We start from the raw sequence: 230686 nt of genomic DNA, 5'->3' as shown, positions 1-230686 counted from the left end.
CCGCAATCGGTGGCAGCGTATAAAGCGGCGCTCAACGGGGCCACCAAAGTGGTTGGGTTAGGGCCGAAGAAAGCCTGGGTGGCGACCACCACCAAAAAAGGCAATGGCCTGGTTTATGCCTTACAAGCCGCGCTGAATGGTGCGATTGCCCGCGGCGAGTATCAGCAGGTGCTGGCGCGCTGGGGAGAGCAGGGGGAAGCGGTGACACAGTCGCAGGTGAATCCACCGGGGATCACCTACGACTAAACAAATAATGCGGTTTCGACGGGCGTGGCGTTACGAAACCGCGTTCCGCCTTGCCAGCGCCTGTGTGAGCAAAAAATGCGGGGTTACGGACGCAGGCCAAATTCACAGCTTGCCTGCGTCCAGGCGCGAGCCTGTTCACTCAGGGTGAACCCCAGACCATGGCGATCAGAGACATACATCCGGCCATCACGCAGTTCCAGCTGTTCATTAAACAGCGGGTTCAGCCATTCGAAGTGCTCCAGCCACGGCTCCAATGGATAGGCCGCCGACAAGTGCAAATGCACCTCCATGGCAAAATGTGGGGCCAGTTTACGGCCATGTTTCGCTGCCAGATCCATAATGTTGAGGAAGGGGGTTATGCCCCCTACGCGGGGGGCGTCAGGCTGGACGACGTCGCTTGCATTCCCCAGGATCAACTGTTCATGCTCCCGGAAACTGGTCAACATTTCGCCGGTTGCAATGGGCGTATCCAGCGCCGAGGCCAGTTGCGCATGGCCTTCAACGTCATAGGCATCCAGCGGCTCTTCAATCCAGACCAGGTTAAATTTCTCCATCTGGCGCCCCATGCGTATGGCGGTTTCGCGATCCCATTGCTGGTTTGCATCCACCATAAGCGGGAAGTTATCGCCCAGCGCTTCGCGCACCGCCGTCAGCCGGCGGATATCCTCTTTGGTGTCCGGTTGGCCGACTTTGAGTTTAATCCCGCCGATGCCGTTCTCACGCGAGATCACCACATTTTTGAGCACCTGATCGAGCGGGGTATGCAAGAAACCACCGGAGGTGTTGTAGCACTGAACGGAATCACGGTGTGACCCTAACAGTTTTGCCAGCGGTAACCCGGCGCGTTTGGCTTTCATATCCCACAGGGCAATATCGAAAGGGGAGATGGCCTGTACAGCCATGCCGCTTCGTCCGACGGACGCTCCCGCCCACAGCAGTTTGGTGTAAATCTTGTCGATATCGTTCGGATCTTCACCCAGCAGATTGTCGGCGATTTCTTTGGCATGGGCATAAATTCCCTGGCCCCCGGCACGTTTTGAGTAGCTGAAACCGATACCGTCAAATCCATCGCGGCTGCGGATTTCCGCAATAATAATCGCCACCTCTGTCAGTGGCTTCTGCCGCCCGGTCAGCACTTTTGCATCACTGACCGGGGTAGCAAGCGGCAGGAAGGCGAGGGAGAGTTTCACCCATGCAATACGGTCACCGGTTTCGGCAGCGGTTTTTACCCCTGCGGTTTTTGCATAACTTACAGCATTGGAATTGGCACTGACACCCATCGTTGGCTCCTGATAGCAGAATAAATGATTGCGCTAACATTTGTAGGATCAGCGACAGATCCTGACCAGAGCTCTGCGCTAATTATGCACAGGCGATCACAAATATTGAGCATGCCGTGGGGTTAATTGTTATTGCTGTCACGTTATTAGCTTCAGGCAGCTAAAACAACAGCATAAATGATATCGCTAACATCAACAGGCAAAATATGGCGCTAACTCACTGATTTAGCGACCAGAGAGGCAATGTCAGAAGAAAGGGGTATAATACAAACAGAGTGGCTACGAATATGAAAAGCCTGTTCAAACCTTGTGAGTGATCATGTCGAAATCATCCCGTCCTGTTCCGCCGCGTGCGCCAACACTCGAAGATGTCGCCCGGGCGGCGGGGCTCTCTTCAATGACTGTAAGTCGGGCGCTTAACACGCCGCAACAGGTGCGTCCCAAAACCGTGGAAAAGGTGCTCGCCGCCGTCAAAGCCACCGGTTATATCCCGAATGCATTAGCTGGCGGATTGGCCTCCCGCCGCAGCAGACTGATTGCCGTGGTGGTGCCGCAAATCAATAACAATATGTTTGTCGATACCATTCAGGCCATCAGCGATCAGCTGGCAGTTCGCGGTTACCATATGCTGTTATGCGTGGCCGGTTACACACAGCAGACAGAGGCTGAGCTGGTGGCGGCGCTCTTATCACGCCGTCCCGATGGCATTGTGCTGACCGGTATTCACCATTCGACCGACCTGAAAAAGGTGATCCTGAACGCCAGTATCCCGGTGGTAGAGATTTGGGATCTCACCCCCACGCCACTGGATATGCTGGTCGGGTTCTCCCATGAAAAAGTCGGCCAGGCCACAGCGGATTACGTATTGCGTAAAGGCTACCGCCGGCCGGGATTGTTATGGACGGTAGACAGACGTGCCGCGCAGCGTAAACAGGGCCTCTGCGAAACGCTGGCGCGCAACGGTCTTACTGAGCCGCAGACTGTTGATGTCGCACTCCCCGCGCGCTTTACCTCGGGTCGCGAAGGGCTGGCGCAATTACTTGCGCTGGGTGAGTTTGACGTGATTGTCTGCAGTTCAGACACCCTCGCGCAGGGAGCCATTATTGAAGCGCAGTCTCGCGGGTTGCGGGTGCCGCAGGATGTCGCAGTGATTGGTTTTGGCGATCTCGATTTTGCCGCCGGGAATCAACCCGCTATCACCACCGTCAGCGTTGACCGGCAAATTATTGGGCAGCGCGCGGCTACCATGCTGGCAGACCGTATAGAAGGGCTCAGTATCGACGACGAAATTGTCGATATCGGTTTTCATTTTATCGAAAGGGACTCGGCGTGAGAATTAATGTGATTGGCACCAGCGGCAGCGGTAAATCGACACTGGCGAAGCGTCTTGCCAGCCAGTTGAACGTGCCATATATCGAAATGGATCTGCTCTACTGGCGGCCCAACTGGCAGGGCACGCCAGACGACGAGCTGTACGCCCGGCTTGAAGCGCTACTGGCGCAGCCAGGCTGGGTGCTGGATGGCAACTATAACCGCAGCCGCGACATTAAATGGCGCCATGTCGATATTGTGGTGTGGGTAGATTACGGGTTCTGGCGCACCTTGCGCCAGGTAACGCTAAGAGCCATTGACCGCGCCCGTAGTCGCCGGGAGCTATGGCCAAATACCGGTAACCGGGAGAGCCTGCGTCGGGTTTTTTTCAGCCGGGAGTCAATTATCCTGTGGATGCTGAAAACCTGGCGCAAAAACCGCCAGCGCTATGCGCAGGACATGGCCGATCCACGTTATCAGCATCTGCGTTTCGTTCGCATTACCAGTCCGCAGCAGGCAGATGCCTTTCTTGCCTCCCTGACCTAAACTTAGGGTTCATCCTTACCCAGGAGTCCTTATGTTAACGGTTTATGGCGTCCCCGGCTGGGGATCGGCAATCAGTGAAGTAATGCTGACGCTGGCAAACATTCCGTATCGGTTTCGCAACGTCGACGGTTTTGATCAACCCGGCCCTCAGCGGGACGCACTGCTTAAACTCAACCCGCTGGGTCAGGTACCCACCTTGCAACTGGACGATGGCAGTGTCATGACGGAATCTGCAGCGGTGGCGCTGATGATCCTGGACACCCGTCCCGATCTTGCTCCCGCAGCTGGCACGCCGGAGCGCCAGCAGTTCTGGCGATTACTGGTCTGGCTGGTGGCAAACGTCTACCCGACATTTACTTATGCCGACTACCCGGAACGCTGGACGCCAGATGCACCTGACCAGTTACGCGAAAGCTGCATGAGTTATCGCAAGTCGCTGTATCTCTGGCTGGAAAGTCAGCTTCAGGCCTCGCCGTATGCCCTGGGTAAGGAAATCACACTGCTGGATATCTATCTCTGTGTCATGCGTACCTGGGGCCCACGTCACCAGTGGTTTCAGGAGAACACACCAAAGATCAGCGCCATTGCTGATGTGGTTTGCGCTTTGCCGGAACTGCAAAACGTGCTGCGCAGTAACGACATTATTGGATAAGTCGCGCCGGGCGGCTGTGTTACTGTAACGTCTCTTCACACAAGGAGTTGGCTATGCCGCACATTGATATCAAATGTTTTCCCCGCGACTTAAATGACGAACAAAAAACGGCTCTCGCAACGGAGATCACGGACGTGATCATACGCCATTTGAACAGTAAAGAGAGTTCGATCAGTGTCGCGCTCACCCCGGTAGCCCCGGAAGAGTGGCAAACCCAGGTCTGGGATACCGACATCGCTCCGCATATGGCGCAACTGATTAAGAAACCGGGCTACAGTATGTAACCCTCAGCACACGGACGACGCCGTTATGCATGTCATCGTCGCATACTGATATTTTCAATTAAATTGAAACACCGTTTTGTGGCGAAGCTCGATTTTCATTTAACGGGCAAATGATAAACAGGCATTTTCATTCTGGAGATGCCTATGAACCCGTTACCGACGCTTTTCGCCGTTGCCTTACTGTTTGCAAGCCACGCTCACGCCGCCCCGACCAGCTTTCCCGTCTGGCCTGGCGGAGAGGCACCCGGAGCTAAAAATAGCCCGGTCAGTTTTACCCTCCTTGAACGGAGTAAAGATCCTGCGGAACATGATCGCGCCGTAACCGGGATCCGCGCGCCGCAAATTACCGTTTACCGACCGCAACACGCAAATGGCATTGCATTGCTGGTCACGCCGGGTGGCTCTTACAAACGCGTAGTGCTGGATAAAGAGGGGAGCGATCTGGCGAAACCGTTCAACGATCGGGGCTACACACTGTTCGTGATGACTTATCGCATGCCGGAAGATGGCCATACAGAGGGGGCAAATGCGCCGCTGGCAGATGCACAACGCGCGCTGCGTACGCTGCGCGCTCGCGCTGCAGAGTGGCAGGTCAACCCGCGCAAAGTCGGTGTAATGGGGTTCTCCGCGGGAGGGCATGTCGCCGCCAGTCTTGAAACGCGCTATGACGAAACTGTTTATCCCGCTCAGGATGCGATTGATCAACAAAGCGCACGGCCCGATTTCGTCATCCTTGGCTACCCGGTGATCTCTATGGACAAAACCATTGCGCATGCCGGATCACGCACTGCGCTGATTGGCGCGGCGCCGACCCCAGAACAGATCAGGCACTATTCACCCGAGCTGAATGTGACGGCACAAACGCCGCCGACCTTTTTATTGCATGCGGTCGACGATCCTTCGGTACCGGTAGAGAATTCGCTGGTGATGTTTAACGCGCTGCACGCGCACCAGGTACAGACCGAACTGCACCTGTTCAGTCAGGGACAGCACGGTTTTGGCATTCGCGGAGTGAAAGACAAGCCAGCCCGGCTCTGGCCGGAACTGGCGATGAACTGGATAGAAGCGCTAGCGGACTAACGCCCACATCTATGGGTTATTCACCTGCGGTCAGACGCCTGCCGCTGGTGACAAAGTTGCCGCCGCCGAGATGGTGCAGGGTGTTCAGGTTGTCATTGTCAAAATGCCAGCGCCCGTTAATAAACGCCCGCTCATCGGCGGCGGCCGACACCACTTCGCCAAACAGCGTATCGTATTTCTCCTGAGCGGCGGTGGGCGGCAACAAGCGACACTCCATCCAGGCAAGACATTTCTCTTCAATGACCGGCAACCCAAGCACCGGCCCGGCAAACGCAGGAATGCCATAACAGTTAAATTTATCTTCATCACGCCCGGTAATGCTGCCAACCGCATAGCTCCAGTTAGCGGCAGCCACTCCCGGCACCACAATGCCAAACATACCGCTGCGCTCGATCAGTTCGCGCGACCAGGCGCTTTTATCCACAACGATAGCTATGCGGGGCGGGGAAAACTCCACCGGCATCGACCACGCCGCCGCCATCACATTGCGGCGGTCAATCTGATCATCGCGGCTGGTAATGAGCACAGTCGGCCCGTGATTCAGCAGACGACTGGCATGTTCCAATGCAACAGGACGAAAATGACTCATAGCGGCTCCTTCTTGTGAGGGTTATCCGGCGCTACGGGCAACCACAATTTGCCCGCGTCCTTGTTCTTTAGCGAGATAAAGCGCCAGATCCGCTGCCCGCACCAGGTTGTCGGCACGGGCATGACGCGGCCAGGTGGCCAGCCCAATCGAAACGGAAACCGGCCCAATATCATGGGACTCATAGATCATATGATGCCTGAGCACATTATTCAGCAGCCGTTCGGCGATCTCCCGCGCCTGCGCCTCCTGGGTATTTGGCAGCACCAGTAAAAACTCTTCACCACCGTAACGGAAGGCCAGACCTTTATCTTCCACCGTATCGGTGATCAAGCGCGCCAGCTCACGCAACACTTTATCGCCAGCCTCATGACCGTGCAGATCGTTCAGTTTCTTAAAGTAATCGACATCCACCATCAGGCAACTGAGCTGGGTACCGTCGATCATGGCCTGATCGAGCAGATTGCGCAGTGTTTCGTCCAGACTGTGACGGTTACGCAACCCGGTCAGTGAATCATAGGTTGCTTTTTCGGTCAGCGTATCGCGCAGGAACTGGTTAGCCAGCGCCAGCGCCAGCGTCTCCGCCAGCAGTTCCAGGTAGACATACGGCGGCTCTTTGTCCGGCGTGTAATTATCAAAGGTCAGCAGACCGATGCTCTTGTTCTGCGCATTGAGCGGTACGCAAATTGCCCGCGCAGCGATATCGGGCGAAATATGCTCGCAGGGCATATCCACGGGATCCAGCAGGGGGCTGTGCAATTGCCCGCGTTTCAGCGCCCAGCAGTGCTCCGGCGAAAAAGCGGGATCGTCGCCCGGCGGCAAGCCCCAGCGCGCCACACATTTCATGCGCGATTTGCGGCTGTCGAGAATATAAAGGCGGCCACCCATATCGGGAATAATTTTCGGCGCAAACCGACTCACCACTTTGATAATGGCAGTATGCGAGTCGCAACCCTGCAGACGCTGGGTCATTCGTGCCAGCAGAGTACGCGTCCCCCATTCGGCGTCGCGCTCTTGCTCAAGCCGCTGACGTGCCAGCCCGTTCTCGCGGAAAATACGGATGGCCTGCGCCATATCGCCAATCTCATCGACCTGCGCCAGGACCGGCGCCTCGACCGCATAATCCTGCGTCGCCAGCCGGTTAACCACGTCGCTAAGCGTGACCACCGGGCGCAAGATGCGGTGTTTGATAATAAACCCGAGCACGAAAAGAAACAGAATGGCCGTCAGGCCAACCATGATTTCTGACAGCGTACGCAACCGCAATGAGCGTTCGGTGGCATCCTTGATGGCTGCCTGCACCCGTTGATCCGAGAGACTGCGGAAATGGGCAAAGCGATATTCCGTTTCCGATAACCGCTCTTCATAACTGGCGCTGTACATGAGTTCCATAGCATCTGCATATTTGCCGGCTTCCACATCGGCAATGGCGATGCGCTGCTCATCTTCAAGCTGATCCAGCGTGGTAAGCCCGTCGCGCAGGATCAGAAGCTCAGCACTGGATGCGCCATTATCACGCAGCCCCACCAGGTGATTTTCCAGGTCGATGTCTTCCTGCTGGCGTGTTTTCCAGCTCTGAACGATCTCCGGTTGTTTCTTGATCACGGCCTCACGCGCTAACTCACTGAGCGCCCAGGCTTCACGTTCCAGATTGTCCGTCAGTTCATCAACCGTACGGCTATTCGCCACCGCAGCGCGTTCCGCGCGTTCTGCATTCGAGGCCAGAAATAACGCTACGCCGGAGCTGAGCGTTAAGACCACTGTGGCGACATAAGCAAAATTGGTAATTGTCGCAATACGCACGAGATTGCCTTTTTAGGGGGTGGGGGATTAATTGATATGAGTTTAGATTATGCCATATATATCAATGGCAATAATCACGTCATTTCTTCGTCACATTCGCTGCTTATAGTCAGCCGCAATCAAATCCCAAAGAGGATAGCATTATGTTTGCTCCCCTGACTTTTGTGCAGGTGGATGCGTCCTGTGGCCATCGCGTCACGGGTTTATCACGGCTTCCGCTTGCGGGAGGGTGCTAATGGACGCATTCACTGACATCCGCCTCGACGGTGTTTCTTACGCTTTTGGCGCCCATACCGTTCTCAATCATATCGATTTGCATATCCAGGCTGGCTCCATTGTGGCGCTGCTCGGACCATCCGGTTGCGGAAAAAGCACCTTGCTGCGCCTGCTGGCAGGGCTTGCTGAACCGGCTCAAGGGCAGATCTGGTTCGGCGATCGTCTGGTGGCGAAAACGGGCTGGTCACTGCCGCCGGAAGCCCGTGACATCGGCATGGTGTTTCAGGATTACGCCCTGTGGCCGCATATGAATGTGGCGCAAAACGTCGCCTTCCCGCTGAAAATGCGCAATGTACTCCGCCGCGAACGCGAACAGCGGGTGACGCAGGCGCTGGCAAGAGTAGGCCTCGCCGACTTTGCCCAACGGAAACCTGCCGATCTCTCAGGCGGCCAGCAACAGCGTGTTGCGCTGGCACGCGCCATTGTCGCAGAGCCTCGCGTGCTGTTGTTTGATGAGCCGCTTTCCAACCTCGACAGCGCATTACGCGAATCCTTATGTCATGAGATGGCGCAACTGCTGCGGCAAATCGGCACTACGGCAGTTTATGTAACGCACGATCGCCGCGAAGCCGAATGGCTGGCCGACCGTATTGTCCATCTCGCCACAGGCAGCGTCGAATCGGTACTCACAGTGACTTCATCCTCAGGGGAAATTGCATGAAAGCCTTACTGTCCGTCAAAAAAGGAGTCGTTTTAACCATGGTGCTGTCATCCATGATGATGTCCAGCGTGCATGCGCTGACCGTATACACCGCTGGCCCCGGTTCGCTGGCGAAAAGCCTTGCCAGCGGCTTTGAGCAGAAAACGGGCGTAAAGGTCAATATCTTCCAGGCCACCACTGGCAAAGTGATGGCACGTCTTGAGGCGGAGCAAGCCAACCCGCAGGCGGACATTCTGATCTCCGCCTCCTGGGATACCGCAGAAGATCTGCACCAGCGTGGCTGGCTGCTGCCATTTAACAGCGCCAATGCGGAAAACGTCCCGGCAACACTCAAAAGTGCCGACTACGTAGCGCAAGGCATTTCGGCGCTGGGGATCGTCTGGAATACCAAAAGTGGTACGCCGGAACCGAAAGAGTGGCAGGATCTCACCTCTGCCGATTTTAAAGACAAAGTGACCACGCCCGATCCTGCCCTCTCCGGCGCCTCGCTGGACTTACTGATTGGCCTGCAAAACGGCATGGGTGATAACGCCTGGCAGTTATTTGATGCGTTGAAAAAGAACGGCATGGTCGTCAGCGGCCCGAACGCACAAGCCGTAACGCCGGTAATGCAGGGAGCAAAAGCGGCGGTGTTTGGCGCAGTGGATTATGTGACTTACGGCAATATTGCACAGGGTGAATCCCTGAAAGTGATCTTTCCGGCCAGCGGCACAGTGATTGCACCACGCCCAATGATGATCCTCAAAACGACGCAGCATGCGGCAGATGCCAACGCCTTTATTGACTACGTGCTGTCGCCGGAAGGGCAAAAAATGGTCGCCGACGCATGGCTGATGCCGGCCCGCACCGACGTTGAAGCCAAACGCCCGCTGTTTACCGAGCTGCACGTGCTGCCAACCCAGAGCAGCGGTACCAGCGAACGCGGTGAGGTGCTCAAACGCTTCAATACGCTGTTCGCCCACTAATCCTTTCGACACAGGCGGGGGCGACCCCGCATTCAGGACATCCGCCGTGAACCAGAATGTGATTGCGCGGGTAACGATGGTGCTGCTGGTCATCCTGGTGGCGCTACCGTTGCTGTTTATTCTTTTGCAGGCTGTTTTTCCGCACTTTAGCGCTGGCGCGTTCAACGGTGCCTTTGCCTCTGTCGCGACGTTACTGGCAGAGCCGCAATTACCCGCCATGTTTAGCGGCACATTACAGATTGCTTTTGGCGTGGCGCTGCTCAGTGCGGTTATTGGCTTACCGGCTGGCGTCGCACGCGGTTTGTTTGATCTTCCCTGCCCAAAACTGTGGGATCTGCTGTTTTTGATCCCGTTTTTAACACCGCCATATATTGCCGCCTTATCATGGATGCTGGTACTGCAAACGCAGGGCTATTTGATGCAACTGACCGGGGTGAATTTAAACAACCTGCTGTTCAGCAAAAGCGGCATGGTGCTGGTCATGACGCTGAATATCTTTCCGGTGGTCTATTTTGCCGTCTCACGCAGCCTGCTCGCCAGCGGGCAGCGTCTCGCATGGGTAGCGCGCGTGCATGGTGCTACGCCCTGGCGGGCATTCCGTGAGATCACGTTGCCCTTGCTGTCTCCAGCGCTGGCGGCAGGCATGCTACTGGCGTTCACCCTTGCTGTAGAGGAGTACGGCGTGCCCGCAGCGTTGGGTTCACGCGCCGGTGTGATCATGCTCACCGTCGGCATTGAGGAGAAGCTGGCCGACTGGCCGATTGACTTGCCTGGCGCCTCGCTGTTGTCGGTGGTATTGATGATGATTGCGCTCAGCGGCTGGTGGCTGCAACGCAGACTAACCGGTGAGAAAGACGTGACCAGCGTGTCCGGCAAACCAACAGAGCATATTGGCGCGCGGCTCGGGCTGGCGACGGTGCCGGTGGTGCTCATCATGGCGGCGATCGCTTTTCTCGCAGTGGTGGTGCCCGGTTTATCGATGGCGGTGACCGGTTTTAGTGCCACCTTGTCGGGCGGATTGTCGCTGGATAACCTGACGCTAAAACACATCACCGCACTGTTCGCGCAACGTGGAGACGCACTCCCGGCGCTCGGCACCAGTCTGTCACTGGCGCTGGCGGCAGCGCTGATCACCGGACTATTAGGGCTTTGCGCCGCCTGGCTGGTGGTGTTGCAGAAGATCAAGGGGCGCACGATCATCGATGCGCTGTCGCTGATGCCCGCTGCGTTACCGGGCGTGGTGGTTGGCGTAGGGTTGATCCTGCTGTGGAACCGCGCGTTCTGGCCGATCTCCCCCTACAACAGTTGGGCAATTTTATTACTCTCCTATTGTTGCCTGCTCCTGCCGTGGCCCGTGCGCTATATCGGTAGCGCCATGCGCCAGCTTGGGGGCAATCTTGAGCCTGCGGCGCGCGTTCACGGGGCGACCGCGTTCCAGGCGCTGCGTTTGATTGTGCTGCCGCTGATTTTCCCGGCGATGCTGGCAGCAATGTTAATGGTCTTTGCCATTGCCTCACGCGAGCTGGTTACCTCGCTGTTACTGGCTCCTGCAGGCACACAAACGGTTGCCGTGTTTATCTGGCGGCAGTTTGAACAAGGCTCGGTTGGGCAGGGGATGGCAATGGCAACCCTGACACTGATCACCGGGCTACTTTTAATGCTCACCGCGCTCGGGATTATGCAACGCAGCACGAAGCGATAATTCAGCGGCACAAATTTACCGGTACCGGGTAAAAAATGCGTTATAACCAAGGAACAACATTTGCAAGGAGCCGGTATGACCCCTTTCTTAACCGCTTATCTGGCCCGGATTGGCTGGAACTCGACGCCCGATGTATCGTTGGACACGCTGCGTGCGCTGCATTTACATCACAATGGTGCCGTTCCGTTTGAAAATCTGGATGTGGTTTTACCTCGCGAGATCGAACTCAGTGAGGAGGCGATTTTCCAAAAACTGGTGGTTGCCCGTCGCGGCGGTTACTGTTTTGAGCAGAACGGCTTGTTTGAGCGAGCATTAAAAGCGATCGGTTTTGAGGTGCGCAGTTTGCTGGGCAGGGTGGTGTTATCAAACCCGTCGCAAATGCCGCCGCGTACCCACCGCCTGTTACTGGTTCAGCTTGACGGCGAACCGTGGATTGCGGATGTCGGGTTTGGCGGTCAGACGCTGACTGCGCCCATCCGTTTGCAAGCCGACAGTGAACAGGCCACGCCCCACGGACTGTACCGTTTGCAACGCGCGGGGGACGACTGGGTGCTGCAATTCCGCCACCACGAACGCTGGCAGTCAATGTATCAGTTTGAGATGGGGCAGCAATACCAGGCTGATTTTGTCATGGGCAATTTCCATTCGGCGCACTGGCCTGCATCGCACTTCCGTCATCATTTACTGATGTGCCGCCATCTGCCGGATGGCGTAAAACTGACGCTGACCAATTTTCACTTTACCCACTGGCGGCAGGGGCAGGTTCTGGAGGAGAAGGTGTTGCCCGACGTGGCGGCCTTGTACGAAACCTTACAAACGCGTTTTGGCCTTGGCGTGAACGATGCCCAGTACGGTTTTAGCCTGCAAGACCTTGAAACGGTGATGTCGAGGTTTGAATTGCACGGCGTGCAGGCTTAGCACAATGCCTGGGTAATCATCACGGCCAGATGCCGATTAAATGCCGCATCATCGACATCTGGCAGTCCCAGCATGCAAATTCCGTCCATCCCGCAAACGAAAGCAATCAGCCGCCAGGCGATCTCCTGAGCCGGGTCCTGCCGGGTAAACTCTCCCGCCGCACGGCCTTTGTCGATCAGTTCCACCACTTTGTCGTGCCACATTTCCAGCGTTATCAGGTAAGCGCCTTTGATTTCCGGATCTTTACTGGCCAGCAACAACGCTTCGCGCCACAGACGAACATAGGGTTCCAGGCCGCCTTCATCACTCCCCAGCATCGCATGTAACTGGTCGCGCCACGGAGCCGTGGCCGGTACCACTTCGACCTCCAGCAGGGCGTCAATCAGCCGGATAAACGCCTGCGCTTTCAGCGCACTGGCCGAGCTAAAGTGATGATGCACCTGGCCTGTCGCCACGCCGGCTTCGGTCGCAACGCGCCGCACCGTCATGGCGGAAAACCCCTCGGCCAGCGCGACCCGCATTGCCGCCAGCAGGATCACCTCCCGGCGATCGTCACGATGTAAATAAGCCATAACAATCTCAAGCCAAACAGAGAGGCAACGAGTGTAACAAAAAGCTGGACACGCGTTCAACATTACGTAGGATCGCCATTCTGGACGCGTGTCCAGAATAGTTAAACGATGGAGAGAGTTATGTTTCGTCAGTGGTTAACGCTGGTCATCATTGTGCTGGTGTATATTCCGGTCGCCATCGATGCCACGGTGCTGCATGTCGCGGTCCCCACGCTCAGCGCGGCACTGAACACCAGCGGAAATGAACTGCTTTGGATCATTGATATCTACTCACTGGTCATGGCAGGCATGGTGTTGCCGATGGGCGCCCTGGGCGACAAAATCGGTTTCAAACGTTTGCTGCTGCTTGGTAGCGCGTTGTTTGGCATTGCCTCATTGCTGGCGGCGTTCGCCACCAGCGCCAGCTGGCTGATTGCAACCCGTTCGCTGCTTGCCGTGGGCGCGGCAATGATCGTTCCGGCAACCCTGGCGGGTATCCGCACCACCTTTGCCCACGCCGCGCAACGAAACACCGCGCTGGGCATTTGGGCGGCGGTCGGTTCCGGCGGTGCGGCTTTCGGGCCGCTGGTCGGTGGCATGCTGCTGGCGCATTTTTACTGGGGGTCGGTGTTTCTGATCAACGTGCCGATCGTGCTACTGGTCATGGCCTTAACCGCACGCTACGTTCCACGCCAACAAGGCCTGGCGCAACAACCACTGCACCTGACGCAGGCGCTGGGGCTGATTGTCGCCATCCTGTTATTGGTCTGGAGCGCCAAAAGCGCGCTAAAAGGCAGCGTGCCGCTGTGGATCGTCGCCAGCACGTTGCTGACGGGCACGGCACTGCTGGTCAACTTTGTCCGTCTTCAGTTAGCAGCAGCCACGCCCATGATCGACATGCGTTTGTTTACCCATCGGGTCATTTTGAGCGGCGCGCTGATGGCGATCACTGCGATGGTCACCCTGGTCGGGTTTGAACTGCTGATGGCACAAGAGCTGCAATTCGTGCATGGTTTTACGCCCTTTGCCGCGGGTGTGTTTATGCTGCCGGTGATGCTGGCCAGCGGCTTTAGCGGCCCGATTGCCGGGGTGCTGGTGTCGAAAATGGGGTTGCGGATTGTCGCCACCGGCGGCATGGGATTGAGTGCCGTCAGCTTTCTGGGCCTTGCCGCCACGAACTTTGCCACCCAACCCTGGCAGGCCGGGCTATTAATGGCGCTGCTGGGTTTTAGCGCTGCCAGTGCCTTGCTGGCGTCTACCGCCGCGATCATGGCCGCTGCACCAAAAGAGAAAGCGGCTGCGGCGGGGGCGATTGAAGCCATGTCGTACGAACTGGGTGCAGGACTGGGTATTGCCGTTTTTGGTCTGATTTTAAGCCGCAGCTTTGCCGCATCTATCCAGCTTCCGCCGGGGTTAAGCCCGCAGGCGGCCGAACAGGCTTCTTCATCACCTGGCGAAGCCTTCCGGCTGGCGCAGGAGAGCGCACCGGAGCTGGCTCAGGGTATTATTGCGGCCGCTAAAACGGCGTTTATCGGCTCGCACAGCGTGGCGCTGAGCACGGCGGGCATGATACTGCTGATACTGGCGACGGGTATCTGGTTCAGTCTGGCGAAGGTCAAAGGGTGAATGTCGGCGCAGGGCAACCTGCGCCATGGGCTGAGTCACGCCCGCTGGCGGGTTGACCACCAGCAAAGCAGCGAACCGGCACAGACCATCAGCGCCCCTTGCCAGAAAGCAAACGACAGCGGGGCGCTTAACACGAATGCCGCCAGGGCCGAAGAGAGCACCGGCGTAAAATAGGACGCTGCCGCCAGCACCGTTACATTGCCATGCAAAATGCCGACATTCCACGCAGCGTATCCAAAGCCCAGCGCTATCCCGGTCATGCACAGTTTGATCACCACCGGCAGGGTAAATACCATTTCCGGCTGCGGGGTGAAGGCAAATTTAATCCACAGCGTGGCGGCAGTCAGCAATACAAACAGCGTAATGCCATTGGCGCCTTTGGCATATTTCGTCGTCACCGTACAGTAAATAGCCCAGATAAAGGCACCGGCGAAGGCGAGCGCATAACTGAGCGGGTTGGAGAGAATATTTTGTTGTATATCCGCAATGTTTAATCCTTTCTCGCCACCTAATACCCAGCACACACCAAGTAACGCCAGTAATAACCCAGGCACTACCCACAATGACGATTTCTGCCCATTAAATAATATTGCGCAGGCAATGGTCAGACTTGGCCATAAATAATTCACCATGCCGACTTCTATTGCCTGCTGGCGGCTGGCGGCAAACCCCAACGACAGGGCAAGGCACAGCTCGTAACTGACAAATAACACACTGCCCGCGAGCAAGTAACCGCGCGGGAAATGGCGCACATTCGGTAAACCCACCGTCACAATGAGCAATAATCCACTAAGGGTATAAATCATTGCCGCGCCGCCGACGGGGCCAAGACCTTCACTCACGGCACGAATAAAGCCGACCATCGTGCTCCATAATAATACCGCCAGTAAACCAATTAGCGTTGCGCGTTTTTTATTCATTGCTGCTCGTATTGGGTTCGTCATAAAGTTGCCCTTATAACACAGTCGGTTACATGCGGGCGAATAAAGCCGCTTTTTGCCTACCTATAAAGGATCAATAAAAGTCGCCAGCCCGGACTATTAGGTATCAGCCCCCCGGCGTTATTGATTTACCGCAATTCATCCCCTCTGTGGAATGTTTAATTTCCCGGCCGAAGTTACTTAATAACGAGGAAAAACATGAACGTCAGTCGCAGACAATTTTTCCGTATCTGCGCGGGCGGTATGGCCGGAACCACCGTTGCCGCATTAGGGTTTGCCCCGAAAATGGCACTGGCTCAGGCGCGAAATTATAAATTACTGCGCGCCAAAGAGACTCGGAACTCCTGCACATACTGCTCCGTGGGCTGCGGACTCTTAATGTACAGCCTGGGCGATGGCGCAAAAAACGCCAAAGCAGCGATTTACCATATCGAAGGGGATGCGGATCATCCGGTCAGCCGCGGCGCGCTGTGCCCGAAAGGCGCGGGCCTGCTCGATTATGTCCACAGTGAAAACCGCCTGCGTTACCCGGAATACCGCGCGCCAGGTTCGGATAAATGGCAGCGCCTTAGCTGGGACGAGGCATTCAGCCGCATCGCCCGCCTGCTGAAGGACGATCGCGATGCGCACTTTGTCGAAACCAATGCGGCAGGGGTTCCCGTTAACCGCTGGCTCTCTACCGGCATGCTTTGCGCGTCGGCGGCCAGTAACGAAACCGGCATGCTGACGCAAAAATTTGTGCGCTCTCTCGGCATGCTGGCGGTGGATAACCAGGCGCGTGTCTGACACGGACCAACGGTAGCAAGTCTTGCTCCAACATTTGGTCGCGGTGCGATGACCAACCACTGGGTTGATATCAAAAACGCCAACGTGGTGATGGTGATGGGCGGCAACGCCGCTGAAGCCCACCCGGTCGGTTTCCGCTGGGCGATGGAAGCCAAAAATAACAATGACGCGACGCTGATTGTCGTCGATCCACGCTTTACGCGTACGGCATCGGTAGCCGATATCTATGCGCCAATACGTTCCGGGACGGATATTACTTTCCTCTCCGGCGTGCTGCGTTACCTGATCGAAAATAACCAGATCAACGCGGAATACGTCAAACACTACACCAACGCCAGCCTGCTGGTGCGGGACGACTTTACCTTTGAAGACGGCTTGTTCAGCGGCTACGATGCCCAAAAGCGCCAGTACGACAAATCGTCCTGGAACTACCAGTTTGATGAGAACGGTTATGCCAAACGTGATGAAACGTTAAGCGACCCGCGCTGTGTGTGGAATTTACTGAAACAGCATGTCGCGCGTTATACGCCACACACGGTGGAAAACATCTGCGGCACACCGCAGGCGGACTTCCTCAAGGTGTGCCAGGTACTGGCCTCGACCAGCGCCGCAGACCGCACAACCACATTCCTGTATGCCCTTGGCTGGACACAACACACCGTGGGTGCGCAGAACATCCGCACCATGGCAATGATCCAGCTGCTCCTTGGCAATATGGGCATGGCAGGTGGCGGGGTGAATGCATTGCGCGGCCACTCCAATATTCAGGGGCTGACCGATCTGGGGCTGCTGTCCACCAGTTTGCCGGGCTACCTGACGCTGCCGTCGGAAAAACAGACCAATCTGCAACAATACCTGGCGGCGAATACGCCGAAAGCGTTGCTGCCAGACCAGGTGAACTACTGGAGCAACTATCCGAAGTTCTTTGTCAGCCTGATGAAGTCCTTCTATGGCGATGCCGCGCAGAAAGAGAACGACTGGGGCTTCGACTGGCTGCCGAAATGGGATCAGTCTTACGACGTCATCAAGTACTTCAATATGATGGACAAAGGGGACGTCAACGGTTATCTCTGCCAGGGCTTCAATCCGGTGGCCTCGTTCCCGGATAAGAACCGTGTGGTCAGCACCCTGAGCAAGCTTAAGTTTATGGTGGTGATCGATCCGTTAGTGACTGAAACCTCCACTTTCTGGCAGAACCACGGCGAGATGAATGATGTCGATCCCGCCACTATCGCCACTGAAGTGTTCCGCCTGCCGTCCACGTGTTTTGCCGAAGAAGAGGGATCTATTGCCAACTCCGGGCGCTGGTTGCAGTGGCACTGGAAAGGCCAGGATGCGCCAGGTGAGGCGCTGAACGATGGGGAGATCCTCGCCGGGATTTACCATCGCCTGCGCGAAATGTATCGCCAGGAGGGTGGCAAGGGTGCAGAGCCATTACTGAACATGTCGTGGAATTACAGCCAGCCACATAATCCGCATTCCGAAGAAGTGGCAAAAGAGAACAACGGTTATGCGCTGACCGACCTTTACGATGCAAATGGTCAGCTTCTGGCGAAAAAAGGGCAGCTGCTTAATAGCTTTGCACTGCTGCGCGACGATGGCACGACGGCCTCTTCATGCTGGATCTACAGTGGTAGCTGGACAGAGCAGGGCAATCAAATGGCCAACCGCGATAACGCCGATCCGTCTGGCCTTGGCAACACGCTGGGGTGGGCATGGGCCTGGCCGATGAACCGTCGAGTGCTCTACAACCGCGCCTCTGCCGACCCGCAGGGGAAACCCTGGGACGCCAGACGGATGCTGATCCAGTGGAATGGCACCCGGTGGAGTGGTAACGACATTCCGGACTTCAACACTGCGCCGCCGGGAAGCAATACCGGGCCGTTTATCATGCAGCAGGAGGGGCTGGGGCGTCTGTTTGCGCTCGATAAACTGGCCGAAGGGCCTTTCCCTGAGCACTACGAGCCGATGGAAACCCCGCTCGGCACCAACCCGCTGCACCCAAATGTGGTGTCCAGCCCGGTGGTGCGCCTGTACGCGGAAGATGCCAAACGGATGGGAAAAAAAGATCAGTTCCCGTATGTCGGCACGACCTACCGTCTGACGGAACATTTCCATACCTGGACCAAACACGCCCGTCTGAATGCCATTGCCCAACCGCAGCAATTTGTGGAGATCAGCGAAACGCTGGCGGCGGCCAAAGGTATCGCCAATGGCGATAGCGTGACGGTGAGCAGCAAGCGCGGGTTTATTCGCGCGGTGGCGGTAGTGACACGCCGTTTGCGCCCGTTGCAGGTACACGGTCAGCAGGTCGAAACCATCGGGATCCCGCTGCACTGGGGCTTTGAAGGCGTCGCGCAGAAGGGGTATATCGCCAATACCCTGACACCAAACGTGGGCGATGCGAACTCGCAAACGCCAGAATACAAAGCGTTTTTAGTCAATATAGAGAAGGCGTAAGGAGCGAATATGGCTATGGAAACGCAGGACATTATTAAACGCTCCGCGACCCATCCGGTGACGCCACCGCCGGGCGTGCGCGATCATAAAGCAGAAGTCGCCAAACTGATCGATGTCTCCACCTGCGTGGGCTGCAAAGCCTGCCAGGTGGCGTGCTCCGAGTGGAACGATATCCGTGATGACGTTGGCCATTGTGTCGGGGTTTATGACAACCCCGCCGATCTGAGCGCCAAATCCTGGACGGTGATGCGTTTTAGCGAAACCGAGCAGAACGGCAGGCTGGAGTGGCTGATCCGCAAAGATGGCTGCATGCACTGCGCGGAGCCGGGCTGCCTGAAAGCATGCCCATCCGCCGGGGCGATTATTCAGTACGCGAACGGCATTGTCGATTTCCAGCAGGAGAACTGCATCGGCTGCGGCTATTGCATTGCCGGGTGCCCGTTTAACGTGCCGCGTCTCAATAAAGAGGACAACCGGGTCTATAAATGCACCCTCTGCGTCGATCGTGTAAGCGTTGGCCAGGAGCCGGCCTGTGTGAAAACCTGCCCGACTGGCGCCATTCACTTTGGCACCAGGGATGAAATGCTGGAACTGGGGCAACAACGGGTGGAAAAATTGAAAGCGCGCGGCTATCCCCATGCCGGGGTCTACAACCCGCAGGGGGTGGGCGGTACACATGTGATGTATGTGCTGCACCATGCCGATCAGCCTCAGCTTTACCATAATTTGCCCCAGGATCCGCACATCGATACGGCGGTCGGGTTATGGAAAGGTGTCCTGAAACCGTTATCGGCGGCCGGTTTTATCGCCACCTTTGCCGGGCTGATTTATCACTACATTGGCATCGGGCCGAATAAAGAAGTGGACGATGACGAGGAGGATCATCATGAATAAGTCGAAAATGATTGTGCGCACCCAGTTTATTGACCGCGCCTGTCACTGGACGGTGGTGATCGGCTTTTTTCTCGTCGCACTATCGGGCATTTCATTTTTCTTTCCCACCTTGCAGTGGTTAACAGAAACCTTCGGCACGCCGCAAATGGGGCGTATTTTGCACCCGTTCTTTGGCGTCGCGGTGTTTGTCGCGCTGATGTTTATGTTCGTGCGCTTTGTTCACCACAACATCCCGGACAAAAAAGATCTGCCGTGGCTGAAAAACATTGTTGAAGTCTTGAAAGGCAATGAACATAAAGTTGCGAAAGTCGGTAAATATAACGCCGGTCAGAAGATGATGTTTTGGACCATTATGAGCATGATTTTTGTACTGATGGTGACCGGGGTGATTATCTGGCGTCCTTATTTCGCCGCCTATTTTCCGATTCAGGTCATTCGCTACAGCCTGCTGCTGCACGCGACCTCTGCCATTATCTTGATCCACGCCATTCTTATTCATATGTATATGGCGTTCTGGGTTAAAGGATCAATTAAAGGCATGGTGGAAGGTAAAGTCAGCCGTCGCTGGGCGCAGAAACATCACCCACGCTGGTACCGTGATGTTGAACGTCTGGAAGCCAAAAAAGAGAGCACCGAAGGGATAAAGTAACCTGATACCCGCTCCGAACCCCAGTTCGGAGCGGCTTGCCAAAATAGCCGCTCATAACACCCGGCAGCACCATGCAATGCTACTCCACATCAGATAAGGGGTTTGTTTAACAACGTCAGCCGGTAAACATGCGTTTGTCGCTCAATAAAACCGAATTTATGGTACAGCGCATGGGCCTCTTCACGCTCAGAGCGGGAGGTCAGGTCAATGTGGCGGGCGGCATAAATACAGGCGAAGGAGAGGGCGGAGCGTAACAGCGCGGTGGCAATACCCCGGCGACGGAATTCACGGCCAACAATCACATCTTCAATCATGCATTTTTTGCCCGATAACAAGGTCGCACAAACCAGCGTCAGCATTCCGGCCGGAATGCCTTCATCCCAGGCGACAAAGAGATGTACTGAATCAGCGGCAAAAATACGTTGAAAATCCTCGACCGTCAGCGTCGGCGCGCTGGGTGAAAGTTCGGCCAGCAAGCGGGTTAAATCGGCGGCCAGCGAGTCGGTAACGGATGACAGTCGTTCAACACGAAGCGTATGCATACAGGTCTGCTCAAAAGAGTTGGGAACAGTTTCAGCATAGCCTGGCGGCAGATCGTTGGCAGGGTTTCTTTCACGCTATTGAACGGTGCTGCGCCACGGCAACGTTTCCAATGAAGAATAAGCGCAACCTCTGGCGCACGTATGTAATAGCCGGTCTGAAATCATGGATTAATATGCCAGACGGGCGATTTCATCTGGTCTGCCTGGCGTGAATGGACAATAATGCCTGCCGCAATGTATTAACAAGTGGTCTGTGGTATGAAAAAAACGGTTTTTTCGTTGGCACTTGCGACCTTTGGTCTGGGTATGGCGGAGTTCGGTATTATGGGTGTGCTCACCGAACTCGCCAACAATGTCGGCATCTCTATTCCTTCTGCCGGGCATTTAATCTCCTTTTATGCTTTTGGCGTGGTGATTGGCGCGCCCATTATTGCGATCTTCTCGGGCCGTTTTTCGCTTAAGAAAACGCTGCTGTTTCTGGTGGCGCTCTGCGTAATTGGTAATGCGATGTTCACCTTCTCCACTTCCTACCCGATGCTGCTTGCCGCGCGTTTTATTTCTGGCTTCCCGCATGGGGCCATTTTTGGCGTGGGCGCGATAATTCTGTCCAAAATCGCGCCGCCGGGTAAAGTCACCATCGCCGTAGCAGGCATGATCGCCGGAATGACGGTGGCCAACCTGGTGGGCATCCCGGTGGGTACCTGGCTGGGTCACGCTTTCAACTGGCGCTATACGTTCTGTCTCATCTCGCTGTTTGACGTGTTGGTGATGGTGTCGGTGCTGTTCTGGGTGCCCACGTTGTACGACACTGCGCCGACGCACCTTCGTGAACAGTTCCACTTCCTGCAAAAACCCGAACCCTGGCTGATTTTTGCCGCCACGATGTTAGGCAATGCCGGGGTATTCGCTTGGTTCAGCTATATCAAACCCTTTATGGTGAATGTTTCCGGTTTTTCAGAGGCCAGCATGACATGGGTGATGATGCTGATGGGGCTGGGGATGGTGCTGGGTAATATGTTCAGCGGCAAGCTGTCAGTGAACTTCAGCCCGCTGCGCATTGCCATTGTCACGGAAGTGATGGTGGTCCTGGCGATGCTGGCACTGTTTGTCGGCGGCGAACACAAGCTGGCCGCGCTGGGAATGGGCTTCCTCTGCTGCGCAGGCTTATTTGCCGTGTCTGCGCCGCTGCAAATTATGCTGCTGCAAAACGCCAAAGGCGGCGAAATGTTAGGAGCCGCTGGCGGTCAAATGGCCTTTAATTTGGGCAATGCGGTAGGGGCATGGTTCGGTGGGTTGATCATCGCTTTTGGTTTCACGTACAGCTATCTCACCTTACCGGCGGCATTACTGTCATCCGGCGCGATGGTGGCGTTGTTGCTCTACGGGCAATGTAAAACAAAACGCCCGTTACAGGCGGTGACTGAATAACAATACCTGGCCGGGTAATGTTGCATTATCCGGCCAGGCGTTTATCGCAACCAGGGCGTGACAGATAAACCGACCAGCAGTCCCTCCGGGCTGAGCAGGCGGGTGATGCTCTGCCCCCATGGCTCAAGACGATTAGCGACCAGTAGCTGATAGCCTTTTTGCAACAGTACCTCGGTGGCGGTGGCAAGGTCGGCTACTTCAAACTCGATCCACCCTTGCGGCACCGGGTGTGTCGCGGGCCATTTTGCTGCGCCAAAGCAGGACTCCGCGGCCTGGTGCAAGGGCCACAGCGCAAAGTGCTTTGCGCCATCCAGCACATCATGATCGGCGACCAGATAATCGCTGTTGCCTTCCATGGGTTTCAACGGCAGACCCAGCGCCTGCTGATAAAAATTCTGACTCTCATCAACGCTGTGCGGGATCGGCCCAAAGCCCGCAATAAACAGAACGTCAAGACCGGGGATCGTCGTTGCCATATGCTCCTCCATAACCGAAAAAGGGGGCCGCTGGCCCCCGTCCTGAATGCACTATCCGGTAATTAATGGCGCAAATCAATCACCATACGGCCACGAATTTGGCCTTGTTCCATCTCTTTAAAAATAGCATTGATGTCTTCCAGCGGGCGCAGCGCCACTTTCGGCACCACTTTGCCCTCGGCGGCAAACTGGAAAGCTTCGGCCAGATCCATACGCGTACCGACCAGCGAGCCCACCACCTGAATACCATCCAGGACCAGGCGCGGAATATCGAGGCTCATGGCTTCTGGCGGCAGACCGACCGCCACCACACGCCCACCGGCACGCACAGCATCAACGGCAGAGTTAAACGCGGCTTTTGCTACCGCCGTTACCACCGCCGCATGCGCACCGCCGGTTTTTTCCTGCACCACTTTTGCCGCATCTTCCGTGCGCGAGTTAATCGTCAGATCCGCCCCCATACTGGCGGCAAGCTTCAGTTGCTCATCGTTCACGTCAATGGCGATCACTTTGGCGTTAAAAACGTTTTTGGCATATTGCAGCGCCAGGTTGCCCAGACCACCAAGACCATAAATAGCCACCCACTGACCCGGCTTTATCTGCGACACTTTCACCGCTTTATAGGTGGTGACGCCTGCACAGGTAATACTGCTGGCGGCTGCGGAATCCAGCCCATCCGGCACTTTCACAGCATAATCAGCGGTCACGATACACGCTTCTGCCATGCCACCATCGGCGGTATACCCGGCATTGATCACCTCGCGGCACAGGGTTTCATTACCGCTGTTACAGTATTCGCAATGGCCGCATCCCTGGAAAAACCACGCCACCGATGCGCGGTCGCCCACTTTTAACGACGTCACGCCGGGGGCAACTTCTGTCACAATGCCAATCCCTTCGTGACCGAGGATCACGCCGGTCTTATCGCCAAAATCACCGTTCTTCACATGCAGGTCGGTATGACAGACCCCGCAGCACTCCATTTTCAGCAGCGCTTCGCCATGTTTCAGCGGGCGTAATGTTCTTTCGGTAACTTCAACCTGGTGATCTTTTGTTACTACAGCAGCCTTCATAGCAATCTCCTTTAATATGAGGCAAAGAACTGAGAACCGGGTGTGGCGTCTGGCTTCATCCGTTATATACCACTTTAGAATTAATACGTTAGGATACTTTTTCAAGCCCAGGGCAACATTATGAAATAGTTTTTGCCCGCGGCTGCTAAATCAGGTAGGGGTAAAAACCGAGTAACCATAATGTTAATATGGTTATAAACATCTGTACACAATTGTCATACTGTTGTCATCATCCATCGCCAGATTGTGGTTTTCTCTCAACAAAAGAGTGATTAACAATGCATCTGGTGAATAAACTCCTCGCCGTCAGTATTCTTCTGTCGGCGTCTGTACAAGCAGACAACATCCTCGAATTTCCGCAGCCCGAAAATAACCCGGAAGAGTTCTACGCCGTCACCGAGATCCCGGCTGGTGGCATTATTAAATATGAAACTGATGCAAAAACCGGCTTTATTATTGCGGATCGTTTCCAGTCGATGCCGGTGGCGTACCCGGCGAACTACGGTTCGCTAACCCAGTCTCTGGCGGGCGATGGCGATCCCCTGGATGTGGTTTTCTACACCCGTGCGCCACTGGCACCGGGCACATTAATCAAACTGCGCCCCATTGGCGTGCTGAAAATGATTGATGGCGGAGAAACCGATGACAAAATTGTTGCCGTTCCGGCCAGTAAAATTGACCCGACATACGACGACATTAAAACCCTTGCCGACTTGCCAAAAATCGAGCAGCAACGCCTGGAAGCCTTCTTCCGTGTTTATAAGCAATTGCCGGATGGGCGTAAGAAAGTAGAATTGAACGGTTTTAATGACGCCGAAGCAGCAAAAAAAGAGATCAAAGCAGCCTGGGAAGCGTGGAAAGCGAAAAACCCACAACCGTAATATTTTGCCCGGCGTTGCCTGGCGCCGGGCAATTTACAGAATAGTATTATTTTGCAGGTGGCAACATTTTCGCTTTAATAATATAGCGATGTTGGACACCAAACTTATTGGCATTATCCTGATAAGCATGCCCCTCTGGCAAATATATCAGTGATGAGATCCAAATCCGGTTATACAGTGGAAAAGTGACCTCTTTCTCAGACAAATATAACCCCATTTCAACGCCACGGTGGTCCGTGTCGAGATCAAAGTGCCATAACACCGGCTTCTCTTTTGCATATCCCATTGCAGGATCGGTTGAGGTCGACATAATAATCGGCGATGTGATTTCCTGGTCCACCTGCACACAGGTGACTGTCGTATGGCCGTTAGCGATAAAGCTATCCAGCCACGGATAACTCTCTGCAATAGTCAGCGAATCACCACGAAACAGTTCACTGGCCACGGCACGTTTATAGGTTGGCCACTCCTGTTCCATAACCGCCAGATCACGTTGAATCTCGAGTGCTTTAGCAACATCGATATTTTCTTCAATTACCCCCATATTTATCGCGATGGGGCGCCATATTTTCACAAATTCTTCCATGTCGTTCACCGCAGCATAATGCGTATATTTGCTTTTTAGCAAGGCGATGCAAAAAGAAGAAAAATACTTATACAGTGGGCCTTGTTGTTTGAGAATAGCCGGATCTTCCTGAATAACCCATTTCTTTTTGACGGTAATTATTTTATTGCTGTCGTTATCTTTACACATAATTAACTCCTGAATGGCAGAGGTGAGATCAATAAATCGCGTTCGCCATAAAATATAACGCCAAAACTTTCAGAGGACAGGAAAAATAAAGGGTAACAAAACACTTTAAGACAAGGCAGAATAAATATCGGATGGACGACCTATGATAAAAGACAGACGCCCGAAAGCGCCTGTCTTTGGTAATTTCCGTATTGGGTTACAACAGTGAGTGAATATGGACAATTTCTTCACGCCACTGCGCCTGTAACCCCGGTTTCTGATGCTTTGGCTTACGTTGCAGGTCTTCCGCTAAACGCGTTTCCAGTTCAATAAGCCGCGCCAGCAGCAGATCGGCATCGTCGGTCACTGTCTCGCAGGTGCTGGCAGGCTGTGTGGCCTGTTGCCCAGCGGCAGGAATGCTCTCCCGCAGCCGTGCATACACGGCTTCAATGTCATGCCACTCCTGCAGTTCCCCGTGTTCAACCAGCCAGAAGCGGTTGCAGCTTTGGTTGATTAACTGCCGATCGTGGCTCACCAGCAACACTGCACCGCTGAACTGTTGCAGCGTTTGCGCCAGCGCCTCTTTGCCCGCCATATCCAGATGGTTGGTCGGTTCATCCAGCATCAGCAGGTTAAAACGCGCCAGCGAGAGGCCAACAAACAGCAGCCGAGAGCGCTCACCGCCGCTAAGGGTCGCTACCCGTTGCCCGTGCCGCGCCCACGCAAAACCGGCACTGATCAACGCCATTTTGCGATCGTCCGGTGCCGGGGCAAACGGCTCCAGCGCGTCGAACAGTGTGGCGTCGTCCGGCAGCTGGTGCAGCGTCTGGTCGTAATAGCCAGCCTGTAAACGCGGATGCAGCCGCAGGGCGTCGTCGCTTTGCTGTTGGCAGGCCTGCCAAATCAGGCGCAGCAATGAAGATTTCCCACACCCGTTTCGCCCGACCACAGCAACCCGATCGCCGCTTTTCAGGCGGGCAAGGGGAACCGTGAACAGGGGCGGCAACCCCACGGCAGGCGCAACGGCCAGTGCGTTCATTTCCAGCAAACGGTCCGCCACCAGTGCTTCACCGTGCAGGGCCAGTTTCCAGCGACTGCCGGCAGTCAGTTCGGTCTGATCCTCCTTCAGTCGCTCAACCTGTTTTTCCATCTGTTTGGCTTTACGCGCCAGGTCCTCGTTGTCGTACACACGCCCCCAGGTCGCCAGCCGTTTGGCACTGGCCGTGACCCGGTCGATCTCTTTTTGCTCTGCTTTATGGCGCAGCGCATCGCTCTCATCCCGCTCGGCCAGCGCATGACGCGCAGCGCTGCAAGGTAAGGCGAAGTGATGCAGGGTATGGTCGCGCAGGATCCAACTGCCGTTGGTGACGGCATCCAGCAGCGAGGCATCGTGCGATACCATCACAAAGCTCCCGGGCCAGCGCTGTAAGAACTGCTCCAGCCACAGCAGTGTGGGGAGATCGAGATGGTTACCCGGTTCATCCAGCAACAGCAGATCCGGTTCACGGATCAATGCCCGCGCCAGTAACAGCCGCGTATGTTGACCGCCGCTCAGCGTCGCCGCCGTCAGGGCAATTTCGTCGTCACGTAATCCCATACTGGCCAGCAACGCCTCGCCGCGCCAGTACTGACTCAGCCGTTCCGATGGCGGGATTTGCGCCATCACCGCCTCCAGCAACGTCATCGACAGCAGTTCAGCGGGCAGGTGTTGTTCAACGCGTGCCAACAAACAGTGGTGCGCCACCGTGACCGTACCGGAGAGTGGAGACAGCGAACCGTCCAGCACTTTTAGTAACGTACTTTTGCCACAGCCATTGTCGCCAATCAGCCCAAGGCGGTCGCCTTTACGCAGCGTGAAATTGAGATCGGAAAATAACGGCCCGAATGCCGTTTCAATACGGAGTGATTGTGCAGAAAGTAATGTGCTCATTGCTTACTCAAGAGTTACAGGCATGTTAATGCCTCGTCAAATCTCGCTGACGATAACCCGGTAAGCCCAAGGGAAGGGATGTATGTCTTCGCTCAAGCCGAAGTTATCGCAGCACGAAACCGATAACGCTTGAGCTGGCACGATCGCCAAAGGCATGTGAATAGTCGAACAATTCACAATACAGCATAGTTAACCTCCTTTTATATTCAGTAAGTTTATAGGTGAAAGGAGTTTAGCGAGTAAATGAATGATTTGCCAGTGGAGCAGAACGGCGCACAGCGTAAAAAGTCGAGAAAACAGCCACCCAGGGATGGCTGTTGAAGAAGCCCCGCACGGTCAGACCTGGGTCATTCCGCCATCCACGCAAATCTCGGCGCCTGCAATGTAACTGCTCTCATCGCTCGCCAGAAAGAGTGCGACGTTGGCAACTTCGTCGGGCTTACCCATTCGGTGCAGCGGAATATCACGAGTGATTGCGTCGCGAACCTCATCTGACACAGCAGCCATCATGTCAGTATCAATGGGGCCGGGAGCGACAACGTTGATACGGATACCGCGACCAGAAAGCTCGCGTGTCCAGGTCCGGGCAAATGAACGCAGCGCGGCTTTACTCGCACCGTACACACCGTATCCAGGCGTACCGATCGTATCCGCTATCGATCCGATAAGCACTACGCTTGCGCCGGGCTGCAACAACGGCAGTGCGGCCTGCAAAGCAAACACGGGCGAACGGACATTCAGGCCGAATGTCTGATCAAAATGCGTTTCGCTGAGGGTTTCTATTGTGGCGTATTCCGACATCCCGGCATTAATAACCAGCACATCAATGTGACCCGATTCTGCTTTGACAGTCGCCATAATACGGGCCAGTTCGCCTGGCTGGCTGACATCGGCGCGCAGTGGCTTTGCCGTGCCGGTAAGGGTGCGACTGGCAGTTTGTAACTCCTCGTCACGGCGAGAGGTAAACCAGGTTGTCGCGCCTTCTCGGGCGAAACGCTGGCTGATCGCCAGCCCAATGCCTTTTGCGCCGCCAAGCACCACGGCCACTTTATTGTCTAATCTGCTCATCTGTTCTCTCCGGTTAGGTGGAAAACAGATGATATAAATTTTATACTTAATATCAATTACGCACTTTGTTTATACCTGATATCGCGGAGTATATCGCTATGGTGAAAAATACCTGTAACAGCCTGATTGATGTGGGAAAAACCCGACCGGTACTGGAACACATCACCAATAAATGGTCGATCATGATCCTGACTGTCCTGTGCAGCGAACCTGCCCGTTTTAATGAAATCCGCCGTCGGCTGGATGGCATTACTCACAAGGCGCTGGCAGATGCGCTAAAGCGGCTGGAGCGCAACGGGCTGGTGCACCGTGAAGTGCTGCCCACGTCGCCGGTGGGCGTGGAGTACCGCATCACTCCCCTGGCACAAACGCTACAACAACCGTTTATGGCGCTGAATGATTGGGCACTGGAATATGGCCCGGCGCTGGAAAGGGCGCAGGCGGCTTACGATCTTGCTCATGCAAATGAGGAAAACGTCACGGATCCGGCTTAGCAAAGGGAAGAGACACGGGGACACCCGGAGCACAGCGGCTCCGGGTGAAAGCGAAAGGTTAGATCGAGGTACGGCGATAGCTGCGGTACTGCGGTTCCCAGAAGTTGTCATTAATGGCTTGTTGCAGCGCTTCGGCAGAGGTTTTTACCGCAATGCCTTGCTCCTGTGCCATTTTGCCTACCGCGAAGGCGATAGCGCGCGACACTTTCTGAATATCTTTCAGTTCCGGTAACACCAGACCTTCGCCATTGAGCAGCAGCGGAGAGTATTCCGCCAGGGTTTCACTGGCGGCCATCAGCATCTCATCAGTAATGCGCGACGCGCCTGCAGAGATGACGCCAAGGCCGATCCCAGGGAAGATATAGGCGTTATTGCACTGCGCAATCGGGTAAGTTTTCTCTTTCCACAATACCGGGGCAAACGGGCTGCCGGTCGCGACCAGCGCCATACCATCGGTCCAACTGATAATGTCCTGCGGCGTCGCTTCCACACGCGAGGTCGGGTTCGACAACGGCATCACAATCGGACGCGGGCAGTGTTTGTGCATCTCGCGGATGATCTCTTCCGTGAACAGACCCGCCTGACCAGAGACACCAATCAAAATGTCTGGTTTCACGTTACGCACGACATCCAGCAGGGAGAGGGCTTCGGTCTGCGTTCCGCTGTCCCAGTTTTGCAGGTTTTCGCGTTTCTGCACCAGTTTGCTCTGGAACGGCAGCAGGTTTGGCATCTCGTCTGTCAGCAGGCCAAAACGGTCAACCATGTAGACTTTCTGCCGCGCATCGGCTTCGCTGAGTCCTTCGCGCTGGGTCTGGGCGATAATCTGTTCGGCAATACCGCAGCCGGCGGAACCCGCCCCGAGGAAGACAATTTTCTGCTGGCTTAACTGGCTGCCTGCCGCACGGCTGGCGGCAATCAGCGTGCCCACCGTCACGGCCGCCGTTCCCTGAATATCATCGTTGAACGAGCAGATTTCATTGCGGTAGCGGTTAAGCAGCGGCATGGCGTTTTTCTGCGCAAAATCTTCAAATTGCAGCAGCACGTCTGGCCAGCGCTGTTTCACCGCCTGAATAAATTCGTCAACAAACGCGTAGTAGTCGTCGCCGGTGATACGCGGGTGGCGCGAACCCATATACAACGGATCGTTGATTAACTGCTGGTTGTTGGTGCCGACGTCCAGCACCACGGGCAGCGTGTACGCCGGGCTGATCCCGCCGCAGGAGGTGTAAAGCGAAAGTTTACCGATGGGAATGCCCATCCCACCGATCCCCTGGTCGCCCAGGCCAAGAATGCGCTCGCCGTCTGTCACGACGATGACTTTGATATTGTGATTCGGGACGTTTTGCAGAATGTCGTCCATGCTGCCGCGGTTCTGCCACGAAATAAACACGCCGCGGGCGCGACGGTAAATATCCGAGAAACGTTCACACGCCCAGCCCACCGTGGGGGTGTAGATCACCGGCATCATCTCTTCGAGATGGTTATCCACCAGCCGGTAGAACAGAGTTTCATTGGTGTCCTGAATGTTACGCAGGTAGATGTGCTTATCGATATCGGTTTTAAAACCCTGATATTGCAACCATGCCCGCTCTGCCTGCTCCTCAATGGTTTCAACCACTTCTGGCAACAGACCCAGCAGGTTAAAGCTGCTGCGCTCTTCCATGCTGAAGGCGCTGCCTTTGTTCAGCAGGGGGAACTCCAGCAACACGGGTCCGGCATAGGGGATATACAACGATCGGTTTTTATTATGTTTTGCATTCATCTTACAGCTCCTTTATCAACGATCACTCCGCGTGGGGTGGCTTCGCGGGTGGGGTACTGCGGCGGGCGCAAGTATAAAGCATCACTTCAGCAAATACTTCCTATTCGCAGTATTCGTTGATTGAATTTTTATCAAGGAGGGGATAAAACAAAACGCCACTCCGGGTGGAGTGGCGGGGAAGGATACCTTATTCAGCGCGGCGATGACGCCCGGAACGGTGGGCCACAACCGTTTCTTCCTGGTCGCCTTTGGTCACCACTTTGCGGGTATTCGACACTTTGTAATCCAGTCCCAGGATATGACGTGCCTGACGGTTCGATTTCATGCTTACTCCTTAATCCAGTTCAATGTTTCAAGGACAAGCCCGGTTAACTGCGCCGGGCGAAATTCAATCTCATCATTGCGCGGTATAAAAAACATACCGATTCATCATCCTCGGACATTGTGGCGCAAAGCGCAATCCCAACGCCGGCTTTTAAGAACAGTCTCGGTGATCTCGTTTACTTACAACAACAAACACAGGACGCTTCGGTAAAATCCGCCACCACCCAACTGACTCAGGGCGCCACGGCCAGCAAATGCGTAATGTCGCCACCCAGTCGCGTATTACGCAGCGGGCGCAGCGGGGCCAGGCGCTGTTCCACCGCGGCGCTACACGGGTAAAGCTGGCACCACCCCTCCAGCCAGGCCAGATTCGTCGGTTGCTGTAAAAAATTTCTTTCCTGCGCCACACCTGTGTGCTGCGTATAGCGGCTGTCATCGTCCAGCGACGCAAGAAGGGTATCGCCCAGCCGTTGTAAGGCACCGTGGTTTTCATCGATCACGTTTATGCCATTGGCCCGCGCAAAGAGGGCAATCATCACTAGCGGCTGAATAGCATAATTGTGGTACGAAAATGCCCGCTGACGACGGCGTAATTCGTTCGGCAACAATCCCCCGGCATCCACCTGCTGCATAGCGGTGCGATAAATTGCAAGCGACTGGTCAAACAGATCCTGGCGCTGCGTCGCTACCGCCGTCGCCATCAGCGCCCAGGCAGCCCAGTAACTGTGGTTATTGACCTGTTTCAGCGGCAAATCACGCCACTCTGCTGCCGTTAAATCGCCAAGCTGGCTTAACCAGGTGGTAATGGCTTTCTGCTCTGCCGGGTAGGCTGTCAGGGGTTTCGCCGGGGAAAATGCCAGTTGCAGCCAGGCCGAAGAGAAACTGGCCAGCGCCCATTTACGCATTGACTTTCCGGTATGATTTGCCGCTTCGCCGGTTAACGCTCCGGCGGTTGCCCATGTATTCAGCGCCCCGACGGCACAGGCGACATAACGCGGATCGCCACTGCGCGCCCAGGCGGTGACCTGTTTGCTGACGACACTTTCCATTTCAGTGATGGGTTTTGTCTGCTGACGAAAAGCAGCGTCTGCTTCGGGGTTAAGCGTGGCACGGGCGCTATCGGAGCCTTCATATTTGCTGTGAAAATCGAGCGTACCCGTAAACGGCGCAGGTACGGTCAGGCATTTCACTGTAGGGGCTGCCGTAACCGAATGGGCAGGCGGTTGCATAAAACCGGCGGGGGGGTGCAGATTGTCGGCGGCCTGCGCGGCCGTCGACAGAAGAAAGATCAGCACTGCTCTGAGAAAAACCATGCTTAGCCTTACATCCACGGGGAAGGGGAAACGACTATAGCATGGCGTCAGCGAAGATCAGCTACCACCAAAAACATGCACAGCACGATGCAAACGAGCTGCGCGCTCAGAGAGATCTTCCGCCGCGCTGGTCACGTGTTCCACCATCCCGGTGTTGTTATGTGTCATGACGCCAATGCGGGAAACCGACTGATTAATCAGCTCCAGCGCCTGCGTCTGTTCATGCGTCGCAGTGCCAATCTCTTTGATCATGGTCGACATGGTGATCACGCTGTCGATCATTGCCGTCAGGTGCGTTTCGGTCGTTGCGACCATCTCCACACCGTTTTTGACATTCGCGACGTTGTGTTCAATCAGCGACTGAATTTCACGCGCGGCGGAGGCAGAGTGTTGCGCCAGGTTACGCACTTCGGCGGCGACCACCGCAAAACCCCGACCTGATTCACCCGCACGTGCCGCTTCTACGGCGGCATTCAGCGCCAGAATATTGGTCTGAAAGGCGATACTGTCGATAACGCCAATGATGTCGACAATTTTACTGTTATCAGCGGAAACCGCCTGCATCATCGAGATGGTTTTCTTCATCACATCGCCGCTGTCCATCGCGCTGGCGCTGGTTTCATCAGCCCGGGCCATCGCTTCGGTGGCGGTTTCTGCTGTTTGCCGCACCGCACTGGCAATTTCTTCCACGGCGGACGCTGTCTGGTGAAGATCGGCAGACATCTCTTCAGTGCGTTGTCGCAACGCGTCTCCTTCGCTGGAGATCCGTCCGCTAATCGTGCGGATACCGTTAATCTGGGCTGAAACATCATCCACCAGCGAACTGAGATTAAGCCCGGACTGGTTAACCAGACGCATCAATAAACCAATCTCGTCCACACGGTTAAAATGGCGATAATCCGCCTTACGGCCGGACACCACTTTCTGCATTTGCGATAAAATTATTTTCAGCGGTCGCGATATTTGGCTCTGTAAAAAAACAGACAATAGCCCAAGAATAATAACTGAACCTCCGGCACGTTCTGCTGCATTAAAAGGAGCAAATTGCATCGCAACCAGTAAAGCGGCCGCTATTACCGCACCAAACTGGATGCGTTTTGAAACATTAATACGCTGAAAAAGTGATAAAAAAGAAAAAAAACCGCGCCGCACTACCAGCCCTTTATAAAAACGATGGCTGTTGAGTTTATTCTCATTCACTCGCTGATAAAGAGCTTCACTGGCATCGACTTCAGCGCGCTGTGGAATATTTCGTACCGAGATATAACCGGTAAGTTGCCCCTGCTGATAAATAGGGGTTACGTTGGCGCGAACCCAGTAATGATCGCCATTCTGCCGGCGGTTTTTCACCATTCCTGTCCAGCTATCGCCTTGCTGGATGGTGAACCACATATCGCCAAATGCCGCAGGCGGCATATCCGGATGACGAATAATATTATGGGCTTCCCCCATTAACTGATCTTCAGCAAATCCGCTGGCATCAATAAAAGCGGTGTTGGCATACGTAATATGACTGTGTGTATTTGTTGTCGACAGTAACGTCATACCGTCGTTAAGCAAAAACTCTTTTTGTGTAACAGGAGTGTTGCACTTCATGAAAAACTCCACGATGGACCGCGTTCAATGAGTTTTGCTGACGCAGTAATAGAATATTATTTACCGGTCAGTTAATTTTTTTGTTTTTACCTGCGTATTCTCCACAAACTTATCGGCCACGGAAAGTAGCTACGTTAAATATTTTTTTAGTCATGCTTACGACTCAATTTTTAAATATTGTTATGATTTTGCGAAAGAAAAAAGAATTGAAATAATCATCCAGGCGATAAGTAAATCCTTAACACAAATTAAAAGGAGGGTGTGCGATAAAGTACAAAAAATACGCTTTCAAAAATAGAAACGTTAACAAAGCGGGCTAAGGTATTTACAAAAGTATCGCAATTTTTTGGTACAAAAAAAACACCGGTAATACAGCAGAGCTTAACTTTATACCGTTAAGCCGATAAAGTCATTGCAGGTAATGTGGTTATTGTTGGGAGCATACTGACAGTGCGGCGGGCAGACCGCCGCACGAGGGTTAATGGCTGAGGATTTGATCAAGAAACTGGCGCGTGCGCGGGTGTTCGGGGTGGGTGAAGAACGTTTCCGGCGCAGCCGATTCCACAATGCGCCCATCGGCCATCAGGATCACTTTATCGGCCACGGTACGGGCAAATCCCATCTCATGCGTAACCACAATCATCGTCATCCCGCTGTCGGCCAGGTCGAGCATCACGTCCAGCACTTCTTTGATCATCTCCGGATCCAGCGCCGAAGTGGGCTCATCAAAGAGCATAATCTCTGGCTGCATACAAAGTGCGCGGGCAATTGCCACTCGCTGCTGCTGGCCGCCGGAGAGCTGGAGCGGAAACTTATGCGCCTGGTTAGCTATATGCACTTTCTCCAGGTAATGCATGGCCAGTTCCGTGGCCTGCGAGCGGGTCATCTTGCGCACCAGCGTCGGGCCAATCGTCAGGTTATCCAGCACGCTTAAATGCGGGAAAAGATTAAACTGCTGGAACAACATGCCAATGCTCAGACGAATGCGGCTGATATTGCGCACGTTATCGTTCATTTCGATACCGTTTACCAGAATCTGGCCTTTCTGGTGCGCTTCCAGGCGATTAATACAGCGGATAAGCGTCGATTTACCGGAACCGGACGGGCCGCAAATCACCACGCGCTCCCCTTTGTTCACACTGAGCGACACATCATCCAGCACCTGGAATTTGCCGTACCATTTACTGACCGACTTCATCTCAATAATCGCGTCGGGCGAGGGGGGTGTTACTTGCATCAGGCGACTCCTTCAGGGTTACGGCTGGCATCAATGCGTCCTTCTACCCACACCGCATAACGGGAAAGCATAAAGCCAAACAAAAGATACAGAGCGGAAATAAAGACATAGGATTCAATGTAATAACGACGCCACTGCGGATCCTGCATAACCGCGCTGGTGGCTGTCAGCACATCGAACAAGCCAATGATTATCACAAACGAGGTGTTTTTCATGGCCGCGATAATGTGGTTGGTAACCGCAGGCAGACAGATACGCAACGCCTGCGGCAAAATAATTTTGGTGGTCGTATGCCAGTACCCCAGGTTCAGTACCGCTGCCGCTTCATACTGCCCACGCGGGACCGACTGCAATCCCCCACGGATCACCTCCGCCTGGTAACAGGCAAAAAACAGCGCAATACCAATAACAATGCGCAGCAGTTTGTTCACTTCCATATCGGCCGGTAAAAACAGCGGGAAAACGTTCACCGCCACAAATAAAATGGTAATCAACGGCACGCCGCGCAGTCCCTCAATAAACACCACCGACAAACCGCGCAGGAAAGGCAGTGGCGAACGGCGGCCCAGCGCCAGCAGTACCGAAACGGGCATGCCGATGATCACCGTGCCAGAAAACAGCAGCAGCGTCAGCGGCAAACCGCCCCAGTCTGCGGAAGGAACCGCTTTCAGCCCTAACACGCCGCCGCTCATCAGCACTGACATCATCGCCAGTGACACCAGCCACAACGGCCACAGCAAACGGGAGTGCCAGCAGGCAGGCGCGAGCGAGAGGCCAATAGTGATAAACCACACCAGCATCGCCAGCGCCGGACGCCACTGCTCTTCATAGGGATACAGCCCGAACAGAATAGGGCGATATTTTTCGCCAATCACCGCCCAGCACGCGCCGGTCGCCGCACGGCACTGTTCAGCTGAACCGCTGAAACCCACCGCGTCGATCACGCCCCAGCGCAACAGCGAAGCGCCCACGGAGGCAATGACCATCGCCAGAATGAGCGTCAGCGCCGTCTGAGCAAGGCTGCTAAACAGATTACGCCGTAGCCAGAAAATCACAGTGTGTTGCATACCGGCTCCTTAGCGCTCTTTAATGGCAACATAGCGGTTAAACAGGTTCATTAGCAGCGACGTGGTGCCGCTAATGATCAAATAGACCACCATCATAATGGCAATCGCCTCCAGTGCCTGGCCGGTCTGGTTCATCAACGTATTGCTGATATTGGCCAGTTCCGGGTAGCCAACCACTACCGCGATCGAGCTGTTTTTCGCCAGGCTCACATACTGGCTGGCCAGCGGCGGTACCATGACCCGCATCGCCTGCGGAATAATAACGTGGCGCATCACATGCCAGGGAGAAAATGACAATGCCCGGGCCGCTTCCAGCTGACCTTTTGGTACCGACTGAATACCTGCGCGGACGATCTCAGCAATAAATGCCGACGAGTAAAGGGCAATACCCAGCAGCAGTGCCGTAAATTCCGGGCTGATGGTAACCCCCCCCTGGAAATTAAAACCGCGCAGCACCGGGCGGTTCAGTTCATGCGGCGCGCCTGTTAGCACCCAGACGAGCAGCGGCAGGGCAATCACTAACGCCCACCGCAGGCGGCCCGTCGGCACTTGTTTCCCGTGATATTCGCGCCAGCGACGCGCAACGCGTGAAAGCAGCATACTCAGCACACAAGCCACCAGCAGGGCAAGCACTGTCCACATCCAGCCGCTGTGCGCCGCCGGCACAGTGAATGTCAGACCACGGTTGGTCAAGAAGCCCATTCCTGGCAGTACAATCGCCTGGCGCGGCGAAGGCAAATTGCGGATCACCACCGCCCAGAAAATAACCTGCAATATTACCGGCACGTTACGCAGCAGTTCCACATAGCCGACGCAGATTTTCATCAGGAGCCAGTTTTTCGATACCCGGCCAATACCAACCATAAAACCGAGCACCGTGGCCAGCAGAATGCCGCACCCGGTGACATACAACGTATTCAGTAATCCCACCGCCAGCGCCCTGGTGTAGCTGTCGCGCGGGGTGTAGTCGATAAGCGTTTCGCCAATGGCAAAGTGCGCGCTCTGCTGCAAAAAGCCAAACCCGGTGGCGATACGCTGGGCGCGCAGGTTCGCCACGACATTGCTGTAGAGCCAGTAACTAAAACCGATCAGCAAGGCTGCCAGCAGTAACTGGTAGCACCAACTGCGCACGGTTTTACTGCCAAAAAAGGTGAAAAGGCGAAACGCGGTCGCAGGTCGTGGCGCGTCGGATGCAACGGCCAGCGCACCGGAGTTATCAGTCTGTTTCATCATTAAACATCAAGGTTATGACAGAAGTGGAGAAGGGCGCCCACGGTCATGCATGAGCGCCCCGGCGATTAACGGATCGGCAGGCCGTAAAGCAAACCACCTTTGGTCCACAGATTATTTAAATCGCGATCCAGCGGCTCGGCGCTTTGCGGGCCAAAATGGCGGTTATAGATATCGCCATAATTACCCACCTGTTTAACAATGTTGTACACCCACTTGTCATCCAGACCGAGTTTCTGACCAAAGCCGCCGCTCACGCCAAGCAGCCCCTGGACATCCGGATCGGTGGATTTCAGTTCGCTATCCACATTGCTCTGGTTAACGTTCATCTCTTCGGCGTTGAAGGTAGCGTAAACAACCCACTTCACAATATCGAACCACTGGTCATCGCCTTTACGCACCGCCATTGCCAGCGGTTCTTTCGAATAAATCCCCGGCAGAATAATGTGATCTTCCGGTTTTTCCGCATCAAAAGTTTTGATGCCAGGCAGCGCCACTTTGTCACGCGCAATAACATCACAGCGCCCGGCGAGATAGGCCGCAACATACTCTTTGTTGTTCTCGATCACCACCGGGGTGTAGTGCAGATGGCGTGAACCGAAGATCTGCGCCACGTTTTGCTCGGTACTGCTGCCGGGGGTAATACACACCGTGGCGCCGTCGAGATCTTCAACTTTTTTCACGCCGCTGTTGGCCCGCACCATAAAACCAGTACCCGTGTAAAAATTGGGCGGCGCAAAGTTCAGCCCCAGCGACACATCGCGGGTTAATGATGCCGTGATATTCCGTGACAGCACATCGACTTCGCCCGACTGAATGGCGGCAAAACGCTGCGCCGTCGACAGCGGCGTAAAGCGGACTTTAGACGCATCGCCAAAAACCGCTGCCGCGAGCGCACGGCAGAAATCGACATCCAGACCTTCCCAGTTGCCTTTGCTGTCAATTGAGGCGAAGCCGTGACGGGCAGGGTGCACACCGCAAACCAGTTCGCCGCGCGCTTTAATTTTCTTCAGCGTGTCGCCATTCGTGGCGGGGGCGTTTTCTGCCTGTGCGGGAAAAATAAAACTCCCCAGCGTCAGCAGCAACACTGACGCAGCTAGGTGGGTTTTCTTCAGCATGGCTATTCCTTTTTAAAGGGTTGCTATCAGGTTAATTAACTGTATTTATTGATTTTTCAATAACACGTCCGTTTGTTGAATAATGATCTTCGCCTGCGGTGCTTTTGGCAAAGTTCGAATTCAGTAAAGCATATACAACAATGGACTAACGATTTATTTCAACCATCCTTCTATACCCTGCCACAAGAGTTGCGCGCTGAGCAGGATCATCGTTACACGAAACAGCACGCGGAACAGTTTTTCCGGTACGTTGTCCAGCACGCGCGTACCCAGCCATGTTCCCAGCGCACCGCTAATGATCATTGCCGCCAGCACAGGCAACCAGCTGGCCCAGGCAAACCCCATCAACCCGAAGGCGAGGATCTTCAGTCCGTGCTGTAACACCATGCAGGTGGCGTGCGTGGCGATAAGCGGCTGGCGCTTTAGCCCTTGCGAACTGATAAGCCCGGCGACCATCGGGCCGGTGGCGCCCACAATCATGGTGCCGAGACTGCTGAGGCCGCCGCCAATAATGAAGAAAGGGCGGCTTAACGGTTTCTGTTCGCCACGCTTGCGCAGCACTGACCAGAGAATAAACAGCCCCAGCGCAATGCGGGCAATGCTGTCCGGGATCACCGCCGCCACCGGCGCACCGACTGCAATGCCGACCGCGCTACCGAGCAGGAACCACAGCACTAACGGCCAGACCACATGCACCCGCTGAATCAACGTCCGGCTAAGGTTGGAGCCAAGCTGCACCATCCCATGCACCGGCATCAGGCTGCTGACCGGCATGCCCAGCCCCATGATAGCCAGCAAAGCTGTGCCTCCGCCCAGCCCCATGGCCGCCGTCAGCGCCGAAGTCAGAAAACTGCAAAACACCATGACGCCCGCGAACAGCGGCGAAATTTCAGCAGGTATCCAGATTATGTTCATGCTGGCATCCGTTAGCGATAATCATCCCGCAACAGACGCTGGTAAAGTGCCTGTGCATCCTCTCGAGACAGTACGCGGCTGGCGCAGTCGAGAAACTTCTGCTCTATCAAATTATCCGGCAACGGGATAGCCGGGCTGGAACCCCGCGCTCCCGCCACTCGCTGAGAAAACTGGCGGCCGTCGGTGGTGGTCAGCGTCACGAACGCGCTATGGGTGATCTCTTCGTTGTGCTTTTCCAGCGTCACTTTACGCAGCAACGTCTGGGTTGCCGGATCGTCGAACCGCGCCGTATCAATAAAATCATCCAGTGTTAGCGTACCCGTCACAAAAGCCCGCGCCACGCAGTAATGCAGGCTGAACTTCCCGGCGAGCGGGTTCTGCGGCTGCGGAATATTAATATGTGGGTAACGGATCGGGTGCACTTTGATTTCAATATGTTCGATCTCTTCCGCACGCAGGCCGTGCTCCTCCCGCAGCGCCAGAATGCCATCCAGCGGCGATAAAATAGCGTAGCAGCAAGGGAAGTATTTGTAGTTGTTGCTTTTCACGGTGTCGAGAATGAATGGCGTTGCGTCCCAGCGCTCGGTCAGCGGCAGGGGATCAACATTCGCCACGCCATTGTAGACGTGAAAATAGCCCTGCTGATGTTCAAAAGCCGTTGGCCCGGCGCTGAACCCCTCTTTCGCCAGTTTGGTTGCCATCACCGCGCTGCGTGCCGCCTGACCCACCGCCAGCGCTTTGGTTTCGCTACCAAAATTGGATTTGATCCCTGACGCCAGCGAGGCGGTCATCGCCAGCGCGGTGGCCGTCTGTTCTTCATTCAGATCCAGCGCGACCGCACAGGCAGCAACCCCGGCAAAAACACCGACCGTAGTGGTAGGATGCCAGCCGTGACGATACTGGAACGGGCTAACCGCTTTGCCCATGCGTACTGCGGTTTCGTAGCCGGTAATATAGGCGCGCAGGAGCGCCTCGCCGTTCAGGTCCTGTTCATCGGCCAGCGCCAGTAAAGCGGGCAGAACCGCCACCGAAATATGCCCGTGCAGCCAGGAGTTGGAATCATCAAAATCGAGCAGGTGTGAAGACACGCCATTCAGCAGGGCGGCGTCCAGCGCGTTTAATGTCAGATCCGTACCAAAAACACGACTGTTGCCGCGCGCCGCAGACGGCACGATCACAGTGCGTAATTTGTGGGCACCGTCCTGAACACCGCCAGCCAGCGTAACGCCTAATGTATCAATAATCGCGGTACGCGCATGGCTGTATGCCGCCTGCGCGAACGCCTGCCGGGAGAACGCCAGCAAATTACCGGCGAGTTGTCGGGCAATGGTCATTAACATGTCCTGTAGCAAAAAGAATTAGTGATCGCCGGCAAGAAGCCCGGTAATACGCGCCAGCGAACCTGGGCGTTCGAAGTGGAAAGCGGCATCATAAAGTGCAGCGCTGCGCGCCGCGCCCAGAACTGGAATAGTGAGCGCATCGAATTTGTCGCGCAACTCCTGATCACTGAGCGGATTTTGCGCATGGCCGCGATAGACGTCAGTCTGGGCGTGCAGCACTTCGCCATCTTCCAGCCAGACATCAATAAAGGCCGAACTGGCGGACTGACCGTCCACGGCCTCGACCTCAAGCAGCGGCAGCAGGGCGCGTGGTTGCGGATCGTCTACCGTCGCCTGGGTAAAATCGGTGTCCGTCAGGGCATAACCGCTTAAGGCGAGGGCGATACAGTGGGGAATGCTGAACTTACTTTCCAGCGGCGTGCGCGGCGAGAGGATCCCGGCATTGACCATGCCCATTGGGTGGACCTTCGCCGTAATATGGGTAATCTTGCGCCCTTGCAGCAACGGGAAAAGCTTGCGGGCGGTTTCAATAGAGGCGTGCGTACCCCGGCAACTGGCATACAGCTTGTAGCCGTTGGTTAGCAGTTCCCAGCTTTCGCCAAAATCAAGCGGCGGCACTTCTGCACTGCCATCCTGGATGAAGATTTTTACCCAGCCGTCAGTCTCGTAAAAGTGGTGCGCGCCGACGAAGTTTTCCGCCGCCAATTGCGCAGCCATAATGCCGTCCATCGCCGCTTTGCCCGCGTGGAACGGTTTACCATGCGTACCGGAAGATTTTTGCAGGCCGCCCATCATGGTGGCAGCCGCGCCTAACGCGTTGCGAACCTGGGGTTCTGAGAGGCGCAAAACCGCAGCCGCAACTGCCGCTGCGCCCGCGCGTCCTACAACAGAAGTGGGGTGAAAGCCCCTTCTCTGCAGGTTGCGCCCGACGCCTGGCACCCAACCGCCACCCAGTTTTGCCATCACTTCAAAACCGGTGACAAATGCCCGCAGCACGTGCTCTTCGTCGACCGGGTGTGCCTGCGCCATTGCCAACGCAGTTGACCAGCACGGGCCGCCAGGATGGCCTGCGCCAGCTGGGTGGGTATCATCATAATCCGCAGCGTGTGCCATGGTGGCGTTAACCAGCGCAGCAAGGGCAGGGGTAGTGGTACCGGAAAGGAAAACCCGCGCATCGCCGCTGGCGTGCCAGGCTTTGGCTACCTGGCGCACGGCCTTAACGGCATCATCATTAACTGCGCCCAGCGCAACGCCGAGGAAGTCGATCAAGGCGCGTTTTGCTTCATGGCGGACGGCGGGGGGGACGTTGAGGTGATGAGCCTGGCTGATAAACTGGCTGAGCTGTTCTCCACGAATGTTATTAACTTCGCTATTTTTTGTCATCGTAAAACAAGCATTCCCTGGTGTTGGCTGACAACGTAAAGCCCTGGTGTTGGCTTATCAATAAAAAGCAAAAACGGTGTTTGTGTTTATATGAATTCATTTGTATACAATGAATATAAAATAAACATAGCAGCCCTGACGGAAACGTCAAAAGATGTTTTTCAGATAAGCTAAGAACAAAAAAAGCAAAGGCGTTACCTTTCCTGTGGCAAGATGGGCGACGGCAGGGTGCCAGCCTTAATAGGGTCATTCCATAGACAAACGGAGCTTAACGTGAAAACGACGGGTCGCGACACAGGCTTAACGCCTTTTGAAATTTTGCTTTCCGCCATTGAGGCCGGTGAACTGCAACCGGGCGAACGCCTGCAGGAAACCCGGCTGGCGGAACAGTTTGGTCTGAGCCGTACGCCGATCCGTGAAGCGCTTCACCGCCTGGAAACCCTCGGTCTTGCCGAACCCGGCCCGCAGCGGGGGCTGATAATTGCGCATATTAGCTATGAACGGCTGCGCCAGCTGTTTGATGTGCGCGAAGGTCTGGAGCGCTTAGCGATGGATCTTGCTGTCACCGCCGCTTCTGATGCAGAGCTTGCGCTGCTGGATGAAATGGTCCGCATGGAAGAAACGCTCACCGACAGTAAAGCGCTGCACGATCATAACCGCCTGTTTCACCGCCAGATTTATCGTGCCACGCACAACCCCTATCTCAATGAAATGTTAGACAATTTGCGTATTCACCTGTCGCTGTTGCGTAACACAACCTACGAGTTACCGGAACGCACCGCAGAAGCAAAACGTGAGCACCGGGCAATAGTCGACGCGCTGTTAAAACGCGATCGCGCAGCGGCGCAGGAGGTGGCGATTGAGCATATTCGCCACGGCTATCGCGCAAGGTTGACGATTTTAAGCCAGCGAGAACGCTAACATAATGACCTCTAATCGGCGGACGGGAATTTCACCCTGTCGCTAGAATAGCGGGATGGCATCATCTATGTAGATTTTGTGTGGGCATTCTGAGGGTAGCATTGCGTGTTAGCGACTTTGATTTACCGTAGCCGACTGAATCGAACACTCGATCCCTCTCAACTGGCTCAACTTGTCGAGCGAGCCAGCCTGCGCAATCAGCGATTGCAGGTGACGGGCATCTTACTGTTCGACGGCGAACATTTTTTGCAGGTTCTTGAAGGGCCGCTCGCTTCGGTTAACGACGTTTTTGAACGTATACATCATGATCACCGCCACGGCAATGTGGTCGAACTGCTTCGCGATTATGCGCCGCGCCGCCGTTTTGGCAACCGCGGGATGATGCTGTTTGATTTACGTGTCATCCAGCCTGCGACGGCACTGCGCGCTATCCTCAGGTTCGGTACGCTCAATTACCAGCTGGCCAGTAACGATCGGGTCTATAAATTTATTCGTAACTTTATTGCCTCGCAAAACAATAACGATCGGGTGCGTAATACCGCGCCAGAGCACTGGACATTCAGCCTCAAAACGCCGCCTTTTGCCAGCATCAACGCGCCCATCCAGGACAATCAACCCTGTCAGTTTGCCTTTCAGCCGATTATTGAGCCGCTGCGCGGCAATATCTCCTCGCTTGAAGCGCTGATCCGCGGCCCGAACGGCGGCAGTCCGCAGGAGTATTTCGCCACCATAGCGCCCGATAAGTTGCACGAGGCAGATCTGGCCTCGAAGGGCTGGGCGCTGGCGATGGCCAGCCGCATGGGGATTGGCAATCATAAAGTTGCGGTCAATCTTCTGCCGATGTCGCTGGTTAAAATTCCCGGCGCAGTGGATATCCTGCTGGGTCATATCACACGCAATAACCTTAGCCCCGGACAGATCATTGTTGAAGTCACAGAAGATGAAGTGATCTCCGGCTATGAGGAGTTCACCTGGGCCATTCGTCAGTTGCGTGCGGCGGGGATCGGCCTGGCGATTGATGACTTTGGTTCCGGCTTTGCCGGGTTATCGCTGCTGGCGAAATTCCAGCCGGATAAACTAAAAATTGACCGCACAATCGTGACCGATATCCACCTGCATGGCCCGAAACAGGCGATCGTCAAAGCCATAATCGACTGCTGCGCAGAGCTGCAAATTACCGTGGTGGCGGAAGGGGTCGAAAAAGTCGAAGAGTGGTGCTGGCTGGAGGCCGTCGGTATTGAGCGCTTCCAGGGCTTCCTGTTTGCCCGCCCTGTACTCAATGGCATTTCACCGATTAACTGGCCGCGCCGCATTACGCCGTGACCGGTTGTGTTCATTCCCCGGCCAGCCGGGGAGTCGCCTTTAAACATTCCTTTCAATCAGTTACCGCCTCAATCAGACCCATTTACAGGCTTATCCGGCCGATAGGTTCCCCATCTTCTATGCTTTACTGAATAACAGCGGATGTGATTCAGGAGAGAGAATGAAATTCAAGAAAAAGCTTGCGCGGGCATTGGCGCTTAACTCGTCTCTTGGGCGCAGTATCACTTTTTTTATGACCGGCCTGCTCATAGCGGGCGTTGTCACCTTTAGCTGGACACTGAGCCGCTCCTGGGAACGGGCAGTCCTGGATGCCGAACGCAGTGCCATTAACTTATCGGTTTCCCAGGCGCGGCAGGCGGAAGATACGATATTGCAGGCCGAACTGGTGCTGCGCGATGTTCGCCGTTCGCTGCCGGCAGAGGGTCTGACTGCGATTGATTTTAAACAGTTCGACCTTTATCTCGCCGAACTGAAAGATCGTCTGCCGCAGTTACACGGGCTGTTTATCTACGATCCGCAGGGCAATATGAAAGCCACTTCGTTTGGCAAAATCCCGGTGATCTCTAACAACAGCGACCGCGAATATTTCATTTATCATCGCCGCAATGGACACGGCGGCATTCATCTCGGGCATGTGATCCGCAGCCGTTCCACGGGCGATCTTATTATTCCGGTGTCGTTACGCATCAGCGACACCTCCGGCGCCTTTGCCGGTGTGCTGCTCGCTACGGTAAAAGTCGAGTATTTCCGCCATTTTTACAGCTTCTTTGAGTTGCAGAACCGCGATTTACTGGCCCTGCTGGACACCGACGGCACGGCGCTCTATGTGCGTCCTTACGGGGATGACATCATCAACCGCAACCTTTCCGCCAGCCCGTTATTCACCCGTGAACTGGCCAAAAAAGATCGCGGCAACGGCACCTGGGTTTCGGCTCTGGATCATGTTGAGCGCATATACGGTTTCGCCCGTCTTGAGCGTTATCCGCTGGTGGTGGCTGCCGGGTACGATAAACCTGCATTGTGGAACAGCTGGCTGCGCGACAGTCTGCCAGACATTGTCTTAAACGTGATGTTGCTGCTCGGTACGCTGCTGATGGGGGCAATAATTTTCCGCCAGGTGCGGCTGAATGTTCGCCATCAGACCGAACTCACTACCCTGCGGGATGAGCTGACCAGCATTAACCACACGCTGCAACTGATGGCGCTGGCCGACGGCCTGACCGGGCTGGCAAACCGCAGACAGTTTGATCTCTACTTATCGCAAAGCCTGAAAGCCTCGGCCCTGACGCAAAAACCGGTTTCGCTTATCATGATCGATATCGATTACTTTAAGCGTTACAACGACTTTTACGGCCATGTCGCCGGAGACAGTTGCCTGCGCATGGTGGGCGAAATCCTGCAACGGCTGAAGCTGCGCACGCATGATTTGATTGCCCGCTACGGTGGTGAGGAGTTCGCCATTATCATGCCGAACAGCAGCGCAGACGAAGCACTGGCGATTGCCCACGAGGCGGTCGCCCTGGTGCGCAATGCCAAAATCCCACACTCGCAAACAGGTGCGCAGCATGCCATTGTCACCATCAGTGCGGGCTGTTACAGCCTGATCGCCGATGCCGACTTTGATGATGCCATCCGCCTGAAAGAGGGGGCAGATAAGGCGTTGTATCAGGCAAAAATTCAGGGGCGCGACCGTGCGCTGGCCGCAGCCGGGGAGTGATCGCCAAGCGATTTGGTGAGGTAATGGCGCTGCATGCCCATCCGGGGATAACCTTCGAGCGTCATTTGGAGCTGATAGCCCAGTTTTTGATAGAAAGGCAAAGCCTGAAAACTGAAAGTATCGACCAGCGCATGATGGCAGCCAAGCGCTGTTGCCTCGGCGGCGGCACGTTGCATCAGTTCCCGGCCCAGCCCGTTGCCGCGCTGATCTTCATGCACCCACAAATAGTGAATGTTAAGCCATTCGCCCTCCTGGCGGGCAATCAGTCCGCCCTGCATGACACCGCAGTCATCATGAAAATAGACCGCCAGGTGCGCCCACTGACTGAGGTCGACAAACTGCTGGTTGTAACGCCGTAAGCCCCTGAATAACGCCTGTTGATCCTGCTCCGTCACTTCGTATTTAACCGTTAGTTCCATTCTAATTTTCCTTTAGATAGCGTTTTCCACTCATCTTAGCCCGGATAACGCAGAGCTTCGACTACCTTTAAAGACGGTAATCTACCCGCAAGGAGAAATAACAGTGAGCATGAAAACCAGTGATTTCTTTGTGCAGCGTCTGAAAGAATGGGGCGTGACTCGCATTTATGGTTATCCGGGCGACGGTATCAACGGCGTGCTTGGCGCGCTGCAACGGGCCAGTAAATCTGGCGAGGGTATTGAATTTATTCAGGTGCGCCACGAGGAGATGGCCGCGTTTATGGCGGTAGGGCATGCCAAATTCACCGGCGAGCTGGGCGTCTGTTTATCGACGGGCGGCCCTGGTGCGACGCATCTGCTTACCGGACTGTATGACGCCAAAATGGATCATGTGCCGGTGCTGGCCATCGCCGGACAGGCAGAAACCACCGCGCGCGGCGCCAGTTATCAGCAAGAGATGAACCTTGATCGTGTCTTCGCCGATGTGGCCAATTTTGTGCAGGAGGCCGCCACACCAGCTCAGGTTCGACACCTGGTGGATCGCGGGGTGCGCGTGGCGATTGCGCAAAACGGCGTTGGGGTGGTTATTATCCCGAAAGATGTGCAGGACGAAGCGTGGCAACCGCCGGAGCATGTACACGGGTTTACCCACTCTGGCGTGGGTTATCAGCCTCCGCGCGTGATCCCGCACGATGCCGATCTCGCACGTGCCGCCGCCGTACTCAACGCCGGGAAAAAAGTCGCCATCCTGATAGGTGCAGGGGCACGAAACGCGGCCGTCGAAGTGGTGCAGGCGGCCAATACGCTGGGAGCAGGCGTCGCCAAAGCACTGCTGGGCAAAGATGTGCTGCCGGATGACGCCCCCTTTGTCACCGGCGCGATTGGCTTACTGGGGACCGAGCCGTCATGGAAGTTAATGCAGCAATGCGACACGCTGTTGGTCATCGGCAGTGGTTTCCCGTGGACGGAGTTTCTCCCGCCGGAAGGCCAGGCGCGGGCCGTGCAGATTGATATCGATCCGGCGATGCTCGGTTTGCGTTACCCTTGTGAAGTGAATCTGCATGGCGATGCGGCAGAAACCCTGCGTGCTTTGCTGCCGCTGCTGGAGCACAAAACCGACCGTCACTGGCAGGAGGAGATTGCACGCCAGGTGCGCGACTGGTGGAAACAGATGGAACAACGCGCCATGGCACCCGCTAATCCGGTCAATCCGCAGCGCGTGGTGTGGGAAATGTCCCCCTTGTTGCCAGAGAACGCCATCGTCACGTCCGACTCCGGTTCCTGTGCCAACTGGTTTGCCCGTGATTACCGCGTGAAACAGGGGCAGCGGGCATCGCTCTCGGGCGGACTGGCCTGCATGGGGGCGGCGGTGCCTTATGCCATTGCCGCCAAATTTGCCGAGCCGGAGAAACCGGTGATAGCGCTGGTGGGGGATGGCGCCATGCAGATGAATAACATGGCTGAGTTGATCACGATCCAGAAATACTGGCAGCAGTGGCGCGATCCGCGGCTGATCGTCTGCGTCTTTAATAACCAGGATTTAAATCAGGTGACCTGGGAGCAACGCGTCATGGAAGGAGATCCGCGTTTTGAAGCCAGCCAGCAACTGCCGGATGTTCACTACGCCGAATTCGCCCGCTCACTGGGGCTGGAGGGGATTTTTGTAGATACCCCCGACGCGCTGGGGGATGCCTGGCGGCGGGCATTACAGGCCGACAGACCGGTGGTTCTTGAAGTGAAAACCGACCCGGAAGTGGCGCCATTGCCACCGCACATTACCTTCAAGCAGGCGAAGGCGTTTATGGCGGCGATGGCGAAAGGCGATCGCGGTGCCATGCAGGTGATTAGCGATACCGCCAGTCAGCTTTTTCATAAACCGAAGTAAAAAAAACCGGGCGTCTGTCGCCCGGTTCATTTCCCTCTGATGGCAAATCAGCGTTTTTGCAGGAACGCCAGCAGATCGTTGTTGAGCTGATCCTGATGGGTCACTGCAAAGCCGTGCGGGCCATTGTCATACACTTTCAACTCTGCGCCTTTAATCAGCTCTGCCGACAATTTGCCAGTCGCTTCAAACGGCACCACCTGATCGTTACTGCCATGAATGACCAGCGTCGGTACATCCACTTTTGCCACATCCTGGCGGAAGTCGGTTTCGGCAAAAGCAGTGACACAATCCAGCGTACCTTTCAGCGACGCCAGCAGGGCAATGTTTAGCGTTTGCGTCAGCACGCCCTCAGAGACTGTCTGCCCGGCATTGAGGCCGTAAAATGGCGTGGCGAAATCACTGATAAACTGCGCGCGATCTTTAAGCAGCCCGGCTTTAATGCCCTCGAACACACTCTGATCGACACCCTGTGGATGATCAGCCGTTTTGCCAAAAATGGGGGTCACCGCACCCAGCAGCACCAGGCCCGCAACGCGCGCGCTGCCATAGCGACCGATATAGCGGGTGACATCGCCGCCGCCCATAGAGAAGCCCACCAGCGTGACCTCCTGCAAATCCAGCGCGGTAATAAGATCGTTGATGTCAGAGGCAAACGTATCGTAATCATAACCGTTCCACGGCTGGTCAGAACGACCAAAACCACGGCGGTCAAAGGCAATAGCGCGGTAGCCGCGCTCAGCCAGAAAATTCAGCTGACTGTCCCACATATCGCCATCCAGCGGCCAGCCATGGCTGAAAAGTACCGGTTTACCCGCACCCCAATCTTTGTAATAAATCTGAGTACCATCCTGCGTTTTAATCGTGCTCATCTGTTTACCTCATTGTGTAGTGGGTTATTGCCATAAACGGACTCAACACCAGGCGCTATCAGATACCGGATCGCCGGCGGCTGCTCGCCCTGGTGGAACGCCAGCACTCGCGTCTGGATTAACCGGTCATTAACCGTGTGACGCTCATGCTGGCGTAAATGCTCAATCCATGATCCCATCAGCCAGGTTTCAACAAACACCCCCGGCTGGCGGATATCTTCGTACACTGCCCAACCCATTGCCCCCGTACGGCGGCGTACACGGCGCATCTCCAGTACGGCCTGCATAAACGGTTGCGCATCCTGCGGCCTGACCTGATATTCACAGGTCACCAGCACCGGTCCGCGCTCATGGGCAATGGCAAACTCGGTGATGCCTTCCGGCGGGCCGACAATATCGAGATTCAGCGCGGCATCTTTTTCCAGCCGCCAACGTAAAACTGTAGCAGCCCCCAGCACCATGCCCAGCGTCGCCGCACAAAGCGACCATGAAATCCCGTAGGCTGATGCCAGTTTTCCCCACACCGCACTGCCGACGGTCATCGAGCCGAAGAACACCGTCAGGTAGACGGCCAGTGCACGGGCTTTCACCCAGCGAGCCGCGCTACGCTGCGCGCCAACGTTCAGGGTCGACAACACCGCAATCCAGGCAAAACCGGTAAAAAATTCAAACAGATTGAGTAACCAGAAGTGGCGAATAAATGCCAGCGCCAGCATGGTCACAGCAAACAGCAGACTGGCGGCCACCATCATCTGGTCGGCATTCAGCCGCTTGCGCAGTTTCGGCAGCATCACCGCGCCGCAAATCGCGCCCAGCCCGATGCAGGCCAGCATGATCCCGTAGCCGCCAGGCCCGAGGCCCAGTTCACGCCGCGCCACCAGCGGCAACATCGCCCAGCCGGCACTGCCGAACAGAAAGAACGCCACGGTACGCGCCAGTACGTTACGCAGCACCGGTGCGGCATGCACATAGCGTAGCCCGCCGCGGATCGCGGTAAAAAAGTGCTCTGGCGGCAGGCGCTGGAGCGTGGCGGGAGGCCGCCAGCGGTGCAGTACATAACCCACGCCCAGCACCGACAGGGCATTAAGCAGAAAGACCATCCACGGGCCGGCAAATGAAAGCAACAACCCGCCGAGCGCCGGGCCAATGGCGCGGCTGATATTAATGCCCAGCGAATTGAGGGCGATGGCCGGGCTGAGCTGCTGTTTATCCACCAGATCCGGCACGATTGCCTGAAAAGCCGGGGAGCTGAGCGCCGCCCCTGTGCTGAGCAGAAAAGTGGCCGTCAGCAATACCTCAGGCGTCACATGGCCGGTAAACGAAAGGAGCGCCAGACCGGCCGCCGCGCAGAAAGTCCAGATTTGCGAAAACAGCAGGATCTTGCGCCGCTCGACAATGTCTGCCAGTACGCCCGCGGGCAGCACAAACAGGAACATCGGCAGGCTACTGGCCGCCTGAACCAGGGCCACAGCCAGCGGATCGGCGCTCAGGGAGAGCATGGTCCAGTTGACACCGATATCGCTCATCCATGAGCCGATATTGGAAACCACCGTTGCTGTCCACAGCATACGAAAAACGCGTTGTTGCAGTGGTTGCCAGGCCGAAGCTGATGGTGTATCGCCGTGCTCAGGTGACACTGTCACGGCTGCATGCAGTTCATTTTGCTGTGTCATGCCATCGCTCCTTTCGCTTTTGCGGGCAGGCTTACGCGCCAGCGGCCCGCTCCGGTTAACGCCAGGGTGGTGAAGATGATCAAGAGCAGCCAGCCGAATTGGCCGTCAGCTATCGACCAGTCGGCATGCACCACCAGCATGGCAACCAGCAACACCCCGATGATGGGCAGGCAAGCCAGCCGCGTCCCGATCCCGAGGAGAATAAACAGTGGGCAGATCACTTCGGCCAGGATCGCGGGTAGCAGACTCATCCACGGCCCCAGTCCAAAGGGATCTTCAATACGCATAAGCTCGGTGCTGAAGTGCAGCACTTTCGGCAGGCCGTGCACATACAGCAACAACAGACTGCCGCTCAGGCGTAGAAAAAACAGCCCCGCGTCGATACGGGGCGCAAAAGGGGAAGTTGATGTTTTCATGATGTCAGAACGCAAAGCAGCTACAGCCAAGAGCACCCCAGAACGCGTTCTCGTCTGAGACAGGCATTGCAGAACCGCGGGCAATGTCGTGCTGATGAACGTGTACCCCACATGGCCCGGAACAGTGGTGAACGCCTGCCGCTTGACCAACACGCGCAGCCTGCGGGGGGGCGCTGCGATAATGCCCCGGAACGGTGACCACTGGCGACCAATCGGGCAGCACCGGTATGGCAGGCGGTGCCAGCGGACCGAACGCGCCTGCGGCATAGACGATGTCGCCGTTTACCACGGTCAGCACAGACTCAATGCCTTTGATTTCCTCTTCCGGCACACGGAAGTAGTCTTTGCTCAGTACCGCCAGGTCCGCCAGTTGCCCCGCTTTGATCTGGCCTTTTTTCCCTTGTTCGCTGGAGAACCAGGCGCTGCCTTGCGTCCACAACAGCAGGGCGGTGTCGCGATCAAGCCGGGCCCGGTGATCATACATCTGCATGCCGCCCACGGTGCGGCCAGAAACCAGCCAGTAGAGCGCCGTCCACGGGTTATAGCTGGCGACTCGGGTGGCATCCGTTCCGAGACCGACGGGCAATCCGGCTTCCAGCATACGTGCTACTGGCGGTGTCTGTTGGGTCGCCTGCTGGCCGTAGCGTTCCGCGAAATACTCCCCCTGGAAGGCCATACGGTGTTGAACTGCAATGCCGCCGCCAAGGGCTTTCACACGGTCAATATTGGCTTCGGTAATCGTCTCCGCATGGTCGAAGAACCAGTGCAGACCATTAAACGGGATGTCGCGGTTGACCTTCTCAAACACATCCAGCATCCGGCTGATGGACTCGTTATAGGTCGCATGGAGACGAAATGGCCAGCGGTGCTCCACCAGATGGCGCACCACACGCTCCAGCTCCGCTTCCATGCCGGGTGCCAGGTCCGGACGCGGCTCCAGAAAATCTTCGAAATCCGCTGCGGAGAAAACCAGCATTTCCCCTGCGCCATTGTGGCGGAAGAAGTCGCTACCCTGACCCGGCGTCAGCATATCGGTCCATTTTTCAAAGTCTTCCAGTTCATGACCGGGGCGTTGGGTAAACAGGTTATAAGCAATGCGGATAGTCATCTGTTTTTTGCCGTGAAGTTCCGCAATCACTTCGTAATCTTCCGGGTAGTTCTGGAAGCCGCCGCCCGCATCGATCGCGCTGGTCAGCCCAAGGCGGTTCAGCTCGCGCATAAACTGGCGGGTTGAGTTAACCTGCTGCTCCAGCGGGAGTTTGGGGCCTTTGGCCAGTGTGGCATACAGGATCATGGCATTCGGTCGGGCGATCAACATACCGGTCGGGTTACCGTTGCTGTCACGCTGGATTTCACCACCGGGCGGGTTTGGCGTATCGCGGGTATAGCCAACGGCTTTCAATGCGGCACGGTTGAGCAGGGCGCGATCGTACAAATGCAGGATGAAGACCGGGGTATCCGGTGCGGCATCATTGATTTCGTCGAGAGTAGGCATGCGGCGCTCGGCAAACTGAAACTCCGTCCAGCCACCTACCACACGTACCCATTGTGGTGACGGGGTGCGCAGCGCCTGCTCTTTAAGCATACGCAGCGCATCGGCCAGCGAGGGCACGCCTTCCCAGCGCAGTTCGAGGTTGTAATTCAGACCACCCCGGATCAGGTGGAGGTGAGAGTCGTTAAGACCCGGGATGGCGGTATGGCCTTGCAGGTCAACAATTTTCGTCCGCTCGCCCTGATACGCCATCGCCTCGGCGGCGCTCCCCACTTTAACAAACTTGCCATCGCGAATGGCAACCGCATCCGCAAGGGGGTTTTCCCGGTCGACGGTGTGAAACTGGCCGTTAAGTAATATCAGTTCTGCGTGTGTGAGCGAATCCATAATTCCTCCAGTCTGGCGGCCCGCAATGGCCGGGTAAGCTTCTGGAGTGATTATGGCGAGTGTCGCAAAGCGCCGGATAGTTGTACCAAAGTATAGGTATACGAAAGGATAGTTATACCATCAGATAATAGTTTTGCCGCCGGGGGTTTCCTACGATGCAGCCAACGATAGCGATGACCCGTCGTTTGCTGTCTGAACGTAGCGATCTTCACTTTAACCTCTATGGGTACTGATATGACAACCTCGAAGCTTGAAGTCCTGACCCCGGCTAACTGTCAGCTGATTTTTATCGATCATCAGCCGCAAATGGCATTTGGCGTCCAGTCTATTGACCGTCAGGTGCTGAAAAACAACACCGTCGCGCTGGCAAAAGCCGCCAGGGTTTTCTCTATTCCGACAATCATTACGACAGTGGAAACCGAAAGCTTCTCCGGCAACACCTATCCAGAGCTGCTGGATGTGTTCCCCGAGCAGGATATTCTGGAACGCACGTCAATGAACTCCTGGGACGATCAGAAAGTACGCGATGCGCTGGCGGCGAACGGTAAGCGCAAAGTCGTGGTTTCCGGCCTGTGGACAGAAGTGTGCAACAACAGCTTTGCACTCTGCGCCATGCTGGAAGGCGATTACGAAATTTACATGGTCGCGGATGCATCCGGCGGCACCTCAAAAGAGGCTCATGACTATGCCATGCAGCGCATGATCCAGGCGGGCGTGATCCCGGTAACCTGGCAACAGGTAATGCTGGAATGGCAGCGTGACTGGGCGCACCGCGACACCTACGATGCGGTAATGAACATTGTCAAAGAGCATTCCGGCGCTTACGGAATGGGAGTGGATTACGCCTATACCATGGTGCACAAAGCGCCTGCCCGCGCCAAAGCAGGGCATCGGACGCTGGCACCCGTTCCGGCACGTTAACCCGCCAGCCGATCGGTACTGCCGGTCGGCTTCTTTCATTTAATGGCAGGAGAAGACCATGCACACTGGACTGATTTCCCTCGCTGCAGGCGTGCTGATTGGCGTGGTTTACGCGCTGCTGAAGGTACGCTCGCCCGCGCCGCCCGCCATTGCACTGGTTGGCCTGCTCGGTATGGTGCTCGGTGAGCAACTTGTCGCCACACTCCTCAGCCACGCCAGTGCAGGGTAACCCTATGAAATCCTGGATTGTCTCACTCCTTGTCGGTGTTCTGGCAGGGGGGATTTATGCTTTACTGGGTGTTCACTCTCCTGCGCCGCCGGGGATTGCGCTGCTGGGGCTGCTTGGCATGCTGCTGGGGGAACAACTCGTTCCGGCGCTCCGCAGGTTGCTTGCCCGCCAGCCGCTCACGCTGGCGTGGTTTCGCCATGAGTGTGTACCGAAAATCAGCGGTGCGCCGCAACCTGAACGCTCAGACACGCCGCCGCACTAGCGCTTCCTGCCGCCAGAGGATAACGAATGACGCTTTCACGGCGTATTGCCATTGTTGATGATGAACCGTCCGTGCGCAGCGGATTAAGCAACCTGCTGCAATCCGATGGCTACGCCACGCTGACGTTTGACTCTGCCGAGGCCTTTCTCAATGACGGTCTGGCACAACAGGAAGCGGTGCTGATCATTGCGGACATCAAACTCAAAGGGATGAGTGGCGCGGCATTGTTTGACGCGCTGCAACACCGACCCTCACCGCCGCCGGTGATCTTTATCTCTGGCCACGATGATGAAACCTGGCAACGGTACGCGGGGAAACCTGGCGCCGTTGCTTTTTTACGCAAACCTCTCGACATTGAGATCCTGCTTGCCCATATTGAGCGCGTACTGACGCAGCGTGAGGAAAAGCCATGAGCGGAACTGAGCAGCATCCGTTGTGGCCTCTTTCCGGCGAAGGTGAGGAGGGGCAGCCGGTTACGCTACAGGCAGATGCCAGCTATACGCCGCTGGCACAGGAAGGGTGCATTGTCTGGATGAATGTACGCCATCCCTGGACGCGCGATGCGTATATTCTGGCGACCGCCGTCAGCGACGATACGGAACCCCGCGCCAGCCAGCTGCTTAAAAACGAGTACGCGCTGCGCCCACATCTGGACAGCACCTGGGCGGTAAAGCCCGTCGCCAGCACGCAGTATCATGGGCGTTACGCGCTGGTTTATCCTGCCTTTCCTTTTCAGCCGCTGACCCGCATTACCGCTCAGCCGATGGCCTGTATTGCCAGTTGGCTTGATCTGGCCATTCACATTTGCGCGCCACTGCGCCAGATGCATCAACAGAATCTGATCCACGGCGACATTAAACCGGGCAATATCTTTCCTGGTGACACGCACTGCCGGCTCGGGGGCTTTGGTTTGTCATCCAGCACCGCTGGCGAGCTGGCGCAGACCTGGCTGCCATTATCCGGCGGCACGCTGGCGTATATGTCGCCTGAGCACACCACCCGCACACACCGTGCGGTAGACAGCCGCAGCGATCTCTATAGCCTCGGTATTGTCTTTTATGAATTGCTGACAGGCGTTCTGCCGTTCGATCTCCGTGAAGGCGGGCAGGCAGAGTGGACGTTGCACCATATCGCTTCGGAGCCATCGCCGCCGCATGCGGTACGGAAAGAGGTGCCGCCGATGTTGTCAGCCATCGTACTGAAGCTGTTGGCTAAATCGCCGGAAAAACGTTACCAGAGTATCGACGGACTGATTGCCGATCTGCGTCGTTGCCAGGCCACACTGACGCCAGAAGGCACGCTCGTTGATTTTACCCCGGGTTTGCAGGATCGCCCGGTAGCACTGCATTTTGCCGATACACTCTACCGCGCCCATCCACAGGCCAGCGAACTGGTCGCCGCGCTGGAAGAGGTCAATCAAAGCGGCAGGCCAATGCTGGTGACACTGAGTGGGCCATCAGGGATTGGCAAGTCATCGCTGATGGCCTCGGCGCTGAAAGTGTTTCAACAGCGATCCACACTGATTGCACTGGGCAAGGTCGAGCAGTCTTCGCAGGTGGTTCCGTTGGGGGTGCTGAGCGCGGCGTTCCGCTCCCTGGCGCTACACCTGCTGGGCTTACCGGCAGAAGAGGTGGCGCGCTGGAAATCACGCCTGAGCAGCGCGCTGGCAGGGTACGAGAATCTGGCCGTCGGCCTCGCACCGGAACTGGGACTGCTGATCGACAGCCAGCCCGCACTGTTTGTTGACACCTTTTCGCTGGATGCCCGTGCACGCTTCAACCATATGGTGCTGTGCCTGGTCAACGTCTTTGCCACGCCTGGCTGCCCGCTGGTGCTATTCATTGATAATCTGCACTGGCTTGATGACGCCAGTATGCAGTTACTGGAATACCTGCTGCGGTACAGCAGTGGACTGCCGCTGTTACTGGTGGTTTCCCACCGCGATTTGCCCTCACTGCAGGATGAGAAGTTTGCGGCCGCGTTAACCCGCCTGCGCGAAGCGGCCCGCCACACGGTAGAGTGCCTGCCGCAGCCGTTATCGACGAAAGCCGTCTCTCGCTGGCTGGCAGCGATCTTTCAGACACGGCCTGCGACGATTGGCGATCTGGCAAAACTGATCCACGAAAAAACCGGCGGTAACCCGCTGTTTGTCCATCAATTCTTCAAGCGCATCGTCGAAGACGGGCTGGTCAGCCACAACCACTATCAGGGGAAATGGCAGTACGATTTGCCGGCCATTCGCGCCCGGCATTACAGCGAGAACGTAATAAGCCTGGTGCTGCAGCAACTGCCGTCTATGCCGTCACAAACGCGAGCGCTACTCGGTACGCTCGCCTGCCTGGGCAATACCGGCGGGCTGGCGCTGATAAGCGAGGTTTCCGGTCTGTCTCCGGCGGCGATCCGCCTGAACCTGCACCCGGCGGTGGCGGTCCAACTGATCACGCTGAACGCAGAAGATTATGCTTTTCCTCATGAACGCATTCAGCAAGCCGCCGTCGCACTGCTGGAACCCGCTGAGCGCAGCCAGTTACACCTTACCACCGCCTGCCTGCTGGCCGGTTCTGCCCGGCAGGCAGCAGGCAATGAAGTGCTGTTCCGCGCCATTCACCATGTCACGGCAGCGAAGGACTGCATTCAGACGCCAGAACAACGGCGCATGTTCAGCGAGCTGAGTCAGGACGCGGCTCGGCGCGCCAAACATACCGGCGATTACCGTTCCGCGCTGTCCTATCTTCAGACAGCACGTCAGCTACGCAACGATGGCGATCCGCTTTTTGTGCTGGAACTGCAACAGGCAGAGTGCGAATTCTTGCTCGGGCATCTCGCGACAGCCCGAAGTCTGTGTGAGACGCTGCTGGCCTCGCCCGGAGGCTTAACCGAAAAGGCGCTGGCGGCGAATTTGCTGGCAGAAGTACATATCCGTCAGTCTCATTATCAACTGGCGCTGGAGACGACGCTCTGCTGGTTGTCTGTCTTCGGTATTCATCTCAATCGCTGGCCGGAGCGCGAAGAGTGCGATGACGCCAGGCAGCACATCCAGGCATTACTGGGCGACCACCCTATCAATCCGTTTATCACGTTGCCGTGTATGAACCACCGTGAAACCGGTGCGTTAATGAATTTGCTGGCCAGTGCCGCGCTTTATGCCAGTTTTATCTGCCCGAGACTGCACTTTTTGCTGATCTGCCAGATGCTGCAGCTGACGCTGGAGCGGGGGCTGACAGGTGCGTCTACCTCTGCGCTGGCCTGGTTTGGCGTGCTGATCGGCGAGCGTTACGGCGAGTACGAGCTGGGTTTTCAGTACGGCACGCTGGCACAGGAGTTGGTGGCGCGACACGGTTTGCACGACTATGCCGCCAAAACACTGATGCCGCTCGGCAGGATCAGCGTCTGGGTGCAACCGCTGTCACGCAGTGTTGAGTATGCGAAAAATTGTTTCACCGCCGCCGTCGCACATGGTGATCTGACCATTGCCTGTTTTGCCGCATTTCGCCAGGTGATCAACAGCCTCAGCCGGGGAGATCATCTTGACAGTGTGCTGACCCTGATTGAACGCGGGCTGACATTTGTGCGCCAGACCCGATATCAGGACATGGACACGGTGCTTCTGTTACAACGTCACTTCGTTGAGTTCCTGCGCCAGCCATCGGACATCTTCAGCGGTGAATCGGTCCTGCCAGAGACGCTGCTGCCCGCCACGCCGCCCGCCACCATGTTGTTCTGGTACTGGCTGTATCGCGGCATGGCGCATTTTTTTGCCGGAGAATATACCCGCGCCGAACACTGCCTGCTTGAATCCGGCAAACATGCCTGGTCCGCGCCCGGCCATATCAATCTGCTTGATTATCATCTCTACAGTGCGCTGTCGATCGCCATGCAACTGACACCAGATACGTTCTCTGCCGGGCACCGCCAGAGGCTGAACACGCATTACAACAAAATTGCCCACTGGGCACGGGTAAACCCCGGTACCTTCAGTGATAAAGAGGCGCTGGTGTACGCAGAAATTGTGCGCCTCGATGGCATGAACAGCATTGCCCTGGCACAGTACGAGAAGGCGATTAAGCTCTCACGCGAGGGTGGCTTTAACCCCAGCAATGCGCTGTCTCATGAGCTGGCGGGGCGGTTTGCGCTGGCCTGCGGTTACCATACCGCGGCGGATGCCCATTTTCGCGGGGCAATAGCCGCCTGGGGACGCGCCGGTGCGCAGGCGAAAGTACGCCAGCTTGAGCAGGAACATCCGCATTTGTTTACCCCTGCGGAAAGCACGCCCTACGACACCATCGCTTTTGCGCAAAATGAAGAGATCCGCGATCTGCAAAGCATTATTAAAGCGTCGCGGGCATTGTCAGAAGAGATTAACCTGGCGCGGCTGATCCATATTCTGATGACCATGTTACTGGAGCGGGCGGGGGCACAGCGTGGGCTGCTAATCCGCGTTCTTGATGACAATACCCCGGAAATCGAAGCCAGCGCGCACACCAGCAATGAAGGTGTGCGGGTGCGGGTCATGAAAGAGATGCCGATGGCAACCGATCTGCCGTTGTCTGTACTGGCGGCGGTGATCCGCACCGGGCAGGAGATCCGCACCGGCAGGCCGGAAGAGTACAGCCCTTTTAGCCAGGATCCTTATTTGCTGACATCCGGCGCGGCGGTAATGTGCGTGCCCATGTTTAAGCAGGCGCGGCTGGTGGGGGTGCTCTATCTGGAAAACCGTCTGATGCCCGAGGTGTTTACAGCGGAGCATTCTCGCGTGGTGAACCTGCTGGGAGCACATGCCGCCGTCTCGCTGGAAACCGCACGGCTGTATGCGGAACTGCTGGAGGAGAACATCCAGCGCCGACGGGTAGAAAAGGAGCTACGCGCCAGTCAGACATCGCTGATGCTTGGCGAGCAGATCAGCCATACCGGCACCTGGCGTTGGGAAATGGAGCAGGATTTGATGCATGTCTCGGAGGAGTATGCGCGCATTCTCGGCCTGCCGGAGCAACAGAAACTGATTTCGATGGCGGAGTTCCTGACGTTTGTGCACCCGGATGATCACGCCCGTATCAGTGAGGTGATCACCCGCAGTGTGGCGGATGGACTGACGATGCAGGACGAGTTTCGCATTATCCGTACCGATGGCGAATGCCGCTATCTGCTCGGCATTGGCGATCCCGTACGCGTTGGCCAGGAGGTGGATGAGTATTTCGGCACCATTACCGATATTACCGCCCAGCGGCAGAGCGAAGATGCGGTTCGCGTGGCGCAGGCCGAACTGGCCCGGGTATCACGGGCAACAACGGTCGGGCAGTTGACTTCATCCATCGCCCATGAGATCAACCAGCCGCTGATGTCGATCGTCGCCAATGCCGGTGCCAGCCTGCGCTGGCTTAATCGCGAGCCGCTGCCCCTTGAAAATGTGCGTGCCGGGCTGACAGAAATCATCAGCGAAGGGCAACGGGCAGGCGAGGTGATCCGCAGCCTGCAGTCGCTGACGCGCAGGCAGCCCCCGGTGTTTGAAGCGGTCGATTTGCACTTCCTGCTGCGGCATATTCTGACCCTCTCCCGCAGCGAACTGGAGCGCCGGAACGTCACCGTGGAGTATCAACTCCATGCGCACAATAGCGTGGTTCACGGTGACAGCGTGCAGATCCAGCAGGTGTTACTCAATTTGGTGATGAACGCGGTGGAAGCGATGGCCGAGGTGGATTCACGCCCGCGTGTCCTGACCCTTTCCACCCTGAACCCACAGGCAGAAAGGGTAAGCTGCCAGATTGCTGATACCGGTAGCGGCCTGGATGCAGAAGTCCAGGCGCGGCTGTTCGAGTCGTTCTATACCACCAAAGCCCAGGGTATGGGAATGGGGCTGACAATCAGTCATGCGATCATTGAGCGGCATAAAGGCAGGCTCACGGCGCAGGCCAGAGAGCCTTTCGGGAGTGTGTTTGCCTTTGATTTGCCCGTTGCGGGCGTTTAACGACTGCGGGAGCGGCTAATTTGCAGTGTTCCCGCAGCGTGCACCAAATCGGCCAGCGAGCGGGCCTGCATTTTGTCCATTACCCGGCGGCGATGTACTTTGACGGTGATTTCGCTCACACCGAGCTCGGCGGCAATTTGCTTGTTCAGCAGACCATTAATCGCCAGTTCAAACACTTCCTGTTCGCGGGGTGTCAGCGACTGGTGGCGCTGCCGGAGCGCAAAGTGTTCCTGCTGCTGCACAAACTCTTCCGCTGCGACAGTGAGCGCATCCGCCACCGCCGCCAGTAAAAGCTCCGGCTCCACCGGTTTGGTCAAAAACTCCCGTGCGCCTGCTTTCATGGCCCGGACAGTCAACGGAATGGTGCCATAACCAGTAAGAAAAATGATCGGCAGGGTGCGCCCGCGATCTTTCAGCACGCCGGTGACATCAAAGCCGTCTATGCCCGGCATATTAAGGTCGAGGATCAAACAGGAGGGTGCCGACGGAACAGAGGCCTGCGGGTGCGAAAGAAACGCATCGGCATTGGGGAAATCAACGGACGGGTAACCTTCAGATTCCAGCAACCGGACAATGGATTGTCTGACGGCGTTATCATCATCGACAACATATACGATAGGTTCCATCATCAGCCTCGGAGTAGGTCGGGGTAGCGTGCACGCCCCCGTCAGATATGCGGATAATACTGATAACATAAAAATTAATAGGAAGAAACGTCCTCGATTTCCACATTAACTGTGTGATTTTCATCAAATTGCCACTAACGTGCCCGATGCCGGTTACGCATTTTTGACACGGCTTAACTTTCATATGGAATTTGCGTTAAAAAACCAAATGTTGCGTATATTTTAACCAGAAATTTCATAGTTGTTATATTGTAAACCATTGAAAGAGCATGCTGGTTGACAATATCCCCTAAAAAAATTCAGAACAATTGCAAAACAAAACGGTATGGTTGAGGGGAAAAAACCCCCAATCAATAAGGAGCCTCAATGCACATCCGACGGGCCACAACTGAAGAAGCCGAAAGCCTCTGGCAGATCCGCAATGTCGCCATTCGCCACGGTTGCCAGGGGGTTTACGCCCCGGAAGTGATTGCCGCATGGACGCCCGATACTATGCCGGAAGGCTATCGCAGCGAGGTGGCGCGTTTTCCGTTTTATGTGGCTGTCGACGCAAATAACCAGCCAGTCGCCAGTGGCTACCTTGATCTCGGCGCCCGCAGCATCGAGGCGATTTTTACCCTGCCGCAGTGGGGTGGAAAAGGGCTGGCGACCCAAATCATCGCCGTGCTTAAAGAAGAAGCCCGCCAGCGCGATTTTACCCGTCTGACGCTTTCCGCCACACCCAATGCCTGCACCTTTTATCAAAAACGCGGTTTTACGGTGATTCAAGAGGCGTTTCACCGCTCGGCGATGGCGAAGAGCGATTTGCGCTGTTTTGAGATGGTGTGCGAGTTATAAATAGCGTGCCCGCCTGACACGTGCCAGGCGGGTTATTTTCAGGAGAATCACAATGTCGGAGATTAAAACGCTCACGACCACAGAAATTTACCGTAATCGATGGATGCGCCTGCGCGAAGATCGCATTTTGCGGGCAGACGGTAACGAAGGGGTCTATTCGGTTGTCGAGAAAGCGGATTTTGTGGTGATTATTGCCCTGCAGGATGGCGGCGTCTTTGTGGTGGAGCAATTCCGCTATCCCTTGCAGTTACGCACCATTGAGTTGCCACAGGGGGCATGGGAGTGCGCGCCAGATGAAGATCCGCGGCGTGTCGCCGCAGGAGAGTTAAAAGAAGAAACCGGGCTGGTGGCCGGGAAAATGACCCAGGTCGGCTATCAAAAACTGGCGCAAGGATACTCCAGCCAGGGTTATCACATTTTCCTTGCCGAAGAGCTGACTCACGAGCAACAGGATCTGGATTTGGAAGAGGTCGGACTGACGGCCCGTAAAATCCCTTTCGCCGAATTTGAAGCACTTATTCGCGACGGTAAAATCAGCGACGCCACCTCAGTCACCGCGTGGTTACTGGCAAAACTGAAGGGAATGATCCCCTGAGGCCTTTGCCAGTTTACCCCCCGGGTTCTGGTTTCGTTTTATGTCGCTCTTTAATAAAGAAGGCAAACGCCGGGGAGTAACCGCGCAGCACCCAGCGCGCCAGCGCTTTATTCTCGGCTTCGCTTTCATAAGGCCAGTAATCAAACACATACCCTTGTTCTTTCAGCAAATAGCGTAACTGAAAGAACGAGGTGATCTTGCGGTAGGGATCGTTTTTTGTCACCCGCACCAGGTTCCACATATCGTCCGGCACCTGCGCGGGCGTGCCATGCGACATAATCAGTTGCGGGATCGTCGGGGCGACCCCGGCTTTACGCAGATAACGCCAGAAATATTCCGACTCGCCGGAGACATCGACCAGCTTGCCGCCTCGCACGCGCGCATGGCCATATTGCTTCATGTAGTCGAGGGTTTTTTCTGTTTCCAGCCACACCAATTGCGACATGTTGTCGACCATAACAGGCACGGTTTCCAGCACCCGAACAGGGCGATGCAGCCGCGTCCATTCAGCACCTTTTCCTGCCATATGCTGGGCAAAGCGCCTGTCAACAAACGTCGTGGAGCCGACGTAATAACAGCCATCTTCCAGTTCCAGTGCATAGAGGTAATATTTCTTGCGCCCCATTATTGTTCCTTCATAACCTGTATCAATGGCAATAAATGTTATATTTTTTAACTTAACGTTTTAATTCAACGATGAAAACCCGACAACACACGAGGTGTTTGTGACTCATCCTGCCGCCAAAGCGATCCTCTCGCTGTATCAACGCCACGCGGAGGCGTTTGCCCGCCAGCGTTCGCGTACACTTTTTGAAAAACCCTGGCTGGATAAATTCACCGCAATCATAGGCAACAGGGGCAGTATTCTTGATATCGGCTGCGGCAATGGCCAGCCCATCGCAGAATATTTTATTGCCCAGGGATTCACATTAACCGGTGTGGATGGTGCCAGCGCCATGCTGGCACGCGCTCGCGCCCGTTTTCCTCATCAACGCTGGTTACAACAGGATATGCGGCAACTGGCGTTAAACGACACCTTCGATGGCCTGATTGCCTGGGACAGTTTTTTCCATCTGTCGCAGCAGGATCAACGCGGGATGTTCGACATTTTTGCCCGCCACAGCCATGCCGGGAGCGCCTTGATGTTTACCAGCGGCCCCGCCGATGGCATTGCGATGGGCCAGTTTGAAGGTGAACCTTTGTTTCACGCCAGCCTGGCGCCAGAAGCGTACCGGTCACAGCTGACGGCCGCAGGTTTTGACGTTGTGGACGCCGTACTGAACGATCCCGCGTGCGCTGGCCATTCCGTCTGGCTGGCTCAACGCACCCACTGAGCGGTGACAACAGGGATTTATTGCCCGCGCGACTGGCGGATACGACTGAGGCTGAAGAGGATCGCCAGCAGGGTGGTGGCCGCCGCCAGCCATAATCCGACGCTGACCGCGTGCGCCTCCTGTGCACGGGTAGCTGATTGCGTCGTCAGCGACAGGATCACGCCAATCAATGCCGTACCCAGCGACTGACCAAAGGTGCGCATAATCGCCAGCACTCCCGAAGCATAGCCGCTTTGTTCACGCGGCACATTGCCCAGCATTTCGCGGTTATTCGGGCTTTGAAAACACCCAAAACCAACGCCACAGAGCAGGCCGCGCAGCGTGATGTCCCACATTTGCGGGTGGTCAGGCATCTGCGCCAGCAAGCAAAGCCCAGCGGCAAACAGGCCTAAACCCACGGTAGAGATAATGGCGGGGGGGTAACGATCGGCCAGACGCCCGGCATGCGGCGCCACGAGAATAATGCCCACCGGCCAGGCCGTGAACAGCAGTGCGGCGGTGAACGCACTGTAACCATAAACGCTCTGGAACAGAAACGGCAGGGCGACAAAGGTCATGCCCTGGCTGACAAAGGAAGCCAGAGAAGTTAACGCCGCCAGCGTAAAACGCGCCGAGGCAAACAGCGTCAGCGGCAGCAGCGGGTGCGGCGCACGTTGTTGGCGACGAATAAAGGCCAGCGCACAGACGGCAGCGATCGCGCCGTACAGGGCCGCATGAAGCAACGGTTCCGGGCGTGCGAAGGCACTGGAAGTCATGATCACCGCTCCCAGCATCATGGCCGACAGCACCGCGCCGGGAATATCAAACTCTCCGCGTACAGCATTCGCCTGCCCCGGGATCACACGCAATGCCAGCAGCAGCGCAACCAGACCAAGCGGAATATTGATGGCAAACAACCACGGCCAGCTCAGCGTCGCCAGCAACGTGCCGGCAAGCACCGGCGAGAGTGCCGTCACCGAGGCAATCAACAACGCGTTGATTCCCAGAATGCGGCCTAATACCCGGTGGGGAAATACAGAACGCAGGATCGCCGGCGCAATACTGAGCGTCGCTGCGCCGCCCACGCCTTGTAGCAAACGCATGGTGACCAGCATCGGTAACGAAACAGAGAGTGCGCAGCCCAGCGATGCCAGTGTAAAGAGGGCCAGCCCGGCCGCAAACAACGCGCGGAAACCGGTGCGGGCTGCCAGCGCCGCGAAGATAGCCAGTGTCATTGCCGCAGAGAGTAAGTAACCGTTGGCGACCCATACGGCGTCGCTCGCGCTGACCTGCAACGCATGCGCCATTTGCGGCAGTGCAATGTTAACCATCGAACCATCAAAAACAGCCATAGTGGTGCTGATCATCACGGTGAGCATGGCCTGGGCGCGTTCGCGTCCGGGTAAGCCTTCATCGCCAGGCTCGTGGGTGAATAACGTCATGGTTTTCTCGCTGAGTGTAGAGAAGTGAAGTGTTGCGATAACTATAATTTCGCGCAAGATAAGGCGGAAGGCGCATCGATTGCATTTATACCCTGCAGCAAACGCCACCTCTCAATCGTCAGGCGAGAAACATAACCTTATGAACGAACCCGATCTTAATTTGCTGTTTGCCCTTGATGTGCTGCTGGCTGAACGCAGCGTTGCCGCCGCCGCTCGCCGGCTTGGCCTGAGCGCCTCGGCGATGAGCCGCACCTTGAGTCGCCTGCGTGAAACCACCGGCGATCCATTGTTAGTGCGGGCAGGGCGCAATATGGTGTTAACGCCCTGGGCCGAAGCGGTTCGCGCCCGCACGCAGAGTGCACTTTTTGAAGCGCGTTCGTTACTGCGCCCGACGCCGCCCAGTCTGGATATCACGACGCTGGAACAGCTGTTTACAATTCGCGCTAACGACGGCTTTGTAGCGGCATTTGGCCCGGCCCTGATTGCTGAAGCGGCTCGCATTGCGCCCGGCGTGCGGCTGTGCTTTTTGCCAAAGCCTGAAAAAACTGACAAACCGCTGCGCGAGGGCATTGTTGATCTTGAAATTGGCGTACTGGGGGAGATGGGGCCAGAGATTCGCCTGCAGGCACTGTTCCGCGATCGGTTTGTCGGCATTGTCAGAAACGGGCACCCACTGGCGCAGATTAAAACGGTCACGCCGCAAGACTATGTCGCTTACGATCATGTCGTGGCGTCGCGGCGTGGCTTGCTCAGCGGCCCGGTGGATGAAGGGCTGGCGGAAATGGGGTTAACACGCCGGATTGTTGCATCCGTGCCAGGATTCCCTGCGGCGCTCTCCGTGGCGCAATCTACAGATCTGGTGGCGTTGATCCCGGCCTCTTTTCTGGTTAACCAGCCTGCCGCGAGCGCTTTTCACGTTTTTCAGTTGCCGGTAAAAACCCCCGGCATCACCGTATCGCAATTGTGGCACCCGCGCACCGAAGCCGATGTCGCGCAGCGCTGGTTGCGGCAGTTTGTACGTGATGTCTGCCACCGCCTGATGCCGCAATAAGAGACAGGGTTTAGCGTTTGCGCGTGACGGCGGGGCGGTGCTCTTTACGCCGTTCGGCGTTGATTTGCCTGCGCCAGAGATGGTTATGCAGGCAAAAAGCCATGGTGCGGTAAAACATCGCGGAATTAAGACACAGCACGCTACAGACACTAAAAATAAGCCCCAGTGCGGCAGTAACAAGGTGGGTATAATTAATTCCCGTTGCCGGAAGCCAGGAAATAACCGCCGCGATAAAGTTTACCACCGAGCCCAACGCGGTGAGCGTAGTAATAATGAGAAACACCTTAAACGCCCTAATATATCCTTTGGCCGTGAATAGCGTAGCGGCATAAGTGATAAGGATATACACCAGCGCCGCCGGTAAGATGCCGGCAAAAACTTTGTATTCCGGCCAGCCTTGCCAGGCGAATATCAGCGTCCATAACGGCACCTGCCACATCATATAACTGAACAGTGTAAATAGCGTGCTGCCAGAGAGCGGCAGAGCCATGGTCTGCAATCCTACTGGCCCCCCAGCGCGATCCAGTAACCTATCGCGCAGCGAATCCAGTTTATCGGTGTTATCTGTCTGTTTTTGTTTGTCGACAATCATGCCGAGCACGAGGCTTTTTTTAATGTTTTTCATCGTCGCGTTCGCCGTTACGTCCTGTAAATAAGCAACAGTGTAATATCACAGACCGATAAAAGGGACCGCCTTCTTCCGATACTACCTGTTATGGGTACCTGAATTTCATTTTTTACCCGCGTTGCCATCTCGTTTTGTGGGCAGCTGCAAAACGGGCCTCCGATATGGGGAATCACTTAAGAATAATCTGAATAGAAGACTTTTTTATTTTCCCAGACAGATACATTTATCACTGAAATAACGAGTGCGAGTATTATCAGCGCAACGGCTAAGTAAAGGTGTTTGTTACTTTTTTAAGGCATTGCGGAGCAAAAAATGGGACTTCCTGTATCAGGTCTGGCATCAACCTATTCAGACTATTTTGTGAATAAAATGACGGCAAGTGGTGATATTTACACACATGCAGGGTTTACCGCAGCGTTATTACCCCGCGAACGCTGGCGTGATGTGCCGCTGGGAACCAAACTCAAGCTGACCTATCAGGGGCGTGCCGTGATCGTCAAAGTAAACGATCGCGGTGCCGGTGATGGTTCAATTGCGCGTGTCCTTGATTTAAGCCGTGCGGCTTACGCTACGCTGACCGGGCTGCCGCTCAGTGCCATAACGGACAAAACGGCAGGGATCATCAACCTGCAATCCATTGTTATTGTGCCACCTAACTCTGCACTGGGGCCGGTATCAAAATGAATAAAAAGAACATGTTACGTTTAGCGGGCGCGTTAACTAGCCTGATTGTTTTTGCCAGCCCGGCAGCGGAGAAAGCCCCGGATGTGGTCAACCAACTGATGGCTTCACCGGTGCGTAATCTCAGCCAGGCAGACAACGACGCCGACGGCGCTCAGCGTTGGGTTGCCTGGGAAGAGGGCACCATTGATGCCCGATCTTCACATCTTGCGCTGTATGAAAAAAACACTAACGGCAACATTCAGCCTGTATGGTCGACTGCATGGCCGGATGCCTGGGCACCGTCGCTGCTGATGTTGCAAGAGTGGCGCTGGCATGATCGCCCGTTGCTTGCCGTGACGTTGCAATTTGGCGCAGCGGCAGAACAGGTGGATATTTACGGTCTGGATGAGAAGCAGCGTCCGCAACGGCTGGCGGAAAAAACCGCCGCCACGATTGGCTGGAAAATTTCCGCTTCCGGGCAGCGTTTACTGGTGCTGTATGAGGCTAAACCGACGGTGTTGAAAGCAACATGTTATGGCTGGCAGGAGAACACACTGGCGGTGCAATCCTGCGATAAGTGAAATAAAGGGGAGGGTGCGTATGCGGCTGGCTTCTTACAATGTTGAGAACTTATTTGATCGTGCAAAAGCAATGAACCAGCAGGACTGGTCTGCCGGTAAGCCGATTCTGGAGAAATTCGCGGCTTTGAATGCCTTGCTCGGGGAGTTGACCTACACCGCCGAAATGAAGCAAAAAATGGTGGTGTTGATGAACGAACTGGGACTGCGTAAGTCCGACACCGGCCCCTTTGTTATTTTACGCCGCAATCGCGGCAAGCTTCTGACCCGTCCGCAAGACGGCAGCGACATCAGGATTATCGCAGACGGTCGCGCGGATTGGGTTGGTTCTCTGGAGCTACGATCCGCACCGGTTGATGAAGTCGCCATGCTATTAACGGCCCAGGTGATGATTGATCTGCAGGCGGATATTCTGGCAGTCGTCGAAGCAGAAAGCCGCCCGGCGCTGCAAGCCTTTAACAATGAAATCCTGCCAGCACGCAACGGAAAACCCTTCGAACATGTGATGGTCATTGATGGCAATGATGAGCGGGGCATTGATGTTGGGTTGATGACCGCCAGGGCATTTCCCATCGATACCATCCGCAGTCATGTGGACGACAAAGATCGGTCGGGCGCACTGATCTTTTCCCGTGACTGTCCGGAATTTGCCATCCCGCTGAAGAGCGGAGAAACCCTTCACATCCTGGTTAACCACCTAAAAAGCAAAGGCTTTGGGACGCAAAGTAGTTCTGATGCAAGGCGCAAAGCGCAAGCGGAACGGGTGAAAGCCATTTATCAGCAACGCAGCAAAGAAGGCGAGGCGCTGATCGCCATTATGGGCGATTTTAATGACACGCCAGACAGCACTACACTGGCTCCCTTGCTGAAAGACACCGATTTACAGGATATTTTTACCCATCCCGCATTTGATAATGGCGGCTACCCTGGAACCTGGGGCAGTTGCACTGCGAACAACAAGATTGACTATATTTTGCTCTCGCCAGCGTTATGGAAAAAGGTGAAGCAAGGCGGCGTCTTTCGTAAAGGGATGTGGCCCGGCGTGCGACCGGCCAAGTGGGAAACTTACCCGGAACTGAAAAAACCGGTTAATGCAGGGTCCGATCATGCCGCGGTGTGGGTGGAACTGGACCTCTGAATCAGCCGTAACCTAAAGATGGAATGTGTATGACGATTCACGTTTGTGTTCCTGATGATTATCAATGCGTTACAGTAAATATTCCCTGCCTGCAAGACAGCGGAAATTACCATTTTTCGGTGCTGGACGACCTGAATCACGATCCCAGAGCAGCCCACGTACTCCCCACAGCGCAGGCGCTAATATTGATTCGTGAACGCACGCAAGTGGATGCGGCGTTCCTGCAGACCATGCCGCAACTCCGGTTAATCAGCCAGACGGGTAAAGTGGCGCGCAATATTGATATTGACGCCTGTACCCGCGCCGGGGTGGCGGTGGTTGAAGGCGTCGGGTCGCCGGTTGCACCTGCCGAATTAACCTGGTTGTTGATCATGGCGTCCCGCAGGAAGTTCATTGCTGCGGTGGACGCCATGCGTGCGGGCCAGTGGCAGGCTGAGCTGGGGCGCTGCGTGCATAAACAATCCCTGGGTATTCTCGGTTACGGCAAAATCGGCAAGCTCATTGCTTCTTATGCGAAAGCATTCGGCATGCAGGTGCAGGTTTGGGGCAGTGAACGGGCACAGGAGGAGGCGAGGCAGGATGGTTTTGCCGTGCCCACGAGCCGCGAGTGCTTCTTTGCTACAAGTGACGTTGTCACTATTCATCAGCGTTTGGTCGCCGCCACAGAGGCGAATATTACGTTAGCGGACCTGTCACTGATGAAAACGGACGCGTTATTTGTCAATACCAGCCGGGCGGAACTGGTTGCGCCAGGAGCGCTATATAAAGCATTGCAGAGTGGCAGGCCTGGTTTTGCCGCGCTGGATGTCTTTGAGCAGGAGCCTGTTTACGATCCGACGCATCCTTTATTACAGCTGCCGAATGTGTTGTGCACGCCACACCTGGGCTATGTGGAGCAGGAAAGCTACACGTTATATTTCGAAACGGCATTCCGCAATATTGAACGATTTTTTGCCGGCGACATGACACAGGTGATCAATCCCGCGGCGATTCATCAACATCAGTGAACCAGGGAGTAAGCGCGTTGAGCACCAGATTAAATTTACGGGATCGGCTGATGCAATGTGAGCAGCAGTTGCACCGGCTGGAAACACGTCGCCGGGACGACATACTCAGTAAAATATTGCACCGCGAGTTTTTTGAAATCGGCCGCTCAGGAAAACGCTATGACAGGCAGCAAGTGATCGACGCGCTCATCGCAGAAGATAATGACCAGCATATTCACAGCACAGATTTCGCATTGTCCGAGCTGAGTGCAACGAGCGTGTTGTTGACGTACCGAAGCTTCCGCGTCGACGAGCGAGGCGACATATTCAGTCAGACATGGCGGACATCCTTATGGGTGAAGAGTGATGACGATGTGTGGCAAATGCGGTTTCATCAAGGAACGCCAGTCGGGGCGTAAATCAACAGATTACTGCACATGGTGACCAGCAGATTGATGGCCACCGGACCCCGGATTGTGCGTCAATCCACATTAGTGCGCATAATGTATATTATGTTAAATGGCATATCTGAATGCGCAGTCTCTCTGTCTTTGCATGGCCTTGCTAGCCGATCCGCAGATTTCCCTGTCTCAGCACCCACCCCGTTCGGGTTAATACTGCCGCTTTCTTTACAGCTTTCTTGTGGGAAAGCCCTGCGATTTTATTGCGGCCCCGCAGCTCCGGGTCTGGCGAAATACGTTTGCAAAGGGTCGCTGTTTCCAGAGCCACGCCTGTTCAGAGAAGCCGGCGCCGTTCGATTGCCCCGACTATTCCGGTGCAAATCCATCTGTGACTCCGTGGCGATTAGCATGCGGCTATCGAGATTGCCAGCAAGAAGAGCCACGACACACTGGCTCGCAATGTTGATTTATCCTTGCACGAACTGACCCGGCCCCCTGCACTTTCACTGGGCATAAAAAAAGCCGACGGCATGAGCTGTCGGCTTTTGAACACCTTCGCGTGAATTACGCGTTCAGTAATTCCTGCGCACAGGCTTCGACGCTTGCCAGCAGGATCTTCACATCTTCAAGGTTTACCGTCGGGTTCAACAGCGTCAGCTTCAGACAGGTCACGCCGTCGGCTTCGGTCACGCCCACGTTCGCCGCGCCAGAAGCCAGCAACGCATCGCCAATCCGCTGGTTCAACAACGCAATTGCTGCAGTGTCTGCATTTCCTGGCTGGAAACGGAACAGCACACTGGCCAGTTGCGGTTGCATCACCAATTCCAGCTGCGGTTGTTGTTCAACAAACTGCGCCACCTGCCGGGCCAGCGTCACGCCATTATCGATGATTTCGGCGTACTGCTTTTTACCCAATGCTTCAAGACCCATCCACAATTTCAGGGCATCAAAACGACGCGTTGTTTGCAGTGACTTCGACACCAGATTTGGCACACCATGCTCTTCGTCAAAGTCAGAGTTCAGGTAGGCAGCCTGGTAACGCATCAGTTGGTAATGACGGGCATCTTTTAACAGGAATGCGCCGCAGCTAATGGTCTGGAAGAACTGCTTGTGGAAGTCCAGCGTCACGGAATCCGCCAGCTCAAGGCCGTTCAGATAGTGGCGATACTTCTCAGAGAGCAGCAGCGCACCGCCCCATGCTGCATCGACGTGCATCCAGATTTGCTGTTCCGCCGCCAGCGCCGCGATCTCCGCCAGGGGATCGATCGCGCCTGCGTCGGTAGTGCCTGCCGTCGCGACAATCGCCATCACGTGTTCGCCGTTGGCTTTCGCCTGCGCCAGTTTCTCACGCAGGTCGTTCAGATCCATACGCGAAACCGCATCGGTTTTCACCAGCGTAACCGACTGGTAGCCCAGCCCCATCAGCGCCATGTTCTTTTGCACTGAGAAATGGGCATTCTCAGAACACAGCACTTTGATTTTGCTGAGATTACCGGTCAGACCGTGCTGCTGAACCGAATGACCCTGACGGGCAAAAAACGCATCGCGCGCCAGCATCAGGCCCATCAGGTTGCTCTGCGTACCGCCGCTGGTAAAGACACCGGCATCGCCCGCCTGATAACCAACCTGCTCGCGCAGCCATTCGATCAATTTGATCTCAATGATCGTTGCAGACGGACTTTGATCCCACGAATCCATGCTCTGGTTGGTAGCGTTGATCAACACTTCCGCCGCCTGACTGATCACCAGGCTCGGGCAATGCAGGTGAGCCACACATTGTGGATGGTGAACAGAAAGACTGTCTTTCAGGAAATATTCAACGGCACGCTCAATGGCGGCCTGGTTACCCAGGCCCTGCGCGGTGAATTCCAGCTGAATGCGCTCGCGCAGTTGCTCAACGGTCTTGCCCTGATACATTTCAGGTTGCTGCAACCATTGCACAACGGCTTTGGTGCTTTGCGCGATTGCATCCTGGTAGGCGGCAATACTTGGCGCTGATCCTGACAGAATCGGATTTAAATCAGACATGTCTACTCCGATTAAACAGGTTTAACGCCGGCAGCCAGCATCGCGCTTTCGAACTTGTCGAGGAAAATTTCCAGTTCGGCATTGCTGATCAGCAAGGATGGCAGCAGACGCAGCACACAACCGTTGCGACCACCGCGTTCCAGGATCAGACCCGCTTCAAAGCATTTTTTCTGCAACAGCGCAGAGAGTTCGCCATCCGCCGGGAAACAACCCATATGATCCTGCGCTTCATTCGGCTTAACGATTTCAATACCAATCATCAAACCAAGACCGCGTACGTGACCGATAACCGGGTAACGTTTTTGCAGTTCAGCCAGTTTCGCTTTCAGCCACTCGCCCTGTACGGCCACTTTGTCGGCAATACGATCGTCTTTCAGGATCTTCAGTGTGGTCAGGCCCGTCGCCATCGCCAGCTGGTTGCCGCGGAAAGTCCCGGTGTGATGACCCGGTGCCCAGGCATCAAACTGCTTCTTAATGCCCAGTACTGCCAGCGGTAAACCACCGCCAACCGCTTTCGACATCACAATAATGTCTGGCTCAATCCCGGCGTGTTCAAAGGCAAACAGCTTACCGGTACGGGCAAAGCCGGCCTGCACTTCGTCGATGATCAGCAGAATGCCATGCTCCTGCGTCACTTTGCGGATGCGTTGCAGCCACTCTGCCGGCGCCGGGTTCACCCCGCCCTCACCCTGCACCGCTTCAAGAATAACAGCAGCCGGTTTACGAACGCCGCTTTCAACGTCGTTGATCAGGTTTTCGAAATAATAGGTTAATGCTTTAACGCCAGCTTCACCGCCAATACCCAGCGGGCAGCGGTACTGATGCGGGTACGGCATAAACTGCACTTCTGGCATCATGCCGTTAACAGCCTCTTTCGGCGACAGGTTGCCGGTCACGGAAAGCGCGCCATGCGTCATACCGTGATAACCGCCAGAGAAGCTGATTACCCCGGAGCGGCCGGTTACTTTTTTCGCCAGTTTCAGCGCGGCTTCAACGGCGTCGGCACCGGAAGGACCGGTAAATTGCAGGCAATACTCTTTGCCTTCACCCGGCAACAGCGACAGCAGATAAGCAGAAAACTCATCTTTTAACGGCGTGGTCAGATCGAGCGTATGTAACGGTAAGCCACTGGTAATGACACTTTGAATGCTTTGAAGCACTTCGGGATGGTTATGACCCAGCGCCAGCGTTCCGGCGCCTGCCAGGCAATCAAGATATTGATTATTTTCAACATCAGTGATCCAAACGCCCTGCGCTTTGGCGATCGCCAGCGGCAATTTGCGCGGATAACTCCTGACATTGGATTCAAACTCGGCTTGTCTTGCTAAGAAGGTTTCATTGCGTTGCGGTAATGAATTAGCGTTCAAAGTATCAATACGGACTTTATCCGTCATCATATCACTCCTACAACCGCGGATAGGTTTAACACCGGGTTGAATAAAGGTTTAAGGGGGTTATAAAAATCGCGGCTAATATATGTTGTTTTAGCAGCGGACTCAATATTTTATTTTCGCGGGCTTTTTTAGGTCTTTTCCCTTTAAAATCAAAAGGAAAAATATATTCCAGGCAATTTTCCGCGATGCAGGAATTGTAACCATTTCTGTTACGCGCTTTGCAGTGAATGAATTGTAAACAACATCATGATTCGCATCATTTTTTATGTCGATGGTGTTTTAATTATGTGAATTTACAATCGGCTTAAGTCAAACCTAAAGGAATATATCGATCCGGCGGGTTAAATCACTTACTATGCCCGCGGAAAAATTCCCCGTAAGGCGCAACGGGTAAAAAAACGCTGCTCATGAGACAAGGAATCACAAAATTATAAACCACTAACGTGCATCACACCCGGTAACTTGTGAGAGGCAAGACAGGCTACCGACAACAGAAGCCAGCTTCTGGGTTGTAATCAGAAATGTTCGCGGGCGGACATTTCGTAAGGCGCAGGCCGCCGGGTACGTGGAGATCCTCTCCCGCCGGGTACCTTCCCTTATGCCGAGAATGAAAATTTTCATGCCATCCCCTGATGGCGCCCTGATATGAGATTGTTATGACACGCATTTATTCCCCTATCGTCGTTGCCAAATTTGGCGGCACCAGTGTTGCTGATTTTGACGCGATGAGCCGTAGCGCCAACCTTATCCTTGCTGATAACGCTGTTCGTCTGGTTGTCCTGTCTGCCTCCGCTGGCGTCACGAATCTGTTAGTAGAACTCGCTTCAGGTCTGGAAAGTCGCGACCGACTGGACAAGATTGAAACCCTGCGCACCATCCAGTACAACATCATCTCTCGCCTGCAACAGCCTGCGGCGATTGGCGAAGAGATCGATCATCTGATCGACAACATCAGCCGCCTTGCAGAAACCGCATTTAATGCCCCGTCGACAGCGCTCAGCGATGCGCTGGTCAGCCACGGCGAACTGATGTCATCCCTGTTGTTTGTAGAAGTGCTGCGAGAACGCGGCGTAGAAACCGAATGGTTCGATGCCCGAAAAGTGATCCGCACTGACGATGGTTACGGTTGCGCACAACCCGAAATTCTCGCCATTGCGCAACTGGCGGAAAAACAGCTGCGCCCGCGCACCGACCATGCGTTGGTGATCACCCAGGGATTTATTGGCAGCGATGCAAAGGGGCATACCACCACGCTCGGTCGTGGCGGCAGCGATTACACCGCCTCCCTGCTCGGCGAAGCATTGCAGGCAGCGCGGGTTGATATCTGGACCGATGTGGCAGGTATTTTTACCACCGACCCACGGATCGTTCCACAGGCGCAGCGTATCGACAGGATCTCATTTTCAGAAGCCAGTGAAATGGCGACCTTTGGTGCCAAAGTGTTGCACCCGGCGACCTTACTGCCTGCCATGCGCCAGAATATCCCGGTGTTTGTCGGCTCCAGCAAAAATCCTGCGGCGGGCGGAACGCTGGTCTGTCGCGACGCCGATAACCCGCCGCTGTACCGCGCGCTGGCCGTTCGCCGTCATCAGACGCTGTTAAAATTACGCAGCCCGCATACCCAGCCTGCGCATGTTTTCCTGGCTGAAATGTTCACCATCCTGTCGCGCCACCATGTGGCGATGGATCTGGTGACCACCTCGGAAACCAGTATTGCCCTGATCCTCAACGCCACCAGCGCCACCTCAGGTGAAGCCGATACCTTAACCACCTCGCTGCTCACCGAATTATCTTCGCACTGCTGTGTCGAGGTAGAAACCGGGCTGGCACTGGTGACGCTGATCGGTAATACGCTCTCGCAGGCCTCCGGCGTGTGTCAGAGTGTCTTCTCTGAACTGGCGCAACACCCGGTGCGGATGATTTGCCATGGTGCATCTCATCACAATCTCTGCGTGCTGCTCCCCGCAGACGCGGCCGACAGCGCCGTCAAAACGTTGCATCACAGCCTGTTCGAATAACGGCGACTTCCGGGCGAGTGGTTTTACTGCTCGCCCGCACGGGCCAGCCGCGCTAAGCTGCCAGCGCAGAACGCATATTATTGGAGCCAACATGGCCGCTCATCACTCAAATGATCCCTTGCACGGCGTGACCCTCGAAATGCAAGTCAACGCGCTGGTTGCCCGTTATGGCTGGCAGGAACTGGGTAAACGCATCAATATCAATTGCTTTAAAAACGATCCAAGCGTTAAATCCAGTCTGAAGTTTTTGCGACGGACGCCCTGGGCGCGCGCCGAAGTCGAAGCGCTGTATCTTGACTCGCTGGCGGACCCGGCGCCGGCAAAAACGGATGACGCCACCTTTAACCCGTGGATCCATAGTCGCGCTATTAAGGACTAATACTCCGATGTCGCTACAAAAGTCAGGCGTGCTGATTGCCACTGCGCTTTTCCTCGCCAGTTGCACCTCCAGACCACCCCACTCGCTTGTGACGCCCCTGCCACCGGTTGCCAAACAGCCGCTCCCCACGCAGGCGCAAAAAAGCCAGCAACCCGTGCGCGGCGTCTGGCTGACAACGGTTTCCCGTCTGGACTGGCCGCCGCTGGCTTCGGTCAATGGCTGCAGCGCTGCCGTGCGTATTAACCTGCAACAACAAGCACTCAAACAGAAGCTGGATAAACTGCAGGCACTCGGCATTAACACTGTCTTTTTCCAGGTCAAGCCGGACGGTACGGCGCTGTGGTCATCAAAAATTTTGCCGTGGTCAGATATGATGACAGGCAGGATTGGCGAAGATCCAGGCTATGATCCGCTGCAATTTATGCTTGATGAAGCCCACAAACGTGGCATGAAAGTGCATGCCTGGTTTAATCCTTACCGGGTTGCCGTCAACATCAAACCCTCCACGCTTGCGGAACTGAACCGGACATTGTCGCTGCATCCGGCCAGTGTGTATGTCCTGCACCGCGACTGGATCCGCACCGCGGGCGACAGGCTGGTGCTCGACCCGGGCATTCCTGAAGCACGGGACTGGATCACCAGTATCGTTGCTGAGGTGGTGTCGCGATATCCGGTGGATGGCGTGCAATTCGATGATTACTTCTATACAGAAACGCCGGGATCAAAGCTGAACGACAACAATACGTTCCGCCAATATGGGCAGGGATTTGCCTCAAAAGCAGACTGGCGGCGTAACAATACCCAACAGTTGATTGAACAGGTGTCGCGGACAATTAAACAACTCAATCCGAACGTGGAATTTGGTGTCAGTCCGGCGGGGGTATGGCGTAACCGCTCTTTCGATCCCGCCGGTTCCGATACGCGCGGCGCAGCGGCATATGATGAATCCTATGCCGATACGCGCCGCTGGGTGCAAATGGGGTTGCTGGATTACATTGCGCCCCAATTGTACTGGCCTTTTTCGCGTGATGCCGCCCGTTACGATGTGCTGGCGAAGTGGTGGTCAGAGGTGGTCAAACCGACCAGAACCCGCCTCTATATTGGCGTGGCGTTGTATAAAGTGGGGGAACCCTCGACCAAAGAGCCTGACTGGACAGTACAGGGCGGCGTGCCTGAGCTGAAAAAACAACTCGATCTTAACGAGTCGGTGCCGCAAATCAGCGGCACGATTCTGTTCCGTGAGGATTTCCTCAATCAGCCGCAAACACAGCAAGCCGTCAACTACCTCAAAAGCCGCTGGGGCGGTTAATGCGTATTAGCGGCAGTTAACCGCCCTCTTCGGCGGGTATTTCCACCGTTTGCGCCAGTTGTTGCTGCTGGCGCTGTTTTTCCACCGCCCGGGCAATGAGTGGGGCCATTTCATGCAGACCATCAAGCGTGAGCTTATTGCTTTGAAACATTGCCAGCCACTTCCTGCGCTGGCGGATCACGCGTTCGTCGTCACGTAAGTGGAGCCGTGTCAACGTAGCCTCGGCTATCTGCTTGTACTGCTCCGGAATGTTCGCAGGCACGGTCACCAACTGCAATGAAGGAAGCAGGATCTCAAACCAGCCGTCTTCAACAATAAACGGGTCGAGGATTGTCGTCGCTTTGTTTTTACTGCTGTTAATCCAGCCGGAGGAGAACCGATAGTTAGTCCATTCATAGGCCAGTGATTCGTTGTTATCCACCGAATCAAAATGATCGACCGTGCCCGCGGGTTCATACATCGCGCCGTAAGCGCATAAATCTTTCGACGCCGTTGCCAGCGCGCCTTTAAAGGGTGACCAGAAATCTTTCGGTCTGCGATTACCCTTAGGGCGGCTCGCCTTCGGATGATCCAGCAGCCACTGCGCACCTTTCTGGCGACATTTTTCGTCAAAATTGTCGGGTTCATCAAACGCTGAACGATCAATTTTTATCATGATGGGCGGCTCAGGTTCCGGGTACTTGTCTGGTTTCTACCAGCCAGCGGGGCCAAAAATCATCATGCCCGGCCAACACCCGTTTCAATGCCTTATTGATCGCCTCTTTCGAACGCAGACCTTCTGGCAGGGCATCCATGTCGCCACGCATTAAGGCCTCTGCAGCTTCAATCGCTTGCTCTGCTTCCACCGAGCGGGCCTGCTGCAGACCAAATACATCAGAAACCAGCCAGTTCGCCACATCTCCCTGTTTTGCCCATGCCTCTTCGCTGATTTTGGCTTCGTTATTTTCAAGTTTGATGTTGAATACTTTATCCAGACTCTCATCAAAAGTAGGTTCAACCGAAGCCAGCACCAACGGCGAGTGGGTAGCAACAATTAACTGCACCGCCACCTTTTTGCCGGTTAAGGCCTGCATAACTTCCAGTAATGCCGGTACCACGCGACGCTGCCATTGCGGGTGCAGATGGCACTCAATTTCGTCAATCAGGAAGATCACTTCTTTGGCTTTATTACGTCCGGTTCGTTCACTTGCCAGCAAATGCTCTTTCCATGTCCACACCAGCAGATAAGCCAGTGCAGCAATCCGGCGCATGCCGGCTGAGGCATTTAATAAGGCCACATCCTGACCGTAAGGCATACGCAGGGAAGGATACTCTTTAACATCAAACCCAAACCGCACCGGATCGCCCGGCGTTAACTGCTCGGTAGCGGAAGGCGAAAGCACGCTCAACACTTTGATCAGATCATTAAAAGCCGGATCGGAACGACTTTGCCACAGAACCCAGTCGCTGATCAGTCCATTGCAGTATGTCATGCCATCCGGCCCATTAAGCCCCTCCCACACTTGTTTGGGAGAGAAATCAAAAGAGCGGGCACGGGAGCTTGCCTCATCATCCTGCCAATAGTTACGGCTGGGATCCCACACGCTGAAGCTGCCATCAACGCCGGCATAAATCACCACGCCGGGGATCGCCGGTCGTCCCTTCTTAAGGGGCCATTGCCAGCTCTGATCTTCTTTACGGAAACTGATTTTTTCTTCAACGTGACCGGTGGTCGTTTTGCTGTAGCTGTAGGAGATAGTCGATTTTTTCACGCCAGGAAACGGAACAGCCTGGCTATTGCGAGCCCAGGTCCGTGTCAGAGAAGACCATGCAATATCGAGAAGAAAACTTTTACCCAGGCCATTATCGCCAGTGATGAAATTGAGCCGTGGCGAAAATTCCACTGGCCCAAACGTTGTCGCGGGGCCAACCCCGGTAAGCATAAGATGTTTTAACATTGCTCGCCTCCTCACGAAAACAAGATGTTATCACCTAATCGTCACGTTTTCTCATGCAAAACGTGAGACAGAGAGGCTAAGGCAGCCAATTTAAACTGAAATCAGCGGCAGCTTTGAACAGGCGTTTAACCCGCTCCAGTGTTTTTTCCAGCATGATGGCATAGCGCGGGCGGGGCTGCGGCATGGTGCAGGCGATATTTCGTTCCTGCGCAACGCGCCATGCCGCGATCCGCACCTGATAAACAAAATCATGCTGCGCCAGGTAGACCAGAGCCGCGGAACTTCGCGCACTCTCCTCCCCGCGCAACAACGTAACCAGATGCAGCCGTTTGCGATAATCGGTCTTATCTTTCAGTAGTGTGTTGAGATCGTCATCCGTCACCGTCAGGGCACCCTGTTCATTCGTCGGTGAGAGAATCATAAACAGAGCGCAACCGGCTGCGCAAATAGAGCACTGCTTTATGTTTACGTGATAACAGTGTCTGCACACTCACGCCGCTCTCCGCTGACAACGCTTTATAGCTGTACCCTTCCAGTTCCGTTTTCTCGAAAACCTCCCGTTGCTCCGGGGTCAGTTCCTCTAACGCTACGGCGACTTCCTCCCAAAGCAGGATTTTAAGGTACTCGTCCTCCGGGGTTTGCGGCGTACCAAACAGCGTTTCCGCCAGTTCATCCTCCGGGAAATCGCCCTCCTCATCGCTGGCAAATAAACCAGAAAACGGCAGTTCCTTTTTTTTACGCCCGCGATCGACAATTTCATTCCGCGCCGCGCGGAACAGCCAGGCAGCGATATTTTCCACCGGCTGTTCCACTTTCATTAACTGATAGGTCACTTCCTGCAGGATATCGTCGGCATCATCCCGCGCGGTACGCCGACGGATGAACGCATTCAGTCGCGATCGACAGGCGCCGATCGCTGACATCAACAACGACTCTGGCGCACCGGGTTTCGTTGCACTCATGGTTGATCCGTTGTTTTAGGCTCGCGCTCTCCTTCCTGCGGGCGCGGGGCATTCTCTTCCTGCCAGCCGTGCCAGCCACAGTGCCCGCGATGGCCATGCCGCCCAAAGCCTTCGCGGCGCGCGCGAACAAACTCTTCTCGCTGTTCAGGCGTCATTTGCATCCAGCGCTCATGCATCCGGCGGCGCATACCAAACATCCCGGGCCGGAATCCCAGACCGCCAAAAAGGATGCGGCACAGCACCAGTAAACCTAACGCCTGCCAGAAACCGATGCTTTTTACGCCCAGTATGGCCGGAAGCAATGCATTCCACAGCGACATTACCAGCAGGCCAAGTACGACCAGAAATACAGGCCCATAATCACGGGTTTCACCATCCGGTGACCACCAAAACCGTGGCCGTGACGACCTTCGCGCATGTCAAACTCTCTCATCTTCATTTACCTCATAACAAAAAATGGCTTGTGATGAAGTAGACGAATGAGCAGCAGAAATATTGTCAAAAATGATAAAAAAATAATATGAACGCAGAAAATGCATTCATGAAGCACTTCCCGTCCCGCCCAGATATTTATCCAGCAAGTCGGCAGACCAGGCACTCAGCGTGAGAATATCCATACAACGTTCAGCAAAATCTTCAGCATTATTTATCTCACCACTACAGAGATCGTCGAACTCATCACGCGTGGCGTAAAGTCCATTAAGATATGCCGGATACTCCTCCATGAGTACGCGCTCATCAATATCACCATTCACAAAATCTGCAACGTTGTTAATCAGGTCGGTAAACGGATCGGCTTCACGCTTAACAATTTTTGATTTAGCTGCCCGGTATCGTGCCAGCAGTTTATTCCAGAAATCGTGATTAAGACTGTTTTGCTCGGCTATTTTTACCCGCTCGGCATGCGACAACTCACCGGGAAGATAGGTTCTGGCACGGTTCAGGATAGAGGGGTTATTGCGTATTTTTTCACTGAAACGAAGCGGATAAGCCACCACTTTTTTGTCCAGTAATGCAGCCAGCGCTTTCCCGGTGGGTAACCGGCCAAAGGCGCCAAAGCAGGATTCAAGATGAATTTCCCGGATGCCTGCCAGCTTGATAGGCGGTTGTTCCCGTAGCGCCATCCCTTTGATCACTTCCGAAAGCTCATTAGCGTCCATATAGTTGACGTTAGACGCCGCGCCATGAAGTCTTATCGTTAATTTGGGCCCTTCGGCAAAGAAGCTCGCATCACGACCAAGTAGCGACGTCATTCGCAAATCGCTCAATGAAAGCTCGCCTGCCTGCACACCAAATTTGCTAAAGAGATCGTCCGGGAACTGGTTTGCCTTGACCAACGCATTCGTGCTTTTTAGTCGTGGATCCAACAACGTAGGGTTGACCATCATAAAGTTCCCCTCGCCCAGGCTGTACATCAGATGATGGGCGGAGAAGGACGTACTGCCTGGATCGCCGAAGATGACCATTTTGCCCTTTGGCAGGGCTGCGAGGTCTGCACTGTTACCCACATTTTCAGAGGCAATGAAGAATTGATTTACCGAACGCGTTATCTCTCCGCCCGTTTGTTGGGAGCTGAACTTCAAAAGAGGTGTTAAATGGGTTCTTAAGGCAATCATCTGCTCAGGGGCAAACTCACCGGATTTCCACAAAAGTTCAGTCGAGGCGTTTAACGCGCTGAGCGTATCCTCCGTTGATGCCATGGCCTGTTCCGCCAGTTCGAAGAGCGTTGCACTCTCGTCTCTGACAATCCCCCTGGGCTCAGCGGCAATAAGCTGTATATCCGCTGCGGTATCTCCGCCTCTGCGTCGAAAGGCGTTTTCCTTAAACTCGCCTAACTGCTCAGCGGTGATGATTTTCTTGCTGTCCCCCAGCGCGGGATCCAACACACTGTTTTTAACACCGGTAAACCGTCCATTTCCAATCCCCACCATAATATGAAAAGGCTGACTACCAGCGTCGGGAAGATGAGGATCAACGGTGTTGAACAACAGCAGATCTCCTTGCCGCACTCGCAACAAGTTTTCACTGTTCTCAATAGGCTGTGTGCGGGAAAATAAACTTTGCATACTCACTCTGGTTGTGCCTGAACTGCGCTCACTAACCATCCTTTTAATACCCTTACGCAACTCTTCAGCGGGCCCACGACTCAGTAATTCAGCATTTTCCAGCACATCGACCGCGTAATCCCAGCTCACATCCGAAACAAATGTGTTGAACATGCCACGCCGGGCAGCAGCCCTAACCGCGTTAGGAAAACCCAGTCCCGGAGAAGAGACCGTTTTGCGCACCCCGGCTGCAGCTTCAGCCATATTGACACCAGGGTAATACCAGTTCGGTCGTAAAAGTACCCAGGCATTCGGGATCAGGGAGTTAGGCCCATAGTAAAAGTAATTGCTGTAGGGACCGAAATCTGTGACTGCAGAAGCCCGATCCTTGTAATCGCCGTATTTAATCAGGCTCCGACTGGTGAGGTTGGCATATTTTTGCGCCCACACTTCTTCCGGCAAAATAATTGGCCCATTAAGCTCGTGATATATACCGCCAAATTGAGCAGCCGTAAGATCGAAAACATAATCAGGTCCTCCTTCAACTTTTCTGGCAACAACAACGTAATGGTTTAACGGAGATTTATCGAAACCATTTATAAAAAAAGCCATACCTCGATAGCGTATATTCTTAAATTTCTCTTTTATGAGAAATAATGCAACATAGGAAGAAACATATTCACATTTACCCTTAGGATGAGCGATGGATTGTGCAATTTCTCCTACCTCTTTGAGTTTTTCCAGCATATCATCCGCATTAAACTCCGTGCCACCACTTAGATTTTCCAGTACCTTTTCTTCCTTCAATCCCCGCCTTATTTGCTGGATTTCTATTACCACATCACTGTTTTCTTGTATGACTTTACCGCCTCCGCGCAGCCCGCCATACGCCTTGTTGATTTTCCATTCTCCCGTTTCAAAGGCCACCGGCTCACCGTAAGCGAAACGCCCTGGATTTTTGGGATCCATTGTACGCCAGGTATTCGCACTATCATCCCACCTCACTTGATAAACATCGCCATCAGCGGCGATATAATACTCTTTACGGCCCGACTCAAAACTGGATGGAGAATAAACTTCGCCTCCGTTTAGCATCTGTTTTTGCATATCATCGAGTGAAACATCCGCACGGGCATACTTTTTATTAATCCCCCGAACCTGTGCCGCTGGTGTTGCATCAGGGATAAGCAAGCGAAGATTTTTTGATTTATTAAAATGATGAATGGTGAATGTTGAGATCTCTTTTAACGCCAGCGGGTCAATAAGGTCGATCAGCGCCGTTATACTGATTTTTGTTATTTTAAGCGCGCTAAAAGCGGCATCTTTAGCGATTTCTTTTATTACATACAACTGTAATATCTTGCCGCTTAAACCGTTTTTTACCCCCTGTCGTAGTAACTCTGTTATTGACTTCATACGATGAATTACCGTGGCTATTTGTATACCTGCACTCACCGCAACGAAAACCACACCCACCACATCAAGGAGAATGGAATTCAAATCCACTTCATATTCGGGATTGGTCATGGTGTGATAAATTTCATGATAAAAAGGCACCAACACAAAGGCAATTTTTTGCATCAATGATGGTGTGTAAAGTTCTTTGCGACGAGCCTCCGCAGAGTTTTTTAATACATCACGAAGGCTGGTATTCAATAACGAAACCACATCATCATCGGGTTGGGTTGCGTTAATATTTCCATGATAGATAATGCCATAATTACTTTTTTCCATAAACGGCGAGGGATAACTCAAACCACTGTCGGGGCTATAAAGCGTCGGTTTTATCAAATGTTCATTCACTGCTGCCCAACGGGCTTTAAAAATCCCCATACCCATTCCGGCATGTTGTTCAAGGAAACGGTTTGAGTAAAGTTCAAGATATTCATCGAAGCTGAATTTTGCAGTGGGTTTCAGTTCAGAGATTTCTTTCAAAAAAACGTTACCCTGCATTTCTTTGGCGGTAAATATTTTGCTAAAAACCGCACCAGGAAAGAGCGAGAAAAAAATCCATCTGTCATCCTGAAGTTGAATAAAAAGTAATTCCCCCGGCATCCTGTCAGAATCAGTATCGGTGGTTTTCACTTCAAAACGCAGCCTTTTCTTTGTTCTCTTTAGCATGTCGGTAAGCGATAAACCGGAAAAGAGCAAGACATTCCTGGCAAGTTCACTGGCATCATAGGCACTGTATTTTTCTTTATAGACGGTGAACTGCTTATTGTAATCCGTCTGCTCAGCAAAATAGTCACTGCCTAACATATTCGAGAGCGAGGTATAGCCTTCAGGTATTTTATCCACCTGTGTCAAGGGATTAAGACGATAAACATCAGAATAATAATCATCCATTATTTTCGTTATATCCTGACCATGCAGATCGCTGACTTGTTTTTTATTCTTTAAAAGCCAATACAGAGAGGGAGCAAGAAAAGAAGCAATTTCTGCTCCCTCCTGTAATGAGAGGTTATTTTTATATATTTTATCTGCTTGTTCATTTACCCAAACAATATCAGCGTAATTATTAGCAAGCGTATGCTTCTCAACACCAATAAGTGTTAAGCGATTCACCATTGAATGAAAGGCGCTTTGCTGCTCAGACATCCTGATGACCAGATCTCTGGCGATCCGTATCGTTTTCAGATCTTCCAGCTCTTTCTCAGTGTATGCTGCTCGCTCTTTTATAACAATGCTCACTTCCTGAAGTGCCAGCGTCATAATTGCCTGTTCTGTCGCCAATGAGGCTTTGCTTTTATCGTCAGCATTGAGCAAATCATGACCAAGTGTTTTTTTTGCAAGCGAAAGGCCTTGATCATAGATATGATATTTTTCATTATGGAATGAGATCTGTTTATTATAGTTTGCAATTTTAGCATTAATATTATCGGCAATTTTCTCAAGCTGATCTCTTTTTGATAACAATATATGGAATTTCTCCTGCGCAGCTTTAGCCAAAGTAATGGGTTCTTCACCTGCAGGTGCAACAACCCGGTCTTTAATATCCTGCATACGCCGCTGCAAATCGGCATCGGTCTCTTTTAACTTATGTCGTACTTCGTTCAGTTTTTGTTGAACATTATACCCCTCAAGAGTTTTCTTCTTATTAGCCACATCCTGAGACACCTGCCGGGAATGCCAGGCTGCATAGATATCTGTTGCATCAATAAGTCCCGTTGAAAATGCATTATAGTAAGTATCCAGCAATGCATTATTCCACTCATTTTTAGACGTAACTGATGGTAGCGGTTCTACATAGCGCATTTGTTGTTGCATACGTGCTATTTTGCCTTTAAGCAATATCACCTCTTTTAGTTTTTCGTTATCGGGTTGGGTATACAGACGAAAAAATTCCTGGTCGATAATCTGCATAAGCAATTGCAACAACATATTCCAGCTAATAAAATCATGCCCGGCGAGTGCCTGAAAGAGTGCAAGACGTGTTTCTTTACCCAGAGTGGTATTGATCATTAATTTTTCGAGAAAATCGCTGATGGCAAGGGGCGTTTCGACCTGACTTTCCCCGGCATATTCCCAGACTCCATTATAATTATGTACCACGACATTGGCTGGCTTGCCATTTTTCTTAACAGCAATCACACCAATATTGCCGCCAGACAAAACAAATGGCCACCAGGATTTATTCAAATAAATATAGAGATCGCCATTCGGCTGTCGGTATATTCCACCACTCCCCTCCAGGGATGGATTAAAATCTTTGCTTGTAATATCAATATCCCAGAGCCGGGCCTCTTCCAGTAACCATGCGGATGCGGTGGTATTCTTAGGGCGTTCCCGGGTTCCTTTTGTTGGAGTTTGATCCAGGTCCTCCCATAGCCCTCTGGCGCGATCTTTAAAAATGAAAATCTTTTTCGCTGTGCTGTCATTAGGCTTTTCATAAATCACCCCACTCCCGGCAGGCCCGGAGGACGAATCTGAGTTCTGGATGACTATCGGCCAAAAGTTGGTGGCAACGTAGATGCAGGTTTCGTTACCGGATGCGGTGTTGTAAATCCCTTTTTCTTTTGACGTTATAAAATCACCGAAGGCGGGCTGCCAGGCTTTGCTGGGGTCGAACTCTTTTTCAACACGCTCCTCGATCGCAGGCGAAACAACGGATGCGCCGGGCATGGGCATGGGTCGAAGCGTCGTCGCCATATCCCATTGTTCCTGGCTACGCCTGACATAAGCCCTACCTGCACCATAATTTATCGCCCCAATGTCGTCGCTGACGAAGGTAAATGGCCAGTATTGCCCGTGCAGGAAAATATACAATTTATCGTCCTGATAAATTTCACCCTCCTGGCCCGGCACCATCTGTGTGTACTGAAAGGCTTTATCCGCCTGCCAGGCTCCTGCCAGTTTTGTTAATTGCATGGAGGCTGAAGTTCGCGTAATTTTTTCTGTCGCCTCTGTCGCCTCTGTCTCTTCTGTCGTCACGTCCGCCGTGGACGATTCACTCTCTGAAGAATTCAGGAACCATTTCTGCGCTTCAGGCTTGAAAACAACCGATAGCGAGGCATTGTCTTCATCATATAAAGACGGTGCGGGATATAGCCGCGCAGTGATCCCCCGCGGGCTGTTGATATAAAGGTCAATATAACGGTAACTATCGGCAATAAATACATAACGCAGGCCGTTATATAAATACAATTTTTCATCACCGACTTCGGCTTTGTAATCGGCAACAAAACCCTCTGGCGTGCCTGGCGGTGGAAAGATTTCGCGGACTTTTTGTTCGAGCGCCGCATCAATCGCCGATAAACGCGGTAACGGTGGCCAGCGTTGTTGTTTTTCGTGTTGAGGCGACAATACAGGCGCCTCATCGGCCAGTAACCTGCGTTGACCGGTTCGCGAAGAGAGTGCTGCCTTATCCGGCACAGGCATGTCGATAACGATCTGATCGTGTCTTTGTGCCAGCAGGGTGCGCAGCGCCGTTAAGTCTTCTTCTGTCAGGCTCTCCTGTTCAGGGTTTCGCAATACCCACTGTAAATAAGCGGCGCTGGAAATCGCCCCCAATGCCGTCATACCTAGCGGTACAGCATATTGACGCCCCAGCCTTCCGGCGCGCTGCCAGCGCCCGCCCGTTGCCTCAGTCCGTTGCGGCTCGTCGATATCCAGTACGGTTTCTGCTGTCGTTCGGTTCAGTAACCGTGCGGCTGTTTCATGCGAAGGAGCTTCCGGCTCCGCAGGCGTAACCTCTTGCGGTGCAGCGTGATAAGCGGTGCGTGCGCCCTGGTGGTAACTTCGCCAGAACGCATATAACGTGCCCAGCCACCAGATCCCCAGTCCCACGCCCGTGGCAACTTTCGCCACCCGCTGCGTCTCCTCCGAGGCCAGCCAGTCCATATCATGCTCGCTCAAGCGAACAATACCGCCTGCCATCTCAGCCCCCCACCCCGGACTGCCCCCCGGCAGGCCAGCAGCAGGACGCAGATCAATGCGCCAGCGCCCGTCCTCACGAACAATACGTGGCGATCCCCCACTGGCATGCGTTTCCCCGGGTTTTATCAGCCGCAATACACCGGGCACAGTATCAGGCTCCACGCGATACATACGTCCCTCATCGCGGATGAACCATTCTCCGCCGCTAATATAGACATCACCCTCTACCTGCATGCCTTCATGGGACATCCCTGCACTGCTCCAGCTTTCCGGCAATCTGCGCGAGGTCAGCAACCTTGTCTGCGCTGCGCCAGCTACCCCTTGCAGCAGGGTCTCGCTGATCCATGTCTCAATATTTTGTTCCAGTTGTTGCCGTAACTGACGCAGAGCCGGGTGTTCGCTGGCCGCGAGAATATCGGCGACCGCCCCGCTCCATTCCAGCCACGAATGCCCTGTTGGCAGGGTGCGGTCGCCCAGTTCTTCGCGGATAGCCGGCAACAACGGCAATAATGGCAATAACGCAGAGAGTTGGCCGACACCCGGCCACACCCGCCATTCTGGCTCCGCTAGGCGCGCCTGCAAGTGCGCCACTTCCTGCTGCTGCAGGCGTACATCCGGCGTATCGAGGATTTTTTTCACCGACCAGACCAGCGTTAAATTAAGGTAGTTTTGATACCAGGCTTGCAGCTCGGGGTAGTGCTGCATACCGGAGAGAACCCAGCGCAGCGTGTCATCCGGGGTGGTGAGATCGCGCTGGAGCTGGAAAGCATGGATAGTATGAAGTGTGCGCATCGCTTCTGCTGCTGAGGGCGGCATCACTCCGGTCAGGTGGGCGACCAAATCCATCACCAGTACATTGCCCGATAAATCGTCCTGCACCACCTGCAAAAAATTGTGCAGCGTTTCTGCCCATGTGGGTGCCAGCAGGGTACGCTGATACCAGTGAACGCCCAGCCGCCACAGCGGCGCCAGCACCTGGCCGCCTGGCAACCAGCGCAATCCAGCGCCCAGGCCCTGACTTACCGCTTCTGACAACGCGCCGCGGCGAAAAAGACCACTCACCAGCTTACCTAACCGTTGGGACAGGGACTGTTCCGGATTGATAACCTGCAAAAACACGGCAAACAGTTCGGCGGAAAGATCGCCGCTCAGCTGCGAGGTCAGGGATTTGAGGTAAGGTTCTAAACCTGCCTGCGCCATCAGTTGCCGCAAATCCGGATTCTGTACCTGCCTGATCAGCCACTGAAGTTGTTCACCTGTTGCGCCCTGCACCGGAAACGTCCCGGCCTGCTGACTCAAATGCAGTGCGCTGGTCAGTGCCTGCCGATATCCTTCCGGCAAAAGGGGCAACACCGTGTCGTGAAATGCAGGCTGCATCAGTATCTGCTGTAGCCAGTTCAGTACCGCCGCCGGGGATGCCGGTTCGGGCCAGGCAGGAAAATTGCTGTCGTGCATAGGTGCGATCACCGCGCGGATCTGCGTTGCCAGCGCGCGCAAAGGTGCCAGCAATTCCGGGGCAAGTGCATCGCTGAGCGCCAGTGTTTGCGCCAGATACGCCTCAAAGCCCTGCGTACTTTCAGTGGAAAACAGACCATCCAGCGCGCCGACAATCAACCGCCCCTGACGCAATAAACCGTCTATGCTGTCACGCATCACCGCAGGCAAAAGCGCAGATATGACAGAGGTGTTGACCAGATCGCTCAGCGACTGCATCACCTGACGGGCGCGTATTAACATAGAGATATCACTGTCTCCGGGCTGCGCGAGCAAGTCGGCCACCTGGCGCTGCGTCTGGCTGATAATGTCAATGGCGCTCTGCCATTCCGCGGGTAATAACGCCCGCTGGCGTAAAAGCAGTGCGGCAATGCGCGTCAATTTCTCGGTCAACGGTGCGTTGCTGGCGCTGATCTGCGAGGTGGATTCCCATAGCGTTTCCGCCATTTGCCAGTAGCCAGCTGCGCGAATAATGGTGGCGACGTTGGCACGCAGTTGTGACACTAACGGGAGCGACTGCAGCAGGTCATGACCAAGAATGTCATGCAGCAGGTGTAATCGTTGCGGTAAGGTGCCCTGACGCAGATGGTCTGCGTTTTGCAAAATGAATAACAAATCTTGCGCGGCTTTCCCTTCCACTTGCGGGAGAATATCGGCATAGCGCGTCAACAGATCCGTCAGCTCACGGCCCCCGAAAAGGGTAACGGCATCCTGATAAAAATCGGCAAAACGCAGAATAAACTGTGCACTTTCTCGCGCAGGCTCACGCACCGCCGCGGGTAACAGTGCATCATGATGCAGAACGCCTTCCGCTGTCTGGCGTAACAATGCATCCCAGGAGAGCGCCTGGGCATCGGTACGTAACAGATGTTGCCAGACCTCAGCCGCATCCGCGTAACCTTCAAACACGTTGCTGAAGGTATGGCTGGCGATATTTGCCGTCATCTGCCACAACATTCCCCGAAAGGCGCCCTGCATGTCCGGCGCACTTTGGCGATCATCATGATTATCCGGCTGCCATTGTGTCTCAGCGGTATCATAAAGGTTTTCAGCCACATATTGCGTGGTGGCCGTTGCGGAAGAAATGACATATTCAGGCACAATCCCCCCTGTTTATTTGCATCACAGCGCCCGGCCATTTTTATGTGAGTATGCGCGACGTCACCGTAAATAAAATTGTCGGCAAAGAGGAAATCAGACTTTTCACAGCAGAAAGCTGAGCACCAGCGCAGCCGGCGTTCACAGTGGGTTGTTCAGTGCAAACGTTAATTAACAAAAATTTTTAGCAATATTTCTGCGTATTAAAACCCCGAATTGCCGGCAATATTATCGCTACGCAAAAAAGGATGATTTAATAAACAATCGTGGAAAATCACTTTATGTTAAATATTTATTTTCAAGGAGTTAAATCTTAATACGCTCAATTTTCAACAGTAAAAACCCAAACATGCATTTGACATATCCTATATACTCCAACCCGTTTTAAACGGTGTGTTTACCTTTCTCAGGAGTATGGTGATGAAAAAATCACCCTTAAATTTGCCCGCTGGCTATTTTGGCATTGTGCTTGGGATTATTGGGCTCGGTTTCGCCTGGCGCTTTGCCGCCACCATCTGGCCGGTTGGCGTGGTGCCCGCGACCACGCTTATTCTCCTCGCTATTGTGATTTGGGCAGTACTGATGGCCGCTTTTCTGATCCGTCTGCTGCGCCATCGCCACACCTTGCTGGAGGAGATCACTCACCCGCTCAAAAGCAGTTTTGTCAGTCTCGTCCCCGCCACCTCAATGTTAGTGGCAATCGGTATTGTCCCATGGTCTTATGCGCTGGCATTGGGGCTGTTCCTGGTGTCGGTTTGCGTGCAACTCACCTACGCGGCATGGCAAACTGCCGGGCTGTGGCGCGGCTCCCACCCAAAAGAAGCAACCACTCCGGGCCTCTATTTGCCTACCGTTGCGAATAACTTTATTAGCGCCATGGCCTGCGGAGCACTGGGGTTTAACGATGTCGGAATGTTATTTCTCGGGGCCGGGATCTTTTCCTGGCTGAGCCTTGAGCCGACAATTTTGAGCCGGCTGCGCAATCTTGGCGAGATGCCGCCGGCGGTAAGAACCTCGCTCGGCATCCAGATGGCCCCTGCCTTTGTCGCCTGCAGTGCCTGGCTGAGCGTTAACGGCGGCGAGATCGATGTGTTTGCCAAATTGCTGTTTGGCTATGGCCTGCTGCAAATGCTGTTTATGATCAGGCTGATCCCCTGGTACAGCGCCCAACCGTTTAACCCCTCGTTCTGGAGTTTCTCTTTCGGCGTGGCTTCGCTGGCGTCGACCGCTATTAAGCTGGGACATGGCGCACCGGGCGGCGCGTTATACTGGATGTCATTCCCGCTCTTTATTGCTGCCAATCTGGTGATCGCGCTGTTGATGGTCAAAACCGCGCTGTTGCTGGTACAGGGAAAGTTAATCGTTCGCGCCTGAGGGGTTGAACACCCAGGGCGCAGACTATGCGCTCTGGTACTTTTTCACCAGCGTGGTGATATTGCGATCGCCCTCACGCGCCACACTGAAGCGATCGACGCTCTGCAAAATCAACATCAGCCCCCTGCCACTCTCGAGATCCAGCTCTTCATCGCTGCCGATTTTACGTTGCGCCTTATACAGACTGGCGGCGGGAAACGCCAGGCCTGCGTCCATCAACGCCACCCGTACCCCCTGCTCCTCGCGATGGAAGTTCACGGTAAATGTTCGCCCGGGTTCAGCAGCCAGTGCATGGTGGATAACATTCGCTGCGGCCTCACACACGGCAAGATCGAGCGCAAAGCACCACGTCTCATCGACCGGCAACAACGCCATATGATCCTGTAACCACGCCGCCAGCGGGCCAAGCGAGTCGGCAGATGCCGGGAGGGTAATTGAAGAGGGCATCACACTTATTTGCTCAGTTCGGCACGGGCCGCATCGCGGTCGGCGCAAATGCGAAAGACCCGATCCATGCGGGTCAGCGTAAACATATTGCGGATGCCCGGTTTCAACGCACACACAATCATTTCGCCTTTGCCATTCATCATTTTCAGTAGCGATACCAGCGTACCCAGGCAGCTACTGTCGATAAAATCGACCTGGGTAAAATCAATAATCAGCGCTTTGTGCTCGTTGGCCATCTCCTGTGACAGGATCTCCCTGAATGTTCCCGCCACGGAGGCATCGAGCCTTCTGACCACGGGCGTCATAATGTTCGCCTCAGGCAACCGTTCGATATCAATATTCATGCTACTCCCCTCTGCGCTCAATAATTAACAGTGACACATCATCCGTCATAGTGCGTTCCCCTTCACGGCCTTCGTTGCGCCACGCTGTCAGATGCTGACCAAAACGCGGCAGCAGATCTTCTACAGCGCACTCGCGTTGTTGTTGTAACCAGTTTTGCAGCCGGTTATCACCAAACTGCTCATCACCCGGCCCTTCGCACTCGGTAATGCCGTCGCTGAACAGGCACAAGCGCTCGTTTTCATGCAGCACAAACGCAGTATCCTCCCACTGCATATTTGCCAGCAGCCCCACCGGCGCGCCGCCGCTGCCGGTTTCGCGGATCGCGCCCTCGGGCGTAACGATAAACGGTGTCGGGTGTCCGGCCTGGCACAAGGTTCCTGAACCATCACGCGGATCAATAACCCCATACACCATGGTGAAATAGCTGACGATATCCGTTTCTTCATTGCAGAACCGGTCATTCAGTATGCTGACCACCCTGGCGGGCGAGGTGACGTTGCCCTGTTCGTCGAACAGGAAGCGCTCCACCACGCGGCCCTGCAAAAACTGGCGAGCCACGGCCAGCGATAACATGGCTGCGCTAACCCCGTGCCCGGCCACATCGACAAAATAGAAACCCAGATGATCGTCGAGCGGAAAAACATGAAAGATATCGCCGGAAACCCACGCCGACGGGAGAAACATCCAGTCGACAAAGTACCCCTGATAATGCAGCTGATGTGCAGGCAGAACCGACAACTGCAAACGCGCCGCAACCTGCATGTCCTGCTCTATCTGCGTCAGCGCCTCGCTGAGTCGCAAATTGTGCGCCGCCAGGCTGGCTTCCAGCGCCAGGATCCGCGCCCCGGCATGCAAGCGCGCGCGCAGTTCGCTCTGGTTCACTGGTTTACTGAGGAAGTCATCTACCCCGGCATCAAACCCTGCGGTAATGTCGTCAGCGCTTTCTCGCGCCGTCAGCAGGATCAGGTAAACATAGTGACCATATTCAATGTCGCGGATCGCCCGGCACAGCGCCAGCCCATCCATCACCGGCATTTCCCAGTCGCTGATCACCATGCTGACGGGCGTATGCGTCATGATGGCAAGGGCATCTTCGCCATTCTCCGCTTCACTCACCCGGTATCCCCACTGTGAAAGCAGGTTCACCAGTAAACGGCGGTAGACCAGCGAATCATCCACGATCAGTACGTGTTTTTGCTCCGGCATGATGGCTCCTAAAGCGGTAAAAACCAGATCACACTGACAGTCCCTTCACGGAATTTGGCGTTTCCGCCCCCGTGCCCCGGATATCGCGTCCCGGCATAGTTGCTGTACTGCACCGAAAACGAACCGGGTTTGTAGGTGGCATAACCAAAACTGTAGCTAAAGTCGCCATTCCACGGTTGCTGCTGACTGCTGTCCGGGAACCAGAATGCCGTAGCCCGGACGAAAAAATGCTGTTTCAGGGTGTAGCCACAGCCACCGAGCATGACATTTTTGTTTTCGCGCACGCTGTCGCTGTGCAGATCGTAATAACGCGGCACCCAGCTGTAGCCCAGCTGACAGGTGAGCGCATCGTCTTTATTGATCAGCAGCTTTTTCTCCAGCGGCTTCGGCAGCGAAAACTTATACGCCAGCGTTACCGCGCCCTGCTCAAAGTAGGTGTGGCGTTTATTACCCGTGGTCCAGATATGGTTATCGCCGTAGTTACCGTAAACCAGGCTAAACGTGTTGGGATGCCAGTCGTCATAGCCAAAGCTGTAACGAAAATCGGTGGTATAGCGGCTGGTGTCCCTCATCGGCAGCCGTGTGATCACATTGGCGAACCAGAAGCTGTACGGGGAGTATTGCAGGCTCAGATTGAGTGTCTGGTTATATTTCTTTTTCTGCGAAGCCGATTCTGAACTGTTCGGAATGGTGACGAGCTGCTGTTTCAGCCCCGAGTTAAAGCTCACTGTGCCGGTAAATTTTTTGTTGTTCCCGGCAAAGAGTCGCCCCCAACGGCTGTTCATCCCTCCTGCCGGGATCTGTTCCGCACTGTCATGCTGTGCAACATCACTGGGCTGATCTTTCCCCCAGGCCGGCGTCAGCAAGAGCACCATCGACGCCAGTAACACTTTTTCCCGCATTGCGTATTCCCTCAATTGGGTATCCAGCGCCCGGCGACATTATATTTTGCCATTAGCCATAACACCCCCAGTGCCGCTGCATGAATCAGGGTGTTGGTCAGCCATGCCTGGCGCCATAAATCGAAGGTGACAAACTGGCTGACGATCAGCACCACGTACACATGCAAAATAAAGGTATAAAGCGAGTGCTGGCCCAGCGGAATAAAGAACCACCCCGCAGCACGGTAAAGGGGCGTCCAGCAGCGGGTCAGCACCAGGTAGACGGTCACCATCAGGCTGATATCGTTCAGCACCCTCACCGGCCCAAGGCCATTTTTTGCCGCCCAGGTGTGATAGAAGGCATTAAAATGTTCCGGGGTGATCACCTGCAGCAAAAATACCGGCGGGATAAACGGGTTCGTGTGATTCTGCGCAACAAAGCCCAGCACCAGCGCCACGATCACCAGTGCCGCCACCAGGCATTTACCCGGCCCGGTGCGCGCCAGCGACAGCAACTCCTCTTTGTACCAGCCACAGCTCATGCCTATTACATAAATAAACTGCCAGGCCATTAACGGGAAGGCGAATTCAAACTCCGAGACCGTAACGCGCAGCGGCCAGATTTGCCACGCGCAATACACCGCCAGCGAGGCGGCAAGTAACCAAATAATTTTGCCCTTCATCAACAGGCCAAGAAACAGCGGGCTGAGCAACAGAAGGAAAATATATAGTCCGAGGATCTGCGTCTGATGTGGGCCAATCTGCAAAAAGAGCACGATATTAAACCATGTCTCACGAATTTGCGGGCTTGTGGGAAATAAAGACCATGCGTTACCAGAATAACGGTCGGTAAAATGCGTAACTTCAAAAGTGTTAATAAAATGGAGGTGCGACAGCAACAAAATTGAAAGTATGATGATGATATTAACCTGATATATTTTCCAGGCGCGTCGCCATAATCCCCATGAAATCGTCAATAACACCGCTTTCTGTAATCGGTTGCGGTTCAGCATGCCAATCATAAACCCGGAAAGAATCACAAAGCCTTCGGCCCCGGTGGTTAAGCCAAAACGCTCCCAGGTAAATATATTCAATACGGACATAATTTCCGTATGTGCGACCACCATCATCACCAGAGCCACCCCACGCATCATATCAATACGCAGATCGCGGCGGTCGACTGAGACATAGTGCCACGTTGTTTTTTTTCGGGTTTCTGGCACAACAGCAGGCGCAGACTGGCTTATCTCCATAGCGTAACGTTGCCCTGAAAAGCGTTGATGAGGTTTATATTTTAATAGCTTAGTTCAGCCCGTTCGGCAAAGAGAAAGGACGCTATAGCACTATAAAAATATATTCTTAAGCCATATGCAGCGTTTTTTCACCTTCACTTAAAGGAAAGTGTAGTCATTCTTGAAAGTTACAAGCGGGGTTCTACAATGACTTTAAAAGGTTTTTTTCGGCTATCAGAACTTCCCTGGCTTTATCTTTACAGCGCCTATTATTCGAATGTGAATAATTAACAGATCAGGATATCTGCCGTTATGGGTTTTTATTTTTCGAAATTTGAAGATCGTCGACCGCCGGAACCACTGACCACGCCACGCTGGGTGAAAATAACGTGGCAAATATTGGCTATTGCCGCGCTGGTACTCGGCGCAAACTATATTCGCTGGCGCTGGACAGAATCGCTGAATATGGATGCGTTATGGTATGCCATTCCGTTGATCGTTGCAGAAACACTGGCCTGGATTGGCACGGTGCTGTTTACCATCAATCTCTGGCAGGATAAGGACCCGCCGCAAAAAGCCCCGCCTGCTGATATTAACGACTGCCACCACGCGGAAGACGCCGTGGAGTCGAGGCCCGTGAAAGTCGACCTGTTTATTGCGACTTACTCCGAAGATGTGGAACTGGTCCGTTTGTCGATCCGCGATGCGCTGAAAATGGCTTATCCCTGCCCGCTGGATTACCGCATTCATGTGCTGGACGATGGACGGCGGCCCGAAATGAAAGCCGTCTGTGAGGAGGAAGGCGTTAACTACATCACCCGGCAAAACAATATGGGTTACAAAGCCGGAAACCTGCGTAATGGTCTGGAACAGACCGACGGCGACTTTGTGGTGATTTGCGATGCCGATACCCGTGTTTTTCCGACGCTGTTAAGCCACACACTGGGCTATTTTCGCGATCCGGATGTTGCCTGGGTGCAAACCCCGCAGTGGTTTTTCGATTTACCGGAAGGCGAACGCCTGCCGCGCTGGTTGGCAAGAAAAACCGGGAAAGCCGGTTTCGGGCTGGGCTGGGTGCTGGAAAAGGTCTGCGGCCCGGTGACCATCGGGCGTGATCCCTTTTTCAACGATCCGCGCATGTTTTACGATGTGATCCTGCGTCGTCGCAACTGGGCGAATGCGGCCTTTTGCTGCGGCGCCGCGTCTATTCATCGCCGCGAAGCCGTGATGCAGGCCGCGTTACGCAGCTATGTGTGGAATGTGGATGCCGAGATCGAACGCCATACCCGTGATATCCGTGACCCCGGCATGCGTGAAGCCCTGCAGGATGCGATGCGCCCACATGTGCTCTACGACACCGAGCTAACGCCGTATAAATTCCACGTATCTGAAGATATCTACACGTCGATTGTGCTGCACGGGGACGATGCGCGCCGCTGGCGTTCAGTGATGCATCCCCGTATTGAGTCCAAGATGTTATCGCCGCAGGATATGCTGACCTGGATGATCCAGCGGTTTAAGTATGCCGCCGGATCGCTGGATATTCTGTTCCATGACAACATTTTTTCCCGTCGCCGTTTTAAACTCTCACTGCCACAGACGCTGATGTATGCCACGACTTTCTGGTCCTATCTGGCCTGTGTCTGGAACACCGTCTTCCTGATCTCGCCAATCATTTACCTGTTTACCGGCATTCCGCCGGTGTCTGCGTGGTCAACGCCGTTTTACCTGCATTTTTTACCGTTTTTTATCGTCTCTGAGCTGGCGTTTATGTTTGGCACCTGGGGAATATCCGCCTGGGATGGACGGGCCTCTTACCTTGCTTTCTTCTCAATGAATTTGCGGGCGCTGGATACGGTGCTGCGTGGCGAGCAGATCAAGTTCCATGTCACGCCCAAGGAGCGGCAAACGGGTCGTTTTCTTTACCTGGTTAAACCGCAAATTGCCATTGTCGCGCTGACGCTGCTCGGCCTGCTGTGGGGCGGCATTCAGGTCGCGCGTGGACAGGTGGATGATCCCTCTGGCTATGTGATCAATATTTTCTGGGGCGGCGTGAACATCGCCGCCATGCTCCCGCTGATCCTCGCGGCCATGTGGACACCGCCTGATGAGGAGTCGCCGCAATGAAAATGCGCGATGCATTGCTGAATGCCCGCAGCTATATCACTATCCTGCTCGGTTTTTTACTGGGCTTCGCCATTGTGGTGTGGGTAGAGCGCCAGATGCCGACCCGGGTGGAGAGCAGCACAGGGATGGTGCTGAGCAAAGCGTTTCCGCCGCTGCCGGCGCCACGGGAATTAACATTTAATGAAGCCGTCTGGGCGCGCGTCGCCTGGCAATATTACGTGAATAACACCCAGCCTAATGGCCTGGCCAATGCGCGTGATGGTGAACCCTGGTTCAGTTTGTGGAGCACCGGCAGTTACCTTTTCGCCGCCATGGCTGCCCGGCAACTGGACATTATCACCGTTGATGAGTTTGACGAACGCGTGACCGCCGCGCTGTTCAGCCTCGGGCGATTACCGCTTAACCCGCAGGGCATCCCGGCCAGTTATTACCACGCAGATACGTTAAAAATCCTCGGGCACGCTGACAGCTCCGCCATCGGCATGGGTAGGTTGCTGATGGCACTGCAAAACCTGTTATGGCGCTACCCGCAGCACAGCGCTGAAATTCGCGATCTGTTCACCCTCTGGAACGCCAGCGCGCTGGTAACAAGCGGAGAAACCACGCGCGCCTCATTGCCGGTGCATCACTGGACGCTTGCCACCGACGAACCGCGAAACAGCTACGGTTACCGACTCTACGCCAGCAATACGCTGCGCCTGATTGGTGGCGAAGCGGGACTGGCGGTCACCAATCCCCCGGAAGGCCAGACGATGATCGATATCGACGGCATTATGGTTCCTGACGAAGGGTTACGCACCCCGTGGGGACGACAGCCGTCGCTCATCAGCCTGCCGTATCTGCTTACCGGGCTGGAGACGGGTTTTGATGCGCAAAGCGGTGAAATTGCCTGGCGCATTATGCAGATCCAGCAGCGTCGCAATAGCCTGCGCGTACGCAAACCGCCGATCAGTACCGATTACGCTGAACCCGCACCGGATTACGTGAACACTCTGCCGGACAGCCAGCCAGAGAACCGCCCCGGCAGCAGTACCGCGCCGCCGGAACAGAGCGCTATCACCTCCACGCGTTCAGCATTTGCCTGGTATGCCCTGTTCCGCAACCCGTGGAGTGAAGCCCTGCGTGAACAGGTGGTCACGCTTCAGGTTCCCGGAAAGGGATGGCAGCGCGGTCTCAACCTCAATAACAGTGTGAATAACGTGATCGATGCGGATACCAACGCCGTCGTTCTGGAGAGTCTTTCGTTTATCGCGCACGGGCAGATGCTGTGCCTTGGCTGTATGACTGGCCCTGTCCGCACAACCCCAGCAGGAGCAACACCATGAAGTTGAAATGTTTGACGCTTTTTCGCCGCTGGGCTGGCATTGTCGCGCTCTGGCTGGTGGTAACCGGCGCACAGGCCGCATCAGGATTGCCAGCATCTGACTATCCGGCTCGTCACGGGGATCTGACGAAACAGGAGATGCAGATCGCGAAAAACGCGTGGCAGTACTTTGTTGCCAACTATCAACCCACTACCGGGCTGGTGAATGCGGTGAACAAGTACCCCTCCACCACAATGTGGGACAGCGCCTCTTATCTGGCGGCGCTGACGGCGGCGCGGGAACTGGGGATCATCGATAAAGCCGAATTTGATCGGCGGTTCATTAAGTTTCTTGCCACCCTCAATACCATTCAGTTATTCCGCAATGAGCTGCCAAACAAAGCCTATAACACCATTACGGCACAGAAAGTGGACTACCTGAACAAACCCGGCGAGATTGGCTACTCGGCGCTGGATATTGGCCGTATGCTGATGTGGCTGAAAATCATCAAAGAACGCTACCCGGAATATGGCAACGGCATTGATAACGTGGTGCTGCGCTGGGATTTCAGCCATGTGATTGACGGGTGCGGCACGCTGTATGGTTCCTACCTGGAAAACGGTCAGCCGAAATATGTGCAGGAAGGACGACTGGGTTACGAAGAATATGCCTCGGCAGGGTACCAGTTATGGGGGTTCAACACCTGCCAGGCCAGCCGCCCGCAACCCTATGACCTGGCAGATATTTACTGCGTGCTGGTGCCCTATGACTCACGCGACTCGCGCAAAACCTTCCAGCATAACTATGTGGTGACCGAATCCTACCTGCTGTACGGGCTGGAAATGGGTTTTGACAAAGCCAGCGACCACAGCAATGACAATAACTTCTCGCACCCGTGGATGAAAAACTTCGCCGACAGGGTCTATCAGGCGCAGGAGAACCGCTACACCATTACCGGTGTGCTCACCGCCCGCTCTGAGCATCAGCTCGATAAAGCCCCTTACTTTGTCTATGACACCGTATTCAGCGACGGCTTTAACTGGAACACCATTACCGATAAAGGCCAGTACGTACCGGAAACGTCTGCAGTCTCCCTGAAAGCGGCGCTGGGAATGTGGGTGCTGTGGGACTCGCCCTACACCGATCGCCTGCTAAAAGCCATCGAGAACGCCAACGAAGAAGGCAAAGGCTACTACGAGGGGCTGTACGAAAACGGCAGCGGGCCAATTAAAGAGTTCACCGCCAATAATAACGGCATCATGCTGGAAGCCCTGATGTTTAAAAAACAGGGCAAACTGCTGCGCTTTAACACCGAAAACCCGAAAGACACCGCGTTTGCGCCATCGTTATGGGAGAAAAAGCTGGTCGATCTGTTTGAAGAGAACAACACCAAACGCAACCGCCCTTTCCTCGCTGCAACGCCCGGGGTAAAAAGCTGGTGTGAGCAGACCGGCACCGCGCTGCGTACCCCATCAAGTTGCCAGGCATGCCAGTGCGCATCCTGTAAAGAAGATGAGCCTGTGAAATTACCTCCGGTGGCGGCCTCATGCTTAAAACAGTAAGTCGCAAAGGGGGGGTTGCGCTGCTGTGCCTTTTCATCGCAGCGCTGACGCTGTTTGCGCTGTGGCGAAATGATGGCGCGGGCTGGCGCTGGCTAACCAAAGGTGGGTGGAACACCACTGCGCGTATTACGCCCCTGACGCCGCAGGAGCGTGAATGGGCGCAAGTTGCCTGGCGCTATTTCGTTAATAATACCCAGCCGCAAACCGGGCTGGTTAACGGCAGCGACACGCAGCCCCGTGCCACGCTATGGCAAATGGGCGATACGCTGATTGCCCTGCTGGCGGCACGGGAACTGGCGCTTATCGACGAGGAAACGTTCGATCACCGCCTGACGCAGATCCTCGGCACGCTGAACCGGCTGGCGCTCTCCGACACCCGCACGCCAGGCCGTCTCTACTCCACGCAGAATGCCACGCTGGTGGATTTTGCCGGCAATCCACAACGCAACGGCTGGTCAGCACGGGATATGGCGCGACTGCTGTTGGCGTTAAGACTGGTCAGCGAATGGGCACCGCAGTATCAGGAGTATCTCGACAAGATTGTGCTGCGCTGGAATTTTTGCCCGGTGATCGATACGCACGGCGAACTGTGGTCCTCCTCCCTCCAGAATGGCGCCCCGGTACTGCGCGAAGAGTTAAGACTGGGCGAAAGTGAATATGCAGCCAGCGCCTTTCGTTTGTGGGGCTTTGCGCCGGAAAAAGCGCTCGCACCGCCCTCGCGCAATGTCATTATTTACCGTCGCGCGCTGGCAGTCGACGCCCGCGACCCGCGCACCACCTGGCAACCCTCCACCCTCTCCACCCTGCCTTACATGCTGCCGGGGCTGGAGTTTGGCTGGCAACTGCCAGGGGTGGAGAGCGAGGTCCGCAATGCGATCCGTGATCGCGCCAGGCTGGTATGGCAAACCCAGCAAACCCGCTGGGAACAGGAGAAAGTCCTCACTGCGCGCGCCGATTATGCCCTGACACAGGCCCCGTGGCATGTTGAAGACACCGTTTGGGGCAACGGTTACGCCTGGAACACACTCGGCGCGGACGGCAAGTACTATCCACGGCTGGCGCAGGTTTCCACCAAAGCGGTGTTTGCTCTGTGGGTACTGTGGGATGATCCCTTTACCGATGCCCTGATGCGGGTAACACAACGTGCGAACGATCCACAACGCGGCTGGTACGAAGGCCGGGTCGAAGCCACTGGCGATGTTAACCGCACAGTGACCCTGTCCACCAACGCGATGATCCTCGAAACGCTGTTCTACAAGGCTCATGGCGGCCCACTGTTTCAGCACGGGATTATCGAAAACGACAGCTACTTCACCCTGCGGGCAACCGATGTCTTCAACGCACCGGGACTCTGCTTACCCGGCGAACCCCGGATGGAGAAGAAAAAATGAAATTTTATCGCGATCTCTTTGAGGCCAGCCTGAGCCGGGTTTTCCCTCAGGATGATAAGAAGCCGTTTTTTAACGCCTTTTATCAGGCATTCGTCACCATGTCGCCGGAAACCGAGCGCCATTTCTTACTCGGCAACGCCGAACAGGGCCGCCAGCTCATCTTTAAAAGTTTTTTTGCCATGCTGGCCGTCGATGGCTCGCTATTTGTCCCCGATTTTCTGGAAAAACTGGCACGCGACCAAAGCGACAGCGGCTTGCACCTGCCGCCCCGCTTCTTCGCCCTCTGGCGGCAGGCCATGCTCGACACGGTACGGCAGCGCGACCCACAGTGCGATGAGGAGATCCTTACCGCCTGGGCAATGGCTATCGCCCCCGGGCTAGAGTATCTGCGACGGCAGGCGGAATTGCACTATCAGGCCGGGGCACAATCATGACCTCCGCCTCCCGGATCGACATCAACCTGCTCCCCGTCGCGGTGATGCTGTATGACGCCGACGAAAAACTGGTGGCATGGAATGAGAAAATCGCCGCGTTTTACCCGGCGATAGCGCCACATTTACGCTCAGGCACCACCCTGGAGGCGCTGGCGGGACACTTTATCGATAGCGCGTTCAATACTGAACCGGCGCGACGCCAGGCGCTGAAAGAGACGGTGCTCGGTAACTGCCGGCTCGACAATCACTACGAAGTCCGGGTCACCGGGGAGCAGCGACTGTTTGTTCAGCACCGCCGACTGCCCGATGGCGGCATTATCAGCCTGCACACGGATATTTCACACTTTGATATGGCGCAGCGCTCGCGCCAGGATCTGCACGCCGATTTTTTACTGGCTGCCGAATCCATTCATATTGGTATCTGGGACTGGCAGGTCTCACCGGATCTTTTACAAGTCAGCGACACGCTATTATCGCTGGTGGGCCAGCCACGTGAAAACTGGCAATACAGCGCCAGCAGCATGTTGCAACGGGTGCACCCCGACGATCGCCCCAGGCTAATGAAGGCCGTCCTGCGCTCACGGGCGCACCATTTCCCGGTGTTTGAGTGTGAAATCCGTATTCGCCATCCACAGGATGCGTGGCGCTGGATGCTGTTATCCGGCCAGGTGACGACCCTGAGTCTGAACGGTGCAATGGAACGGGTTATTGGCACCTTGCAGGACATTAACCGCCGCAAAGAAGCCGAACTGATTGCCATTGAAGCCGCGAATGCCGCTCGCCAGGCCAATGAGGCGAAAAGCGCGTTCCTGGCGAATATGAGCCATGAGATCCGCACGCCCATGAACGGCATACTGGGCATGACGCAACTCTGCCTTGAAACGCAACTCAATACCGAACAGCGCGAATACCTGACGCTGGTAATGAGTTCCGCCCAGGCACTGCTGCACATCATTAATGACATTCTCGACTTTTCGAAAATTGAAGCCGGGAAAATCCTCCTCAATGACGAAGCGCTGGAGATCCGCCCTTTTATTCAGTCATTGATCCGCCCGCATATGCCTGCCGCCAGCGAGAAAGGGGTTGAACTGCTGGTCGATATTGCCCCCACGTTACCGGACGTCGTACGGGTGGATAGCATCCGTTTGCGCCAGATCCTCACCAACCTGATCAGCAATGCGCTGAAATTTACTCACCAGGGTGAAGTGTTGCTCAGCATCGAACCCACAGACGCAGGCCGGAGCTGGCGTTTTCGGGTACGCGACAGCGGTATTGGTATTCCGCCGGAGAAACAAAAACTGATTTTCGAAGCTTTCAGCCAGGCAGACAGCTCCACCACGCGCCGTTACGGTGGAACCGGGCTGGGGCTGACCATCTCCTCCAGACTGGTGGCGATGATGGGCGGCAACCTGACCGTTAGCAGCACGCCGGGTGCCGGGAGCGAGTTTGCTTTCACTCTGCCGCTGGAAGGCTTACCTGAAAACGAGATGACGGCTACAGAAGCGCTGAAATTTCACGGGGAGCGGGTGTTAGTCGTTGATGACAACGGCACCAATCTGCGTTTGCTGGAGGCCAAGCTGACCAGCATGGGCCTGACGCCCGTTTGTATTAATAAACCGCTGGAAGCGCTGGCGCTGGCGGCGCAAAGCCCGCCTTTCCCGCTCATTCTGCTGGATGCGCAAATGCCGGATATGGATGGCATCTCGTTGGCGCTGGAGCTGTCAGTGCTACCCGAAGCCAGCCATAGCCGCATTATCATGCTCAGTTCGATGAACCGCCACTTCGACAGAAATATGCTCAAGCGTATTGGCATTTCTCACTACCTGCACAAGCCGGTGGATCACAGTGAGTTACACCAGGCCATCGCGTCGTTGCTGCACCCGGTCGTCTCCGTACCTGCTGCCCGCACGGTTATCGACACGCCTGCTTACCCCAGCGTGCCGCATCAGGCGCTGCGCATTTTGCTGGCGGAAGACAACCTGGTAAACCAGAAACTGGCGAACCGGTTGCTGGAGCAGCTCGGCCACCATTGTCATATCGTCGATGACGGCAGCGCCGCGCTCGCCTGCTGGCATGAAAGCCACTGGGATGTGATCCTGATGGATCTGCAAATGCCAGGCATGGACGGTGAAACCGCCATTCGCCTGCTGCGCGACGAGGAACACCAGCGCGGCTTAACACCGCAACGGGTCGTGGCGATGACCGCCCATGCCATGCAGGGTGACAAAGAGCGCTGCCTGGCGCTGGGTTTTGATGGCTATATCGCAAAACCCGTCACCCGCGACGCGCTGGCCGCCGAATTGAACCGCGTTGCCGGTGAGCCCCCAGCCCCGCCTGCGGATTTGATTGATGGGCTACCGGAGGAGACCGCGCTGTTACAGCAACTGGGCGGCGATCAGCAATTTATGAACGAACTGCTCACCATTTTTGGCAGCGGGCTGTTGAGTCTCTCGCAGTGTATTGAGCAGGCGGTCAGCAGCCGGGATCGCGAAGCCCTGCGCCGCGACGCGCATAAACTGCGGGGCGAAGCGATTGCGCTGGGGTTTACCCGCCTGAGTGAAGTGCTGCAGGAACTGGAAACGCAGGCGCAGAGTCTGGATGAACCGGCACTCGCCACTCTGTTAAGCCAGTTTCTACAGGAGCGCCAGCGCGCAGCCGGCTGGCTGCAACATCGGGAGGAGATCTCATGAAAGGTTACGTTGTCACGTTGTTATTCGCCTTTTCGGCCCTTGCCGGGGCGACACCCACGCCGGTGAGCTGGTCACTGGCTGGCAACTGGCGGGTGCATGACGCCAACGATGGCACGTTTAATGGCGACACGGACCGCACCACCGACTGGCGCACGCTTGCCGTTCCGGCCAACTGGTACAGCGCCGGGTATGATCACCAGGGGGCAATGTGGTATCGCCATGAATTCACCCTGCCCGCGCTTGAAGCAGATACGCTGGCAACGCTGGTGTTTGATGGGGTGGATTATTACGCCGACGTTTCCCTGAATGGTCAGCACCTGACACGCCACGAAGGGTATTTCCAGCGCTTCGCGGTCGATGTTACGGACAGCGTGCGTCACCGTAACCATCTGGCTGTGCGCGTCGACAGCCCGTTTGAAGATCCGAAAACCCTCTGGCCTTTGCATAAGGCCCTGATAAAAGGTGTGCTTAACCAGCATGATACCCGGCCGGGCGGCGCATGGTCGCCACAGGGCCAGGATGCGAACTCTGGCGGCATCTGGGCACCGGTGCGCCTGCATCTGAGCCGGGGTGCGGTCATCGATGAAGTGATTTTGCGCCCGGACTGGCAAAACGGGCTGCAAAAACCGGCGTTACGTGCCGAAATCCGCTACCGGACAAAAAGCACCCGTCCCGCCACGCTGCGGTTGAAAGCCGATCCCGCGAATTTCTACGGGCAATCATACCAACTGGAACAGCCCGTGACGCTGGAAGCCAGTAATGGCAAAACCCAGAGCCTCACGGTCACGCTGCCCATGGACGGCGCCAGACTCTGGTGGCCGGCAAGCCTGGGTAAGGCAAATTTATACCAGGTGCGTGCCCGGCTGACCGACAACGAAGGCGTGATGGACAGTGCCAACCGCCGCACCGGGCTGCGCAAAGTGGATGAGCAGCCGGACAACAAGGGCTGGCTAATCAACGATAAGCGGCTGTTTATTAAAGGCACTAATTACATTGGCTCCCCATGGCTCAGCAGCATGACGGCCGAGAAATACCGCCGCGACCTGCGTCTGGTGCTGGCCATGAACGCGAATGCGATCCGCGTTCATGGCCATGTGGCGAACCGTGAACTCTACCAGGTCGCCGATGAGCTGGGACTGATGCTGTGGCAGGATGTGCCATTGCAATGGGGCTATGATGACAGCGCCGCCTTTACCGACAACGCGGTGCGGCAAACCCGCGAAATGGTAGAACAGTTCGGCAATGCGCCCTCCATTATTGTGTGGGGTGGGCATAACGAACCCCCGTGGAACTCACCGTGGATGGAGAAGCGTTTCCCCGACTGGCATAAGGGGTTGAATCGAACACTGACGGAACGGGTAGCGGATACGCTGGCAGAAGACAATACGCGGATCGTTCATCGTTTTTCTGCGGTGGAAGAACATTACTGGCAGGGCTGGTATTTTGGCGTCATGCGTGACCTGCTGGCACCGGCGAAAACCGGCATCATTACGGAATTCGGCGCGCAGGCGCTTCCGCAACTCGCCACACTTGAAAAAATCATTCCACCTGCGTCACGCTGGCCCGCGACCACCGCGGCCGACGATCCCGGCTGGGTTATCTGGAAGTACCATAATTTTCAGCCTTTCCAGACGTTTAAGTTCGCCCATATCCCGCGCGGCAATACAATGGAAGAGTTTATTCACAATACTCAGCACTACCAGGCACAACTGGTGGCAATGGCGGCAGAGAGTTACCGTCGCCAGCGTTACCAGCCGGTCACCGCCTTGTTCCAGTTTATGTTTGTTGAAACCTGGCCTTCCATCAACTGGGGGGTAGTGGATTACCTGCGCCAGCCAAAAGAAGGCTACTACGCCCTGCAAAAGGCCTATCAGCCGTTGCTCCCCTCAATTGAACCTGTGAGCGCTGAGTGGCGAAGCGGGCAACCCGCGACCCTGCGCCTGTGGGCAATTAACGACACCGAAACCCCCTGCACCGACTGCACGCTGAAATGGCAGGTTACGCAGCAGGATCAGACGCTGGTGGCGGAGCAAAAGCAGCTTACCGTGGAGGCTGACAGTGGGGTAACGGTCGCCGAGGTGTCCGCCACGCCCCAGGGCGCAGGAGACGTTGAAGTGACCTATCAGATTATCGACGCGCAAGGGAAAGTACGCGGAGAAAATACGTGGCAAACCCCGGTGGTCACCCCGCAACAGTGACAGGCAACGCGCCAGGCCACCAGGCCTGGCGCGCCTCCATTTACGGACGGCGGAACAGCGCGATGCTGCGCCCTTCCAGTTCAAAATCCTTCTCTTTGGTGATAACAATTCCGCGTTTTGCCGTATCGGCGGTGGTTAACTCCAGCACCCAGCCACCTTCGCCAAACTGCGGAATGCGGAAGGGAACGGTGCCTTCGAAGGGGTTAAACAACATCAGCACGTCGTGCCAGATGCCCGGTTCAGTTTGCAGGTCTGGCCGGCCAATATAGACGCCCAGTGTGGTGCCTTCATCCCACTGTTCCGGTAGCTGCTCGCCACCGCCCGCGTTGTACCAGCGGATCACCATGCCATCGCGCCAGTTTTCCCGGCGCAGCAGCGGTTGCGATGCGCGCAACGCAATCAACTGGCGGGTAAACGCCATCAACTGTTCACCCTGCCCTTGCAGCGCATCCCAGTTGATCCACGAGATCTCATTGTCCTGGCAGTAACCGTTGTTATTACCCTGCTGGCTACGGCCGAATTCATCTCCGGCCAGCAGCATCGGGCTACCGTGGGAAAAGAGCAGCGTGGCGAGGAAGTTACGTTTTTGCCGCTCGCGCACCGTATTGATGCCTTCATCGTCGGTGACGCCTTCAGCACCATAGTTGTAAGAGCGGTTGTCATTGTGACCGTCGTTATTGTCCTCGCCGTTGGCGTCGTTGTGTTTCTCGTTGTACGACACCAGGTCATTCAGTGTAAAACCGTCATGCGCGGTGATGAAGTTGACGCTCGCCCACGGGCGACGCCCGCGCTGATCGTATAAATCGCCGGAGCCGAGCAAACGGGCAGCAAAATCGGTCGAGACGTTATCGCCCTTCCAGTATTCCCGCAGCGTGTCACGGTATTTGTCGTTCCACTCCGCCCAGCCAGGCGGAAAACCGCCGACCTGATAACCGCCAGGGCCGATATCCCAGGGTTCACCAATCAGTTTCAGCTTCGACAGTACCGGATCCTGCGTCATTGCATCAAAAAAGCCGCCGCGCTGGTCGAACCCTTCCGGCTCGCGGCCAAGGATCGTACCCAGGTCGAAGCGAAAGCCGTCGACATGCATGGATTCGGCCCAGTAACGCAGAGAATCCATCACCATTTGCAATACGCGCGGATGGGAGGTGTTGACGGTATTGCCCGTGCCGGTGTCATTGATGTAGTAGCGATGCTGATCCGGCAACGTGCGGTAGTACGAGAAATTATCGATGCCTTTAAACGACAGAGTTGGCCCCAGTTCATTGCCTTCCGCTGTGTGGTTGTAAACCACATCGAGGATCACCTCGATACCGGCGTCATGATACGCCCGCACCATATCGCGGAAACCCTGAATACCCCGCGGCCCGTAATAACGTGTGGCCGGCGCAAAAAAGCCGAGCGTGTTATACCCCCAGAAATTGCGCAGGCCTTTGTCGAGCAGGTGCTGGTCGTCCGGGAACCAGTGCACGGGCAACAGTTCCACCGAAGTGATGCCGAGGCTTTTGATGTAATTTACCGAAGCGGCGTGCCCCATCCCCTCAAATGTGCCACGCAGTTCTGGCGGCACAGCAGGGTTAAGCTGGGTAAAGCCTTTTACATGGGTTTCGTAGAACACCGCGTGTGGCCAGGCGATGGCGGGCCGCCCTTGATCCTGCCAGTCAAAGGCCTGCGGATCGATGACCCGACACTTAGGGGTAAACGGCGCGCTGTCCTGCTCGTCAAAGGTCAAATCTTTATCTTCGTGCCCCAGATCGTAAGCGTAATGCGCAGCATTCCACGCGATATCGCCCACAATCTCACGCGCATACGGGTCGAGCAGAAGTTTGTTTGGGTTAAAACGATGCCCATTTTCCGGATCAAATGGACCGTGCACCCGGTAGCCATAGAGTGCGCCAGGCTGCAGACCAGGCACATAGCCATGCCAGATCTCATGCGTATTTTCCGGCAGATCCAGGCGGGCTATCTCCTCTTTTCCGCTGGGATCGTACAAACAGAGTTCCACACGCTGCGCGTGCGCTGAAAAAAGCGCGAAATTAACACCCTCGCCATCGAAATTAGCGCCGAGTTGCTGCCCTTGCCCTGCCGTAATATAAAAAAGTTTACCGTCAGACATAGATTCCTCTTTATCGCCTGTAATGCTGTACCAGACATAACGATTGCGAATCGCACCCTTTTCTTTTAAGCACTTACCAGTACTGCGAAGGTAAAACCACCGACAGATCGCAGCCGGACGTTATCCGTTAAAAAAATCGTCTCATCGCTTAGTATGTCCCGGTAATGACGATTCGCCAGTTCGGCAGGTAAACCAATGTTTGCCCCCGTCAGGCTGCCCTGCAGTGCGCCGAACAGCAAACGTGGCGCCAGCACAATCAGCGCGTCCCGGTCGTCAACGCGGGCGAAGGCGATAATATTGTCTGACTGCTCGCCCGAGGCATGCAGCGGCACATACGCCCCACGGCGAAACAGCGACGGCAGGCGCTGGCGTAAATGCAGCAGTCGATAGATAAAAAACTGCTTTAGCTGCCCGCTCGACCAGCCTTCCTGCGACTGGGGTTCTGCCTGCTCATCCGCCATCAACAACTGCTCCAACCCGGCGTAATCCGGCATCAGGCGGTTGTCGGGATCAACCAGGCTGAAATTGAGCGCTTCACTTCCCTGGTAAATATCCGGCACGCCAGGCGCCGTTAATTTGATGACCGTTTGCGTCAGGCTGTTGACCAACCCGGCGAGGATAAACGGCTGCAGGGAAGTGACAAAATCCTGCAAAAATGCACTGTTGTCCGGCGACAACAAATGGCGCGTGTAGTCGAGCACCGCCTGCTCGTAGGCATCGTTGGTGTCGATCCAGTCGGTACGCTGTTTCGCTTCGCGCAGCGCTTTTTCTACAAAAGCCACAAAGCGCTCTTCCAGCGCCTGCAAGCCTGCGACATCATCAGCCTGCAACTCAACCGGCCAGACACCTGCCAGTGCCTGATAAATCATCCATGCCACCGCTGGCCGGGGCGCGGGGCCATCATTAAGCAGGACCACTTTCGACTGGTTCATCTGTTGCCAGCGCGCCACGGCCTCCGCCCAGCGTTCAGGTGCTTCGGTGAGCGTATAGAGTCGCGCCCTTGCATCTTCTCCACGCTTGGTGTCGTGGGTCGACGTGCCCGACAGCGCATCCGGCTGGTGTTCAAGCCGCTGTTTCATCTCGGCATGGAAACGGTTAAGCGAAAAGGTACGGGGCAACGGCTCCGCGCCCACCTCGTTAAGCGCCAGATCCATGTTCTGGCGGAAAAACAGCGTATCTTCGACCGATTTGGCCATCAGCGGCCCGGTCAGCTGTTGAAAACGCGTGCGAAAACACGCCGCCTCACGCACCGCATTGTGTGCTATTTCACCCCGTAAAATGCGGGTAATAAAATCGAGCGCCTGCGCATCAGGGGCGTGCGGGCCGCGTTGAATGCTGGCGACCACCTTGCGCAGCAAGTCGTTGTCGGCGGCGGGCAGTCCCTGTTCAGTTCCATAGGTGCGATACACCGGAAAGGCGATCAGCAGCTCACGTAAGGCCTCATGCACCGCCTCATGCGGCGGCACCGGGATCTCGGTCAGGGCAATCGCCTGTGCCAGCGCCAGTAACGTGGTGAATTCACCGCGAAAATTGCGCTCCACCATCAGCAGCTTTGCCGCACGCAGTTCAGCGTGCATATCCACTTTTCGGCCCAGTTGCGCGTGCCAGGCATCGCGTAAGCGGTCAACTTTCTCATCGTCGACCAGCACATCGGACAGCGCAGCAATAAATTCATACCCGGTGGTGCCGGCCACCGGCCAGTCGGCAGGTAACTGTTCGCCTTTGCCGAGAATTTTTTCCACCGTCAGGTAGCAATCCGGGCCAACCTGCTGGCGCAGCCGCGTGAGATAGCCCTGCGGGTCGGCCAGCCCATCAATATGGTCTATACGTAAGCCATCTACTGCTCCGCTGTGGACCAGTTCAAGGATCAGCGCATGGGTATCTGCAAAAACGCGCTCATCCTCTACCCGTACCCCGACCAGCCCGGTGATTTCAAAAAAACGCCGGTACGAGAGCGCATTTGGGGCATCGCGCCAGCTCATCAGCCGCCAGGGTTGGCGATCGTGCAGTGCAGCCAGTTGCGCCTTGTCGTTCAGTCCCAAAATCGACTGCGCGTCACCCTGCCAGGTTCCTTCCGCCAGCGGATAAAAGTTGTCGTAGTAAGTGAGCGCAGGCTGGCCAGTCACCGGATCGGCCTGTACCGACAGTTCGCCGTTTTCCAGCACGGTAGCAAAATCATCACCCAGAAACGGCAGTGTCAGACGCTGTGACCAGTCGATGTCGAAGTGGTGGGCATAAGCGCTTTTTTCGCCGTGGGCAATGACGTCACGCCACCAGGCATTGTCCAGCGATGCAGCCATATGGTTCGGCACAATGTCCAGAATCAGCCCCAGTCCGGCGGCTTTTAAGGCCTGAACCATACGATCAAAACCTTCACGCCCGCCCAGCGTGGGATCGAGTTCATTGGCATCGGTCACATCGTAACCGTGCGTTGATCCGGGTGTCGCGGTGAATACTGGTGAGGCATAAAGATGGCTGATGCCCAACAATTTCAGATAGGGAACCAGCGCCGCCGCGCCATCAAAGGTCATGCCATTACGAAACTGTAAACGGTAAGTCGCGGTTGGCGTTTTCATTGTGCTTCTCCCTTTTCCAGACGTACCACAAACGCATTCGGCAGCAGCTCATGCTGTTCATCAGGCCAGGCCGCCAGCGTCTGGCCCGGCAGATCCGGCAGCGGTTGCGCCGTTTCGCCAATATTGAATGCCAGCGACAACGTGCCCTGCGGGAAGCGCCAGCGGACGGCCACATAGCCCGGCGCGGTCGCCAGCACGTCGCCGCTCTGCCCCTGCGCGCTGGCCAGCAGCGGCACCACATATTGTTGCCTCAGCGCCAGCCACTCACGGGTACGTGTTAGCCAGTCATGCCCTACGGGCTGGTGGAGTTTCTCCCAGTCCAGTTGCGAGCGGGTAAAGGTATCGAGGGCATTGGGATCGGGCACGGCTTCGTCGCTGTGCCCGGCATGCCCCTGAAACTCCTTCGCACGTCCTTCCCGCACTGCGCGGGCCAAATCGCCGTGAAAATCGGTAAAAAACAGGAAGGGGCGCGTCTCGCCATACTCTTCGCCCATAAACAGCAACGGAATGTGCGGCGAAAACAGCAACGCGGCGAGCAGAACGCGGGTCCGTGCCTCGCCCGCCAGCGTGATCAGCCTGTCGCCCTGCGCGCGGTTACCGGTCTGATCGTGGTTCTGGATAAAATCGACAAACGCCACTGGCGGCTGGTTACGGCTGTCGACGCCGCGGGATTTCCCGTTCGACGGGGCGACTTCGCCCTGGAAAGCAAAACCGCCGCTGAGCGCGCGAGCCAGCCAGACCTCGGGTTGATCGGCAAAATCCTGGTAATAGGCGTGGGTTTCGCCGGTTGCCATCACGTGAGCCGCATTATGCACATCATCGTTCCACTCGGCGGTAAACAACGGAACCGATCCGTCTGGCGCTCGCGGGTGCAGGTCAATGATATTGCGGCAATCTTCGGTGGTCAGATGGACGGGACGATCGGTAATGTGCTGGCGAATGCGGCGGGCAATTTCCTCCAGCACTGGCGGTTGCGCGCTGTCCTGAATCTGGTCGATAGCGTCAAAGCGCAGGCCGTCAAGGTGGAACTCGGTAAGCCAGTAGAGCGGCGCTTCAACGATATACCGCCGTACCGCATCCACATCATAGGCAATGCCCGCTCCCCAGGGCGTATGCCGTTCGGGGTGGAAAAAGTCCGGTGACAGCGTCGGCAAATAGTTGCCTTCCGGCCCGAAGTGGTTGAGCACAATGTCCAGCACCACTGAAAGCCCGTAACCGTGTGCCGCATCGATAAAGGCTTTAAAATCATCCGGCGTGCCATAGGCCGAATGCGGCGCATAGAGTAAGACGCAGTCATAACCCCAGCCACGATTGCCGCCAAACTGCGACACAGGCATCACTTCGATCATGGTAATGCCGAGTTCAGCGAGGTACGGCAGTTTCGCAATGGCAGAGCGAAATGTTCCCTGAGGCGTAAATGTGCCGATGTGCAGTTCGTAAATCACCGACGCTTCCCACGGACGGCCCTGCCAGTGGGCGTGTTGCCAGCGGTAATGTTCGGGATCAACCACCACAGAGGGGCCATTGACGTCGGAAGACTGCGCGCGGGACGCCGGATCGGCGATCGTTGTCCCGTCTTCAAGCATAAATTGATATTCCGTGCCTGCAGCGACATTATCGACAGTCAGATCAAACCAACCGTTTTCATTGCGCTGCATGGGATGTGTACCAGACGGTAACACCACGCTGACATGTTGTTGCCCACTGGCCCAGACCCGAAAACGTACGCTACCCCCGGCAACGTACTCCGCACCCCAGCTTTTACTGAATGATTTCGAGCCCATGCAATTACCTCTCCACGATGTCACGAAGAACAATCATAGACGATAATTCGCCAGGCCTAAGGCAAACAGCCCGATGGCATCGCGCGCACCGGGCTGGATAAGGGTTATTACTGCTGTTTCTTTTCGGCGGCTTCGACGTCACGATACCAGCGCGGGTGATGTTTCCTGGCCCAACGACGGCTCACTTTCCCTTCGATCATGCCGGTGATGGAGCCTTTTACCCAGAAGGCCATATACATATGTACCAGGATGGCCAGCATCAGTACGATGGCGGAAGTGGCATGCGCCAGCAGGCTCCAGCGAACGAGCCAGAGGGGGAAATTGTGGGCAAACAACGGCCGCCAGATGATCACCCCTGTCGCCAGCAGCACGGAAATCATGCTCATAATGGTCCAGAACATCATTTTTTGTCCGGCGTTATATTTCCCGACGTCCGCGACTTTATGCTCATTGCCCTTCAGCACCTCGACAATGCCTTTGATCCAAGGCAGATCCTGGCGGTCGGGAATGTTGTGATGCACGAAGCGCACAAACATCACCATCAGGATAAGGAAGATCGCCACGCCGAAAAAGGGGTGCAGGATCCGCCCCATCTGCGGCGTGCCGAAGGTTTGCGTCAGCCACTGTAACGACGGGAAAAAGAGCGCCAGACCGGATAACGCCACCAGAAAGAAGCACATCACCACCGTCCAGTGGCATGCGCGATCGATAAACTTGGTGCGCAGGATCTTGCGGTTACTCATGATCGCTCTCCTCGTCGTCATCCGTCTCTTTATTCGGCCCAATGCCGATATAGTGGAACAGCAACCCGGCAAACGTGGCGACAAACCCTGCAGCAGAGAGCGGTTTCAGGATCCCTTTCCACAGGTTTACCGGCACATCTATCTTCGGATCGGCAGGCAGATTGTGGTACAGCGCTGGCTGGTCGGCATGGTGCAGCACATACATCACATGTGTGCCGCCGACGCCTTGCGGGTTGTAGAGTCCTGCCTGGCGGTATCCACGCGCCTGTAACTGCGCCACGCGGGCTTCACCCCGTTCCAGCATTTCTGCTTTGGTACCAAAATGGATGGCGCCCGTCGGGCAAGTTTTTACACAGGCTGGCTCCTGACCTACGCTGACGCGATCAACGCACAGGGTGCATTTGTACACCCGGTTATCCTGCGGATTAAGACGCGGAATAGTAAACGGGCACCCGGCAATGCAGTAACCGCAGCCAATGCAGTGCTCTGACTGAAAGTCCACAATGCCGTTGGCGTACTGCACAATCGCGCCAGCGGAGGGGCAGGCTTTCAGGCAGCCGGGTTCCGCACAGTGCATACAGCCATCTTTGCGGATCAGCCACTCCAGCTTGTCGTAGTGCGTGGTTTCACTGAAACGCATCACCGTCCAGGATTTGGCACTCAGATCCAGCGGGTTGTCATAAACTCCGGCACAGTGGCCGACGTCATCGCGAATGTCGTTCCATTCGGAACAGGCCACCTGGCAGCCTTTACAGCCAATGCAGGTGGTCACGTCGATCAGTTTGGCGACCTCAGCACGGAAGTCACGCGCCTGCGGTGGCGGGGTCAGCCCGTTGGTGGCCGAGCGCTGGATAATGTCTTGTGATTGCATGGACATAACAGGGTTTCCTTACACCTTCTCGACATTGACTAAAAACGCTTTGTATTCCGGCGTTTGTGAGTTGGCATCGCCAACGGAGGGGGTCAGCGTGTTGGCGAGAAAGCCTTTGCGCGTCGCACCTTCAAACCCCCAGTGGCACGGAATGCCGATGGTATTCACCGGGTGTCCGTCGATGGTCAGCGTTTGCAGACGTTTAGTGACCACCGCTTTGGCTTTGATAAAACCGCGTTTGGACATCACTTTGACGGTATCGCCCGCCACAATGCCCTTCTCCTGCGCCAGGGCTTCGCCGATCTCAATAAACTGATCCGGCTGCGCAATGGCGTTTAAGCGGGCATGCTTTGTCCAGTGGCGGAATAGCTCAGTAATGGAGTACGTGGTCGCCACATAGGGGAAGGCATCCGCTTTGCCCATGTTTGCCATGTCATCATGGAAAATGCGCGCCACCGGGCTGGAGATCACCGCCGGGTGCAGCGGGTTGGTCCCGATCGGCGACTCGATCGGTTCGTAGTGCTCCGGGAACGGGCCATCGTTCATTTTGTCGATTGAGAACAGACGCGCCACCCCTTCCGGGTTCATGATAAAAGGCCCGACCTGGCTGTCTGGCGCGGCCTGGCTGTAATCGGCGACGTCCATACCCGCCCAGCGCTGACCGTCCCAGTGCAACAGCGCACGTTTGCTGTCCCAGGGTTTACCTGACGGATCGGCAGAGGCGCGGTTGTAGAGGATGCGGCGGTTGGCAGGCCATGACCAGGCCCAGCCGGGCGTACACCCCAGTCCATACGGATCGCTGTTGTCGCGGTTCGCCATCTGATTGCCGCGCTCGGTCCAGCTTCCGCAGTAAACCCAGCAAAAGCTGCTGGTGGAGCCGTCATCGCGCAACTGTGCGAAGCTGCTGAGCTGCTCGCCTTTTTTGGCAATCAGCACGCCTTTGTCGTCGTAAAGATCGCGCAGCGCGCGGCCATTGGCTTCGCGGGCAATTTCTTCCGGGTGCGGATCGCGCGGGTCGTGATAATCCCAGCGCATATTGAGCAGCGGTGCCGGGTTTGCGCCGCCTTCTTGCTGGTATAGCTCACGCAGGCGCATAAACAGGCGACCGAGGATTTTGCCATCGTGTAATGCTTCACCTGGTGGTTCCGCCGCTGCCCAGTGCCACTGCAACCAACGCCCGGAGTTGGCAATAGAGCCATCTTCTTCCGCAAAGCAGGATGACGGCAAACGGAACACTTCCGTCTGGATCTCCGCCGGGTTGACGTCGTTCATCTCACCGTGGTTCTGCCAGAAGGTGGAAGACTCCGTAACCAGCGGATCGATCACCACCATGTATTTCAGTTTTGCCAGTGCGCGGGAAGATTTGTTCTTATCCGGGAAGGCGGCCAGCGGGTTAAAACCCTGCACAATGTATCCATTGATCTTCCCTTCCAGCATCAGTTCCGCCTGGGTCATCACATCGTACAAACGGTCCCATTTCGGCAGCCAGTCATAGCCCCAATTGTTCTGCGCGGTGGCATTGTCGCCCCAAAAACTCTTCATCAAGCTGACAAAGAATTTCGGCGTATTCTGCCAGTAGTTAACCTCATTCACACCGAGTGAAGGCGGCGTGATTTGCGAGATATAGGTCTGGTAGTCGGGCTGTTTTTCCGACGGCAGCGGCATATAGCCGGGCAGATTGGTGGAGAGTAACCCGAGATCGGTATAGCCCTGAATATTGGAGTGGCCGCGCAAGGCATTGACCCCACCGCCCGCCATGCCGATGTTGCCCAGCAGGAGCTGGAGCATGCCTGCGGCGCGGATGATTTGCGCCCCGGCGGAGTGATGCGTCCAGCCCAGCGCATAGAGAATAGTGGCAGTGCGATCCGGTACACTGGTCGATGCCAGCAGGCGGCAAACATGGGTGAAATCTTTCACGCTGGTGCCGCACAAGCGGCTGACCATTTCTGGCGTGTAACGCGCCACGTGGGCTTTCAGCAGGTTCCACACACAGCGCGGGTGGCTGAGTGTCTCATCACGGAGCGCGTTACCCTGGGCATCCAGTTGGTAGAACCAGCTCGATTTGTCGTACTGACGTTTGGTTTTGTCGTAGCCGCTGAACAGCCCTTCATCAAAGGCGTAATCATCACGGATGATCAGGCTGGCATTGGTATAGTGACGCACATACTGGTGCTGGATTTGGTCATGCTCAATCAGATAGCGGATCGCACCCAGCAGGAATGCCGTGTCGGAGCCGGCACGGATCGGCGCATAGAAATCGGCCACCGCCGCGCTGCGGTTGAAGCGCGGGTCAACCACCACCACCGTGGCGTTATTTTTGGTTTGGGCTTCAACCACCCACTTAAAGCCCACCGGATGCGCTTCAGCCGCATTGCCGCCCATGATCAGCACTACGTTGGCGTTTTTAATATCCACCCAGTTGTTGGTCATCGCCCCGCGACCAAACGTCGGTGCCAGTGCGGAAACCGTCGGACCGTGGCATAACCGCGCCTGACAGTCGATAGCAACCATCCCCAGCGCGCGGGTGAATTTACCATCCAGAATGCCGGTTTCATTACTGGCCGCAGAGGAGCACAGCATCCCGGTGGTGGCCCAACGATTGACCGTTACGCCCTGTGCATTTTTTTCAATAAAATTGGCATCGCGGTCGGCTTTCATTAAGCGAGCAATACGTTCAATAGCATCGTCCCAGCTTATTCGTTGCCATTTATCCGATCCTGGCGCGCGATATTCCGGATACAGCAGACGATTCTCACTGTGAATATAATCGAGAACCCCTGCGCCTTTTGGACACAATGAACCCCGGCTGACAGGATGATCGGCATCGCCTTCAATATGGTAAATACTTTCGCGGACATTTTTGGCATTGTCGCCAAGACTGTACATCAGCATGCCGCAGCCCACTGAGCAGTAAGTACAGTTATTTCGCGTCTCTTTTGCTTTTAAAAGTTTGTATTGACGAGTTTCCGCTTGCGCGGAAAAAGATGATAAAAAACCGAGGGATGCGACAGTTGTTCCTGCCATACCGCCCGCACAGATGCGAAAAAACTGCCTCCGGCTGAGATCCATTTAACCTCCAGCTTAAACTTAAGACATGAAAAGGGACGGAGATTATAGGGATATTTTTATAACTTAACCATTATCCATTTATGGTTATTTTTGCGGGTAATTCTGGGCAGATTGTTATTTAACTAAAGTTAGCGGCAGAGGATCTTCTCTGCCGGTTTATTAATGAGTCGCGTTAAATATGGCGCTGCCAATACGGGCAATGGCGTCATTACTTTCGGCGAGGGTGGCGTGGGTATTCGTTATATAAATACTTACGATACGAGGACTCTTTTTCCCGGGCCAGACAATACTGATAATCGACCGCGAACCGTAATCCCCGGCACCGGTTTTATCGCCTATCACCCAGCCTGCGGGCAGCACTTTGCGCAACAGCGGGTTGGCCACTTTATCTTCACGCATCCATTGCACCAGTTGTGCGCGCGAAAGGGGTGTTAACACGTCTCCCAGCGCCAGTTTTTGCAACGTCTGGCTTACGGCGATCGGCGTGGTGGTATCGCGCATATCCCCTGGAATTGCGCTATTTAAAGTAGGCTCATTGCGGTCCAGCCGCGTGACACTGTCACCCAACTGCGCCATATAGCGGGTGAATGCTGCTGGCCCCCCTACCTTTTTCGCGACAAGATTGGCCGCGGTATTATCGCTTTCGCTAACGGCAGCGCGACATAATTGCTGCCAGCTCATGCTCGCTGGCGCAACATATTTGCTGGTCACCGGCGAGTAGGTCACCAGTTCGCTCTGGGTAAAGTGGGTGGTATCCTGCAGGGTCAGTTCGCCGTGGTCGACTTTGCTGAGCAGCATCCCGCACAACAGCGCTTTATGGGTGCTGTTAAGCGGGAAACGCTCATTACCGCGATAACTCACCGTTTCGCCGCTGCCGGTATCTACCACGGCAATGCCAATACGTGCGTCGAGGCGCGCCTCTTGCAGGCGGGCAACCGCCGTCAGCGTCGCCATATCAATATTGGCGGCACTGACCGGCAAGGTGCTCGCCAGGCACAGAGCACAGAATAATTTCTTCGGGAAAAACATAGGTATAATCCTTTATCAGGCTAACGACATCACAAATGGGCAGCATGGTTAACTCCGCAGTAGTGTACAGATGTTTCGGTGAACCGCTGATGACTTTGCAGTATGAGCATAGCGAACTGGGATCACTGGCAGCGGGCAATATTCGCGTAAAAATGCGGTTTGCTCCGGTCAATGCCTCGGATTTGATCCCGGTAACCGGGGCGTACCGTCACCGCATCACCCTGCCCGCCACCGCTGGTTATGAAGGGGTTGGCGTGGTAACTGAGGCGTCTGGCGACGCGGTAGCGTTATTGGGTCAGCGGGTATTGCCTTTGCGCGGCCAGGGCACCTGGCAGCAGTACGTCGATTGCCCGGCCGCGTTCGCCGTTGCGGTGCCGACGGATATTGATGATAGCCTCGCGGCCAGAGCCTGGATCAACCCGATGGCAGCGCTGCTGATGCTTCAGCACTTTCCGCCTGCGGGCAAACAGGTTGTTGTGACGGCGGCGGGCTCCGACTGTGCTGGTTTTCTGGCCCAGTGGGCCAGGCTTAGCGGCGCAACACGGGTTACCGGAATTTACCGCTCAGCCATACATGCCGACAGGCTGGCCGCCAACGGGATCACACCACTGGCCGATACCGCGACCGATGCCATACAACAGGCCGCCCGCGATGCAGAGGTGGTATATGACGCTACTGGCGGCGCGCTGGCGGCGTTACTGCTTAGCGCCATGCCGCGGCACGGGCAATTTGTCAGTTACGGGTTGCTTTCCGGGCAGCCGTTCACTCTCCGCCAGGGTCAGCCTGCCGTGCACTGGTTTCACATCCGTAATTATCTTGATACCCTGCCTGCCGCCGCCTGGCAGCAGGCATTTGGTACGATCTGGGCGCGCTTACGTCATAGCCCCTGCGCCGGTGTGTCGCTGTTTGGCCTGCCGCAGTGGCAGGATGCCGTGCGGTTCTACCAGACAGCGGGCAGAACCACCCGGCCCGTGTTGGCAATGGATTAAGACCGACAGGCGGAGCAGACCCGCACTTTAATGCGGTGATTCAATAAATTGCCCGGTTCGGAGATCGAGCCTGAAATCGCGCGCATCGTACGGTGGATCCCAGTCGCCCGAACCATAAACGATACCCTCTTCAATCCGGTGTACGCCTACACAATCGTAACCACACTGTGGCGATTTCCAGACGATGCCACGCTGCACATTGATCAGGAAAACATACTCAAAGGTGGCAACGAGGAAATCATCCGTCAGCGTTTCAAGGTACTCCGGCACCGGGCAAAGTTGTGACACGTAATCCTGCAGAAACCAGGATGTGGTGCGCTGAGAAGCAATATCGAACAGGTGCACATGTTGTCCGCAAATGAAGGCCACCTTTCGGTCATTGCTCAGGGTATGGCTGAAACACTGAACCAACAGGAAACCTAACTCATCCACCCCTACATACACATGCAGTAACGCCTCCACGCGATTGCCGTTGCAGACCACCACCTTGCGCCGCAGTGCGCCACGCTCACCAAAGGGGTTAACCTCAAGTACCACGAGTTCGTTGGCAGGCGGCCATTCGAGATCATCCCTGTTGATGTAATCCCCCGACACGTAGTCGGAATGATCGAGGATAAGAAACCAGGCGCGGTATGTCATAACGGCAATCTCCATGAGCAACTCTGCGGCAAGCATAGCGGTGAGTTCTGCCACAGACAATGACTGTCGTTTCAGTGCCACTGCAGACAGGTTTTGCCATACTGACAACATAAAAACGGAGGAACCATGCTGATTGCCCAACTGAGTGATATTCACGCCACAGCCGGTAATGATAACCTGCAGCGTTTGCGTCAGGCCGTTGACTGGCTTATCTCTCTGCAACCCGACATGGTTGTGCTGACGGGCGATCTCACCGATGACGGCTGGCATGAGGGTTACCTGGCGATCGCCACGGAGTTACGGCGCCTATCCTGCCCGACGCGGATCTTGCCGGGCAACGCCGACGACAAACAGGTGATGTGTGCCGCACTGCCTGACTTTGCGCACCGCCGGCCAACCGACGCGCTGCATTTTAGCGAGGTGGTGGCTGGCGTGCCGCTGATTGGCGTAGACGTTACCGTCTCCGGAGAGAGCGGCGGCGATATTCGCCCGCACCTCGCCTGGCTTGAAACCGCGCTCGCGGCTTACCCGCAACCGGCAGTGATCTTTTTGCATCAGCACCTTTTCACGAGCGGTATTACGCCGATCGACAGCGCCATCTGCCTGGGTGCAGAGGCCTTATTCCCCCTCTTCTCGCGGCTGGCGTTTCCGCCGCTGGCGCTGTGTAGTGGACATGTGCACCGCACTGCCAGCGCGGTGGTTGCCGGCGTTCCGGCATTGATTTGCGGATCAATTTGCCCGGCTAACCCGCTGCTGCTCGAGGATCGCCCTGTACAACCCGTGACCGATCCGGTCACCCTGATGATCCATGACGTGTGCAACGGGGAACGTGTCAGCCATGTTGTCGCCCTGCAGGCTCAGGCCTCGCCTTCCCAGTAATCTACCCCTGGCCCGCGAAAATCCACCCGGCGAAAATCGTCCTGGCCCTCCGTGCGGGCGCGGGCGAGAAATTTGTTCGCATCCGGGTATTCGCAGATCTCCGGGCTTTCCATGGTACTGATCGAAATGTAACGCAGCGGGTGATCCGACGTATTAATGATCTGATGAGGCCAGTCTTTACCCGGCGGGATGCAAATCACATCCCCCTCCTTAATGGGCCGTTGTTCATCACCAATACGCAGCGTGCCAGTGCCATTGAGCACAATAAACATCTCTTCCTGGGCATGGTGCAAATGAAACGGACACCCGCGTTTGCCAGGCGGCAGCGTATCGACAGAGGCGCCCAGTTTACCGGCGGCCGTGCCTTTGGTGAGCGATCCCCATTGCGTTGTGTACAACGGTGGGCGCTCAAAGGTCTCCAGTGCTATTTCGTTGAAATTATGGATCACAAAGGGAGGCTGAGTTGTGTTGGTCATAAACGGTTCCTGTAAGCGGGTTCACCCTTCAGTATTGAAATGCCCTTATCGGCCTGTCAATTTTCTGCCCATTAGGGGATTGTCTGCGTGCAGCTGGCACCCGTAACGCAAACTATTCTGACGGGCTCGCCGTTATCAAACCTGCCTGGCTGTACATCTTTCGCTTTGCTGTCCTATCCTTGAACAATAAAAGTAAAATATTCTGCTGAGGTCACACGGTTCCGGTAGTCAGAGTGATACTGTTGCTTATATATTTGGAAAACTTATACAAAAGTACACGGGTGTGCGAGGTAGCGAATGTATTCTTTTGTGGCCAGACAGGCGATATTTGATAAGCAATTAAACACCGTCGGTTACGAACTCCTTTTCAGGGACAGTATGGATAACCGTTTTCCGGATGTTTCTGCTGAGCAGGCTACCACCCAGTTAATTGAGGAGCAGTTTCTCAGCGCCCCGGTCGGGCGCAAAAATGATAACAGCACCGTATATGTCAACTTCCCCTACCAATTATTAGTAGAAGGTCTGGCGGAAACGCTGCCGAAAAATCGCGTTGTCATTGAGATCCTTGAAAACGCAGAACCTGACCGCAAGCTGCTGGAAACCGTAAAACGCCTGCATAACCAAGGTTTTCGCGTGGCGCTGGATGATTTTACCCCCGGCAGCGACTGGGAAAAATTCATGCCTTATGTCGACGTGATTAAATTTGATATAAGGCAAACCTCGTCAGAGGAGATTGGGCTTTATATTCGCCAAAACCGCGACGCATTACGTCACACCATTTTTCTGGCGGAAAAAGTCGAAACCTACGAGGAGTTTGAAACCTATAAGAAATTAGGATTCAACCTTTTTCAGGGCTATTTTTTCAGCAAGCCGATTGTCACTAAGCGAAATAAACTGGTGCAAAACCGTGCATTCGCGCTGAAATTGATGCAGGAAGTTAACGTCGAATCGCCTAATTTAAATAAAATTGAAGATCTTTTAAAACGCGACGTTTCCCTTTCCTTCAAAATTATGCGTTACGCTCAGAATATTCTCTATAACACACGCGGTATCACCGGGTTTCGCAACCAGTCGTTGCGCGACATTGTGCTCTATCTCGGCATGGGCGAAATGCGCCGTTTTGTGCTCATGGCCTGTCTGACCTCCTTTGAGGAAGTGTCGAATACTGAAATTTATTATCTGAGCCTTATCCGGGCAAAATTCTGCGAACGCGTGGCAGCGCAAACCCTGAGCAGCAAAGTGGTGAATGACGCCTTTATGGTCGGGCTTTTCTCTCTGCTGGATGTGATCCTCGGCCTGCCGCTGGATGAGCTTCTGGAACAAATCACCGTTGCGCCGGATGTGGAAAAAGCGCTGCAGAGTGAGAGCGGTAAACTTTATCCGATCCTGCAGCTGGCGCGGCTCTATGAACTGCGGATGTGGGACGAGGCGAACAACGTGGCGGAAGGAATCGGTTTACCGCCCGCCGAGATTGGCGAATTGATGAATCAGGCCGCAAGATGGGCCGATGAGTTGCCGATTACCGTTTCTCGTTAATTCCGGTACGGGATATTTCTGGCGCAGGAATCCGCTTTTTCTGCGCCAGGACATTACATATTGAAACAATATTTCAATAGACTTAAATACATTTCCATTACATTCCAGCCTTTCTTTATCCCCTTAATTCAAATTGATTTTCTGCTATGTGCCGTTGCACATAATTCACGTCGTAATGTGATTAAGATCAGATAAAAACATCAATATTTTCCCAATTATTGCCGTTATTAATAATACCTTTCTTTGTATAGCGTAGGACTATGAAAAAAATAGCGCAGGCCACTGTTCTGACCAAATTGCTCGTCGGCTTCTCCATCCTGATTGTGATGATGTTGCTGCTGGGCGTAGTGTCAATTTATCAACTCAACTCCAGCAATCATCGTATTGATCAATTCCGTGAAAACCGCCTTCCCGGCGTGCGATACACCCTCGAAATGCGAGGTGTCTTGTCGGAGATGCGTTTGCAGCAGATCCAGTACATTACTTCCACGACGACCGAATCCCGCGAGCAACATCGCGGCGAATTACTGCAAAACCAGGCTATCTTCCTCAATGCACAGCAGCAGTACGCCAAAACCTCTGCCGATGCCCCCCAGGAGATGCGCGCGCTGTTTGCCACCGTGGTCGATAACTTCAAAAACTTTGTCGACGTGAACGCCAAAGTGATTGATGCCGTTAGCAGCGGAAATACCGACGAGGCTTCTAAAATCAGCGGTGCGGTGTCAGCAAAATACCGTACTCAGTTGATGAAAGATCTGGCAACGCTGGTGGATATGGAACTGGCTTTAGGTGATAAAGCCAGCGCTGAATCGCAAGCGGACTATAACCAGTCGTTATACATGTTGACAGGTTTACTGCTGTTGGCTCTGATCGCCACCGGTATGATCGCCCTGTTTATTTCGCGTAATCTCTCCCGTCAGTTAGGCGGTGAACCGGCGTATGCCGTGTCGATCATGAAGGAGATTGCCGCCGGAAACCTGAGCGCGAATGTCGATCTCCGCAATAATGATAGCCAGAGCCTGCTGGCAACCATCAAGTTTATGAACAGCCAGCTGGCGGAAATTATCAACGGGATTATCAACGGCAGCGAATCCATTTCCCATGCTGCCAGCGAAATCGCCGAAGGCAACAATGATTTGTCGCAGCGCACAGAGGAGCAAGCGGCTTCGCTGGTGCAAACCTCGTCGAACATGCAGCAAATCACAGAAAATGTGAAGAGCAATGCCGAGAACGCGCGCAAAGCCAGCGACCTGGCTCGCCAGACATCGCAAACGGCGGTGAAAGGCGGCAAAGAGGTCCACGACATGCTGAAGCGTATGCATGAAATCTCGGACAGTTCGCAAAAAATCGTCGACATTATCTCCGTCATTGAAGGCATTGCATTCCAGACCAATATCCTCGCCCTTAACGCCGCAGTGGAAGCCGCGCGCGCCGGGGAACAGGGCAAAGGTTTTGCGGTGGTGGCAGGCGAAGTACGTAACCTTGCGCAGAAAAGTGCAGATGCGGCAAAAGAGATCAAGCAGTTGATTGAAGGGACGGTTGAGAAAATCACCGACGGTTCACGTTTTGCCGACACCGCCAGCCGTGCGATGGAAGACATTGTCACCTCGGTGAATAAGGTGACGGACATCGTGGCGGAAATCTCTGCTGCCTCCACCGAACAGCATCAGGGTATTAAGGAGATTAGCGTCGCTATTGATCAAATGGATCAGGTGACACAGCAGAACGCCACGCTGGTGGAGCAAGCGGCTGTCGCTGCCCAGTCCATGACTGAGCAGAGCGAAATCCTGCGCGATTCTGTGCGTTTCTTCCAGCTGGCGCGTTAACCCGCACGCTGCGCTGTCACACCCGCCCGGCTTGTTATGGGCTGGGTGTGACAGCACGGCGCAAGCCTTTCACGAGGCCAGGATAACAGCTCGCCTGGCAATCACCGACCTGTTTACCTTGCTTGCGGCAGTGCGTACAGGGCCTGGCGTCGGTTTTTTACGGGCTTTTAGAGTGAAGATGAGTTACGCGCAGGCCGGCTGATGAGTGTGCTGAATGAGTGGACACAACCTTTTAAAGGGTTGTGCCTTTATTATCCGGGACATCGTCACATCCCGGATGTGTTTGCGGGCATTTATCAGCTTTATTCAACAAGCGCGCTGACTATTGCAGTTGGGCGCGTTCCAGACCATAAGCGCTGTCATACGTTCCCGGTGCAGTTTGCTGCAATAACATCACGCGGTTCCAGCTATTGATAATGGCAATCGCGAAGGTCAGTTCAGAGAGTTCAACCTCACTAAAATGTTCACGTACCTCGCGGTAAAGCGTGTCTGTCACGCCGTGTTCCGACGGGCGTGTTAACGCTTCGGTCAGTGCCAGCGCCGCACGCTCTTTGGCAGTAAACAGGGGGGATTCGCGCCACACGGCAAGATGATACAGGCGTAACTCGCGCTCACCGTGGATCCTGGCCTGTTTCACATGCATATCCAGGCAGAATGTGCAGCCATTAAGCTGTGAGGCGCGGATATCAACCAGATCTTTAACGCTGCTGTCGAGGCTGCTGTCGTGCGATGCCTGGCTGGCGTCGCTCAGGGATTTGATCAGTGCCGGAGCCAGTTGGAAAATATTGATGCGGTTGCTCATAGTTATTTACCTCGTTTATTGATTCGACAGCGGCTATATTACGTTCTTATGGCGTAGTAGAAAGACGCAAAAAGCAGGAATTTAGGTAGGACATGAAGCCGGGATATAAAGCGATTTATGAGCAATATCGCCACAGCATTAGCAGTGGTTTACTGAAACCCGGCGATAAAGTGCCTTCGGTGAGGGTGTTAGCCACTGAACTGGGCGTGGCACGCAAAACGGTTGAAACAGCATGGGCGATCCTGGTGGGTGAAGGCTATCTGGTGAGCCAGGGCGCACGCGGTACGCGGGTCAATCCGGATCTGGTTATCGCCCGCGCAGCCCCTGCACCTTTGCCAGCGTCCGTTTCAGGCATAGCGCCAGGCGTAGCCGACAGTTTTGCCGATCGGGAGGGATTTCTCCGCCTCGGCATCCCCTCACTGGATGCTTTCCCCTATAAGAAATGGCTGCTGCTCTGCGGTAAAGCGGTACGCTCTATGTCTCCAGAAGAAATGATCAATCCGCCGCTGATGGGTTACGGCCCGCTGCGGGAAGCCATTGCCCAGTACCTGACGGTTTCACGCGGGGTGAATTGCTCAGCGGAACAGGTGTTTATTACCAGCGGATATAATAATAACCTGCGGCTGATCCTCAACACACTGGGCACAGCAGACGATAAAGTACTGTTTGAAGATCCCGGGTTTTATTTTGGCCAGCAAACACTGAAGCGTATTGCCCGCAACCTTCATTTTGTGCCGGTCGATGATCAGGGTGTGAATGTGGACTTTTTACAGCGCTATCACCGCGATGCACGTTTTCTTTTTGTGACACCGTCACATCAAAGCCCACTTGCCGTTACACTCACTTTGCCACGCAAGCAACAGTTGCTGGCGTGGGCACAGCGCCACCATAGCTGGATTATTGAAGATGATTATGACGGCGAATTTCATTACACCCGTAAAGTGTTACCGGCGCTGAAAAGCCTCGATACGCAGGATCGTGTCATTTATATGGGCACATTCAGCAAAACTGTGATGCCTGCGTTACGCATCAGTTACCTTGTGCTGCCCCGCGCAACGCTGGCGCAGTTTCGTGAAACGGGCGGGTTAACGGAAAGTGGCCAGCCCGTGCTGACGCAAAAAATCCTCACCGCATTTCTCAGTGAAGGCCATTTTTATAAGCATTTGAAAAGGATGCGACCGCTCTACTCTCAGCGCAGAGATATGATGCTGGCCGCGCTGGAGCAAGTTTACCCTCAGCTTTTTAGCATAGAAGTGAGCGATGGCGGGATGCACGTTATTGCTTTTTTGCGCACCAGTACTGAAGACGTGCGGCTGGCGCAAATATGGCAACGCCATCAGTTACAGGTGAGCGCGCTGTCACCCTGGTATAACCAGAACAGTAAGCGCTACGGATTAATTATGGGCTATACCAATGTGCGTTCGCGGGAAGAAGTTGTCGCCCTGTTACAGCGCCCGGCGCAGGAAACGCGGGCGCTGTTGAGCACGTAAATACGTTACGGCAAACTGCTGACCAGGGACAAATCCCACGCAGTAGCGAGAAGAGATAAGCTGACAACCAGGGTCACAACTAACGAAACCGTTTTATCTGACTTTTCCATCGCATGTCCCTCTGTATGGTGGGTATCGCCATTAGACAGGGTAAATCTTAATGATTCCTTACTCTCTCTTTGTCAGTTTAGGTCAGTTGGTAGTTTTTGCCTGGTGTCATTTTGTGCGGAAGGACGTCGGCATCATTCATTTGCAACAAATCAATCTCGATGGCATTGCAAATGGCATCCAGCGGCAGGTCGTTATCCTCCTCGCCGAAGGGATCTTCCAGCTCTTCCGCCAGCGTGTCCAGCGAGATAAAGGTGTAGGAGATCAATACCGAGATAAACGGTGTCATGTAGTGCAAATCCACCACCAACGCGAACGGCAGCATAATGCAAAACAGGTAGACCGTGCGGTGCAGGATCAGCGAATACGCGAACGGCAACGGTGTGGTGAAAATGCGCTCACAACCGGAGAGCACCGCCGACATATCATGCAAACGCTGTGTAATGCTGTGAAACAGGATGTCCGACAGCGCGCCCTGCGCACGGCGTTCACCCAACCACTCTGCCATTAACAACAAAATGCGGTTCGCCGGAGAATGGGCATTCACCACGTTGTGAAGATCCTGTGGCGTAAGGTATTTCGCCAGGACGTCACCCTGCGGTTTTCGCCGCAGCGTCATTCTCAGACAGTGTGCAAACGCGATTTGCAGGCGGATAAAATGCGCCAGGCCCGCGTCATTTGGCAACGTTGTTTTTACTTCACGCAGTAATGACCGCGAGGCAATCATCAGCTGGCCCCATAACAAACGCGCTTCGCTGTAACGGGCAAAACAGGCGTTATTGCGAAAACCGAGAAAGATAGCGATTGCCACACCGAGAATACTGAACGGTGCCACCGTCAGTTTGATGCCCAGCGAGGTATACCAGGGCAACATCAGCACGACGGCAATCGACAGCAGAAAATTCATCAACAGTCGGGAAGCGATTTTGGGGAGCACTGAGCCGTGCCAGACGAAGAGACGAGAAAGCCAGTGTTGTTCAGGTCGGACAATCATTTTGCATCATAAGGAAATGGGAAACGGCACTATTAAACGTGATCGCAATCACGGTTGCAAGGTTGCTAATAAATTGTGACGGAAATATGCCCTACTAAACCGAGTCCTGGCGCAGAGGTTACTGAAACCTGTTATACAACTATCTATAAGTATGTTGTAACTAACGCGCTACACCTTGTCTCTTAACCCTTTCCTGTTCGTGCTTGTACCCGCGTTCGGGGATAAAAAAACCCGGCCGTAGCCGGGTTTTATCGATGAAACGTATTCAGCTGGCTATCAGCACAGCGGTTTTACCGCCGCGCGCATACCCTGGCGCAGGATAGCATCCAGGTCGAGCGTCACCTGCTCCACCAGTCCGCTGACTTGTGTCAGATCCTGTTCCCAGTGTTCGCTGACCGAAAGCACGGCTTTGACCAGTTCGCTGGTGCTGATTTGACGATCGCCATGCTGGCTCCACAGCAGTTGGAAACGTTCGATCCAGTGCGCGTCATCCTGCACCGGATAGGTTTCGCCGTTGCGCTCGCCGCGATAAAAAGCAATCAAGGCGGCCAGAGCAAATGTCAGGCGTGACGGCAGTTTACCGTGGTTCTGCTGGCCTGCCAGCAGTTGCGGCAGGATACGGGTGCGGAACTTGGTCATGCCATTCAGCGCAATAGAGAGCAGCTGGTGTTTGATGTACGGGTTGCGAAAACGCCCGGTTACAGCGCTGGCGAACGACTCCAGTTCATCGCGCGGCAGATCCAGCACCGGAATGATCTCTTCATAGATGGCTTTCTCAACAAACGCGCAAATTTCGCTGTCGTTCATCGCTTCGCCCACGGTGTCCAGCCCCGCCTGCCACGCCACCGGCACCAGCGCGGTGTGCGCACCATTAAGGATGGCAACCTTACGTTCTTTATAAGGCTTGATATCGTCAACAATCAGAACGTTCAGCGCCAGCTTGTCGAGACGCAGCTCAGAAGCCAGTGATTTAGGGCCCTGGATCACAAACAGATAGAAGTGTTCAGCGGTGTCGAGGAAGTTATCTTTATATCCCAGTTCCGCTTCCAGTTTTGCCACTTCATCACGCGGGTAGCCGGTAACGATGCGGTCGACCAGCGTGGAGCAGAAAGCGTTCGCCGTGTCGATCCACTGGATGAAATCATTGCCCAGCGCCCACTCTTGCGCGTAGCGCAGCACCAGTTCACGCAGGGCTTCGCCATTGTAATCAATCAGTTCACAAGGAATGATCACCCAGCCTTTATCGGCTGCGCCAGAGAAGTGGCTGAAGCGTTCATAAAGCAGGCGGGTCAGTTTTGCCGGGTAGCTGACGGCCGGGGCATCGGCAAATTTGTCGCCCGCATGGTAGCTGATACCCGCTTCAGTGGTGTTCGAGAACACAAAGCGGATGTCCGGATTGTGCGCCAGTTTCAGAAACTCATCATAGTGCGTGTAAACACTGATTTCGCGGTTCACCGAGCGGATCACGCGGGCATCGCTAACGGCTTCGCCCTGCTCGTTCAGACCACGAATAATGGTGGTGTACAGACCATCCTGGGTACTGAGGGACGGCGGGAAATCACTCTGGATTGGCCTAACCACCACCACACCGGCGTTAAGGTCGGTGTGCTCGTTCAGCAGATCGATTTGCCAGTCGACAAAAGCGCGCAAAAAATTTCCTTCGCCGAACTGAATAATACGTTCAGGGTATTCAGCGCCGGGAAAATTGCGACGGTTTAATGTGTTCACAGTGGGTTCCTTTTTTGATTAGTCATACAACCTTGGAAGATTGGTGTAATAACTTACCAGACTTTTCGACCATGGAACCCTGTTTTGATCAAAATGAGATGTCTTATTGACCGCCGTTATATGAACTTGTAAAAAATTGTCGTAGCCGTCACATTTCCGTCCGGCATCAGGGCGTAACGCGGGATCTCCCCCACCCGTTGCCAGCCACATTGCGCATAGAAGTTTTCAGCCCCGCTACCGGTGGCAGTATCCAGCACCAGTACGCTTTTACCGTGGGCCCTGGCTTCCGTTTCCAGCGCATCCATTAGTTGTCGGGCCAGCCCCTGACGACGGGCTTTTTCATGGACTAAAAGCTTGGAGACATCGGCGCGATGCGGCTGGTTTTCTGGTTGCTCGAGCACCACCTGTACCGTGCCGACGATCCCGCCGGTATCATCTTCTGCCACCAGCACAATACGCTCGCCGCGCGCGACGCTGGCCGCCACGCCGGACCAGAATTGAAGGGATTTTTCACGCGATAAGGGATGCATAAAACTGACAGAAGCGCCGCCGGAAACACAATTTTCCAGCACCTCGCACAAGTTGTTGATGTGCAGAGAGAGACGATTGCCCGAAAGGGCATGGATATGATAAGTGGTCATTTTTCGTCCTTATAAAACAACCACTATCCAATTAACATAACGCTAACACAAGCTGCACGGTGATAGGGTTAACTTATACCCTGCGCGCACGATGACACTGCTGTTTCATGGCGTACATTTTCTCGTCCGCATCTTTCATCCATTCACGCAGTTCGCCCGAGCCATTATGGTCGAACTCGCTGATACCCCAGGAAAACGCCAGTTTCCAGGGCTTGCCGGAGGTCTGGTTCCATGCCGCAACCTGTTCGACCAGATGCTGCATGGCGATCCATGCGCCCTGCTCATCCGTATCGGAAAAGACAATCGCGAACTCGTCGCCGCCATAGCGCACACGCATATCCGCTTCACGCAGACTGGCGGTCATCACCGAGGCCATGGATTTCAGCGCTTCGTCACCTTCCGCATGTCCCCAGGTATCGTTGATCTCTTTAAAGTGATTGAGATCGATCCACGCCAGGGTGAGCGGCTCCGCCCGACGGCGGGCACCCGTGATAGCAAATTTTGCCAGGCTCTCAAAACCACGACGGTTAAATAACCCGGTCAGTTCGTCGGTAGTGGCTGCACTCATCACCGCAAATTCGTCCTCAACAATCAGGGCGAAATCTTTCAGGCTGTCCAGTTCGGTATCGCTAAAATCACGCGGCTGATTATCAATCAGGCAGAACGACCCGACGATCGCCCCGTCCGGTAAGCGCAAGGGATGCCCCGCGTAGAAACGGATGTTCGATTCACCCGTGACCAGCGGATTATCGGCGAATCGTTCATCACGCAGCGTATCCTGAATAATCATTGGCGAGGTGCACAGGATCACATGACCGCAGAAGGAAATTTTTCGCGGTAGCGTGGTTTTGGGGTATCCGGCGCTGGATTTAAAATGCAGCGTGTCTTCGTCGACGAGCGTAATTAATGCGCCAGGCACATTAAACATGCGTTTTGCCAGGCGGGTTAAGCGGTCTAAACGGTCCGTGGCGCCACTCTCCAGAATTCCGGAATCGTGTAGCGAGGCAAGACGTTTTTCCTCATCGGCGGGAAAAGCAGGTGTATTCATAGGATGCCGTTCTCATCATTAACAGGCAGTGTTATGCAAGTATATGAAAAAATCTGTCATTCATCACTGCCTATACAGCATAAAGTCTAGCCTATTCAGCATGTTTATCAGTGTGAATAGATCTGGTTTTTCCCCCGCCGTTTAGCCTGATAAAGGGCATCGTCCGCCGCTTTCAACCAATCCGACACAATCAGCATACCCGGCAACACGCTGGCGATGCCGATGCTAAGCGTACACTGAAAGGCCTTTCCCGGTGTGATGCTCATTGCTGACACCGCATTCATGATCTGCATGGCCACAGCGTGGGCCTGTTCTGACGAGGTGTCCGGCATCAAAATAACAAACTCATCGCCGCCAAGCCGCGCAGGGGTGTCGGTTTTTCGGGTGGTGCTATGCAATATCCGCGAAACGGTTTCCAGTAATGCGTCGCCAACCTTATGACCAAAACGATCGTTCACCTCTTTGAAATTATCGATATCGATAAACATCAGCGACGCATAGCGCGGGGTGAGGCGTTGTTTCTCCAGTTCCTGCTGGATACGTTGTTCCAGAAGACGGCGATTGGCGATATCCAGCAACGGATCCATCATAGCTATTCGCCCGAGTTCCTGGCTTTTAAGGCGCAGTTTCGCAGCCATACTGTTGGTTAGCACACTGAGCGCCAGTATATAAATCGCGATCAACGGCAGCGTGGCGTACAGGGTACGTTCACTGACATGGAGATTAACGGGCAACCCGAGCGCCAGCCAGAAGAGCAGGAACATGATCAGCATGGTAAGGCCCGCTTTACGCATCAGCGTGAAGCCGCCCGCCGACAGGCGATCCGACAGCAGAATGGTGGCGATCACCACCGATGGCAGCGGATTGATCGCCATCGACGCAATCCATACGCCGCCCGCTCCGGCGTCCATCACCAGGTTTTGCAGCTCCGTAATCAAGGGTGCTGGCGCGTGGCGGGCGCGTAAAAAAGCGATACCCGGCCAGAGAAAGGCATTAGCAGCAAGCAACCCCAGCATCCAGCGCGGACGCTGCAGTTCTTGCAGCACAGAAAGAATAGGGAAAAAACAGAGCAGCGTGCCGAGGATACGCATCATGAACATTCGCCGGACAAAACGCCTGCCCGGGATCCGCTCGTTTTCAGGTAAATTATCCGATTCAGTCATGCTGCGTTATCTTCCCGCTACGTACAGCCAGCCATAGTATTGGCCTTAAAAATCAGTAGCAAGCAATTTAATAACCCGGCAATACTGATTGCTTCTATCGTCAGCAGACCAGGTTACAACGCGCGCTTATCCTCCGGCAGAGTGCTGCGAGGCAGCGTCGGCAAAGACAATATTTTTGCTTGAAGTGGTGCAATTACGCCCCATTTTTTTCGAGCGGTAGAGGTTTTCATCGGCCTCGGCCAGCAGCTCGTTGAACATCTCCGTCAACGCCCAGGCTTCCGTTTTTCCGTTACTCAGGCCAATGCTGACTGTCAGGCGCAGCGTCTGGTGCCGCCATTTAAACGCATAACTTTCGACCGATTTGCGTACCGATTCCGCCAGCTTAAAGCCCTCTTCCGGATCGGCAGTGGTCGCCACCACCACGAATTCCTCACCGCCCATACGCGCCACGATGCCCCGTTCGCCCAGCACTTCAAGCACTTTTTGCGCGAAAGAGGTTAGCACCTTATCGCCGCATTCGTGGCCGTAGTTATCATTCACGCTTTTAAAATAATCGATATCCATCAGCATCACCGTGACATGCTTGTCGACAAAACGCTTGTTATCGTGATTCAGCGCTTCATACAAACCGGAACGGGAATAGACGCGGGTCAGAAAATCGAAATCAGCGCGCAGCGACACCTGGCGGATCAACCGGTTTATTGCCTCCACGCTGACGGAAACTATTACCGGGCAAATTGCCATGGTCGCAATGCCCAATCGGGCGGAAAACATATGCGGCATCTCGACCGGCGAGGCGAGGAAAATATTGATAGCCCCTTTGGCCACCAGCATGATTTCTACCCCTCCGGTCAGCATTGTCACCAGGCAGGTCAAGGGTAGTGGATAGCGGACCGCACACCAGATCAGCGCTGGCAATGGGAACGCAAGACTGCCCGCACCGCCAATCCCCACCGAAGCGAGAACCGAAACTCCGACTGCCAGCAGCGGAATGACCTGTTGCACTTTAAATGGCAATGGCGTGTGCAGGCGTGTCATGGTCAGCATAAACGGCAGGATCAACACCCCGGTGGAAAACTGCTCGCTGAACCAGTCCGCCACCAATAAGACAAATCCCTGACCATTAATGCCCACCGAACCCACTGCGCCAAAAAAGGCGCACAGCAGCGCTGCCAAAAAGCAATAACCAAAGAGTTTGAGTGCGTTTACCGGTTCCGGCGTTTTCAGCTTGTGGCTGTGCTCCCAGGTGATCAAATGCACCATGGTGACAATAAACACCATATTGGAAAAGTTGATGATCAGCGAAGCCATACCCCAGTGGGTGGTAATCGCATCGTAGAGCAACATCGCCGCATAGCTAATCAGGTAATAATGCCAGCGATGCAGGAACGCATGCCGGGCGAATACCCCCGCCATAACGGCATTGAGCGGCCAAAAAAGCGAAAGCTCTTCTACCAGACGCATCATGGCGCCCAGTATATAAAACAGCGTGGTCAGGATAAAAATCATCGCCGCATTATTCAACGGCGTGTCTTCCCGAAATGCGCGAAAAGGGGTTGTAAAAAAAGATCGCATTACATTTTAATCCATAGCACTAACACTGTAGTTTGGCCGACAAAACGCATGAATTTGCGTAAAGTTTAGCATGCTTACCCTTCAGGGCGCGGCGATGCGCAACCTGATTCAGCGGGGCGAATTCATTTGTACGACCAGCCAGTGGTAAATCACCTCAACAATATACTGTTGTTGAGTTTGTGTTAATGGATTTCCAGCAGGAATATGGTGCCACTTCGCCAGGCAGCCGCGGCAGCAGGTGGCGGTGGCATGCTGGGCAATAAAAACCGGGTGCCCGCGCATGGGGGTCTGTTTGCCATCGTTGTGCGGCTCGGCTGGCGCCAGACGCTGCGCGACAAAATCGGCAGCGTGGTCAGCAATCACCCCGGCACCTTTGTCCAGGCAGTACTGCCGCTCCTTCGGGCCAAGGCGAAAACGTGAACGAAATGTTGAGCGCGACAGGCGCGCAAACAGCGGCGCAAGATCCGTCATCAGTACACCGATCGCCCCAGTTTTTTCGTTAAGGTTTCCAGCGCCGCCACGCCCGCCAGCGAATTGCCTGCATCATCCAGTTCCGGGCTCCAGACGGCAATCGCCATCTCCTGCGGGACAATGGCTACAATGCCGCCGCCGACGCCAGACTTCGCTGGTAAGCCCACTCGCCAGGCGAACTCCCCGGCGTTCTGGTACATACCACTTGTGGCCATTAAGGCATTGATTTGCCGGGCCTGCATTGGCGAAACCATCGGCGTTTCAACATGCGCCGCATGGCCGCCATGAGCGAGAAAGAGGAAGGTTTGCGCCAGTTCGACGCAGCTCATTTTGAGGGCGCAGTAGTGAAAATAATTCTGCAAAACGGTGGCGACATCGTTATGGAAGTTACCGAAGGATTTCATTAACCAGGCAATCGCGGCATTACGGGCTGAGTGTTCAAATTCAGAGCGGGCGACCACCCCATCATAGGCAATGTCGCTGACGCCAGAAAGTTTACGCACAATCTCCAGCATGCGCTGGCGCGGCGCACTCAGGCGGCTTTGCAACATATCGCACACGACCAGCGCACCGGCGTTAATAAACGGGTTGCGCGGTTTGCCCTGCTCAATTTCCAGCTGTAATAAGGAGTTAAAAGGCTGACCGGAAGGATCCTTGCCGACCCGCTGCCAGATCTCGTCTTCGGCGTAGTGGTTCATGGCGACCACGAGGCTGAGCACTTTCGAGATGGACTGAATAGAGAAACGCTCATGCGCGTCACCCGCCTGGAAATGCTCCCCCTTCACCGTACTGATGGCGATGCCAAGCTTGTTACCACTAACCGTCGCCAGCGCGGGAATATAATCGGCGACCTTGCCCTGCCCCAGAAGTGGACGCACCTCTGCCAGTACCGCATCCAGTACTTCATTTTCCATTGCCGTTGCCACACCAACCCCTTTGCCCACAGGCCAAAAATGGCCTGCGAGTATAACAGAGACGGCGATATTGCGTCAGGCAGGAAGGCGAAAACGCGCAACAGCCTGCATCAGTTGATGCGAGTCATGGTGCAGCCGCTCAGAGGCTTCGGTGGCCGTCGAAACCAGCTCGCCCGTCCGGCTGGCCACGCTGTTTAGCGCATGTAAACGGCGGGTCATCTGATGGATGCTTTCCCCCTGGCTGAGGGTGGCGGCAGAGATCTCATTCAGTACCGCGCTTAAGTGCCCTACCAGACCGGTCACGTGTTGCAGGTTATTCTCCAGTCGACTCACCGCCTGCGTACCGTCGTTAATCCCTTGTAATGAATGGTTAATCAGTTGCTGAATGGTTTGGGTGGAGTGGCTACTTTTACGCGCCAGCAGTCCGACCTCTTTCGCCACCACGGCGAAGCCACGGCCATGGTTGCCCGCATGTGCGGCTTCGATCGCCGCATTCAGCGCCAGTATATTGGTCTGGAAGGCCACGCCATCGATCATATCGACAATGTTACGCATCTCCGCCGAACGTTCGACGATTTCACGCATTGACTGGTTAACGGTGTCCATCATGCGATCGCCACCAGCAGCGACTTTCTGCGCTTCATCCGCCTGCTGGCGCGCCTGCTGGGCAAACCCGGTGCTGCCTTCCACGTACGACTCCAGCGTCGCGATATGCTCGGTAACATCGGTCAGCTCCTGCGCCTGTTTAGCCGACTGCTGGTAAAGAAGCTGGTTGCCTTGCGCCAGGTGTCCGATGGTACTGACCATTGAGGATGTCGCATCGCTGACCTCCATGACCAACTGTTGCAGCCCTTGTTGCATAGTGTGAATGCTCAGGCTGAGCTGACCGACTTCGCGATTAAAACGGGATACCGGCGGCAGCGGCGTACCGAGATCGCCCGCCGCAAGAATGTTGATGTGCGCAAGCAAACGGCGCAAAGGGATGATCACCCAACGTGACATGGCGAACCAGACCAGTACCGCAATCACCACCAGCAACAGTGGCACCAGCACAAAGACATGCTGGAGTTGCGCCAGGTTCGCCATCAGCGCCTGGCGTCCCTCTTCAGCCCGGCTTTCACTCGCCTGCTGAAAACGGGCGTAATTCTCGTTGAAGTCCGCCTGGAATGCCTGCGCCGGTACAGCGAAGAAGGCGTCGATCGACTGCGTCGAAGCCAGCCCATCTGCCTGCTCTTTCAGCGCGCCATAAAACAGTTGGTAGCTGTTGATCAGCGCCTCGTCTTTCGCTGGATTAAGCGCCAGCCACGCCAGCCAGGCTTTTTGCGACGCTGCCAGGGCGTTACGCGTCTCGTCCATCAGGCTATGCCAGCTCCCTTCGGAGCCCGTTTCTTTATCCTGCATAAAATAGACCCCTGCCCGGTTGAGCAAATCGCTGGCGGTGAGCAACGCGACGCGGGCTTCATCAACCCGAACCTGCTGCAAGTGCGCTCGCTGGTTAAGCTGTTCATTATATTGTGCGCTGCGTAACGAGGCGGAGAGGACGATCGAGGAGGTAATTTGTAAGGCTGAGAAAAGCCCGATGATGCAGAAGATACCGGCCAACAGACCAAATTGCCGGGGTGAGACGCGCCGAAGCATACGGCGAAAAATTTGCATTAAGTTCATGATATTCTTCTATAACCACAACGTTACCGCGAGTCTACAAAAGGATCATGACAGCCCCATGACAGCAGGGAGCAGCGCGCCCTGTCCGGGCGCGCTCGGGTTTATCGCCTATCTTTCCACACGGTTTGCACGTTACAGAATTCATGCAGCCCAAAGTGCGACAGTTCGCGGCCAAAACCGCTTTTCTTCACCCCACCAAAGGCAACGCGCGCATCGCTGGCGCTATAGCCGTTGATAAATACGCCGCCGCACTCCAGCCGTTGGGCAATATCCTCCGCCAGCGCATAATCGGCGGTGAAAAGGGTGGCAGAGAGGCCGAAATCACTGTCATTGGCTAACTGCAGCGCATGCTCCGCATCGCGCGCGGTGGTAATGGCCGCAACCGGGCCAAACAGCTCCTGGCGGAAGGCTGTCATCTCCGGCGTGACGCCCGTCAGCACCGTGGCCGGGTAGTAATTGCCTGCGCCTGGCACTTTTTCGCCGCCCAGCGCCAGTGTCGCGCCCTGTTGAAGCGTGGCCTGCACCTGAGCATGCAGCTCATCGCGTAAATCGAAGCGCGCCATCGGTCCAAGATCGTTGTCTTCGTTGTCCGGCGCGCCCTGCTTCAGCGCAGCAGCCGCTGCAACGAACTTGTCAGTAAAAGCCTGTGCTACGTCGGCTTCCACAATAAAGCGTTTGGCGGCTGCGCAAACCTGCCCGGTGTTCTGGTAACGCCCGGCAACGGCCGCTTTCACTGCCAAATCAAGATCGGCATCGTTCAGCACGATGAACGGATCGGAACCGCCCAGTTCCAGCACGCATTTTTTCAGCGCCGCCCCGGCCTGTGCACCAATAGCAGCGCCAGCGCGCACGCTGCCTGTTACGGTGACGGCTGCAATTCGCGGATCGTTGATCGCCTGGCTAACACCTTCATTGGTGGCGTTCACCCAACCCAACACTCCCTGCGGGAAAGCGGCCTGGGTAAAGATGTCACTGATCAAAGCAGCACATCCGAGTACGTTCGGCGCGTGTTTCAGGAGATAACTGTTACCCGCCAGTAAAATCGGTACCGCGCCACGTAAAACCTGCCACAACGGGAAGTTCCACGGCATCACTGCAAGGATTGGCCCCAGCGGACGGTATTCAATGGTCGCCTGGTTGTTGGGAACGCGTGTCGGTTCGCTGCTCAGCATTGCCGGGCCGTGCTCTGCGTACCAGTCGCATAAATCTGCCGATTTGTTCACTTCCGCGCGGGCCTGCAGAATCGGTTTTCCCATCTCATCACTGATCATGCGGGCCATCTCTTCACCGCGTTCGCGCAGTACTGCCCCCAGATCGCGCAGTTTTTGCGCCCGGGTCGTCACGCTGAGCAAACGCCACTGGCGGTAGCCACGGGCAGCCATCTCCAGCGCCGAATCCACCGTTTCGCGGGTGGCCCACGGTGTCGCGCCGAGGGTTTCGCCGGTGGCCGGGTTGACAGAAATCGCATGGGTTGTCGGGGTCGCAGACATCGTAGTGCTCCTCAAAAGTGTTCAGGACTTGCATCAGAGTGCCGGAATTTGCTATTTCTTAAAAATGAATAATATTAATCTCACCATTCACAATTCGAGAATGAAATGGATTTAACCCAACTTGAAATGTTCAACGCCGTGGCGCAGACCGGCAGTATTACGCAGGCGGCGCAGAAAGTGCATCGCGTGCCGTCGAACCTGACAACCCGTATTCGCCAACTGGAGGCCGATCTCGGCGTCGATCTGTTTATCCGCGAAAATCAGCGCTTACGGCTCTCCCCGGCGGGACACCGCTTTTTGCGTTATAGCCAGCAAATCCTCGCGCTGGTGGATGAAGCGCGCATGGTGGTCGCAGGTGACGAACCGCAAGGGCTGTTTTCCCTTGGCGCGCTGGAGAGCACTGCGGCGGTGCGCATTCCGGCGGCGCTGGCGCGTTACAATCAACGTTACCCACGTATTCAGTTCGATCTCGCCACTGGCCCCTCCGGTACGATGATCGATGGCGTGATTGACGGGCGGCTCAGCGCAGCCTTCGTTGACGGCCCGATTATGCACCCCGGTCTGGAAGGGATCCCGGTGTACCGCGAAGAGATGATGATTGTCGCGCCACACGGGCATGAAGCGATTGAACGTGCCGCACAGGTGAATGGTGCCAGTATTTATGCCTTTCGCGCTAACTGCTCGTATCGCCGCCATTTCGAAAGCTGGTTTCATGCCGATCGCGCAACGCCGGGTAAAATTCATGAGATGGAGTCCTACCACGGCATGCTGGCCTGTGTGATTGCCGGGGCCGGACTGGCACTGATCCCGCGCAGTATGCTGGAAAGTATGCCCGGTCATCATCAGGTTGAAGCCTGGCCGCTGGCAGAGAACTGGCGCTGGCTGACCACCTGGCTGGTGTGGCGACGCGGCGCAAAAACACGCCACCTTGAGGCATTTATCGAACTGCTGGCCTGATGGCGGTTTACTGCATCGCTAAACGCAGATCGGCGACCAGGCTCTTTTCCATAAACAGGCTTAACGGATCGTCCTGGTACGGTGCAAAAGCCGGGCATGTCTGGTAGCCACAACGTTCATACAATTTGATCGCCGACAGTTGCCTGATGCCGGTTTCAAGGCGCAGCGTATGGCAAAAACGGTCATGCGCCGCCCGCTCCAGCGCCGCGATCAGCCTCTCGCCCAGTTGCTGCCCACGGTGAGCAGGGTCGATAAATACCCGTTTCATCTCTCCACTGCCGTCACTGTTCAGTACCACTGCGCCGCAGCCGACAGCCCCGCCGTCGCTGTGCACAATTTTACGCAGGATCAGGCTTGCCGGTGGCAACGCAGCCAGGTCAAGCAGGTGGTTGCTCTCTGCCGGATAAAGCGCGCTCTGGTAGCTGTCCAGCGCGGCAATCAGGGCAATGATCTCGGGTTGGTCAGCCGTGGCCTCAGCAATATGGTACATAGGGGCTCCTTATTGTTATCCTTTTGTTAAAGTAACCGTGGGCAACCGTGCGCACGTCATACGATTTACCAATAGATCAGGCTCACCGTTGCGCTTACGTCAGCACAGGCGGTACCTTACGCGCAGAGCTCACCCTGATAACGGAATCTGCATGAATACCAAAGCCCGCAAAGTGATGATTATTGGCACGGGTAACGTGGGGGCCTCCGCCGCCTACGCCCTGCTCAACCAGACCATCTGCGAAGAGCTGATCCTCGTCGACCTCGACAAACAACGGGTTGAGGGTCATGCCCAGGATCTGGCAGATGCGGCTGCATACATGCCAGGCATGATGACTATTTCCACCCGCACTGTAGACAACTGTGCCGATGTCGATATCGCCGTGATCACCGTATCCGGCGGCCCATTGCAGGCGGGGCAGACCCGACTTGATGAGCTGACCAATACCGCACGCATTGTGAAAAATATCGTCCCTACGATGATGGCGAACGGTTTCAATGGGATCTTCCTGGTGGCGACCAACCCTTGCGACATTATCACCTGGCAAGTCTGGAAACTCTCCGGCCTGCCGCGTCAGCAGGTCATTGGTACGGGGGTCTGGCTGGACACCACCCGCTTACGCAGGGCGCTGGCGCAGTCTCTCGACATCGGCGCGCAGAGTATTGATGCGTTTATTCTTGGCGAGCACGGCGACACGCAGTTCCCGGTGTGGTCGCACTCTTCGGTGTACGGCTCGCCCATCGCGGACGTTTATCAACGTAAAACCGGCCAGCGGCTGGATGTGGATGCGCTGGCCGATCAGGTGCGTCGCCACGGTTTTGAAATTTATGCCCGAAAAGGCTGTACCGAATATGGCATCGCCGGGACCATTGCCGAGATTTGCCGCAATATTTTTACCGGCAGCCACCGCGCGCTGGCAATCTCCTGCATTCTCGACGGGGAATATGGGGTAAATGAGGTGGCGATAGGGGTGCCAGCCGTGCTGGCACAAAACGGTGTGCAGCAGATTATTGAGTTACAACTGGCCAGTGACGAAGTGGCGAAATTTCACCACTCTGTCGGCGTGATTAAAGCGAATATTGCCCGTCTGCCCTGATGGCGCAGGGTTATGAACGTAAAAACACTCTTCCCATCAGATACAGCGTTGCCTGGCCGCCAATCAGCACGCGATCGCCCTGCCACTCACAGCGCAAATCGCCGCCGCGGGCGGAAACCTGCCGCGCCTGCATGCGCTGTTTACCCAACTTTTCGCCCCAGTACGGGATCAACATACTGTGCGCAGAGCCAGTGACGGGATCTTCAGCAACCGCTTCGCCAGGGCAAAAGAAACGGCTGACAAAGTCAATATCATTACCCGGCGAGGTAACACACACCATCTTGTCCAGCGGGATCATCCCGGTAATATCTGGCAGCAGCGCTTCCACCTGGGCCTGATTTTCGAGCACCACCAGATAGTCACGCCCGACGCGCACTTCTTTCGCAGCGTCAATGCCCAGCGTGGTAAACAAGAGTTCAGGTGGGTTGCTCACGGCCTCCGTAGACCAGGCCGGGAAATCGAGCGTCAACCAGTCCCCATTACGGCTCACGCGCAATTCACCCACATAACGGGTGGTAAAGCGAATCTCGGTATGCGGGTAATCAAGATACTCAAAAATAATGTGTGCAGCGGCAAGGGTTGCATGACCGCAGAGATTAATTTCATCCAGGGTGGTGAACCAGCGCAATTCGAACCCGCTGTCGTTACGCACAAAAAACGCCGTTTCGGACTGATTGTGTTGCTGCGCCATACGCAGCAGAACCTCATCCGGTAGCCACTCCGTTAACGGGCAGACAGCAGCAGCATTGCCGCCAAAGGTATGGTCGCTGAACGCATCGACCATATAAAAATCAATCACCTCATTTTTCATTTTATTGCTGCCCCTGGTTTTATTGTCATCTTATTGGATAGCATGGCACCGGTGCCAACGTGCCAGCAGGTACGCTTGCTGCCAATCGCGCCGAGCGCCTGGCCTGCCACGTTCCGCTACGGCATTTATCCCGGTTGCTGCATTGTTGTTACATCCTTTCCTTCCGAATGTAACCAAAACGCATTCCGCAAAGCAATTTAAATTAAAGCAACAATTATTAGCATCAATAAGGTAAAACAGAGACAGGCATGTCGTGATCAACCTTGAGTTTTACGGTATTCACACCGCCTCAGCCTGCTGATGGCTTAGCAATAAATTCGATCGAAGGATACGGCCGTCAGCAAAATGGGGTGGCATTTCCTGTACAAATGAATGAAGGAAGAAACTCGCCGCGTTTTCCTGCATTCAAAGTACAAATAAAAAAACCCCATAACATCATGATTATAAATTATTTTTTATTTCATTAAAAAGTTACATTTATTGGCAATTTGCCCGTCAAAAATACAGTCCGAGGAATTAATATGGATGGTTATAGCTGCCTTTTATGGGTTCTTGCTGTTTTATGTCTATGGGGACTGTTTGGTTATCTTTGGTGCATATTTGTTGTAAAAGAAACTGATGAAGATGATAAATACGAGGAATGCCCATATGAATAAGCTTTTTGCAAAAACTTTGTTATCTTCGTTTCCAACACCAGCTGTATTTATGGTGTGAAGCAATGAATAGTCTTGGTTGATAGTACTTATGTTTAGCATGGATGCTCAATACCCGGCGAAGACATCCATTATAAATACTTAAAAAGTCTGTTTAACAATCGGTTGCAACCACACAAAGGCTTACTCCGCATCCTAAGAGACGACTATTTCCAATGCGAGACCGCAACACCATACGTACAAACGGCATTAACTTTCATCAAACACAGAATGCGATCCAGATCACAAAATGGTTGTATTTTCGCCAACAAAAGCATTAAGATCATTTCCTCTCCTTTTTCCAACCCATCCAAACACGTTTATGACTACGAATACGGTTTCACGAAAAGTTGCGTGGCTACGGGTAGTAACGCTTGCCGTTGCCGCTTTTATCTTTAACACCACCGAATTCGTGCCTGTCGGTTTACTGTCGGACATTGCTCAGAGTTTCGACATGGATACCCCGCAGGTCGGGATCATGCTGACCATTTACGCGTGGGTCGTCGCCCTGATGTCCCTGCCGTTTATGCTGCTGACCAGCCAGATCGAGCGTCGTAAGTTATTGATTGGGTTGTTCGTACTCTTTATTGCCAGCCATGTGCTGTCATTTCTCGCCTGGAATTTTAACGTCCTCGTGATCAGCCGTATCGGCATCGCCTTTGCGCACGCCATTTTCTGGTCGATTACCGCCTCACTCGCCATTCGCCTGGCCCCGGCGGGGAAACGCGCACAGGCGCTGAGCCTGTTAGCCACCGGCACCGCCCTGGCGATGGTTTTAGGGCTGCCTATTGGCCGCGTAGTCGGGCAATACTTCGGCTGGCGCACCACTTTCTTTGCCATTGGTATGGGCGCACTGGTCACGCTGGTTTGCCTGGTGAAATTGCTGCCGCCGCTGCCCAGCGAACACTCCGGCTCGCTAAAAAGCCTGCCGCTGCTGATGCGTCGCCCGGCATTACTGTGCATCTATTTACTCACCGTGGTGGTGGTAACCGCCCACTACACCGCTTACAGCTATATTGAACCCTTTGTACAAAACGTCGCCGGTTTCAGCGCCAACTTCGCGACCGTCCTGCTGCTGTTGCTGGGCGGTGCCGGGATTATCGGCAGCGTACTGTTTGGCAAACTGGGCAATAAACATGCTTCCGGGCTGGTCAGTAGTGCCATCGCACTGCTGGTCGCCTCGCTGGTGTTGATGCTGCCCGCGTCCGGCAGCGAGACACATCTGGCGGTGCTGAGCATGTTCTGGGGCATCGCGATCATGGTCATTGGCCTTGGGATGCAGGTGAAAGTACTGGCGCTGGCACCGGATGCAACAGACGTTGCCATGTCACTGTTCTCCGGTATTTTCAATATCGGCATCGGTGCTGGCGCGCTGGTCGGAAACCAGGTCAGCCTGCACTGGTCAATGGATGTGATTGGCTATGCCGGTGCGCTGCCGGCGATGGCCGCGCTGGTATGGTCGGTGGTAATTTTCCGCCGCTGGCCAGTAAAACTGGAAGAGCAGACCAGCGCCGGACATCTGTAAACCCTCATTGTGACGGTGAAATAACCGAATCCATCACCGCGGTTTGCCAGTCAAACCACGGATTCCAGGTCAGGCGGGCGTGAATTTTATCCGCCTCGACCAGCCCCCAGTCGGAATACCACACCGTTTCTCCGGCCAGGCAACGTCTGGCGGCGGCTTCTGGCTGGCCATTCGCGCACAGCATCACACTTCCTTTACGGCCATACAGTGGGTTTTGCGGCGCGAACAGCACCGACATATGAGAAAACTGACTGATGCGTTCGTCCGGCAACGCGTCGGGCCTGACCAGAATGCGTCTGTCACCCTCTGCGCCTGCGGGCGGTTTACCGTACCAGATAACCCGGCTGGCGGGATGGGTAAAATGCCGGGCAAACTGGCCGAGGATCCAGCGGGTGTTCAGCACTGAATCATGCTCCGTCAGCACCATCAACGCCGGTTTGTCCCAGGTTTTCTGCGCCAGCCATTGCCGTGCGCGTGCTGACGTATGCCAGAACTGCGCATAACCGTTAATCGGTACCCGTAGATACCGCGTGGCGATCTGCTGCGGAAAAATGGCACCCGGCGGGCGCAGCCAGTCGCGGAATAACGCCACCGCTGGCGCCAGGAAGTCGTAACGGGTGCGGGATTTAAACGCCGGGGAAAACAGCAATAAGCCCTGCACGTTGTTAGGGTGCGCCATCGCGTAATCCAGCGCCAGATTGCCACCGGTTGAAAACCCACCCAGCCACAATGCATCAACCTCTTTGCCAAGTATATCGGCTTGCTCCTGCACCACTTCACGCCACTGTTCCACGCTAACAGTAAGCAGATCAGCGGGCCGTGTACCGTGCCCGGGGAGCAGGACCGTACGCACCAGAAACCCCTGCTTCACCAGTTGCGGCGCAATATCAACAAACGAACCCGGCCCGTCACCCAAACCATGGATCAACAAAATGCCCCGGCGAGTTGGGGTTGCCGGTCGCCACTCTTGCGGTATGTTTAGCGCTAATTCGGCATTTTTATCCAGCGTCTGGAATGCGCGATGCGCGGCTACATACGCCCGCGTCTGCTGTTGATAGCGGGCAAACGTCTTTTGCCCCAGCGGCGGCGTATCCCCCGATCGTTGCTGGCACCCCACCAGCCAGCAGAGCGCCATAATGACAACGGCGAAACGCGTTCCCATCAGGCCCCTGCAGGAAAGGTGGTGATGATTTCCAGCACGCCGTTAATCATAAATTGCACGCCCATGCAGACCAGCAGAAACCCCATCAGCCGGGAGATCGCTTCAATGCCGCCTTTACCCACCAGCCGCATAATGGCACCGGAACTGCGCAAGCTGGCCCAGAGGATGATGGCAACCGCGGCAAAGACCAGCGGCGGCGCAAGTGTTACTACCCAGTCCGGAAACTCAGCCCCATGACGGATGGTCGAGGCGGAACTGATGATCATGGCAATGGTGCCCGGCCCGGCCGTGCTCGGCATCGCCAACGGCACAAAAGCAATGTTTGCCCCTGGCTCCTCGTCCAGCTCTGCGGATTTGGTCTTCACTTCCGGCGACTCGTGCGGTTTTTGCGGCGGGAACAACATCCGAAAACCAATAAAAGCCACAATCAGCCCACCGGCTATACGCAGGCCAGGAATCGAAATGCCGAAGGTGTTCATCACGAGCTGCCCGGCGTACCAGGCAACGATCATAATGGCAAAGACATACACGGCGGCCATTCGCGCTTGCTGATTACGCTGCGCGCTGTTCATGTTCCCCGCCAGCCCTAAAAACAGCGCCACGGTAGTTAACGGGTTCGCCAGCGGCAGCAAAACCACCAGACCGAGACCAATCGCTTTCAACAATTCCAGCATGGTGAACATCACTCCTTGTAAGGGCCAAAACCTCAGCAGTATAGCCGCAACGCAACGTGAAAAGCAGACCCGCGACATCATCACGTTACGGAAAAGTCTGCGCACTCAATTATTTACGCCAGTTATTTTTTAAAAAGATGAACCGTTTTAGCAAATAGTGGCATCGGTCAATTCATCGGGTTGACTTATATTTGCCTGAGCAATAATATCTGCCGTGACTAATCTACTTGCCGGGGCAACCATTGTGAAAAGCACGAATGATCTATTTAACGACATCATTCCTTTAGGCCGCTTGATCCACATGGTTAACCAAAAAAAAGATCGTTTACTGAACGACTATCTGTCGCCGCTGGATATCACCGCCACCCAATTTAAGGTGTTGTGCTCTATCCGCTGCCAGGTCTGCATCACCCCGGTGGAATTGAAGAAAGTACTTTCTGTCGATCTCGGCGCCCTGACTCGCATGCTGGACAGACTGGTATGCAAAGGCTGGATCGAGCGTAACCCGAACCCTAATGACAAGCGCGGCGTGCTGGTGCAGTTAACTGCCGAGGGCGCCGCGCTTTGTGAGCAATGTCATCAACTGCTCGGGCAGAACCTGCATCAGGAATTAACTAAAAACTTAACGGTAGAAGAAGTGGCAACGCTTGAGCATTTGCTTAAGAAGATCTTGCCGTAAAACAAAGAGGTATGACGATGTCCAGACGCAATACTGACGCTATTACTATTCATAGCATTTTGGACTGGATCGAGGATAACCTGGAGTCGCCGCTGTCGCTGGAAAAGGTGTCAGAACGTTCAGGCTATTCTAAGTGGCACCTGCAACGGATGTTTAAAAAAGAGACTGGTCATTCGCTGGGTCAATACATTCGCAGCCGCAAGCTGACGGAAATTGCACAAAAGCTCAAGGAGAGCAACGAACCGATCCTGTATCTGGCGGAACGTTATGGGTTTGAATCGCAACAAACCCTGACCCGCACGTTTAAGAACTATTTTGACGTGCCACCGCATAAGTTCCGGGTGACGGATATGCCTGCAGAATCCCGGTATTTACTGCCACTCAATCACTGTATTTGCTAATCGCCTGTTTTAAGACGTATCGAGGAAAGTATGAAACGTATTGCCTGTGCCGCCGTCACCCTGATGGTGCTGGTATCCGGCCAGAGTTATGCGGAGCAGTTCAGTCATCCGGCGCAACAAAATGCGCGCAATGTGATGATTTTACCCAGCGCCCAGCAAACCTCTCCGTATGACTTTAATCATATGGGCGCGGGAAGCGACAAATCCGACGAATTAGGCGTGCCTTACTACAATCAGCGCGGCTAATCGTGTAGCCCCGCTTCGTGCGGGGCTTTTTTATCCTGCCTGTACCGCCCGGCGCAGACGAAAACCAAAGACATTAATATACAGCCCTGCCATCACTAACACCGCCCCAATCAGTTGCAGCACAGAGAGCGTCTCACCAAGCAGTACCGCTGCACTGGCCATGCCAACCACCGGCACCAGAAGCGACAGCGGCGCGACACGCCAGGTTTCGTAACGCCCCAGCAGTGTGCCCCAAATACCGTAGCCAAGAATGGTGGCAATAAACGCCAGATATACCAGCGACAACAGCGTAGTGCCATCAATACTGACCAGACTTTGCAGGATCACCGCCGGGCCATCGAACACCAGAGAGGCCACCATAAACGGGACAACCGGCACCAGCGCACTCCAGACGACCAGCGACATCACCGCCGGCCGGGAGGTGTGTTGCATAATTTTCTTGTTGAAGATATTGCCGCAGGCCCAGCTAAAGGCGCCCGCCAGGGTGAGCATAAAGCCCAGAAGTGGCACATGCTGACCGCTCAGGCTGGCTTCAATCAGCACCAGCACGCCCACAATTGCCAGCGAAATACCGGCCAGCTGTTTTGCCTGTAAGCGCTCGCCAAACACCCCGGCACCCAGAATGATGGTGAAGAAGGCCTGCGCCTGTAGCACCAGCGATGCCAGCCCGGCAGGCATGCCGAATTTGATGGCGCAGAACAAAAACGCAAACTGCCCGAAACTGATAGTCAGACCGTAACCGAGCAGCAAACGCATCGGCACTTTGGGCCTGGCCACAAATAACAGGGCCGGAAAAGCCACCAGTACAAAGCGTAAACCGGCCAGCAGGAGTGGGGGCATGTTATGCAGACCCACTTTGATCACCACAAAATTGAGTCCCCACGCCACCACGACCAGCATCGCCAGCAGGACATCTTTACGCGACATGCTTCTCCCCTGTGTTGTTTAAAATTTTGTAAAAAATTTACGTTAACGCAAAAAAATGTACAGTGACAGATCATTAAATCAGGTAGGTCAGTTTGTGCATCTGACGACAAATCTGCGGGTGTACTTCGCACTTTATGCATGTTATTGCTGTATACATCACAAAAAACTATAACAACATGCATGTCGGGTACGTCAATGAGTCCAACGCAAACACGCTCCACCGCCGCCTTACTGGCATCATCACTTTTATTGACCATCGGTCGCGGCGCCACGCTGCCGTTTATGACCATTTACCTCAATCGGCAGTATGCGATGGCGGTGGATCAAATCGGCTATGCGATGACGCTCGCCTTAACAATCGGCGTACTGTTCAGCCTCGGCTTTGGCATGCTGGCAGACAAGTTCGATAAAAAGCGCTACATGCTGCTGGCCATCACCGCGTTTATTGCCGGTTTCGCTGCGATTCCGCTGGTGCATCACGCCTGGCTGGTAGTGCTCTTCTTTTCGCTGATCAACTGCGCCTACTCCGTCTTTTCAACCGTGCTGAAAGCCTATTTTGCGGACACGCTCACGCCGACAGCGAAAGCCAAAATCTTCTCGCTGAATTACACCTTTCTTAACATCGGCTGGACGGTGGGTCCGCCGATCGGCACCCTGCTGGTGATGCAGAGCATTAATCTGCCCTTCTGGCTGGCAGCGGTGTGCGCTGCGTTTCCGCTGGTGTTTATACAACTCTTTGTGCGTCGTGTGGCTGTGGGCGACAGCCTGGGCGGCCCGGTGGCGTGGAATCCGTCCGTATTGTTGAAAGACAGAGCCCTGGGCTGGTTTACTCTGTCGGGTTTTCTCGCCTCGTTCGTCGCAGGTTCGTTTGCTTCTTGCCTCTCCCAATATGTCATGGCAGTGGCGGACAGCACTTTTGCCGAGCGCGTGGTCGCCGTAGTGTTACCGGTCAACGCCGCCGTGGTCGTGACGCTGCAGTACGCCGTTGGCCGCAAACTGAATGCGACAAACCTGCGCCCGCTGATGGCTACCGGTACGGTCTGCTTTGTACTCGGTCTGGCCGGTTTTATGTGCTCTGGCAATAAATTATGGCTATGGGGCTTCTCGGCCGCTGTCTTTACGTTGGGTGAAGTTATCTACGCACCAGGCGAATATCTTTTGATCGATAACATCGCCCCGGCGGGGATGAAAGCCACCTACTTCTCGGCGCAGGCACTGGGCTGGCTCGGCGCCGCCATGAACCCCTTGCTGACCGGGATCATTCTGACGACCCTGCCAGCTTGGTCACTGTTTATCATCCTGATGGTCACCATTGTGCTGGCCTGGATGATGATGATCCGTGGCATGCAAATCCGCCCCTGGGGTGTCATGCAGCCGCAATAACAGCGTAACCCGGTAACGCGTGAGCGTACCGGGTTAACGTTACGCGGGGTAAGCCCCCGCAGGTTCGCGATGCCAGGATCGCTTCGCGCTCAGGCTTACCACACTTGTTCCGCAATCGAGGTTACCAGACGGATTTTCTCCCATTGCTGATCAGGTGTCAGGGTGTTGCCCTCTTCGGTTGAGGCAAAGCCACACTGCGGGCTGAGGCAAATCTGGTTAATGTCGACAAATTTTGCCGCTTCCTGAATACGCGCTTTGACCCCTTCCGGGTTTTCAAGCTCGCCGTTTTTAGTCGTGATAAGCCCCAGGACGACCTGCTGTTTACCCGGGCGGACAAAACGCAACGGCGCAAAATCACCGGAACGGTCATTGTCATATTCAAGGAAAAAGGCGTCGACGTTGACGCTGCCGAACAGCACTTCCGCCACCGGCTCGTAACCGCCTTCGGAGATCCAGGTGGAACGGAAGTTCCCGCGACAAACATGCAGACCGATGGTCAAATCCTCGGGTTTCCCTTCCAGCGCTTTGTTGATTACCCGGGCATAAATCCGTGCCAGTTCATCCGGATCGTCGCCACGTTCGCGGATCTGACGGCGCTGATCGTCCGAGCACAGATAAGCCCAGACGGTATCATCCAGTTGCAGGTACCGGCATCCCGCTGCATAAAAGGCGTGGATCGCATCGCGCCAGGTGGAAGCGAGATCGTCAAAGTAGGCATCCAGTTGCGGGTACACCGTGGCATCGATATCTTTACGCCCGCCACGGAAATGCAGCACGCTGGGGCTGGGAATGGTCATTTTCGGCTGCGCATTGCCGCTGATGCTTTTCAGGTAACGGAAATCATCCAGCATTGGGTGATCGCCAAAGGCCAGTTTTGCCGTGACCCGCACGCCGTGCGCCTTGGTTTGAACACCGTTAAACTGGATCCCTTTGTCGGCATCGTAACGTTCCACCCCCTGCAAACCATCGAAGAAGTCGAAATGCCACCATGCACGGCGAAACTCACCGTCGGTGACCACATGCAGACCGCAGGCACATTGCTGTTCAACCACCTGACGAATCGCATCATCCTCCACACGGCGCAGCTGTTGCGCGGTGATCTCCCCCTGCGCAAACTGCGTACGCGCCTGTTTAATAGCGTCCGGACGTAAAAAACTGCCGACTACGTCTGCGCGGAACGGGGCCTGATGTCGCTGCATATTACTCTCCTCGTGCGCCAGGGAAGATGGTTGCCCGGCGTGATAATTCATCATTTGAATATTTAGACTTCTGGATGGCTAAATGTCCAAATAACATGTCACACCGGGCGGGAAGCGGCAAACGAGAAAAATTCACGGGACATGAGGAAAATTCATCTTCCGTAACGGAAGATGAAAGTTCCGCGCTTAAGCAGACTCCAAGCTGCTGCCGCGGGCAAAGGTGTAACCCTCATCTTCCCAGCCCGTGATGCCGCCAAGCATAATCTTTACCGGCAGCCCCATACGCGCCAGTTTCAGCGCCGCGCGATCGGCACCGTTGCAATGCGGCCCGGCACAGTAGACCACAAACAGGGTATCCGCCGGCCACTGCGCCATACGCTCCGGGGTCATCTGGCTGTGCGGCAAATGTAGCGCGCCCGGTACATGGCGGCGGGCGAACGCTTCCTCGCTTCCCACGACGTGCAATAACACGAAATCCTGTTCATGGTGCGTCAGGGCGTGGTGCACATCCGCGCAATCTGTCTCCATACTCAGGCGATGCATAAAATGGCTGGCGGCGTCTTCTGGCGAAGCAGCGGGGATCTCAGTTACATAGCTCATATAGTGCTTTCTCCTTGTTTGTGGTACCACTAATCTACCCATAACAGCACAACTTCACTGCCCCTCTTTATGCCAGATAACACCAGGAAAATGACAATTTCACGACAGGAACCGGTACGCCACCGGGTAGTAACGCTCGCCTATGACGGGCTGTGTACATTTGAATTTGGCGTCGCCGTGGAGATTTTTGGTCTGCCGCGCCCGGAGATGGGCGACAACTGGTACAGCTTTGCGGTAGCGGCGGTCGATGAGGGCGAACTGCAGGCCACCGGCGGCGTGCGGGTGGTGGCGGAAGGCGGGCTTGAGTTGCTTGCCGGGGCCGATACGATTGTCGTTCCCGGCTGGCGCGGCGCGCAAACGCCGGTACCGCCGCAATTGTGCGCCGCGCTGCTGGCGGCAAATCAGCGCGGTTGCCGCATTATTTCCATCTGTTCCGGCGTGTTTGTGCTGGCCGCAGCCGGGTTGCTGAACGGGCGAAAAGCCACCACCCACTGGCGCTATACCGCGCTGTTACGCGAACACTACCCGGCAATTGAGGTGCTGGAAGATGCCCTTTATTACGATGAAGGCACAGTGATGACTTCTGCCGGCAGCGCAGCGGGGATTGATCTTTGCCTGCATGTGGTGCGCGAGGATTACGGGATGGAGATAGCCAACCGCGTGGCGCAACGACTGGTAGTGCAGCCACACCGCGATGGTTCACAAACCCAGCAACTGACCCGCCCGGTCGCCCGCACACGCGAGAGCAAACAGCTGGGCCAACTGTTCGACTTTCTTCATCAGCAACTGGCGCAAAACCACACCGTTTCCTCGCTGGCACAGCGTGCCGGCATGAGTCCGCGCACCTTTTTGCGCCGTTTCCAGGATGCCACCGGCACCACGCCGCAGCGCTGGATTTTACAGGAGCGCTTGCAACGTGCGCAGGATCTACTGACCCGCTCACGTATGAGTATTGAACTGGTCGCCGGGCATAGCGGCTTTACCAACGCCGCCTCGTTCCGTCATCACTTTCGCCAGCATCATGGTATTTCCCCGGCGACTTATCGCAAAAAATTTACTGTCCCTGCGAAATAATTAACATTATTCAGCTTTTATTTAACTTCTACGGGTTATTATTGCTCCATCGCGAAATATTAATGTTTGAGAGGTCAGCAGTTAATAAAGATGGAGGTTTAGATATGATCGGAAATATGCATGTATTTATGGCAGTGCTGGGAATTATTTTGTTCTCTGGTTTCCTGGCTGCTTATTTTAGTCACAAATGGGATGACTGATGAACAGCGATACTCCCCCGCCGCGACGGCCTCTTATGCAAACACGTAAGAGGCCGTTTTTTCTTACCGCAACTGAATAAAAAAAACCGCCAGAAATCGGCGGTCAATGCTTGCATGGATAGATTTGTGTTTTGCTTTACGCGCTAACTCATACTGCGGGTTAACGGATCACTGAGCAATTTAGCATCGCCACCATCAACAAACATTAAACGAGCACCTCAACACGAACGCTATTTTTTCCCGCCATGGCCTTGTGTTCAGGGAGATCGTGAGATTTTTAGCGGGCGGGCGAAACGTTTTGCTATTGAAATTCCAGACGATATATCTTTCAGAATGAGCTTATTGTGATAACGTCATGGCTCCACTTAACAGACCGGAGGGGTTATCCCCAATATTAGATTTCAATGCCCGGTTTGCAGCAGCCAAAAGTTTTTATTCACAACGTTCTGCCCGGGTCAACAGCAACCACATGGTGCTATTTGTTCCGTTTGTGGGACGAGACTTACAATAAAATCCTGTATATCCGTGCCACGCAGGAGACGGTGGCCCAAAAAAGTCGTCTAGTGCGGGCCTCTCAGAGAGGCCCTTTTTACGTTTATATTTACGCGTTTTTGGCTTTACCTAAAGAGAAGCCACTGACTTTCGCAATATGCACACGCAATATTGTGCCTTTCACACTTGTCCAGCCCGCATTACCGGTCATCCATGACGGATCTTTAATATGTAAATAATTAAGTGGAATAACGTGGTCGTCTTCGACACGATAATCTTCGGCCAGATCGTCAAAGAAACGGGCAATAGAATTTGTCACTGTTTCATCGCCGGCAACAGACCGGATTGCGCGCGCGGTAAATAACGCATATTCATAACCAGAAACCAGTTCACCGGCCACTACCTGACCGTCGACGACCAGCGTGACCACCATGCCTGCGCCCAAATTCGCGCAGGACACCAGATGAGATAATGCGCTGTCCTGGGTACTGATAGTGGGGGTGACGACTTCTGGCACTTCAGGTTGATATTCCATGTACCTCTCCGCTTCTGGCAGTGAAAGCCGCCCGCAGGCGGCAGTAATCAGTAGAATTGACGAATGGCCTGCTCAGTTTCTTGTTGGGTGACCAGGTCTGAAAACCGGGCGACAAGGAACGTTTCGCCATCCAGTTCCCAGCTTTCAATCGGGATTTCGAGGAATGCACTTTGCTCATTTTTAAACGTGACCGACTTTGCATTGTCTTCCACGGTCACGTTTTCAACCTTACCACCGGCGCGAATTACCACTACATTTTTGCTCATGTCGGTTACCTCAGTTGCTCAAATAGCATTCGACAGTAACACAGTCATTCACTGAATGCCTGTGTCATGCCACGGAATGTTAAGCTCCAAAATTGGGTCTTTTAATTTGGCGTAATGAGGCGGATAACGCTATGGCGTAACTGTGAGGTAGCCCACACTTTAACAACTGAATAAGCTGAAAGAAGGGCTTACCGCAGTAAGGATAGCATGGTTTGCGGTACCTGATTGGCCTGCGCCAGCACTGAGCTACCAGCCTGCTGCAATATTTGCGCCCGCGACATCGTCGACACCTCCGTCCCGTAGTCCGAGTCCAGAATGCGGCTACGCGCCGACGAGAGATTGTTTGCGGCATGGGTTAAATTGCTGATCACCGACTCAAACCGATTCTGGTAAGCACCTAAAGCGCTACGCTGAGTATCGACTGCCTTGATCGCCTCGTCGAGCGCCGCCAGTGGCGTGCCGCTGGTCATACCGCCAGAAGAGACTGCGCCTTTTAACACGTCAAAACCTTCTGCTTTGGTGCTGCGGGCATTGCCGTTGATAAAATCCCCCGACACATCGCGAATATTGCCGGAACTGGCACCTAAGTTGTAACTGTCGCTACTGCCCATGCTGATGGTGATCGCTTCGCCATCATCGGTACCCACATGAAAACCGTAGCTGAAAGTACCGGAAGAGGTATCCAGTATTTTGATGCCGTTGAAATCCGTCTGCGTGGTCACGCGGTTGATCTCTGCCATGCGCTCGTTCACTTCTGCCTGGATAGAGTCAATATCGGAAGCTGAATTGGTGCTGTTTTGTGCCTGTAGCGTCAAATCACGAATACGCTGCAAGTTGTTATTGATTTCACTCAGCGCCCCTTCTGCGGTTTGCGCCAGCGAAATTGCGTCGTTCGCGTTTCGTGCGGCAACGCCCATGCCGTTGATATTTGAGGAGAAGCGGTTAGCGATGGCCTGCCCGGCGGCATCATCTTTCGCACTGTTAACACGCAACCCCGAGGATAAACGCTCAATCGAGGTACCCAACGCCGCTTGCGATTTACTGAGGTTATTCTGGTTTATCAATGAGAGTGTATTGGTATTGATAACAGCCATCGGAGTTCCCTACCCTGAATAATTATTTTCACAGCCAAATGAAATCAAATATTCAGGACTATCGGCGCAGAACAGGTGGCCTTTAAGGATATCCTTAAAACCCATGAATATTGGCAGGTAGGCGATCGTGACGGTAATGCGTGAATGCAGCCAGAGACCAGACCACAGAACAGGTCTCTGGCTGTACAGATTACGGTGATGCCGGGTGCCTCCCGGTGAGTCTGCTCCAGCCCGCAAACCCGCCTTACCCCAAAAAGGTCTGACTGGTAGCCCCTCCGCGCAGGGGGATTCATCACCACGCCTCACGGTATTGCGCCGACATGAAACAGGTCAATATCTCCCCACGTTATGTAACTTTTTAAAGTGTTTTGATACTTGTGCAAGCAGGTACAGGGCCTGTCAACAGGGCATGGCATCAGTTTCCCCACCAAATTCTGCCCTTGATCCGATCTGGCTATTGCATAACCATTCGCCCGCTAAACATTTTGAACGGCCTTTTCTCTTTTTTTATTGCTCACGGGTTATGTATGAACATTGATACGGATAACGATTGTCTGGGTTTTTCACCCGACCATCCGCTGGCGGAAAAATTTGATGTGCTCGCTTACCAGGACGGTCTTTTCAGTACGTTGCCGAAGGGATTTTTTCAAAACTGGCTGGGTGATGCGTCAGAAATCGGCCATATGCAAATCGGTAAATGCTCCGGTTTTGGTGTCGGTTCGATCGCAAAATACGACAGCAATGCGCAGGCATTGCGCGTGGGCCGGTTTGTTTCTGGCGGATTACGACTGCGGTTTATTCTTAACGGGCAGCATGAGACGCGTGCCATGTCCACGTCGATCATCTCTTTCCAGCATCCGGATTTGCAAAGCCCGGTCTTACCGCAATACGGTGATTCCGTCATCAAAAATGATGTCTGGATCGGTGATGAAGTGATGATGCTCGGCGGCGGAACCATTGAAGACGGCTGTATTGTCGGTGCCCGTTCGCTACTGCCACCAAACTTCACTTCCGAACCGTATGGCATTTACGTCGGTAGCCCGGCACGACTGGTGCGTTTTCGTTTTTCGGAAAAAGTGATCGAGGCTTTGCTGGATCTTGCCTGGTGGGATGCACCGAATCTGGTGAACTGGCTGAAAAGGGTCAACCGTTATTTTCTGGTTGATTTCACCCAGGATGAAGGCAAAACGCTGGCGTTACTCGCTGAAGTGAAAGAGATCAAACAAGCCTGGCTGCGTGCAGCCTGAGAGGAATACTACCGGGCACTGTGCCCGGTAGGTCAGGGTGAAATATTATTCGCTCAGGCCCCGATTTTTTAGCATCGGTTCGATCGCCGGATCGTGCCCGCGCCACTGGCGATAAAGATCGGCCAGATCGTCACTGTTACCTCGGGATAAAATCGCCTCGCGGAAACGCTGGCCATTGGCTCGGCTTAAACCGCCCTGCTCAACAAACCATTGATAGCCATCGTCTGCCAGCATTTGCGTCCATAAATAGGCGTAATACCCGGCGGCATACCCCCCACCAAAGATGTGCGCGAAATAGCTGCTCCGGTAGCGCGGCGGCACCGCCGCCAGATCGAGTTTCTCTTTGCGAATCGCCTGTTGTTCAAAGCTGTCGACGTCTGTCACCGCCTCGCCATCAGCCAGACTATGCCAGTTCATATCCAGCAAGGCAGCGCTAAGTAACTCCGTCATCTCGTAGCCTTTGTTAAAGCGGGTTGCACGCAGCATTTTTTCGCGGAGCGCTTCCGGCATCGGCTCACCGGTTATGTGGTGTAACGCATAACGCGCAAAGACCTGCGGATGACTGGCCCAGTGCTCATTGATCTGCGAGGGAAACTCGACAAAGTCGCGTGGCGTATTGGTGCCGGAGAGCGAGGCATAACGCTGGCTGGCGAACAGACCATGCAGGGTGTGGCCAAACTCATGGAACAGGGTGATCACCTCATCCCAGGAGAGTAACGCGGCCTGACCGTCGGCAGGTTTCTGGTAATTACATACGTTATAAATGACGGGTTGTGTCGCCAGCAGCGTGGATTGTTCAATAAAATTGCCCATCCATGCACCACCGCTTTTTGAGTCACGGGCATAAAAATCACCGTAAAACAGTGCCATGCCGCTACCATCTGCGTCTAAAATCTCCCATACGCGCACATCGGGATGATAAACCGGAATATCTTTACGCTCGCGAAAACGGATGCCAAACAACTCGCTGGCTGCCCAAAACACGCCTTCGGTCAGCACCGTATTGAGCGCGAAATAGGGTTTGATTTGCGACTCATCCAGCGCGTATTTCGCCAGCCGGACCTGCTCGGCGTAAAACGCCCAGTCCCATGCCTGTGCAGAGAAACCGCCCTGCTGATCGTTGATGACTTGCTGTATATCCGCCAGTTCGCGCTCGGCGCGGGCACGCGCGGCAGGGGCAATTCCGCGCATAAACGACAGTGCAGCCTGTGGCGTTTCCGCCATTTGGTCGGCAATTTTCCAGCTGGCGAAGTCAGCAAAGCCCAGTAATTTCGCTTGTTGCGCGCGTAACGCCGCCAGCCGTAACACCAGTTCACGGGTGTCGTTGGCGTCACCGCGTTGCGTACGCAGCCAACTGGCCGTGAACAGATTCTCCCGTGTTTGCCTGTCGCGCAGCGAGGCCAGCGCCGGTTGTTGCGTGGTATTGAGTAGCGACAATAACCAGCGGTTTTCCAGCCCTTTCGCCTTTGCTGCCTCCGCCGCGACAGCCAGTTCCTGTGCGCTTAATCCATCCAGTTGATGCGCGTAATCCACCACCAGACCGCCGGCTTTGTCTGCCGCCAGGAGGCGTTGGTTAAACTGGCTGGTCAGTGTTGCGGCTTCGGTATTCAGCGCTTTAAGCGTTGTTTTATCAGCCTCCGTGAGTAACGCGCCTGCCAGCACAAAACGCTGACGGGTCGTTTCGACCAGACGCAGCGACTCGCTATCCAGCCCCAGACTTTGGCGTTGCTGCCACACGGCATCGACCCGGGCAAACAGCGTGTCATCAAGGTAGATATCATTCGCCAGCCCGGCCAGCTCCGCCGAAAACGCCTCATCCAGCTGTTGCAAATAATCATTGGTATGAGCCGAGGTCATGGCAAAAAAGACATTACATACCTGATTGAGCAACTGCCCGCTACGTTCCAGCGCCAGCAGGGTGTTATCAAAACTCGCCGCTGCCGGATCCGCTGTAATCGCCGCAATTTCGCTGCGTTTTTGCTGCATCCCCTGGTCAAACGCCGGGCGATAGTGTTGCTGCTGGATTGCATCGAACTGCGGTGCCTGATAAGGCAGCGGGCTGGGGGTAAAAAATGGATTGGTAACCGACATATTTCGCTCCTGAATGCGGTGAGTTCCTTCAGAGTAGGCATCCCCTGCGCGCATCGCAATCATTAATCTCGTCTGCGCGCATCGCCGCTTTTTTTGCCACACTCTTTTCTGGATAACTTGCGTTACCGCTTATCGGCAGCGCATGCTATGGTACATCACCACAAAAAGCGTTGAGGAACAGTGAGATGATTATTCTGGTTACCGGAGCAACAGCGGGTTTTGGCGAGGGGATCACCCGCCGTTTTATTGAAAACGGCCACAAAGTCATTGCCACAGGACGCCGTCAGGAACGTTTGCAGGAGTTAAAAGACGAACTGGGCGACAACCTGTATACGGCACAACTTGATGTGCGTAACCGCGCGGCAATTGAGGCGTTAATCACTTCTCTGCCGGCTGAGTGGCGCGACATTGATGTACTGGTCAACAACGCCGGGCTGGCGCTGGGCATGGAACCGGCGCATAAGGCCAATATCGACGACTGGGAAACAATGATCGACACCAACAATAAAGGCCTCGTTTATATGACCCGTGCGGTGTTGCCTGGTATGGTCGAGCGTAAACGCGGCCATGTGATCAACATTGGTTCTACCGCCGGGAGCTGGCCGTATGCCGGCGGCAACGTTTACGGTGCCAGTAAAGCGTTTGTGCGCCAGTTCAGCCTGAACCTGCGTACTGATCTGAATGGCACGGGCGTACGCGTGACCAATATTGAGCCGGGCCTGGTGGGCGGCACAGAGTTCTCGAATGTGCGCTTTAAAGGTGACGATAACAAAGCGAGCAAGACTTACGAGAAAACCACCGCACTGACGCCGGAAGACGTTACCGAAGCGGTTTGGTGGGTGGCCACCTTACCGAAGCACGTCAATATCAACACGCTGGAAATGATGCCTGTCAGCCAGACGTATGCGGGGCTGAGCGTGCACCGCGAAGAGTAACCCCCCGCCCGGCCTGCGGGCCGGGTATGGGATGTCGGTTAAATAAATGGTATGGTAGACAGGTTAACCCTTTAAAAAGTAAGAGCGAATGACTGCTGAAACGCAACTCAATCCCACACAACCCGTCAATCAACAAATCTACCGCATCCTTCGGCGGGATATTGTGCATTGTCTGATCCCGCCAGGCACGCCGTTATCGGAAAAAGAGGTGTCGGTTCGCTTTGATGTCTCGCGTCAACCGGTCCGCGAAGCCTTTATTAAACTGGCGGAAAACGGCCTGATCCAGATCCGCCCGCAGCGCGGCAGCTACGTGAATAAAATTTCGATGACACAGGTCCGTAACGGGTGTTTTGTGCGCCAGGCGATTGAGTGTGCCGTTGCCCGCCGTGCAGCAACGCTTGTCACAGACAGCACCTGTTATCAGTTAGAGCAAAACCTGAATCAGCAGCGCACGGCTATCGAACGCAAGCAGTTAAACGATTTTTTTGAACTGGACGATAATTTCCACCATAAGCTGGCGCAAATTGCCGATTGTCAGCTCGCCTGGGACACCATCGAAAACATTAAAGCGACCATCGACCGTGTGCGCTATATGAGTCTCGACCATGTGTCACCGCCGGAAATGCTGCTGCGCCAGCACCTGGACATTTTCGCCGCGCTGGAAAAACGCGATGCCGATGCGGTTGATCGTGCCATGACACTGCATTTGCAAGAGATCAGCGAGTCGGTGATCACCATCCGCCAGGAAAATCGCGACTGGTTCACCGAAGAGTAATTCCCCCCTCTCCTTGTCCTGCGCCGCAGACGCATTTTTTTACCGTAAAAAAGTGTGATGTTGATCAAAAGCAAAAACTTCTCGTCTCAGAGGCGTATTGATAAACAGTCCGTCGCGGGGACGTCTTCTGCCCCGGATGATTTTGCGGATGTTAACAAGGAGAAACCACCATGATGACTTATGATCGTAACCGTAACCCTATTACTGTCGGCAGCCGTGTGATGATTAATGGCACAGGCCGGACCGGTAAAATCACTGCCATTCATGCAGAGGGATTAAATGCCGCCAAAGTGCGTCGCAGTAAAACGGTGGAAGTGGAAGGATGTGAAGGCCAGTTCGAACCGGTGGAACTGATCCGCCTGGGCCTGCACTAAATGGTGAGAATGCCGCCGCGGCGGCATTCATAACGATCACAGTGCCGCAGCGTATTGCGCCACCGTTGCTTTTGCCCCTTTCTCGAGCAGCGTCTGATACGCTTTTTGCACCTGAGCCACAAACACCGCATCTTTCGGCAGTTCATTGCCAAAAATCGCTTCGATGCCTAACAGCGCCTGCACGCGCGCTTCACCCTGCGCACTGCTGCTGACCGCAGCGTTGATGGTTGGCAGCAACGGATCGCTGACTTCAATAGCCTGCCCCTTCTCGTCCACGCCGCCCACGTAACGCATCCAGCCGGCGATACCTAACGCCAACAAGGAGAAGTCGTGCTGATGAACCCGATGCCAGCGCACTGAGTCCAGCATGCGCTGCGGCAGTTTCTGGCTACCGTCCATAGCGATTTGCCAGGTACGATGGCGCAGCGCAGTATTGCTGTAGCGGGCGATCAACAAGTCGGCGTAATGCGCCAGGTCGACGCCTTTCACTTGCAGAGTTGGTGCCTGCTCTTTCAGCATTAGCGCGTGGGCAGCGCGACGGTAATTCTCGTCTTCCATGCACTCATTAATGTGCTGATAACCGGCCAGATAGCCGAGATACGCGAGGAATGAGTGGCTGCCATTGAGCATGCGCAGTTTCATCTCTTCAAACGGGATCACATCGGCTACCAGTTCGGCACCCGCTTTTTCCCAGGCCGGACGACCAGCAACAAAATTGTCTTCGATCACCCACTGGCGGAACGGTTCACAGGCCACTCCCGCCGGATCGCGCACGCCCGTCAGTTGCGCGATCTTCTCCAGCGTTTCGGCTGTCACCGCAGGCACAATGCGATCCACCATTGTGGAGGGGAAGGTGACATTCGCTTCGATCCAGTCCGCCAGATCTGCATTCACCGCGCGGGCATAAGCGCAGACAACATTGCGCGTGATATGGCCATTTTCCGGCATGTTATCGCAAGACATCACCGTAAAGGCCGGCAGGCCCGCCGCCTTACGACGCGCCAGGGCTTCAACAATCACTCCCACGGCGGATTTCGGTTGCTGTGGGTTTTGCAAATCGGCAGCAATCAATGGGTTTTCCAGTACCAGTTTCCCCGTCGCCGGAGAGTGGCAGTAGCCCTTCTCGGTGATGGTCAGCGACACAATCGCTACTTGCGGCTCACACATCGCCGCCAGCACCGTCTCCAGACCATCGACCTGGGCATGAAGCGCTCGTTTCACCACACCCACAACGCGGGCAGTCCATGCATCGGCTGACATTTCCGCCACGGTGTAGAGGTTATCCTGCTGCTTCAAATCGGCGATTTGTTGCTCGCCACCGATCAGATTCACTTCACAGTAACCCCAATCACTGCCGTGCTCTGCCGCGAGAATATCGGCATACACGGACTGGTGCGCGCGGTGAAACGCGCCAAAACCCAGGTGCACAATCCGCGTCTGCAATGCGTCGCGGTGATAGTGAGGACGTGTTGCTTTCGCGTGTAGTAACTGATTTTCCATAGTTGCGACTCGTTAATAGATAAAGCGAAAATCCCTGTCCGCAGAAGGCTGGTAGCGGTGAACGCTCCGGCCTCCTGCTGACTACATGAACTAGAATGGTAGTAAGGTGAAAAAAATTATGTCGTTCACAATACCAATTGTTGGAAGCTAAACATTGATTTACGTTAACTTTTACCGAAGTGGTGTAATACAAAAACAAAGTTATGTGACAGCATTGTGGTTTAACGACCAGGTTGTAAACCAGAATACCGCTGCGCATCTGTCACAATCTGCGGCTCGGCCGCATCTTCCAGAATATTCAAATCACGGTCGCGCACTTCCGGCATCAATACGGCAGAGAGGAGACCAATCAGTGAGTAAACGATCAGCATCACCACAATCGGCCACCAGGAACCGGTCATATTACAGAAGATCCCCGCCAGTACTGGGCCAAAACCGACCGCCACCAGACCGCCCGCTTCTTTGGAGATAGCCATACGGGTAAAACGATTCCGTGAGCCAAACATCTCCGCCATGGTGATGTTTTCCAGGGCAAACAGCCCCAGCACAGCAAAGTTATGGATGACAATCATCGACAACATGATGACGCCAGGGCTGTAGCTCTTATCGACGATAATCGACATCATCGGGTACGCGAGAATAATCGCCGAAATGCACAGGCAGATATAAGGTAAACGGCGCCCGACCTTATCAGACAACCACCCCAGCAGCGGTATGGTGAGAAAACCGATGATGGAACTGATCATCAGCGCATCGGTGGGAATACGTTTTTCAAACAGCAGGGTCTGCACCAGGTAGCCCGCCAGAAAGGTCTGGATCAGGCCAGAGTTCCCTGCCTGTCCAAAACGTAACCCGGTCGCCAGCCAGAACGACTTACTGGTAAACATCGCGCCCAGCCCCGTTTCCGCAGGCTGCGTTTTGACCGGAGCGTGATCACCTTCATGCACTTGTTCAAATACAGGGCTTTCTTTCAGGTTCATACGCAGCCAGATTGCAAAGATCATCACGACTACGCTTGCGATAAACGGCACACGCCATCCCCAGGCCAGCAGTTCAGTACGATCCAGCGTGAAGAACATCACAGCCCAAATTGCCGTTGCGCTCAGGGTGCCGCAGTTGGTGCCCATTGCCACCAGTGAAGAGATCACCCCGCGTTTCCCTTTTGGTGCATACTCCGCAAGCATAGTACCCGCGCCGGAGATTTCCGCACCGGCCCCCAGTCCCTGAATAATGCGCAACGTGACCAGTAAAACCGGCGCGAGAATACCAATTTGTGCATAGGTCGGCAGCACCCCGATAAGCGTGGTGCAAATCCCCATCATCGTAATGGTGATAAACAGCACTTTTTTACGCCCAATCCGGTCGCCCATTTTACCGAAGATAAATGCCCCGATGATACGCGCTACATACCCGGCCCCGTAGGTACCCATTGCCAGAATCAGCGCCATTGCCGCCGACTGTTCCGGGAAAAAGATCTCATGAAACACCAGCGCCGCACCGAGTGAGTAGAGCTGGAAATCCATAAATTCCAGCGCCGTCCCCAACCAGCCGGACACCGCCGCTTTTACCAGATCCGAGGTCGTTCTTTCAGCTTTAACTTGTGTCATAATCGCAATCTCGAAAAAAAGGATATGCGTACCGCTTAACCGCATTGTTATTGTATTTAATTGAACGTTAACAAGACCTTACAGCACTTGCGTTGGTCTTTTTCGAACAGTTCAATCGCATCGGTGACATGTTGATAGTGAAATTTATGCGTCACTAACCGGGTGGGATCGATAAGCCCGCGTTCCATCCAGTCGATCACCACCGGGAACTTCCCGGCATTGAGGCGCGATGAAAAAATGGATAGCTCTTTGCCGGTAATGCCCTGCTGGACAATCTGGCTGGGATCGCTGGAGAATCCCATAATCACAATGCGCGCAGCAGGTGATGCCAGCGCAATCGCTTCCTGCAAAATCGACGGATGGCAGGCAGCATCCACAATCAGTGTTGGTTTGATCCCCTTCTCTGCCAGCGCCTCCTGTAAGGATTGCTTGCTATTGTTGATAACCCAGTCCGCACCGCTGTTGCGCGCCATAGCAAGACGTTCGTCAATACGGTCTGCGACAATGACCTGCTTTACCTTGTAAACGCCTTTTAACGCCTGCACAGTGGTCAGCCCCATCGGACCTGCGCCATAAATCAGCGCAATATCCTGTTCCATAGGGTTCACCTGTCCAGTGACGTTGGCCGCAATGGTAAAAGGCTCAATCATCACTGCGTTCTCGTCAGGAATGGTTTCCGGAATGAGCCATGCATTCGCCGCCGGGACAACCGCGTATTCACTGAACCCACCATCACGGTGTACGCCCAGCACAACCAATGACGTACATACGTTTGGTTTACCAATCGAACACGGGTAGCAGTGGCCGCAGCTGATCACTGGATCAACCGACACGCGTTCACCCACTCGCTCCGGCGATACTCCCTCACCCACAGCATCAATCAGACCGAAAAATTCATGCCCGATAACGCGCGGATATTTTGCGAAGGGGTTATGCCCACGGTAGATATGGCTGTCAGAACCGCAAATTCCTGCCAGCTTCACATTGACGCGCACTTCTCCCGGCGCCGGTTGTGGTAACGGTCTGTCGGCGAGTACAAGTTGATTGGGTTGTTCTATCACCACACTTTTCATTTCGCGCTCCTCGGTTACCAGTTCCACAGGGTGCCATCTTCCAGTCTGGCGACGGGCAGATAAGCCGGATCGTAGGGGTATTTCGCCGCCTGTTTTTCATCAAACTCAATGCCCAGCCCAGGCTTGTCGCCGGGGTGCATATAGCCGTTGTCAAAACGCCAGTTATGCGGGAAGACTTCCAGCATTTGCCCGGAATAGCCCATATATTCCTGCACGCCAAAGTTTGGCACCCACAGATCGAAGTGCAGCGCGGCAGCATGACAAATTGGCGACAAATCAGACGGACCGTGCGATCCCGTGCGTACCTGGTAGAGTGAGGCAAAATCGGCAATACGGCGCATTCCCGTGATCCCGCCGGCATGGGTAATGGTGGTGCGGATATAGTCGATCAGTTGCTCTTCAATAAGCTGCTTGCAATCCCAGATGCTGTTAAACACCTCACCAACGGCAATTGGGGTGACGGTATGCTGGCGTATCAGACGGAAGCATTCCTGATTTTCCGCCGGGGTAGGATCTTCCATCCAGAACAGGCGGTACGCTTCAATACTTTTGCCAAAGCGCGCTGCTTCAATCGGCGTCAGGCGGTGGTGCATGTCGTGTAGCAGATGCTCATTAAAGCCAAATTTACTGCGCACGGCGTCAAACAGCTTCGGCGTAAAATCGAGGTATTTTTCGGTCGACCAGAGCTGCTCTTCCGGCCACTGGCCTTTGGTGGCTGGCTCGTAGGCCTGGCCTTTGCCCTTTGCCATTCCATAGGTGGTTTTCATCCCCGGCACACCGCACTGGACGCGAATCGCTTTGAAACCCATCTCTTTATGACGGGCGTAATCGTCCAGCACTTCGTCAATGGAATGGCCTGTAGTGTGGCAGTAGACCATTACCCCCTCGCGCGAGGCGCCGCCCAGTAACTGATAGAGCGGCATATTGGCCGCTTTGGCTTTGATATCCCATAACGCCATGTCGATAGCGGAAATTGCCGACATGGTCACCGGGCCGCGACGCCAGTACGCGCCTTTATAGAAAAATTGCCAGATATCCTCGATGCGGTGTGCATCGCGCCCAATCAGCTGCGGGCAGAGGTGATCTTTCAGATAGGACGCGACAGACAGTTCGCGGCCGTTAAGAGTGGCATCGCCCAGCCCGACAATGCCTTCATCCGTGGTGATTTTTAAGGTGACAAAATTGCGCCCAGGACAGGTAACAAAGACTTCAGCCCCTATGATTTTCATTCCGCGATTCCTTACATCGTTTAACGTGATGCCGGGAATTTACTCGCCTGAGCTACTACCATACAAGTATATCGATCAAAAAAGCGGCTGATGATCACAAAAAATCCGCCGCTATACGCGCCCCCATCCGGCAACAATGATTAACATACCGCACAAGGCTACCACCGCGCCGAGCCAGTCATACGCGCTCAACTTGACGCCATCAACCACGCGCAGCCAGAGTAGCGCCGTACAGACATAGACGCCGCCATAAGCAGCATATACCCGGCCGCTGGCAGCGGGGTGCAACGTCAGCAACCAGACAAACATCACCAGCGCCAGCGCTGCGGGTGCCAGCAGTAACGGGCTGGCACCGCGTTTTAGCCATAACCAGGGGAGGAAGCAACCAAGGATTTCGCACAAGGCAGTGGCAAAGAAAAGAAGGGTCGTTTTGAGCATTTTCGGCACGTTTATTCAATCACGGTTGAACCATCATACATGATAATGCTCTGACTACTGTTCTCCCTGACTATTCGCCATGCCCGGGATGGCTTAGAATAAACAGGTACGTCTTTTGTTTATCCCATATAAGGAAATCGCAATGACAACTCCACTTAGCAAACGCCTGTGCCTCACCGCAATGCTGACGCTGGGTGCCATCGTGTACACCACTTCTGCACTGGCTGAAACAAACCGTCTGGTGATTGAATCCGGCGATAACGCGCAAAGCCGCCAGAACGCCGCGATGGAAAAAGAGCAATGGAATGACACCCGCAGTCTGCGCCATAAGGTCAACAAACGCGCAGAAAAAGAGTGGGACAAAACCGACGTTGCATTCGATGCGCAAGATAACTGCCAGAAGAGCACTAACGTCAATGCTTACTGGGAACCCAATACCTTACGCTGCCTCGATCGCCGCACCGGTCGCCAAATCCAGTAACCTGTTTGGGCGCCTTCAGCGCCCGCTTCCCTCTTCGCAAAAGGATTGCCTGTGAGTGACAATCATCCTGTCCGCCTGCGCCCGCTTGAGCGCGAGGATCTGCGTTTCGTCCATCAGCTTGATAACAATGCCAGCGTGATGCGCTACTGGTTCGAAGAACCCTACGAAGCCTTCGTTGAGCTGTCGGATCTGTACGATAAACATATTCACGATCAGAGCGAACGCCGGTTTGTCGTTGAGAGTAACGGCGAAAAAGCCGGTTTGGTGGAACTGGTAGAGATCAATCACGTTCACCGCCGGGCAGAGTTTCAGATCATCATTTCACCCGAACATCAGGGGAAAGGGCTGGCGACCAAAGCGGCAAAACTGGCGATGGATTACGGCTTTACCGTGCTCAATCTCTACAAGCTTTATCTCGTCGTCGATAAGGAAAATGAGAAAGCGATTCACATCTATCGCAAGCTGGGGTTTGAAGTGGAAGGCGAGTTAATTCACGAGTTCTTTATTAATGGCGAATATCGCAACACTATTCGCATGTGCCTGTTCCAGCACCAGTACCTGGCCGAACATAAAACCGGCGCGACATTGTTAAAACCCACCGCGCAGTAAGCGCGGTGGTTGCAGCATCAATAATATTCGATGGTATTTTTGATGCTGAATTTATGCTCCACAACAGGCGTAACACTCTCGTCACGTGTGACAAGGCTGCAGCTCACCGGGTTGTCGTGGCTATCGTAGTCGCAGGTCTGTTTCACCTCGCCGAGCGGTTTATCATTCAGCGTGCTGACTGCGGTGTAATCCAGTTTTTTGCGTTTGTCTTTCGACGGCGTAGACGCCACCGTCAGGTGCGCATCTTTTGAGGTGGTGGATTTACCCAGCGGATAGCCTTCCTCGTCGTAGCGGTATTTCACTTCCATCTCTTTGCCGCGCGCCAGCACAATAAAACCGTTATCGTCGGTATCCCAGGTAACGCCCGCCGCCGGAAACTCCGCTAACTGGCATTTGCCTTGCAAGCGCAGACGTTTTTCCTGCGATTCCGCATCAATATAATAATTGGCATCCAGCACCAGTGACACGCCGCTGTTATTCTCCACATCGTGCAGTTCCAGCTTATCGAAACAGCCCTCTTTCGACAGCGTGCCGGTGACGCGTTTAGCGACCTCGCCCTTTTCATTTAGCAACGTCTGGCTGAAATCTTTAACCGGGCCGCGCAGCGGATCAAAATCAAATTCATTGGAAAAGCTGGCCATTTCTGGCGTATACGAGACAGGTCCTTTAGCGTCGTCACACCCGGCAATCAGAGCCGCCAGCGCGATAACCAATAGCTGTTTTTTCAACGGGTTCACCACATTTTTCTTTTGTATTGCGCTTATAGTAGCAAATCCTTTCTAAGATAGGGCAATCACATCGTGACTTACCGGTTTAATGCGCCCTCAATGCCATAAAGGAGTACCCTGCTCCGGCAATGCCAATCATTAGTAATATCAACGACGATAGCCGGGCAAAGCGGTAGCTTTGCGTGACGGGTAACCAGCGTTTGATGGCGATGATATAGAGCGATAACACGCTAAAATCAAGCAGGATCCACAGTGTCGAAAGAATCGTCACGCTGGCGATAAAATCGCGGGTTATGGCAATAAATTGCGGGAAAAAAGCGATAAAAAAAAGGATATCCTTCGGGTTTGCCATTCCGGTCATAAAACCCTGAAAAAAGCCTCCCTGTGCGTTACCTTTTCGCGGCTCTGCGGCGCCCTGGCGTAACGCCGTTAGCGAACTGGCGGTGATAAATAATGATCCGCCCAGAGCAACCATATTGAGTAAGAACGGTGAGAGCGAAACCGCGCCCGCGAGAACCATGATCGCCAGCGCAATCAGCACCAGCGAAGCAAGGTGCGTCCCCAGCGCGGTCAAAAAGGCACGGGCATAGCTGCCCCGTGCTGCCGTACCGCTAACCAGCAACACCACTGGCCCGGGTGTAAATAGCAGTGTTAAGACAGCGGCGATATACGCCCACAGCAGCAATACGTTGACTGGCGGCATCTTTCTCTCCTGGCGGTTTTGCGTTGAGTATCCGCCAAATTCAGTGGCTTGAAAAACGAGTAAAAGTGCCGTTATATGCGGCTTAAAACTCACAATTGACACCACAACATGAACCAGACCATGCCGCCGCTTTACGCCTTACGTGCATTCTCCGTAGCCGCTCAAATGAACTCCTTTAGTCAGGCCGCACTTTTTCTCAACGTCACGCCAGGCGCGATCAGTCGGCATATTCGCACACTGGAGGCGTGGTTTGAGTGCCGTCTGTTTAAGCGACACGGCCCTAAAATCCGCCTGACAGACGCGGGCCAGCAACTGGCTGCGCGCCTGCAGGAAGGGTTTATGCAGCTGGAAAACGCCTGCCAGACGCTGCGCCGCAACCACCGCCAGCTGCGGCTGAAAGCGCCCTCGACACTGACCATGCGCTGGCTTTTAAATCAGTTAGGCGAGTTTCGCGCTCATCACAGTACGCCAGTCATTGAGATCAGCAGCGTCTGGATGGATATAGACGTGGTGGATTTCCGTACAGAGCCTTTTGATTGCGCTATTTTGCTTGGCGATGGCCGGTTCGGCGAACACACCCAGAGTTTACGCTTGTTTGATGAGTACCTTATCCCGTTCTGCGCCCCGGCTTTGCTGGCCCCGGCGCAAAACAACCTGGCGCAATGCACGCTTATTCACCCATCGCGGGATCGGCGCGACTGGCGACGCTGGCTGGCGGGCACCGGGCAATTCCCCCACCTCAATCTCACGGAGGGCCTGCTCTTTGACACCCTCGAACAGGGGCTTCAGGCCGCGATCGGCGGTCACGGTGTGACCATTGGCGATGTGCTGTTAAGCCAGCAGGCCCTGGCGCAAAATCTGCTGGCGATCCCGTACCCTCAGGCAATCACAACCGGTGACAGCTACTGGCTGGTATGGCCGAAAGATTCGCCCCGCCTCAGTAACATTGCTTTGCTTGGTGAGTTTCTGCTCGCGAGAACGCCGTCAACCCTGCCTGAGGGCATTGCCTGCGACGCCGCCTTCATCAGATGATTCAGAGATTTACCTTGTCACGGCGCCAGAGGTGCTAAGCTTAGGGCGGGCATTTAAAAGGAGATGAAGATGCAATATAAACGTTGGTTTTGTGCGTTACTGCTGGTGGGATCGCTTCCTGCTGTTGCTGCACCGGACTCCTGCGAGCGCGTCAAAACGGATATCCAGCAGCGCATCATTAATAACGGTGTCCCGGAATCGGGTTTCAGCCTGACGATTGTGCCGAATGACCAGGCCGATCAGACGGGCGCTCAGGTTGTCGGTCACTGCGCTAATGACAGTTATAAAATTCTTTATACCCGCACCAATGGCGCTGCCCCGCAGGGCGAACAGAGCGCCGGCTCGCAATAACTCTTTCCCCCTGAATATCAGGGGGATCTCCCTCGACTTGATCGTGATTAAGACTTTTCTACCCCCTGCTGGGTAGGATGACCCCATTATTAGCCTGCTTTTAATACCGCAGGTAATTTCTTTTATAAATAATAATGGAGTGAGCTATGTCTGAAAGCGAACACAGCGGCGGCATCAGCCGACGAACGCTGGTGAAGTCGACCGCCCTCGGGTCGCTGGCACTGGCAGCAGGAAGTTTTCATCTCCCTTTTGGTATGCGTTCCGCTGCCGCTGCCGTGCAACAAGCCATGCAGCCCGCAACGGACAAAGTGGTGTGGGGAGCCTGTTCGGTCAACTGTGGAAGCCGCTGCGCACTGCGGTTGCATGTGCGGGATGATGAAGTCTACTGGGTAGAAACCGACAACACCGGCGACGATCACTATGGCAACCACCAGGTTCGCGCCTGCCTGCGCGGGCGTTCTATTCGTCGGCGGATTAATCACCCCGATCGCCTGAATTACCCGATGAAACGCGTCGGTAAGCGCGGTGAAGGCAAGTTCGAGCGCATCAGTTGGGACGAAGCGCTGGACACCATTGCTAACAGCTTAAAAGGCGTGGTGCAGAAATACGGCAATGAGGCCGTGTACATTAATTATTCGTCCGGCATCGTCGGCGGCAACATCACCCGCTCCTCGCCTTCCGCCTCTATTATTGCCCGCCTGATGGCAATGTACGGCGGCTTCCTTGGGCAATATGGCACCTACAGCACGGCGCAGATCGCCTGCGCCATGCCTTACACGTACGGTTCCAACGAAGGCAATAGCACCTCAGATATTGAAAACACCAGGTTGGTGGTGATGTTCGGCAACAACCCGGCTGAAACCCGTATGAGCGGCGGTGGCATCACCTGGTTTCTTGAGCAAGCGCGGGAACGTTCGAATGCACGTATGGTGGTGATTGATCCGCGCTACACCGATACCGCCGCCGGGCGCGAAGATGAGTGGATACCGATCCGTCCCGGCACCGATGCCGCACTGGTGGCGGGAATGGCCTGGGTGTTGATCACGGAAAATCTTGTCGATCAACCGTTTCTTGATACCTATTGCGTTGGTTACGACGAGAAAACCCTGCCGGCAGACGCGCCGGCAAATGGCCATTACAAAGCATACATACTGGGCCAGGGCGATGACGGCGTCGCGAAAACGCCGCAGTGGGCATCTCAAATAACCGGTATTCCGGCGGACAAAATCATTAAGCTGGCCCGTGAAATCGGCGCCAGCAAACCGGCTTATATTTGCCAGGGATGGGGGCCGCAACGGCAGGCGAATGGCGAATTGACCTCGCGCGCGATCGCCATGTTGCCTATCCTGACCGGTAACGTCGGAATTAATGGCGGCAACAGTGGCGCACGTGAGTCGACCTACACCATTACCATTGAACGCATGCCGATGCCGGAAAACCCGGTCAAAACGGCAATCTCCTGTTTCAGTTGGACTGACGCCATTGCCCGCGGCCCGGAAATGACCGCTACCCGCGACGGTGTACGCGGTAAAGATAAACTGGATGTGCCGATAAAATTTATCTGGAACTACGCCGGTAACACCCTTACTAATCAGCATGGGGATATCAACAAAACCCACGATATCCTGCAGGATGACAGTAAATGCGAAATGATAGTGGTCATTGAGAACTTTATGACCTCATCAGCTATGTATGCCGATATTCTGCTGCCCGATTTAATGACCGTTGAGCAGGAGGACATTATTCCCAATGATTACGCCGGTAATATGGGCTATCTGATTTTCCTGCAACCCGTCACCCGCGCTAAATTCGAGCGAAAACCCATCTACTGGATCACCAGTGAAATCGCCCGTCGTCTGGGGCCGGATATTTACCAGCGCTTTACTGAAGGCCGCACGCAGGAGGAGTGGCTGAAATATCTGTATGCCAAAATGGTTGCCAAAGATCCGCAGCTTCCCGCTTACGAGGCGCTGAAAGCGATGGGGATTTATAAGCGTAAAGATCCGAACGGTCACTTTGTTGCCTATAAAAAATTCCGCGATGATCCGCAGGCCAACCCATTGAAAACCCCCTCCGGTAAAATCGAGATCTACTCCAGTCGGCTGGCGCAGATTGCCAATACATGGGAGCTGGAAAAAGACGAAGTCATCAGCCCGTTACCGGTTTACGCCTCCACCTTCGAAGGCTGGGACTCCCCGGCGCGCAAACACTACCCGCTGCAACTCTTCGGCTTTCACTACAAAGCCCGCACGCACTCCAGCTACGGCAACATCGATGTTCTCAAAGAAGCCTGCCGCCAGGAGGTGTGGCTCAATCCGATTGATGCGCAACAGCGCGGTATTGCCAATGGCGATCTGGTGCGCGTGTTTAACGAACGCGGCGAAGTGCGTATTGCCGCCAAAGTCACGCCGCGCATTATGCCGGGCGTCAGCGCGATGGGCCAGGGTGCATGGCACCAGGCCAGCATGGACGGCGATCGCGTCGACCACGGCGGCTGCGTGAATACGCTGACCACCCATCGCCCTTCGCCGCTGGCAAAAGGCAATCCGCAGCATACCAATCTGGTCGAGATCGAAAAGGTTTAAGGAGTAACCGATGACAACGCAGTATGGTTTTTTTATTGATTCTGCCCGCTGCACCGGTTGCAAAACCTGTGAGCTGGCCTGTAAGGATTATAAAGACTTAACGCCGGATGTCAGCTTTCGCCGGGTGTATGAATATGCGGGTGGTAACTGGCAGGAAGATAACGGAGTCTGGCAGCAAAATGTATTTGCGTATTACCTCTCAATCTCTTGCAACCATTGTGACGATCCCGCCTGTACCAAAGTCTGCCCGAGCGGCGCAATGCACAAACGCGAAGACGGTTTTGTGGTGGTAGATGAAGATGTCTGCATCGGGTGCCGTTATTGCCATATGGCCTGCCCGTATGGCGCACCGCAATATAACGCCGCCAAAGGCCATATGACCAAGTGCGACGGTTGCTACGACCGCGTCGCTAAGGGGCTTAAACCGATATGTGTTGAATCCTGCCCTTTACGTGCGCTCGACTTTGGCCCGATCGATACACTACGCAAACAGCACGGCGAGCTGGCGGCGATCGCGCCGTTCCCGGCCTCGCACTTTACCCGGCCAAATATCGTCATTAAACCCAACGCCAACAGCCGCCCAACCGGGGACACAACCGGTTATCTGGCCAACCCTCAGGAGGTATAAAATGGGAAACGGATGGCATGAATGGCCTCTGGTACTGTTTACCGTACTCGGTCAGTGCGTGGCAGGTGGGCTTATTGTAACCGGTCTTGGCTGGATGGCGGCAAAAGCGGATAACGTTGGGCAGATACGCATTGTCCGCAGCATGTTTTTGCTCTGGTTGTTGATGGGGATCGGTTTTCTTGCCTCAATGATGCACCTTGGCTCGCCGCTGCGGGCCTTTAACTCCCTGAACCGCATTGGCGCATCGGCGCTCAGTAATGAGATTGCCGCCGGATCGTTGTTTTTTGCCGTGGGCGGCATCTGGTGGTTATTGAGCTGGCTGGGAAAAATGCCTGCGCAATTAGGGCGCAGCTGGCTGATTATCAGCATGTTGCTGGGTGTGCTGTTTGTTTGGGCGATGACCCGGGTTTACCAGATTGACACGGTACCGACCTGGCACAACGGCTATACCACCGCCGGGTTCTTTCTGACGATGCTGGTGGGCGGGCCACTCCTGGCCGCGCTGCTGCTGCGCCTGTCGGGGGTGCGTTTTCCTGCCGCACAGTTTGCTGCTGTCAGCGTTGCCGCCCTTGTTGCCAGTTGTGCGCTGGTCATGCTGCAAAGCGGTCAACTCGGCACGATCCACAGTTCGGTGCAGCCGGCCGTTACGCTGGTTCCGGATTACAGCATGTTACAGGTGTGGCGTCTTATCCTGCTGACGCTGGGCCTGGGCTGTTGGATCTGCCCGCTGACGCGGCGTAAACAACCGCGTGTACTCAGTCTGCTGGCTGGCATCATGCTGGTGGTTGCAGGAGAAGTTCTCGGCCGCGGCCTCTTTTACGGGCTGCACATGACCGTCGGCGTTGCCGTCGCGGGTTAAACGCAGGAGCCGGAGAAGGGCTTACGCCTTTTCCGGCCTGCAACAACATCAATGGGGATACCATGACAGAGACCTCCCGCGAATCGTTTATTTTCACCGCCCGGGTGCTCGGGGCGCTGTTTTACTATCCGCCGGATAGCGAACCGGCGACGCCGCTGATTGCGGCGTTTACCCAGGGGGCATGGGCGACGCAGTGGCCCCTGCCGTCACACGCACTTGCCCCGCTGATGGCGGGCTTTACCGCACACTGTGAAGAGCCGCTGGCCGCAAGCTGGCAGCGACTGCTGATTGGCCCGCTGGCGCTGCCCGCTCCGCCGTGGGGATCGGTATGGCTGGACAAAGAGAGCGTGCTGTTTGGCGACTCCACACTGGCGTTACGCCAGTGGATGCGGGACAACGATATTGCTTTTCAGCGTCAGCAGGACGAACCGGAAGACCACTTCGGCGCATTGCTACTCATGGCGGCCTGGCTTGCCGAACAAGGCAACATCCCGGCCTGTGACCAGTTACTGGCCTGGCATTTACTCCCGTGGTCAGGCCGCTTTCTTCATGTGTTTAGCGAAGAAGCCCGGCACCCCTTCTGGCACGCGCTTGGCCAGCTTGCGCAGCTGACGTTAGTGGACTGGCAGTCCCGTTTACTGGTCCCGGTCGCGCAAAAATCCCTCTTTCGTTAACGGCAATCCCGGTCAACCTGACCGGGATTGCCCTGCTATGGCGATACATTTGTGACGGCGTCACTTTTAATCTTCTCTTTTAAGACAATTCTTTACTTTATGTATACAGCCTTGACGCCATAAGGGTTGGTTCAAATTCACCGCGCCGCTTCGCTTACCGAAAATCAAACTGTTAACTGGAATCCTTCCCAGGCGCTTGCTATAGCTCAATGCACCCTGCCGAACATGGCATAACAACACGCAACCGTCCGTTGCAATAACGCATGCAAACAGGGAGACACACTGCAATGCAAACGTCCATGCTTACACGCGCCCTGCTCTTTATTGTCGGTATTGCCGTTATCCTGGCGCTACTGACCTGGGGTATCGGTCTGGAAACCATCAAAGCCCGCCAGGTTGATTTGGTCTATCTCGGGCAACAACATTTGATTCTGGTGTTCAGCTCCATGTTTTTTGCTCTGCTGGTCGGTATTCCCAGCGGTATCGCACTCAGCCGCCCCGCCATGCGTGGTGTGGCGGAATATGTGATGCAAATCTTTAACGTCGGTAACACGTTGCCACCGCTAGCAGTCCTGGCGCTGGCGATGGTGGTCATTGGCATTGGCGATACGCCTGCAATTATCGCGCTGTTCCTGGCCTCTCTGCTGCCGATTGTGCGTAACACCTATGCCGGGCTCTGTTCGGTTCCCGCCTCGCTGCTGGAAGCGGCAAATGGCATCGGCATGACCAAATGGCAGCGCCTGCGCCAGGTCGAACTGCCCAATGCATTGCCGGTGATCCTCTCCGGCGTGCGAATCGCGACCGCCATTAATGTGGGTACTGCGCCGCTGGCGTTTCTGATTGGCGCCAGCAGCTATGGTGAACTTATCTTCCCCGGCATTTACCTGAATGATTTCCCGACGCTGATTTTAGGCGCTGCCGCTACGGCCTTGTTTGCGCTGATCCTCGACAGTTTGCTGGCGGCGCTGGGGCGCTTCCTTAGCCCGCACACCGCCTGAGAATAAGAAAAAGGAATCGCTATGAAACGATTAACCCACCTGCTGGGCGCGCTGGCAGCGATGCTGATGTTTAGTGCCAGCGCCTGTGCCGCGCCGCTGATCCTGGCCACCAAAAGTTTTACCGAGCAGCATATTTTGTCGGCACTGACCGTGCAGTACCTGCAGAAAAAAGGCTTTCAGGTTCAGCCACAAACCAATATCGCGACGGTGATTTCCCGTAACGCGATGATCAATAAGCAGGTCGATATGACATGGGAGTACACCGGTACATCGCTGATCATTTTCAACCACATTAACAAACGTATGACGCCGCAGGAGTCTTACGAGACGGTAAAACGCCTGGATGCCAAACACGGTCTGGTGTGGCTGAACCCGGCAGACATGAACAACACTTACGCCTTCGCGATGCAGCGTAAACGCGCCGAGGCAGAGCATATCAACACCATGTCCGAAATGGTGGCGAAGATTGAACAGATCCGCAAAACCGACCCGAAGCACAACTGGCTGCTTGGCCTTGATCTGGAATTTTCCGGTCGCAGCGATGGGATGAAACCACTGCAGCAGGCCTATGCCATGGCGCTGGACCGCCCGCAAATCCGCCAGATGGATCCAGGGCTGGTGTATAACGCTATCCGTGACGGCTTTGTTGACGCCGGGCTGGTTTACACCACCGACGGGCGGGTTAAAGGCTTTGACCTGAAAGTACTGGAAGATGACAAAGGCTTCTTCCCCAGCTATGCGGTGACGCCGGTGGTGCGCCAGGACACGCTGGCGGCACATCCGGGGCTGGCCGATGCGCTTAACACCCTTTCCGGGATGTTAAACAACGAGGTGATTATGACGCTGAACGCCAAAGTCGATATTGATCATCAAACGCCGCAGCAGGTCGCCAGCGACTTCCTGCGTGAAAAAGGGTTGTTGTAAGGAGCGCCTATGGACACGATTCATTACATGATGGACAACGCGGGTTTTCTGGCCACGCTCACCTTTCAGCATCTTTGGCTGGTGTTGCTGGCGGTAGGAATGGCGATTGTTATCGGTGTACCGCTGGGCATTTTAATTGTGCGCCATAAGTGGCTCTCTGCCCCGGTACTGGGTCTGGCGACGCTGGTTTTAACCATTCCGTCGATTGCCCTGTTTGGCCTGATGATCCCTGTCTTTTCACTGATTGGTCAGGGCATTGGTGCCGTACCGGCGATAACTGCAGTATTCCTCTATTCGCTGCTGCCAATTGTGCGCAATACCCACACTGCGCTCACCAGTCTGCCGCCGGGCCTACAGGAAGCCGGTCGCGGTATTGGCATGACATTCTGGCAGCGTTTGCGTTGGGTCGAAATTCCCATGGCGCTGCCCGTGATTTTCGGCGGTATTCGCACCGCTGTGGTGATGAACATTGGAGTGATGGCGATCGCCGCCGTAATTGGCGCCGGTGGTCTTGGCCTGTTGTTATTAAATGGTATTGGCGGCAGTGACATTCGTATGTTGATTGCCGGGGCACTGATGATTTGTATTCTCGCCATTGTGCTCGACTGGTTATTGCACCGCTTACAAATTGTGCTGACGCCGAAGGGGATCCGCTAATGATTAAACTCGAAAATCTGACCAAACAATTTACCCAGAAAAACGGCCAGACGGTGAAGGCTGTTGACAACGTCAACCTGAATGTACCCGAAGGCGAAATGTGTGTTCTGCTGGGCCCTTCCGGCTGCGGTAAGACCACCACGCTTAAAATGATCAACCGCCTGATCGCGCCGAGCAGCGGCACTATTTTAATAAACGGTGAAGACACCAGTGCAATGGACACCGTCACCCTGCGTCGCAACATTGGTTACGTTATTCAGCAAATCGGCCTGTTTCCGAACATGACCATTGAAGAAAACATCACCGTGGTGCCGCGTATGCTGGGCTGGGATAAAGCCCGCTGCAAAAGCCGTGCGGAAGAGTTGATGGAGATGGTGGCGCTGGACGCTAAAAAATTCCTGCATCGCTATCCGCGGGAGATGTCTGGCGGCCAGCAACAGCGTATCGGCGTGATCCGTGCGTTGGCTGCGGATCCGCCGGTACTGCTGATGGATGAGCCCTTCGGCGCTGTCGACCCGATCAACCGCGAGGTGATCCAGAACCAGTTCCTCGATATGCAACGCAAGCTGAAAAAGACCGTTATGCTGGTCAGCCACGACATTGATGAAGCGCTAAAACTGGGCGACAGGATCGCCGTGTTCCGCCAGGGACGCATTATTCAGTGCGCCAGCCCGGACGAGCTGCTGGCAAAACCGGCCAATGAGTTTGTCGGCTCTTTTGTCGGCCAGGATCGTACCCTCAAACGCCTGTTGTTAGTGTCTGCAGGGGACGTTACCGATCAGCAACCGACTATTACGGTGCGTGAATCCACCTCCGCTGCTGAAGCGTTCGCCACCATGGATGATAATGACATTCGCGCTATCACCGTTGTGGATAATGCGGGTAAACCGCTGGGCTTTGTTAAGCGCCGTGAGGCACGTAATGCGGCCGGCCATTGTGCGGATCTGCTGCATCCGTTCCGCATTACCGGTAAGGCGGAAGATAACCTGCGTGTGGTGTTGTCCAAATTGTATGAAAGCAACACCAGCTGGATGCCCATCGTCGATGAAGAAGGCCGCTATAACGGGGAGATTTCGCAGGATTACATTGCGGATTACTTAAGCTCCGGGAAAACGCGCCGGGCGCTTAATATTCACAGCGATGCCTGATAAAAAAACCTCCGCAAGGAGGTTTTTTTTCATGCCAGCACGCGGTCAGCGACCAGCATTCCGGTCGCCATCTGCAGATTGATGTATTGCGCTAAATCACGCTGTTCCGGGCGCGGCAGGTACGGCAGTTCCCCCACCAGCGGCGCGGGCAGCTTTTTGCTCAGTACGCTGATAATTTCTGCATAGTGGGCCAGCCCAGGATTGATTCGGTTTGCAACCCAGCCAATCAGCGGCAACCCGTCGCTGGCTATCGCCTGCGCCGTCAGTAACGCGTGATTAAGACAGCCTTCCTGAATGCCCACCACCATCACCACCGCCATTTGTTCCTGTACCACCCACTCGGAAAGCGGACGCAGATCGTTCATCAGGCTACGCCAGCCGCCCGTCCCTTCCACGACAACATGGTCGACACGGTCGCATAAACTGGCCAGACCGTCAGATAACAAGGTGTAGTTAATGGGGCAACTGTGCGCGACGCTGCTCTCTTCTTCGCTTAAGGCTATCGGGTTCACCGCCTGATACGGTAATTCCAGCGAAGAGACACTTTGCAGCACCAGCGCGTCTTTGTTACGCAGCCCTTCCGGCGTCGCTTTGCTCCCTTTTGCCACGGGTTTATAACCCGCCACTGTTTTACCGCTGGCAGCCAGCGCCTGTAGTAGCGCGCGGGACGCCACTGTCTTGCCGACAGAAGTGTCTGTACCCGTTACAAAGAAACGCTTAAGCATGACGAACCCCACCGTTGTTCAACGAAAATATAAACCAGGAAAATAATTCAGGAGGGAAAGTCTAAGTTAACTGCATCTGGCCCGGCTTGAGATAGCGCAATTTTTACGACGACAGTGTAAAAATGTTACCCCTGCAACAAACGAATCAGCAAAGATCCGTTATACATCGCGTCTTTTACCAGCGCCGCACCGGCCATGGTGCCCTGATTGGTAAACTGGGTACTTTCGACACTGATGTGTTTGCTGTAGGCGGGCAGCGCCTGCTGGCGAATACAATCGGCAATGGCCGGGAAAAGGATCTCTGCCGCACTGCTAAGCGGTGAGCCAATCAATATTTTTTGCGGATTGAACAAATTGACCATGATGGCGAGAATACGACCAATGTTCGCGCCGACCCCGCTAATAATGTCTTTCGCCAGCAGATCCCCCTGCTGCGCCGCCTGGCATAACCATTCAACAGAGAGCGGTTTCTGATGCAGCATCGAACTCATCGACTGGCTCATCCGCCGTTGCGCCATTTCCAGCACGCTTTCTACGCTGGCGATGGTTTCCAGGCAACCGTGGTTGCCGCAGTAGCAACGCTTACCGTAAGGATCGACCTGCGTGTGTCCAATCTCCACCAGGCTGCTGCTCCCCGCATGCAGTAAGCGCCCGTCGGTAATCACCCCGGCGCCAACGTTATGGTCAATCACCACCTGGATAACATCCCGCGCACCGCGAGAAGCGCCAAACAGCGCTTCAGCCATGGTCCATGCGCTTATATCATGCTGAACATATACCGGCACGCCGGTGTGCTTCTCCAGCGCCTCGCCTAGCGGCATATCTTTTACGTCGTCATAAAACGGCATGCGATGAACAATGCCATTTTCAGTATCAATGATACCAGGCAGCGTAATAGCAATCGCTGTCAGCCTCTCCAGCTGGTTCTGATGACGGGTAAAAAAACGGTCGATATGGTCGATAATCCGCTCCAGCAGCGGCAGTTCGGCGGCAAGCGGTAATTCCAGACGGTCTTCCACCACCAGTTTGCTGCTGAGATCGCGCAGGGAAAGGAAAATTTCGCCGCGACTGATGCGCAGCGAAAGATAGTGCCAGGCCTCGGTTTCCACCACCAGCCCAACCGCCGGACGCCCGCGGCTGCCTGGCTCCTGAATTTCCGTCTCCTGCACCAGGTGCGCTTCAAGCATTTCGCGAACGATTTTGGTAATACTGGCCGGCGCAAGCTGCGCGAGGCGTGACAGGTCGATGCGCGATACCGGGCCAAGCTGATCAATCAGGCGATATACCGCCCCTGCGTTGGTCTGCTTAATTTGATCAATATGCCCAGGCTGACTATCAGCAACCACCTCTGACTCCCTTATTTTCGCGCTTCGAAATAAACTGTTGGCTATGGTGAAGGAGTTACTGGTTGTCGTCAAATATTTACCCCGGCTTGTGATTTACAGCACATTTTGCAACGACTTATGCGCAAAATTCACTCGCCTGCTGCTGCCAGGAGCTGCGTCCTGAAACGCGCCGCCGCTGTTCCCTGCTCCCGATGTTTTGACCACACCAGCCACATTTCCGATACCGCATCCGGCTCTATGATCGGTACCCAGCGCATTTCGCTAAGCTGCACACGCCGGAAAGAGGCTGGCAAAATCGACACCCCCATGCCCGCAGCCACCAGCCCAATGATGGTCATTGCTTCCCCCACTTCCTGAGCAATGCGCGGCGACAACTGGTAACGCCGCATCAGACCAATAATATCGTCATACAGGCCGGTACCGACGTGTGGATCGAAAAAGACAAATGGCTCCCGCGCCAGTTCCACCAGCGATACCGCAGCCCTGGTGGCCAAAAGGTGATCGCGGGGGATCATCGCCAGCAACGGCTCGCGCAATATTACCTGCCAGGCCAGCGTCTCCGGCAAAGGTGTATTGCGCATTAGACCGAGATCCAGCGTGCCTTCGTTCAGCGGCGCAATCTGGGCGCGGGTATTGATTTCCCGTGTCTGTAAGTGCACATCAGGGTAGCGCTGGCGAAACGACGACAGCGAATCGGAAACGGCTTTGATAAACGGAGCCGAAGAGGTAAAGCCAATGCGCAGCTCGCCGGTTTCCCCCTGATGCAGGCGCGCCGCACGGGCTACGGCGTCATCCACCTGGCTTAATATTTGCCGACTGTCCGCCAGGAACTGGCTGCCCGCAGGGGTGAGCGAGACGCTGCGATTGGTTCGCGCCAGCAGACGCGCGCCCACCTGCTGCTCGAGGATCTGGATCTGCTGGCTCAGCGGCGGCTGCGAAATGTTCAGTCGTGCTGCCGCATGGCCGAAATGCAGCTCTTCAGCCACGGCAATAAAATAGCGCAGATGACGCAGTTCGATATTCATATGTATAAGGTCTTATTTGAGATTATTAATATATTAGACAGAATATTCCTCGTTTCATACCCTTAGCGTGTGGTAAGCCCGTCACCCAAATCACGGGAACAAACGTAAGGATCTCAAGTGAGTCGTACAACAACCGTTGACACCAGCCCGGCAAGTGGCGTCAATGAACCGTCCGTCGCTGCGCCGGGGCAATTTATTAAACGTGGTACTCCCCAATTTATGCGCGTTACGCTGGCCTTGTTCTCTGCCGGGCTGGCGACCTTCGCCCTGCTTTACTGCGTACAACCGATCCTGCCGGTGCTGTCTCAGGAATTCGGCATTTCTCCGGCCAGTAGCAGTATTTCCCTTTCCGTCTCTACTGCCATGCTGGCGGTTGGCCTGCTGTTTACTGGCCCACTGTCAGATGCCATTGGGCGCAAAAAAGTGATGGTGGCCGCCCTTCTGCTGGCGTCCTGCTGCACGTTATTGTCCACGATGATGACCAGTTGGCACGGCATCCTGGTGATGCGCGCGCTGCTGGGGTTGTCGTTGAGCGGCGTGGCGGCGGTCGGCATGACCTATTTAAGCGAAGAGATCCACCCCAGCTTTGTGGCCTTCTCGATGGGGTTGTACATCAGCGGAAACTCGATCGGCGGAATGAGTGGGCGTTTGATCAGCGGTGTTTTTACCGACTTTTTTAACTGGCGGATCGCGCTGGCAGCCATCGGGTGCTTCGCGCTGGCGTCTGCGCTGATGTTCTGGAAAATTTTACCGGAATCACGCCATTTCCGTCCTTCATCGCTGCGCCCCAAAACCTTGTTCATTAACTTCCGGCTACACTGGCGTGACAAAGGCCTGCCGCTGCTGTTTCTTGAAGGTTTTCTGTTGATGGGCTCGTTCGTCACCCTGTTTAACTACATTGGTTACCGGTTGATGCAGTCACCGTGGATGCTGAGCCAGGCGGTAGTCGGTTTGTTATCGATTGCCTACCTGACCGGGACCTGGAGTTCACCTAAAGCGGGCGCGCTGACCAGCCAGTATGGCCGTGGCCCGGTGATGATGGGTGCCAGCAGCGTTATGTTGCTGGGCCTGTTACTGACCCTGTTTGCCTCCTTGTGGTTAATTTTTGCCGGTATGTTGCTTTTTACCGCCGGGTTCTTTGCCGCGCACTCGGTCGCCAGCAGTTGGATTGGCCCGCGCGCACGTCGTGCCAAAGGTCAGGCATCGTCGTTGTATCTGTTCAGCTACTATCTGGGGTCCAGCGTGGCGGGGACGTTAGGCGGTGTGTTCTGGCACAACTATGGCTGGAATGGCGTCGGCGGATTTATTGCCGCCATGCTGGTGCTCGCCGTGTTCGTCGGCAGCCAGCTTCATGCGCGGCTGCGTTAAGGCAATAACCGTTTTACAACCCCGCTCTGGCGGGGTTTTTTATGTGCGCTGTGTCCGCCCGTATTAAAACAGGCTCAGGATCGATGCCGCACCCTGCAATTCCCGCACGGCATCAAGCGCCATCAGAGCAATCATTACCCATACAAACGGATTCATAATCGTGCTGTATATTGGTTATGTCGTTGAGATGTATCTATTATGGTACAAATTCCATGCTTTACGGATTAACTACCACTTTAGGTGGTTATTCGTCGCAAAACAGAAAAATATGAGGCATTGATGGACAAGCAAAACTACCAGCAACTCACCCGCACCTTCCTGCGCCTGTCGCGCTTTTCGCATCTTGCTGCCATCGCCGGTTGGGACATGTTTGCCATGATGCCACCGGGCGGTAGCGCGGCGCGGGGTGAAGCGCTGGCGGAGTTAAGTGTCCTGCGCCACCAGATCCTGACCGATAAGAACGTGGCACAGTGGCTGCAGGCAGCGCAGCAAGAAGATCTCAACGACATCGAACAAGCCAACCTTCGGGAAATGCATCGTCATTATCAGGAAGCCGCGCTGCTGCCAGAAACCCTGGTAGAAGCGCAGTCACTGGCCGGTAGTAAGTGCGAACACGCCTGGCGTACGCAACGACCCAATAACGACTGGGTGGGCTTTTCCGCCAATCTAAAAGAGGTTGTCAAACTCAGCCGCGAAGAGGCCCGGTTACGCGCCGACGCTAAAGGCTGCTCACCGTATGATGCCCTGCTCGATAAATACGAGCCGGATATGACCAGCGCCCGGCTTGATGAACTGTTTGGCGACGTGAAGTCCTGGCTTCCGGACTTGCTGAACCAGGCGGTGGCAAAGCAGGCGCAACAGGCTCTGATTGCCCCGCAAGGGCCGTTCCCCATCGCCGATCAGCGCGAACTGGGCCTGCAGGCAATGCAGGTACTGGGGTTTGACTTTAACGGCGGGCGTCTGGATGTCAGCGCACACCCTTTCTGCGGCGGCGTACCGGAAGATGTGCGCATTACCACTCGCTACGATGAAAACGAACTGCTCAGCGCCCTGTTTGGCGTGGTGCATGAAACCGGGCACGCACGCTATGAACAGAACCTGCCGCGTAGCTGGCCGGGGCAGCCAATTGCGCTGGCGCGCTCCACGGCGATCCACGAATCGCAAAGCCTGTTTTTCGAGATGCAGCTGGGCCGCAGCGATGCCTTCCTGCGTCGCCTGCAGCCCGCTATTGTCGCGCGTTTCGGTATGCAACCTGCATTCGAAGAAGAGAATTTTATTGCATGGAATCAACGGGTTAAACCCGGTTACATCCGTGTCGATGCGGATGAAGTCAGTTACCCGGCGCATGTGATCCTGCGTTATGAGATTGAACGCGCCCTGATGGATGGCGATATTGAGGTGGGGGATATTCCGGCGCTGTGGAATGAAAAAATGCAGGCATGGCTTGGGCTTTCCACGGAAGGCAACTACCGCAACGGCTGCATGCAGGACATTCACTGGACCGACGGCGGCTTCGGCTACTTCCCGTCCTATACGCTGGGCGCAATGTACGCCGCGCAGCTTTTCCACGCCGCGCGCACCGCGCTTCCGGGTCTTGACGGGGCGATTGCAGCCGGTGATTTCAGCGCCTTGTTCGACTGGTTGCGCCAGAATATCTGGCAACACGGCAGCCGCTTCAGTACCGAACAGCTCATTAAAAATGCCACAGGTGAAGCGCTGAATAGCCACTATTTCCGCCAGCATCTTACCCGCCGTTATCTTTGATAATCCCGCGCCGGGACAGCCTTCCCGGCGCCCTTTTCCTCGTTGTACATTACGTTACACGCCGATACTAATCACTCACGGAACGCCTGATTTTTTAGGGATATAGTTCTTTCAACGGCCCCGCAGTGGGGTTGAATGATGAAACTAATTCGAGGATATCGGAATGAAAAAAGTATTAGCTCTGGTTGTTGCCGCTGCTATGGGTCTGTCTTCCGTTGCGTTCGCCGCTGACACGGCAACCTCTACTCAGGCTCCGGCTGCTGCTCCGGCTGCAACTACCGCTGCACCAACCACCACCACCAAAGCCGCACCAGCGAAAAAAGTGCATAAAAAACACAAAAAAGCCGTAGAGCAGAAAGCACAAGCAGCAAAAGCCAAGAAACATCACAAAAAAGCCGCCAAACCGGCTGTAGAGCAAAAAGCGCAGGCTGCTAAAGCCAAAAAACATCACAAAAAAGCCGCTAAACCTGCTGTAGAACAGAAAGCGCAGGCTGCTAAAAAACATGTTAAACACACTAAACATGTAAAACATACCGCTAAACCAGCTGCTCAACCGGCTGCATAAGACACCGCGTGACTGAATCCGGCATCCGCTTACAGGGTGCTGTGACAAACCGGCGCTGAACCTTTGGGGGAAGCGCCGCTTTTCTCTGGAGGGCAATATGCTGCGACGTTATCGTTTTGAAGTTATTCTGGCGATGTTGATTATTTGCGCGCTTATCGCCGTCCGCTTTTACCTTTACTGATGTAGTTAGCTGATTTTGCTCCCACTTTGCTTGTGTCCCGTCTATATTTATTAACCTGGGCTTAAAGTTAATAATCATAATTACCCCACCAGAGTGTGATATGCGAAAAACCGTTGTGCTGTTGTTGGGACCGCTGCTGTTGTTTTCCGCTGTTGGACACGCTGACGAAGGCGATGATGACGCCGTAAGCAGCCACGATGTGCAAACGCTTTTTTTTGGTCATGATGATCGTGTGCGTGTCGCCAACCCCACCAAAGCGCCGTGGGATGCCATTGGTCAACTGGAAACCGCCAGCGGCAATTTGTGCACTGCCACCCTTATCTCTCCGCACCTGGCCTTAACCGCCGGGCATTGCCTGTTAACACCGCCGCGCGGAAAAGTCGATAAAGCCATCGCCCTGCGGTTTGTGTCGCAAAAAGGTGTCTGGCGTTATGAAATTCATGATATCGAAGGACGAGTCGATCCCTCTCTCGGTCACCGCCTGAAAGCCGACGGCGACGGCTGGATCGTTCCCTCTTCTGCCGCCTCGTGGGATTTTGGCCTGGTGGTGTTGCGAAATCCCCCCTCCGGTATCACGCCGCTACCGCTCTTTGCGGGCGATAAAGATGCGCTTACGGCGGCGCTAAAAGCCACCGACCGGAAAGTGACCCAGTCGGGTTATCCCGAAGATCATCTCGATTTACTCTACAGTCATCAGGATTGTGTAGTGACCGGCTGGGCGCAAAACAGTGTACTTTCGCACCAGTGCGATACCTTGCCGGGTGACAGTGGTTCCCCGTTAATGCTCAAAACCGACGCAGGCTGGCAGTTGATTGCCGTACAAAGCTCCGCGCCGGCGGCGAAAGATCGCTGGCGCGCCGATAACCGCGCCATTTCAGTGACGGGTTTTCGCGACAAACTGGAAGCGCTGGCAAAAGATGAGGAATAACTCAGCGTTGCCGCAGTAAAGGCAGTTGCAAAATTTCCTGCAGCGGCTTTGGCGCACTGTAATAGTAGCCTTGTAGCTGGTCGCATCCGGCCAGCCGCAGCAACTTCATCTGTTTCTCATTTTCCACCCCTTCGGCCACGACCTGCATTCCCAGCGCACTGGCAATACGGACCGTCCCTCCGACCAGCGCCGAAGCCTGCTCATCCTCTTCTACCAGCCCGGCCAGTGATTTGTCGATTTTGATGGTGTCGAAATTAAAACGCCGCAAATAACCAATGCTCGAATAACCGGTACCAAAATCATCCAGCGCCACCGCCGTCCCTAGCGCTTTCAAATTGGCAATGGCAGAACGTGCGCGCTCCGGGTTTTCCAGTACGTACGTTTCCGTGACTTCCAGTTGCAGCCGCTTAGCCGGAAACCGCGTAGTTTCCAGCACGCTGGCCACTTTATTTTCAAATTCCGGATCGCGAAACTGCGCCGGGGAGATATTGACCGACAGTTTCAGCGTGCTCAGGGGTTCCAGATCCTGGCATGCACGACGCAGCACAAACTGGCCCAGCGCGTAAATAAGACCGCTGGTTTCCGCTACCGGAATAAATTCATCGGGCCGCAACTCACCACCGGGTCGGTGCGGCCAGCGGGCCAGCGCTTCGACACCGATCATCGTCTGGCTGCGAGCATCCACAATCGGCTGATACCAGACATCAAACTCATCGCGCTCCAGCCCCTCGCGGATATCATTTTCAATTAATAGCTGCCGTTCACGGGCGCTGTTCAGTTCCGCGTCGTAATGTGTCATCCGCGCTTTACCGCTACTTTTGGAGTGGTACATCGCAATATCGGCACGCCGGAACAGTTCGGTACTTGAGCACTCCACCAGCGTACCGCTGGCAATACCGATACTGGCACCGATATGGATCGTGCGGCGGCCAATGCGCACCGGCATTTCCAGATAGTGCAACACCGCCTGCGCAAACTCTGCCGCTTTCTCCACCGACCAGGGCCCGCTAATGGTCATGGCGAACTCGTCACCGCCCATCCGCGCCAGCATGCCATCAATGGGCACTTTCTCCCGCAGCGTTTGGGCGATAGTCGCAATCAATCGATCGCCAACGTCATGGCCATAGATGTCATTAATATCTTTAAAACCATCAAGATCGATAAACACCACACTGATCAGTTCGCGATCGCCCTGCGCACTCAACTGCTCCAGATGCTCAATCAGCGCACGCCGGTTAGGTAAGCGGCTTAACCAGTCCGTCAGGGCAATTTTGCGGGCGATTTTTTCCCCTTTCGCCAGTTTGTACAATCCGGCGCAGCTCAACACGCTGAACAGCAAAATTAACGCAGAGCTAAAAAGCGCAATCTGGCGGATTTGCCCAGCCGCTGCGCGGGCAGCCTGTGCGCCGGGCAGCGCAGGTGTCCAGCTCAGGTAGCCCAGCAATTCGCCGGCAGAACCACGTAGCGGGATGCTGGCATCCGTTGCCACACCGGGGGAATAACTCAGGTTTTCAATCTGAAAGGTGGCGCCAAGGTCATGCAGGATCGTTGCATTCAGATGGCGGGTGATCACCAGGTAACGGCGCGTGCCATCACTCACATCAAGACGACCGACCGTAGGACGAATAAGCCCGATGCTGATAAATGCCACCCCTTCGCGGGTGCGGGTGATCCCGGCATAAACCTCTTTTCCCGCCTGAAGCGAAAACGCATGATCGCGGATTAACGCCGCCATACCGTCGCCAAAAAAAGCGAGATTACTTTCCGTAAAAGGCGCGCCGAGAAAAGCTCCCCAAATCACGCGGAAATGTTCATCCAGCACAAACGTGCCGTCATAGAGATTATTGACTTTAAAACCTTCGCCCCAGGTCTTATAAAACCACTGACTGTCTGGCTGAGGATGATAGGCTTCGCGCACCGCTTCATCCCAGATAGCATTATCAATCACCAGCGAGCGTGTGCGGTTAACCGCCGTCTGAACGGCTCCCTGCACTGCCAGCGAAGTGCGATGCTTGTCGATTTCATTGGTTTGGGTGCTGATCAGGTGTAACGAAAGATAAAGCAGTGCGACTACAGAAATAATCAGGCCAATCCCTGCCATAAAAATCATGATAAACAGGGTTCGGGCGGTAGGGATATTGCGCCAGCTTAACGGATTAAACATTCGCCGCCTCTCAATGGTGGCCCGCAAAAGCAATTAATAGATGTGATAATTATTTAAGCGTAATACAGCCGGTGAATTTCGCTGCCCATGATAACGAGCAGCGACCCCATCAGGCGAGTTTAATCAGTGTCATACCGACGATTAACAATAGCAAGCCCAGCCAGCCTTTATAATTGAGACGTTGACCAAAAAGAATCCATCCTGCCGCCAGCGTAGCAACAATACCGAAACCGCCCCACAGGGCATACGCCACGGCAAGATCGATCCCTTTAACCGCCTGTGACAAGGCGCTAAATGCTGCCAGGACGGCCGCCAGTGACACGAAACCATACCGTTTGTGGCGGAAACCATCAGAGAATTTTAAGAAAATATTCGCGATAATTTCCAGCGCAATTGCACTGGCCAGCCACAGACCGTGAACCCACTCAAACTGTGACATGTTTTCGCTCCTGCGACCGTGGTGGTTTACGCGTACCTGACTTGATCAAAACAATGCCAAGCACCAGCGTCGTCAGGCCTGCCACTTTCAACGAAGACAAGGGCTCATCGAACAGGAAAACACTGAAAACCGTGATCAACACTATCCCGATGCCTTCCCATAACGCATAGGCCACGCCAAGGGCGATTTTTTTAACGGCAAATGCCAGCAAAATATAGGACAACGCAATCATCACCAGCATTAAAATAAAGCCGCCGTGTGTATCGCTCATACTCGCCCATTTCATCGACAATGTGCCGGTTATTTCGGCAGCAACCGCCAACGCCAATAAAATCCAATAAAACATTTTCTTTCTCCCGCTGAGAATAGAGTTCATTGCGGTTTACCTGAAATGGAAAACCGGAAAAAATAACAATATCAGCCGCGCCAGTGCGTCAGCTCAGGAAGAAAGAAAACTATAGCGCCGAGCGCCAGTATTGTTCACCGGCAAGCAGGTAGCCGCAATCAGCAGGAAGGGAAAAAACAGAAGGGAATTTACTGAACAGAATGTCCATATAATTACAATTATCCGCAAATTGCTTCTCATCGTAGCGGATTAAAATTGTCTCCGGTAGTTAAACACCGCTTATTTCTATCACAAGCTAAGGTTTTACTCAAAGCCTTTGCAATTCTTTACGCCTCGTTTAGCGCACCAGATAAAATATCAGCCGGTGCGCCACCGTTTATTTAACCTCTTTTGCAGTACCGCCCTGCGCTTCCGCCAGCAAATTCCATGAGCAAATAAACAGCGCGGCAATCAGCGGACCCAGGACAAAGCCATTGATACCGAAAAATTGCAGCCCGCCGAGCGTCGTCAGCAGGATCAGGTAGTCCGGCATACGGGTATCTTTGCCCACCAGCAATGGCCGCAGGATATTGTCCGCCAGCCCAACCACTATCACAAAGTAGAGGGTCAGCATCGTTGCCGTCACGAGTTCACCGGTGGCATAAAGGAAAATGACTGCCGGGATCCAGACAATCGCGGTTCCCACCGCCGGAATCAGTGACAGGAAGGCCATTAGCGCCGCCCAGAGCAGGCTGCCATGAAAACCGGCAAACCAGAAACCCATGCCGCCGAGCGCCCCCTGAACAATCGCCACCACCAGCGTGCCTTTCACTGTAGCGCGCGCCACACCGGCAAACTTCAGGAACAGGCGACGTTTTACTTTTGCCGATAATGGGGTCGCTTCATAAATTTTGCGCACCAATAGCGCGCCATCTTTCAGCAGGAAAAACAGCAAATAGACCATTAAGCAGAAACTGATGGTGATGCCCAGCGTGCCCTTGCCAATCAACACCGCGCTGCCTGCCAGGTAGCGTCCGACGCTTAACGCCGCGCCGGAGAGTTTTTCGCGAATAGTCACGACAGAATCAAAATCATTTTCCCGCAGATAATTTCTCGCCCACGATGGCAAATGCGCAATGCCATCACTCAATAATTGCGGCAAATTCGTTGAGTTATTTTGCAGTCGCTGATACAGGCCATTCATTTCAACCGCCAGCGACGATAACACCATCATCATGGGAATAAACACAATTACGCAGATTAACAACACGGTAATCAGTGAGGCGATACCGTTTCGCCCGTTCAGCATTGTCGTTAAACGCGTCCGCAATGGGTAAAAAATCAGCGCCAGAATGACCGCCCAAATAATCGCGGAGTAGTACGGTTGGATCAGGCTGAAAAAGGCCAGACTGACCAGTAATAACAAAATGATAAAGAAGAAATTATTAATTTTAAGCGTCGTCATTCAGGCCATCCACTGGTTACATTACGTCCCAGTGTAGTGATTTCGTCATGGATTGTAAAAACAATGGCGGCAGCTACCTATTAGACAGAGCTTATGCGGCAGAATAATTTCGTAGCGGCGTTAGCCCCACCGTGGATAAACTGCCGTGTCTATGAATGGCACAGCGCCACATGCACCCCCGTTTTTTTACGGTTCGGCAAAGCAGGCACATGCGAGTCAACTCAGCACCACATTTTGCGACAACACCGTTTCAGGTGCCCGGGCGACGGGTGGGCCAGCAAGCAACACAGGAAAGCACGATCAGCGCGGAACGGGTCGGCGCCACAGCGGTACTGCGTGCCCGATATCGCTCTTCCTGTTGCCTACCCCCATATTGTTATATTGGTTAATCGTGGTATGTAGATTTAAATAAAAATTAACAATATTTAAATAGTTGTGCATCTTTTGTTGATTTTTTTTAGTTTTATTTTTGCTGAAGCGATCCACTCGAACGATTTACCGCTGCGCAGTCGGTTATAACCTCGTCCTGTTATTTGTCATACAAAACCACCAAAGTTTAAACACAGGACTTTATAATGCCCGAATTCCTCCTTTTTGCGCTGGGCCTCCTTCCGCTCATGCTAATGGTCTTTTTAATACTGAAAGTGAAAACCCCTATTCATTACGCCGTGCTGATCACGCTCGCCTTGACGTGCGGCCTGGCGATGGTGTTCTGGCATATGCCAGAGGAAACACTGCGCCCCGCCCTGACGTACGGCGCCCTGAAGGGTTTGTGGCCAATTGTGATTGTAATTTTGGGGGCGATTTACAGTTACAACGTGATGCAGGCGACACGCGCACTCGCTATTTTGCGCGATGTGCTTATTGGCATCAGTGATGATAAGCGGATCCAGGTACTGCTTATTTCCTGGTGTTTCGGCGGTTTTCTGGAAGCGGCAGCCGGTTATGGTACGGCCGTCGCTATACCTATCGGTATTCTGATCACCCTGGGTTTTCCGCCCCTGAAAGCGGCTGTCGCCTCGCTGGTTGCTAACACGGTTCCCACGGCTTTTGGCGCAGTGGGTATTCCCGTCACCATTCTGGCTGAACAGGTGCATTTGTCGGTTAACACGCTAGGCGGCACCATTATCATGCAACTCGCCGTGTTCAACATCGTGCTGCCGTTTGTGATCGTTTGCATCATTGGCGGCGGCTTGCGGGCGATTCGCGGTGTGTTTGGCATTACGCTCCTATGCGGGGTGGCAACCCTTCTCCCCCAGTACCTCGTGGCAGTTCATCTCGGTGCTGAATTGCCTGCCTTTGCCGGTAGTCTGGTGAGCCTGGTCGTGGTGGCGCTGGCTGGCCGTGCGCGCAACGGCAAAACCGATACTGAGTGGCGAGTCGAGAATAAAAACAAAACCGACGCGGCGCCACGTTCTGCGTGCGTGCTGCTACGCACCTGTTCCATTTATATTTTGATGTTTGTATTCATTCTGCTCTGCTCACCGCTTTTCCCTGGCATCAAATCTGCGGTGTCGCAGATTGCCTCCGTGCTGCACTTCCCGCTGGCAAACGGAGACACATTAACGCTGAAGGTGGAATGGCTTGCCACGCCAGGCGTACTGATCATCCTTGCCACCCTGATTGGCGGCTTTATCCAGGGGGCATCACCGCACGGCATGTTGCAGGTGTTTGTCGCGACCGTATACCAGTTGAAAAATTCGATCATCGCGATTATGGCCATCGTCGCGCTGGCAACCGTGATGGACGTCAGCGGGCTGATTTCCACCCTGGCCCAGTCGATGGTGCAACTGACTGGCGGGGCGTTTGTCTTTATCTCGCCCGTCATTGGCGCACTTGGCACGTTTGTCACCGGCAGCGATACCAATTCCAACGTCCTGTTCGGCAAGCTTCAAACCATGGCGGCGGAAAAGCTGCACATCGATCCAAACTGGCTCGCGGCGGCCAATACCGCCGGCGCAACGGGCGGGAAAATGATCTCTCCGCAAAGTATTGCCATTGCCGTTTCTGCCACACGTATGGAGGGGCAAGGCGGCACGATCATGACAGGCACCATGAAGTACTGTGCCGCTTATATCTTCATTCTTGGGCTGAAGGTTGGCCTTTTTTATTACTGGTTTATGGCTTAACGGCACCGCATCGCGGAACCGGGTCTATTTATAAAAGCAATGGAGTTCACAATGAACGTCAATTTCTATGTCACCTGTATTGGTGATGCGTTGAAATCGCGTATGGCGCGCGATTCGGTGTTATTGCTTGAACAGCTCGGCTGTCAGGTCGCTTTCCCTGAAAAACAGGGGTGTTGCGGCCAGCCCGCCATGAACAGCGGGTATATAAAAGAAGCGATTCCAGGCATGAAAAACCTCATCGCAGCGCTGGAGGAAAATGACGACCCGATTATTTCTCCCGCAGGCTCATGTACGTATGCCATTAAAAGCTACCCAGGCTACCTGGCCGAAGAGCCAGAGTGGGCGCGACGGGCCGAGAACGTGGCCGCCAGAATGCACGACCTGACCTCTTTTATTGTGAATAAACTTGGCGTTGTCGATGTGGGGGCCAGTCTGGCTGGCAAAGCCGTTTACCATCCTTCTTGTAGCCTCTCACGCAAATTAGGCGTTAAAGAAGAGCCGCTGACACTCCTCAATCATGTGAAAGGCCTTGAGCTGCTTCCCTTTACGGATCAGGAGACCTGCTGCGGGTTTGGCGGCACCTTCTCGGTAAAAATGGCTGAGATTTCGGGCGAAATGGTGAAAGAAAAAGTCGCCCATTTAATGGATGCGCAGCCGGAATACCTGATTGGCGCAGATGTCAGCTGCCTGCTGAATATTGGCGGACGTCTCCAGCGCGAAGGCCGGAATGTAAAAGTTATGCATATTGCCGAAGTACTGATGAGCCGCTAACCGGGAGAAGAGCATCATGTCTTTAAAAACCAGCAATACGGATTTTAAATCGCGGATCCGCCAGCAGTTAGACGATCCTATTATGCGTAAAGCGGTGGCTAATGCGCAGCAGCGGATTGGTATTAACCGCCAGCGGATGGTGGAGGAACTGGGAAACTGGGACGCATGGCGGGAGCGTGCCAGCCAGATCCGGGAACACGTTCTTGATAACCTCGACGCCTATTTGTATCAACTTTCCGAAAAAGTGACAGAAAATGGCGGCCATGTTTTTTTCGCGAAAACAAAAGAAGAGGCCACGCACTATATCTTATCGGTGGCGCAGTCCAAACAGGCGCGCAAAGTGGTGAAGTCAAAATCGATGGTCACGGAAGAGATTGGCATGAACGCGGTATTACAGGATGCCGGGATTCAGGTGATTGAAACCGATCTGGGCGAGTATATTCTGCAACTGGATCAGGATCCGCCCTCCCATGTTGTTGTGCCTGCTATTCATAAAGATCGCTATCAGATCCGCCGCGTCCTGCACGAACACCTGGGTTACGATGGCCCTGAAACACCGGAAGCGATGACCCTGTTTATTCGTCAGAAGATCCGCCAGGAGTTTCTGAGCGCGGAAGTGGGCGTAACCGGTTGTAATTTTGCTGTTGCTGAAACGGGGTCGGTCTGCCTGGTAACCAACGAAGGTAATGCGCGGATGTGCACGACACTACCGAAAACGCATATCGCCGTAATGGGTATGGAGCGTATTGCACCGACGTTTGAAGACATCGATGTGCTTATTACAATGCTCGCCCGCAGCGCGGTTGGCGCACGCCTCACCGGTTATAACACATGGCTGACGGGGCCGCGCGAGGCCGATCAGGTGGATGGGCCGCAAGAGTTTCATCTGGTTATTGTTGATAATGGCCGCTCTGCAGTCCTCGGCTCCGATTTTCGCGATGTGTTGCGCTGTATCCGCTGCGGTGCCTGTATGAATACGTGCCCCGCCTACCGACATATCGGCGGACACGGCTACGGCTCTATCTATCCTGGACCCATTGGCGCGGTCATTTCGCCTTTACTCGGCGGGTATAAAGATTTCAAAGACCTGCCCTATGCCTGCTCGCTGTGCACTGCCTGCGACAGTGTCTGCCCGGTACGTATTCCCCTGTCTACATTAATCCTTCGCCATCGTCGTGTCATGGCAGAGGAAGGATTAACCCCTAAAGCAGAACAGCGCGCAATGAAAATGTTCACCTATGCCAACAGCCACCCCGGTTTATGGAAAGTCGGCATGATCGCCGGAGCGCAGGTGGCAAGCTGGTTTATTAAAGGCGGCAAAACACCGCTTCGGATCGGCGCGATCGGCGACTGGACGCAAGCGCGTGACTTGCCAGACGCAGATGGCGAAAGTTTTCGTCGCTGGTTCAAAAAACATCAGGCGCAGGGGAAGAAGAATGGATAATCGAATGGCATTTTTGACCACCATCAGCCAGGCACTGGGACGGGAAATACGTTACACACCGGAACAAGGAACGCCACCCGTGAACAACTTCGCGCAGACGCGTCTCACCGGGCTAAGCCTGCAGCAGCGCTGCGATCAATTTATCGAGGTGGCCTCGACGGTGATGCTGGCGCACTGTGAGTTGACCCGCGAGGAAAACGCAGGCGAAGCGGTGCTGAACTTATGCAAAAAATATGGCAGCCAGCCCGTGGTGGTCAGCGGCGATGAACGGCTGAAAGCATTGGGCATCACGCAGCGTCTTGAGGAAGTTTATGATGCGTTTATTTGGGATCCGGCCAAAGGTGAAGAGAACATCCGCAAGGCGGAACAAGCCAAAGTGGGGGTAGTCTTCGCTGAATATGGTTTAACCGAGTCCGGTGGCGTGGTGCTTTACTCGTCGCCTGAACGTGGTCGATCGCTGAGTCTGTTACCCGCCGCCTCTATTTTTGTCGTGCGAAAAAGCTGCATCCTTCCGCGCGTGGCGCAACTGGCGCAAGCGCTCCATCAAAAAGCACAGGCGGGCGAACGTATGCCTTCTTGTATCAACCTGATCGGCGGCCCCAGTTCAACAGCAGACATTGAACTGATCAAAGTGGTGGGCGTTCATGGTCCGGTAAATGCCGCGTATCTGATCATTGAAGATTGCTGATAGCTCAGGGCTGAGATGTAAACCACACCCGGCAGCCCTCCTGTATGGAGGGCTTATGGCCTTGCGCGATAACCGGAAAAACCCGGCATATTTAGTGGACGGAAGCACCGGTTACAGGAAAGGGCACCCAGCGTGTAGCGCAATCCCTGGTCGCCGTGATTGCGTTTAGCCCAGCCTCGCCCGGCGGAACAGGTGAGACACCGTCTGGCCCCGCGCTGATCTGCGCTGATTCGATGAGCCAGCGGGCAGCATTACTAAAATGCACACCGTTTAGCACAATCTGCACAGGGTGAAGTGCATCATAGCCCTTTACGATCAGTTGCCCGGTTTCGCCGGAAACATGACGCAGTGAGATATTGCGGTAGACGGGAATGGCGTGACCCACAGCGTGTGCGTCATATTGCGTATCAAAATCGACAGGCCGGCGATTTCCCCGCAGGCAAATATTTTCATAACGAATATCGCTGACCAGGCCGCCCCGACTGACGTCACTCTTAATGCGAAGCCCGGAAGTCGTGCCATCAAGCGTCAGATCGCGAACATAAATGTCGCTGACGCCGCCTACTGTCTCGCTACCGATAGACATTCCGTGCCCCCAGTAAAAGTGGTTATCCAGTAGCACTACGTGGCGGGTTGCCCCACCCGCGCCTGCTTTTATCGCCACATTGTCATCACCGGTTCTGATGAAGCTATGTGCGATAAGGATATTCTGTGACGAAATGGGATCTATGCCGTCCGTGTTACGGGCATCCGCCGGGGTGTCAATGCGCACACCCCAGAACGTCGCGTCGTTGACGTTTTTCAGGATGACATGGAATCCGGGCGAATTACGCAGGGAAATCCCATGAAAAACTATGGCGGAGGCATTATCGGCTTCAATCAGGCGAGGAACATTCTGTGCTCCCCCTTCTTTCTGCGCCCGACGTGCCAGCTGCCACCAGCTTTCGTTCTTCCCTTTCATCGGCTCGCCACCCTGCCCGTCAATTGTCCCTTCTCCGGTTATGCCCGCGCCGGATGTCGCATTAAAAAGAATAAAGGGCCGGCAGCCATTCCCTTTATGGTCGAGTGTTCCACAGTGCCCGTTTTTGTCATAAACACGCGGGTCCGTATTGGCTGCCAGCACGGCCCCCCGCAACAGCCATAGCGTCACACCAGATTTCATGTTAAGCGGCCCGCTGGCGAAGCGCCCGGCCTGGAGTTGTACCGCCGCACCCTGCGGGCAGTGATCCACCGCCGACTGCAGCCGCTGGGTATCATCCTCTGTTGAGGAAGCAGCAATGGGAGCCAGTTTTGCACAGACACGTGTGGGCAACGCTGGCTCTGGCAGATCCAGACTCTCCCGGGCGGATACTGTCGCGCTGCACGCAGATACCAGAACGACAATCATGCCGCTAAGAATGCTGTTCATATGAAAACGGCGTAAAAACATAATGCTCCTAATATAAAATGGTGGCGGTTTGGTCCTGATCCTCTGCTAACCCGGGAGGAAATGCATATTCTGCGGCGAATGCAGGTAACGCGACCAGGAGAAGAGAGAAAATGGATCGTCTCCAGTCCCTTTTGCGCATTAATACAGTGTTCCGGGTGGATTCATTTTCGCTGTTTTTTCACTATGGCTGGTGTTTATTTTGTATTAATCCTTTTCGGCTTATGTTTATTCGTTACTCGCTTATGTTGCCCAAAGCCGCCCGGACAATGCATCAAGGGAATTAACAGCGTGCTTAAAATCGTCGAAATCAAAATAAAACTGTTCAGATAATGGGGTATTCCTCAAGCCCGCAAGACAATTATTCAGGGTGTTTAGCCCTTTGTAGATCTGATAAAGGCAAAGCCTGGCATTGCTATCCAGACTGGCTTTGGTTAACACGCGCAGATCCTGTTCAATGCCTGCCCGTAGAGCGGTCAGTTTGCTGTACAACAGAAGCAAAGCTTCGTACTCCTCGGGTTCAAGCATCAATACGTTCATCACCCCAACGGACGCTTTAAAATTACTCACGATAGAGACAATAAAATGATGCGCTTCAGATGCCATGACCACTCCGAAAATAACAATGACTACCGTTAATGGTTTGCTTTTACGTTATTGTTAACCGGAGGTAGTTAAATAAACAGTATTGAACATCGCAAAAATTAACACTGCGAATCACATCATTCTCGTTATTATCCCGCGAGGACGGATTTTGTTATAACACCTCGCACCTGTAATACCGTTTTAAAGCATCAACGTATTTTGTAGGGTGAATATTCGCGTCTGCGCCACAGGCAGGCGGCCCTTGCGCATAACATGTGCGGTAGAGAAAACAGGGATGCGGCACAGACTCCGCCTTCCTTAAAATGAGGAATAACATCTCTGCATCTCCGGCTAACAGACGCCTACCCGGCACGCTGAATAACACGCAGGGTATCAAGAAGGTGGTCTTTTTCGGCTTCAGAAAGGTTGGGTGACGTCGTCATCTCAGCCAACAACACCCGTTCTGAATATGTGAATGCCCCGGACAGCAATCGCTGGCTGAGCGTGGTTAGCAGTTGCCTGTCCAGTTCATTAATACGTTGCCGGATCCCGGCCAGATCCCGGTAAGTGACCGCAGGATTGGCGTGCGGCGGCCAGTCGGCCAGGTAGCGATACTGTATTGTTTTCCCTGCCTCCATTAACGCGCTGATAAAGGGTTCCACCGATTGCGGCACCAGATCGGCCTCCTGCGCCGTCTTTCGCGCCTCCGCCAGTACTTTCTTCTCCCGTTCTAAATCTTCAACGGGTAGACGATGCTTCACTTTGTAAGCGGCCACCTCCCGCATTAATTGCATCCTTTCGCGAAAGCGCATGGATGTATCTGAAAGCCGGAGCCCCCGCAAACATGCTACCGGACATGCACAGTGTTGAGATGAAAACCGTCATAACCCGCCCTCAATGTAAGGTGAAAAGATAATTTACCTGCGCAAATATAACTAACTTTTACTATATCGTTTCCGAATGTAAGATTCTGGTTATAAGGAGAGCCAGCGTTATGCAGCGCAGGGGTTTAACCCGGGCTGCCTGATGAGTCGCTTTGTCTGCACATACGCGATGCCTGCCGTCCTGGCTAAAAAAAGCCGTTCCCGGGGGAGAACGGCAAACCACACATCACGGTCAAAACGACAACTTTTACTGTTCACTTTTCATTAATTACGTGACGTTATTATTTCATCAAAGCGGCTTAGCGTAAGGAAATGTAACCCCCTGATATCAATACTTTTCATCGGCAGCCCGCGTAGTTGGCAGGATGCGGTCGTTTTTAAGCGCAGAAATAATTAAAAAAACGTAACAGGTCAGACCGGCTGAATGCACAGGTAGCATAAGCACGTGGAATTACGCGTATAACGAATAAAAGATGCCTCGGTACCGGTGCGCCCGAAGCAAACAGACGACTTAACGCCAGGCCAGGCACAGGCAGTCAATTGATTGAACCCAATCGTTATTGCATCTTGCCAATAACTTTCACTGAATAAATTTTGTGCTGAACATTGAATCTGCAAGGCCTGAATAAAAAAGCACCACTCTTCATCAACCCGGTAATATATTTATTGCATAGAGGAATTATCTGAACTTTGGGTACGTACAAACTGTAACAATATAATCCAGGCACACTCCAGTAAGATTGCTATACCTATTATCAGGATGATTAAAAACAGAGGTAGTAAGGTACAAAAATGAAAGTAAAACTAACAGCCCGGTTGATGGCCAAATTACATTTATTTCTGGCATTGATCTGGACGGTACTGACAATTCCCACACTATTATGGTGGAAAAACAGCATCCTCTGGGTATCATTGATGAGTATATACGCGATTGTCATTTCACATTTGGCTGCATACAGTGCTGCACATGCGGAAAAAGCTGCCAGTAAGGCGCTTAATGAAAGCGGGGAAGCGAATAAGAAAATTGCGGCAACCAATAAAGAAGCGCCGGGTCAGTAACATCTTATCTGTCAGCCTCACCCGCACAACAAGGTGAGGCAAAAAAAACCGGACACGTTCGGCCAACCCTTCTGTTTACACTGAGGAGAATGGTTAACGTTGACCACGGTGTTTTGATTACCGCATACCACTCGCTCAATGTTATTATCCGTGCGCTGCAATGCTTTACGAAAATCATCTCCTTTGTATTTGCCTGTCCTCTATTTTATTTTTCGAGCTTACTCTTCATCTGCACGAAGCATTTTGATTTCTTCGGCATGTCTTTGATTAAGATTGATCTGGCACTGGTAAATATACGGCCAGTAATCCCAGGCATCTTCGCCTATTTGCGATCCCACACCTAAACAGAAATTTTTACGATACGCTTTCCATGAATTCTGCGACGCCAGGAAAAACTTACTGAAATCATCCCCAATCGTCCGTTGCGGATTATTGCTTCTGAATACGGGGCCCGTATTGTTTTCTTTTATTTGCCTGGCGGTGGCGGTAATCATCGCATCCATTTTTTTATTACTTTTATCACTTAATTCATGCAGGCACTCAGACGCTTTTCCCCTGTCAGAATAATCATGCCAACAGCGATCCCTTTCAGGCCCCGCTGTTATATCTGCTTTATCAGCAGCGTAGGTAACAGAAATGCCTGTCATGAAAATAACAGCACCGACTATATGTTTCATTGTAACAACCTGGTTTTTACGTTTTGAGTATTCATCATACCTGAGCAGCGCATCTTCCGGGATAGCGTTTCTTCATGCTCTTGCTTCAAGACCTGAGCGGGGAGAGTTAGCTCGGCGCTCAACATGCCACCACGCGCTTGCCTGGCGCTGGAAGCGATGAAATACGCGGGAAAACGCGGCGATGAGCGATCGAAGGGGATGTGCTTAGTGCAGGACGAAAATCACGGCTCTCAACCGCACAGGTATCCGTTTCAAGCCTGGTGTTGAAACCCAGTCATGTCTCCCCTCCAACAGGGCGCGTTGTCCGGCTATAATCGCAGATACAGTCCACCCATACGGAGACATCATGAGAACGGAATTACTGTCAATCGGCCTGCTGGCCGCTGCACTGCTCAGCGGTTGCGACGCGAATGCACAGAGCATTGAGTGGTACAAAACGCATGACAAGGAGCGCAACGCGAAAGTCGAAGAGTGTAAGAAAGCATCTAATCCGCGTGGCACCGAAGACTGCCGCAACGCCATTGATGCCAGCGTCCGTAGCGGCGCTTACACCCGGAGTCCCGCGAAAAGTTGGTAACCCTCTGATAAGCCGCCGACAGGCGGTTTTTTTACACCCTGTTGCGGGGATTCGACTCTCTTCGCTTTAGAACGGCACTGAAACGAGCTGACTCGCCGAAACGCCGTTCGCGCGCCGGCGATACCAGGCGAAATGCCCGAGCCGCGAGAACCACAGACCGAACGTTTCTTGCCGTGCCCGACGTTTTACTTGGCGACGAGGGGTTTAAAACGCGTGGCTATCGCAATCAATACGACGACGCCAGCGCTCATGATCAGCCACGCGTGAGTCAGCGAAGCTGCCTGATCGCGCACAATACCGGCAATTAATGGCATCAACGCGGCGATCAGGTAGCCGCCCCCCTGCACTCTTGACAGTAACTTTCCGGCTTCAGCCGGCGTGCGTGCATGATCCAGCGTCACAATCAGCGATAGTGGGAACAGTGCGCCGATGCCGGTACCAAGCAGCAGCGTTGATAACACAGGTGTCGTTCCCGGCGAAAAGACGAGACACAACAATCCCGCCAGCAACACGAACAGAACGCTAACCAGCGGAACACGGCGGTCAGGAAAGCGCGATATCAACGCTGAGACGGCAAACCCTGCCACCACTTCGGTTAATGTTAACCAGGCCAGCATGTACCCACTGCTGCGGGCGGTCCACCCTGCCTGGATATAGAGAGGCGGCAGCCATGCTAACACCAGCGTGTAGGCTCCGGTTCCTACGCCAAAAAACAACAGCAGTAACCCCGTCCGGGATGAGGATAAATTCACCCCGGCGTACACGGTTTTTTCACGTTGATGATGCCTGGCCCAGGTTAACCAAAATATCAGGGCAAGAAGCGCTAACAGACCGGTGATGGCCAGCGCCGAGGTTAACCCGAACCATGAAAATAGCGGTTCAGCACTGGCGGCCGCCAGCGCAGCGCCAGCCATTATGCCGGTGCTAAACAGCGACATGCAGGTGCTGGCCGATTGCGTATACTCTTTTTTTATCAGGGCGGGCATTAACGCCTGGATCATGCCAATGCTCGCCCCGCCCGCTAACGCCGTGCTCATAAGCCCTGTCAGTGAGGTCGTAAAACCACGACAGACACAGGCGATAAGCAGAATAAAAAGCCCCAGCGTGATCCCCCGAACGGCGCCTGTTCTGGCCAGCAGCCAGGGGCCACCCAGCGCAACGAGCCCCATCATTGTGACAGGCAGTGTGGTTAACAGGCTGAATTCCGTGGCAGATAACCCCACATCACGTTGTAAAACAGGGAATAATGGTCCGATGGAAGCCAGAATGGGGCGAAGATTCAGCCCGACCATAAAAGCGATAAAGGCAAACATAAAAGGTGAGACTGCGATGCGTTTCAAGACCGGATCCTCTTAGGTGAGTGAGCGCTTGAGCAAAATTGCCGCAAGTATTTATCTTAACGTTAAGATAAATGCTCGCCTTGTGTAAGATGTACTGCACAACTCGATAAATTCCCCTTTTAAGGTGCGAAAATGAATGACCATATCGACTTCGTTGTCAGCCAGTGGGACAGCGCGATGCCCGAACTGGACGTCTCTTCAATGAAAATTTTTGGCCGGATGCTGAGAGTGATGAAACATCTCGGCAAAATGCGCGCTCAGGCTCTGGAGCCGTTCGGCTTTCGTGAGGGTGAATTTGACGTCCTTGCCACGCTGCGCCGTGCAGGTGCCCCTTATTGTCTTTCTCCAACACAGTTGTATAAATCGCTGCTGGTCACTTCCGGGGCAATGACCAATCGCCTTAATCACCTTGAAGAACAAGGGCTGATTGAGCGGATCCGTGATCCTGATGACAAACGCAGCACGCTGGTTGGCCTGACCATTAATGGGCAACAACGTATTGAACAAGCGCTGGTCGTTCACACCGCAACGCAAAATGCCATGCTGGCCGGGTTATCTGCCGGACAACGTGAGGAACTTGAAGTGTTGCTAAAGCATTTGCTGCTGGCACTTCCGGATTAAATGAGCGGGATATAGCGCGTTGCTGGCCGTATTTGCTGAGGCGGTGGGACAAAATTGCGGGCTAAAGTATGAGTAGCGAAGTGCGATCCGGCCACGAAATACGGGGCGATGCGAATCGTATCGGACACGGCCTCCTTACCTCCTTTTGCTAATGGTTCCCCCTGCCACTTTCACTGATAACGACATGCCCCAGCACGGCAGATAGAGGAAAATAAAGAGGGCTATACCCGCCTTTTCAGGCAGGCATCCACCTTGCCCGAATTACAGAACCTCAACCACCTCAAACTCTTCAGCGACCAGTTCCATATCTTCAGAAAAACACCCTTCCTGGGTAAAAAATCGCTGATGTTCTCTGCGCCAGTACGCAAGGCTTAAATCTCCCTCACCTTCCTTGCGCGCGAACGCGTCGTTCACGTCACAAAAACGCACCAGCCGCATTGAAACTAATCGGATAACACATACCGGCACATCCTGACCATCAAGGATGATGTTATAACTCCCAATTTTGGGCGGCGATTCATCCTGCTGGTAAGACGTTAATGATCCACATGAGGCCGTTTTAATCCCTTTCAAAATCAGGTCTGCAAGCTCCGAGGCCAATTCGGGGCTGTCCCCTATTTGCCAGGCATTCGCGCCTGGATACTTCATTTTTAATTCGTCGACCGTACGCATCTTAAGCCCTTGCGAATCGCATTTTTAAAAGAAATCTTATATCTGGTTTGAGTGCAAATTGCCCGAACATTCACATCGCTACGTTCCCATTAATATCTCGCTTCAGGCGTCATAACTGTTATCACGCCGCAGTGAAGCGTAATCCTTGTAAACCGGGAGTAATATTGCCGCCAGAAGGGCAACAGGCGCTAATGAGCCCATCCAGGCTAATAAGCGTTTACGTAAACTCATCAGTTTCAGCGCTTTCAGTCTGGCTCTCGTCAACCGGGTGAAGGGCCTGGGTTATCGATTGTTCAACGCATTGTCGGGCATCTGTGCTGGCGAAAGCTCTGAACTGGGGGCCTCTTTTACGCGGGTTATGCGCCATCTTTCCTCGCTGGAAAATGCCGTGTGAACGGTATTGGCGGGCGCGATATTCATCCGGGAAAACCAGGCCTGCTTGCATTGTAAAGACTTAACGCTCGCGCACAGTTTCGGCCTGATTCACCCTCTTCTGTGCCGCGGCTGGAAAATGGCCGGGGGCAATCAAAGCGTCAGAGATGACGAAAAATGGCCGCGATTTTTTCTACGGCGTCTTCTATCTCCTCTTCGGTGTAGGCTGCAAATCCCATTAAAAACCCGGTGGATGTTGGGCTGTTCACATACAAGTCAGAAAGCCCAAGCATATCAATACCCGCACGACGAGCAGCAACAGCAATTGCTGTCTCTGATATTCCCGGCCTGAGGCGGCAAGCCATCTGCATGCCACCCGCTGGCGTTATACAGGTAACAAAATTTGCAAGGAGCCTGTCTACCAGGCTCGCCAGTTTGTCGCGACGAATAACGTAAACACTGCGCATCATCCGGACATATGAACCAAAATGTCCGTCCTCTAAAAATTTGGCCAGCGTCAGTTGGGTGATCGAGGCGGTATGACCATCCATTAATGTCCTGGCTATCGTCAGCGGTTCAACAAGTTCTTCAGGAACGATCATATAGGCAATACGTAGCCCCGGGAAAAGCGACTTCGTAAACGTCCCGATATAGATCGTCCGGTTGAAGGCATCCAGCCCCTGCAAACAGGCCATAGGTTTTCCTTCATAGTGAAATTCACTGTCATAGTCATCCTCAATGATCCATGCCTGGTGGCGGTTTGCCCAGTCGATGACCGCCAGCCGCCGCTCAAGGGACAGTGTGACGCCGGTAGGATACTGATGGGAAGGTGTAAGGTAGATAGCTTTTGTAGGTTCTGTCACTGCATCAAGAGATGCAATGCAGATGCCTTTATCATCAAGCGGAACCGGAATGTTTTTTAATCCGGCAGCTTTAAACGCTTTGCGCGCTCCTTGATAGGCAGGATCCTCCGTCACAATGCCATCTCCGCTGTCCATCAGAACGCTCGAACAGAGTGCGAGCGCCTGCTGGGAGCTAGTCAAAACGATGATACGTTCTGCCGTGGCATGCGCGCCGCGCTCCAGATTGACATATTCCGCGATCGCCCGCCGTAACCGCGCGATACCCTGTGGGGGACTCTGCTCCAGGGCATGGTGGCGATATTCTTTTAGCACCTGCCGTTGAAGACGGTCCCAGGTTTGAGTCGGAAATAACCGTGTTTCGGGGATCCCCGGGGCCAGGGGGCGAGGCAATGAAAATTCGCGTATACCGCCACTCTTATAAATCACCTGTCCACGCGCGCTGAGCTTTGGCTCGGGAACAACTGCCGCTGACTGACGTCGTCGGGAATGTGATTTTAACAACCGGGTACTGGCGGAAACGAAACTCCCTTTGCCCGTATGTCTTTCAATAAAGCCTTCACTGTGTAAACGGATGTAGGCGGATTCAATGGTATCACGGGAAACATTGAGGGATTTAGCCAGGGCGCGTGAGGCCGGAAGGGCTTTACCGTTAGAGAGTGTTCCCTCCAGTATCAACGCCCGTATCGCTCTCTGGATCCTCTCATGCAGAGGTAATGATCCGTTAGCAGGATCAATCATCCATGCCTTTACCGTTTCGAGTTGTGCATGCCTGAACATCAGGATCTCCGTCATGACTCGTTTAGGCCCAGTCTATAACAGGAATGGTAAGGCAACAGCATAAATTGGTCTGCTTGATTTGCCAAAATTGGTGGGGCTAAACGTGCCATTCACCCTTTATAGTTTGTTCCGCAAGCATACGCGGCTATCTGAATGACAGAGGGTTTCTGGCTTTGGCAATAAAGGCCAGCTTATCGTTTCGTTTTTCAAAAATCGAAAATTAATAAGGGCATGAAATCCCCTCACGCGAATTCATCGCGAAATTGAATATCAACTCTTGAAGAGGTCATTATTATGAGTGAAGTGATTGTCACAATTGAAGCAGCCAGGGAAACCGACTACGAAGGCTGGTTACCTATGTGGAAAAATTATCAAATATTTTACAATGTGGATATTGCCGAATCGGTTACAAATCGGACCTGGCAGCGATTTTCCAGCCCAATCGAACCCGTCTTCTGTGCAGTAGCCAGAAAAAATGGGAGGCTGGTCGGCTTTGTTCATTATCTTTTTCACCGCTCCACCTGGGCTGAGAGTGATTACTGCTACCTTGAAGATTTGTATGTCTGCGAAGATAATCGGGGAAAACACGTTGGTAAACAACTCATTGAGCATGTTCAAAAAGAAGCCAGGAAACGCCATGCCTGCCATCTTTACTGGCATACCCATGAGGCCAACTATCGGGGACAAAGATTATATGACTGGGTGGCTAAAAAAAGCGGAATGATTGAATATCGGATGCAAGTAAAATAAGTCCCTTTAGCCAGCCTTACCCCCTTAAATATAACCTGGAAATACTTTATTTAAGGGGTTGTTAACCGCTGGCCAGAATAAGGCTACAGTGTGCGCAATCACCGTTCAGCACATGTTGACTGTGCCGACAAGAATGAAAAGTGAGTATGTAAAGACCTTAAACCGGTGTACCCGGCGCGTCAGCGCAGCATTTTCGAACCGGTGTTTCCGGTAAAATTTCTTTACCCGGCATGTCTTCTGCCAGCGTCTTCTTCATATGGGCGTTATCTTTGTTTGCGAAATGCCATACAGCCTCCTCAATAATACTCCCCGCTACAAATGAATTCTTATCAAATGAACAGTGTGCAAGTTTGATATCTTTTAGTAAGCAAATTATTATTGCGTAGCGATGTGAACGATGTAGGTCATTCCGAAAGGAAAGTAAGAATGGTATTTGGCTTACCCGTAAAAGATTATGTACTTTCATCGCGTTGTGAACATTCCTGAAGCTGGCCACAAATCATTAATTAGAAAAACAACAAAACATATTATCCCTTACTGCTGTTTTTATTTTTTTAAATAATCATTAACCATGCCTAACATTTACAGCCACTGCGGGTTTACAACAAACGGCCTCTTTGATGCATATTCATTCGTAAAATCACAGAAAAAGCCGCCTCTCACTCTGTTGCCGCTTTACAAAAAAACATTGTTTTTCAAAATTATAAAAATATCCGTGTCAAATTTAGCTTGTGCTACTTAATAAATTTGAGCAGTTGTATCTCTTTTCGTTAAAAAATTTGAAGAATTAAAACAGCAATTAAACTATCGATCACTTAATAAAGTTATTGATAGTCAAAAACTATCAATAACTTTAGTTTAAAAAGCTTTTAACGATCAATAACTAAGATTTAACGCAAGAATGCCGATATTACTCATTGATCTTCTTTAAACAGAAGATGCTTTTTTTATATATCAAACAAGGAAAGAAAATGGATAACCGCACAAATATTAAAAAGCTTAATGGCGTCAGCATCAGGAATAAGATAATGCTATCATTTGGCATATTGTTAGTATTGCTTATTATCATTACCGGAAACTCTCTTTTTCGGTTGAGTGAAGCCAGAGATGAAATTTCGCAGATCGTTACCGAAGATTACCCAACGACCGCGCTGGGTAACGATCTTATACGTGAAGTCAATAACTCCACGACGTTACTGCTCAGCGCTCTTCTTGAAAAGGATCCTGCAGAAAAAGCCAAACTAATAACAGATATTAACGAAAAATCGCGTCAGATAAATTCACTTTACACACAACTGAGTAAAGAAGCAGACGATGAAGCCTCTCAGTCATTACTTAAGTCGGTCACTCAGGCACGAAGCAACTATATTAATTCGCGAGCCATTGTGATCAATAACCTGCAATCTGATCCGGATACAGCCAGTAGTGAATATAAGCACACTACGCGGGATCAGCAAATGAAGTACATTGAAAAAATAAATCAATTCATTGCACTTCAGCGTAATGAAATGCAGAAGTCCTACACGGGTTTTCTGCATGATTACAGCATGAGTAAGGTGGTGATGATTATTATTGGGTTGATCAGTCTGGCTTTCGGCTCGATTACGGCATTCCTTATTTCCAGGGCAATCGTTACTCCTATAAAGCACGCGGTAGATGCGGCGACACGGATTGCCGGGGGAGATCTGAGCTCCGAAATTAAGGTAACTTCTAAAGACGAAACCGGTCTGTTGACCAGTGCCATTCATCACATGCAGGAAGAATTAAAGAGAATTGTGATGGAGATACGCAGCGGCGCAGAGAACATTGCGACCGGCGCCTCGCAGATCATGGCCGGAACGCGCGATCTTTCTGCCCGCACGGAGGAGCAGGCAAGTTCAGTTGAGCAGACAGCCGCCTCAATGGAGCAAATCTCTTCGACGGTAAAAAACACCGGCGATAACACGGCAAACGCATCACAACTCTCTGAAAGAGCGAGCCACGTTGCCCGGGACAATGGCAAACTGATGACGTCACTGACGCAGGAAATTCAGAACATCAGCAGCTCGGCAGACAAAATGTCTGACATCATTAATCTTATTGATTCCATTGCGTTCCAGACCAATATCCTTGCGCTTAATGCCGCCGTAGAAGCCGCACGCGCAGGGGAACACGGCAAAGGGTTTGCGGTCGTCGCGCAGGAAGTTCGTAACCTTGCGCAAAAAACCGCTAACTCATCGAAAGATATCCGCACCCTGATTGAAAACTCAACTCAACAGAGCCTGCGTGGTCTGGAAATGGTTCGGCAGGTAAACGGTAAAATGGATGAAATGGTTCTGGATGTGGACAATGTGTCCGGCATTCTGAAGGAAATAGAACGCGCCAGTCTTGAACAAAGCGATGGCGTTCACCAAATTAATATTGCCATCGGTCAGATTGATACCGCCACCCAACAAAACGCAGCACTGGTTGAAGAGTCTGTTGCCGCATCGGAAATGCTCAACGAGCAGGCAAGGGTAATGAAAGACCTGGTGAGTGTGTTCCGGGTTGCCGGTACAGCCAGCTAACGTCAATCATTAATGTTGATAACGTGATAATGCATGTCCGGTAAGGGTGAGGCTTTACCGGATATGCCAGACCGCGGCTGCAAATCCGCGCTACACTCAAGTCGCAAAAGATAATCACCGCGCGCTTAAGGAGAAAGGCATGTCAGTTAAGGATCTTGCCCGCATGGGCGCAGCCAGCGTAGAACGTCTTATGGACGAAACCGGGCATTCGGTCATCGAGAAAGGCCCTGTGGGTGAGGTGGAGTACGCTTTTTATCAACACGCAGCCCATGAACTTGCTCTGGCTGGCGTTACCGCACCTGAATTGTTGTCTGCCGATCCTCATATACGCAAGCTAAGACTGGAATACATTCCCCACCCGGTTGACCAGACTGCCGCAGCGGGAGATGACATCCTGCTTATGCTGGGGCGCCTGCATGATTATCCCGCCAGGCCAGAATGGCGTTACCATCCCCATTCCTGGTCCGCATGTGCACTTGAAAAATCGCTCGCGCTTCTGGCATTACCCCACCACGCCGCACAACAGCTCCGCCATTTCCAACGCTGTAGCGATGTATTGTTTTTTCAGACATGCCTGATTTCTGGTGACAGTAATGCCGGCAACTGGGGGAGAAGAGATAACGGCGATCTCGTTCTTTTCGACTGGGAAAGGTTCGGTACAGGAAGCCCGGCCATCGATCTCGCGCCCCTGATTAAGGGAATGGGGACGCAGCAGGCATTTATTGACCTCGCAGAGCGTTATCAGCGCCTCTCTTCCCGTTCCCCCTCAAAAACGTTGGCGAGAGACATAGCTATTGCCAAAGCATGGGTTGTGACGGAAGTGGTGATACTTCTTCATGAGCGGCAAAAAGCCGAACTGCCCTTCTATCTCGACTGGTACAGGAATCATCTTCCTGGCTGGTTAGAGAACAGCGTAAACCTGCTTTAAGTGACCGCTCATCTTATTACCCGCTATACCCCATCCTGGCCCGTTCGCCGTGCTCAGTCTGCCCCCGCCTTCATTGCACTCGTGGAGGCGTGCGTAATCAGTACATCCGCATATCGCCACCAGATGAACAGTGCAATAAGCGCAATAACGCTAAGCACCCCGAAGGCCGTGGCAAAAGAGTAATGCCCGGCAATTGCCCCTGTTAAGGCGGGACTCATGGACGCGCCGATGCCTTGCATCAGCATCACCACACTCTGCCCTGCATTGACGTGCCCGCTTCCGCGCAACAATTTCACAATAAAACCCGGCACCGCCACGCCCAATATCGCTGCGGCGAGCCCATCCAGTATTTGTACGGGTACCATCATTAACGGCGCATCTGTAGCTGCGGCCAGCGCTGCTCTCACAGGCATGATCAGCAGGGCCAGCATAATCAATCGCCAGTATCCGTATTTGTCGATTCTCAGCGCAACCCATAACGCGACCGGGATCATCACTGCCTGAGAAATGATCACGGTGGCGGCAGCATACAAACCGGGATTAATGGCTGCTGAGGTGGCAGCAACCCGCATGCTGAGCATGGGTAACAGGGCGGCATTGGCCAGGTGAAACAGCAATAATGTGAATCCCGTGATAAGCAGGGGTGTATGTTTGGTAAGGATGGAGAAACCGGGCACCGCTTGAGCGGCCGCAGACTCCAGACCTCGCGCCCTGTTGTTATCGATATCCTTGTGGCGAATGGCCAACAACGCCCCCAGCGTCAGCAGCGTCGTACACCCCATCAATAAGAAAATGCCGCCAATTCCCCCATACCAGGCGATGCCGCCGGCGATCAGCGCCGTCAGGAAATTCCCGGCATGATTGAAGGCTTCATTTTTCCCCATCTGCGCACTAAACCCCTTTTGCCCTGTCAGACCCAGCGTAATCCCCGTGAGCAGCGGGCCGATAAACGCCGCACATATGCCACTTATAATTTGGGAGAACGCAGCTATGCCGCTACGTTGGTTGAACCAGAGCAAAAGCGTACTCACGGTGATCATCACGCAGAGCAAAGCCAGCAGTCCGCGTTTGTTTTTTGCGGTGTCGGTGATAAAACCCGCCGGGAGTGTGGCCAGTAACCCCGCTACGCCACCGGCTGTCATTAATAGCCCCACTTCATCAGGTTGCCAGTGGCGCTGCGTCAGGAATATCCCCAAAAAAGGCCCCAGTCCGTCACGAACATCAGCAATAAAAAAACTGGTCAGGCATAGCGCACGCAATGAACGAAGAGACATAGTAAGGGCCTTCAACAGGTTAACGGACTCTGATAGCGACAACCTGCGTCCCATCAATTCCCCATACAGAACATCGTGAAGTATATTGATGCTCAATGAAAATGAGATGTCTTCCGAAAGCGCTGGCGCTGAGCTCGCGAACGGGTAAGCTGTGTGCTCATTGACCTTACTGATTCCTGTCCTATGATCGTGACCACCACTTCCAGGCTTATTCTCCGCGCATTTAACGAAAAAGATGCGCTTCCACTGCTGGACTATCTCTCTTCACCGCGTACGCCTTGTTTCCAGGATGAGAAGTTAAATTCGTTCGCTGAAGCCAGGGCAGAAGCAATCAAACGATCGGGCGATAGCAGCCAGTTCGCCGTATGTCTTAAAGACAATGATCATTTAATTGGACATCTCTTTGCTGACAACAGGGATGAGCCTGACACAAATACCTGGTCAGTCGGCTGGCATTTTAATTCGCGGTATGAAGGTCAAGGGCTTGCGACAGAATCGGTTTCCGCGCTTTTTCACGTGTTGTTTACGCAGCAGAAAGCCCGGCGTTTGTATGCGTATGTGGAAGATTACAATCTCGCATCGCAAAAACTGTGTGAACGCCTGCATATGCGGCGTGAAGGCTGTTTCAAAGAGTTTGTTTCATTCGTCAACGAAGAGGGCATTGAACGCTTTGACGACACGTTCATTTATGCGTTGCTTCGCAAGGAGTGGAACGCCCGCTCTGGCGTGTGATAATAAACCCTGCTATTTGTGCATGCACACATAGCAGGGCCACGACGTTGCCCTGACACGTTACCGTTAAGCCTGTTAAACAACAGGTTATTTCACGGTTAGCAGATCGGCATAGCGTGTGGTGTACCGTGGCGACAACATTTCACGCTTCATCTGCCACGGTTGCTGAATCCCCTGGCTGGCGAAATAAAGCGTCCCTCGCCCTTCTTTTGTATTCAGGTGGTCCAATACCGCCATTAACTTCTGGCTGTTTTCCCGCGGCGCGTTGTCGTCAAATAAATTAAGTTGCGCCACCCCCTGGCTGTAAAAGTCGCCAAGCATTACCCCGGCTTTCTGATACCGGTAGCCCTCTTTCCAGATAGCTTCCAGACAGCGCGTCGCCGCCGCGATGATATCCCTGCTGTCCTGGGTTGGCGTCAACAGCGTGACCGATGCACGATTACCATAATAGGGTTCGTTTAACGTGAACGGCGAGGTTTTGACAAATGCGGAAATAAACCGGCAGTACTGGTGCTCGCTGCGCAGCTTTTCCGCCGCCCGGGTAGCATAACTGCAGATAGCCTGACGCATTGCTTCGTAATTGCTGATGCGGTCACCGAAGGAACGAGAACAGATGATCTCCTGTTTGTCCGGCACAAACTCTTCCAGCTCAAAACACGGTTCGCCCCGTAACTCACGGACAGTCCTTTCCATAACGACATTAAAATGTTTTCTGATAAATCGGCTATCCGCCTCGGCCAACTGCAACGCAGTCTTGATACCCAAGCTTTCAAGGCGCTTCGTTATACGCCGACCTACCCCCCACACTTCGCTAACCGGTAGGAAGGCCATTAGTTTTCGCTGACGATCGACATTCGATAAGTCCACCACGCCCCCCGTCTGTTGTGGCCACTGCTTTGCGGCATAGTTTGCCAGTTTGGCCAGCGTCTTGGTTTGCGCAATGCCGACGCCGATCAGCAGGTGGGTACGCTGCAGTACCGCATTTCTAAGTTCGCGCCCGAATCCGTTCAAATCGCGGTAGTTCCGCATGCCTGTCAGATCGCAAAAAAGTTCATCGATAGAGTACAACTCGCAGCGAGGAGACAGCTCCTCAATCGTGGTCATCACCCGGTTGGACATGTCGGCATAGAGTTCATAGTTGCTACTGAAGCACACCACGCCGTAACGCCTGAACACCTCTTTTTGTTTGAAGTACGGCTCGCCCATTTTTACAAAGGGCTTTGCTTCCGCAGACCGCGAAATGACGCAACCGTCGTTATTGGACAACACAACTACCGGTCGCCCCTTCAGATCCGGGCGAAACACGGTTTCGCAGGAGGCATAAAAAGTGTTCACATCGCACAATGCATACATGATCAGCCTGCCGATTTTACGATGAACGTGACCACGCCAAAAATTTCGAGCTTGTCTTCGCTGCCGATCATAATCGGCTTATAGGCGGAATTTTCAGGCTTGAGCATAATACACGGCCGCAGTTGCAGGCGTTTAACGGTGAATTCACCCTCAACGGCAGCAATAACAATGTTGCCATGCTCTGGCTGGCGGGCGCTATCCACCACCAGTAAATCGCCGTCACCGATCCCGGCGTCAATCATTGAGTCACCGCTGGATTTTACGAAATAGGTGGCACTGGGGTGCCGGATCATAAATTCATTCAGGTCGATCCGTCGCTCAACATAGTCCTGAGCGGGGCTAGGGAAACCGCAGGGAACCCGATGACTGAACAGGGGGAGTGCCACTATCTTACGTAGTTCGGCTGGGGTGAAAATCCGCATTATGCTCACCATCAAAATATACTGTGTTTATATACAGTATTGTATATTGATAGCAAAGATCAAGCGGAAACGCACCGGCAATCGCCGTTACGCTTAGGGGTATGAAGGGGGTTGAATCTGGACGTGCGCGCCGCCGACAATACTGTGCCGCCCCACTATTGTCGTGACGTGTGCGTCTGCATTAAAAATATACCAATAATTCGTAGGAAACTAATTACGGTAAGCTTATCAAAATATAGTTACTCCCCAATTTATGATCCCGATAATATTCTTCGCACCCCGTGTAGCCTGGATATTGTCTGGAAGCAAGGGCCGCATTATAAAAAAGGGGATGTTCGATCGTTTTTTAAGCGACCATGGAGTGCTACTTAATTTATATGGCGAATTTTCTTTGCGCGAAATAACGTGTCATTTATATCGATGCGGAGTTATTTGCGTAAACGGAGCAATACGTTATGCCCCACAGAACCGGGTGCCACACCGGGCGGAGCGATGAAGCGCTCCCGGCTATCTTCGGCCGGGAAAACCGACAGGCATAATATTCCCAGGCCGGGCAGCATTCAGCGGCTGCGCTTGGCGTGCCGTTCCCAGTTATCCAGCCGGGCCTGTTCCGATTTACGCAGCGCAACATAGCAGGCCCCGCTACCGCCGTGGTGCGGCAAGGCAGTGCAAAATGCCTGCACTTCGTCAAACTCAGTCAGCCAGCGCGCTAAATAACTGCGCACAATATTCGGGTGTGAATCATCCTCACGCCCTTTGCCATGAATAATCAATACATTACGCAACCCGTTAAGCCGGGCCTGATGCATAAAACTGAACAGCCGTTGCCGGCATTGCTCCACTGGCTGGCGCAGCAGATTCAGGTTGGCCTGCTGAGGGTATTTACCCTGGCGTAACTTGTCTAACACGCCGTGTTGGAGGCCGTCGCGCTTAAACTCAAGCGGCGTCGACAGCGGGACAATATCGAGATAGCCGGTGGTCAAAAAGTTGTCCAGTTGCAGCGTATCTACACGCTGTACTGCCCGTGTATTGCGACTCGGTTGCCAGTGAACGTCTGTACAACGCTTAAGGGGTTGAACATCTTCCATGGCGTCAAGGAACAGCGATTTTTCATCCGGGTTCATGGTGTTCGGCCTCCGTCGACTTCAGTGTGCTTACTATAGCTGGCGTGGCGTACGCTCACAATGCTCGGGGGCACTTCAGCGGGTGGGACGAAGGGCTTATAAATAGCCACTCCAGTCATATATAAAAACAACAAGGTTAGTAATGGCTTTCCCAGACTTAACTTAAATTAAATTTTTGGGTTATATGGATTTTAGTTAAATTAACGTGAAACCAATCACCAATTAATAGTGGAAATATGGCATCAGCCGTCTATAACTATATTTAATACGCAAGGATGAGACCGCGAGAAAATAACGACAGGAAGCGCTGCTGTGTGTACTGTAGAGCCTGACGGATGTCGGCAGGCTCTATTTTTTTCTTTCCTGAAAATAACCCAATATATCATCTATTCGATCATGCCATTCTGCGGATTATTATTGCAGCAAGGTTCTTATTGTCTTGTTAAAGCACGCCCTTTCGGGGTATGGCGAGCCCCCAACCGTCATGGTAGATTGTCGATCGTTTTTCGTTGAAAAGGATGCCTGATGCTGACGTTGCTCGAAGATAAAATCGCTACCCCGGTAGGCCCGTTGTGGGTGTTGTGCGATGAGAACTTTCGTTTGCGTGCGGTCGAGTGGGAAGAGCACAGCGATCGGATGGTTGAATTGCTGAACATTCATTACCGCAGCGGAGGATATCAGCGCGTCCCGTCGAGCAACCCCGGCGGCTTAAGCCAGAAACTGCGCGACTATTTTGCTGGCGATCTCGCCATTATTGATACCTTGCCTACCGCAACGGCTGGCACACCTTTTCAGCGTGAAGTCTGGCAGATGCTGCGTACCATCCCCTGCGGCCAGGTTATGCATTATGGTCAACTGGCGACTATTCTTGGGCGTGCCGGCGCGGCGCGGGCCGTGGGTGCCGCCAACGGCGCAAACCCGGTCAGTATTGTTGTGCCCTGCCACCGCGTTATTGGCCGCAATGGTACGTTGACAGGCTATGCCGGCGGCGTGCAGCGTAAAGAGTGGTTGTTGCGGCATGAAGGCTATTTGTTATTGTGAGAAAAAACGCATATTTAGTGCCCTTTTCTCCGCACTCGTGGAGGAAAACCTTAGCGAAGTGATGGAATTTCAAAGAGATGATGCGAAGTCATCTCTTGCAGCTCGTCCCACCTGTTTCAATATTCGTGAATTGACGTTTTGCCAGGCTTACGTGCTCAATAAAAAGATGTTAAAATTGACCAATATCAATTACGGCGTTGAGCAGACCTATGATCCCGGAAAAGCGAATTATACGACGCATACAGTCTGGTGGATGTGCAATCCATTGTCAGGATTGCAGTATCAGCCAGCTTTGCATCCCGTTTACCCTCAATGAACACGAGCTGGATCAGCTTGATAACATCATTGAGCGTAAGAAGCCCATCCAGAAAGGTCAGACGCTGTTTAAAGCAGGGGATGAGCTGAAATCCCTGTACGCCATTCGCTCGGGTACCATCAAAAGTTACACCATCACCGAGCAGGGCGACGAGCAGATCACCGGTTTCCATCTGGCAGGTGATTTAGTCGGCTTCGACGCTATTGGCACGGGTCATCACCCGAGCTTCGCTCAGGCGCTGGAAACGTCAATGGTATGTGAAATCCCGTTTGAGACACTGGACGATCTCTCTGGCAAAATGCCCAATCTGCGTCAGCAGATGATGCGTCTGATGAGCGGCGAGATCAAAGGCGATCAGGATATGATCCTGCTGTTGTCGAAGAAAAATGCGGAAGAGCGTCTGGCGGCGTTTATCTACAATTTATCTCGCCGGTTCGCGCAGCGTGGTTTCTCTCCGCGTGAGTTCCGTCTGACCATGACCCGTGGCGACATCGGTAACTATCTCGGCCTGACGGTTGAAACCATTAGCCGTCTGCTGGGGCGTTTCCAGAAGAGCGGCATGCTGGCGGTAAAAGGGAAATATATCACCATCGAAAACAGCGAGACGCTGGCGCAACTGGCCGGCCATTCACGTAACGTCGCCTGAGTTTCATCCCCGCCTGACTCCCCTTCGCCGGGTCATTAAATTTTTTGTATTTATTGATCTGGCGGAAGGTTTTCCCTGTTTCATTCAGCACTTATGGGTTATCTTTTACGTTACAGACTGTGGTGACAGATGTAAGGAGACCCTGTATGGCTAAGTATCAGAATATGCTGGTCGCCATCGATCCTAATCAGGACGATCAGCCAGCGCTACGGCGTGCTGTGTATTTGCATCAACGGATTGGTGGCCGAATCAAAGCCTTTCTACCGATCTATGATTTCTCGTATGAGATGACCACCCTTCTGTCCCCGGATGAGCGCACTGCGATGCGTCAGGGCGTCATTAGCCAGCGAACCGCGTGGATCCGCGAGCAGGCAAAATATTACATTGATGCGGGCGTCCCCATCGATATCAAAGTGGTCTGGCACAACCGTCCCTTCGAAGCCATCATTCAGGAAGTCCTGGCGGGCGGCCATGATCTGCTGCTGAAGATGACCCACCAGCACGACAAACTGGAGTCGGTCATTTTTACCCCTACCGACTGGCATTTGCTGCGTAAATGTCCGTGCCCGGTGTGGATGGTCAAAGACCAGCCCTGGCCGGAAGGCGGCAAAGCCGTGGTGGCGGTTAACCTCGCCAGCGAAGAGCTTTACCACAATTCGCTGAACGAAAAACTGGTCAAAGAGACACTGCAACTGGCCGAACAGGTTAACCATACGGAAGTCCATCTGGTGGGCGCTTACCCGGTTACGCCTATCAATATCGCCATCGAGCTGCCTGAATTCGACCCCAGCGTCTACAACGATGCCATTCGGGGTCAGCACCTGCTGGCAATGAAAGCGCTGCGCCAGAAGTTCAGCATTGATGAAAAACACACCCATGTAGAGAAAGGGTTGCCGGAAGAAGTGATCCCGGATCTGGCAGAACACCTGCAGGCCGGGATTGTGGTGCTTGGCACCGTCGGGCGTACCGGTATTTCCGCTGCGTTTCTTGGCAATACCGCCGAACAGGTGATCGATCATTTACGTTGCGATTTGCTGGTGATCAAACCCGATGATTATCAGTCACCTGTCGAACTGGATGACGACGAAGACGACTAAAATGCAAAACCCGCCATCCGGCGGGTTTCTTTTTTCATGCTTCAGCGACTTTTTCATCTCCGGTAATCGCCAGCCCGCCCTGAATAACGACACCTGGCAGCGCCAGTTCGATCCCCTGCTCCGCCAGGCCTTCCATGATCCGGATATTAATCTCCTGCTGAATATCCATGTATTTGTTGTAATCCGCGGTACTGACAATATGCACCACTTCAAAATTCAACCGATCTGTACCAAACCCCTGAAAGTGCGCGCGGTCGAAACGCGTATCGCCCACCTCAGTAATAATGGTGCGGATCATCTCCCCCACCTGGCGCAGTTTCTCCGGCGGCGTGTTTAACGCCAGACCAAAAGTAAAAACAATGCGTCGGGTTTGCATACGTTTGTAGTTATGCAGGGTTTGTTGTAGCAGGATAGCGTTACCGCAGACGATCTGTTCGCCGCTGAGGCTACGAATACGGGTAGTTTTCAGCCCGATATGCTCAATGGTACCGGCGACGTCGTTAAAGACCACAAAATCGCCGATTTCAAAGGGCTTATCAAAGCCAATCGACAACGAAGCGAAGACGTCGCTCAGGATGGTTTGCACTGCCAGTGCAATAGCAATACCGCCCACGCCAAGGCTGGCGACCAGCGCGGTGATATTAACGCCAGCATTGGCGAGGATCGACAACAGCATCACCGTCCAGAGCATCATGCGCAGCAGCAGTCCGGCGATCACCATCGTTACCGGGTTTCTGCTGGCCCCGGGCGTATACATCAAATGACGCATCCATGACACCACCCCCTGATCCAGCCACAGCGCCATCTGGATCGCTAATACCAGAAACCAGGCGTGACCGAGCGTACTGAACAGACGATCGGGGAGCTCGACAAAGCGCAAACTAAACAGTAAAGCGGCAATGAAGAGCAGAAACTTACTGGTGCGGCTGAGCATATCCACCAGCACATGTTGCATTTTACCCACGCCGCGATGCCGTTCTCCCCAGCTTTGCGCGCCTTTCGTCAACATCGACAGTAAACGCTTAAACAGCCAGTAGACAATCAGCGTCACTATCACTACTGTCCCCAGCCCAATCCAGAATGAGGGCAACATCAGTAGTGAGATAAAGTCGAACCGTGGCAAAAACGTCATCCTTCCTCCGCTTTTAAAACATGGAGCAACAAGTATAGACACAACGGTTTGGTCAACGGCGGGCAAAAAAATACCGCTCCGGAGAGCGGTAGGGTCGGCTGTGGTAGTTACAGCGCTTTGAGGATGGCATCGACGCTGGCTTTGGCATCGCCAAACAGCATCTGCGTGTTCTCTTTGAAGAATAACGGGTTCTGCACCCCGGCGTAACCGGTGTTCATAGAACGTTTGAAAACGATAACGTTCTGCGCTTTCCACACTTCCAGTACAGGCATACCGGCAATCGGGCTTTTCGGATCGTCCTGCGCGGCCGGGTTAACCGTATCGTTCGCACCAATGACCAGCACGGTGTCGGTGTCGGCAAAATCATCATTGATTTCGTCCATTTCCAGCACGATGTCATACGGCACTTTCGCTTCGGCCAGCAACACGTTCATATGCCCAGGCAGACGCCCGGCGACCGGGTGAATGCCGAAACGCACTTTCACGCCGCGCGCACGCAGTTTTTCAGTGATTTCCGCCACCGGATACTGCGCCTGCGCCACTGCCATGCCGTAACCTGGGGTGATGATCACCGAATGCGAATTTTTCAGCATTTCAGCGGTCTCTTCGGCGTTAATTTCACGGTGTTCGCCTACTTCGTCATCGCTGCCGGAAGAGGAACCATCGGTACCAAAACCACCGGCAATCACGCTGATAAAGGAGCGGTTCATCGCCTTACACATAATGTAAGAGAGAATTGCACCGGAAGAACCCACCAGCGCCCCGGTAACGATCAACAGATCGTTGCTGAGCATAAAGCCCGCCGCGGCGGCTGCCCAACCGGAATAGGAGTTCAGCATCGAGACGACAACAGGCATATCCGCCCCGCCGATCGACGCCACCAGGTGCCAGCCGAACACCAGCGCGATAATGGTCATCAGCAACAGCGCCAGCACCTGTACACCGACATGTTCGGTACGGACAAAAGCCAACAACAGCGCGAAAGAGACGACCAGCGCTGCCAGATTCAGCTTGTGACGATGGGGCAGCATCAGCGGTTTGGATGAAATTTTCCCGCGCAGTTTGCCAAACGCTACAATCGACCCGGTAAAGGTGACCGCACCAATAAAGATCCCGAGGAACACTTCCGTCAGGTGAATGTTCTCCAGAACCGGCGCGAGACCTGCCTCGTGATCCAGATAGCTGTTGAAACCTACCAGTACCGCCGCCAGGCCAACAAAGCTATGCAGTACCGCCACCAGCTCCGGCATTTCGGTCATTTCGACTTTTTTCGCCAGACGAATACCGATCGCACCGCCGATGATCATCGCCACCAGAATCCACGCAACGTTGCCGGTATCCGGGCCAAAAATGGTCGCCACCAGCGCAATCGCCATACCGGCGATACCAAAGTTATTACCCTGCTGGGAGGTTTCGTGCTTTGAAAGCCCCGCCAGGCTGAAAATAAACAGGATCGCGGCAACAATGTATGCAGCTGTAACTAATCCTCCAGACATCTGTTACCCCTTAGTTCTTCCGGAACATTTTCAGCATGCGCTGAGTGACGGTGAAACCACCAAAAATATTAATGCTGGCGATCAGCACCGCAATAAAGCTTAAGAAGCTGACCCAGCCGCCATGGCCTATCTGCAGCAGCGCGCCAACCACAATAATGCCGGAAATGGCGTTGGTGACTGACATCAACGGCGTATGCAGCGCATGGGAGACATTCCATACCACGTAATACCCGACAACACAGGCGAGTGCGAAAACAGTAAAGTGACCGAGGAACTCTTTTGGCGCGACATCCGCCAGCCAGCCAAACAGAATTATCGCCAGCGCCATCAGCGCATATTTGCGCCACGGCGAAACCGGTTTGGCTTCTTCTTTTGGCGCAGCCGCCGCTTTCGGCGCAGCCTGCGGTTGGGCAGAAACCTGAATCGGCGGTGCCGGCCAGGTGACTTCACCATCACGCACCACGGTCACGCCGCGCACAACTACGTCGTCAAAGTTGACCACTACGTTGCCATCTTTTTCAATGCAGAGCAGTTTCAGCAGGTTAACCAGGTTGGTGCCATATAGCTGTGAGGATTGGGTCGGCAGGCGTCCCGGCAGATCGGTATAGCCAATAATTTTGACGCCATTAGCCGTGGTGCTGATCTCATTCGGTACTGTGTATTCACAGTTACCGCCGTTTTGCGCAGCCAGATCGACAATCACGCTACCTGGTTTCATGGAATCGACCATTTCGCGAGTGATCAGCTTCGGTGCCGGTTTCCCCGGAATAAGCGCAGTCGTCACAATGATGTCGACATCTTTCGCCTGCGCGGCAAACAGTTCCATTTCCGCTTTGATAAAGGCTTCAGACATCACTTTCGCGTAACCATCGCCGCTGCCCGCCTCTTCCTCAAAATCCAGCTCGAGGAATTCCGCCCCCATACTTTGCACCTGCTCTTTAACCTCAGGACGAGTATCAAAAGCACGTACAATGGCGCCAAGGCTATTGGCGGCACCGATCGCGGCAAGACCTGCTACGCCCGCGCCGATCACCATTACTTTCGCCGGAGGTACTTTCCCGGCGGCGGTGATCTGCCCGGTAAAGAAACGACCAAACTCATGCGCAGCTTCAACAATGGCGCGATAGCCCGCAATGTTAGCCATTGAGCTGAGGGCATCCAGCGCCTGCGCGCGGGAGATACGCGGCACAGAGTCCATTGCCATCACGGTTACGTTACGCGCAGCCAGCTTCTCCATCAACGCCGGGTTCTGCGCAGGCCAGATAAAGCTAATCAGCGTTGTGCCGGGGTTAAGCAGTGCGATCTCATCTTCGTCGGGCGCGTTAACTTTTAGGATAACGTCTGAATGCCAGACATTGCTGCCGTCTACAATCGTCGCCCCGGACTGGGTGAACGCATCGTCATCGAAACTTGCCAGTTTGCCAGCGCCGCTTTCTACTGCGACAGTGAAACCCAATTTAAGCAATTGCTCGACCGTTTTCGGCGTCGCGGCAACGCGGGTTTCATTGGCCAACCGTTCTTTAGGTACACCAATACGCATAGTTTTCCCTTCCATCGGTTTTAGATGATGGTTTGTCAGTCCTCACCGGAACAACGTCGCACCTGTACACCAGTATTGCGGAATGTGTCCCGGAAAATAAAACAGTAACAAACTTTCTATAACCTACTGAAAATGACGCCTGTGATCCACAGCCGGAAAAAAGAATTTATGCTTTTATCCGCGAAAAGTAAGTTCAGGTAGGGGCTGGCAAGGTTATTTGCCTTTAATTCTTTATAACAGGCCGATATTCCGCTCAAGCGAAGCGACAAAACACGATTAATCTCCAGCAGGAATTGCTTTTTAACAATGTATTAACTTTAAAAAGTCATATGCTTTATCGCTTTTGCCGGTCAAGCGGCTTTTTTATCAACATATCACTTAAAGTTATCGTTATTACCCGCCCATAGCACACTCAGTGAAAAATGACGCAGACAGTTGCGCTGTTTAAATGCAATAATCGTCGGCGTTTTCTCAACAACAACACCAGTTTATGGTTTGCGCAAGGCGAAGGACTATTTTTATGAAGCTTAAGAACACCCTCCTGGCGTCAGCACTCCTCTCTGCGACAGCGCTGTCAGCCAACGCAGCGACAGAGTTAACCCCGGAGCAAGCGGCAGCGTTGAAACCCTACGATCGCGTCGTGGTTATTGGCCGTTTTAATGCCATTGGCGATGCCGTGGCTGCCATCTCCAAGCGCGCAGATCAAGAAGGCGCAGCATCGTTCTACGTTGTTGACTCTTCCGATGCCGGTAACAGCGGCAACCAGCGTGTCGTCGCCGATCTCTACAAAGCGAACGCCACCAAGGCGGATGCACCGCAATATCGCGTTATCAATGGCATCACCGAATTACCAAAAGACAAAGCCATTGAATTGCAACCTTACGATACCGTCACCGTGCAGGGTTTCTACCGTTCCCAGCCCGAAGTAAACGATGCCATCACCAAAGCGGCACAAGCGAAAGGCGCGGCCTCGTTCTATATCGTGCGCCAGTTCGACACCAACCAGGGCGGCAACCAGATGATCACCGCATTCATTTATAAAGCAGATGCGAAAAAACGTGTGATCCAGAGCGCCGATGCCATTCCGCGTGATTCCGACGCGGGCCGTGCTGCACTGGCGAAAGGCGGGGAAGAAGCAAAAAAAGTTGAAATCCCGGGCGTCGCCAGCGATGCCACACCAGGCCTGGGCGTAGGCCGTTTCTTCGAAACGCAATCGACCTCCGGCGGTCGTTATTCTGTCACGCTGCCTGACGGCACAAAAATTGAAGAGCTGAATAAAATCACCGCTGCACAGATGGTGCCGTTCGACAGCATCAAGTTCACTGGTAACTACAGCAGCATGACGGAAGTCTCCTACCAGGTTGCCAAACGCGCCGCTAAAAAAGGCGCCAAGTACTATCACATTACGCGTCAGTGGTCAGAGCGCGGCAACAATATGACCATCAGTGCCGATCTCTATAAATAATCTGCACGGATGAATCAGGCGGCTACGGCCGCCTTTTTTTGATCTTTTTTCTGCTTTTTAACAAAATTGTCGTCGCCCTCATTGCATGCCTTAGCGACTCTCCGTAAAATCCCGCGCCTTAGTGATATCCACCATATTTATGCGCCCCGGCAAAATAATTATTCTGGATTTGTTGCATTTTTGACAGGATAACAATGGAAAAGAAACTCGGCCTTAGCGCGTTAACGGCTCTCGTTTTGAGTTCAATGCTCGGCGCTGGCGTCTTCAGCCTGCCGCAAAACATGGCGGAAGTCGCCAGCCCTGCGGCATTGATCATTGGCTGGGCGATCACCGGCGCAGGGATTTTACTGTTGGCGTTCGCCATGCTGATCCTCACCCGTATTCGCCCGGATCTGGACGGCGGAATCTTCACCTATGCCCGCGCCGGTTTTGGCGAACTGGTCGGCTTCTGTTCCGCCTGGGGTTACTGGCTATGTGCCGTGATCGCCAACGTCTCCTACCTGGTGATTGTCTTTTCCGCACTGAGCTTTTTCACTGACACCCCGCAATTACGCCTGTTTGGTGATGGTAATACCTGGCAATCCATTGTCGGGGCCTCAGCGCTCCTGTGGATCGTTCACGCGCTGGTGCTGCGCGGGGTTCAAACGGCCGCGAGCATTAACCTTGCTGCAACGCTGGCAAAACTGGTGCCACTGGGTCTGTTTGTAGTACTGGCCGCGCTGGCGTTCAATATCGACAAATTCAATGTCGATTTTAGCGGTGTTTCGTTGGGCGTTCCGGTGTGGGAGCAAGTAAAAAACACGATGCTGATTACTCTGTGGGTGTTTATCGGTGTCGAAGGCGCGGTAGTCGTTTCTGCGCGCGCGCGCAACAAACGCGATGTGGGTCGCGCAACCATGCTGGCGGTACTGGCCGCGCTAACGGTTTACCTGCTGGTTACGCTATTGTCGATCGGCGTCGTCCCACGGGCGGAACTGGCGGGCATGCGTAACCCGTCGATGGCGGGCCTGCTGGTCAAATTGATGGGCAATTGGGGGGAAGTGATTATCGCAGCCGGTCTGATTGTGTCCGTGTGCGGTGCGTACCTGAGCTGGACCATCATGGCAGCAGAAGTGCCTCTGCTGGCAGCAACCCATAAAGCGTTCCCACGCATTTTCGCCCGGCAGAATAAAAATAACGCGCCATCCGCTTCATTATGGCTGACCAACATCAGCGTGCAGGTTTCGCTGGTGTTAATCTGGCTGACGGGATCGGACTACAACACCCTGCTGACCATCGCTTCGGAGATGATCCTCGTCCCCTATTTCCTGGTCGGCGCTTATTTGTTGAAAATCGCCCAGCGCCCGTTGCATCAGGCCGTGGCCGTGGGTGCCTGCCTGTATGGTTTATGGCTGCTTTACGCTTCTGGCCCAATGCATTTGCTGCTGTCAGTGGTGCTATATGCCCCGGGGTTACTGGTATTTATGTATGCGCGTCGCACACATGAGATGCCAGAACTGCTCAAACGCCGGGAAAAGTTACTGATTATGCTGCTACTTATTGCCGCAGTTCCCGCGACGTGGATGTTAGTGAAATAAGATCAGTGCAGACGGCTCCAGCAGTAGATTAACAGCCAGGCGCTGAGGCTCCAGCAGAGCACCGCACAGCCCAGCGCCGGCCACACCCGCAAAAACCCCGTGAAGTACCACAGCGACAAAAGATAGATAAAATAGGGGATGATCGCCCACATGCCGAACACAATGGTAGTACGCAACGCCTCAATCCCTCTTTCGGTCGCCACAATGTAATGGGCTATCAAGGCAAAGGTGGGAAACAGCGGAATTAACCCGGCAATATAGTAATTTTTTGTCTTCGCCAGCAGCCCAATCAGTACCACCACCAGCGCACCGATCGCGGCTTTGATAAACAGTCCCATAATTTTACCTATAATACTTGAACAACAAAGACCTACAGCATAGCGGAACGCCTCTTGTTTAGAAAAGATTAATGGCAGCTTGCAGCAAGGCGGTGTATGTTGACGTTTTTGACCTATCCCGATGGCATATGAATAAAATCGTATTTGTAGAAGATGATCCGGAAGTAGGCGCCCTGATTGCCGCCTATCTGGGTAAACACGATATGGATGTCATTGTTGAACCCCGTGGCGACCGCGCGGAAGCGGTGATCGCCAGGGAGAATCCTGAACTGGTATTGCTGGACATTATGCTGCCAGGCAAAGATGGGATGACACTGTGCCGCGACTTGCGTAAACAGTGGAACGGCCCGATTGTCCTGCTCACCTCGCTCGACAGCGATATGAATCATATCTTGTCGCTGGAGATGGGGGCCAATGACTATATTCTGAAGACCACCCCGCCAGCCGTATTGCTGGCGCGATTGCGCCTCCATTTACGTCAGCGCACCAGCACGCCGGCAGAACCCGCTGCTGCGCCGCTGAGACAGCACAATATTATTCGTTTTGGTACTCTTTCCATCGATCCGGTGAACCGCCAGGTGTTGCTGAGCGGCGAAGAAGTGGCGCTCTCGACGGCGGATTTCGATCTCCTGTGGGAACTTGCAACCCATGCCGGTCAAATTATGGATCGGGATGCACTGTTAAAGAATCTGCGCGGCGTCACCTACGATGGACTGGATCGCAGCGTCGATGTGGCGATTTCCCGCCTGCGTAAAAAACTGCTCGACAGCGCCACCGAGCCTTACCGAATCAAAACCGTGCGCAACAAAGGTTATCTGTTCGCCCCGCATGCGTGGGATAACTAAGGCCGCTTAACCAGGTAACATTATGAAAAAGCTGTTCGTCCAGTTTTACCTTCTGCTGTTCGTTTGCTTTATTGTGATGACCATGCTGGTGGGCCTGGTATATAAATTCACCGCTGAGCGTGCGGGCCGTCAGACGCTGGATGACCTGATGAAAAGCTCGCTGTATTTGATGCGCAGCGAGCTGCGCGAGATCCCGCCACACCAGTGGGCAAGCACGCTGAAAGAGCTGGACCTGAATCTGTCGTTTAATTTGCGCATTGAACCGATGAGCAAATTTACTCTCGACCCGCCGCATGCCCAGCGACTGCGCGAAGGCGACATTGTGGCGCTGGATGCCGAGTACACCTTTATCCAGCGGATCCCCCGCAGTCACTACGTTCTGGCCGTAGGTCCGGTGCCATATCTGTTTTTCCTGCATGAGATGCGGTTGCTGGATATGGCGCTGATGGCTTTTATTGCCATATCCCTCGCCTTTCCGGTATTTATCTGGATGCGACCACACTGGCAAGAGATGTTGCGGCTTGAGTCCGCCGCGCAGCGTTTTGGCGAAGGTCATCTTGAGGAGCGTATTCACTTTGATAGCGCCTCCAGCTTCGAACGGCTGGGCATCGCCTTTAACCAAATGGCTGATAATATCAATGCGTTAATCGCCAGCAAGAAGCAGCTTATCGATGGTATTGCGCACGAACTGCGAACCCCATTGGTGCGCTTGCGTTATCGTCTTGAAATGAGCGACAACCTCAGCGCGTCAGAACATGCGGCACTGAACCGTGATATCGGGCAACTGGAAGCCCTGATCGAAGAGTTACTGACCTATGCCCGTCTCGATCGTCCACAAACCGAACTGAAACTGACCAGCCCGGACCTGCCGGTCTGGCTACAAAGTTATATGGACGATGCCCGTAGTATGAATCCACAACATCAGTTGCAACTCACCTGCACGCCCGGTGACGATTATGGCGCGCTGGATATGCGGTTGATGGAGCGCGTCCTGGATAATCTGGTTAATAACGCCCTGCGTTATAGCCAGCAGACGATCAAAGTGACGCTGCAACGACAAGGGGCACAGGCCAGTCTCATGGTTGAAGACGATGGCCCAGGCATCGCACCGGAAGAGCGCGTGCGGGTGTTCGAGCCTTTTGTACGTCTCGATCCCAGCCGCGACCGCGCCACGGGCGGTTGTGGTCTGGGGCTGGCCATTGTTCACTCTGTTGCCCAAGCCTTTGGCGGTGAAGTTATCTGTGCGCAGAGCGAAACGCTTGGCGGTGCGCAATTTACCTTCAACTGGCCTATTTACCACAACATTACCCTCCCCTGATAAGCACCTACAGCGCAGTGGCTCAACCCCTGCGCCTGTGCTATAACTTTATGAGTATGTTGTAACTAATGGAGTAAGCATGGCTGCTTTAGACCTGATTGAACGCCTGAACACCACGTTCCGGCAGATGGAACGGGAGTTGGCGGCGTTTAAAGCCCAACTGAGCGAATGTCGCTTAATGGCGGGTCGCGTGTTTACGCTGCCAGAAATCACCAAAGGCGCAGAGCACGCGCCGCTGTCGGTGATCCCGGTCAAACAGCATATTGGTAAAGAAGCTGCCGAGCTGGCGCTGCGCCATTACACACATCTGTTCATTCAGCAACAATCAGAAAACCGCAGCAGTAAAGCTGCTGTGCGTTTACCGGGCGCAATTTGCTACCAGGCGGCACAATCCGCCATCACGGCACTGGAACAGCGCATCGATACCATTAATGCCCTCAAGCTCGCTTTTGAACGCATTGTTACTGTAGAGTCAGGCCTGCCACCCGCAGCACGTTTCGAGTGGGTACACCGCCATCTACCCGGTTTGATTACACTGAATGCTTACCGGGCGCTTACCGCCATTCGCTCCCCTGATACCCTGCGTTTTGGCTGGGCGAATAAGCACATTATTAAAAATCTCACCCGCGATGAGGTGCTGGCACAGTTGGAAAAGAGCATGAAATCGCCCCGCGCAGTCGCCGCCTGGACGCGCGAACAGTGG

General features: G+C 54.3%; 203 protein-coding genes and 1 pseudogene (2 of these 204 running past the window's edge). 99 read left to right on the top strand and 105 right to left on the bottom strand.

Features of this window, described 5'->3' with window-relative positions:
- A protein-coding gene (locus RTX30_RS02435) for a transporter substrate-binding domain-containing protein (protein ID WP_312686444.1) crosses the window boundary here: on the top strand, positions 1-246 show its end. The gene continues 651 nt to the left of window position 1, outside the view; 246 of the gene's 897 nt are visible here — the last part of the coding sequence; its start codon lies off the left edge, out of view; its stop codon occupies positions 244-246.
- An 83-nt stretch (positions 247-329) separates the two neighbouring features.
- On the opposite strand, the gene RTX30_RS02430 is transcribed toward RTX30_RS02435, so the two are convergent.
- Positions 330-1526, bottom strand: a complete 1197-nt coding sequence (locus tag RTX30_RS02430; protein ID WP_312686441.1) for an L-talarate/galactarate dehydratase — start codon at positions 1524-1526, stop codon at positions 330-332.
- 319 nt (positions 1527-1845) lie between these two features.
- Between RTX30_RS02430 and RTX30_RS02425 the strand changes: the two genes are divergently transcribed.
- From RTX30_RS02425 to RTX30_RS02405, 5 genes are all read left to right on the top strand, one after another.
- Complete coding sequence (locus RTX30_RS02425; protein ID WP_312686438.1) at positions 1846-2859, top strand: LacI family DNA-binding transcriptional regulator; 1014 nt, start codon at positions 1846-1848, stop codon at positions 2857-2859.
- A complete protein-coding gene (locus tag RTX30_RS02420) occupies positions 2856-3383 on the top strand; it encodes an AAA family ATPase (RefSeq protein ID WP_312686436.1) in 528 nt (175 codons plus the stop codon). Before RTX30_RS02425 ends, RTX30_RS02420 begins: the two co-directional genes overlap by 4 nt.
- Before the next feature lie 31 nt (positions 3384-3414).
- Complete coding sequence (locus RTX30_RS02415) at positions 3415-4035, top strand: glutathione S-transferase family protein (protein ID WP_312686434.1); 621 nt, start codon at positions 3415-3417, stop codon at positions 4033-4035.
- A 53-nt stretch (positions 4036-4088) separates the two neighbouring features.
- Entirely contained in the window at positions 4089-4319 is a 231-nt protein-coding gene (gene pptA, locus RTX30_RS02410) for a tautomerase PptA (protein WP_312686431.1), read from the top strand.
- Positions 4320-4463: 144 nt separating this feature from the next.
- Positions 4464-5399, top strand: a complete 936-nt coding sequence (locus tag RTX30_RS02405; RefSeq protein ID WP_312686429.1) for an alpha/beta hydrolase — start codon at positions 4464-4466, stop codon at positions 5397-5399.
- A 16-nt stretch (positions 5400-5415) separates the two neighbouring features.
- On the opposite strand, the gene RTX30_RS02400 is transcribed toward RTX30_RS02405, so the two are convergent.
- Together RTX30_RS02400 and RTX30_RS02395 are read right to left on the bottom strand one after the other, a co-directional pair.
- Positions 5416-5988, bottom strand: coding sequence for a flavin reductase family protein (locus RTX30_RS02400; protein WP_312686427.1), 573 nt, complete (start codon positions 5986-5988; stop codon positions 5416-5418).
- A gap of 21 nt (positions 5989-6009) precedes the next feature.
- Positions 6010-7788: a diguanylate cyclase gene (locus RTX30_RS02395; RefSeq protein ID WP_312686425.1), complete on the bottom strand. Its 1779-nt coding sequence runs from the start codon at positions 7786-7788 to the stop codon at positions 6010-6012.
- A 235-nt stretch (positions 7789-8023) separates the two neighbouring features.
- Between RTX30_RS02395 and RTX30_RS02390 the strand changes: the two genes are divergently transcribed.
- From RTX30_RS02390 to nhoA, 4 genes are all read left to right on the top strand, one after another.
- Positions 8024-8725 (top strand): ABC transporter ATP-binding protein, encoded by a 702-nt coding sequence (locus tag RTX30_RS02390; protein ID WP_312686423.1) that lies wholly within the window; start codon positions 8024-8026, stop codon positions 8723-8725.
- Positions 8722-9690 (top strand): ABC transporter substrate-binding protein, encoded by a 969-nt coding sequence (locus RTX30_RS02385; protein WP_312686421.1) that lies wholly within the window; start codon positions 8722-8724, stop codon positions 9688-9690. The genes RTX30_RS02390 and RTX30_RS02385 overlap by 4 nt, the downstream gene beginning before the upstream one ends.
- A gap of 76 nt (positions 9691-9766) precedes the next feature.
- Positions 9767-11392 carry an ABC transporter permease gene (locus RTX30_RS02380; protein WP_409429792.1) on the top strand — a complete coding sequence of 542 codons (1626 nt, stop codon included), beginning with the start codon at positions 9767-9769 and terminating at the stop codon, positions 11390-11392.
- Positions 11393-11467: 75 nt separating this feature from the next.
- Complete coding sequence (gene nhoA, locus RTX30_RS02375; RefSeq protein WP_312686416.1) at positions 11468-12310, top strand: N-hydroxyarylamine O-acetyltransferase; 843 nt, start codon at positions 11468-11470, stop codon at positions 12308-12310.
- Here the strand turns inward: nhoA and RTX30_RS02370 are convergent.
- Positions 12307-12882 (bottom strand): TetR family transcriptional regulator, encoded by a 576-nt coding sequence (locus RTX30_RS02370; RefSeq protein WP_312686415.1) that lies wholly within the window; start codon positions 12880-12882, stop codon positions 12307-12309. The genes nhoA and RTX30_RS02370 overlap by 4 nt on opposite strands.
- Positions 12883-13002: 120 nt before the next feature.
- Between RTX30_RS02370 and RTX30_RS02365 the strand changes: the two genes are divergently transcribed.
- A complete protein-coding gene (locus RTX30_RS02365; protein WP_312686414.1) occupies positions 13003-14487 on the top strand; it encodes a SmvA family efflux MFS transporter in 1485 nt (494 codons plus the stop codon).
- A 35-nt stretch (positions 14488-14522) separates the two neighbouring features.
- Here the strand turns inward: RTX30_RS02365 and yddG are convergent, their stop codons facing one another.
- Entirely contained in the window at positions 14523-15407 is an 885-nt protein-coding gene (gene yddG / locus RTX30_RS02360; protein ID WP_312686817.1) for an aromatic amino acid DMT transporter YddG, read from the bottom strand.
- A gap of 219 nt (positions 15408-15626) precedes the next feature.
- Here yddG and fdnG (RTX30_RS02355) point away from each other — a divergent pair, with 219 nt between their 5' ends.
- From fdnG (RTX30_RS02355) to fdnI (RTX30_RS02345), 3 genes are read left to right on the top strand one after another with little or no spacing between them, the layout of a single operon-like run.
- Positions 15627-18674, top strand: coding sequence for a formate dehydrogenase-N subunit alpha (fdnG, locus tag RTX30_RS02355; protein WP_312686413.1), 3048 nt, complete (start codon positions 15627-15629; stop codon positions 18672-18674).
- 9 nt (positions 18675-18683) lie between these two features.
- Positions 18684-19568, top strand: a complete 885-nt coding sequence (fdxH, locus tag RTX30_RS02350) for a formate dehydrogenase subunit beta (RefSeq protein WP_312686412.1) — start codon at positions 18684-18686, stop codon at positions 19566-19568.
- The gene (gene fdnI / locus RTX30_RS02345) at positions 19561-20217 is read left to right on the top strand and encodes a formate dehydrogenase-N subunit gamma (RefSeq protein WP_312686410.1); all 657 of its coding nucleotides are present in this window, start codon (positions 19561-19563) and stop codon (positions 20215-20217) included. The genes fdxH (RTX30_RS02350) and fdnI (RTX30_RS02345) overlap by 8 nt, the downstream gene beginning before the upstream one ends.
- A gap of 89 nt (positions 20218-20306) precedes the next feature.
- Here fdnI (RTX30_RS02345) and RTX30_RS02340 read toward each other — a convergent pair whose 3' ends face one another.
- On the bottom strand, positions 20307-20759 hold the full coding sequence (locus tag RTX30_RS02340) for a GNAT family N-acetyltransferase (protein WP_312686407.1): 453 nt from the start codon (positions 20757-20759) through the stop codon (positions 20307-20309).
- 258 nt (positions 20760-21017) lie between these two features.
- On the opposite strand from RTX30_RS02340, the gene araJ reads away from it, so the two are divergent.
- A complete protein-coding gene (gene araJ, locus RTX30_RS02335) occupies positions 21018-22187 on the top strand; it encodes an MFS transporter AraJ (protein WP_312686405.1) in 1170 nt (389 codons plus the stop codon).
- A 41-nt stretch (positions 22188-22228) separates the two neighbouring features.
- Here araJ and RTX30_RS02330 read toward each other — a convergent pair whose 3' ends face one another.
- Positions 22229-22663, bottom strand: coding sequence for a glyoxalase (locus RTX30_RS02330; protein WP_312686402.1), 435 nt, complete (start codon positions 22661-22663; stop codon positions 22229-22231).
- Positions 22664-22725: 62 nt separating this feature from the next.
- Positions 22726-23736: an alcohol dehydrogenase AdhP gene (gene adhP / locus RTX30_RS02325; protein WP_312686400.1), complete on the bottom strand. Its 1011-nt coding sequence runs from the start codon at positions 23734-23736 to the stop codon at positions 22726-22728.
- Between the two features lie 278 nt (positions 23737-24014).
- On the opposite strand from adhP, the gene RTX30_RS02320 reads away from it, so the two are divergent.
- Entirely contained in the window at positions 24015-24617 is a 603-nt protein-coding gene (locus RTX30_RS02320; RefSeq protein WP_312686398.1) for an inorganic diphosphatase, read from the top strand.
- 46 nt (positions 24618-24663) lie between these two features.
- On the opposite strand, the gene RTX30_RS02315 is transcribed toward RTX30_RS02320, so the two are convergent.
- The 3 genes from RTX30_RS02315 to RTX30_RS02305 all read right to left on the bottom strand — a co-directional run bounded on the left by RTX30_RS02315 (position 24664) and on the right by RTX30_RS02305 (position 28348).
- Positions 24664-25371 (bottom strand): hypothetical protein, encoded by a 708-nt coding sequence (locus RTX30_RS02315; protein ID WP_312686396.1) that lies wholly within the window; start codon positions 25369-25371, stop codon positions 24664-24666.
- Positions 25372-25567: 196 nt separating this feature from the next.
- Entirely contained in the window at positions 25568-27280 is a 1713-nt protein-coding gene (locus RTX30_RS02310; protein ID WP_312686394.1) for an ABC-F family ATP-binding cassette domain-containing protein, read from the bottom strand.
- A gap of 336 nt (positions 27281-27616) precedes the next feature.
- Positions 27617-28348 carry an SDR family oxidoreductase gene (locus tag RTX30_RS02305; protein WP_312686392.1) on the bottom strand — a complete coding sequence of 244 codons (732 nt, stop codon included), beginning with the start codon at positions 28346-28348 and terminating at the stop codon, positions 27617-27619.
- A 98-nt stretch (positions 28349-28446) separates the two neighbouring features.
- Between RTX30_RS02305 and RTX30_RS02300 the strand changes: the two genes are divergently transcribed.
- The gene (locus tag RTX30_RS02300; protein ID WP_312686391.1) at positions 28447-28842 is read left to right on the top strand and encodes a helix-turn-helix domain-containing protein; all 396 of its coding nucleotides are present in this window, start codon (positions 28447-28449) and stop codon (positions 28840-28842) included.
- Between the two features lie 58 nt (positions 28843-28900).
- On the opposite strand, the gene RTX30_RS02295 is transcribed toward RTX30_RS02300, so the two are convergent.
- The 11 genes from RTX30_RS02295 to RTX30_RS02245 all read right to left on the bottom strand — a co-directional run bounded on the left by RTX30_RS02295 (position 28901) and on the right by RTX30_RS02245 (position 42127).
- Complete coding sequence (locus tag RTX30_RS02295) at positions 28901-30604, bottom strand: NAD-dependent malic enzyme (protein ID WP_312686390.1); 1704 nt, start codon at positions 30602-30604, stop codon at positions 28901-28903.
- A 187-nt stretch (positions 30605-30791) separates the two neighbouring features.
- Entirely contained in the window at positions 30792-30929 is a 138-nt protein-coding gene (gene sra, locus RTX30_RS02290; protein ID WP_312686389.1) for a stationary-phase-induced ribosome-associated protein, read from the bottom strand.
- A 232-nt stretch (positions 30930-31161) separates the two neighbouring features.
- The gene (locus tag RTX30_RS02285) at positions 31162-32241 is read right to left on the bottom strand and encodes a mannuronate-specific alginate lyase (protein WP_312686387.1); all 1080 of its coding nucleotides are present in this window, start codon (positions 32239-32241) and stop codon (positions 31162-31164) included.
- Positions 32242-32298: 57 nt separating this feature from the next.
- On the bottom strand, positions 32299-33837 hold the full coding sequence (locus RTX30_RS02280; RefSeq protein ID WP_312686386.1) for a PAS domain-containing methyl-accepting chemotaxis protein: 1539 nt from the start codon (positions 33835-33837) through the stop codon (positions 32299-32301).
- A 478-nt stretch (positions 33838-34315) separates the two neighbouring features.
- On the bottom strand, positions 34316-35077 hold the full coding sequence (locus tag RTX30_RS02275) for an amino acid ABC transporter ATP-binding protein (protein ID WP_312686815.1): 762 nt from the start codon (positions 35075-35077) through the stop codon (positions 34316-34318).
- Positions 35074-36141, bottom strand: a complete 1068-nt coding sequence (locus tag RTX30_RS02270; RefSeq protein WP_312686384.1) for an amino acid ABC transporter permease — start codon at positions 36139-36141, stop codon at positions 35074-35076. The genes RTX30_RS02275 and RTX30_RS02270 overlap by 4 nt, the downstream gene beginning before the upstream one ends.
- Positions 36142-36150: 9 nt before the next feature.
- Positions 36151-37374: an ABC transporter permease subunit gene (locus RTX30_RS02265; RefSeq protein WP_312686382.1), complete on the bottom strand. Its 1224-nt coding sequence runs from the start codon at positions 37372-37374 to the stop codon at positions 36151-36153.
- A 65-nt stretch (positions 37375-37439) separates the two neighbouring features.
- Complete coding sequence (locus RTX30_RS02260; RefSeq protein WP_312686380.1) at positions 37440-38489, bottom strand: amino acid ABC transporter substrate-binding protein; 1050 nt, start codon at positions 38487-38489, stop codon at positions 37440-37442.
- A 153-nt stretch (positions 38490-38642) separates the two neighbouring features.
- A complete protein-coding gene (locus RTX30_RS02255; protein ID WP_312686379.1) occupies positions 38643-39404 on the bottom strand; it encodes a sulfite exporter TauE/SafE family protein in 762 nt (253 codons plus the stop codon).
- Positions 39405-39415: 11 nt separating this feature from the next.
- Entirely contained in the window at positions 39416-40738 is a 1323-nt protein-coding gene (locus RTX30_RS02250) for an MmgE/PrpD family protein (protein WP_312686378.1), read from the bottom strand.
- 24 nt (positions 40739-40762) lie between these two features.
- Entirely contained in the window at positions 40763-42127 is a 1365-nt protein-coding gene (locus RTX30_RS02245; protein ID WP_312686376.1) for an MmgE/PrpD family protein, read from the bottom strand.
- A 273-nt stretch (positions 42128-42400) separates the two neighbouring features.
- Here RTX30_RS02245 and RTX30_RS02240 point away from each other — a divergent pair, with 273 nt between their 5' ends.
- The 3 genes from RTX30_RS02240 to RTX30_RS02230 all read left to right on the top strand — a co-directional run bounded on the left by RTX30_RS02240 (position 42401) and on the right by RTX30_RS02230 (position 46088).
- Positions 42401-43048 carry a GntR family transcriptional regulator gene (locus tag RTX30_RS02240; RefSeq protein WP_312686375.1) on the top strand — a complete coding sequence of 216 codons (648 nt, stop codon included), beginning with the start codon at positions 42401-42403 and terminating at the stop codon, positions 43046-43048.
- 105 nt (positions 43049-43153) lie between these two features.
- Positions 43154-44371: a diguanylate phosphodiesterase gene (locus tag RTX30_RS02235; RefSeq protein ID WP_312686374.1), complete on the top strand. Its 1218-nt coding sequence runs from the start codon at positions 43154-43156 to the stop codon at positions 44369-44371.
- Positions 44372-44531: 160 nt separating this feature from the next.
- Positions 44532-46088 carry a sensor domain-containing diguanylate cyclase gene (locus RTX30_RS02230; protein WP_312686373.1) on the top strand — a complete coding sequence of 519 codons (1557 nt, stop codon included), beginning with the start codon at positions 44532-44534 and terminating at the stop codon, positions 46086-46088.
- On the opposite strand, the gene RTX30_RS02225 is transcribed toward RTX30_RS02230, so the two are convergent.
- Positions 46049-46507, bottom strand: a complete 459-nt coding sequence (locus tag RTX30_RS02225; protein WP_312686371.1) for a GNAT family N-acetyltransferase — start codon at positions 46505-46507, stop codon at positions 46049-46051. The genes RTX30_RS02230 and RTX30_RS02225 overlap by 40 nt on opposite strands.
- A gap of 103 nt (positions 46508-46610) precedes the next feature.
- Between RTX30_RS02225 and RTX30_RS02220 the strand changes: the two genes are divergently transcribed.
- Entirely contained in the window at positions 46611-48392 is a 1782-nt protein-coding gene (locus RTX30_RS02220) for a thiamine pyrophosphate-requiring protein (RefSeq protein WP_312686369.1), read from the top strand.
- Positions 48393-48439: 47 nt separating this feature from the next.
- Here RTX30_RS02220 and RTX30_RS02215 read toward each other — a convergent pair whose 3' ends face one another.
- From RTX30_RS02215 to RTX30_RS02200, 4 genes are read right to left on the bottom strand one after another with little or no spacing between them, the layout of a single operon-like run.
- A complete protein-coding gene (locus RTX30_RS02215; protein ID WP_312686367.1) occupies positions 48440-49261 on the bottom strand; it encodes an alpha/beta hydrolase in 822 nt (273 codons plus the stop codon).
- Positions 49258-50934, bottom strand: a complete 1677-nt coding sequence (locus RTX30_RS02210) for an MFS transporter (RefSeq protein ID WP_312686366.1) — start codon at positions 50932-50934, stop codon at positions 49258-49260. Before RTX30_RS02210 ends, RTX30_RS02215 begins: the two co-directional genes overlap by 4 nt.
- Complete coding sequence (locus tag RTX30_RS02205; protein ID WP_312686364.1) at positions 50931-51350, bottom strand: DoxX family protein; 420 nt, start codon at positions 51348-51350, stop codon at positions 50931-50933. Before RTX30_RS02205 ends, RTX30_RS02210 begins: the two co-directional genes overlap by 4 nt.
- A gap of 4 nt (positions 51351-51354) precedes the next feature.
- Positions 51355-53229, bottom strand: coding sequence for an amidohydrolase (locus RTX30_RS02200; RefSeq protein ID WP_312686362.1), 1875 nt, complete (start codon positions 53227-53229; stop codon positions 51355-51357).
- A 234-nt stretch (positions 53230-53463) separates the two neighbouring features.
- Here RTX30_RS02200 and RTX30_RS02195 point away from each other — a divergent pair, with 234 nt between their 5' ends.
- Genes RTX30_RS02195 through RTX30_RS02175 form a run of 5 tightly spaced genes read left to right on the top strand, consistent with a single transcriptional unit; the run spans position 53464 to position 60603 of the window.
- Entirely contained in the window at positions 53464-54150 is a 687-nt protein-coding gene (locus tag RTX30_RS02195; RefSeq protein WP_312686360.1) for a hydrolase, read from the top strand.
- Positions 54151-54208: 58 nt separating this feature from the next.
- Positions 54209-54379: a DUF1427 family protein gene (locus tag RTX30_RS02190; RefSeq protein WP_312686359.1), complete on the top strand. Its 171-nt coding sequence runs from the start codon at positions 54209-54211 to the stop codon at positions 54377-54379.
- Between the two features lie 4 nt (positions 54380-54383).
- Positions 54384-54641 (top strand): DUF1427 family protein, encoded by a 258-nt coding sequence (locus RTX30_RS02185; protein ID WP_312686357.1) that lies wholly within the window; start codon positions 54384-54386, stop codon positions 54639-54641.
- A 26-nt stretch (positions 54642-54667) separates the two neighbouring features.
- A complete protein-coding gene (locus tag RTX30_RS02180) occupies positions 54668-55054 on the top strand; it encodes a response regulator (RefSeq protein WP_312686355.1) in 387 nt (128 codons plus the stop codon).
- Complete coding sequence (locus tag RTX30_RS02175) at positions 55051-60603, top strand: AAA family ATPase (RefSeq protein ID WP_312686353.1); 5553 nt, start codon at positions 55051-55053, stop codon at positions 60601-60603. Before RTX30_RS02180 ends, RTX30_RS02175 begins: the two co-directional genes overlap by 4 nt.
- Here the strand turns inward: RTX30_RS02175 and RTX30_RS02170 are convergent.
- Entirely contained in the window at positions 60600-61229 is a 630-nt protein-coding gene (locus tag RTX30_RS02170) for a response regulator (protein ID WP_312686813.1), read from the bottom strand. The two genes, RTX30_RS02175 and RTX30_RS02170, sit on opposite strands and share 4 nt — an antisense overlap.
- A gap of 366 nt (positions 61230-61595) precedes the next feature.
- Between RTX30_RS02170 and RTX30_RS02165 the strand changes: the two genes are divergently transcribed.
- Positions 61596-62066 (top strand): GNAT family N-acetyltransferase, encoded by a 471-nt coding sequence (locus RTX30_RS02165; protein WP_312686351.1) that lies wholly within the window; start codon positions 61596-61598, stop codon positions 62064-62066.
- A gap of 52 nt (positions 62067-62118) precedes the next feature.
- Entirely contained in the window at positions 62119-62661 is a 543-nt protein-coding gene (locus RTX30_RS02160) for an NUDIX hydrolase (RefSeq protein WP_312686349.1), read from the top strand.
- Positions 62662-62674: 13 nt separating this feature from the next.
- Here the strand turns inward: RTX30_RS02160 and RTX30_RS02155 are convergent, their stop codons facing one another.
- Positions 62675-63286: a GIY-YIG nuclease family protein gene (locus RTX30_RS02155; RefSeq protein WP_312686347.1), complete on the bottom strand. Its 612-nt coding sequence runs from the start codon at positions 63284-63286 to the stop codon at positions 62675-62677.
- 100 nt (positions 63287-63386) lie between these two features.
- Between RTX30_RS02155 and RTX30_RS02150 the strand changes: the two genes are divergently transcribed.
- Positions 63387-63995, top strand: coding sequence for a class I SAM-dependent methyltransferase (locus RTX30_RS02150; RefSeq protein WP_312686345.1), 609 nt, complete (start codon positions 63387-63389; stop codon positions 63993-63995).
- 17 nt (positions 63996-64012) lie between these two features.
- Here the strand turns inward: RTX30_RS02150 and RTX30_RS02145 are convergent, their stop codons facing one another.
- A complete protein-coding gene (locus RTX30_RS02145; RefSeq protein WP_312686342.1) occupies positions 64013-65416 on the bottom strand; it encodes an MFS transporter in 1404 nt (467 codons plus the stop codon).
- 139 nt (positions 65417-65555) lie between these two features.
- On the opposite strand from RTX30_RS02145, the gene RTX30_RS02140 reads away from it, so the two are divergent.
- The gene (locus RTX30_RS02140; protein WP_312686340.1) at positions 65556-66467 is read left to right on the top strand and encodes a LysR family transcriptional regulator; all 912 of its coding nucleotides are present in this window, start codon (positions 65556-65558) and stop codon (positions 66465-66467) included.
- A gap of 10 nt (positions 66468-66477) precedes the next feature.
- On the opposite strand, the gene RTX30_RS02135 is transcribed toward RTX30_RS02140, so the two are convergent.
- Entirely contained in the window at positions 66478-67092 is a 615-nt protein-coding gene (locus RTX30_RS02135) for a hypothetical protein (protein ID WP_312686338.1), read from the bottom strand.
- A gap of 315 nt (positions 67093-67407) precedes the next feature.
- Between RTX30_RS02135 and RTX30_RS02130 the strand changes: the two genes are divergently transcribed.
- From RTX30_RS02130 to RTX30_RS02110, 5 genes are read left to right on the top strand one after another with little or no spacing between them, the layout of a single operon-like run.
- A complete protein-coding gene (locus RTX30_RS02130) occupies positions 67408-67779 on the top strand; it encodes a septal ring lytic transglycosylase RlpA family protein (protein ID WP_312686336.1) in 372 nt (123 codons plus the stop codon).
- Positions 67776-68339 carry a hypothetical protein gene (locus RTX30_RS02125; protein WP_312686334.1) on the top strand — a complete coding sequence of 188 codons (564 nt, stop codon included), beginning with the start codon at positions 67776-67778 and terminating at the stop codon, positions 68337-68339. Before RTX30_RS02130 ends, RTX30_RS02125 begins: the two co-directional genes overlap by 4 nt.
- A gap of 19 nt (positions 68340-68358) precedes the next feature.
- Positions 68359-69474, top strand: a complete 1116-nt coding sequence (locus RTX30_RS02120) for an endonuclease/exonuclease/phosphatase family protein (RefSeq protein WP_312686333.1) — start codon at positions 68359-68361, stop codon at positions 69472-69474.
- Positions 69475-69503: 29 nt separating this feature from the next.
- The gene (locus tag RTX30_RS02115; RefSeq protein ID WP_312686331.1) at positions 69504-70481 is read left to right on the top strand and encodes a D-2-hydroxyacid dehydrogenase family protein; all 978 of its coding nucleotides are present in this window, start codon (positions 69504-69506) and stop codon (positions 70479-70481) included.
- A 50-nt stretch (positions 70482-70531) separates the two neighbouring features.
- Complete coding sequence (locus RTX30_RS02110; protein WP_312686330.1) at positions 70532-70879, top strand: DUF4440 domain-containing protein; 348 nt, start codon at positions 70532-70534, stop codon at positions 70877-70879.
- Positions 70880-71425: 546 nt separating this feature from the next.
- On the opposite strand, the gene RTX30_RS02105 is transcribed toward RTX30_RS02110, so the two are convergent.
- Complete coding sequence (locus RTX30_RS02105; RefSeq protein WP_312686329.1) at positions 71426-72889, bottom strand: aspartate aminotransferase family protein; 1464 nt, start codon at positions 72887-72889, stop codon at positions 71426-71428.
- An 11-nt stretch (positions 72890-72900) separates the two neighbouring features.
- On the bottom strand, positions 72901-74286 hold the full coding sequence (locus RTX30_RS02100; protein WP_312686327.1) for a diaminobutyrate--2-oxoglutarate transaminase: 1386 nt from the start codon (positions 74284-74286) through the stop codon (positions 72901-72903).
- A 653-nt stretch (positions 74287-74939) separates the two neighbouring features.
- On the opposite strand from RTX30_RS02100, the gene lysC reads away from it, so the two are divergent.
- From lysC to RTX30_RS02085, 3 genes are all read left to right on the top strand, one after another.
- Positions 74940-76301 (top strand): lysine-sensitive aspartokinase 3, encoded by a 1362-nt coding sequence (lysC, locus tag RTX30_RS02095; protein ID WP_312686325.1) that lies wholly within the window; start codon positions 74940-74942, stop codon positions 76299-76301.
- A 91-nt stretch (positions 76302-76392) separates the two neighbouring features.
- Positions 76393-76680: a VF530 family protein gene (locus RTX30_RS02090; RefSeq protein ID WP_312686323.1), complete on the top strand. Its 288-nt coding sequence runs from the start codon at positions 76393-76395 to the stop codon at positions 76678-76680.
- A gap of 7 nt (positions 76681-76687) precedes the next feature.
- Entirely contained in the window at positions 76688-77989 is a 1302-nt protein-coding gene (locus RTX30_RS02085) for a glycoside hydrolase family 10 protein (protein WP_312686321.1), read from the top strand.
- A gap of 16 nt (positions 77990-78005) precedes the next feature.
- On the opposite strand, the gene RTX30_RS02080 is transcribed toward RTX30_RS02085, so the two are convergent.
- From RTX30_RS02080 to RTX30_RS02055, 6 genes and pseudogenes are all read right to left on the bottom strand, one after another.
- Entirely contained in the window at positions 78006-78644 is a 639-nt protein-coding gene (locus RTX30_RS02080) for a hypothetical protein (protein WP_312686319.1), read from the bottom strand.
- 10 nt (positions 78645-78654) lie between these two features.
- Positions 78655-79926 (bottom strand): ATP-binding protein, encoded by a 1272-nt coding sequence (locus RTX30_RS02075; RefSeq protein WP_312686318.1) that lies wholly within the window; start codon positions 79924-79926, stop codon positions 78655-78657.
- Between the two features lie 76 nt (positions 79927-80002).
- The gene (locus RTX30_RS02070; protein WP_312686316.1) at positions 80003-80347 is read right to left on the bottom strand and encodes a hypothetical protein; all 345 of its coding nucleotides are present in this window, start codon (positions 80345-80347) and stop codon (positions 80003-80005) included.
- On the bottom strand, positions 80325-80888 hold the full coding sequence (locus tag RTX30_RS02065; protein WP_312686315.1) for a sigma-70 family RNA polymerase sigma factor: 564 nt from the start codon (positions 80886-80888) through the stop codon (positions 80325-80327). The genes RTX30_RS02070 and RTX30_RS02065 overlap by 23 nt, the downstream gene beginning before the upstream one ends.
- Positions 80885-81321, bottom strand: a pseudogene (locus tag RTX30_RS02060) (hypothetical protein). Before RTX30_RS02060 ends, RTX30_RS02065 begins: the two are co-directional and overlap by 4 nt.
- Positions 81322-81427: 106 nt before the next feature.
- Complete coding sequence (locus RTX30_RS02055; protein ID WP_312686313.1) at positions 81428-90859, bottom strand: hypothetical protein; 9432 nt, start codon at positions 90857-90859, stop codon at positions 81428-81430.
- 462 nt (positions 90860-91321) lie between these two features.
- Here RTX30_RS02055 and tehA point away from each other — a divergent pair, with 462 nt between their 5' ends.
- Entirely contained in the window at positions 91322-92275 is a 954-nt protein-coding gene (gene tehA / locus RTX30_RS02050) for a dicarboxylate transporter/tellurite-resistance protein TehA (protein WP_312686311.1), read from the top strand.
- Positions 92276-92299: 24 nt separating this feature from the next.
- Here the strand turns inward: tehA and RTX30_RS02045 are convergent, their stop codons facing one another.
- Genes RTX30_RS02045 through opgC form a run of 5 tightly spaced genes read right to left on the bottom strand, consistent with a single transcriptional unit; the run spans position 92300 to position 96407 of the window.
- Positions 92300-92722, bottom strand: a complete 423-nt coding sequence (locus tag RTX30_RS02045; RefSeq protein ID WP_312686811.1) for an ATP-binding protein — start codon at positions 92720-92722, stop codon at positions 92300-92302.
- 5 nt (positions 92723-92727) lie between these two features.
- Positions 92728-93066 carry an STAS domain-containing protein gene (locus RTX30_RS02040; RefSeq protein ID WP_312686310.1) on the bottom strand — a complete coding sequence of 113 codons (339 nt, stop codon included), beginning with the start codon at positions 93064-93066 and terminating at the stop codon, positions 92728-92730.
- A 1-nt stretch (position 93067) separates the two neighbouring features.
- Positions 93068-94273: a SpoIIE family protein phosphatase gene (locus RTX30_RS02035; protein WP_312686309.1), complete on the bottom strand. Its 1206-nt coding sequence runs from the start codon at positions 94271-94273 to the stop codon at positions 93068-93070.
- An 8-nt stretch (positions 94274-94281) separates the two neighbouring features.
- Complete coding sequence (locus RTX30_RS02030; protein ID WP_312686308.1) at positions 94282-95175, bottom strand: hypothetical protein; 894 nt, start codon at positions 95173-95175, stop codon at positions 94282-94284.
- Between the two features lie 11 nt (positions 95176-95186).
- Complete coding sequence (opgC, locus tag RTX30_RS02025; protein WP_312686305.1) at positions 95187-96407, bottom strand: OpgC domain-containing protein; 1221 nt, start codon at positions 96405-96407, stop codon at positions 95187-95189.
- A gap of 291 nt (positions 96408-96698) precedes the next feature.
- Here opgC and RTX30_RS02020 point away from each other — a divergent pair, with 291 nt between their 5' ends.
- The 7 genes from RTX30_RS02020 to RTX30_RS01990 are packed head-to-tail and all read left to right on the top strand — an operon-like array spanning position 96699 to position 108092.
- Positions 96699-98513 (top strand): glycosyltransferase, encoded by a 1815-nt coding sequence (locus RTX30_RS02020; RefSeq protein ID WP_312686302.1) that lies wholly within the window; start codon positions 96699-96701, stop codon positions 98511-98513.
- Entirely contained in the window at positions 98510-99838 is a 1329-nt protein-coding gene (locus tag RTX30_RS02015) for a DUF3131 domain-containing protein (RefSeq protein ID WP_312686300.1), read from the top strand. The genes RTX30_RS02020 and RTX30_RS02015 overlap by 4 nt, the downstream gene beginning before the upstream one ends.
- Positions 99835-101379 carry a DUF3131 domain-containing protein gene (locus RTX30_RS02010; RefSeq protein WP_312686298.1) on the top strand — a complete coding sequence of 515 codons (1545 nt, stop codon included), beginning with the start codon at positions 99835-99837 and terminating at the stop codon, positions 101377-101379. Before RTX30_RS02015 ends, RTX30_RS02010 begins: the two co-directional genes overlap by 4 nt.
- Positions 101364-102770 (top strand): DUF3131 domain-containing protein, encoded by a 1407-nt coding sequence (locus RTX30_RS02005; RefSeq protein ID WP_312686297.1) that lies wholly within the window; start codon positions 101364-101366, stop codon positions 102768-102770. The genes RTX30_RS02010 and RTX30_RS02005 overlap by 16 nt, the downstream gene beginning before the upstream one ends.
- Entirely contained in the window at positions 102767-103204 is a 438-nt protein-coding gene (locus RTX30_RS02000; RefSeq protein ID WP_312686296.1) for a globin, read from the top strand. Before RTX30_RS02005 ends, RTX30_RS02000 begins: the two co-directional genes overlap by 4 nt.
- A complete protein-coding gene (locus RTX30_RS01995) occupies positions 103201-105894 on the top strand; it encodes a response regulator (RefSeq protein WP_312686295.1) in 2694 nt (897 codons plus the stop codon). The genes RTX30_RS02000 and RTX30_RS01995 overlap by 4 nt, the downstream gene beginning before the upstream one ends.
- Entirely contained in the window at positions 105891-108092 is a 2202-nt protein-coding gene (locus RTX30_RS01990) for a glycosyl hydrolase 2 galactose-binding domain-containing protein (RefSeq protein ID WP_312686294.1), read from the top strand. The genes RTX30_RS01995 and RTX30_RS01990 overlap by 4 nt, the downstream gene beginning before the upstream one ends.
- Positions 108093-108132: 40 nt before the next feature.
- Here the strand turns inward: RTX30_RS01990 and glgX are convergent, their stop codons facing one another.
- The 7 genes from glgX to bla form a co-directional block, all read right to left on the bottom strand.
- A complete protein-coding gene (gene glgX, locus RTX30_RS01985; RefSeq protein ID WP_312686292.1) occupies positions 108133-110208 on the bottom strand; it encodes a glycogen debranching protein GlgX in 2076 nt (691 codons plus the stop codon).
- Between the two features lie 65 nt (positions 110209-110273).
- Positions 110274-112784 carry a malto-oligosyltrehalose synthase gene (treY, locus tag RTX30_RS01980; RefSeq protein WP_312686290.1) on the bottom strand — a complete coding sequence of 837 codons (2511 nt, stop codon included), beginning with the start codon at positions 112782-112784 and terminating at the stop codon, positions 110274-110276.
- Positions 112781-114568 carry a malto-oligosyltrehalose trehalohydrolase gene (gene treZ, locus RTX30_RS01975; RefSeq protein WP_312686289.1) on the bottom strand — a complete coding sequence of 596 codons (1788 nt, stop codon included), beginning with the start codon at positions 114566-114568 and terminating at the stop codon, positions 112781-112783. Before treZ ends, treY begins: the two co-directional genes overlap by 4 nt.
- Before the next feature lie 107 nt (positions 114569-114675).
- The gene (fdnI, locus tag RTX30_RS01970; RefSeq protein ID WP_409429787.1) at positions 114676-115311 is read right to left on the bottom strand and encodes a formate dehydrogenase-N subunit gamma; all 636 of its coding nucleotides are present in this window, start codon (positions 115309-115311) and stop codon (positions 114676-114678) included.
- Complete coding sequence (gene fdxH / locus RTX30_RS01965) at positions 115304-116188, bottom strand: formate dehydrogenase subunit beta (protein WP_312686288.1); 885 nt, start codon at positions 116186-116188, stop codon at positions 115304-115306. Before fdxH (RTX30_RS01965) ends, fdnI (RTX30_RS01970) begins: the two co-directional genes overlap by 8 nt.
- 12 nt (positions 116189-116200) lie before the next feature.
- Positions 116201-119251 carry a formate dehydrogenase-N subunit alpha gene (fdnG, locus tag RTX30_RS01960; RefSeq protein WP_312686286.1) on the bottom strand — a complete coding sequence of 1017 codons (3051 nt, stop codon included), beginning with the start codon at positions 119249-119251 and terminating at the stop codon, positions 116201-116203.
- A gap of 159 nt (positions 119252-119410) precedes the next feature.
- On the bottom strand, positions 119411-120280 hold the full coding sequence (gene bla, locus RTX30_RS01955) for a class A beta-lactamase (protein ID WP_312686285.1): 870 nt from the start codon (positions 120278-120280) through the stop codon (positions 119411-119413).
- 44 nt (positions 120281-120324) lie between these two features.
- Here bla and RTX30_RS01950 point away from each other — a divergent pair, with 44 nt between their 5' ends.
- Positions 120325-121269 carry a zinc-dependent alcohol dehydrogenase family protein gene (locus RTX30_RS01950; RefSeq protein WP_312686284.1) on the top strand — a complete coding sequence of 315 codons (945 nt, stop codon included), beginning with the start codon at positions 120325-120327 and terminating at the stop codon, positions 121267-121269.
- Positions 121270-121296: 27 nt separating this feature from the next.
- Here the strand turns inward: RTX30_RS01950 and RTX30_RS01945 are convergent, their stop codons facing one another.
- Positions 121297-122019: a hypothetical protein gene (locus RTX30_RS01945; protein WP_312686282.1), complete on the bottom strand. Its 723-nt coding sequence runs from the start codon at positions 122017-122019 to the stop codon at positions 121297-121299.
- A 15-nt stretch (positions 122020-122034) separates the two neighbouring features.
- Here RTX30_RS01945 and RTX30_RS01940 point away from each other — a divergent pair, with 15 nt between their 5' ends.
- Entirely contained in the window at positions 122035-122787 is a 753-nt protein-coding gene (locus RTX30_RS01940; protein ID WP_312686280.1) for a metallophosphoesterase, read from the top strand.
- Here RTX30_RS01940 and RTX30_RS01935 read toward each other — a convergent pair.
- Entirely contained in the window at positions 122766-123263 is a 498-nt protein-coding gene (locus RTX30_RS01935; protein WP_312686279.1) for a cupin domain-containing protein, read from the bottom strand. The two genes, RTX30_RS01940 and RTX30_RS01935, sit on opposite strands and share 22 nt — an antisense overlap.
- Positions 123264-123641: 378 nt before the next feature.
- On the opposite strand from RTX30_RS01935, the gene RTX30_RS01930 reads away from it, so the two are divergent.
- Both RTX30_RS01930 and RTX30_RS01925 read left to right on the top strand, forming a co-directional pair.
- Positions 123642-124799, top strand: coding sequence for an EAL domain-containing protein (locus tag RTX30_RS01930; protein ID WP_312686278.1), 1158 nt, complete (start codon positions 123642-123644; stop codon positions 124797-124799).
- 260 nt (positions 124800-125059) lie between these two features.
- Positions 125060-126625 (top strand): methyl-accepting chemotaxis protein, encoded by a 1566-nt coding sequence (locus RTX30_RS01925; protein WP_312686276.1) that lies wholly within the window; start codon positions 125060-125062, stop codon positions 126623-126625.
- 322 nt (positions 126626-126947) lie between these two features.
- Here the strand turns inward: RTX30_RS01925 and RTX30_RS01920 are convergent, their stop codons facing one another.
- Positions 126948-127427: a carboxymuconolactone decarboxylase family protein gene (locus RTX30_RS01920; RefSeq protein WP_312686274.1), complete on the bottom strand. Its 480-nt coding sequence runs from the start codon at positions 127425-127427 to the stop codon at positions 126948-126950.
- Positions 127428-127519: 92 nt separating this feature from the next.
- On the opposite strand from RTX30_RS01920, the gene RTX30_RS01915 reads away from it, so the two are divergent.
- Positions 127520-128917, top strand: coding sequence for a PLP-dependent aminotransferase family protein (locus RTX30_RS01915; RefSeq protein ID WP_312686272.1), 1398 nt, complete (start codon positions 127520-127522; stop codon positions 128915-128917).
- A gap of 187 nt (positions 128918-129104) precedes the next feature.
- On the opposite strand, the gene RTX30_RS01910 is transcribed toward RTX30_RS01915, so the two are convergent.
- The 10 genes from RTX30_RS01910 to sad all read right to left on the bottom strand — a co-directional run bounded on the left by RTX30_RS01910 (position 129105) and on the right by sad (position 140714).
- Entirely contained in the window at positions 129105-130019 is a 915-nt protein-coding gene (locus tag RTX30_RS01910) for a bestrophin family ion channel (RefSeq protein ID WP_312686269.1), read from the bottom strand.
- A gap of 276 nt (positions 130020-130295) precedes the next feature.
- A complete protein-coding gene (locus tag RTX30_RS01905; RefSeq protein WP_312686266.1) occupies positions 130296-131747 on the bottom strand; it encodes a tagaturonate reductase in 1452 nt (483 codons plus the stop codon).
- Positions 131748-131863: 116 nt separating this feature from the next.
- Positions 131864-132388, bottom strand: a complete 525-nt coding sequence (locus RTX30_RS01900; protein WP_312686265.1) for a GNAT family N-acetyltransferase — start codon at positions 132386-132388, stop codon at positions 131864-131866.
- Between the two features lie 73 nt (positions 132389-132461).
- Positions 132462-133436, bottom strand: a complete 975-nt coding sequence (locus RTX30_RS01895) for a sensor domain-containing diguanylate cyclase (protein ID WP_312686263.1) — start codon at positions 133434-133436, stop codon at positions 132462-132464.
- Positions 133437-133543: 107 nt separating this feature from the next.
- On the bottom strand, positions 133544-134536 hold the full coding sequence (locus tag RTX30_RS01890) for a diguanylate cyclase (RefSeq protein WP_312686807.1): 993 nt from the start codon (positions 134534-134536) through the stop codon (positions 133544-133546).
- A 189-nt stretch (positions 134537-134725) separates the two neighbouring features.
- Complete coding sequence (locus RTX30_RS01885; protein WP_312686262.1) at positions 134726-136174, bottom strand: diguanylate cyclase; 1449 nt, start codon at positions 136172-136174, stop codon at positions 134726-134728.
- Positions 136175-136282: 108 nt separating this feature from the next.
- Positions 136283-136645 carry a DUF4186 domain-containing protein gene (locus RTX30_RS01880; protein WP_312686260.1) on the bottom strand — a complete coding sequence of 121 codons (363 nt, stop codon included), beginning with the start codon at positions 136643-136645 and terminating at the stop codon, positions 136283-136285.
- The gene (glsB, locus tag RTX30_RS01875) at positions 136645-137571 is read right to left on the bottom strand and encodes a glutaminase B (protein WP_312686258.1); all 927 of its coding nucleotides are present in this window, start codon (positions 137569-137571) and stop codon (positions 136645-136647) included. The genes RTX30_RS01880 and glsB overlap by 1 nt, the downstream gene beginning before the upstream one ends.
- Before the next feature lie 63 nt (positions 137572-137634).
- Entirely contained in the window at positions 137635-139224 is a 1590-nt protein-coding gene (locus tag RTX30_RS01870; protein WP_312686257.1) for a methyl-accepting chemotaxis protein, read from the bottom strand.
- Positions 139225-139325: 101 nt separating this feature from the next.
- Positions 139326-140714 carry a succinate-semialdehyde dehydrogenase gene (gene sad, locus RTX30_RS01865; RefSeq protein ID WP_312686255.1) on the bottom strand — a complete coding sequence of 463 codons (1389 nt, stop codon included), beginning with the start codon at positions 140712-140714 and terminating at the stop codon, positions 139326-139328.
- A 105-nt stretch (positions 140715-140819) separates the two neighbouring features.
- On the opposite strand from sad, the gene ptrR reads away from it, so the two are divergent.
- Positions 140820-141671, top strand: coding sequence for a putrescine utilization regulator PtrR (ptrR, locus tag RTX30_RS01860; RefSeq protein ID WP_312686253.1), 852 nt, complete (start codon positions 140820-140822; stop codon positions 141669-141671).
- A gap of 7 nt (positions 141672-141678) precedes the next feature.
- Here the strand turns inward: ptrR and RTX30_RS01855 are convergent, their stop codons facing one another.
- Positions 141679-142161: a GNAT family N-acetyltransferase gene (locus RTX30_RS01855; protein WP_312686251.1), complete on the bottom strand. Its 483-nt coding sequence runs from the start codon at positions 142159-142161 to the stop codon at positions 141679-141681.
- A gap of 151 nt (positions 142162-142312) precedes the next feature.
- On the opposite strand from RTX30_RS01855, the gene RTX30_RS01850 reads away from it, so the two are divergent.
- Positions 142313-143257: an L-lactate dehydrogenase gene (locus tag RTX30_RS01850; RefSeq protein WP_312686248.1), complete on the top strand. Its 945-nt coding sequence runs from the start codon at positions 142313-142315 to the stop codon at positions 143255-143257.
- Positions 143258-143267: 10 nt separating this feature from the next.
- Here the strand turns inward: RTX30_RS01850 and RTX30_RS01845 are convergent, their stop codons facing one another.
- Positions 143268-144068 carry a PhzF family phenazine biosynthesis protein gene (locus RTX30_RS01845; RefSeq protein ID WP_312686247.1) on the bottom strand — a complete coding sequence of 267 codons (801 nt, stop codon included), beginning with the start codon at positions 144066-144068 and terminating at the stop codon, positions 143268-143270.
- Positions 144069-145082: 1014 nt separating this feature from the next.
- Here RTX30_RS01845 and RTX30_RS01840 point away from each other — a divergent pair.
- Entirely contained in the window at positions 145083-146285 is a 1203-nt protein-coding gene (locus RTX30_RS01840; protein ID WP_312686246.1) for a sugar transporter, read from the top strand.
- A 4-nt stretch (positions 146286-146289) separates the two neighbouring features.
- Here RTX30_RS01840 and RTX30_RS01835 read toward each other — a convergent pair whose 3' ends face one another.
- Both RTX30_RS01835 and RTX30_RS01830 read right to left on the bottom strand, forming a co-directional pair.
- Complete coding sequence (locus tag RTX30_RS01835; protein ID WP_312686245.1) at positions 146290-147447, bottom strand: alpha/beta fold hydrolase; 1158 nt, start codon at positions 147445-147447, stop codon at positions 146290-146292.
- A complete protein-coding gene (locus RTX30_RS01830) occupies positions 147447-148121 on the bottom strand; it encodes a MarC family NAAT transporter (protein ID WP_312686244.1) in 675 nt (224 codons plus the stop codon). Before RTX30_RS01830 ends, RTX30_RS01835 begins: the two co-directional genes overlap by 1 nt.
- A gap of 244 nt (positions 148122-148365) precedes the next feature.
- Here RTX30_RS01830 and marR point away from each other — a divergent pair, with 244 nt between their 5' ends.
- Genes marR through marB form a run of 3 tightly spaced genes read left to right on the top strand, consistent with a single transcriptional unit; the run spans position 148366 to position 149447 of the window.
- A complete protein-coding gene (gene marR, locus RTX30_RS01825) occupies positions 148366-148800 on the top strand; it encodes a multiple antibiotic resistance transcriptional regulator MarR (protein ID WP_312686241.1) in 435 nt (144 codons plus the stop codon).
- Positions 148801-148817: 17 nt separating this feature from the next.
- Positions 148818-149201 (top strand): MDR efflux pump AcrAB transcriptional activator MarA, encoded by a 384-nt coding sequence (marA, locus tag RTX30_RS01820; RefSeq protein WP_312686240.1) that lies wholly within the window; start codon positions 148818-148820, stop codon positions 149199-149201.
- Positions 149202-149231: 30 nt separating this feature from the next.
- Positions 149232-149447: a multiple antibiotic resistance protein MarB gene (marB, locus tag RTX30_RS01815; RefSeq protein ID WP_312686239.1), complete on the top strand. Its 216-nt coding sequence runs from the start codon at positions 149232-149234 to the stop codon at positions 149445-149447.
- 30 nt (positions 149448-149477) lie between these two features.
- Here the strand turns inward: marB and eamA are convergent, their stop codons facing one another.
- On the bottom strand, positions 149478-150374 hold the full coding sequence (gene eamA, locus RTX30_RS01810; RefSeq protein ID WP_312686237.1) for an O-acetylserine/cysteine exporter: 897 nt from the start codon (positions 150372-150374) through the stop codon (positions 149478-149480).
- Between the two features lie 195 nt (positions 150375-150569).
- On the opposite strand from eamA, the gene ydeE reads away from it, so the two are divergent.
- Positions 150570-151757, top strand: coding sequence for an efflux MFS transporter YdeE (gene ydeE, locus RTX30_RS01805; protein ID WP_312686236.1), 1188 nt, complete (start codon positions 150570-150572; stop codon positions 151755-151757).
- Positions 151758-151852: 95 nt separating this feature from the next.
- Here ydeE and RTX30_RS01800 read toward each other — a convergent pair whose 3' ends face one another.
- Positions 151853-152956, bottom strand: a complete 1104-nt coding sequence (locus RTX30_RS01800) for a cobalamin-independent methionine synthase II family protein (RefSeq protein ID WP_312686234.1) — start codon at positions 152954-152956, stop codon at positions 151853-151855.
- 186 nt (positions 152957-153142) lie between these two features.
- Positions 153143-153556, bottom strand: coding sequence for a rhodanese-like domain-containing protein (locus RTX30_RS01795; protein WP_312686231.1), 414 nt, complete (start codon positions 153554-153556; stop codon positions 153143-153145).
- Between the two features lie 69 nt (positions 153557-153625).
- Between RTX30_RS01795 and ftrA the strand changes: the two genes are divergently transcribed.
- Entirely contained in the window at positions 153626-154630 is a 1005-nt protein-coding gene (gene ftrA / locus RTX30_RS01790) for a transcriptional regulator FtrA (protein WP_312686229.1), read from the top strand.
- Between the two features lie 104 nt (positions 154631-154734).
- Positions 154735-154830: a protein MgtS gene (mgtS, locus tag RTX30_RS01785; protein ID WP_312686227.1), complete on the top strand. Its 96-nt coding sequence runs from the start codon at positions 154735-154737 to the stop codon at positions 154828-154830.
- 601 nt (positions 154831-155431) lie between these two features.
- Here mgtS and RTX30_RS01780 read toward each other — a convergent pair.
- From RTX30_RS01780 to RTX30_RS01770, 3 genes are all read right to left on the bottom strand, one after another.
- On the bottom strand, positions 155432-155857 hold the full coding sequence (locus tag RTX30_RS01780) for a hypothetical protein (RefSeq protein ID WP_312686224.1): 426 nt from the start codon (positions 155855-155857) through the stop codon (positions 155432-155434).
- A 47-nt stretch (positions 155858-155904) separates the two neighbouring features.
- The gene (locus RTX30_RS01775; RefSeq protein WP_312686221.1) at positions 155905-156123 is read right to left on the bottom strand and encodes a hypothetical protein; all 219 of its coding nucleotides are present in this window, start codon (positions 156121-156123) and stop codon (positions 155905-155907) included.
- Between the two features lie 188 nt (positions 156124-156311).
- Positions 156312-157217: a flagellin gene (locus RTX30_RS01770; protein ID WP_312686220.1), complete on the bottom strand. Its 906-nt coding sequence runs from the start codon at positions 157215-157217 to the stop codon at positions 156312-156314.
- Positions 157218-157744: 527 nt separating this feature from the next.
- On the opposite strand from RTX30_RS01770, the gene RTX30_RS01765 reads away from it, so the two are divergent.
- Complete coding sequence (locus RTX30_RS01765; protein WP_312686218.1) at positions 157745-158464, top strand: hypothetical protein; 720 nt, start codon at positions 157745-157747, stop codon at positions 158462-158464.
- A gap of 45 nt (positions 158465-158509) precedes the next feature.
- On the opposite strand, the gene dcp is transcribed toward RTX30_RS01765, so the two are convergent.
- Positions 158510-160555 carry a peptidyl-dipeptidase Dcp gene (gene dcp / locus RTX30_RS01760; RefSeq protein WP_312686217.1) on the bottom strand — a complete coding sequence of 682 codons (2046 nt, stop codon included), beginning with the start codon at positions 160553-160555 and terminating at the stop codon, positions 158510-158512.
- Positions 160556-160740: 185 nt separating this feature from the next.
- On the opposite strand from dcp, the gene ydfG reads away from it, so the two are divergent.
- The 3 genes from ydfG (at position 160741) to ydfZ (ending at position 162639) form a co-directional block, all read left to right on the top strand.
- Positions 160741-161490 (top strand): bifunctional NADP-dependent 3-hydroxy acid dehydrogenase/3-hydroxypropionate dehydrogenase YdfG, encoded by a 750-nt coding sequence (gene ydfG / locus RTX30_RS01755; protein ID WP_312686215.1) that lies wholly within the window; start codon positions 160741-160743, stop codon positions 161488-161490.
- Positions 161491-161578: 88 nt separating this feature from the next.
- Positions 161579-162265, top strand: coding sequence for a GntR family transcriptional regulator (locus RTX30_RS01750; protein WP_312686213.1), 687 nt, complete (start codon positions 161579-161581; stop codon positions 162263-162265).
- Positions 162266-162435: 170 nt separating this feature from the next.
- Positions 162436-162639 (top strand): putative selenium delivery protein YdfZ, encoded by a 204-nt coding sequence (ydfZ, locus tag RTX30_RS01745; protein WP_312686211.1) that lies wholly within the window; start codon positions 162436-162438, stop codon positions 162637-162639.
- Positions 162640-162675: 36 nt separating this feature from the next.
- Here ydfZ and RTX30_RS01740 read toward each other — a convergent pair whose 3' ends face one another.
- From RTX30_RS01740 to RTX30_RS01720, 5 genes are all read right to left on the bottom strand, one after another.
- On the bottom strand, positions 162676-164139 hold the full coding sequence (locus RTX30_RS01740; protein ID WP_312686209.1) for a fructuronate reductase: 1464 nt from the start codon (positions 164137-164139) through the stop codon (positions 162676-162678).
- A 221-nt stretch (positions 164140-164360) separates the two neighbouring features.
- Complete coding sequence (locus RTX30_RS01735) at positions 164361-165746, bottom strand: MFS transporter (RefSeq protein ID WP_312686205.1); 1386 nt, start codon at positions 165744-165746, stop codon at positions 164361-164363.
- Positions 165747-165802: 56 nt separating this feature from the next.
- Positions 165803-166819 carry a Zn-dependent oxidoreductase gene (locus RTX30_RS01730; protein WP_312686203.1) on the bottom strand — a complete coding sequence of 339 codons (1017 nt, stop codon included), beginning with the start codon at positions 166817-166819 and terminating at the stop codon, positions 165803-165805.
- 14 nt (positions 166820-166833) lie between these two features.
- Positions 166834-168048, bottom strand: a complete 1215-nt coding sequence (rspA, locus tag RTX30_RS01725) for a starvation-sensing protein RspA (RefSeq protein ID WP_312686201.1) — start codon at positions 168046-168048, stop codon at positions 166834-166836.
- A 111-nt stretch (positions 168049-168159) separates the two neighbouring features.
- Positions 168160-168486: a YnfA family protein gene (locus RTX30_RS01720; protein ID WP_312686199.1), complete on the bottom strand. Its 327-nt coding sequence runs from the start codon at positions 168484-168486 to the stop codon at positions 168160-168162.
- A gap of 142 nt (positions 168487-168628) precedes the next feature.
- On the opposite strand from RTX30_RS01720, the gene RTX30_RS01715 reads away from it, so the two are divergent.
- Positions 168629-168967 (top strand): DUF1283 family protein, encoded by a 339-nt coding sequence (locus RTX30_RS01715; protein ID WP_312686197.1) that lies wholly within the window; start codon positions 168629-168631, stop codon positions 168965-168967.
- Between the two features lie 51 nt (positions 168968-169018).
- Entirely contained in the window at positions 169019-169576 is a 558-nt protein-coding gene (speG, locus tag RTX30_RS01710) for a spermidine N1-acetyltransferase (RefSeq protein WP_312686195.1), read from the top strand.
- A gap of 17 nt (positions 169577-169593) precedes the next feature.
- Here the strand turns inward: speG and RTX30_RS01705 are convergent, their stop codons facing one another.
- Together RTX30_RS01705 and RTX30_RS01700 are read right to left on the bottom strand one after the other, a co-directional pair.
- Positions 169594-170304: a YnfC family lipoprotein gene (locus RTX30_RS01705; protein ID WP_312686806.1), complete on the bottom strand. Its 711-nt coding sequence runs from the start codon at positions 170302-170304 to the stop codon at positions 169594-169596.
- A gap of 85 nt (positions 170305-170389) precedes the next feature.
- Complete coding sequence (locus RTX30_RS01700; protein ID WP_312686193.1) at positions 170390-171007, bottom strand: LysE family translocator; 618 nt, start codon at positions 171005-171007, stop codon at positions 170390-170392.
- Positions 171008-171115: 108 nt separating this feature from the next.
- On the opposite strand from RTX30_RS01700, the gene RTX30_RS01695 reads away from it, so the two are divergent.
- From RTX30_RS01695 to osmV, 10 genes are all read left to right on the top strand, one after another.
- Positions 171116-172039, top strand: coding sequence for a LysR substrate-binding domain-containing protein (locus RTX30_RS01695; protein WP_312686191.1), 924 nt, complete (start codon positions 171116-171118; stop codon positions 172037-172039).
- 69 nt (positions 172040-172108) lie between these two features.
- Complete coding sequence (locus RTX30_RS01690; RefSeq protein ID WP_312686189.1) at positions 172109-172390, top strand: DUF1161 domain-containing protein; 282 nt, start codon at positions 172109-172111, stop codon at positions 172388-172390.
- A 146-nt stretch (positions 172391-172536) separates the two neighbouring features.
- Positions 172537-174975 (top strand): selenate/tellurate reductase subunit YnfE, encoded by a 2439-nt coding sequence (gene ynfE / locus RTX30_RS01685; RefSeq protein WP_312686187.1) that lies wholly within the window; start codon positions 172537-172539, stop codon positions 174973-174975.
- A gap of 10 nt (positions 174976-174985) precedes the next feature.
- Positions 174986-175603, top strand: coding sequence for a DMSO/selenate family reductase complex B subunit (locus tag RTX30_RS01680; protein ID WP_312686185.1), 618 nt, complete (start codon positions 174986-174988; stop codon positions 175601-175603).
- A 1-nt stretch (position 175604) separates the two neighbouring features.
- A complete protein-coding gene (locus RTX30_RS01675) occupies positions 175605-176462 on the top strand; it encodes a dimethyl sulfoxide reductase anchor subunit family protein (protein ID WP_312686183.1) in 858 nt (285 codons plus the stop codon).
- Between the two features lie 62 nt (positions 176463-176524).
- The gene (gene dmsD / locus RTX30_RS01670; protein WP_312686181.1) at positions 176525-177136 is read left to right on the top strand and encodes a Tat proofreading chaperone DmsD; all 612 of its coding nucleotides are present in this window, start codon (positions 176525-176527) and stop codon (positions 177134-177136) included.
- A 287-nt stretch (positions 177137-177423) separates the two neighbouring features.
- Positions 177424-178134, top strand: coding sequence for an osmoprotectant ABC transporter permease OsmY (osmY, locus tag RTX30_RS01665; protein WP_312686178.1), 711 nt, complete (start codon positions 177424-177426; stop codon positions 178132-178134).
- Between the two features lie 21 nt (positions 178135-178155).
- Positions 178156-179058, top strand: a complete 903-nt coding sequence (gene osmX, locus RTX30_RS01660; protein WP_312686176.1) for an osmoprotectant ABC transporter substrate-binding protein OsmX — start codon at positions 178156-178158, stop codon at positions 179056-179058.
- Positions 179059-179067: 9 nt separating this feature from the next.
- Complete coding sequence (gene osmW, locus RTX30_RS01655) at positions 179068-179715, top strand: osmoprotectant ABC transporter permease OsmW (protein WP_312686174.1); 648 nt, start codon at positions 179068-179070, stop codon at positions 179713-179715.
- Positions 179715-180863 carry an osmoprotectant ABC transporter ATP-binding protein OsmV gene (gene osmV / locus RTX30_RS01650; RefSeq protein WP_312686172.1) on the top strand — a complete coding sequence of 383 codons (1149 nt, stop codon included), beginning with the start codon at positions 179715-179717 and terminating at the stop codon, positions 180861-180863. The genes osmW and osmV overlap by 1 nt, the downstream gene beginning before the upstream one ends.
- Before the next feature lie 29 nt (positions 180864-180892).
- Here the strand turns inward: osmV and bioD are convergent, their stop codons facing one another.
- From bioD to RTX30_RS01635, 3 genes are all read right to left on the bottom strand, one after another.
- Positions 180893-181588: a dethiobiotin synthase gene (gene bioD / locus RTX30_RS01645; RefSeq protein WP_312686170.1), complete on the bottom strand. Its 696-nt coding sequence runs from the start codon at positions 181586-181588 to the stop codon at positions 180893-180895.
- 125 nt (positions 181589-181713) lie between these two features.
- On the bottom strand, positions 181714-182934 hold the full coding sequence (gene mlc, locus RTX30_RS01640) for a sugar metabolism global transcriptional regulator Mlc (RefSeq protein ID WP_312686168.1): 1221 nt from the start codon (positions 182932-182934) through the stop codon (positions 181714-181716).
- A 128-nt stretch (positions 182935-183062) separates the two neighbouring features.
- Entirely contained in the window at positions 183063-183959 is an 897-nt protein-coding gene (locus tag RTX30_RS01635) for a LysR family transcriptional regulator (protein ID WP_312686166.1), read from the bottom strand.
- Between the two features lie 117 nt (positions 183960-184076).
- On the opposite strand from RTX30_RS01635, the gene RTX30_RS01630 reads away from it, so the two are divergent.
- On the top strand, positions 184077-185327 hold the full coding sequence (locus tag RTX30_RS01630) for an MFS transporter (protein WP_312686165.1): 1251 nt from the start codon (positions 184077-184079) through the stop codon (positions 185325-185327).
- Between the two features lie 63 nt (positions 185328-185390).
- On the opposite strand, the gene RTX30_RS01625 is transcribed toward RTX30_RS01630, so the two are convergent.
- A complete protein-coding gene (locus RTX30_RS01625; RefSeq protein WP_312686162.1) occupies positions 185391-185483 on the bottom strand; it encodes a KPN_01571 family protein in 93 nt (30 codons plus the stop codon).
- Positions 185484-185606: 123 nt separating this feature from the next.
- On the opposite strand from RTX30_RS01625, the gene RTX30_RS01620 reads away from it, so the two are divergent.
- From RTX30_RS01620 to RTX30_RS01610, 3 genes are all read left to right on the top strand, one after another.
- Positions 185607-187091: a carboxypeptidase M32 gene (locus RTX30_RS01620; protein ID WP_312686160.1), complete on the top strand. Its 1485-nt coding sequence runs from the start codon at positions 185607-185609 to the stop codon at positions 187089-187091.
- Positions 187092-187254: 163 nt separating this feature from the next.
- Positions 187255-187656: an acid resistance repetitive basic protein Asr gene (asr, locus tag RTX30_RS01615; RefSeq protein ID WP_312686158.1), complete on the top strand. Its 402-nt coding sequence runs from the start codon at positions 187255-187257 to the stop codon at positions 187654-187656.
- A 281-nt stretch (positions 187657-187937) separates the two neighbouring features.
- Complete coding sequence (locus RTX30_RS01610; protein WP_312686156.1) at positions 187938-188765, top strand: serine protease; 828 nt, start codon at positions 187938-187940, stop codon at positions 188763-188765.
- A gap of 1 nt (position 188766) precedes the next feature.
- Here RTX30_RS01610 and RTX30_RS01605 read toward each other — a convergent pair whose 3' ends face one another.
- The 4 genes from RTX30_RS01605 to RTX30_RS01590 form a co-directional block, all read right to left on the bottom strand.
- On the bottom strand, positions 188767-190929 hold the full coding sequence (locus RTX30_RS01605) for a bifunctional diguanylate cyclase/phosphodiesterase (protein ID WP_312686155.1): 2163 nt from the start codon (positions 190927-190929) through the stop codon (positions 188767-188769).
- 109 nt (positions 190930-191038) lie between these two features.
- Complete coding sequence (gene mdtI, locus RTX30_RS01600) at positions 191039-191368, bottom strand: multidrug/spermidine efflux SMR transporter subunit MdtI (RefSeq protein ID WP_312686154.1); 330 nt, start codon at positions 191366-191368, stop codon at positions 191039-191041.
- Entirely contained in the window at positions 191355-191714 is a 360-nt protein-coding gene (gene mdtJ, locus RTX30_RS01595; RefSeq protein ID WP_312686804.1) for a multidrug/spermidine efflux SMR transporter subunit MdtJ, read from the bottom strand. Before mdtJ ends, mdtI begins: the two co-directional genes overlap by 14 nt.
- Before the next feature lie 376 nt (positions 191715-192090).
- A complete protein-coding gene (locus RTX30_RS01590; protein WP_312686153.1) occupies positions 192091-193158 on the bottom strand; it encodes an AI-2E family transporter in 1068 nt (355 codons plus the stop codon).
- Positions 193159-193733: 575 nt separating this feature from the next.
- Between RTX30_RS01590 and RTX30_RS01585 the strand changes: the two genes are divergently transcribed.
- The 4 genes from RTX30_RS01585 to RTX30_RS01570 are packed head-to-tail and all read left to right on the top strand — an operon-like array spanning position 193734 to position 198190.
- The gene (locus tag RTX30_RS01585) at positions 193734-195287 is read left to right on the top strand and encodes an L-lactate permease (protein WP_312686152.1); all 1554 of its coding nucleotides are present in this window, start codon (positions 193734-193736) and stop codon (positions 195285-195287) included.
- Positions 195288-195338: 51 nt separating this feature from the next.
- Entirely contained in the window at positions 195339-196058 is a 720-nt protein-coding gene (locus RTX30_RS01580) for a (Fe-S)-binding protein (protein ID WP_312686151.1), read from the top strand.
- Positions 196059-196074: 16 nt separating this feature from the next.
- Entirely contained in the window at positions 196075-197502 is a 1428-nt protein-coding gene (locus RTX30_RS01575) for a LutB/LldF family L-lactate oxidation iron-sulfur protein (protein ID WP_312686150.1), read from the top strand.
- Positions 197495-198190, top strand: coding sequence for a lactate utilization protein C (locus tag RTX30_RS01570; protein ID WP_312686148.1), 696 nt, complete (start codon positions 197495-197497; stop codon positions 198188-198190). Before RTX30_RS01575 ends, RTX30_RS01570 begins: the two co-directional genes overlap by 8 nt.
- Before the next feature lie 91 nt (positions 198191-198281).
- On the opposite strand, the gene RTX30_RS01565 is transcribed toward RTX30_RS01570, so the two are convergent.
- The 3 genes from RTX30_RS01565 to aroQ all read right to left on the bottom strand — a co-directional run bounded on the left by RTX30_RS01565 (position 198282) and on the right by aroQ (position 200986).
- A complete protein-coding gene (locus tag RTX30_RS01565) occupies positions 198282-199619 on the bottom strand; it encodes a glycosyl hydrolase family 28 protein (protein WP_312686146.1) in 1338 nt (445 codons plus the stop codon).
- 240 nt (positions 199620-199859) lie between these two features.
- Positions 199860-200222 carry a hypothetical protein gene (locus RTX30_RS01560; protein ID WP_312686144.1) on the bottom strand — a complete coding sequence of 121 codons (363 nt, stop codon included), beginning with the start codon at positions 200220-200222 and terminating at the stop codon, positions 199860-199862.
- Positions 200223-200563: 341 nt separating this feature from the next.
- Entirely contained in the window at positions 200564-200986 is a 423-nt protein-coding gene (gene aroQ / locus RTX30_RS01555; RefSeq protein WP_312686141.1) for a gamma subclass chorismate mutase AroQ, read from the bottom strand.
- A gap of 891 nt (positions 200987-201877) precedes the next feature.
- On the opposite strand from aroQ, the gene RTX30_RS01550 reads away from it, so the two are divergent.
- Entirely contained in the window at positions 201878-202144 is a 267-nt protein-coding gene (locus tag RTX30_RS01550; protein WP_312686138.1) for a monooxygenase, read from the top strand.
- Positions 202145-202362: 218 nt separating this feature from the next.
- On the opposite strand, the gene RTX30_RS01545 is transcribed toward RTX30_RS01550, so the two are convergent.
- Positions 202363-202821 (bottom strand): DUF1311 domain-containing protein, encoded by a 459-nt coding sequence (locus tag RTX30_RS01545; RefSeq protein ID WP_312686136.1) that lies wholly within the window; start codon positions 202819-202821, stop codon positions 202363-202365.
- Between the two features lie 346 nt (positions 202822-203167).
- Between RTX30_RS01545 and RTX30_RS01540 the strand changes: the two genes are divergently transcribed.
- The gene (locus RTX30_RS01540; RefSeq protein WP_312686134.1) at positions 203168-203398 is read left to right on the top strand and encodes an EexN family lipoprotein; all 231 of its coding nucleotides are present in this window, start codon (positions 203168-203170) and stop codon (positions 203396-203398) included.
- A 185-nt stretch (positions 203399-203583) separates the two neighbouring features.
- Here RTX30_RS01540 and RTX30_RS01535 read toward each other — a convergent pair whose 3' ends face one another.
- A complete protein-coding gene (locus tag RTX30_RS01535) occupies positions 203584-204711 on the bottom strand; it encodes an MFS transporter (protein ID WP_409429791.1) in 1128 nt (375 codons plus the stop codon).
- Between the two features lie 159 nt (positions 204712-204870).
- On the opposite strand from RTX30_RS01535, the gene RTX30_RS01530 reads away from it, so the two are divergent.
- Complete coding sequence (locus tag RTX30_RS01530; protein WP_312686130.1) at positions 204871-205359, top strand: MarR family transcriptional regulator; 489 nt, start codon at positions 204871-204873, stop codon at positions 205357-205359.
- Between the two features lie 261 nt (positions 205360-205620).
- Here RTX30_RS01530 and RTX30_RS01525 read toward each other — a convergent pair whose 3' ends face one another.
- Together RTX30_RS01525 and RTX30_RS01520 are read right to left on the bottom strand one after the other, a co-directional pair.
- Positions 205621-206031, bottom strand: coding sequence for an ASCH domain-containing protein (locus RTX30_RS01525; protein ID WP_312686128.1), 411 nt, complete (start codon positions 206029-206031; stop codon positions 205621-205623).
- Between the two features lie 533 nt (positions 206032-206564).
- Positions 206565-208043: a PLP-dependent aminotransferase family protein gene (locus RTX30_RS01520; protein WP_312686803.1), complete on the bottom strand. Its 1479-nt coding sequence runs from the start codon at positions 208041-208043 to the stop codon at positions 206565-206567.
- Positions 208044-208337: 294 nt separating this feature from the next.
- Here RTX30_RS01520 and RTX30_RS01515 point away from each other — a divergent pair, with 294 nt between their 5' ends.
- The 3 genes from RTX30_RS01515 to RTX30_RS01505 all read left to right on the top strand — a co-directional run bounded on the left by RTX30_RS01515 (position 208338) and on the right by RTX30_RS01505 (position 212267).
- A complete protein-coding gene (locus RTX30_RS01515; RefSeq protein WP_312686126.1) occupies positions 208338-208793 on the top strand; it encodes a GNAT family N-acetyltransferase in 456 nt (151 codons plus the stop codon).
- A 971-nt stretch (positions 208794-209764) separates the two neighbouring features.
- Positions 209765-211339, top strand: a complete 1575-nt coding sequence (locus RTX30_RS01510; RefSeq protein ID WP_409429790.1) for a methyl-accepting chemotaxis protein — start codon at positions 209765-209767, stop codon at positions 211337-211339.
- Positions 211340-211478: 139 nt separating this feature from the next.
- Positions 211479-212267, top strand: coding sequence for a phosphotransferase (locus RTX30_RS01505; protein WP_312686122.1), 789 nt, complete (start codon positions 211479-211481; stop codon positions 212265-212267).
- Between the two features lie 53 nt (positions 212268-212320).
- On the opposite strand, the gene RTX30_RS01500 is transcribed toward RTX30_RS01505, so the two are convergent.
- Positions 212321-213541, bottom strand: a complete 1221-nt coding sequence (locus RTX30_RS01500; RefSeq protein WP_312686120.1) for an MFS transporter — start codon at positions 213539-213541, stop codon at positions 212321-212323.
- 183 nt (positions 213542-213724) lie between these two features.
- Between RTX30_RS01500 and RTX30_RS01495 the strand changes: the two genes are divergently transcribed.
- Positions 213725-214273 (top strand): GNAT family protein, encoded by a 549-nt coding sequence (locus RTX30_RS01495; RefSeq protein ID WP_312686118.1) that lies wholly within the window; start codon positions 213725-213727, stop codon positions 214271-214273.
- An 87-nt stretch (positions 214274-214360) separates the two neighbouring features.
- Here the strand turns inward: RTX30_RS01495 and RTX30_RS01490 are convergent, their stop codons facing one another.
- The 3 genes from RTX30_RS01490 to smrA form a co-directional block, all read right to left on the bottom strand.
- Positions 214361-215626: a Y-family DNA polymerase gene (locus RTX30_RS01490; RefSeq protein WP_312686116.1), complete on the bottom strand. Its 1266-nt coding sequence runs from the start codon at positions 215624-215626 to the stop codon at positions 214361-214363.
- Positions 215627-215628: 2 nt separating this feature from the next.
- The gene (locus RTX30_RS01485; protein ID WP_312686113.1) at positions 215629-216048 is read right to left on the bottom strand and encodes a translesion error-prone DNA polymerase V autoproteolytic subunit; all 420 of its coding nucleotides are present in this window, start codon (positions 216046-216048) and stop codon (positions 215629-215631) included.
- A 560-nt stretch (positions 216049-216608) separates the two neighbouring features.
- Complete coding sequence (gene smrA, locus RTX30_RS01480; protein ID WP_312686111.1) at positions 216609-217172, bottom strand: DNA endonuclease SmrA; 564 nt, start codon at positions 217170-217172, stop codon at positions 216609-216611.
- Between the two features lie 525 nt (positions 217173-217697).
- Here smrA and ogt point away from each other — a divergent pair.
- From ogt to uspE, 3 genes are all read left to right on the top strand, one after another.
- Entirely contained in the window at positions 217698-218213 is a 516-nt protein-coding gene (gene ogt, locus RTX30_RS01475; RefSeq protein ID WP_312686109.1) for a methylated-DNA--[protein]-cysteine S-methyltransferase, read from the top strand.
- A gap of 209 nt (positions 218214-218422) precedes the next feature.
- Positions 218423-219175 carry a fumarate/nitrate reduction transcriptional regulator Fnr gene (gene fnr, locus RTX30_RS01470; RefSeq protein WP_312686107.1) on the top strand — a complete coding sequence of 251 codons (753 nt, stop codon included), beginning with the start codon at positions 218423-218425 and terminating at the stop codon, positions 219173-219175.
- Between the two features lie 146 nt (positions 219176-219321).
- Positions 219322-220272, top strand: coding sequence for a universal stress protein UspE (gene uspE / locus RTX30_RS01465; protein ID WP_312686105.1), 951 nt, complete (start codon positions 219322-219324; stop codon positions 220270-220272).
- Positions 220273-220306: 34 nt separating this feature from the next.
- On the opposite strand, the gene RTX30_RS01460 is transcribed toward uspE, so the two are convergent.
- The 3 genes from RTX30_RS01460 to pntA all read right to left on the bottom strand — a co-directional run bounded on the left by RTX30_RS01460 (position 220307) and on the right by pntA (position 224440).
- Positions 220307-221404 carry a mechanosensitive ion channel family protein gene (locus RTX30_RS01460; protein WP_312686104.1) on the bottom strand — a complete coding sequence of 366 codons (1098 nt, stop codon included), beginning with the start codon at positions 221402-221404 and terminating at the stop codon, positions 220307-220309.
- Positions 221405-221511: 107 nt separating this feature from the next.
- Positions 221512-222900 carry a Re/Si-specific NAD(P)(+) transhydrogenase subunit beta gene (gene pntB / locus RTX30_RS01455; protein ID WP_312686103.1) on the bottom strand — a complete coding sequence of 463 codons (1389 nt, stop codon included), beginning with the start codon at positions 222898-222900 and terminating at the stop codon, positions 221512-221514.
- A 10-nt stretch (positions 222901-222910) separates the two neighbouring features.
- The gene (gene pntA, locus RTX30_RS01450; RefSeq protein ID WP_312686101.1) at positions 222911-224440 is read right to left on the bottom strand and encodes a Re/Si-specific NAD(P)(+) transhydrogenase subunit alpha; all 1530 of its coding nucleotides are present in this window, start codon (positions 224438-224440) and stop codon (positions 222911-222913) included.
- A gap of 520 nt (positions 224441-224960) precedes the next feature.
- On the opposite strand from pntA, the gene ydgH reads away from it, so the two are divergent.
- Positions 224961-225905: a DUF1471 family protein YdgH gene (gene ydgH, locus RTX30_RS01445; protein WP_312686099.1), complete on the top strand. Its 945-nt coding sequence runs from the start codon at positions 224961-224963 to the stop codon at positions 225903-225905.
- Positions 225906-226099: 194 nt separating this feature from the next.
- Positions 226100-227482, top strand: a complete 1383-nt coding sequence (locus RTX30_RS01440; RefSeq protein ID WP_312686097.1) for an amino acid permease — start codon at positions 226100-226102, stop codon at positions 227480-227482.
- A gap of 2 nt (positions 227483-227484) precedes the next feature.
- Here RTX30_RS01440 and RTX30_RS01435 read toward each other — a convergent pair whose 3' ends face one another.
- Positions 227485-227820 (bottom strand): GlpM family protein, encoded by a 336-nt coding sequence (locus RTX30_RS01435; protein ID WP_312686095.1) that lies wholly within the window; start codon positions 227818-227820, stop codon positions 227485-227487.
- A gap of 128 nt (positions 227821-227948) precedes the next feature.
- Between RTX30_RS01435 and rstA the strand changes: the two genes are divergently transcribed.
- The 3 genes from rstA to tus form a co-directional block, all read left to right on the top strand.
- The gene (gene rstA, locus RTX30_RS01430; RefSeq protein WP_312686093.1) at positions 227949-228665 is read left to right on the top strand and encodes a two-component system response regulator RstA; all 717 of its coding nucleotides are present in this window, start codon (positions 227949-227951) and stop codon (positions 228663-228665) included.
- A gap of 22 nt (positions 228666-228687) precedes the next feature.
- Entirely contained in the window at positions 228688-229983 is a 1296-nt protein-coding gene (rstB, locus tag RTX30_RS01425; protein WP_312686091.1) for a two-component system sensor histidine kinase RstB, read from the top strand.
- A 79-nt stretch (positions 229984-230062) separates the two neighbouring features.
- Positions 230063-230686, top strand: partial view of a DNA replication terminus site-binding protein gene (tus, locus tag RTX30_RS01420; RefSeq protein ID WP_312686089.1) — the 5' portion only. 306 nt of this gene lie beyond the right edge of the window; the window shows 624 of its 930 coding nt (coding positions 1-624); its start codon is at positions 230063-230065; its stop codon lies beyond the right edge, outside the window.

It is taken from the genome of Kosakonia sp., assembly GCF_032052965.1.
In the GTDB taxonomy this organism is placed as follows: domain Bacteria; phylum Pseudomonadota; class Gammaproteobacteria; order Enterobacterales; family Enterobacteriaceae; genus Kosakonia.
This window is presented reverse-complemented; position numbering and strand designations above follow the sequence as displayed.

Coding starts and splice junctions, on each gene's coding strand:
- marB (WP_312686239.1), top strand. CDS start 149,232: ATGAAACGTATTGCCTGTGCCGCCGTCACCCTGATGGTGCTGGTATCC.
- RTX30_RS01775 (WP_312686221.1), bottom strand. CDS start 156,123: ATGAGCAAAAATGTAGTGGTAATTCGCGCCGGTGGTAAGGTTGAAAAC.
- RTX30_RS02250 (WP_312686378.1), bottom strand. CDS start 40,738: ATGACCATTGCCCGACAACTCGCCGGTAATTTGCTGGCGTTCTCCCGG.
- RTX30_RS02180 (WP_312686355.1), top strand. CDS start 54,668: ATGACGCTTTCACGGCGTATTGCCATTGTTGATGATGAACCGTCCGTG.
- RTX30_RS01830 (WP_312686244.1), bottom strand. CDS start 148,121: ATGCTGGAATTGTTGAAAGCGATTGGTCTCGGTCTGGTGGTTTTGCTG.
- RTX30_RS02225 (WP_312686371.1), bottom strand. CDS start 46,507: ATGGAACTAACGGTTAAATACGAAGTGACGGAGCAGGATCAACAGGCG.
- fdnI (WP_409429787.1), bottom strand. CDS start 115,311: ATGAGTAACCGCAAGATCCTGCGCACCAAGTTTATCGATCGCGCATGC.
- RTX30_RS02425 (WP_312686438.1), top strand. CDS start 1,846: ATGTCGAAATCATCCCGTCCTGTTCCGCCGCGTGCGCCAACACTCGAA.
- RTX30_RS01880 (WP_312686260.1), bottom strand. CDS start 136,645: ATGACGGATCTTGCGCCGCTGTTTGCGCGCCTGTCGCGCTCAACATTT.
- RTX30_RS01765 (WP_312686218.1), top strand. CDS start 157,745: ATGAACATTGATACGGATAACGATTGTCTGGGTTTTTCACCCGACCAT.
- smrA (WP_312686111.1), bottom strand. CDS start 217,172: ATGAACCCGGATGAAAAATCGCTGTTCCTTGACGCCATGGAAGATGTT.
- RTX30_RS02140 (WP_312686340.1), top strand. CDS start 65,556: ATGAACGAACCCGATCTTAATTTGCTGTTTGCCCTTGATGTGCTGCTG.
- RTX30_RS01950 (WP_312686284.1), top strand. CDS start 120,325: ATGGTTAACTCCGCAGTAGTGTACAGATGTTTCGGTGAACCGCTGATG.
- RTX30_RS01505 (WP_312686122.1), top strand. CDS start 211,479: ATGTCAGTTAAGGATCTTGCCCGCATGGGCGCAGCCAGCGTAGAACGT.
- RTX30_RS02085 (WP_312686321.1), top strand. CDS start 76,688: ATGTCGCTACAAAAGTCAGGCGTGCTGATTGCCACTGCGCTTTTCCTC.
- RTX30_RS02305 (WP_312686392.1), bottom strand. CDS start 28,348: ATGAGCAGATTAGACAATAAAGTGGCCGTGGTGCTTGGCGGCGCAAAA.
- RTX30_RS01930 (WP_312686278.1), top strand. CDS start 123,642: ATGGATAACCGTTTTCCGGATGTTTCTGCTGAGCAGGCTACCACCCAG.
- RTX30_RS02320 (WP_312686398.1), top strand. CDS start 24,015: ATGCATCTGGTGAATAAACTCCTCGCCGTCAGTATTCTTCTGTCGGCG.
- RTX30_RS01440 (WP_312686097.1), top strand. CDS start 226,100: ATGGAAAAGAAACTCGGCCTTAGCGCGTTAACGGCTCTCGTTTTGAGT.
- RTX30_RS02365 (WP_312686414.1), top strand. CDS start 13,003: ATGTTTCGTCAGTGGTTAACGCTGGTCATCATTGTGCTGGTGTATATT.
- RTX30_RS02280 (WP_312686386.1), bottom strand. CDS start 33,837: ATGAAGTGCAACACTCCTGTTACACAAAAAGAGTTTTTGCTTAACGAC.
- RTX30_RS01840 (WP_312686246.1), top strand. CDS start 145,083: ATGACTACGAATACGGTTTCACGAAAAGTTGCGTGGCTACGGGTAGTA.
- treY (WP_312686290.1), bottom strand. CDS start 112,784: ATGAAAACGCCAACCGCGACTTACCGTTTACAGTTTCGTAATGGCATG.
- RTX30_RS02030 (WP_312686308.1), bottom strand. CDS start 95,175: ATGCGGGAAAAAGTGTTACTGGCGTCGATGGTGCTCTTGCTGACGCCG.
- tehA (WP_312686311.1), top strand. CDS start 91,322: ATGAAAAAATCACCCTTAAATTTGCCCGCTGGCTATTTTGGCATTGTG.
- RTX30_RS02065 (WP_312686315.1), bottom strand. CDS start 80,888: ATGAGTGCAACGAAACCCGGTGCGCCAGAGTCGTTGTTGATGTCAGCG.
- RTX30_RS01550 (WP_312686138.1), top strand. CDS start 201,878: ATGAAAGTAAAACTAACAGCCCGGTTGATGGCCAAATTACATTTATTT.
- RTX30_RS01485 (WP_312686113.1), bottom strand. CDS start 216,048: ATGCGGATTTTCACCCCAGCCGAACTACGTAAGATAGTGGCACTCCCC.
- RTX30_RS02285 (WP_312686387.1), bottom strand. CDS start 32,241: ATGGTTTTTCTCAGAGCAGTGCTGATCTTTCTTCTGTCGACGGCCGCG.
- RTX30_RS01895 (WP_312686263.1), bottom strand. CDS start 133,436: ATGAATACACCTGCTTTTCCCGCCGATGAGGAAAAACGTCTTGCCTCG.
- ydfZ (WP_312686211.1), top strand. CDS start 162,436: ATGATGACTTATGATCGTAACCGTAACCCTATTACTGTCGGCAGCCGT.
- aroQ (WP_312686141.1), bottom strand. CDS start 200,986: ATGCGGGAGGTGGCCGCTTACAAAGTGAAGCATCGTCTACCCGTTGAA.
- RTX30_RS01870 (WP_312686257.1), bottom strand. CDS start 139,224: ATGAACTTAATGCAAATTTTTCGCCGTATGCTTCGGCGCGTCTCACCC.
- adhP (WP_312686400.1), bottom strand. CDS start 23,736: ATGAAGGCTGCTGTAGTAACAAAAGATCACCAGGTTGAAGTTACCGAA.
- RTX30_RS01720 (WP_312686199.1), bottom strand. CDS start 168,486: ATGCTCAAAACGACCCTTCTTTTCTTTGCCACTGCCTTGTGCGAAATC.
- RTX30_RS02205 (WP_312686364.1), bottom strand. CDS start 51,350: ATGAAAACATCAACTTCCCCTTTTGCGCCCCGTATCGACGCGGGGCTG.
- RTX30_RS01460 (WP_312686104.1), bottom strand. CDS start 221,404: ATGACGTTTTTGCCACGGTTCGACTTTATCTCACTACTGATGTTGCCC.
- RTX30_RS01585 (WP_312686152.1), top strand. CDS start 193,734: ATGCCCGAATTCCTCCTTTTTGCGCTGGGCCTCCTTCCGCTCATGCTA.
- RTX30_RS02230 (WP_312686373.1), top strand. CDS start 44,532: ATGAAATTCAAGAAAAAGCTTGCGCGGGCATTGGCGCTTAACTCGTCT.
- RTX30_RS02200 (WP_312686362.1), bottom strand. CDS start 53,229: ATGGATTCGCTCACACACGCAGAACTGATATTACTTAACGGCCAGTTT.
- ydgH (WP_312686099.1), top strand. CDS start 224,961: ATGAAGCTTAAGAACACCCTCCTGGCGTCAGCACTCCTCTCTGCGACA.
- RTX30_RS01435 (WP_312686095.1), bottom strand. CDS start 227,820: ATGGGACTGTTTATCAAAGCCGCGATCGGTGCGCTGGTGGTGGTACTG.
- RTX30_RS01575 (WP_312686150.1), top strand. CDS start 196,075: ATGTCTTTAAAAACCAGCAATACGGATTTTAAATCGCGGATCCGCCAG.
- RTX30_RS01855 (WP_312686251.1), bottom strand. CDS start 142,161: ATGTACCATATTGCTGAGGCCACGGCTGACCAACCCGAGATCATTGCC.
- RTX30_RS02070 (WP_312686316.1), bottom strand. CDS start 80,347: ATGATTCTCTCACCGACGAATGAACAGGGTGCCCTGACGGTGACGGAT.
- RTX30_RS01910 (WP_312686269.1), bottom strand. CDS start 130,019: ATGATTGTCCGACCTGAACAACACTGGCTTTCTCGTCTCTTCGTCTGG.
- mgtS (WP_312686227.1), top strand. CDS start 154,735: ATGATCGGAAATATGCATGTATTTATGGCAGTGCTGGGAATTATTTTG.
- rstB (WP_312686091.1), top strand. CDS start 228,688: ATGAAAAAGCTGTTCGTCCAGTTTTACCTTCTGCTGTTCGTTTGCTTT.
- fdxH (WP_312686288.1), bottom strand. CDS start 116,188: ATGTCCATGCAATCACAAGACATTATCCAGCGCTCGGCCACCAACGGG.
- RTX30_RS01625 (WP_312686162.1), bottom strand. CDS start 185,483: ATGAATCCGTTTGTATGGGTAATGATTGCTCTGATGGCGCTTGATGCC.
- RTX30_RS01915 (WP_312686272.1), top strand. CDS start 127,520: ATGAAGCCGGGATATAAAGCGATTTATGAGCAATATCGCCACAGCATT.
- pptA (WP_312686431.1), top strand. CDS start 4,089: ATGCCGCACATTGATATCAAATGTTTTCCCCGCGACTTAAATGACGAA.
- RTX30_RS01780 (WP_312686224.1), bottom strand. CDS start 155,857: ATGGAATATCAACCTGAAGTGCCAGAAGTCGTCACCCCCACTATCAGT.
- bla (WP_312686285.1), bottom strand. CDS start 120,280: ATGTTTTTCCCGAAGAAATTATTCTGTGCTCTGTGCCTGGCGAGCACC.
- RTX30_RS01530 (WP_312686130.1), top strand. CDS start 204,871: ATGAATGACCATATCGACTTCGTTGTCAGCCAGTGGGACAGCGCGATG.
- RTX30_RS02430 (WP_312686441.1), bottom strand. CDS start 1,526: ATGGGTGTCAGTGCCAATTCCAATGCTGTAAGTTATGCAAAAACCGCA.
- RTX30_RS01715 (WP_312686197.1), top strand. CDS start 168,629: ATGACAACTCCACTTAGCAAACGCCTGTGCCTCACCGCAATGCTGACG.
- RTX30_RS02005 (WP_312686297.1), top strand. CDS start 101,364: ATGCTTAAAACAGTAAGTCGCAAAGGGGGGGTTGCGCTGCTGTGCCTT.
- RTX30_RS02175 (WP_312686353.1), top strand. CDS start 55,051: ATGAGCGGAACTGAGCAGCATCCGTTGTGGCCTCTTTCCGGCGAAGGT.
- RTX30_RS02195 (WP_312686360.1), top strand. CDS start 53,464: ATGACAACCTCGAAGCTTGAAGTCCTGACCCCGGCTAACTGTCAGCTG.
- RTX30_RS02270 (WP_312686384.1), bottom strand. CDS start 36,141: ATGCAACACACTGTGATTTTCTGGCTACGGCGTAATCTGTTTAGCAGC.
- RTX30_RS02210 (WP_312686366.1), bottom strand. CDS start 50,934: ATGACACAGCAAAATGAACTGCATGCAGCCGTGACAGTGTCACCTGAG.
- ptrR (WP_312686253.1), top strand. CDS start 140,820: ATGGATTTAACCCAACTTGAAATGTTCAACGCCGTGGCGCAGACCGGC.
- RTX30_RS02125 (WP_312686334.1), top strand. CDS start 67,776: ATGAATAAAAAGAACATGTTACGTTTAGCGGGCGCGTTAACTAGCCTG.
- RTX30_RS01490 (WP_312686116.1), bottom strand. CDS start 215,626: ATGTATGCATTGTGCGATGTGAACACTTTTTATGCCTCCTGCGAAACC.
- RTX30_RS02130 (WP_312686336.1), top strand. CDS start 67,408: ATGGGACTTCCTGTATCAGGTCTGGCATCAACCTATTCAGACTATTTT.
- RTX30_RS01750 (WP_312686213.1), top strand. CDS start 161,579: ATGACTGCTGAAACGCAACTCAATCCCACACAACCCGTCAATCAACAA.
- RTX30_RS02045 (WP_312686811.1), bottom strand. CDS start 92,722: ATGCCCTCTTCAATTACCCTCCCGGCATCTGCCGACTCGCTTGGCCCG.
- sad (WP_312686255.1), bottom strand. CDS start 140,714: ATGTCTGCGACCCCGACAACCCATGCGATTTCTGTCAACCCGGCCACC.
- RTX30_RS02415 (WP_312686434.1), top strand. CDS start 3,415: ATGTTAACGGTTTATGGCGTCCCCGGCTGGGGATCGGCAATCAGTGAA.
- RTX30_RS02020 (WP_312686302.1), top strand. CDS start 96,699: ATGGGTTTTTATTTTTCGAAATTTGAAGATCGTCGACCGCCGGAACCA.
- RTX30_RS01735 (WP_312686205.1), bottom strand. CDS start 165,746: ATGACACAAGTTAAAGCTGAAAGAACGACCTCGGATCTGGTAAAAGCG.
- fdxH (WP_312686412.1), top strand. CDS start 18,684: ATGGCTATGGAAACGCAGGACATTATTAAACGCTCCGCGACCCATCCG.
- opgC (WP_312686305.1), bottom strand. CDS start 96,407: ATGGAGATAAGCCAGTCTGCGCCTGCTGTTGTGCCAGAAACCCGAAAA.
- RTX30_RS01620 (WP_312686160.1), top strand. CDS start 185,607: ATGGACAAGCAAAACTACCAGCAACTCACCCGCACCTTCCTGCGCCTG.
- RTX30_RS02145 (WP_312686342.1), bottom strand. CDS start 65,416: ATGACGTTATTCACCCACGAGCCTGGCGATGAAGGCTTACCCGGACGC.
- RTX30_RS02170 (WP_312686813.1), bottom strand. CDS start 61,229: ATGGAACCTATCGTATATGTTGTCGATGATGATAACGCCGTCAGACAA.
- lysC (WP_312686325.1), top strand. CDS start 74,940: ATGACACGCATTTATTCCCCTATCGTCGTTGCCAAATTTGGCGGCACC.
- RTX30_RS01935 (WP_312686279.1), bottom strand. CDS start 123,263: ATGACCAACACAACTCAGCCTCCCTTTGTGATCCATAATTTCAACGAA.
- RTX30_RS02105 (WP_312686329.1), bottom strand. CDS start 72,889: ATGTCTGATTTAAATCCGATTCTGTCAGGATCAGCGCCAAGTATTGCC.
- RTX30_RS02090 (WP_312686323.1), top strand. CDS start 76,393: ATGGCCGCTCATCACTCAAATGATCCCTTGCACGGCGTGACCCTCGAA.
- RTX30_RS01925 (WP_312686276.1), top strand. CDS start 125,060: ATGAAAAAAATAGCGCAGGCCACTGTTCTGACCAAATTGCTCGTCGGC.
- RTX30_RS01700 (WP_312686193.1), bottom strand. CDS start 171,007: ATGCCGCCAGTCAACGTATTGCTGCTGTGGGCGTATATCGCCGCTGTC.
- ydeE (WP_312686236.1), top strand. CDS start 150,570: ATGAGTCCAACGCAAACACGCTCCACCGCCGCCTTACTGGCATCATCA.
- RTX30_RS01540 (WP_312686134.1), top strand. CDS start 203,168: ATGAGAACGGAATTACTGTCAATCGGCCTGCTGGCCGCTGCACTGCTC.
- RTX30_RS02165 (WP_312686351.1), top strand. CDS start 61,596: ATGCACATCCGACGGGCCACAACTGAAGAAGCCGAAAGCCTCTGGCAG.
- RTX30_RS01580 (WP_312686151.1), top strand. CDS start 195,339: ATGAACGTCAATTTCTATGTCACCTGTATTGGTGATGCGTTGAAATCG.
- RTX30_RS01560 (WP_312686144.1), bottom strand. CDS start 200,222: ATGGCATCTGAAGCGCATCATTTTATTGTCTCTATCGTGAGTAATTTT.
- RTX30_RS02330 (WP_312686402.1), bottom strand. CDS start 22,663: ATGGCAACGACGATCCCCGGTCTTGACGTTCTGTTTATTGCGGGCTTT.
- RTX30_RS02245 (WP_312686376.1), bottom strand. CDS start 42,127: ATGACAAAAAATAGCGAAGTTAATAACATTCGTGGAGAACAGCTCAGC.
- yddG (WP_312686817.1), bottom strand. CDS start 15,407: ATGAATAAAAAACGCGCAACGCTAATTGGTTTACTGGCGGTATTATTA.
- RTX30_RS01740 (WP_312686209.1), bottom strand. CDS start 164,139: ATGGAAAATCAGTTACTACACGCGAAAGCAACACGTCCTCACTATCAC.
- RTX30_RS02000 (WP_312686296.1), top strand. CDS start 102,767: ATGAAATTTTATCGCGATCTCTTTGAGGCCAGCCTGAGCCGGGTTTTC.
- RTX30_RS02340 (WP_312686407.1), bottom strand. CDS start 20,759: ATGCATACGCTTCGTGTTGAACGACTGTCATCCGTTACCGACTCGCTG.
- marA (WP_312686240.1), top strand. CDS start 148,818: ATGTCCAGACGCAATACTGACGCTATTACTATTCATAGCATTTTGGAC.
- RTX30_RS01565 (WP_312686146.1), bottom strand. CDS start 199,619: ATGTTTTTACGCCGTTTTCATATGAACAGCATTCTTAGCGGCATGATT.
- RTX30_RS02295 (WP_312686390.1), bottom strand. CDS start 30,604: ATGAATGCAAAACATAATAAAAACCGATCGTTGTATATCCCCTATGCC.
- RTX30_RS02155 (WP_312686347.1), bottom strand. CDS start 63,286: ATGGGGCGCAAGAAATATTACCTCTATGCACTGGAACTGGAAGATGGC.
- RTX30_RS01690 (WP_312686189.1), top strand. CDS start 172,109: ATGCAATATAAACGTTGGTTTTGTGCGTTACTGCTGGTGGGATCGCTT.
- RTX30_RS01675 (WP_312686183.1), top strand. CDS start 175,605: ATGGGAAACGGATGGCATGAATGGCCTCTGGTACTGTTTACCGTACTC.
- RTX30_RS01520 (WP_312686803.1), bottom strand. CDS start 208,043: ATGTTCAGGCATGCACAACTCGAAACGGTAAAGGCATGGATGATTGAT.
- dcp (WP_312686217.1), bottom strand. CDS start 160,555: ATGTCGGTTACCAATCCATTTTTTACCCCCAGCCCGCTGCCTTATCAG.
- RTX30_RS02100 (WP_312686327.1), bottom strand. CDS start 74,286: ATGATGACGGATAAAGTCCGTATTGATACTTTGAACGCTAATTCATTA.
- RTX30_RS02080 (WP_312686319.1), bottom strand. CDS start 78,644: ATGATAAAAATTGATCGTTCAGCGTTTGATGAACCCGACAATTTTGAC.
- fnr (WP_312686107.1), top strand. CDS start 218,423: ATGATCCCGGAAAAGCGAATTATACGACGCATACAGTCTGGTGGATGT.
- RTX30_RS01890 (WP_312686807.1), bottom strand. CDS start 134,536: ATGTTCATGATGCGTATCCTCGGCACGCTGCTCTGTTTTTTCCCTATT.
- uspE (WP_312686105.1), top strand. CDS start 219,322: ATGGCTAAGTATCAGAATATGCTGGTCGCCATCGATCCTAATCAGGAC.
- RTX30_RS01515 (WP_312686126.1), top strand. CDS start 208,338: ATGAGTGAAGTGATTGTCACAATTGAAGCAGCCAGGGAAACCGACTAC.
- RTX30_RS02315 (WP_312686396.1), bottom strand. CDS start 25,371: ATGTGTAAAGATAACGACAGCAATAAAATAATTACCGTCAAAAAGAAA.
- RTX30_RS01845 (WP_312686247.1), bottom strand. CDS start 144,068: ATGAAAAATGAGGTGATTGATTTTTATATGGTCGATGCGTTCAGCGAC.
- RTX30_RS02015 (WP_312686300.1), top strand. CDS start 98,510: ATGAAAATGCGCGATGCATTGCTGAATGCCCGCAGCTATATCACTATC.
- araJ (WP_312686405.1), top strand. CDS start 21,018: ATGAAAAAAACGGTTTTTTCGTTGGCACTTGCGACCTTTGGTCTGGGT.
- RTX30_RS01535 (WP_409429791.1), bottom strand. CDS start 204,711: ATGTTTGCCTTTATCGCTTTTATGGTCGGGCTGAATCTTCGCCCCATT.
- osmX (WP_312686176.1), top strand. CDS start 178,156: ATGAAACGATTAACCCACCTGCTGGGCGCGCTGGCAGCGATGCTGATG.
- RTX30_RS02310 (WP_312686394.1), bottom strand. CDS start 27,280: ATGAGCACATTACTTTCTGCACAATCACTCCGTATTGAAACGGCATTC.
- RTX30_RS01570 (WP_312686148.1), top strand. CDS start 197,495: ATGGATAATCGAATGGCATTTTTGACCACCATCAGCCAGGCACTGGGA.
- RTX30_RS02405 (WP_312686429.1), top strand. CDS start 4,464: ATGAACCCGTTACCGACGCTTTTCGCCGTTGCCTTACTGTTTGCAAGC.
- RTX30_RS01835 (WP_312686245.1), bottom strand. CDS start 147,447: ATGGGAACGCGTTTCGCCGTTGTCATTATGGCGCTCTGCTGGCTGGTG.
- RTX30_RS02260 (WP_312686380.1), bottom strand. CDS start 38,489: ATGCTGAAGAAAACCCACCTAGCTGCGTCAGTGTTGCTGCTGACGCTG.
- RTX30_RS02190 (WP_312686359.1), top strand. CDS start 54,209: ATGCACACTGGACTGATTTCCCTCGCTGCAGGCGTGCTGATTGGCGTG.
- RTX30_RS01695 (WP_312686191.1), top strand. CDS start 171,116: ATGAACCAGACCATGCCGCCGCTTTACGCCTTACGTGCATTCTCCGTA.
- pntA (WP_312686101.1), bottom strand. CDS start 224,440: ATGCGTATTGGTGTACCTAAAGAACGGTTGGCCAATGAAACCCGCGTT.
- RTX30_RS01800 (WP_312686234.1), bottom strand. CDS start 152,956: ATGCAGCGACATCAGGCCCCGTTCCGCGCAGACGTAGTCGGCAGTTTT.
- RTX30_RS02255 (WP_312686379.1), bottom strand. CDS start 39,404: ATGAACATAATCTGGATACCTGCTGAAATTTCGCCGCTGTTCGCGGGC.
- bioD (WP_312686170.1), bottom strand. CDS start 181,588: ATGCTTAAGCGTTTCTTTGTAACGGGTACAGACACTTCTGTCGGCAAG.
- ydfG (WP_312686215.1), top strand. CDS start 160,741: ATGATTATTCTGGTTACCGGAGCAACAGCGGGTTTTGGCGAGGGGATC.
- nhoA (WP_312686416.1), top strand. CDS start 11,468: ATGACCCCTTTCTTAACCGCTTATCTGGCCCGGATTGGCTGGAACTCG.
- RTX30_RS01605 (WP_312686155.1), bottom strand. CDS start 190,929: ATGTTTAATCCGTTAAGCTGGCGCAATATCCCTACCGCCCGAACCCTG.
- RTX30_RS01770 (WP_312686220.1), bottom strand. CDS start 157,217: ATGGCTGTTATCAATACCAATACACTCTCATTGATAAACCAGAATAAC.
- RTX30_RS01525 (WP_312686128.1), bottom strand. CDS start 206,031: ATGCGTACGGTCGACGAATTAAAAATGAAGTATCCAGGCGCGAATGCC.
- RTX30_RS02135 (WP_312686338.1), bottom strand. CDS start 67,092: ATGAAAAACATTAAAAAAAGCCTCGTGCTCGGCATGATTGTCGACAAA.
- RTX30_RS01900 (WP_312686265.1), bottom strand. CDS start 132,388: ATGACCACTTATCATATCCATGCCCTTTCGGGCAATCGTCTCTCTCTG.
- RTX30_RS01635 (WP_312686166.1), bottom strand. CDS start 183,959: ATGAATATCGAACTGCGTCATCTGCGCTATTTTATTGCCGTGGCTGAA.
- RTX30_RS01995 (WP_312686295.1), top strand. CDS start 103,201: ATGACCTCCGCCTCCCGGATCGACATCAACCTGCTCCCCGTCGCGGTG.
- RTX30_RS02110 (WP_312686330.1), top strand. CDS start 70,532: ATGCAATGTGAGCAGCAGTTGCACCGGCTGGAAACACGTCGCCGGGAC.
- RTX30_RS02010 (WP_312686298.1), top strand. CDS start 99,835: ATGAAGTTGAAATGTTTGACGCTTTTTCGCCGCTGGGCTGGCATTGTC.
- ynfE (WP_312686187.1), top strand. CDS start 172,537: ATGTCTGAAAGCGAACACAGCGGCGGCATCAGCCGACGAACGCTGGTG.
- RTX30_RS01495 (WP_312686118.1), top strand. CDS start 213,725: ATGATCGTGACCACCACTTCCAGGCTTATTCTCCGCGCATTTAACGAA.
- RTX30_RS01940 (WP_312686280.1), top strand. CDS start 122,035: ATGCTGATTGCCCAACTGAGTGATATTCACGCCACAGCCGGTAATGAT.
- mdtI (WP_312686154.1), bottom strand. CDS start 191,368: ATGTCACAGTTTGAGTGGGTTCACGGTCTGTGGCTGGCCAGTGCAATT.
- RTX30_RS02185 (WP_312686357.1), top strand. CDS start 54,384: ATGAAATCCTGGATTGTCTCACTCCTTGTCGGTGTTCTGGCAGGGGGG.
- osmV (WP_312686172.1), top strand. CDS start 179,715: ATGATTAAACTCGAAAATCTGACCAAACAATTTACCCAGAAAAACGGC.
- pntB (WP_312686103.1), bottom strand. CDS start 222,900: ATGTCTGGAGGATTAGTTACAGCTGCATACATTGTTGCCGCGATCCTG.
- RTX30_RS02115 (WP_312686331.1), top strand. CDS start 69,504: ATGACGATTCACGTTTGTGTTCCTGATGATTATCAATGCGTTACAGTA.
- RTX30_RS02385 (WP_312686421.1), top strand. CDS start 8,722: ATGAAAGCCTTACTGTCCGTCAAAAAAGGAGTCGTTTTAACCATGGTG.
- RTX30_RS01990 (WP_312686294.1), top strand. CDS start 105,891: ATGAAAGGTTACGTTGTCACGTTGTTATTCGCCTTTTCGGCCCTTGCC.
- RTX30_RS02380 (WP_409429792.1), top strand. CDS start 9,767: ATGGTGCTGCTGGTCATCCTGGTGGCGCTACCGTTGCTGTTTATTCTT.
- RTX30_RS01680 (WP_312686185.1), top strand. CDS start 174,986: ATGACAACGCAGTATGGTTTTTTTATTGATTCTGCCCGCTGCACCGGT.
- glgX (WP_312686292.1), bottom strand. CDS start 110,208: ATGTCTGACGGTAAACTTTTTTATATTACGGCAGGGCAAGGGCAGCAA.
- RTX30_RS02390 (WP_312686423.1), top strand. CDS start 8,024: ATGGACGCATTCACTGACATCCGCCTCGACGGTGTTTCTTACGCTTTT.
- RTX30_RS01500 (WP_312686120.1), bottom strand. CDS start 213,541: ATGTCTCTTCGTTCATTGCGTGCGCTATGCCTGACCAGTTTTTTTATT.
- RTX30_RS01510 (WP_409429790.1), top strand. CDS start 209,765: ATGGATAACCGCACAAATATTAAAAAGCTTAATGGCGTCAGCATCAGG.
- RTX30_RS01545 (WP_312686136.1), bottom strand. CDS start 202,821: ATGAAACATATAGTCGGTGCTGTTATTTTCATGACAGGCATTTCTGTT.
- asr (WP_312686158.1), top strand. CDS start 187,255: ATGAAAAAAGTATTAGCTCTGGTTGTTGCCGCTGCTATGGGTCTGTCT.
- rstA (WP_312686093.1), top strand. CDS start 227,949: ATGAATAAAATCGTATTTGTAGAAGATGATCCGGAAGTAGGCGCCCTG.
- ftrA (WP_312686229.1), top strand. CDS start 153,626: ATGCCAGATAACACCAGGAAAATGACAATTTCACGACAGGAACCGGTA.
- RTX30_RS02120 (WP_312686333.1), top strand. CDS start 68,359: ATGCGGCTGGCTTCTTACAATGTTGAGAACTTATTTGATCGTGCAAAA.
- RTX30_RS01885 (WP_312686262.1), bottom strand. CDS start 136,174: ATGCGATCTTTTTTTACAACCCCTTTTCGCGCATTTCGGGAAGACACG.
- fdnI (WP_312686410.1), top strand. CDS start 19,561: ATGAATAAGTCGAAAATGATTGTGCGCACCCAGTTTATTGACCGCGCC.
- RTX30_RS02035 (WP_312686309.1), bottom strand. CDS start 94,273: ATGCCGGAGCAAAAACACGTACTGATCGTGGATGATTCGCTGGTCTAC.
- RTX30_RS01795 (WP_312686231.1), bottom strand. CDS start 153,556: ATGAGCTATGTAACTGAGATCCCCGCTGCTTCGCCAGAAGACGCCGCC.
- treZ (WP_312686289.1), bottom strand. CDS start 114,568: ATGGGCTCGAAATCATTCAGTAAAAGCTGGGGTGCGGAGTACGTTGCC.
- RTX30_RS02300 (WP_312686391.1), top strand. CDS start 28,447: ATGGTGAAAAATACCTGTAACAGCCTGATTGATGTGGGAAAAACCCGA.
- mdtJ (WP_312686804.1), bottom strand. CDS start 191,714: ATGTTTTATTGGATTTTATTGGCGTTGGCGGTTGCTGCCGAAATAACC.
- RTX30_RS01610 (WP_312686156.1), top strand. CDS start 187,938: ATGCGAAAAACCGTTGTGCTGTTGTTGGGACCGCTGCTGTTGTTTTCC.
- RTX30_RS02040 (WP_312686310.1), bottom strand. CDS start 93,066: ATGAATATTGATATCGAACGGTTGCCTGAGGCGAACATTATGACGCCC.
- RTX30_RS02370 (WP_312686415.1), bottom strand. CDS start 12,882: ATGGCTTATTTACATCGTGACGATCGCCGGGAGGTGATCCTGCTGGCG.
- osmW (WP_312686174.1), top strand. CDS start 179,068: ATGGACACGATTCATTACATGATGGACAACGCGGGTTTTCTGGCCACG.
- eamA (WP_312686237.1), bottom strand. CDS start 150,374: ATGTCGCGTAAAGATGTCCTGCTGGCGATGCTGGTCGTGGTGGCGTGG.
- RTX30_RS02265 (WP_312686382.1), bottom strand. CDS start 37,374: ATGATGAAACAGACTGATAACTCCGGTGCGCTGGCCGTTGCATCCGAC.
- sra (WP_312686389.1), bottom strand. CDS start 30,929: ATGAAATCGAACCGTCAGGCACGTCATATCCTGGGACTGGATTACAAA.
- RTX30_RS01590 (WP_312686153.1), bottom strand. CDS start 193,158: ATGACGACGCTTAAAATTAATAATTTCTTCTTTATCATTTTGTTATTA.
- osmY (WP_312686178.1), top strand. CDS start 177,424: ATGCAAACGTCCATGCTTACACGCGCCCTGCTCTTTATTGTCGGTATT.
- RTX30_RS01945 (WP_312686282.1), bottom strand. CDS start 122,019: ATGTTGTCAGTATGGCAAAACCTGTCTGCAGTGGCACTGAAACGACAG.
- fdnG (WP_312686286.1), bottom strand. CDS start 119,251: ATGGATCTCAGCCGGAGGCAGTTTTTTCGCATCTGTGCGGGCGGTATG.
- RTX30_RS01850 (WP_312686248.1), top strand. CDS start 142,313: ATGAATACCAAAGCCCGCAAAGTGATGATTATTGGCACGGGTAACGTG.
- dmsD (WP_312686181.1), top strand. CDS start 176,525: ATGACAGAGACCTCCCGCGAATCGTTTATTTTCACCGCCCGGGTGCTC.
- ogt (WP_312686109.1), top strand. CDS start 217,698: ATGCTGACGTTGCTCGAAGATAAAATCGCTACCCCGGTAGGCCCGTTG.
- RTX30_RS01920 (WP_312686274.1), bottom strand. CDS start 127,427: ATGAGCAACCGCATCAATATTTTCCAACTGGCTCCGGCACTGATCAAA.
- RTX30_RS02215 (WP_312686367.1), bottom strand. CDS start 49,261: ATGAGCACGATTAAAACGCAGGATGGTACTCAGATTTATTACAAAGAT.
- RTX30_RS02160 (WP_312686349.1), top strand. CDS start 62,119: ATGTCGGAGATTAAAACGCTCACGACCACAGAAATTTACCGTAATCGA.
- rspA (WP_312686201.1), bottom strand. CDS start 168,048: ATGAAAATCATAGGGGCTGAAGTCTTTGTTACCTGTCCTGGGCGCAAT.
- RTX30_RS01730 (WP_312686203.1), bottom strand. CDS start 166,819: ATGAAAAGTGTGGTGATAGAACAACCCAATCAACTTGTACTCGCCGAC.
- RTX30_RS02075 (WP_312686318.1), bottom strand. CDS start 79,926: ATGTTAAAACATCTTATGCTTACCGGGGTTGGCCCCGCGACAACGTTT.
- RTX30_RS02400 (WP_312686427.1), bottom strand. CDS start 5,988: ATGAGTCATTTTCGTCCTGTTGCATTGGAACATGCCAGTCGTCTGCTG.